Source organism: Taibaiella chishuiensis, from assembly GCF_003014535.1.
GTDB lineage: Bacteria > Bacteroidota > Bacteroidia > Chitinophagales > Chitinophagaceae > Taibaiella > Taibaiella chishuiensis.
In genome coordinates, this window is sequence record NZ_PYGD01000007.1 from 1 (window position 1) to 230686 (window position 230686).

A 230686-nucleotide genomic window follows, 5' to 3' on the forward strand; every position below is an offset into this window, starting at 1 on the left:
TTCTTTTCCCTGGCTCCAGGGTTTATAGGGCAAAACTGAATGATCTCTAACAAAAAACTCTACTTTTAAGCGGTAGTATTCAAGGTGAGCTTACAATAACACCAACAGCGGCGGAAAAGGCACATGTTTTGCAACATATGCCCTAAAAGTTATGACATGTTGTTGGTGACAACACCAACAACGGCGGAACAGGCATCTATTGATGTATTGTTCTATTTTCCTGTTTTATTTTAAAACCAGACGTCTCCTTCGCATACAATAGTTGTTCCCTGCGTCCGCCATAATTTTAGAAAGTCCTGGAATTCGACTCGCTTATCTTCCATCCTGAATTTAATTTTTTTATCCTTCCGGATATGATCACTGAAAGAAACGATCATCACAGGTGATATCTTGTTTTGAATGGAATACCGGATTACACGTACCCCCTCGATTTCCTTAATGTCGACAGTAAAGGGTTTGAGGAATTTAAAATAGGTCGGACGGATGCTGAGGGTATCTTCATTTAGGGTAAAAGTCTTGTACTCCAACAATAAGAAGGTCGCCAGCAACACATTGACAAGAAGAGCAGGGACGATTAAAGAGAACGGTCCGATGATCGAATCTGATTGAGAATAAGCAAAAAACAAGAACAAATCGCCTGCAAAAAGGATTGACATTACTCCCCAAAACGAGATACTGCTTGGTTTAATAGTCATAATTTTTATTGTTGAATGGGCCGTTGCTATGCGTACACAATATACATCGTGGCGGCCACCCACTTTACACCCGTTATCAAAAAAATCATTAACGATCCGGGTAGCCATATTGTGAGAAATAAAAGGCGCATGTTTTGCAACATATGCCCTTATAACACACTGTTGGTGATAACACCAACAGCGGCGGAAAAGGCATACGTTTTGCAACATGCGCTCTAAAGGTTATAACATGCTGTTGGTAACAACACCAACAACGGCAGAATAACAGAGCAGCAGAAAACTAATGCTTTTTGACAAAAACTAAATTCCCAACATTAACTTCTTTATGATCAGACATAATAAGCAGATCAAACACCAGGGAATCCGGTGCATAATGACTATCTGTTAGTTCGTACACATACATACCATCGACAACGCCCGAAAAATTCCTTTCGATTTTAACAGCAACCCCTCGTCTTGATGTATGTTCTCGCATTCTCCAGTCAAACACATCTACGAGTTGAAAAGATGCTCCGGGAGTCTGTTTAATTTTGAAACAAAGCTGATAATCATTCGTCACTGTTGTGGAACCATCGTTCTCATTGTACCAAATTTTTTCCAACCAAGTATCTCCTACTTTTAGTGAATCAAATTTCCTTGCTTGACTGCCGTATTCAACAATAAGAAGTCCATTTTTTTTTGACTCATTAATGCTATTCGACGATTGAGGATTCGTAGTATCTTTCGCTCCGCAAGCTTGCAGTCCACAAATTAATATTGTAATCAATAATCGATTTCCTTTCATCATAAAGACATCTATTACTCTAATAATACAGCAAATCTCTTAACTGTGCAACGCTCATATCGGTGGTGGTATAAAAAATATTTTGAGCCTTCAATCCATGCTCACACATCACTGCAAATATTGAGGCCAACACGATAAATAAAAGCGGCCGGAGTGGACCGTCCGCTTTATCGCGTTCTAATAAAACTACCTAGTTGGCTCAATGAAGCATTCCGTGAATAGTGAAATTCTTAATCACGGTACCCACTAATTAGAGACAGGTATATTTCTTGGTCCTGCGCATAAAATTAGGCCCAGACTTCCTCCAAATATCAACACAACTATGAAAAACATTAAAACCGGGTGCAACCGGTCATGTTCATATTTCAGAAACGATCTATTTTTAAACACCAAGAAATAATTAAACAACCCAAACACGCCACTTAATAGATATACCACCCACTCCTTCAAAACGTAAGGAGTCTTAAAAAATAAAAAGCATAAACTATCTATAGCATGAGCTAATAATATAAACAAAAAAACGGTAAACATATAAGTTGCGAATAACGGAATATCAGAACGCGCATGATCTCGCAAAAAGATATACAAAGAGCAACAAAACTTCTTATACAACATGCTCAACAATTATTTACCTATTTTCGCTTAAAGGTCAAATCATCTACCTTTATACTACTGTCTTCAGACTTAAGATTGAGGTGGAATGTAAGCGAGTCTGGCACACGACAACCATCAAGCTCATAGATATAGGTACCCGATTGCCCTAACAAATTCTTCTTTATTTCAACACCAATATATCGATTCGTACTAGTTTCTCTCATATCCCAATCAAAAACGTCATTTAGAAGAAATTTACCTCCCGCTTTTTGTCGGATTTTGAAACATAACTTACAGTTATCCGTTATGGTTTTTTCTCCGCTGGATTCTTTAAACCATACTTTTTCTATCCATGCAGTTTCTACTTCGATAGAATCCAAACGATTTCCTGCCACGTAAACTTCGGCTACGAACGTGCCATTTTTTCGTGCTTCATCAATGTCTTTTGAGGTTTGAGGCGTTGTGGAATTTGACGCCACACAACTTTGCATGAAAAAAATTGCAGAAGCAATGGAAACCTTAATTCGTGTTTTCATAATTCCGAGATTACCATCCCTTAGCCGCGATTTCTTCTAAGTACTTAATGGCATCCTGACTATCGCAGCGTTCCAGTATCTTCATGTTTAATTTGTTGACAAATTCTTTTGACGCCAAGTTTCTTTGAACCAAACGAATGTCCTGAGTTAAATCGCTGACCATTTTCCATTCCATATCGGAAATTAAATTTTTTCCATACTTTACTTTCTGAAGGTAAAATCCGTCGTAATATCCTTGGTATTCTTCATATTCTTTTAGTTTATTCACTGTTATCACTTGCTCCTTTCATTTTAATGATGAAAAACAATTTTGGTTACATTCGACTCTTACGCTCTCCACACGCTCATTTTAATAGCAACTATCTATTTCGATCTTTATATCCTGGTCGCCATCTGTAGCTAAAGAATCTATGCCCAGGAACCGGGTTGCGAGTTTCTTAGCAGGCTAAGGATAAACTACATTGCGGCCATAATAGTCCATCCAGTTCAGCCCCAGTTCTTTGATGTACTTCTTATAATAGCTAGGGCACATATTTTGCAACATATGCCCTAAAGGTTATAACATGCTGTTGGTGACAACACCAACAACGGCGGAAATATCAATCCAACAACCATTCACCAAAGCCCAATGTTTCAGAGCGAAGAAGAAACACAATAATTAAATAAAACAGGATATAAAGCCCCCCTCTAGCAGCGTTAATTTTCTTTTTATTTACAACACCGACACCAAGAGTTGTAATAAGCCAAAAGATTGCCGAAAATATCACAATATACAGACCCCAAAATACAATACTATAATTTATAGGCATACCCAAATCTTTAGGATCAGGATGATTATACTTTGGGAAATACCCCAATCTGCGGTAAGCGCGAAAAATAAAAAAACCAAATATTACCAGCCAGCTTATTGGCAAGTATGAAATGGCTTTATTGATAACTACTATAACTTTCACTATTAAAGATTAAAAATAAATCAACGAATGGATTTAAAATAATTTGTCTCTACCATAGTCCTGACTTCTTTGTCGATCTTCTAACCAACCATCATTAACGCGCTCAACTTTTTATTAAGAATACTATGGAATCGCTCCCATAAGCCAGCTCCGATTAAAGTTATAACATGCTGTTGGTGGCAACACCAACACCGGCGGAAAAGCTTCAATAATTCGACCAGATCTGGAAGCCACAGTTACCGTTTAAGCCTTCCAAATCTGCATTTGAAGTCATAACGTACACACCATTGCTACTATGCGAATACAAATGAAAGTGATATAAAAAACAACAATATACTTCCAATAAGGTATAACAAAACAAGAAAATTTCCTGTTTTTCCTTTACGCAATTCCTCCTGTTCTACCTGTTTTGCATAGAACTCCCATTTATTTTTATTGAAAAATAATAAATAATAAACGACAAAAAATCCGACGATTAAAAGTCCAACATACAATCTATTTACGCCTAAAATAAAATCTGGGAAATTAAAAATTTTCCTCAAAATCATATAAATGGTAAACATCTGAAAGTAATGCACGATACACATCGTAAAGACTACGTTAGCAATTGGAGTACCATTTTTTTTCTTAACTGCCCAAGAGTACAACCTGCCTATTACATAATTATAAAAACCCATAAATTAACTATTTTGCCTTACCCCAATCTCCGCTGCTGGTGCACGAATCTTTCGTGTGCCGGCAGCGGGGCGCTGCCGCCCTCTCCCCAGGGAGCGTCTCAAGTATATAATCCACAAACCCGGCTATTATACTTGGTAATCATTGGATATCGCTATAGCCATACTACAAATATTCTTCGAAAAGATTCTTACCATCTTTATAAATCACATACTCCGTTTTTAACGCGTCCCAAATCTGCACATAGATTGTACCATCTTCATTTTTGCCGATGTTAATTGAGATATTGTCTTCTTGATCGTTAGTTTCAACTTCAATTTTTTCCTTACTGTTGATAAATGCCTCTACAGCCTCAGGCTCTTTAGTGATAGACATTTTACAGTCAGTACAATTTTTTATCTTAATTCTTAGTGTCATTTTTTTTATTTGAAATGCATGTTTAAAATTTCTTGTATTTGATTGGCTGTTGGATTTAATTGGTCTGTAGAACGTATTGTTTTTAGTAAAGTCTGAAGTCGATTAAAGAGATCTCCGTTTTATTACCCGTCCTAAAAACACTGACACCGGTGTGTTTGCACCCATTTTTACAAGGGTGTCCTTCAATCTTTCCACCTTATTTGTCCCGGCTGTCGGCAAATTACCCTCATATCCATGCGCCTCCATAAAGGTTATAATATGCCGTTGGTGACAACACCAACAACGGCGGAAATGACATAACCAAAATACCACATAAATTCAACAAACCAAACCGCATATAATTTAATTTAAAAGTAAAAAAACATAAACTATTAAGTAGATGAAGCCGATTATAAAAATTAAGGATAATAGTCCCACCGCAACATTTCTATATTCATTACTTGATCGAAAAAAATCCCAAAATTTGACTTTCCTTCCTGAAAAAAGCCATCTGATATAGGCTCCTGGAATCATTAAGACTGTGGCAATTACAATCTCTGCTAAAAAATCAATCATTATTAAATATTTGTTTCCTTGCCGTCTGAACAGCAGGAACTGTAAAAATTCCCAGTACCCGATCAATAACTTGAATCCCTGTATTTCCAGAAGAATGAAGGTCGTTTTATTATGGTTGAACCAAGATTTACTGTCCTCATAGTCGTCATTGCAACTCCCATAATTTCTTTCCAGTTCAGCACAAGGTCTTTGATGCCATGCTAATCGTTATTCATAATAACTAAGGGCACATGTTTTGCAACGCATGCCCTAAAAGTTATAAAATGCAGTTGGTGACAACACCAACAACGGCGGAAATATATTAACCTCTACACATTATCCATAATAACAAGTTCACGTTCAAATGAATTCACCATTTTTGTTATTGTCTCATTGGCTTTTAATATATCAAATTTGCTTAGCCTGCCCTCTAGTTCCGACTTATAAGATGAGTTTGGAACCTCCCAAAAAAACATAATATTCAAGGAATCAATTAAAACGCCTAAATTATCCTCGCGATATAGATTCAACAAGTCTTGGCGATTTACCTGGAACGCATAATCAGAAAAAAAGTTACAAAAATTTATTACCATCATGGCCGTTTTTTTTTCATAATCCCCAATAGTATTAACCTCATCTAAAAAATTAATGAGCGATGCAAAATCGTAAGTTATGTAGGCCCTACTTCCTTTGTATGAGTTGGCCCAAGATTTTGTATTTGTATCATCAATTATACAGCTGGTGTGTTTTACGAAGGTTAGCAAATCAGTAATACTTAAAAATGCCATAATATTGTTAGAAAGATTCAGTAGCAAGTAGTCTACGTCCTCGTTATCTAAATCAGTTCCCCAAAGAAAATAGTAAAAACGTCGATTAGACAATTTTATCTTCACTATATACTTCCTATAAGTTTCAGAAGCCACATCGGAAAAATTTCTTTCCATAACTCTTACATTGATTAATTAAAAATGAAATACCCCTGCTATTGATAAAATTTCAAAAAAACATTACAATATCTATCCGGGTCTTGTATCTCTATATACTTTTTTTGCATTATTATGGGGTGTGCCGGGCCCTACATTAGTATCTCCAGCTCTTGCGGCGGCTTCATTTGCAAGTTGAGAATCGCTTTTACTCCAATCTGTATTGGTTTTAGTCGGAAGAGGGCCATAATTATCTGGCCATTTATTTTGCTTTCCACCTTTTGAGTAGTAGACAGATTGGGAAATTTCGTTCACAAAAGTTATAACATGCTGTTGATGACAACACTGACTACGTCGGAACAATAGTGGAAGAATTATTTATTCAGAGTCTTTTTTATTCAACCTAAATATTTCCCTTACTACAGGATCTACCTGCTTTTTCAGCGTATCAAGATCCGAGGTCCCAATAACGGCAGAAACATTCTTAAAATCACCAATTAGGGTATCGCCATCTGAGTAGTTATTTTTATTAGTTGATTTGTACAGTTTTACTATATTATTATTAAATTCATCCTGTACCTCAAAGGATATTGTCGATTTAGCAGGTACTGGGCTATTAAAGGACACTTTGAGCACAGAATAATATATATTTTCTTCTGAGTTAACTATATTAAATTTATCCATTACATTACCAACTGTAACGCCACTATCCTTAATTGCTCCCTCAAAGTAGTAACCATCAAGAGAATGATCAAACTTAATATATAAAACACATTTCTTGTCTCCATTGCAGGAAACTAAGAATATAGCTGGCAATAAAAGCTTTAATATCTTCTTCATAATTTTTCAATTTCATCAGGTTGCCGTTTTTATCGTACAGGATATTGCTGACAGTATAATCCAGTGTGGTCTTGTTCCAACCCAGGCCGGACGTATTGGTGCACAGGATTTGTGCAAATGATTATTGGGGGTGCCCGGGCGGACTATTCACTGCATACCTTGCCGCTATGTTATACTATAGTTTATTAGGCGTATCATTTAATTAGGTATCATCAATAGATTAAAACAGGACATAGCGGCTCTGGGCTTTGCGTTGCCATCCCTGGCGCGTTAAAGTTCCGGTATAAAGCTTGAACACATTGGCAAGGGCATATGTTTTGTAACATATGCCCTAAAAGTTATAATATGCTATCGGTGATAACACCAACAACGGCGGAAGGTATAATAAAACAAGAAACTGCCTGAAATTGCCTTCTAATGCAAAAAGGTTCGAATTTGTTCTCTGAAAGTTACCATAAGAATACTTATTGACAACGGAACCAACACCGATAAAATAACACCTATACCTTTAACTACTTTAGTTCTCTTTGTTTCGCCATACCACCTATCTCTTAATTTCATATAGATATTTTTCCTGCCATACCGATGAGATACTAAAAAGTAAGTTAGCAGAAATAGGATTATCACTATTATTCGTACTACCCAAATGCCATCGCCTTTTTGAATTTCGAATTTATCGTAAATGAAAATTAACAGAAGAATAAGAAAGGGCGCAGCGCTAAAAAGTAAGATTAGACACACATGTATAACCGCAGTTATAGCACTTGACCCTTCCCGCTTAAAATAGAATCTAGAGACTCTGTAATAATTATAATCTAGGAAATCTCCTATTGTTTTTTTAATTTTTTCCAACATTTTGATTTCTTTTTATTCTAGTACTTTATCTACACCCGAGCCAATACGATCTGTTAAGGTAACTCCTGTGAATACGCCAAATCCGATATCAATAATACCATAAGTCCACCCTATTGGCCCTCCATATATAGTCCATATACCAATCCCTGTTTTAACTGCATCTCCCGTGGTAAACCCATTCTCATCAGTTGCGCTTTCAATAACATTAACCAGAACACCGGCACCACCAATTACTTTTCCAGCTTTTTCTAAGCCACGAATTGAAGAAACAAAACCTCTTTTCGCTGTAAAAGTCTTAGCAGCTTTGAATTGCAGTTAATACGTGATCCTTGAACGGAAGTCTGGTCCATCTGCCTGCCTCTTACTAATCTGCTTTGGAACTTGCTTCTGTGAGAAAAGCAGGGGCATATGTTTTGCAACATATGCCCTAAAAGTTATAACATGCTGTTGATAACAACACCAATAACGGCGGAATCTTCATTTATTGATTTTTAGGCTCAGAGCTTTTGCATACATCACTGCTTTGAAGTGTTAGCCAAAAATACCATCCCCATTTTTGTACATAGCAGATAAAGCTCCTAGTATAAAACTCAAACCACAAGCCACAATAACCACTATTGCAGGATGAATATTTGCGGTCTCGCCCTCTCTTTCTTGATATCTGGTAATAATTTTCTTCCAACGATTTTTATGACTATAATACATCCATATAGCTGTTATAAGTACAATACCGAAAATATATTTAATGTTGTTCATCTTAGAGATATATGGACCAAACGCCATTTTGTTTTTAGTTAATGCTTCGATTAAAAATAAAATAGACGCGAAATTCAATATTAAACACCACGCCATTACTATAGTTGCAAAAAACACTGGTGTATCTTTCCAATTTTTAGATTTCGTAGCCAACTGGTAACTTTTATAAAACAAATAATCGTAAATCATATTTTATGTTATTATTTTTCTATCCAATTATAAAAATCATCACCCCATATAGCGTCGGCAACTCCAATACCAGCAGATATTGCCCAACCAGCAACAGGAATAAAAGCAACGCCAGCAGCAACTATTGCAACGGTTCCTCTGGCGGCAGCGCTTTTATATCTACCGTGATTGAAATCATCTGTCACTGCAATTCCCGTAGCAACAACGTTTAGTGCAGTTATTCCTTTAGTTATAGGTTTTGCAAGCTTCATATACCTCACATAAGATATCGTCGGCGCGGCATTACCAGTAGCTAAATATTGACCGATACCAGTATTCTCTACAAACTTGAAAGAAGCATCAGGAATAAGTAATCCTTTATTCATACCATCGGCAACCTTTGCTAAAGTCGACTTCTCATCTTCCAGATTTTTCTAAAAACGCCCGGTTTCTTTATGAAGAGTTGTAATATCATCTCCGTTTTGCACATACCGATATGCATAAAAATATTCGTCATCATCGTTCTCAATTACCCACCTAGCTTGAAGCACTTGGTCTCTTGTAAATCCTTTATTTCCTCCACCTATCGAATTATCTCCATCGAAATTTACATTATTACTCCCACTTCCTTGGTTTTGCTTTTTCCCCAGTTGCGCTAACATCGCTCTTATCTGATTTACACGATACGCCTCTTCTGCCGCTGCTTGATTCGCTAGTACCCGTTCCATACCACCACCCCAAACCTGGTCGTTAAAGCCTCCCCAACCGCCGCTACCACCGCCAAAGATATCCTGAAAAATAGATTGCCGCCCCTTCCGCCTGCGTCACCCCAAATGTCTTTTACACTCCGGTATGCATTACCATTTATAAACTGCATCCCATTCGGATCCACCATACTCTCCGGCGCATTACCCATCGCTGCATACGGCGAGAACATATCCTGGCCATTGCTGGCTGCTAAAGGATCTACTCCCAGGAAACGGCCCAGTTGCGGGTTCCTTCGCAAGCTCAGGATAAACTATATTAACGCGCATGGAAGTTCATCCAGTTCAGCCCCAGTTCTTTGATGTACTTCTTATAATAGCTAGGGCACATGTTTTGCAACATATGCCCTAAAAGTTATAACATGCTGTTGGAGATAACGCCAACAACGGCGGAAAAACTACTTTTTTATTTGGTTTTTTATTTGGCCTTTTATTTTATTTAAGATCAATATCTCAAACTTTTCCTTTTGCATCTTATTGTCCTTTCTGCTAAAATCTTTATTTATATCCCTCCATTTTCCTAAAGTCAGACCATTATTTATAGATACGAACGCAAGTTTTGTTTTGTCCTTACTTTCAGCTCTTATCCAGGTGTAGAGAATCTGACGTTCCTCCGGGTAGTAAAAATAAATATGGAACCAATAATCCATACTATCAGTCCTACCATCAAGCAGTCCCACTTGAACTGGCACACAATATTGTGCGTTATTCTTCTTAAAATAGGCAATCTGTTTAATCAGATCCTCCTCATTTACATTGATCACATATACCTGTGCATTAGGATAGCTTCCTGGAGCAAAAATATTTCCGATCCAATAAGCAGCTCCCGTTAACACTGCTACAACTCCAACTACTATCAATATTTTTTTCATACTCTAATGTTTGTGTACATCAGGATAATTATTAACGCCCACATTACTTACATTATACCAAAATACAATATCTCCAATACCTTTTGAAGATATTATACTATAAAGAGCTTTGGGCAAAGTTACTAGAGCCATTCCAGTTCCAAATAGGCCAGAGCGTAATTTAGCGCCATAGCTAATTGGAAGAGTCGAAACTCCAAATTCTTCCATAATAAATCTCCAGTCTGCACCAGTTGCTCTCGGATCAAAAACAAGGCCAGATCCTCCTGTAATCCCTAATCTATCGTATCTTCTATCATGTCCAATAGCGGGATATTCTGATAATTCTCTGGGTATATGTGCATACGAATATTTCCCATTCAAACTCCTAGGGTTATCAGGTCCAGGGTATGATAATCCAAAAAAATTCCTATTCAAGGTATTGGGGTTTAAACATTCAGGACAAACATCTTCTGGCAGGCCAGGTGTTATCCTATAACTTTCTATAATAACTAATAAATACGGTTTCGTTATTTCAACCATTGGCAACATAATTCCCCCCGCCAATCCTGAAGTTTTATCAAAAGCTCCATCACCATCTTTCTCTCCAGATCGCGGCTTGAAGTTAGTAAAGGTGCCATCGCCCCGATTGTACAATGATACTTCCCCCGTTATACGCCCGAGTTGATATTCGGCCTCTCTCCAGAATGCAGCATTTGAAGCTTTACTAGCCCCAGCCTCCCTACCCGGCCATTGGGTCGTCGCATTTGGTCCTCCAAGCCCCGGCCCTCCACCGCCACCAAAGGTACCCTGCCAGGGTCTCGGAATAGAGGCTGGCTCCCATAATACTTTGTCCTCCCGGTAGGCATTACTGTTACTATACTGCATCCCATTCGGATCCACCATACTTTCCGGCGCATTACCCATCGCTGCATAAGGCGAGAACATATCCTGGCCATTGCTGGCGGCTAAAGGATCTACACCTAAGAACCGCCCCAGTTGCGGATCGTACTGCCGCGCATGGAAGTCCATCCAATTCAGCCCCAGTTCTTTGATGTATTCGTTGCTCTGGTACTTCCTGCGTTGTGCAATGGTATTGTTTTCCGCCGCGCTGCTCAGGCCGGCCATAGGTAAGCCAAAAGGATAATAATGGCTTTCTTCGAGCTGTCGGCCCTTTTGCAGGCGTACCTGCAGCATATCGAAGTGTACCGTGGCACAGTCGTAACAGCTTACTCCCTGGCTTTGATTGCTCAAATATACGGCAAGATAACCATTCGCCGGGATGGTTAGCGGCGCCGTGGTGCCGATCTGCTGCCAGGTACCGTTACCATTGACCTGGAAGGCGCTGCTGAAGCTTTTATCGATCTGCATGTTCTCGTCAAACAGGATATAGTTGAGGTAAGCCCTCGGGCGATCCTGGTCGGTATTGCCATTCAAAATATTCTGGTACTCCGACAGGTAATTACCCGGCGTAAAGAGCTGCGCTACCCGGTCGGGGTTATGTCCTTCGCTGCCCTGGAAACCGCCCACACCACCGGTCAGAGTGCTCACGATACTCGTAAGCATACTGCCGGCCGATAGCGGGTTATCAGTAGCGGGGTTATAACTGTCGTAATAGTTGTTGACATTGAGCTCTACCTGGTCGCCGGCCATCACGTGCATCAGCAGCGAAGTGCCTACCGGGCGGTCCTGCCCGTTAAGTTTGCCCGACTTCTGATCGTTAGGGTTGATGCTGCCAGGCTTGTCGTCCCGGATCTCGTTGAGCTGTTCGAAGTAAAGGCCTTCGAGGTTGGCGCTGGCCAGCTCGTAAGTGGCCAGGTATTGCAGGATCGGCTTCTGCACTACATCGATGGTGCTGCGCACATTGCCCAGGTGATCTTTGACGAAGTATTCTTCTTTATAGGTGTTGGCATTGATATCCCTTACCGAACGGCCTTCGGCTGTTTGGATATACCGCTGTACATTGCCTTCGTAGACATAACCGCCGATGTAATCGGTTATTTTATCGGGCTGGCCTGCTTTTTTAACCAGCTCCTGTACCTTATTACCGGTAGCATCGTAACTGTATTCGATACTGCCGCCATTGCTGAACAGGATACGTTCGGGTTTATTGAAATGGGTATAAAAGACCTTCTCGATGCCTTTGTTGTAATCGGTTTCCAGGTTGCCGTTCTTATCATAACTATAATCATCGCTGGTTCCATTGGACACCGCATTTTCAACGAAGTCGCCCAAACCGTAATTGGCGGCGTTGTCGGCAACTCTGGCCAGCCTGTTGCTCTCTTCGTTGCTGCCGTAGTTGTACCGTAAGCGGTCGATGGTCTGGATGCCGTTTGCAGGTGTTACGCCCTGCTGGTCCATAGCCTTCAGGTTGCCGTTTTTATCGTACTGGATATTGCTCACGGTATAGTCCAGCGTGGTCTTGTTCCAACCCAGGCCGGGCGTATTGGTGCGGTATTCGGCGTTTTTAAGACGGCCGGAACGGTCGTAACTATAACCATAAGCATGACTGACGGTGCTGCCCCGCCAGATCATACCGGCGATCTTGCCGCCGTATTGCGGCTGGCTAAAACCATAGTCGTATTTAAGCGCCTCGCCAAAGGTGCGGTTCTCACCTTCTTTATTGCCGGTCTCGGCATATACCCCGTTGATGCCCGTAAGCTGGCCCCGGATGTTGTAATTAAAATCCTGTACCTCGCCGTAATTACCCAGGGCTTTGCGTTTTACCCTGCCCAGCGAATCATAGACCAGGTTGGATAAAGTAGACCAGGCGCCATCGTTGATGCGGTGCCGGGTACGCAGCAGGTTGCCCGTACCGGTTTCGTATTCGTTTTTGTACCGTTCGGTTGTGACCGCATAAGCGGCGTAGAGGTTTTGAAAAATGCTTTTGCTCAGCAGGGGTTTGCCGGTAAAGTCGTACTGGGTGCCGCTGTACAGGTAATGGATCTGCCCGCCCTGGTCGGAAAAATCGCGCTGCAGGCTATTGATCACGCGGCCCTTGTCGTCGTAATAGATGGCGCCATTGCGCCAGTTGCCGGTATTGATCTGGTTGGCCGATGTTGAGGGCAGTATTTTAATGCGACTGCCCGTAGCCTGGCCATAGGTACGCAGGCTGCGCACCGGCGTTTCGGCGCCGGGCGTAGTCAGCAACTCGCCACTAAGCGCCAGCTGGCTGTTGTAGCTGTTATAAAGGTTACTACCCGGATCAGCCTGGTCGTAGGTATCGAAATAGTTATATCCCAGGATGGTAATATTGCTTACCCCGGTTTGCGGCGGGTATACCCCTTCGTTAGGATAGCCCATATAATACCGGATATCATTAGCGCCAAGACTGCCTGTATACGTATCGAAGAAGTTCTGCCAGGTAGCGGGACTGCTCCCATCGGCGTACAGTGCGGTAGCGATCACTCGGTTCAGTTTGTCGTACACCGTTACCTCGTATTGGTTATCCACTGCCTGCTTTGGCGTTTGTGTCATTACCAGTCGCTGTTTTTTATCATAGACAAGGTTACTGAAGCCTTCTTCACCCGGTTTGCGTTGCGCACTCAGCCTGCCTTTGGCATCGTACTTGTATTGGAAACACAGGTTACTGACACGGGTATCGTTCAGTACCCAATTGGCCGCTTCGGCCAGGGCTACGGCCTGCGGCGGCAGGATGTACCGCAGCTTGCCCAGCTCGTCGTAAACGTAATAGGTGCAGAGGTAGGTCCAGCCCACCTGCAGTACACCCGATCCGTAAGTATACATACTATCGGCTACCATTTTGAGCACCACCCGGCCGTCTTTATCGGTAAAGACCCGCGAACGGCTCTTGCCGCTATTATCGGACGGGGCAATAACATCTTCGCCGAAAAGCTCGCCGGCAGCGTAACTACCGGTACTTACGGGCTTACCATTAGCATCCAGTTCCCAGATGCGGACTTCGCCGGCCTGGTTGGTGATGCGGGTAAGGGCTGTGCCACGCGCCTGTCCTACCTGGCTTTTGCCGGGGGCATAACTTATCGTCGTATAAGCCTGCACATTGCTGTTCTCTGTCTTGCTATAAGAGGTATATCCTTCGTCGGGATACAGCGCGGCATACAGGCTGCGCTGAGTGGCATATACATAGTTATTGAGCCCGAAGTAAGTCGTGTTGATCGGCAGGAAGCTATATTGATCCCGCTGGAAGCGGGTATCTGAAAACTGCACCTGGTGCTGGTAAGCGCCGTTCTGGAGCGATACATTGCTTTGTACCGTCTCGTATACCCGGTTAAAACCATCGCGGAATACGTATTGTTCTTTGAGGTTGGTAGCGCCGGGATTGGCCATAGCGCCGGCATCGGTAATGGGCACCTGCGGCGCGCTGGTAAGGGTAAAGTTAATGCCCGACCAGAAATAAGGCAAAGCCGGGAGCGGGATCTCGGTCACCGGGCCGGAAGGGCCGGTAGCGCCATTCTTCGGCTCGTTCTGGGCCAGCGCCGGTTGCACTATCGCGCACAACAGCACCAGGCCGGTTATATATTTTTGCAGCAACATAATAATATTTTGATGGGATAAGGGTTAGTAGATAACATAATGGGTACGGGACAGGATATGCCCTTCCTGGTTGCGTACAATAGTGGGGCGGCCCAGGCCATCGTACTCGTAATAGGTAATACGGCCTGCGGCATCGGTTGCCGAGCTGGCTCCGCACAAGGGCTTATAGGTCCAGTTCTGCATCATGCTGCCCTCGGGGAACAGCCGTACCTCGTCGACGTACACGGTGGCGCCACTGGCAGAAAGCGTGATTGTTCCCGGGCCTGTAACACTGACTTTGCCCTGGTAATAAACCCAGTCGTTACTACTGTAAAGCGCCATTACGGAAAGTCCCTGTCCATAACCGAATACAGCAGGCACGCCGCCCTTGGCCCAGAAGCCGAGTATATAGGTCTTGCCTGCGGCAGGACCACTGATGTTGAGACTACCCTGTGGCAGACCAAGAGCGTTGAGCGCATAAGCCATGTTACCGCTGATAGTACCGGCTGCGCTGCTGAGCCCGGAAGCTAAATAGCTGATCCGGCCCTGGGTAATGGTACTGCCCGCAGCCCCGCCCCGCTCGAAGCTGGTATAGGCAATCTCGTTGTAACGGGCATTGCTGACTTCGGCCAGCTTGTTGCCTGTAGCCGTATCCCAGATCATGGCTTTGTAGATACCCTGATCCAGCAGTTGTGTTTCCAGCGGGTTGCCTTTGGTATCGTACTGCTTTACCTCGCTTACTTTTACGAAGGAGCCGACGGCATCGCCATTGTAGGCGCTGCGGATCTTGTTGTACCGGGCCGACAAGGGACCTGCGGTAGTTACACCGGTATAGGTGGCATAAGGAATACTGCTACCGGTCTGCAGGGTATGCAGGCTTTGCGAGCGCAGCAGGCCATCGCCGTATTGAAAGCCTGTGATACTGGCGTCCATTAATTTTTTATTGGAGGGTGTATTAAACCCGGTGGTACCCAGGTTCCAACGCTCCATACCCACCAGCTTTTCGATCTTATCGGCATTCATGCCATAGAGGTAACCCAGGCCGGTAGGGGCGCCGGGGTTATTGCCTTCGACCACATCGTAGTTATAAGTGTTTTCGGTAAGCGTATATATACCGCGGCTGTTCAGCGTTTTAATCCATTTCAAATTATCATGGCTATCATAACCGTATTGTACATTGTCGCTTATACTGCCTCCGCTTACAAATTTTTCAGACAGGGTGCCGGTCAGTAAGGCTTTGCCGCTATAGGGCCGGTAGGTGTCTGTAGCGATCACCGGATCGGTAAAAGGATTGATATTGCCGTTGAGCTGGGCACGCATCGTTTTTACATTATCCAGCAAGGGCGCCGAGGCGTTCAGGTCCAGGACTTCACTATAGGTATTGGTCACCTTCGACAGCACCTGGTTGTTCTGGTCGTATTCGGTGGTCTGCAAGGGCAGGCCCAGCATCCAGTCTTTAATGTATTGCCGGTCGGTATAGGGCTCCTGGTAATAATTACGCGTACCGCGGTTCAGCAAATAAGTATCCACACCGGTTACCAGGTTGGAAAACACGTATTCGGTACGTCCCATCAGGTTGCCCGACTGGTCTTTTACTTCGGCCTTTACCTGGCTGTACCCATGGTTGGAGCCATTGATCAACTGCAGCGGGCTGATGCGGTAGGGGCCGGCTATATAGTCCTGGCGCGCCCAGCTACCCATAGTGCCTGTTACCTTACTCAGGTAATGGAAGTAACCACCGGTAAGGAACCGCTGGCCGCCGCCATAAGTAAAGCTCGTAACACGGGCATTGCCGGCATAGTGTTTATCGGTTTCGGTTATGGTTTTGATCCGCAGACCATCGTTATCGTTCTGGCCCATAAACCAGCTGTCGGAAGGCAGGTTGGGAATCTTGTTTTGCAAATCGCTGTTCAGCTCATAGGTAAAGGAGACCGTTCCGCCATAGGCATTGGTCATCTGTACCAGGTTGGCCGCGCCGATCACATTCACATTAGTTGCTGCAGAACGGTCCACACCCCTGGTCGTAGTACCGATGGTATGCAAGGGCACGTTATCGCCCAGCACGCTACCGCCTGCCGAAGCATTGCTGTACCCGAAACGGTCCAGTTGCCCGCTCGTACGGCGGGGTAACTTATAAGGCGAATAGGCAAAGCGGTAATAAGGTTCCGCAACACTGCCATCGCAGCTCTTCATACTGATACCCCGCAGAACCATTCGTCCGCCGCTCAGGTTATTGTAATCGCAATCGGGTACGAGATAACCGGGAATAGAATCGACAACGCCGAAACCGGCAGCATGCCAGCCGCGGTCCAGTACATAACGGATACAGTCTGCCGAACCGGTTGCCTGGATCGCTATCTCTTTAAGCGCCCCAAGACAAGGCACGATACCCGGGTTGGAACCCAGGGTATCGTAGGAAAAAATAGCACGGGTACCATTGGGATACCGGATACGCAACAACCGCAGGCTGCTGCGGCCCATATCCTCGGTCGACACCCAGTTAAACCCATTGCTGTTGATGCTCTTCGCCGCGCCTGTTACCACATTTTCCGTGTATTGGTAGTTGGCATAAAGGTTAAAATCCTTTTCGTTGGCATCAGCGTATTCGTAACGGATCTCACTGCCTTCGGCAAAAACGATGCGGCTGATCGCCCAGCGGCTGATGTACCGGTAGTCCATCAACAGGTTGTTGTTTACCGTATCGTGGTTGGTTACACGGCCATTGGCATACTCGTCCGGTTCAAAATAATAGCGGTTGCCCGATTCGTCGGTAACGATAAATTTCAGATCGTAGTTGGTCTGTTGTTTTTCAATACGCACCCTGCGGTTGGGATGGGTAAATACAGCTCCATTTTCGCCGATGCTGAAGGTGAAATTCAGGTTGCCTGCCGACACCACGAAATCATCGTTTTCGCCGTCGGCCTGGGTATAGGCATCTACGCCCAGGGTATACACCTTCCAGCGTCCACGCGCATACATAACGGGTTGACCCGGAGCCGGGGCTATCGAGTGACCTTGCTCCAATTCATCGGGCAGGTCCTTGAGCACCCTGCTGATGCTGCCACCGGCATTGATCGTCCAGTGCAGGCCTGCGAGGCCGGCTATCTCATCCACACGTATGCCTTTGGTATTATAACCGAAGGAGACACCGTAACTGCCATGGTCGTTGCTGAAATCGTAGATCGGGATGGTCACATTGATGCTGCCATCGTACAGGTTGGGACTGTAACTATTGCCGATACTGCTGTTTTTACCCGTAACACCGGGCATGAACTTGGCATCCGGTTTGGGAGCGCCTGCCTGGCCGTAGCCATAAACCGCCGCAAGCAGCAGCATAACGCTGCAGCCGAGTTGCCGCAAAATCTGTTTCATGTTGAAGGGATTATAACCGTTTTAAAAACGCTGCAAATTCCGTGTTGCTACCGCCATATCCCGGCGTAGTCTCCCGCGTTTCACAGGTTTTTTAACTGTATTTTATCAAAATTTTGCGCAAAAATAAACATTTTGAAAACAAAACAAACTATTCTTATATTATTTTATCTACAAGTATTAAACGAATCAATAAATTGATTTACAAATACATATGTTATTTTACATGCCGAATTACATATAAAATGCGCTATCTGATTGAATTTCAAGGATAAATCAAAAGTTATTAAAAGCACAAAAAAGCCCGCGGCCAAAGCCGCGGGCAGGAATAAGGGGAATTAGAAAAAATTATTTTTTCCGGGTAAATTTAATTTCCATGTTTTTATACTGTTTGCCGGTCGCCGGATCCGGGCCATACATCTCCATCGTATGATGATCGTCGTCGATAAAGGTGTTGATTTCTTTCACATCGCATTCCCTGCCGGTAGCCGGATCGGTCATTTTACCGGTCATGGTAATCACTTTGCCCGAGGCATCGGCTTTACCCTCCATATGCATCATGCCGGTACCCATATTATCGATCCAGGTGCTTATGTACGCTTTTTTACTGTTATCGTATCCCATAATCGCCATGCCCTCGAATGGCTGTCCCATAAAGCTACCGGAGAAAGTAGTAACATCGTAACGGCCGCCCATGGCCATTTTGCTGACACAGGATGATTTGCTGGTCATTGGCGGAGCGCCCGGCGCCATCCACATCGTGGTCTCGCCTTCCCAGTTACCGGCGCCTTTGGCCATGGCCTTATGCGGTTCGCCGGGTGTGGCATACTCCATCCAGGCTTTCATGGCCGTAGCACTGTCTACAGGTTTCCACTCCTTTTCGGGATCGCCGGCCGGCGTTGCCGCTACAGTTGTCTTTGCCGTATCGGTAGCGCCGGTTTTGTCGGAAGCCGGGTTGTTACAGGCGGCCAGCAATACAACGGCCGTAAGCATAAGTGTTGTTTTCATAGTTAACGTTTTTAGATTACGTTTTTGATGCGACAGCAAGATAAGAAAATTTCAAAACATTACATTTTTACAGATTCATTATTTCAAAAATTTCCCTGCAGGTATAAAAAAAGCAGGCAATAAGAATTGCCTGCTTTTCCAGAATTATGATGCTATTTACGCATGCACCCCGTACATTTCGGCACGCAGTTGTTTTACTTTTTCATCGTTGATATACTCGTCGAATGGCATTTCACGATCGATCAGGCCGCCCGGTGTGATTTCGAGGATACGGTCACAAACGGTCTGGGTCAACTCATGGTCACGGGAAGTAAAAATCGTCGTGCCCCTGAAGTCTTTCATACCGTTGTTGAGCGCCGTGATCGATTCCAGGTCCAGGTGGTTGGTCGGCTCGTCGAACATCAGCAGGTTACCTTTCTGCATCATCATACGGCTCAGCATGCAACGCACTTTTTCGCCACCGCTCAGTACGGTACATTTCTTCTGTGTTTCTTCGCCGCTGAACAACATACGTCCCAGGAAGCCCCGGATAAAGGTTTCATCCTTTTCTTCAGAATACTGGCGCAGCCAGTCTACCAGGTTCAGGTCCTTGCCCTCGAAGTATTCGGTATTGTCGGCTGGCAGGTAAGCCGGGGTAATGGTTACGCCCCAACGGAACTCGCCGTCGAAATCTTTATCCTCGCCATTCAGTATTTTGTAAAATGCGGTGGTCGCCAAACTGTTTTCGGAGATCACAGTTACTTTCTGACCGCGTTTCAGGTCGAAGCTGATATCTTTAAACATCACTTCGCCGTTGAGGGTTTTGCCCAGGCCTTTTACTTCGATGATCTGGTCGCCGGCCTCGCGCACCTGGTTATTGAACAGGATGGCAGGGTATTTACGGTTAGAAGGCTGCATGTCTTCCAGCTTGATCTTATCCAACGCTTTCTTACGGCTGGTTGCCTGCTTGGATTTAGAGGCATTGGCCGAGAAGCGGGCGATAAACTCTTTCAGTTCTGCGATCTTGTCTTCGGCCTTACGGTTCTGGTCGGAACGCTGCTTCAGCAATAACTGGCTGGATTCGTACCAGAAGGAATAGTTACCGGAGAACACATTGATCTTTCCGAAATCGATGTCCGCAACGGCGGTACATACGGTATCGAGGAAGTGACGGTCATGCGATACCACCAATACCACCTTATCATAGTCGGCCAGGAAGTTCTCCAGCCAGCCTATGGTCTGCAGATCCAGGTCATTGGTCGGTTCATCGAGCAGCAGGATGTCGGGGTTACCGAACAGGGCCTGTGCAAGGAGCACCCTTACCTTATCGTTACCATCGAGGTCCTTTACGTACATGGTGTGTTTGTTCTCCTTCACACCGAGGCTGCTCAGCAGGGTTGCTGCGTCGCTTTCGGCGTTCCAGCCGTCCATTTCGCCAAAAGTAGCTTCCAGTTCGCCGGCACGCATACCGTCTTCTTCTGTAAAATCTTCCTTGGCATAGATGGCATCCTTTTCCTGCATGATTTTGTACAGGACTTCGTTGCCCATAATAACGGCCTGGAGTACCTGGATATCGTCAAATTTGTGGTGATCCTGCTTCAACACACTCATACGCTGCCCTTTGGTGATCTCTACGCGACCGCTGGTGGGCTCGATCTCACCGGAAAGGATCTTCAGGAACGTAGACTTGCCGGCTCCGTTGGCGCCGATAATGCCATAACAGTTTCCTTCTGTAAATTTGATATTTACATCTTCAAATAAAATACGCTTGCCGTAGCGAAGCGACAAATTAGATACATTAATCATTGTATAATAAAAACTGGAAAAGTACGAATAATAATTACCGGAAAAAGATAATAAAACATCTCTTTAAAGGGCTGCAAAGGTACGAAGATTATGGAGATTATAAATGCTTTGTGATTATCTTATCTTATCTTACCTTTGCGCCACCCAAAAACGGCTGTTACCGGCCGTCCTTCTAAAATTGTAAATCTTTAATTAGCGATGGCTGTATTAGTCAATAAGAATTCCAAAGTAATTGTACAGGGTTTTACCGGTACCGAAGGCACATTCCACGCCAGCCAGATGATCGAATACGGCACCAATGTTGTAGGTGGCGTTACCCCGGGTAAAGGCGGCTCTACCCACCTGGACCGTCCTGTGTTCAACACGGTGAAAGATGCGGTTACCCAGGCGGGCGCCGACACTTCTATTATTTTCGTACCACCGGCTTTTGCTGCCGATGCGATTATGGAAGCTGCTGACGCAGGTATTAAAGTAATTATCTGTATTACTGAAGGTATTCCGGTACAGGACATGGTTAAAGCCCGCGAATATATCAACGGCCGCGACTGCAGGCTGATCGGTCCTAACTGCCCCGGTGTAATCACTGCAGGCGAAGCGAAAGTAGGCATCATGCCCGGTTTCGTATTCAAACCAGGCCGTATCGGTATCGTTTCCAAATCAGGTACCTTAACTTACGAAGCTGCCGACCAGACTGTTAAAGCCGGTTTAGGTATCTCTACTGCAATCGGTATCGGTGGCGATCCCATTATCGGTACTACTACCAAAGAAGCGGTTGAACTGCTGATGAACGATCCTGAAACAGACGGTATCATCATGATCGGTGAGATCGGCGGTAATATGGAAGCAGAAGCAGCCATGTGGCTGAAAGACAATATGCGTAAACCTGTGGTAGGCTTTATCGCCGGCCAGACAGCGCCTCCGGGCCGCCGTATGGGTCACGCAGGCGCTATCGTAGGCGGTGCAGACGATACTGCCGCTGCAAAAATGAAGATCATGAGCGAGTGTGGTATCAACGTGGTAGCAAGCCCTGCTGATATCGGCAAAACCATCGCCGCGGTAATCAACAAAGAAGTAGTAGCTTAAGCTTAATCCCTTAAGAGCTCCCATAAAAAAGACCTGCAGCAATGCAGGTCTTTTTGTATGTGGCTGATGCAACACGAAACTAGGGCAACATCCGGTTGCGGATCATTTCCAGGTTCCGGATTCCGCCTACAGGCATGATCTTAATGACCTTACTGCCCTTGGAAAGATAAAAATAATAAATGCTGTTGGAGCCCAGGATGCAGACCTCCTCGGCATCCCCGCTGTTGTAATTGAGTTTATAATCGTAATGCAGCGTACCGGTTGCGATCTTACGCTGCACGCCCAGGCCCTCGCCCACCCCGATACCGAGAAAAAAACACAACAGCGTGAAGGCAAAACAACGGACAAAAATGCTGGAAAGCTGTGCGTCAATTTCCTCCTTACTCATAACCTGTCCCCCTTTACCGGCTTTAGCCTTTTGCCGGGCATAATAAACCGAGATACCATACGACGAGACGATCACGATACCCAGGGCGACCAATAGCAACGGATGCAGGGTCAGGGTAGCGATCGGGCTGATCAGCACGTCCATTATGGTCGCATATTTCAGGTAATTGATGCCTAACTGGTAATAATAAACACTTTCTTTCAGGATGCCCATAACGACAAGAAAAAGGTAGCCGAAAGGCAGCATTTTCTGAAAGCTGTCAGAAATTTTCATAAAGTAATATAGGGTTAGTTTTTGAGATGCAAGGAGTAGCTGTAGGAAGTACTTACACTTTTCCGGCAACCGTCTTGTCACGCACGGCATAACCTTTTACTGCAAAGTAGAGGATATAAAGATAACAAGGGATCATGAGCAGGTAAGCCGCCTGGCGGCTACCGGTCCATTCTGTAATCTTACCGTACAGGGGCGGCAATACCGCGCCACCTACGATGCCCATAACCAGCAAAGCGCCGCCGGTCTTGGTAAAGCGGCCCAGGTGCTGCAGCGACAAAGGCCATATGGCCGGCCACATTACCGAATTGGAAAAACCCAGTAAAGCAAAACACACCACGGCCTGGTAGCCGCTCAGGGTTACGGTACCGATCACCAACACGATACTTAAAATAACGGCTGCAATAAGTGCCTTACGCTGCGATATAAATTTCGGAATAGCCGCTATACTTAAAAAATACCCCAGCAACAGGCCATAACCGGTATAAGAAGCAAAGGTCTTGGCCACTTCCAGTTTAAAACCCAGCGATTCGCCCAGGCCCGTAAAGGTATCGTAACTGATCACTTCTACGCCTACATAAAAGAAAATGGCCATAGCGCCGAGTAACAGGTGCGGGAACTGCAGTACGCTGGTCTTCTGTTTCGAGTATTGCGTATCGGTGTTTTCTTCCTCCTCTTTAATTTCGGGCAGGTGCACGAAGGATAGGGCGATGGCCAACACGGAAAGTGATATCGCAATGATGATGTAAGGCGTGATTACGCGCGAAGCCAGGACATCGAGCCCTGCGGCCTTTTCGAGCGGCTCCAGCGTAAGCAGGCGGGTCTTGAGCTCATCTACATTTTTAAGCGTTATGCTGCCGAGAATAAGTACAGCCAGGATACCGGCCACCTTGTTACAGATGCCCATAATACTGATACGCTGCGCCGCACTTTCGATAGGTCCCAGCACGGTTACATAAGGATTGGATGCTGTCTGCAGCAGGGCCAGCCCCGAGCCGATAATAAAGAGGCCCGTAAGGAACAAGGGGTAATTGCGGCTTTGTGCCGCAGGTATGAACAACAAAGCGCCAATGGCCATCACGAACAGGCCCAGCGACATACCCCGCTTAAAGCCCGTCTTGCGCAGCACCGCCGCCGAGGGTATCGACATTACAAAATAAGCAGCAAAGAAAGCGGTAGCCACCAGGTAAGACTGGGTATCGCTAAGCTCACAGGCTATTTTCAGGTAAGGGATCAACTGGCTGTTGGACCAGGTGATAAACCCGAAAATAAAAAAAAGACAACCGATCAGGAAAAGGGCAAAACCATAACTGTTATTATTTGTATTATTGTGTTTCATTGCTCGTGTAACGCGATTAGGTGCTAAACTTAATCTCTTTGCCTTAATTTTCCAACATGCAGTCTAAAAGTTTTTCCATAGGTATAGATATCGGCGGTACCAATACCGCGTACGGAATTGTAAACAGGAGAGGCGAGATCCAGGAACAGGACCGCTTTCATACTACCGATTATAATACACCCGAAAAATTTGTAGCGGCGCTGTATGCAAAGCTGGCACCACATATCGCACAACTGGACCAAGAAGCGATTAACGGTATTGGCGTAGGCGCGCCCAATGCTAATTACTATACCGGCGAGGTAAGACTAGCCCCCAACCTGCCCTGGCGCGGCGTAATACCCCTGCGGCATTTGCTGGAAGAGGCCTTTGGCCTGCCGGTTACCATTACCAACGATGCCAATGCCACTGCGATAGGCGAGATGACCTATGGCTCGGCCCGCGGTATGCGCGACTTCCTGGTGGTAACGCTGGGAACAGGCGTGGGCAGCGGTTTTGTGGCCAATGGCCAACTCATCTACGGTCACGACGGCTTTGCCGGCGAACTGGGCCATATTATCGCGGTGAGAGATGGCAGGCCCTGTGGCTGCGGCCGTAACGGCTGCCTGGAAACCTATGCCTCGGCTACCGGTATCGTAAAGACAGCAAAAGCTTACCTGGAACAGGCCGACCAGGACCAGGTACAAATAGAAGGACCAGGAACGGAAGACTGGCTGATACCGGTATGGCGCAACACGGGCGAAGTATCGTCGAGCGGTATCCATAAAGCCGCACTGGCCGGCGATCCGGCAGCGGCCGAGATCTTCGAATTTACCGGTAAAATACTGGGACAGGCCCTGGCCGATGCCGTGGCCATAACCAGCCCGGAGGCGATCATCCTGTTCGGCGGTCTTGCCAAAGCAGGCGACTTTATCCTGAAGCCTACCAAACTGCATATGGAAAAGAATATGCTGGCAGTATTTCAAAACAAGATAGACATTGTCCCTTCCGGTCTTTCGGAGCGGGACGCCGCTATCCTGGGCGCAGCAGCCCTGGCCTGGTAGTTTTTTTAATGTTGAGTTTTGAATTTTGAATGTTGAGTTATTGGAGATATGAGATGTTAGGTATGAGATGTTAGATGAGGCCTGTCATCCTGAGCATCGCGAAGGATCTCACCAGTTAGCTGGCTTTGATAAAGGGTGTTGTCAGAGGGAGCGCTGTCATCCTGAGCATCGCGAAGGAGCTCACCGGTTAGCCGGCTTTGATAAAGGGTGTTGTCAGAGGGAGCGCTGTCATCCTGAGCGCAGCGAAGGATCTCATCCGTTAGCTGGCCTTATTGGAGTGATTGTATTGTATGGCCGCTGTCATCCTGAGCATCGCGAAGGATCTCACCAGTTAGCTGGCTTTGATAAAGGGATGAGCATCAGCGGAAGCCTGTCATCCTAAGCGCAGCGAAGGAGCTCATCAGTTAGCTGGCTTTACCAGCGTGTAAAGGATCAAGTACCATGAGGAATGTTGTCATCCTGAGCATCGCGAAGGATCTCATCCGTTAGCTGGCTTTATTAAAGGGTGTTGTCAAAGGAAGCCTGTCATCCTGAGCGCAGCGAAGGAGCTCATCAGTTAGCCGGCTTTGATAAAGGAAAAGCCGGCCGTACCCAATACTCAATCCCCACTACCCACTTCCCACTCCCCCATACTAAATCAGGTCGAACGCGCGGGCATACAGGCTCAGGTCGTACGTGGTGCTCACGCCCAGCTTCTTCTTGATATTCTTACGATGCGTTTCTACCGTGTGCACAGATAAGGAGAACAATTCTGCGATCTCTGCCGCAGACAGCGATAAGGTAAGGTGCTTCAGTACTTCTTTTTCCCGTTCGGTAAGCGTGGCAAACTCGCGGTAATGCTGCCGTAAAAAAACGTTTTCGTCGAGCAGGCGCGAAACCTTGTGGGTGATATGTAATTGCGGATCTACCGGCAAGGCTACCGTAACCGATAATACCGGACGGCCGTCATCGTCCTGCATCAGGATTTTGGTGGTGGCATAATGCCAGGTCCAGGGCGTTCCCGGGGCGGGATGTACCTGTTGAAAAAAAGACACCAGCATATCGGGGTCGTTCTGCTCGATCAGGCTCATGATCTTGGGCACATACTCGGAGGCCTCTTCGGGATTGAAAAAATGAGGATAATAATCGGCGCCCATCGCCTTTACCGCTTCCAGGCTTACGCCGAAATAGTCCAGCCCGCGTGGGGAAATAAACTCGACCGTAGCCTCGGGGATTTTATGAACGATCACTACGCCCGGAATATCGGCGGCTATATCCCGCAACTGTTCCAGCTTTTGTGTAATACGGCTTTGCAAATCCTGTTTCATGATGCTGATTTTTCAGGTCCTGTTGAGGCGCTGAAGATAGAACAATATACCCGAATCCGGGTATGCCTCCATGCAAAAAAGATGCTAATCCGCTGTATATCAGCACTAGTAAGCATCTCTTACCCCAGAAGCCCGGAATTAGCCTTATTTTCACATACCACTGCTTATTTTTGAAACACGGGTCAAACAAAAACGATATGACGACAAGCATCATAAAACGGCTGCTCCGGCGCGACCTGGAAACGCTGGTTAAAGAAATAGGTCTTTATAAAGACGAAAACTGTATCTGGCTTACCGACGGGCAGATCGCCAACTCTGCCGGCAACCTGTGCCTGCACCTGGTGGGTAACCTCAATACCTATATCGGCGCCGTGATCGGCAATACGGGTTACATCCGGAACCGCGACCGGGAGTTTTCAGACAGGGAGGTGCCCCGCAGCACCCTGCTCCGCCTGGTACAGGATACCATAACCATGACCGACGCGGTATTGGGCGATCTTAACGACAGCATCCTGCAGGACGAATACCCGCTTCAGATCTGGGAGACAAAGGAAAGCCACGGTTATGTATTAACCCACCTTTGCGCACATCTCAATTATCACCTGGGACAGGTTAACTACCACCGGCGCCTGCTGGACCGTGAGGATTTACGTACATTTACCCCGCTTTGAAGCCGCCTGTACGCCATACCGAGTTTTTTTCGACCGCGCATTATGCCGCGGCCTACACCTTCGCAGCTCCGCCACCGGCGCTGCAGGATTATGTCGAACTGGTATGGCAGTCGCGCTTCGATGCCCTCGACCTGGAGCGGCAACCGGAAGTACACGAACAGCTACTCGCCCACCTTTCCAGCTCGCTGGTATTCAGCGAGGGTCAGCCCTTTGCCGTTACCAGCGCGGGCCAAACGAGGAGTATCAACAGCGATGCCTTGCTGGTAGGGCAACACAGCGGCCCTATACAATTCCACCATCTTAAAGATAATAAGCTCACGGGCATTAAACTGAAGCCCGGCACCTTTTACCGGCTGAGCGGTATCCCTGCCGATGCCCTTTGCAATAATATCGTATCCCTGCAAACCCTTGCTCCCGGCCTCTATCAACAATTACGCACCCTTAGTCCAACCAGCGCACTTACCCAAATTTTTAACAATTTTCATCCGCAGGCCCATAGTTTCCGTTACAACGCGGTAAAGACAGCCATGCAGGTATACCTAGCCGGCATGCCCGAAAACCAGCACCCCGAGCGGGTTGCAGCACAAGTACACCTTACGCCTCGCACCTTGAACCGGTATTTTAAAGAAGTATTGGGTATAGCACCGCGGAAAGCCTTTTCGATAGCCCGGCTCCGTAAGGCGTTGGGGGATAGAAGCGCCCGTAAAGCAAGCGGGCAGGCCTTCTCCTTCTACGACTACGGTTATACCGACCATAGCCATTTTTATAAAGACCTGGCCACCTACGGCCACCTGCATTCGTTACAGCAATCCTGATTTTTTTTGTCCGTTTTTTACACAAATGGCGACATGCCCCGGCTGTAATTTGCAATAAAAAAACATGAACGCAACTGACTATGCGGGCAACCGCGCAAGACTGGCGGCACGCCTTAGCCCCGGATCGGTGGCTGTTATCCACGCCAACGACATTATGCCCTCCAATGCCGACGGCACTCTGCGCTTCCGGCAAAACAACGACCTGTATTGGTTAAGCGGCATACTGCAGGACGAAACAGCCCTACTGCTTTTCCCCGATCACCCCGACCCAAACTACAGGGAGATCCTGTTTATCAAACAGGTAAATGAAGACTTTGTAAAGTGGCATGGCAGGCGGCACAGCCTGCAGGAAGCGCAGGCTATTTCCGGTATAGCGCGGGTAGCATGGTTTTCCGATTTTGAACAGCTGTTTTACGAAGCGGCAGTACAGGCCACGCATATCTACCTGAATGCTATCGAGCACCCCAGGGCCGTAAATAGTGTAGAAACCCGCGACGACCGTTTTGCCCGGTGGTGCCGGAAGCGTTTCGGACTGCACAGCTACAAGCGGCTGGCGCCCGAGCTGGCCATGTTACGTAGGGTTAAAAGCGAAGCTGAGCTCGAACTGATCCGTAAAGCCTGTAACATATCCGGTGCAGGTTTCAGGCGCCTGTTACGGTTTATTAAACCCGGTGTGGCGGAGCGGCGGGCAGAGGCGGAACTGATCTACGAATATATGCAACACGATGGCGCCTGGGCCGATTACGAACCTATTGTAGCCTCGGGCGCCGACAGTTGTATCCTGCATTATACCAGCAATCACAAACGATGCGCCGCAGGCGATGTGGTGCTGATCGATGCGGCGGCATCGTACCGGTTGTACAATGCCGACCTTACCCGCGTCCTGCCCGTAAACGGCCGCTTCAGCCCCCGGCAATTGCAGGTGTACAACGCAGTATGGCGGGTGCAGCAACAGCTCATGGATTTTATTAAAGCCGGCAGGTACCTGGAAGAGATCCAGGCCCATAATCAAACCCTGCTGATTGGGGAATTGCTGGGACTTGGCCTGTTTTCCCAATCGGACCTGGAACGGCAAGGCCGGGCCTATTACCTGGGCCTGTACTGTTATCATGGATTCGGCCACCTGCTGGGCCTTGATGTGCATGATGTGGGCTCCCGCTACGAGCCCCTGCCCGAAAACTCGGTACTGACCGTGGAGCCGGGCATTTATATACGCGAAGAAGGTATAGGCATCAGGTTGGAAAATAATGTACAAGTAACTGCGGCGGGCGTTACCGACCTGATGGCCGGCATTCCCATAGACCCCGCCGAGATCGAGGCCCTGATGCAGGAAGTACTATAAACATGGCGCCAGGTGTGTATAAAAACAAAAAGCATATCATCCCGATATGCTTTTTACTAAAAATTTTTCTGTGCGGTTAGACCAGCCTTACATTTACAGCGTTCTCGCCTTTTTTACCCTGCTGAGTATCGTAAGATACCTGGTCGCCTTCGCGAATTTCATTTACTAATCCTGATACGTGTACAAATACGTCTTGTCCACCGCCATCTGGAGTTATAAAACCGAATCCTTTTTCTTCATTGAAAAATTTTACTTTACCTGTTGCTGACATGTTTTAATAATTTAAAATAATAATGAGTAAAGATAACGTAAAAAATGATATGAAAAGTGCTAAAAATTTTTAATATCCCACATTTTTTCTGATAAGCCTTAACACATAACCGTGCCTCCCAAAAGCGTACCTGATGACCTACCCGCCTGGTGGTTTTCCAAAGGGTATCGACGGCATCTCAGGCGAGCCTGTCTACCGGTTCCGGAACGGCCCTGTATCCATACGCCGCCCTCCCTTCCCTGCCGCATATTTATACTTTTCGCCCGGGAGATAAAAAGCGTGTAACGTCGTCGTTGCTTAAGCCGTTTGCCTGTAAACCGGGTTACAGAAAAGCCCGCCGTCCATTAAATTGTCAGCGGCAGAAGCTGGCCTATAATTCACTTCAATAAAGTAATTTCAAAAACGCTATTATCATTTTATTAAAAAATAGTATTTAAAGTAAAATGTAGATGGTTGTGGCAACTCAAGCATCCTGTATTTACGCGTAATCGGGTAAACCGGCACAGGAACGTCAGCAGGCAGCATTTTTTAATAACCATGAGCAATAGGGCCTGATGCGCCAGGCTACAGGTTTTGTTGCCGGCCGGGCATACAAAAGCCGGTTATGGACATAACCGGCTCTTTCTACAATCGCTAAATTTACAATCTACTCAACAAAAGGGACACCTGGTCTAAGAAGCAACGTTTTCGCTACTTTATGTTCAAACCTGTTACCAGATTTTATTCCTGGAGCTTTCAAAGCCTTTGGGTTTAACCACGGTAAATACCCTGGAAATGTTGAACCCGAAATGAATATCGCCTTTATCCCAGCCGCCGGTCGTCTGCCCGATTACGGTACGCTCCGTAATACCAGTAGAGTTGGAGAATAACAGCTGGAATACGTGTCCGCCGGTTTCGATATCGAAGCCCAGCGTAAGCGAGTTGCGGGTACCCGTAAGCCTGTCGTTGGGAGGTACTACCATGTAATATTCGCCGGTAAGGGCGATACGGTTGCTCAACTTGATCCTGCCGCCGAGGCCTATGGCAAACACATCGTTCGGATCGTCGCGGAACTGTACAAAATTATAATGAATATGTGTCGGCATCAACTGTAACGACAGCCAATTGGCAAACTTGCGGGCGATAAGCAATTGGTTGATATAAGCCACGCGCTGGCTGAATTTGTATTCGATACCCGAACCGGCAGGTGGCGGGTAAAGTTCGGTAGCCTGTATCGACATTGCGCCCACATAACTCAGGCTTAAAGGCATCCGGTCGTTGTCCGTCTGCCGGAGTATCCTGGCTTTTACAAACCCGTCTGCATCTTTAAGATAAGTACTGCGCCCGATGCCTACCATTAGCCAATCGGTAATGCCATAATCGAAACCAATGCGCGTACTGGCATTATCCAAACCGAAAAACTCGCTGAAGCCCTGGTTGATACGGCCAAAGCGGTGGTTGATACGGAAGTCCAGCACACCTTTGCCCAGGTTCTCGATACTATGCCCGTTGGCGATACGCGTGGTCTTAAACGTGGCGGTGGTATAAGCGGTACCTTTATTATCCGTTTCGCTTTCCAGCATCTTCATCAGGTCCTCGGTTTCGTCTTTGGGCTTATTCGTCTCCTGCGCATGCAGGTGAAGGCCGGCGAGGGAAAATACTAAAGGAAACAGTATAAATTTCAATTGCATAACAAGATCTTGATTAATTAGGGGAACCGGGTTCCCTATTTGTTTTTCAGGTTGGTATCTATGGTCACTTCAATTTTATCCGAGATTTTGGACGAAGCAACAGCCGGGATCTTAATACCGTAATCGGTAGGGTTAACGGTAAATTTCGCATTAACGGTAGCGCTTCCGGCTTTTACCACGATGGTGCCGGGACCGCTTACGTCTTTGGTTACGCCATGCATAGTGAGCTTACCGGACGCCTTTACTTTATAACTGCCATCTTTGGTAAAGTTGACACCGGCCAGGTCGGCCTTGCCTTTGTATTCGGCTTTGGGAAACTTATCGCTCTCCATATAGTTTTCGTTGAAATGCTCCTGCATCAGGGCCTTTTCGAACTTAAAGCTTTTTATGGGCACGATAAACATGAGGTCGCCGCTTTTGGTATCGAGCACGCCGGCCACTTCGTTATTAAATGCTTCTATATTTTCCACCGGTGTCGCAGAAAAGAACGAAACCTTACCGGTGCGGGTCATCAGCTTCTGGGCATTGCCCTGGTAAGCAGCCAGGCCGGCAATAGCTGCCAGCAGCAATATTTTTTTCATATTCTTGATTTTTCTGGATAAAAAGTATTGGGGTAAAGAGCTTAGTTATTAGGTGCACCGTCATTTACCCATTTCTGGATCTTGGCTATGCTGCAGTCGTCCAGCTTGGGTTGTCCTTTGGGCATCGGCGACGGACCGGTATGGTTAATGGCCGGCATCAGCACCTGGTATTCCGTCGCGGTAAGCACACCGTGATAGTTGGACAGGTCCCAGCCCGAAGCACCGGCGCCCAGGTGGCAGCCACTTGTGGCGCATTTGGCCGCAATAATGGGCTGCACAACGGCGCTATAGGTTACATTGGAAGTATCGCAGGTTACCGGCGCCGGACCGTAAGCATCTTCAGCATTCTCTTTGGTACAGCCAACCACTACCAGCAAGCCGGAAAAGGCAATGCCCAATATCCATAATTTCTTGTTCATATTCTTCTTGTAGTATATCGTATTAAAACACAGGAATAATCGAAGCGTGTATTATTCCTCTACACAGTCGGAAAGCAGTACCACTATGGTATAGCCATTGCAAAACCCTTTTACGGTAACGGTCTTGCCGCTTTCAAAACTACCCTTATCATCACGCATGGTGCACTGTACGCCGGAGAGCGGGTCATCGCCGCTGAGCAACAATACGGTTTTGCCATCCTGGTTTTTGCTTACTTCGCTGATGGTCCCGTTTACGGCAATCACCTTATTCAGGTAGAGGTCGTTGCCTGTTTTCTCATTATCCTGGAAAACACGGCTCAGGTTGGTGCTGCTGATCTCGATGGCTTTTTTACCATCGACCGTTTCAGGCGGTTTATTCCAGAGATATACAAAAACACCTCCGGCAATGACAACAAGCACCAATAAGAGCAAGCCTATTTTCTTCATATGATTACGTTTCCTGTTAACAAATATATCTACGGCCCGGTTACAGGAAAACCAGTATCCGGACGAAACAGGAAAATAGCCCGATGAAACGGGATGATATGGGGTAAGCGGTTTAGAGTTCGCCGTCGAGCCAGTGCTTGAACTGGGCCGAGCGCTCGGAGCTGACTACGGGCTGCTCCCGCGACTGGGGCTGCAGGGTTACGATAACCCGGGCCTTGGAATAGGTTTTCATTTCGGCGATAGCCGGCAGGCTGATCAGGAATTGCCGGTTGATCCGGAAGAAGAGCGCCGGGTCGAGCAGATCCTCGAGGGCATCGAGGTTAAAGTCTACCGGAAAGGTACGGCCGTCGTTGAGGCGGGCAAAGGTCGCTTTGCTTTCACTGAAGAAATAAGCGATATCCTCGCTGTTCAGGGTTTTGATATGTTCGCCAAAACGTACCACGAAACGCTTTTTAAATTCTTTTGCCGGCCCAGGATCCGCTGCTGTGGCGGATTTGAAGATACCTTTAAACTGCCGGAGTTTGTAAAAGGCGCCCTGCAGGTCTTCGCGTTTTACCGGCTTAAGCAGGTAGTCGATACTGGATACTTTAAAGGCTTCTAGCGCATACTGGTCATAGGCCGTGGTAAAGATAATGGGGCAATCGATCTTTATAAGTTTAAGCAGGTCGAAGGAGGAACCGTCGGCCAGGTTGATATCGAGGAAAAGCAGGTCGGGCGCATCGTTGAAGGCAAACCATTGCTGGGCTGCCTTGATGCTGTCGAGCTGCGGACCGATGGCGGCCGCAGGCAATAATTCTTTGATCATTTTACCTAACCGGTTAAAGGCCGGCGCTTCATCTTCAATTATAATAATGTTCATCTTTGATCGCAGTTAAAGTAAAGGTAAACGTACCACCCACTCGGTTTCTATCGCCATAAAGTACACGGGCCTTGCGGTAAGCAGGGCATAACGGTTGCGTATATTAGCCAGGCCTATACCTGATTTACGGTCAGTATTGACTTTTGGATTGATGCGGTTACGGACAACAATCTCCTCTTCATTGGCCGTGATAAAAATAATCAACGGCGACGATATCGCCACTACATTATGTTTAATGGCATTCTCGACCAGCAATTGCAGCGCCATAGGCGCAATCTTCTTACGGCGCGCCAGGTCGGCCGGCAAGCGGGTCTCCACCTGTAATGCTTTACCAAAGCGGTTTTGCTGGATATACAGGTAACCCGACAGGATCTCGAGTTCTTCGGAAAGCATGATGAGACTACGGTCGTGGTACGCGAGCATATTGCGGTACAGGTCCGAAAGGCGCTCGGTATAAGTTACAGCGCTGCCTGCATCCTCTTCGATCAGGTTGGTAAGGGTATTAAGACTGTTGAACAGGAAGTGCGGATTGACCTGGCTTTTCAGGTGCTCGTACTCCATACGGATACGGTCCTGCTGCAGGCTTGCCATACGTTTCATCCTGTTGTCGCGCTGGCGGATAAGCAAGAGTACGGCGGCAAGCAGGGCAAGTGTAAGTAAGGTAATAAACCACCAGCGCCGCCATACCGGTATGGCAATACCGAAGCTGTAGACTGCTTCCCGGGCGGCTTCGAAGTTGCCGTTGAGCGATACCTGTACCCTGAAGGTAAACTGGCCGGAAGGCAGCTTGGGAAACGAAGCCACGGGCTCGTTGGTATAAATCCAGTTATTGCTGTAGCCTTCGAGCCGGTAACGGTAGGTCAGCTTTTCGGGATTGGTATAGGATATGCCATCGAAGTAAAAACTGATAAAATTATCGTCGGGCTTAAACTGGTCCTGGCCCGGCATTACGTCTTTTGAATTACTGGTTACCCGTAATATACTTACGCCCGGCCGTATGGAAAAGCGGGAAGCCTGGTTCTTTACCACCAGGATACCGTGTTCATACGGCAGGTAAATATTGCCATCCTTGTCGCGGGTAGTACAGTTCAGCACATCGGAAGTGCTGTCGATGTCCATATCCGAAAAAGTGCTGAAATAACGGAATGCATTACTGTTGGGAAACCAGAGGTCCAGCCGGTTCTGGAACAGCGCCAGCACCTGTCCTGTAGCATTGGTCTGCAGGGCAGACAGGCCCGCATTGCTTTCGGCGCTGCCGGCTTGTTTGCGGTTGGTCCACAGGCCGCGGCTATACTGGTAAATATTTTTTTTAAGGGTACCGGCCCATATATTGCCGTAAGCATCTTCGGTAATAGAATAGACCACATCGTCGCCGGGCACTTTAAAGTTTTCCCAGGTGTAATAATGGCCGCCATCATACATACAAACACCGGCTCCGTCGGTGGCCATCCATACCCGGTCCTTGCTGTCGGCATACAACTGGTAAATGTAGTCGCTGCCGATACCGGTGTTTTTATTGTGCAGATGCCTTACGGCAATACCTCCCAGAGCATCGGGATAACAAAGTTCCCGCACCCCGTTCAGGCCGGCAATCCAGATGGCGGAGCGGGTGCCGGTAATACTCAGGATATTGTCTTCGCCCGTAATCGTTACCGGTACCTTTACGAACCTGGCCTGGCCCGGTTCTTTATACCATACCCCGCTGCCGGCCGAGCCCAGCCACAGGCGGTTACTGGCATCGCAGTACAGGCTGCTTACCGGGTCGTTAAAGGCGCCGGCCGGCACCAGGGCCGAGTTGCCGCCGGCAAGGTCGATACGGTATAATTTATTTTTAAGCGCGATCCACAACATATTATCGCGGTCGCAACAGATGGCAGTTACCTGGCTCAGCGAATAAGGCTTATCGAGCGGCAAGCCGGCTATATACTCGTAACTGAGCATACCCAGACCGGTATTGGTACCACACCAGATATTGCCGGAAGTATCGCGCAGCAAGGCATTGAACGTACGGTTGGCAAAGTAGAAATTACGGGCGATAAGCGAATCGTCGGCATGCACATCGGCTTCTACGATATACCCCTCGTCGGTAGCGGCCAGCGACTTGCCGGCCCCAAGCGTTAATACATCGTTGACCTGTCCGAAGAACCAGGGCATATTGGGTTTTATGGCGATATTGCGGCGGGCCTTCATATCGTACAGCGCCCCACCCCGCTGCTGCGTGCCAATCCAGTAGCGGTCGGAGCCCGGCCAGTTGCGGATAACGCGTACAATATTGTCGGGCAGGCCCTCGGCCATGGAGATGACCTGTATCTCCGGTTTGCCGTTCCGGAACCGGATATCGTTAATACCCATATCGGTTCCGGCCAGTATGCGGCCATCGGGTAGTATGGCCAGGTTATAAACAAAGTTGTCAGAAAGCCCCTGCCTGGTGGTATAGGTAGTGGCAACACCTTTGTGTACAGCCACCAGCCCGCTTTCCGTAGCTACGAAAACAGTGGCGTCTGCAGCCTTTTTGATGGCATTGACCGTGGTCGTGTTGGTATAATTTTTAAAGGGTAAGGGTTGTACGGAGTCCCGGACCAGTTTGCCCAATTGCCCGTTCTTATACCCCAACCACAGTTCGCCGTCGATAAGGGCCAGGGCCGTTACGGCGCCGGGTATACGCGAGGGCACTTCTTTAGACAGGGCCCCGTTGTAGCGGAACAAACCTTTGTCGGTACCGGCCATAATGTAACCGCGCGGGTCCTGGGCCAGCACATTGACCTTGACCGGCACCCGGCTTTCGCCCAGCCATACATCACGCAGGAAAGGTTGCTGGGCATACAAAGCGCCGGACAGCAGGCAAACCAGCAAACACAGGAGCCTCATATCAGGAACGGGATTGGGGTTCTAAAGTGGCTCTGACAGAAACATTGATCTCGGGCGACAGCTTATCGTCGACAATGCGGGGGATCTTGATATTATGATCGTTGAGCAAAATGGGGAAGGTGGAGCTTACCTGGAAACGGGCATTCCTGACCACCATCTGCACCCGGATAATACGCTCCTGCTCTACGCCATGTACGATCAGTTTGCCTTTGGCCCTTACCTGGTAGGTACCTTCGCGGCCCAGGTCTACCGACTCAATGATCTTACCCCGGAATACCGCATCCGGGAAGTTGCGGCTTTCCATATAATTCTCGTTGAAATGATCGCGTTGCAACGGGCTGTTAAAACCCATAAAGGAAGGGATATAAACCTTGAAGGCAAAGATCATTTTTTCCGTATCGAGGATACCCTGTAGTTTGCGGGAAGAGGCTTTGATCAGTTCTTTGGGCGCTTCCGAAGAGAACCGTACCTCGCCGTTACGCACCTCGTAGATAGCCGGGCCGGCATAGGCGCCAGGCGGCAGGCACAGCAGCAGTACCGCGAGCAGACGCCTGTAATGCAGTCGTTGTAGCATTGTTGTGTATTGTTTTTTTGTACTTACGCGATACCGCCGGACCGCCATCCGGCAATATTTTATCTTTTCGTCCTGAATCATCTTTTTCCGAAACTTAAATCCCTTAATTTAGCTGCCGGTTACCTGTATTGTTACCGGTACAATATATGTCATTTTTTCATCTTACATCCTAATATGTACAAAAAAATAATTCCGGTCCTTGCTTTATGCGGCCTCTGGAGCTGTGGCAATAATGAAACGACCACCACGGAGCCGCCGGCACAGACCGCTACACCGCCGGCTGTAGCCACCACCCCGTCGGCGCCGGCTGCGCTGATACCTTTTAAAGTAAAAGCTACCCATCCGCACGATACCACGCTTTTTGTAGAAGGCTTCCTGGTACACGAAGGCAAAGTATACGAAAGTACCGGCGCTCCCGATAATATCCCGTTTACCCGTTCGCTGATCGGTATTCTTAACTTAAAGACGGGCAAGCTCGACGAAAAGATAGAGATCGACCGTAATATCTATTTCGGCGAAGGTATCGTATTGCTGAACAACAAAATTTACCAGCTTACCTACCAGAACCAGAAAGGCTTTATTTATGATGCCACCACTTTTAAAAGAACCGGCGAATTCAGCTATGCCAATAAAGAGGGCTGGGGCTTTACCACCGACGGGCAAAAGCTGATTATGAGCGACGGCAGCGCTACGCTAACCTTCCTTAACCCCGACAACCAGCAGGTAACAGGCACCTTAACCGTAAAAGAAAACGGCAACCCCGTCAATAACCTGAACGAGCTGGAATACATCAAAGGCTTTATCTATGCCAATATCTGGATGACCAATTATATCGTAAAGATCGACCCGGCTACCGGCAATATCGTGGGTAAGCTCAATATGAACGACCTGAGCAACGATGCCCGTACGAAATACAGGAACGCCCAGGAAATGAACGGCATTGCCTATGATGCCGCCGCAGACAAGATCTATGTAACCGGTAAAATGTGGCCGACCATTTACGAAGTGGAATTCGAACATTAATACCGGCTATAACGGTTAGAATATAAAAAAGCACAACTCCGGAGAGTTGTGCTTTTTTTGTTACCGGCAGAAACCGGGGACTTATTTCTTTTTCAGCTGTACAGGCACGCGTACGTTATCCCAGCTGAATACCATGTTATCTTTTACGAAGCTGATGGTGAATTTTTCCTGCACGGTTTTGGTATGTTCAACCGGCGCTTTCACTTCCAGCACGTTTTTATCTTTGTTTTCTTCGTATTCCGAAGCACCTTTCTGTTTAGGCTGGCTGTTGAGGATCACCGTCCACTCCTGCTCACCGGGAATGGTAAACACGGCATAGGTACCGGCTTTCAGCTCCTGGCCACCAAACATTACATCTGTTTTTACCGTAAGGTCGGTAGACATGTTAGCGCCGGTGCGCCATACTTCGCCATAAGGTACCAGTTTGCCAAAAATTTCGCGGCCGCGTTTGGACGGCTGGCTGTAGTTCACCTCGGCTATAGCGTTCTTGGCGCTGGCTGCGGGGCTCTTAGGTGCTTCTTTCTTGGTTTCCTGGGCCTGGAGCATCATCCCTGAAGCCAGAAGCATGGTGCAAAATGCTGCGATCTTTTTCATAATGTTTGTGTTATTGTTTTTAAAGGAGCAACGAAGATAAAGGGCCTTGTGTTTAAACCATGTTAATGATTTGCTTTTGCCCGGAGGGCTTACCTTTTCTTAATACAGGTTGCGGAACAGGTCGCTTTCGTTGTCGTTATACTCCGGCATAACACGCATTTCCTTTTTATAAGCCGCGGTTTTTACCCAGTATATAATCCAGTAAACGATCATCCCGATACCAATAGCAAAGCCGAATCCGGGCACAGGACGGGGCAACAAACCGACCAGCAGGGAGACCAGGTTCAGGATACAATAAATAAGGCCGGGTTGGAAAGTAGGTTTCGGCTCGACCTGCATATTACGGCTGGCGTACTCCTGCGCAATAGACTCCGACAACTTCTGCACGATCCGGAACTGCCAGATAAGCGTAAACAGGCTGATGGCGCCCGATATATACTCCATACCCGAAAACAGCCCGGAACTCAATGCCAGTCTGCCGTTCAGACCGAAATAGATCGGTATCGCAAGGAAGATGTTGAGGAAGGAAATTAAAAGCAGCCATACCTGTGCCGGCTGCATTTGCCGGTTTTGAGGCCTTACGGCTTTCAGGGTATCCTGCAGGTTCTTTACATATACGCAGTAGACAACGGCAGCTGCGAGCACCAAAACGCCCACAATCGCCAACACCGCAGCGAGCATGCCTTCTGGCAGGTTGTTTAATTCATTCATAGGTATAAGGGTAATTAAAGGCTTATATAGAAATTGAAGTTAAGCATTCCCCGCAAAAAATATACTATCCGGGTCGCTACCTACCGGCAAATGGCTGATTGCTTTTTTATACCGGGCCACACCAACCCAATAAACAATCCAGGTCACCATCACCAGGCACCAGGCGGCAATGGTTAGTTCCCTGCCTTGATGAAGCAGCAACATCAATAATTGCACTAAATTGGCAAGACAATAGAGTATACCCCGTTTGAAGGTCGGTGCAAACCTCGTGGGCAGGCGCCGGCTCCGGTACTCGGCGCTTATGGCGATAGCTACGCGACCTACGATAAAAAATTGCAGGATTATGGCAAAGCAAAAAAACAAATAGGTGATTTTGCTTCTTAATATAAACGGAACATACATAAATGTTCCGAACAGGTTCGTAAAGTAAGGAACGAAGCCTAAAAGCAGCAGCCAAACCATTGCCGGGCGTATGGTGCGGTTGACCGGGCTAATGAACTGAAGCAAACCGGTAACGCTTTTCAGGTAGAAGCAATAAGCCACCAACACCCCGGCGGTGTGTAACAATATGATCAGGTCAATTACGCGGCGCGTTTCGGGCGCAAGGCTGTCCATCCAGCTTTCCATAAACAACAGTAAATATAGCCCAAAGTAAGAAAAAACCGGTTGCTATGCAACCGGCCGTATTTACAATTTTGCTATCGGTGTTTTTACATCGTGGTAAAAAAGGAAGCGCCATTTACCTGCGCCTTCTTCTGCCCACTGCTCGCGCAATTGCATCGCCTTTTTGCCATCATAATCATATTTGGCCACGTACTTCATCTTCATCTGCTTGTATTGCGGGGCTTCGTCGCCGCCGTAAAAGATAATGCCCTCTTCGGAATCGATAAAGAACACGATATGTTGCGGGCTGTGGCCGTCGGTATGCTGGTACCGGATATAACCGTCTATCGTGCCCGCTTCTTCTTTAAGCCAGGTAACGCGGGGATGGCCTTCGAGCTGCAGCAGGTCGTCTACATAATAAGAAGGAAAGCCAACCTCTTTGGCATAAGCCAGTTCCTTTTCATATACATAAAAGGTGGCGTTGGGAAACAGCGCCAGGTCGAGGCCGCCGGCATGGTCCTTGTGCAGGTGCGAGAGCAGTACCTTGGTTACATCTTCGGGATGAATATTGTGCTGTTCGAGATTGCCCGGCAGATGGGCCATACCATCGGGATTATTAAAGCCCAGTCCGGTATCGAGCAGGATCACATCGCGGTCGTTTACCACGGCAAAGGGCTGTACCTCCACCAGAAGCGAACCCGTGGGCCGGTCGTTAAGCTCATCCAGGGCTTCGTTAAAGGGTTGAAATATCTTGTCACGTCCAATCGTAAAAGTGCCTTCTGAAAGCGGGAAGATCTGTGTCATAATAACTGTTTATCCTGTTTTTGCTGCCGGGAACCGGCCACAAAAAACAAATATAATTTTAAAATAATAATAGGCACCCGGGCTTTGCCTGCCGCAGCAAACAAGGGCCTGATACCAGGGCAGGACCAGGCGCCATATCTAACCGGCGCTACCTGCGAAGCCGTAAAAATGATTACCTTTGCACTCCAACATAATTTTTGCATGAATCCTCAAGACCGTTATGCCCTCCGGGGCGTTTCCGCACAAAAAGAAGAAGTACACCAAGCCGTGGCAAAGTTAGACAAAGGACTGTTTCCAAAAGCCTTTTGCAAAATATATCCTGACTATTGGGGTAATGATCCTGACTATTGCAGCATTATGCATGCCGACGGCGCCGGTACAAAATCCATCCTGGCCTATCTCTACTGGAAAGAAACCGGTGATATGAGCGTATGGAAAGGCGTGGCCATCGATTCGATCGTGATGAACATCGACGACATGCTCTGTGTAGGCGCTACCGGTCCCTTTACCTACTCTTCGACCATCGGGCGCAACAAGCACCTGATCCCGGGCGAAGTGATCGGCGGTATCATCAATGGTTCCCAGGAATTTTTCGATACCCTGAAAACATATGGTATCGATGTGCACTTTATGGGTGGCGAAACGGCCGACGTAGGCGATGTGGTACGTACCGTGATCGTAGACGGCACTATGGCATGCCGTATGCCCCGCAAAAAAATAGTAACTACCGATCATATTCAACCCGGCGACGTGATCGTATCGTTTGCCTCTTATGGCCAGGCGGTATACGAAACCGAATACAACAGCGGTATCGGCAGCAACGGGCTTACCAGCGCACGCCACGAACTGCTGCATCATGATTATGCAGCGAAATACCCCGAAAGCCTGGACCCCGCTTTACCTAAAGAAGTTGTGTATAACGGTATTTATAAACTGACCGATGCGACCGAAACCCCGCTGGACGCCGGTAAACTGATCCTGTCGCCTACCCGTACCTATGCGCCCCTGGTGCTTAAAGTACTGGAAAACCATTTCGACAAGATACACGGCATTATCCACTGCAGCGGCGGCGGCCAGACCAAATGCCTGCACTACCTGCCACAGGGTCTGAAGATCGTAAAAAACAACCTGCTCGCTGCTCCGCCTATTTTCCGGATGATACAGCAGGCAGCCGGCACCGACTGGAAAGAAATGTACCAGGTATTCAATATGGGCCAGCGGCTTGAAATATTTACCGATGCCGAAACCGCCAAAGCCCTGGTAGAGCTGGCTGCGACCTTCCATATCGAAGCGCAGGTAAGCGGTTATGTAGAAGCGGCAGAAAAGAACGGCCTGACCATCGAAAGTGAATTCGGTACCTTCCAGTATTAAACCAAAGCATCGCTATCACCCCACCCCACACCTATAACCAGTATAACAGCGTAGCGCGCACCAATGAACCTCAACGACATACTAAAGGCCACCAAAGCAGAAGCAATACCAGAAGTAAAAGATATTGACATAGCGGAACTACTGATCGACAGCAGGAAGATCGTCAATCCTGCCCGTGCCATGTTTATTGCCATAAAAGGCAGTCACCGCGACGGGCACCAGTTTATCGACGACGCTTATGAGAAAGGCGTTCGTACCTTCCTTATAAGCGAGGAGACAGATACTGCAAAATACAAAGATGCCCAGTTCCTGAAAGTAACCGATACGCTTACGGCGCTGCACCAGCTGGCCACGGCGCATCGCAACCAGTTTCATATACCGGTGATCGGTATTACGGGCAGCAATGGTAAGACTATTGTAAAGGAATGGCTGTTCCAGTTGCTTTCCGAAAATTATAAGATCATCCGCAGCCCCAAAAGTTATAATTCGCAGATCGGCGTGCCCCTTTCGGTATGGCGTATGCAAGCCCACCATACCCTGGGTATATTCGAGGCGGGCATATCCCAGCCCGGCGAAATGAGCCGGTCCGAGCGCATCCTGCATCCCGACATCGGTATCTTTACCAATATCGGCGAGGCGCACAGCGAGGGCTTCCTCAACAACCGGCAAAAGATCAACGAAAAACTGATCCTTTTCCGTCATGCCAAAGAGCTGATCTATTGTAAAGATCACCACGAGCTGAACGAATGCATTGTACAATACTGCCACCAGATCCGCAGCGGCGAAGAAGATGACCTGAAAGTATTTACCTGGTCGCAGAAATCGGAAGCTACCCTGCGTATCCAGGGCATTGATAAGAGCAGTAATTCCACTACCATACGTGGTGTATACGAGGAGCGCGAGATTGCGATCCTGATCCCCTTCAGCGATAATGCATCTATAGAAAATGCCATCCATTGCTGGTGCGTGCTGCTGCTCTTCAAAATCGAAGACAGCCAGATCGCCGAACGTATGGCCAGGCTGCACCCGGTTGCCATGCGCCTGGAACTGCTGCATGGCGTGGACAATTGTACGATCATTAACGATACGTATAATTCCGACCTGACCTCGCTGCAGATCGCGCTCGACTTCCTGGAGCAGCAAAAGCAACACCCGCGCCGCACCGTGATCCTGTCGGACATGCTGCAGATCGGTAAACCCGACGGCGACCTGTACGAAGAGGTGGCCGAACTCGTAAGCCAGAAGAACATCTACCGTATTATCTGTATCGGCGTAGCGCTGTCCAAACACAAGCCTACCTTCCGTAAGCATAAAAAACTACGCAGCATCTTTTTCAAATCTACCGAAGAGTTCCTGAAAAAGATGCATATGATCACTTTCGAAAACGAGGCCATCCTGCTGAAAGGCGCCAGGGCCTTCCGTTTCGAGAAGATCGAAAAGCTGCTGGAACAAAAGATCCACAAGACGGTGCTGGAAATAAACCTGTCGGCGATCCAGAATAACCTGAACGTATACCGTGCCCTCTTGCCCGCGCCGGTAAAGATGATGGCTATGGTTAAAGCTTACTCCTACGGCAGCGGCAGTTACGAGATCGCCAACCTGTTGCAGTTTGCCGGGGTCGACTATCTTACCGTTGCGTATGTAGACGAGGGTGTAGCCTTGCGCAAGGCCGGTATTAGCGCCCCCATCATGGTGATGAGCCCGGAGGCCGGGGCCTTCGACCGTATGATCTCCTGGAAATTGGAGCCCGAGATCTTTTCGATCTACTCCCTGCAACAGTTTACCGAGATCGCACATACCCTCAATGTAAGCCACTACCCGGTACACATCAAGCTGGATACGGGTATGCACCGCCTGGGCTTTATGCCGCACGAACTGCCCGAGCTGATGGCCGAGCTTAAGGTCAATACCGCCATTAAGGTAGTAAGCATTTTCAGTCACCTGGCCGGCAGCGACTCCGCCGACTTCGACGGCTTTACCGCCGAGCAGGCCCGCAACTTCGACAACATGAGCCAGGAGCTGATGCAGGTATTACCCACCCGCCCCTTACGCCACCTGGTCAACTCGACCGGTATTACCCGTCACCCCGAACTGTACTATGATATGGTACGCCTCGGTATCGGGATGTATGGCTTTGACGGCAGCGATAAAGTACAGCACCAGCTGCAGAACATAGGTACCTTAAAAACCACCATAGCCCAGATCAAAGAGCTGAAAGCCGGCGAAACCGTGGGCTACAGCCGCAAGGGCAAACTGGAACGCGACAGCCGCATCGCTACGGTAAGTATCGGTTATGCGGATGGTTACTTCCGCGACTTTGGTAATGGCAATGCCCATATGCTGGTACATGGCAAACCCGCACCGGTAGTAGGTGCCGTATGCATGGACATGTGTATGCTGGACATTACCGGTATCGACAATGCCGCCGTGGGCGACGAGGTTATCGTATTTGGCAACGAATTGCCGATCGGGCAACTGGCCGATTGGGCCAAAACAATACCCTACGAAGTACTGACCGGCATCTCGCAACGCGTGAACCGTATCTATGTAAATGAATAAAATTATAATATAGCTTTTTAAGTGAAGACACCCTTTTCGAGGGTGTCTTTTTTTATTTAGGACGCAACTTTATGATCGATCCGGCTATTGCCCGCCAACGCACACGACCCTTTACCTGTCTATAGGTAACACCGGTACAACATGCTTGCAATATGCAGGTATTTAACCGCCGGGCCAGGTAATATTCCTGACCACACAAACCCCGGGCAGGCGCTGGGATGGGCGCTTTAACGGCAAACAGCAATCCGGTGGCGATACCGCAACATCGTTAAAGGCGCCCTTAAAACGGCAGCCGGGAACAATATACCGGCAATGTAACCCTGCTGCGTTAATTACTGCAATATTATTTTACGGAGAAAAAGGCTGTTTCTTTAACGGAGCAGTCTGTTTTCAGCCAGAAATTACCGCCGGGGCCTTATCCGGGGCGCTTTACACCCAACACAAAAAATACTTTCGCCGTCTTTGATAAGTAGAATAGATTGCTTATTATTGTGAGTTATTATTCGTAGCAAAATAAAAATAAAGAATGAATCTACGTCAACGTTCCTGGTTACTTGCCGCTTCGGCGTTTTTTGTTTTAACGGGCCTTAACTCCTGTAAGGACTACAGTCCCGACCTTCCGTTCCCGGATGTTTATACACCAACGCTTTTTGTAGGCAGCAATAACCATATCCTTTATGCCACCGACCCTACCGATGGGAAACAAAAGTGGCAGTTTGCTACAGACGGAGAAATACATGCCACACCGGTATTGCACGCACAGGCGCTGTGGGTAGGTACCACCACCGGCACCTTATATAAACTGAACCAGAAAAACGGCGCAGAGATCAAAAAAAGAACTTTTGACGGTCCTATTGCCGGTACGCCTTATGCTTTTGCAGGTAATATGCTGCTGGTTCCGGCCGGTAACGTGCTGCATGCCATCGATGTGAACACCCTTGACGATATCTGGAGTTATGATATGGGCGGTATTATCTCCTCCCCTACCAGGCATAAAGTTGCAGGTCTGAACGACAATGCCATCTTTATCGCCGGTATGAACAATAAAGTAGTAGCGCTGGACCCGAACGGGACCTCGCTCTGGGAATATACCCCTACCGATGCAGGCGCATTCTATTCTTCTCCCTGCGTGGTTAACGATAGCTTCCTGTATGTGGGTAACGACAACGGCAGGCTTTATGCCTTAAAAACACTGAACGGATCGGAGAAATGGGCGTATAAAACCGATGGCCAGATCCAGAGTTCACCGATCCAGATCGGCGGTAACGTACTGGTGGGCAGCAACGACCGTAACCTGTACTCTGTTGACTCCGCAAGCGGCCAGCTGCGCTGGAAGGTACAGACCGGCGACCGTATCGTATCCTCACCCGCGGTATTCAACCAGTATGTATATTTCGGCAGCTACGACCGTTATTTCTATTGCGTAGATATCATCGACGGTAAAGTAAAATGGAAAATGGTAACCGGCGGCCTGGTCAAATCATCGCCCGTAATCTATAAAGGCGATGTATACTTCGGCAGCTTCGATAAGATCCTGTTCCGCCTGGACGCGATGGACGGTTCGCAGAAATTCTCCGTAAACATCAACGGACAAATGGAAACTTCCCCGATTATAGATACGGTGGGCGGCGCAGTAGTGCCTTCTATCAGCGGCAACTACCGCTATTAATCCCCATATTTTTTACCCTTACTTAAAAGGCAGCTACACCGGTGTAGCTGCCTTTTTTTGATGGCGAAAAAATAAAGAAAAATAAACGTTGATGCCCTGGTATTTATTTTGTTGCATCAAAACAATTGCTTTACTTAGAGTATTCATCAAAATGCAACCCATAAAAAATATTACCTATGCTAAAAATCGGAGATGAGTTCAGGCACAAATTCAGTTATACACAAGATGACGTGAATACCTACGCCCGGGTAAGCGGCGACACCAATCCGTTACATACCGATCCCAAGGCGGGTGCAGAGAGTATGTTCGGCAGGAATATCATGCATGGATTCCTGGGCGCCAGTGTTTTTACCAAAATATTCGGATCGCTCTGGTATGCCGACGGGCATGTATATATGAGCCAGAACATGAAATGGCTGAAGCCTATGTTTCCCGACCAGGAATACGAAGCCATTGTAAAAGTAAAAGAGGTATTTCCTGAAAAGAACCGCGTGATGTACGAGTGCACCGTGCAGGACCCGGCCACAGGCGAATCGACCATACTGGGAGAGGCCCTGCTGATGAATAAGAAACAATACGTCTGGTAACGATAAAGATACCTGAGTACAATACGACAAGAGGCCGGTTGCTACCGGCCTCTTTTTTAATAAGTTACTTTATCCTTCTTTTCGGTCCACAACCGGAACACCTCCATAGCATTCGTTTTATCGAGTGCTACCATGCTTATTTTCCGTTGTGCAGGGTCGCGGTTTATTTCCTCATAGATAAAGGCATCGTCGAAGCCGATCGCCGCGGCATCTTCGCGGGTATTGGCAAAATACACCTTATCGGGTCGGGCCCAATAAATAGCGCCCAGGCACATCGGGCAGGGTTCGCAGCTGGCATACAGCTCGCAGCCTTCCAACTGGTGGGTATCCAGGTTTTTACAGGCGTCCCGTATCGCATTTACCTCGGCATGTGCGGTAGGGTCGCCGGAATGCAGCACATCATTCCAACCCCGGCCCACTACTTGCCCGTCTTTAACGATAACACAGCCAAAAGGTCCGCCCTGCCCCCGTTCCATATACGTACGGCTCAGGCGCACGGCCTCATCCATAAACTTTTCTTCCATGGCAATTTTTTCATGTTTGAACGACGAATATAACTCATCTTTTATTGCCGGATAGGGCTGCGTTTGCCGTAATTGTCTTATTTTGCAACTTTATCTTTTTGTAAAGATTCTACAATCCCATTCATGTTAAAAGTAGGCGTTTTCGGAGCCGGACATCTCGGTAAAATTCATATACAACAATGGCTGGAAATACCCGGCATCATCCTGGTCGGCTTTTTTGATCCCAACGACGATAACGCCGCCTCCGCTATCACCCAATACCAGGTAAAGCGTTATACCAACGCGGAAGAGCTGATTGCAGCCTCCGATGCCCTGGATATCGTTACAAATACTACATCTCATTTCGATATAGCCAAAGGTTGCCTGCTACAATCTCGTCATTTATTTATAGAGAAGCCGATGACGCATACCATGGAGGAAGCGCGCGAGCTGGTAAAGCTGGTATCCGAAGCGAATGTAAAATGCCAGGTAGGCCATGTGGAGCGGTACAACCCCGCAATGCTGGCCTTGCGCCACCGCAAGCTGGAGCCCATGTTTATCGAAACGCACCGGCTGGCGCAGTTTAACCCCAGGGGCACCGATGTGGCCGTGATCCTCGACCTGATGATCCACGATATCGACATCATCCTGCACCTGGTCAAATCGCCGGTGAGGCGCATTTCGGCTAGCGGCGTAGCCGTGATCAGCGATACCGCCGATATTGCCAATGCCCGTATCGAATTCGACAACGGGTGTGTAGCCAACCTGACCGCCAGCCGCATTTCGCTGAAAAAAATGCGTAAGATGCGTCTGTTCCAGAAAGATGCCTATATCGGCATCGATTTCCTGGATAAGAAAACGGAGATCATCCGGCTGAAAGCCGAAGACGAGGCCCGCGGCTTTTTCGACTTCCCGATAGAGATCGGCGAAGGCAAACAAAAAACAATATCTGTCGAGACCCCTGATATCCGGCAGGTAAATGCAATAAAAGAAGAACTGGCAGATTTTGCACTGTCCGTACTTCAGGATAAGCCGGTAACGGTGTCGGTATACGATGGACTGCATGCCATGGACGTAGCCCACCAGATCCTGCAGAAAATGATTGTTCAGATGAATCCCGAGCGGGGCGATAAAGAACAGGTAATGTAGCATTCCGGTTTCATACCGGGAAAACAGAACGGAAAATGCCCGGTATGGGTAGGTTTTTTTGAATTCATTAAAGACAGGAGCAGGCAAGCTGCGCAATTAAAGGAGCACAATATCGGGATGAAATTATCTGCGGCAAAAAGAAATGCAATTATAGTACTTGTAGTGCTGGATTATCTCACGGCGATAGCCGCGTGGCTGGTATTCTGGTTATACAGGCAAAGTATATTGCATGGCGCCTTCCCCGATATTTACCCCTACGAACGCAACTGGACCTCCCGCGATTATATCCTCTCTTTTGTAGTCGTACCCAGCTGCTGGATCTTCCTGCATTACCTCTGCGGCACCTATTTCGACCTCTATCGCAAATCCAGGCTGCTGGAGATCTACCGCAGCCTTATCGCATCCATCATCGGCGCCACCATCCTGGGCCTGCTGGCCTTTGCCAACGATACCGACAGCTTCAAGTATTTTTTCGAGATCACGATGTGGTATTTCCTTACCCACGTGGTATTCCTGCTTACCGCGCGGCTGATCTGGCTGTATAAGATCAAACTGGACCTGCAAAAGGAAAAGGTAGGTTACAATACCCTCATCGTAGGCGGCAACGGCAAAGCTACCCGCATCTACAACGAACTTAAGAACAACCCGCATGTACTCGGCAATATCGTAAAAGGATTCGTGAATGCCGACCATATCAGCGCCCCGCTTAATATTCCCAATGTACCCGAACTGGGCTCGATCGACAACCTGGAAGAGATTATCGATAAATACCAGATCGAAGAAGTGGTGATCGCCGTGGAGTCCTATGAACGCGTAAAACTCGAACACCTGCTTACCCGCCTCAGTTACCGGCCGGTAATCGTAAAAGTGCTGCCCGATCTTTACGACATCATCTCGGGTTCGGTAAGGATCAGTAATGTATACGCCCCCGTGCTGATCAGTATACACCCGGAGCTGCTGCCCGACTGGCAAAAGGTATGCAAACGGGTGCTGGACCTGGCCGTGGCCCTGATCAGCCTCATCCTGTTATCGCCGGTATACCTGCTGGCTGCCATTAAAGTGCGCCTGTCCTCCTCAGGGCCGATTATCTACAAACAGGAGCGTGTCGGGCTTTTTGGCCGTCCCTTTAATATTTACAAGTTCCGCTCCATGCTGGTCAATGCCGAAGACGCAGGACCTGCACTGAGCAGCGATAACGACAGCCGTATTACCAACTGGGGTAAGGTAATGCGTAAATGGCGTATCGACGAACTGCCCCAGTTCGTTAATATTCTCAAAGGCGATATGTCGCTGGTAGGCCCGAGGCCGGAGCGTAAATATTATATCGATAAAATAACGCCTTCGCATCCCCACTATAAATACCTGCACCGGGTAAAACCGGGCATTACCTCCTGGGGTATGGTACAATACGGTTATGCCGAAAACATCGAGCAAATGACCGAGCGCATGAAGTACGACCTGCTGTATATCGAGAACTGCTCGATCGCCCTGGATATTAAAATCATGATCTACACCATAAACGTGATTTTCCAGGGACGGGGAAAATAATACCCGGGTTGTAAAGTCTTCGCTGCATTTTACTGCTGCTGTGCCTGCCTACTGCAGGGTCCCTTTGCAGGAGACCCTGCGGGGACATCTGAATATACGACAATAAGGATCCTGGCAAGATGAATGTGATCCTCTGAAATTCTTTTTTTCTCGCAGTGCCACCATGGGCCACCGCGGACCCTCGAACAGGTCGCGCGATTTTCATCGCGACGGCTACTGTAAGGGACGTTGCGCGTGGGAGGCAGTTTATTTGCCTGCCGCAGGGTCCCTTTGCAGGAGATCCTGCGGGGACATCTGAATATACGACAATACAGGATCCTGGCAAGGTGAATGTGATCCGCTGAAATTCTTTTTTCTCGCAGAGCCACCATGGGCCACCGCGGGCCCTCAAACAGGTCGACCGATTTTCGTCGCAACGGCTACTGTAAGGGACGTTGCGCGTGGGGAAGTTTATCTGGCCGGTAGGAATACGCATTTGATACTATTTACTGCTGTCGTTGCCTGCCTGCCGCAGGGTCCCTTTGCAGGAGACCCTGCGGGGACATCTGAATTCTTTTTTTCTCGCAGCGCCACCATGGGCCACCGAGGGCCCTCGAACAGGTCGACCGATTTTCGTCGCGACGGCTACAGTAAGGGACGTTGCGCGTGGGGCAGTTTATCTGGCTGGTAGGAATACGCATTTGATGCTGTTTACTGCTGCTGTTGCCTGCCTGCCGCAGGGTCCCTTTGCAGGAGCCCCTACAGGGACATCTAAATTCTTTTTTTCTTGCAGCGCCACCATGGGCCACCGAGGGACCTCGAACAGGTCGACCGATTTTCGTCGCGACGTCTCCTGTAAGGGACGTTGCGTGTGGGAGGCAGTTTATCTGCCCGGTAGGAATACGCATTTGATGCTATTTACTGCTGTCGTTGCCTGCCTGCCGCAGGGTCCCTTTGCAGGAGACCCTGCGGGGACATCTAAAACCTGTTGTGCATACAAAAGGCCCCGGGGCGTATGATCCCGGGGCCTTTCCTATTTTTAGTGAAAACAAAAAGATTGTTACAGGAGGGTAACATACGGGTTATATACGCTCCCCTCGTATTAAACGTAGTAATACCGCTATAATAGCAATTACCAGTAAAACGTGAATGATTCCCCCTCCGACATGGAATACAAAGAATCCTAATATCCATCCTATGACAAGGATAACAGCGATGATATACAGTAAACCGCCCATAATAAAGTGTTTTTGTTTATAATAAGAAAACAGCTTCCGGGCAGTTTAGTTTAAACCTGGTTCTTAAAGATTTGTAAAGTAGTTATTTTTTTATCTTCAATTTATCGCCGCTCAGGTCGAAATCTTTCGGGTAATCGTTATAACTCCACTTGCCCAATACGGTGCCTGCTTTGATGAGCATAAGCCCCGGGTTGGTACGCATGGCGGTTTTACAAACCGTGGCATCGATCACGAAATGATCGGCCACCAGCTTATTTTTTTGCAGGTAACGCTCCGTCTGTTCCTGCGTATTGGCCGATAATACGAAGAAGCCTACATTATTCTTGTTCGCTTTTTCGATCAGGGCGCGCAGGCGCTCCGTATTGCGGGAGGAAGCATTATCGGCATCTTTAAGGAAGAACACGAAATTGTAACCCGGTTCTTTCAGCAATGATTCGGTATAATCTTCGCCCGCATAATCGCTCACTTTAAAGTCCTGGATGGCCGGTGTAGCGTTGCCTTTTTTAATGAGCTCGGTTACTGGTTCGCCGTTCAGCTGCCAGGTCGTATCTTTCCAGATACCGGAGCTGATATAATCCTTATCCGATATTTTTTTGGTTTCGCCCGAAACGGCATTTTTCAATACATAATTGGTCTGGTATACATCCGGCGTGGAACCCGGTGGCGGCTGCATCTTTTCCCAGATATTGTTACCCACTTTATAAGGCAGGCAATCTACGAAAGGCAGGTGCTCCAGCACCACCCACTGGATCAGTACCGAACCGATGAGCGACAGGCTGAACAGGATGGTATTGACCGTGCCGCGGAATAAGGGCCGGATATGTTTACGGCCGGCAAACAGGATAACGACCAGCACGAGTAATATAATGTCCTTGGTAAAACTCTGCATGGCGGTAAGCGGGATACAGTCGCCGAAACAGCCGCACTCCTTGATCTTACCCGAAAAAACAGCATACGCCGTAAGGAAGGTAAAGAAGATCATGAGCAATAACAACAGGAAAGAGAACAGGCGGAAGGCAAAACCCAACAGCAGGGCCACACCTGCTATGATCTCAAACACGATCATCACGATGGAAAAGACGAGGGCATAAGAAGACATAAAGGTCATATGCCATACTTCAAAAAACTCTTCCATTTTATAAGCAAGACCAGAAGGATCGTTGGCTTTGATCAATCCGGAAAAGATGAACAGCACACCGACGAATACCCTGATGAATTGTAAAAGATAAAAGCCGGCGCCACGGTTAGTAGCCGGTCGGCCCGCCGTTGCTGAAGTGTTGATTTGGGTCATGTTGTAAACAAGGTTGATGAAGGAGTAAAAATAAGCAATGCACATTAAAAGCAAGTAAAATACTTGTTACCGTTGACCGGTTAACTGCTGTTTTAGGAACAACACCAGCCGGCAATGTGTTATATTTGGGCCCGGTAAAGCGACCGGTCCCGCAAAACCAGGACCAGCCCTGCTTTCCGGCATCCTGTAAAGAACAGCTATTATGAACTGGCATTCCAAAACATTCGAAACCTTAAGCATTTCCGAACTCTATCGCATCCTGCAACTGCGCAGCAAAGTTTTTGTAGTCGAACAAAACTGTCCTTACCTCGATATGGACGATAAAGACCAGCAGTCCGTACACCTCTGGCTGGCCGGCGACGATGGCCGGGTATTGGCCTATTGCCGCCTGCTACCAGCAGGTATCTCCTACCCGCAGTGCTCCATAGGCCGCGTGGTAACCGACTCACAGGCACGCGGTTCGGGCGCGGGCCGCCGGTTGATGGAAAAGGCGATACACTATATCGAAGCTACCTGGCAGGCAACAAGCATACGCATAGGCGCCCAACTGTACCTGAAAACATTTTATGAATCGCTGGGCTTTGAACAAAGCAGCGAGTCTTACCTGGAGGACGATATACCCCATATCGAAATGATCCGGAACAAAGCCTGAACAACAAACCCGCATCATTGCTGATGCGGGTTTATATTTTTAATACCACCTCGATTAATACTTTTAATAACGGATATGGATCAGTGCGAATATGGCGTAGTTAACGATATCGCCAAAGTTGGCATCGATCCCTTCCGAGACCAGGGTCTTACCATCGTTGGCCAGGATCTGCTTAATGCGTAACAGCTTGGTCAGGATCAGGTCTACAAACGACTCCTGGCTCATATCGCGCCAGGCCTCGCCATAGTCGTGGTTCTTCTGCAGCATCAAGGCCTCGGTTACCGCAGCCTGGGCACGGTAGTATTGTTCGGCATCGGCCACCGACAGTTCTATAGGCGTGTCTTTATCCAGCGATAACTGGATCAGGCCCATCAGTCCGTAATTGACGATGGCCATAAACTCGCTTTCTATAGTGTCGGCTATTTTCTGTACGCCGTTTTCCTGTATCTGCCGAATGCGCCAGGCCTTGATATAGATCTGGTCTACGATAGAGATACAGCGGTATACCCGCCAGGATGTGCCGTAGTCGGCCGCCTTTTTCAGGTATACGTCGAGGCAAGAGGCCACCACCGATTGATATTGGTCCAGGGTATTCAAAAGAAGGTTATTATTATTTTTTTATAATCAGTTTGACTCAGGGGCTCAGATCATGTATACCACCAGCCCGTCGCGGGTTTTGGGCTCGAACCAGGTGCTCTTCGGAGGCATTACCTGGCCACTGTCGGCCACTTCAAACAATTGTTGGATGCTTACCGGGTAACAGGCAAAGGCAGCCTTCATCTCGCCGCTGTTTACGCGCTTCTCCAGCTCACCCAATCCGCGGATACCACCTACGAACTCTACACGTTTATCGGTACGCGGATCGTGGATATCGAGTATTGCGCTCAGCACATTGTTCTGCAGAATGCTTACATCCAGCACACCGATCGGGTCGGTAGGATAAGAACCGTCTTTCGCTTCCATTTTATACCACATACCATCGAGGTACAGGCCAAACTCGTGCGGACGGGCCGGTTTATAGGCCTGGCCGCCCACGGGGCTCAGGGTAAACTGTGCTTCCAGGCGCTGCAGGAAGGCGTCTTTACTTAAACCGTTCAGGTCTTTAACCACGCGGTTATAATCGAGGATCGCCAGCTGGTTGGCCGGGAAAATGCAGGTGATAAAATAATTGAACGATTCGTCGCCGGTGATCGACAGGCCCTGCTCTTTCATTTCTGCGGCCACTTTAGCGGCAGAAGCAGCACGATGATGCCCGTCGGCAATATAGGTAGCCGGTACCTTTTCGTCAAAAATCTCGGTGATCACGCTTACTTTGCTGTAGTCGCTTACCACCCATACGGTATGACGGATGCCGTCTTCCGCAGTAAAGTCGTACTCCGGCTCGTGGTTCTTTTTCCAGTCGGCTACGAGCTGGTCCATTTCGGATACGTTATTATAGGCGAGGAATACGATCCCGGTCTGCGCCCTTGTGGTCTTGATATGGTTGATACGGTCCAGCTCTTTTTCAGGCCGGGTAAATTCGTGTTTCTTAATGATGCCGTTGTTGTAGTCATCTATCGAAGAACCGCATACCAGGCCGGTTTGCTCGCGGCCGTCCATTACCAGTTGGTAGATATAATAAGAAGGCTCTTTATCCTGGATCAGGATACCCTCTTTGATCATGTTGTTCAGGTTTTCGAGCGCTCTTTCATATACGGAAAAGCTATGTACGTCGATGCCGGCAGGCAGATCGATCTCCGAACGGGTTACATGATAAAAATGATGGGGATTATCTTTAAACTGACGTGCTTCTTCTACGCTGCATACGTCATAAGGTAATGTTGCTACTTCCGGTGCTAATTCTTTCCGGGGCCTCAGGCCTTTGAAGGGGATGATCTTTGCCATGAATATGCTTCGCTATTTGAGATGGCAAAATAACAAAAATAAAAAGGGGAAAACAAGGCGGGCCTAAAAAGCTTATTCGCCGGGCTGGTTTGCGATCATTACTTCCTGCACCAATACGTTACTGTCCCGCTGTTTGAACATCAGGTACATCGAGAATTTTCCTTTCTCGGTATTGATATAACCGATTACGTAAATGGAAGTGCTGTTGGTACCGGCGCCCTTATGCCGGAGTGAGAAGGAGCGGAATTTATTTTTAGTGAAAAAGTTTTTCAATACCATCTCGGCCTGCGACTTGCTATAAGTCGACTGCTGGTCGTTGATGGTAATATCAACCACTTTATCGAAATACTGGGATACTTTCGAAACATCACCTGTACTCATACCTTTGGCAACCTCATCTACTGCTGTCTGCGCAAAAACAGTACACACGAGGAACATGAAAACCAAAAAGCAAGCCAGAATTTTGTTCATTTTCGAAGATTCGCCCACATAAAAGCAAAGTATTGAATACAATTAAATGCTCAATAATTATGCCATTTTTAAAAATTCCTGATAATTATTTTGTTTCCTGGTGGTTTAGGGGTTGATTAAAAGGAATAAATCAAGGATTATACGCAGGCACGCGAAATGCCGGACGTGCAAATGTGCTAAGAAAGCGATAGGAAACAAAATCAAATTTATTACTCTACTTTCATCATTTATGTACGCTATCGTTCATTAACTTTGCGCCCATGACTAAAAAAGCGTTTCTGATCATCATGGATGGCTGGGGGCACGGCCAGGTCAAGTCGGCCGATGCTATCGCCAATGCCAATACTCCTTTCGTATCTTCCCTCTACAGCCGTTACCCGCATTCGGAACTCATTACCTGTGGCGAACAGGTAGGACTGCCCGAAGGCCAGATGGGCAACTCCGAAGTAGGTCACCTCAATATCGGCGCGGGCCGTATTGTATACCAGGAACTGCAACGTATTAATGTAGCCATCCGCAACGGCGAACTGAAAAATAATGCGACCCTGAACGCTGCTTTTGATTACGCACGCAACGAAAATAAAACCCTTCATTTTATAGGCCTGGTAAGCGATGGCGGCGTACACTCCCATATCGCCCACCTGAAGGCCCTCTGTACTTATGCCCAGGAAGCCGGCGTAGCCCGCTATGCGGTGCATGCCTTTACCGATGGCCGCGATACCGATCCGCACAGCGGTGCGGGTTACCTGCAGGACCTGCAGGCGCATCTCGACGGCAGCAATGGCGTACTGGCTTCTGTAACCGGCCGCTATTACGCTATGGACCGCGACAAACGCTGGGAGCGCGTAAAAGTAGCCTATGATGCACTGACCATGGGCGTTGGTAAAAAAACGACCAATATACATGCCGCCATTACCCAATCGTATGCCGAAGGCATAACCGACGAATTCTTATTGCCTGTTATCGCTACCGGCGCCAACGATATGCCCCTGGCGACCATACAACCCGGCGATGCCGTAATCTGCTTTAACTTCCGTACGGACCGTTGCCGCGAGATTACCGAAGTGCTTACGCAACAGGCATTCCCGGATTTACAGATGCAGCCCTTGCCGCTGCATTACATCACCATGACGGAATACGATCACAGTTTCCGCAACGTGGAGGTGATCTTCCACAACGATAACCTGACCAATACCCTGGGCGAAGTGCTCGAACGCCAGCACCTGAAGCAGATCCGTATTGCAGAAACAGAAAAGTATCCACACGTGACCTTCTTCTTCTCCGGCGGCCGCGAAGAGCCGTTCCAGGGCGAAAGAAGGATTATGGCGCCCTCTCCCAAGGATGTAGCCACCTATGACCTGAAACCGGAAATGAGCGCTTTCGAGATTACGGCCAATATCCTGCCCGAGATCGAACAGGAAAGCGCCGACTTTATCTGCCTCAACTTTGCCAATGCCGACATGGTAGGCCATACCGGCGTATGGTCTGCAGCAGTAAAGGCGGTAGAAACCGTAGACCAGTGCGTAGCGCAGATCGTTCCGCTGGCCCTGAAGCATGGTTATGGCATTTTCCTGACGGCCGACCACGGCAATTCCGACTATATCGTTAACGAGGACGGGTCGCCCAATACCGCTCATACGCTTAACCCCGTACCCCTGTTCCTGATCTCCAACGACTATACCGGGCCGCTTGCTCCCGGTAAACTGGGCGATATTGCACCTACCATTTTGAAGTATATGGGCATCCCGATACCTGCTGAAATGACCGGCGATATCCTGATCAGTTAAAATAAATATATTTTAAAATTATAATGCCTTGAACAACAAATTGTTCAAGGCATTTTTTATGTATGTTGTTGTTTAGCAACAAAACTTTAACACTGGTGTAGCTACAAGGGTTTCCATCCTTCGCGCTCCAGCACCGCAACCACTTCAGATACGGGCAGGCCCATTACGTTATAAAAGTCGCCATTGATCTTTTCAATAGCCGTAAGCCCGATCCATTCCTGGATGGCATAAGCGCCGGCTTTATCCATAGGTTGATACTTACGGACATAATGGGTAATTTTTTCCAGGCTTACCGGGTGAAAGTAGACTTCCGTAACCGTTTTCAAATCAATGGTTTTATCCTGTGCCAGGATCGACACCCCGGTAATGACCCGGTGCATACGGCCCGAGAGCCGCTGCAGGATAGCGATAGCATCGGCTTCATCTTTGGGTTTACCGATAATCTGGTTGTCGAGCACCACCACCGTATCGGCGGCTATGATCACGCTGGCAGCGCGTTCGCCGGCGTCCAGCGTGTCGGCTACCGCCCTGGCTTTATTACGGGCAATAAAGAGGGGCACATCGCCGGCGGGCATATCGGCAGGGAAGTCCTCGTCGGAATGGGCCGTACGGATAACAAAAGGCACCTCGGCCTGTTCGAGCAGCTGTTTGCGGCGGGGCGACTGGGAAGCCAGGATCAGGTTCATATTTCGGATACTATTTTGGAGATCAACAATGATATTGCAGGAAATAATACAACAGCAGGGATGCAATACCGGCCAGCATAATAATTTTGAGCCAGCGGCTCATCAGCGCGTAATGTTGCTGGGTAGCCTTACGCGGCAACCGGATCATCAGCAGCACAAGGGGCAATACGAGCGCCAGCACGATATAGATGCCCAATGCCATCCAGGCGCCGGCAAACAGGCGGAAGGCGGCAACGGCCAGCGGCACTACGGCCAGTACACCCAGGAAGATAACCCACCACGAAGACCGCTGCAGGCCAATGCGGATGGGCATAGTCACACAACCGTCCTCGGCATCGCCTTTAAAGTCTTCCATATCCTTAACGATCTCGCGCATCCAGGTAAGCATAAATGCGAAATAGGTGTAAACCGCGATCACGCCAAAGGGATTGACCAATACCCTGCCCTGCTCTTCTATAAAATAAGTGAAATTAATATAAGGATATAAGGCGGGTTCGAATACCGCCAGGATCAGCACGGTAAGTGCAGTAAGCAGGGCCACAGCTATATTGCCGGTTACAAACTGCCGTTTAAACGTAGTGGAATAGAACCATAACAATATGGTACAGGCCAGCTGAATACTGATAACCCTGAAATTGTGCAGTTGCCAGCCCAGGTAGACCGCGATCAGCAGGCCGATAATATTGAGCAGGGTATGCATTGCTATGGCCCAGCGCCGGCTGATCAGCCGGCCGATAATAACCTTGCCCGGGCGGTTAATGATATCGATGCGCACATCGAAATAGTCGTTAATAATATAACCCGCCGCCGCGATGAGTATGGTAGACAGGCTGAGCAGCAGGAAATGAGGAGCGTCCAGGAACAAAGGGACATTGTTCCAGGCTTTCATCGGCACAACCACGCAACACCAGATAAACCACTGCGTCAGGAAAACGATCAACAGGTTGCGCCACCGGGTAAGACGGAAAAAAGCAGAGACAGATTTCATTTTCAGGGCACAAAGTTGCAGCAAAGAAAGCAAAACTTAACTAACTTGCCGTATTATTAATTTGACGATAGGCCGGAACGCCTTAAGGGTCGCCAAACTGCAGATTATGCGTTTTCTATTTGTCTTCCTGCTTACGGCAATTGCCGCATATTTCGCCCTGCTGATCATGCCCTGGTGGATATCCATGCTGATTGCCTTTTTCGTGGTACTGCTGCTCCCCATGAGCCAGGGCCGTTCGTTCCTGGCAACGGCGCTTGGCGTAGGCCTTTGCTGGCTGGTGGTAGCGCTTGTGGCCGATATCCGCAACGAGCACCTGCTGAGCACGAAGATGGCTGCCCTCTTCCACCTGCCCTCCTATATATTAATGGTGGCCCTGAGCCCGCTTACCGGTTTTATTACCGGCGGACTGGGTGGCTGGACCGCGGCCGCGCTGCGCGACCTCTTCCGCGAAAAACAACAGGCCCCGGCTGCCTGACCGCCTCCCGTTCCACAACAAATTCTTAATTTTCAGCACGAACCACGATCCTCATCCATAGGCCTGCCCCTTATTCACCCTATTTTTCTACCTTCGTAGCCCGATGGCTATCCTACCCGAAATTGAAAAACAATCGCTTTCTGAACAGCAGCGGTTTCAATTGGAACAATTGCACCTGACCCTGGAGTACCTGCAGCAGCATTCCCCTTTTTACCAAAGGCTGTTTGCCAGTCATGCCGTACAGCCTGACAGTATCCGTTCGCTCGACGACCTCGTACGACTGCCCACTACCAGCAAAGAAGACCTGCAGCGGTACAATATGGATTTCCTTTGTGTGCCGGCAGCAGCCGTACAGGAGTATGTAGCCACTTCGGGCACCCTGGGCAGCCCGGTTACCATAGCCCTTACCGAAAAAGACTTACAGCGCCTGGCTTATAACGAATACCTGTCGTTCGGTTGCCTGGAATGCAGCGAGGACGACATTTTCCAGCTTATGCTTACCCTCGACCGGCAGTTTATGGCCGGCGTAGCCTATTACAGCGGCCTGCGGCAGGCCGGGCCGGCCATAGTACGCACCGGCCCCGGGCTTACCGCCCTGCAATGGGATACCATACAAAGGCTTGGCGTAACCGGCCTTGTGGGTGTGCCTTCGTTCCTGCTCAAGATGATTGCGTATGCAGGTGAGCAACAGATCGATTGCAATGCCACTACCGTACGTAAAGTGCTGGCGATAGGTGAAAGCCTGCGCGACGACCAATTAGAACCCAATACCCTGGCCCGGAAGATCCAGGACGCCTGGCAGATACAACTTTACAGCACTTATGCCTCCACCGAAATGCAAACGGCCTTTACCGAGTGCCCGGCCGGCAAAGGCGGGCATCATCATCCCGAACTGATTATCGTGGAATTGCTCGACGATGAGGGGCAACCGGTACCCGCGGGCGAAAAGGGAGAAGTAACCATCACCACCCTGGGCGTAGAAGCTATGCCGCTGTTGCGCTACCGCACGGGCGACATCTGCCGGGGTTATTACGAACCCTGCAGTTGCGGCCGCAGTACCATGAGGCTGGGCCCCGTACTGGGACGCAAACAGCAGATGATCAAATTTAAAGGCACTTCGCTCTACCCGCCCGCCCTCTTCGACCTGTTGAACCAGGTACCCGTTATCGACGAATACGTGGTAGAGGTAACGACCGACGAAACCCAACAGGACGACCTCCATATCTATATAGCAACTTCCATGCAGCACGACGCCTGTAACCGGTTGCTGGAGCAGCTTTTCCGGCATAAACTCCGGGTAATGCCCCGTACCAGTTATATTACGGATGCCGAAATGCTGCGGCTGCAATTCCCGGAAGGCAGCAGGAAGCTGGTGCGGTTCCGTGACCTGCGGTCCTGACAGGTTAAATCTGGGCCAACAATAGATCGTAAAAACCAGTAAAAGATAAGATTTTTTATATTTGCGCCAATCTGCATATCAAACACACAACCGCATTCTAAACGTTATCATGAATATTGCATCTTACATTGACCATACCGTATTAAAGCCAACCACCCGCAACGAAGACGTCGACCAACTCTGCTCCGAGGCCGTAACTTACAATTTTGCAGCCGTATGCGTTCCTCCGCCGTATATCAGCAGGGCCAAAGCCGCTACCCGCCAAAGCAGCGTTAAAACCGCCACGGTAATCGGTTTCCCGTTTGGATACAGTGGTATCGAAGCCAAGGTAGCCGAGATCAAACAAGCCATAACCGACGGTGCCGACGAACTCGATATCGTGATCAACCTCTGCGCGCTTAAAAACGGCGACTGGGATTACCTGGCCAGGGAGATCGTAACCTGCCTGCAGCCCATAAGACTGCATCGTAAAGTGGTTAAAGTGATCATAGAAAGCGGTATACTGACCGACGAAGAAATTGTGAGCGCCTGCGTATTGTATGCCAAACACAAGGTAGACTTTGTAAAAACCTCGACCGGTTATGCCGAGCATGGCGCCAGCGTACATGCCGTAAGACTGATGCGCAGCAACCTGCCGGCAAGTATCGAGATCAAAGCTTCGGGTGGTATCCGTACCTTTGCCTTTGCCGAGGAACTGGTACTGGCGGGCGCAACCAGGATCGGCGCTTCGGCCAGCATCGCGATTGCGGGCAGGCAACCATCCTGAGCAGGATCATTTTTAACGGTAAAACTGTAAATCATGAAATATTGTTTCCTTCTTCTGATGTCCCTGGTTATTTCCCTGTCGCTGCACGCACAGGACCAGGATACGGGTTATGTCAATATACACGCCGACCCCAGGCTGGCGCTGGTTGTAAAAAAGCCGGCGACCAATAAGGTGTTTGTCGGCAAAACAAGAGGTTTCAGGGTGCAGATCTATAATGGCAACGACCGTAAGAAAGCCTCGCAAGCCAAGCTCGACTTTATGCGCCAGTTCCCGGGTATCAGGTCTTACCTGGTCTACAACAACCCGCAGTTCCGGGTAAGGGTGGGCGATTTTACCAGCAGGAAAGGCGCATCGGACCTGTACAATAAGGTATCCGGCTCTTTTAACCCCTGTATGATCGTGCCGGATATTGTCAATATCAGCAACAAAAACAAACCTAAGGACAAGCCTAAAGAAACCACCGAAGAGGAAGATGATGATCAATAAAATAAAGACCCTGGCCCATGGCCTTCAACCGGAGCTGCAGCGCATCCGTCATCATCTCCATGCTCATCCCGAGCTTTCTTTCGAAGAATATGAAACTGCTGCCTATGTGGCTGCTGAGCTCGACCGCATCGGCATTCCCTACCGCAAAGGCATTGCCGGCACCGGTATCGTGGCCCTGATCGAAGGCCGTAACCCGGACCGCAAATGTGTGGCCCTGCGCGCCGACATGGATGCATTGCCTATCGAAGAAGCCAATACTACCGCCTATCGTTCGCAACACAAAGGCGTGATGCATGCCTGCGGTCACGATGTACATACTACCTGCCTGCTGGGCGCCGCTTCGATACTGCATGCGCTGAGGGAAGAATTTGAAGGCACGTTTAAACTTATTTTCCAACCCGGCGAAGAGAAAAGTCCCGGCGGCGCCAGCCTCATGATCGCCGAGGGCGTACTGGACAATCCCAAACCGGCAGCCATACTGGGTTTGCACGTCTACCCCAACCTGCCCGCCGGCACCGCGGGCTTCTGCCCCGGCCAGTATATGGCCAGCGCCGACGAGATCTATATTACCGTAAAAGGCAAAGGCGGACATGCCGCATTGCCCCAGGAAACCATCGACCCTATCGCGATCGCCGCCCTGATCATTACCGGCATGCAGCAGGTAGTGGCCCGGCGCAGTAACCCGCTATCGCCTTCGGTGCTTACCTTTGGTAAAATAGCCGGCGGCCATACCACCAATGTGATACCCGAAACCGTAGAACTCGAAGGCACCTTCCGTACATTCGACGAGGTATGGCGCAAAGAGGCCAAAACCCTGATCCGTAACATTGCGGAGCAGATCGCCTTGGCCTATGGCGCCGAAGCCATTGTAGATATTCCCGAAGGTTATCCTTCCTTATACAACAATCCAGAACTGACCGGCCAGGCCAGCAGCTTAGCGGCTGCCTACCTCGGCAACGAAAATGTACAGGCGCTGGATAAAAGAATGGGGGCGGAAGACTTCAGCTTTTATACCCACCATACCCCGGGTTGCTTTTACCGTATAGGCACCAACCACAACAATGAAACCTTTATGGCCCCGGTGCATAACTCCAGGTTCGACATCGACGAGCTGGCGCTCGAAACCGGCGCCGGGCTGATGAGCTGGCTGGGGCTTAATGTAATGAAGCAGGATAGCTAACGCCGGATTGCAGTATTTAAAGTATTGTTTTATATTGCGCTGCATTTTATAACGGGCTTCACCATAACCGTTATGCGCAGTTTATGAAATCCCTTTTACTCGTTAGTCTGAGCCTTATGCTATTATTGCATAAGGCTACAGCCCAGGTATGCAACGGTGTACTGGGCGCCCCGATCCTTAACCTCACATTCGGCCAGGGCAATGCCTCGCAAAACGCTTACAGTCCTTTGTCGGCCTATGCCCCGGGTATGAGTTCCGGCACGATGTTCCAGTCAAGCGGCGTACTCGGCGCCGCCAATACCTCGGCACTGGTTAAAAATTCATCAACCTTTGGCCCCTTCCCTTATTGGGCGGCCTCGCCCGACCATACCGGCGATCCTTATGGCCTGTTTATGGGGCTCAATATGCCCGATAATGCCGGCGTGGTTGTTGTGGAGTACCTCATGAACGATCTCTGTCCCAATACAACACTCGAATATTCCATCTGGCTGCTTAACCTGATGGCGCCGACCAATCCCACGGTGGGTTCCAGCCTGTTGCAGTATCCTAATCTCATCATGCGGATACTCGACCCGGCCAACAATATCCTGGCCCAGCAAACTACGGGCAATGTACCCATTGATGTTACCTGGCACCAATATTCAATGTTGTTTTCGAATGGCGCCAATACTTCGGTAAAGCTCCAACTGATCAACAATACGCAGGGTTCCAGTTATGGCAACGACCTGGCCCTGGACGACATTACCATCAGGCCCTGTGTGCCGGCCGCCGGTATCCAGCCCAAGCTCGATACCACGTTCTGCACCACCACAACCCGGACCTTCAATGCCACGCTTACGCCCGGCGTATACGCGGCGCCCGTCTACCAATGGCAATACAGTACTAACGGCGGCGGCACCTGGATAAATGCACCGGCAACAGGCAGCACCTTTACCTTTACATTTAATACCAGCGCCGCTCCTGCCGAATACCGCATCCGTTACCTGGTTGCACCGCAGGGGCCTGCCAACACGGGCAACTGCCACGCCATATCCGATACCACTATCGTAAGGATAGATACGATGGTACGCAACTTCCTGCCCAACGACACCGTAATCTGCAATGGTACGCCACTCGTACTGCAGGCAAATGCAACACACGCCGTAGGCTACCTGTGGAACACCGGCGCCACCACCCCTGCCATTACCATAAACGCCCCCGGCGTATACTGGGCAGAGGCCACTACGGCTATGGGCTGTACGGCTACCGACACGGTTCATATCAGGGCAAACGCAATAAGCAGTGCCGCGCTGGGAGCCGATACCACCCTTTGCGAAGGCCAGGCCCTGGAACTCGCCCCCACGGGCGTACCGGGCACGACGCATTACCAGTGGAGCACCGGCAGTACGGCCTCCTCTATCGTGGTGCAACAAACCGGCACCTACTGGTTACGTTTGTATGAAGACGACTGCCAGTCTACCGACAGCATTACCGTTACCTTCGCTGCTATACCCCGGGCAGACCTGGGACCGGACCTTAAAGTGTGCGAGGCCGGCTCCGTTACGTTAAAAAACAGTACCGCCTATCCCGGCGCTGCTTACCGGTGGAGTACCGGTAGTACCGATCTGGAGCTGACGGTACCGGAAGGCACCTACTGGCTCAGCATAACCAACTATCCCGATTGCAGGGCAAGTGATACCATCACCGTTACCAGCCACAGCTGCAACTGCACCCTGTACCTGCCCAATGCTTTTTCGCCCAACGGCGACGGCCTGAACGATGAATTTTACCCGCTCAATGAGCCCTGTGCCTATAATGCCTACAGTATGCAGGTCTATAACCGCTGGGGACAGCGCGTGTTTTATACCAATACGCCCGGAGGAAGATGGGATGGCATGTTCCATATGCAGCCCTCCGAAACCGGCACTTATTTCTATTATATTAAACTGACCGAAACGGCCAGCGGAGCGGTAAAGAGTTATAAGGGAGATGTGATCCTGGTAAGATAAAAGAAAAAACATACCAGGTAGTATGCACTGGTAAATCGGCAGATCAGAACAAATAAGCCAACCGGAAAACGAACATATTATTGAGCTGGTTGCCGATACCCAGGCCTTGCGGCACATCCCAGGCTTTGCGCACCGGCGTTACCGAATACTGGTACCGGACCTGCAGCATCAGGCCTTTGTACAGTTTCATACTGCCGCTGGCGACCAGGTCGATCTCGTACTTTTGAAAAGGGAAACGGTCCGGGTCGATATAAACCGGGTAAATGGTTTCGTAGGTTTCCTTGGCGCTGATGAGTGCATTGTAGGAAGCCCCTGCGCCGAACTGCCATTTGGGAGACACGATGTAATGCAGCAGCAACGGCACTTCCAGGTAATTGAGCCGCATGGTATACTTCTCGTAATACGTACCGGCATAAGGAGAGTTGGCCGTATTAACGCCCTTCGCGCCCTTTTGCGAAAAAAGCAGGTCGATGCTGAAGGCGAGTGGTGCTGCGAAATGCCAGTAAACAGTTGCACCGGCATTGAGCCCGGGTTGATGATAACCGCTGAAATTATCGCGTTGCACTGTACTTACATTGAGCCCGGCAACAAGACCGGCATAAAAGGGCTTGCTGCCGTCAAAATATCCCCGTTCACCGGATTCCGACGATTGTGCCCGTAGCGGCACGGCAGGGCAACACAGGATAAGGCTTGCTATACCCAAAAGCATGAGGTAATATTTCTGGATCGGGCGCATAGATTCCGGTTCTTTTCTGAAAGCAAATTAGGCAATAAAATTCATGTTCAGCCTTTTAATAGCTGGGTAAATTGTCGATATTCGCGCTTTAATCGAGACTATGGCGCCTACACTCAGCATCCTGATCATCACTTATAACCGCCCGGAAGATACGCTGGCATTGCTTCAGAACCTGGCAACACAGGAAGCGCTGCAACAGCACGTGCTGGAGATCCTGCTGCTTAATAATGCCTCCACTGTACCTTACGATATCGTTACCGCTTTTATACAAAAACGCAGCGACCTGCCCATAAATTATATCGATCATGATGAAAACCTGGGTGTAGCCAGGGGCCGCAATTTCCTGGTACAAAAAGCAAAGGCGCCCTACCTGCTCGTGCTGGACGATGATGTAGAATTTGCCAGCAACGACGCCATCGTTAAGGCGGCCGCCATTTTCGACAAACCGCACTTTAAAGAACATAATACCGCTATCGTTACGCTTAATATCTTTTACTTCGATACCAGAGCACGACAACGTACCGCATTCCCGCATAAACAAATGGAAGCGCTGCAGGACAAGCCCTGGTTCCTGACCTATTACTTTACGGGGGCGGCCCATATGATGCACCGGGCCCTGTTCGACAAGACCGGGCTGTACCCCGAAGATTTCTTTTATGGCATGGAGGAATACGACCTGAGCTATCGCGCTATAGACGCGGGATACACATTGGCGTACGATAATTCGGTAGTGGTATTACATAAAGAATCGGCTACGGGCAGGGTAACCAACAAACAGAAGCTGGCTATGATGTGGCTGAACAAATCCAAGGTAGCCTGGCGTTATCTTCCTAAAAAATACTTTTACAGCACCGTTGCCATGTGGGCACTGCAATACCTTAAAAAAACGGGCTTCGACCTGGGCGGCTTTTTCGGCACGCTGAAAAAGATAAGCGGCGTGCCCGCAAACAACAAGAGATCCGCCATCTCTGGCGGATCCCTGGATTACCTGCGTAAGGTGAAAGCGAGGCTTTGGTTTTAAGTCGGGCTTTTTATCTTTCCTTAAAAAATTTCTTGATACGGTACAGCCTGTAGTGGATAAACTCACCCAGCTTACGTCTTTCATACAGCCTGAAATACTGTGTGGGGTGTATACGCAGCAGGCAGGCCGGGTTTGTGTTTTCCTGGGCCTTGCGCAGTGGTTCGGGTAAGGAAGCAAGCCTGTCGCGCTTTACAAACAACAAGGTATTCTGCTTGTACCAGTACATCACTTCATCTTTGTTCCATACACGTTCCCGTACATAGTCGATGGGTACGTAGTCGAACTTCGCAAAGATCTCCGCCCAGTATTCCGGCATCTGTTCGTTGAGGTGGTACGTACCTTCCTGCCCGATCATAGCCGCTGAAAAAAGAATGATATCCGAAAGGGAAGTAAGCGACTTCACAAATGTTTCGGCACTGCCGGCAGGCAAATGCTCCGCCACTTCCATGGACATGGCCAGGTCGTATTTGCGCGGCATGATCAAAGGCTCCTTAAGGTCATGCTGCTGTACGTATTCGATCGGTATATGCAACATTTTATCGTTTACATACATGCCTTCCACGCCTTTGATATCGGCTACCTGCAGCTCATCCTTCCATACTTTAAGCCAGAGACCGATGCCGCAACCCACGTCTATCACGGATTTAGGCTGCAACAGGTCGTTTATGAGCGGCAATATAGCTTTGGCGGAGTTATACGAACCCTGCTCATGCCCTTTATAAAACGAGGAGGTGTAATGTTTGGTTTCTACACTATTGTCCATTATAAATACCTTATTATTATTTATTCTTTTTTGCAATGATCAGCAGGTCGTCGCATAAACCGAAACGCACATAATCTTCGGCAGAGAACTGCTTGCCATACCGTACGAGGTCTACCGAAAAGCCGGCTTCTTCAAAACGGTCTTTTACATCGGTGCTGTACCAGCGTACGTGATCCCACTGACCAAAGTGTTTTTCCCGCTCTGCAGGCGCCGTGATGCTGAAATCTTCATAAGTCTCCTTGATGTTTTCGTCGATCGGAACGGTGATGATAGCCGTAGCACCGGGTTTCAATACCCGGTATATTTCGCTTATGGCTTTCCTGTCGTCGGGTATATGCTCCAGCACCTGGTTGCATAACAGGTAGTCGATGGTTCCGTCCTTGATTTTGAGATCGAGCAGGTCCATATAGGCTACCCCGCTTTGTTTGCCATAACCATCCACCATTTTATCACCCGGCATATAGTCCAGGTTCTTCAGGTCTTTCAGTTTTTGAAAATAGCAATGCTCCGGGGCGATATGCAGCAGGCTGCATTTGTCTTTGAAAATACCGGTCTCCCGTTTCAGGTAAAGCCATATCAGGCGATGCCTGCTCCTGGCGCCGTTCTCGGGTGATATCTGCGACGGCCATATATCATGCCGTTCGGGTATAAAGCATTTATATTCTTTTTCCGCTATCGGACAGTAAACAGGCGCCTTTGCGGGGTGCAACATCGCTTCGGTCAGGTACCTCCGCCTCCAGTTCAACTTACGCAACTGTATCCTTAACGGGAATGGCAAAACACGTTTAAAAAAAATAACCAGGCTAGTCTTCATCTCTATAATACAGCAACAGATGCGGTTTTACAATCGCACCTGCTATTAACAGTAGTTGTTGTTCCCGCAAATGTATTTTTTTTAGTTTACATTTCCTTGTCACCGGTCAATTTCCCGGTCATTTTTTATGGAAATAGTTGGGAGGCAGTGTTGTATGCCTGTAAATAACAGGATCCCCTGCATCATTCATGCAGGGGATCGAAGTTAAAGAACACCGGGAACGATTACAATTTCACAAACTTCCGGCTCACTTTACGGCCGTCCGTATGGATTTCGCAGAGGTACATACCCGGTTGCAGGTTTTTGATATGGACCGGTATAATACCATCTTTAACCTGCAGGTTATCCAGTTTCTGTACGGTTTTACCTTCCACGTTAAATAAGACGATGCTGTAACGCGCATCGGCGTTATGCTCTTTCACAGGGATATTAATAAGCGTATTGGCAGGATTGGGATAGAGCTCACCGATATTTTCTGTAGCATCGGTTTCCTGGACACCAAGTCCCTGGTCACTGGCCGGCTTCGGAATAACATCGCGCGAAACGCATAACGGGAAGGCTTTGCTGCAGACCTGGCCGGAAGGGGTGGTAAAGACAACGGAAACATTATAGCTGCCGGCTCCGGGGAAGGTATGGGCAATATTGCCATTGCCGGTTACATAGTTACCGCTGCCGTCGCCGAAGTTCCACACAAAGGTTCCGATAGACGGGCTAGTGTTGGCATAAAAATTATAGGTGTAGGGATTATTCAGGTTTACGCAGTAGCCCACTTCGATAAGACACTCTTTCGGGCACTTAATTACCGAAACGTTTACGGAGCCGGAAGCCGTGCATCCCGCGTTGCTGGCGGTAACGGTATAGGTTCCGGCATTCAGGTAGCCTGCACTGCTTATAGAAGGATTCTGCAGGGTGCTGCCAAAACCACCCGGACCGATCCAGGTATAGGTACTACCCGGCTGGCTGGTAGCCTGCAACTGGATATTACTGCCCACACATACGGGGTTGGGCAATGCCGTTGCATTTACCGAAATGCCGCCATAGTTGCTGAAATAGCCGTAAGTGGTACCGGTATTATTGCCGCCATCAAGGGCGCCCATATGGAACTTTGAAACGGAATTAGCCACCTTTACCACGCTGTTCTGCGGGTATTGGGCCAATGGCAGGTTAATGCTCGCCGCCATCCATTGATTGCCCGTTCCGGGCACGAATGAAAAACCAGCCCCGGAGATGGCTGTCCCGTTTATGGTAAAGCTATTTTGACCACCGGCGGGTACAGCCAGATTGATATACAATTGCAGATTGGTAGAACGTACATAGGATACCGTATCGCTGCCACTGCAATCGATAGTGGGTAATATGGTGCCACCCAGCTCGCAACCGATGCCGCTCAGCTGCCATACATATACCGGCGCCGAAGCTTCGATATAAGTAGATACGGCGTTGGCTACATCAACGGTGAGCGTTTGCCCCGCATTGATGCTTCCGGCTGCAGTACCGTCTTTATTAACGGTCGTTCCGTTTTGCGTAGCAAGAATAAACAGTTTGGAATTGGGACTGTTGAGGTAACCCTGGGTGGCGATATAACGGGTACCGATACGTTCGATGGGCACGATCTGGTCGCCGGCCATATCCGAGCAGGCGCCATATGGCGCACCGGACAACAGGTCGTCTTTTACCGTAATGGCCACCGGCTTATTGGAAGTCACTCTCGACCCGTCGAGATGCTGTGCTGCAGCCTGGCTGGTGGCTTGTGCAGAATATACCTGCCCGCGCTGAAGGGTAAGCGGAAAGGAAACACCCGCAGCATGCCCGGTTATATTGTGCGAAGGTCTGATCTGTAATTCTGTATTATCTTCCGTGGCTATAATATCAAAGGAGTTATAGGGCAGCGGCGAGTAAATGCTGTTATTATTCATCAGGTTTTGCCCGGGTATCCAGAATTCGGTGCCCAGCGCATTTTTGCCTTTCAGTACATAGGCTTCGGGGTTATTCTGGTATCCCGCATTCTGGCCGCTTACTACCTCGTAATAAGCCGATATAGGGCTGGTTGCCTGTATCCGTAGTCCATAGTTGAGCACGGCATTGGCCGGTTTGGTCTCCAGTAAATCGATCGAAGCAGTAAGGTCGATACTCTGCGTTGTATTTGCAGGTAGTGTTACGGTTTGTAAAAGCACATTGGTAGCCGCCTGGTATACATTTACCGTTGCCGCTGTGCTGTAGGCGGTCATACGGAGTGCAATGGGCCGGTCGGCATTATAAGGAGTGGCGATAGATACATCCGGTACGGCGAACCAGAATTCGGTGTCCTTTTGGGCTTTTACGGAGCCGGCGCATAAGAGTATGCCTGCCAGCAACCCGGCAATTTTTTTTCTGTGTGACATGTGTTTGTGTTTTTAAATGGTTTGGAATGATCCTATAACATTAAGACGCATCTTCCATATTAAAAAAAACAACCTTACGAACGGTATAAATATCTTTATAAACGACATTTATAAGCAGGTAAAAACAGGACACCCCTACACGACAACAGGCCGGAATGGTTCCGGCCTGTTGTTGATGTTTATCTTAGTTTTTTATTACAGCCTGATCACGGCTTCGCGTAAAATACACAGCTTCTCCATCAAGCCTTCCAGGCGATCGAGATGCAGCATATTGGCGCCATCCGATTGGGCATGGGCAGGATCGGGATGGGTCTCGATAAAGAGCCCATCGGCGCCTACGGCAATAGCCGCGCGGGCTATCGTCTCAATCATAGCCGGGTTACCACCCGTTACACCGCTGGTCTGGTTAGGCTGTTGCAGGGAGTGCGTACAATCCATTACCACCGGCACATCCATGGCGCGCATGGTAGGTATGCCCCGGTAATCTACCACCAGGTCCTGGTAACCGAAGGTTGTGCCCCTGTCGGTAAGGATCACGCCGTTATTGCCGCTTTGCTGTATCTTATCAACGGCAAACTGCATCGACTCGGGCGCCAGGAATTGTCCTTTTTTCACATTGACATATTTACCGGTTTGAGCTGCTGCTACCAGGATATCGGTCTGCCTGCAAAGGAATGCCGGTATCTGTAATACATCTACATATTCAGCGGCCATAGCGGCCTCATCGGCTGCATGGATATCGGTAACGACGGGTATACCAAAGGTGGTTTTTACCTTGGCCAGTACCTGCAGCGCCGCTTCGTCGCCTATACCGGTAAAGCTGTCAAGCCGGGTACGGTTGGCCTTGCGGTACGAGCCCTTGAAGATAAGCGGGATGCCCAGCTTAGCGGTAATCTTAACGATACGCTCGGCAATACGCAGGGCTATATCTTCGCCCTCGATAGCACAGGGGCCTGCCATCAGGAAGAATTGTTGCGGGTTATATTGTTCTTTTAAAAGGTCTTTCACGTTGTCTTTATTGCTTCGTTATATAATGTACCGTTTAGTGCATCCGGTCGCCCCTGGGTTTCAGGTCTTTCAGGATGTTCTTTTCGATCTGCAGCCAGTCCAGCCAGGTTTTGCGCACCTGCTCCTCATCGAAGTACAGTTTGGCCAGGTCGAGGAAGAGGCGGTAATGGCCCGCTTCCGATACCATGAATTTATGGTAAAAATTACGCAGCGCTTCCTCTTCGATATGCAGGCTCAGCAGGCGGAAACGCTCACAGCTGCGGGCTTCGATCAGGGCGCAGATCATCAGTTTATGCAATAATCTTTCTTCGCTCGATATCGACTTCGGCTCGTGCTGCAGCAGCAGGTTCACATACTCGTCCTTGCGTTGCTTACCAAAGGTCAAGCCGCGTTTCTTCAGCTCGGCCAGTACCATACGAAAGTGGCCCCACTCTTCGGTTACAACCGGGGCCAGCGCTTCTACCAGCTCTGTTTTATCGTGGTATTTCTGGATCAGGGAAATAAATTGCGTGGCGGCTTTCTGCTCGCAAAATGCGTGATCGGTAAGAATATCCTGCAGGGATATCGCTGCAATATCGACCCAGCGCGGGTCGGTAGGCAACTTCAGTCCCAGAATGGTATTTTCAGTTGAACTCATAATCGTTATTGAAGGGATAAGTACAGCGTCCCCTTTATCGCTGACGGGCAAGGAAGCCCGTAATCTGCTCCATACATTTTTCCGTGGCGCTCCGCTCCTTATCAGCATACCAACTGGCCGTCATCTTTATGGCCTCATCGGCATTGAAGCGGGGTTGCAGGCCTATGGCCTCTTTGATCCTGCTGTTGTCCAGCAACAACAATTGCGCCTCATGCGGCTGGCGGGCATTGCCTTCGATCTCGTATGTTCCTTTACCATAGTACCCGATAAACTTGCGCGTTACCGTTTCCACATCCAGTACATCTTCCGGCTCGGGCCCTATGTTGTAGGCTGTAGCCAGTTGCTGCGGTTCTTCGGTCATCTTAGCTGCAAGGGTAAGGTAGGCCATCAGCGGCTCCAGCACATGCTGCCAGGGCCTTACGGCGCCCGGGTTACGCAATACCACTGGCTGTTCGCGTTCGATAGACCGTACAATGTCCGGTATAATGCGGTCTACGGCATAGTCGCCGCCGCCGATCACATTACCGGCGCGCAGCGAGGCAATCGATTTATGATGCTGTTGGTATTTTTCGGGATGGAAAAAAGAATTACGGTACGAGGATATCGCGATCTCAGCCGCGGCCTTACTGGCGGAGTACGGATCGTAACCGCCCAGTTTATCGCCTTCGGCAAAAGGGGTACCCAGTTCGTGGTTCTCGTATACTTTATCGGTCGTGATCATAATGCCCGCACAGGGTTTATCCAGGCTACGCATAGCTTCCAGCACATTGATCGTTCCCATTACATTAACGGCAAAGGTATCTACCGGATTTTCATAACTGGGACGTACCAGCGAACGCGCCGCCAGGTGAAACACGAAATCGGGCTCGAACCTTACCAGTTCACCTTTAAGCAGGTGGGCGTCCAGCACATCGCCGATCACGGAAGCATAACAGAGCTTATCGCCATTGATCTGGTTATAGAGGTCTTTGTCCGATTCGGGGGCCAACGCATAACCTTTTACATCGGCGCCCCAGTGCTGCAGGATTTGCAACAGCCAGGCCCCTTTAAACCCGGTATGACCGGTAAGAAAAACTCTTTTATTTTTGAATATCGATTCCACGGTATTGATTTATACAATTAAACGCCGGTTTTACCATTTCTTCCAGGGCGCCCCATGCTCCCACATCTGTTCCAGCTCTTCTTTATCGCGCATGGTATCCATACATTTCCAGAAGTCGTGGTGGCGGTAAGCGGCAATCTGTCCGTCGGCAGCCATATCGTTCATCGGGTTGCGTTCCCACATGATATCGTCCATATCGCCTTCGAGATAGTTTTTAATTTCGGGGTTGATCACAAAGAAACCGCCATTGATCCAGGTGCCGCTGTCCTCGGGCTTTTCCTCGAAGGAGTTGATGGTGCCATCGTCCTGCATACGGATCACGCCGAAGCGGCTGGTGGCCTGTATGGCCGTCATGGTACATACCTTACCGGAAGCCTTATGGAACTCGAGCAGCTCGTTTATATTCACATCGCTTACGCCATCGCCGTAGGTCAGCATAAATGGTTCGTCGTTGGTATAGGGCAATACGCGTTTCAAACGGCCGGCTGTCATGGTATCCAGGCCGGTATCGATCAGCGATATCTTAAAGGGCTCTGCATTGTTCTGGTGGATCTCCATGGTATTGGTGCCCAGGTCTACCGTAAGGTCGGCATTATGCAGGAAGTAATTGGCAAAGTATTCTTTAATGAACCAGCCTTTATACCCCAGGCAGATAATAAATTCGGTATGCCCGTATACGGCATAACTCTTCATGATATGCCACAGGATGGGCTTACCGCCGATTTCGATCATGGGCTTGGGCCGCAACGCGGACTCTTCGGAAATGCGGGTTCCGCGACCGCCGGCAAAGATGACTACTTTCATTGTACAGGGAAAAATGCGGGTTGAATAACAATGCGCAAATATAGGATAAAGAAAGGGTTGTTGCTTTGTGGAAAAAGTAAAATAAATCGTCATGGTAATACGTTCTGCGTATGTGACAGCATTTTGTTAGCTTTGCGATTCTAGTCCTGAAATCATCCATGCGTTTATATTATACTTTATTCCTCCTGCTGACCCTGGGCTGCGCCACCGTATACGGCCAGCAGCCTACACGCGGCGACCTTGAAAAAAGGAGGGCCAACCTGCTGAACGAGATTGCGGAGACCCAACAACAGCTCGAAGCCACTAAAAAGGACAAAAAGGCCACCATGGGCCAGCTTAATGCCCTTATGACCAAGCTCCGGACCCGCGAGAAGCTGATCGACAATATCAATTCCGAACTGACCAATATCAACGGTAATATCAGCAACTCCACCCAGGAGATCCAGCAGTTGAATAAAAACCTCGATGGTTTACGTGCAGGCTATGCCCGCTCGATCCGTTATGCCTACAAACACCGGGAAAGCCAGAATATGATGGCCTTCCTGTTTTCGGCCAACGACTTTAACGACGCCATACGCCGGATGCAATACCTGAAAAAATACAGGGACTACCGGAAGGACCAGGCCGAAAAGATACGAACCACACAAGACCAGCTAAAGCAGAAAATAGGGGTGCTGAACACCCAGAAAACGCAGAAAGGCGCACTGCTCAAGGCCGAAGAGCTGCAGAAATCCGAGATCCAGGACGAGACCAAACAAACCAATGAAGTGGTGATGGAGCTGAAAGGCCGGGAAAAGGAACTGGTATCGCAGATCCAGCAAAACCAGAAAACGGCGCGCAGGCTCGAAGCCACCATTAAAGACCAGATCAAGAAAGAAATAGAACTGGCCCGTAAAAAGGCCATCGAAGAAGCGCGCAAACGTGCGCTGGAAGAGCAGGCCCGTAAAAAAGCGGCCGAAGAGCTCGCCCGGCGCAAGGCTGCCGAAGATGAGGAACGGCGCAGAGCCGCAGCGGCCGCCAATAGCGGCAACGCGTATAAAGCGGGCAACCAGACCGTGACCCTCAATACGGGCAGCAACAACAAACCGGCCGCCAATACACCCGCTACACAGCCGGCCGGTAACAATAAACCCGCAGCCAATAACCCGCCACCATCGCGGCCGGTATATACCGAGCCCGAAAGCAAACCCGCAGCGGCCGATAAGACATCGTACAAGCTCAGCCTTACCCCCGAGGTACAGGCCGTGTCCAACAACTTTGCCGCCAACAGGGGCCGCCTGCCCTGGCCGGTAGAGAAAGGCTTTATTTCGGGCACCTATGGCCGTCATCCCCACCCGCTGTTCCCCAAGGTAATGCTGGACAATATGGGTATCGATATATCTACCGGTGAAGGCGCCCCGGTACGTGCCGTATTCGAAGGTACCGTTACCAAAATCGCCAATGTAAGCGGCATTATGGTTATGATCAGCCATGGCGAATACTTTACGATCTATACCAACCTGTCGGGAGCATCCGTAAAGGTCGGCGATCATGTAAGCGCCAAACAGATGATCGGTCGTGCCGGTAAAAACGATGAAGGCGATAATATGATGAACTTCCAGGTGTGGCGCGTAGGCGGCAACAGTAATATCAATACCGTAAACCCCGCCGACTGGATAGCCCGCTAACCGGGCCGGCAAAGGGCAATAAGTTATGGATTGGCTTAAAGAAACAATATTTGTTTCTTTAAGCCATTTTTTTTTAAGCCTATCGCTCAGAGCAGGTGCATATATAAAACAGTAAAGCAACAGGCAAAAACATAGTTTTATTATTTTCTTATTGTAAATATTAATACTACTTTTACATTGTTTACAGCGTATGAATTAAGCAGGACAATAAGTTTGGGCAAGATTTTTGTATTAATGTGTTTGTTACCAGTTAAGTAATATTTTCTAACTAAAGCTTCATTAATTTATGGAAATCAAAACGTCAACAAAATTCACCGCAGAGCTTATCGGAACATTTGCTCTCGTATTGTTTGGATGCGGCGCTGCTGTAGTAGCCGGGGCAACGACCCAGGGCGGGCTTGCCGGGCTCGGCTTACTGGGCATTGCATTTGCCTTCGGTCTTTCGGTAGTCGTCATGGCCTATGCAATCGGCGGTATTTCCGGTTGCCACATTAACCCCGCTATTACCATAGCCATGCTGGTGGCGGGTAAGATCAAAGCGACCGATGCGATGGCTTATATTGCAGCGCAACTGATCGGTGCAGTACTGGCATCCTTCGTGCTGATGCAGATCCAGGGCGGGCTTCCCGGCTTCCAGATGGGCGAATGGGCCCTGGGGGCCAATGGCTGGGGCGAAGGCTACCAGAATGCCTATAACACCACGTCCGCGTTCCTTACCGAAGCTGTATTGACTTTCCTCTTTCTCTTCGTTATCTTCGGTGTTACTTCCAAATGGGGCAACAGCACCATGGCCGGTCTTGCGATCGGTCTTACCCTGGTCCTCATCCACCTGGTAGCCATCCCGATTACCGGCACCTCCGTTAACCCCGCCCGTAGTTTCGGTCCCGCGCTGCTGGCCGGAGGCAAAGCCCTGCAACAATTATGGCTGTTTATTGCCGCACCCATTGTAGGCGCTGTCGCTGCTGCAGTAGTATGGCGTGTACTGGATAAAGCCAACCCCGCGCCGGCGATCAATATCCCGCTGCCGGTTTCGCTCGAAGAGGCCACGAATTAAACCATTTTAGCCGGTTCGTCAGGAACCGGAACTTCTATAAAAAAGCTATAGGAAACGCAGTCGTTTTCTATAGCTTTTTTTGTTTATGGTCATGATGGAAAAATGGCTGGCTGCCCATCGCCGGGCGCAATTTGCAGCCGGAATATTTTTTATACAAATTATTGTAATAATGGATAAGTTTTTCTTTGTTTTAAGCGTTAGATTAAATATGTTTGTTCAGCCGCCTTTGTAAGAAATAGAATTTTGTTGCCGCCTTGCTCAACCGACAACTATATTAATTTCTTAATTCGATGCTAAAAAAAAATTCAATTGTTAACCGAGCGGAACAATCCGTAATTGCAGGTTGGGTTGTAAAATATAAGTGGCATTTCCTGTTTTGGATTTGTTATTTTATTTATGCCTTTATTACAGACTCCCTGCTTTATGGTAAATATGTATACTTTTCTAAAGAACTCCTGTTTTTTTCGACGCATAACCTGTTCCTATTTTATGCCTTTCTTTATGGTTTGAACAAGTTTTCAAACGAATCTCCGCTTACCATTTTTCATAGCTCACTTCGTATTGTTATCGCAATCTCTTGCTTCTGGGCTATCAGGGTTGTACTCAACTTCAGGATTTATCCTATTATGGATGCAGCCCGGGGAATAGAAAAAGAAACAATAGTTAATTATCAATTTGTAATTAATGGTTGTTTTTGGGTTACAGAGTATTTTGTAAAAGCTCTTGCTTATTTTTTTGTGATAAAGTATGTCAACAAGGAACGCCAGCACAGGAAGGTTCTTGAAGAGAAAATGGAACAGGAGCGTCAGCTGATTGAAAAACGTATTGAACAACAGCAAGCGGAGCAGCAACAAAAGGAATATGAACAGCGGGAAGCCATGTTCATTAACCTGGTTCATGAAACCAAAACGCCCATTACCCTCATCAATAATTATATCGCTGATCACATCGAGCTGCACGGTAGTTCCGATGAGTTGGAGATCGTCAAAAACAATGTCGGTAAGCTTAGCCGGGATGTTACCAATCTCTTTGACCTGGAGCGATTCCGGCATGGTGTGGAAATGTTCGATCACGATCAGCGGGTCGATTTTTCGGCACTGCTGCATACCGCCTGTGCGCAATTTGCGCTATACAGCCAGAAGAAAGATATCCGGCTCTGCGGCGATATCGGGGATGGGGTTATCATCGCTGCTGACCCGGTAGCTTTAACCCGGATCGTTAATAACCTGGTTGAAAACGCCATCAAATATTCAACGGCGGGTACAGAAATCGTTTTGACCCTTACAGCAACCGAGGACTGTGCCGTACTCAGGGTTGCCGATCAGGGGCCGGGGATCGATCCGGGGAATCTGGCGGATATCTTTACCCCTTATCACCTGCTTAATAAGTACAAGAAAAACGACCAGGGCATGGGGCTGGGACTACCGATGGTGAGCAATATCGTAGATAGCCTGGATGGTGAGCTCTCCATAAAGAACGGAGCGCAGCGCGGTACGGTGGTAACGGTTACCCTACCGATCGGGGCAGATGCGCCCCTGGCAGCAATAACCGGGCAGGAACCTGGTCTGGGCATGATCGAAGAACGGGAGCCTGTTGGCCGTAACCTCCTTGCTGAAGACGCCCCCCTTTTACTGGTTGTGGAAGATAATGCCGACCTGAACAGTTACCTGGTCCGCAAGTTAAGACAGCACTACAGGGTCCGTGCTGCAGCAAATGGCGCAGACGCGATCAGCCAGTTCAGGGAAGAAGTACCCGACCTGGTTATCAGCGATGTGATGATGGACCATATGGACGGCTTTGCCTTTGCAGAAACCTTGCAGCGCACACCCGCATGGTCGCATGTCCCGGTCATATTTCTTACAGCGCGGGCAACGGAAGTGGATAAAATGCGGGGTCTGTCTTTAGGCGCAATCGATTATATCGTAAAGCCCTTTGCCGTGGAGGAGTTGTTGAAAAAAGCCGGCGCATTGCTCCGCTATACCAACCGCCAGGAGCAGCGCCTGATCGAGGATTTGTACCATACTGCGAAGCAGATGAAACGCAAAGGCCATTACAGCCAACCTGACGAATTGCCCCTTGAGCCGGCAACCGGTGTGTTTGAAACCAAATGCCGCGATGCCGGCCTCACAAAAAGGGAAGTCGAGATCACCCGGCTTTTGATCGAAGGAAAGACCAATAAGTTTATTGCAGAAACGATCTTTATATCACCCCGGACCGTGGAGACCCATATCAGAAATGTTTATGAAAAGCTGCAGGTATCCAACAAGGTAGCATTGCTCAAACAACTGCAGTAGTATTTATTTCCCATTGAAATTCAGTCTTTTTTAGAGAAAATACGGGTAATTACGTAGCGAAAATACGGGTGTTTTGGTATTGTGTTTTGTTCCGCAGGCGGCTACATTTGTCGGGTCATATGATCGTTACGCCAGGTGTGATTGGCGTAACGGGATTATCGAAACAGCATCACACCTGGTTCGACGATCCGCGGGTAATAGCTATACCCGATGCCTGTACAAACCTTATCTCCCGGCAGTAGCTTGCGTCATCCTGGCATGGTGGCATGGAATATTTGCAATGAGCAAGGCGGCTATTCCTTACAGCGCAGCGGCGCAAGCGGCCGGTGGTGCGGGTGATACAGGCGACAAAAGGTATTAAGACACCCTACATGCGGGCGCAACGGCATTTCAGGTTGGCAACACCAGCCCTGCGACCTTGCATCGTAACAATCGTTAACTCAAAAAAAAGAACAAAAGATGAAAGTTCAAGCATTGAATTTCCCGGCAATTGAAGCGCTTCCTAAAAGCGGTATGCAAAAAATAAACGGCGGAGCAATGTCCCGTAAGGAAACACCCGCGGGTGAACATTATGGGCAGGCCTACGAATGTGACTCCGAATTGTACGATAATGGCGTGTACCAGAACACCACCTATACCTTCAAAAAGAGGGTAAACTAAAAGAGAACAAAAATCGGTTTAAGGTAGCCATGCTGCCTTAAACCGATCCCTTAAAATGATCCTTTAAAATTGATTCCTTATAATGACCGGACTCATCTTATTCGCGCTTCTTTTTGCAGGCAATATTGCCTTTGCTACGGATCATAATATTAAAGCCTATCTGACATTGGTCAATGAAGCGGAGCTGCTTATTTGCAATGATAAATTAAAGGAAGCGGTACAACATTATGACAAGGCCTTCTCATTGAAAGCCTCGCCTGTTGGGAAAGATTTATTAAACGCCATATTATGCACTTATCAATTAGATGATACCGGAAGATTTAAATCGTATGCTACCACTTTGCTGAAAAATGGTGCGTTTTCCAGTATCAGTAATTTCAGAAAATATATTGCGAAAGTTCCTGTTGGTCCGGACAAAGACAAGTACGGAAAGATATGGGATGATCTCAGCCGTAAAATTATACCTGGATTAGATACGGCCTACCGCAACCAGCTGATCAGGCTCGTGCAAGCTGACCAGGATGTCAGGCATTTTTTTGTAGGAAAGTACTACGGCGACTATAACAACGGCGGGAAAGATTCATTTAACGTTTTTGATTCGTTGAATGTAATCAAACTAAAAAAACTATTCGATACAAAAGGGTTCCTACGGAGGATAAAATCGGCTATGACCATAATTTTCCGGGCAACCCACCTTTATACGAATTAATTCTGCGGCACGACAGGGCCTGGACGAACAGGAAAACGCTGGATTCCATTTTCTATTTCGCAGTCGTCAACGGCGATTTCCCTGCACTGACCTATGGTTATTGGAAAGACCAGAGTTATGGTAATACGCACGACACCATCGCTTCCTATCAACAAGAATCTTATTCCCGATTTGGCACGGATGATCTTATTGTAATAGATGAGGTGTTGTATGTCGATCGCTTTAGCGAGTTAGATAAAAGCAAGATCAATAGGGCAAGAGCAGGTATAGCTATGAACTCGCTAGAAGAGGAAGTCGTAAAAGCCAGATTTCAAATGAAACACAAATACTACCGTTTCCTTGATGGAACAACTTTTCTTCAATGGGACGGCATGTCTCCAGAAGATCTGCAAAAGGTGAAAGACGAGTCTTATACTGATAATGATATCTCGTCATTTAATACCATAGCAAATAAAAAATGTGCGTACGGGCTGCAACACTAAATCAGACCTTATGATTATTATCCATGCGCTGGATAAAGGATCCATGGCGTTGCGGGTAACTGAGCAGATTTCGTGTGCTTCGGCCCTGATAGCATAGGAAGGTTTAAAGTACGAAGAGCACTACAGCTCTTTATTATCCTATTCTTTATGAAAAAACTTATTCTTTTGTTCAGCCTTGTGCTCATCATGGCAAACCGATCGGCCGCCGGCGTGGCTATGTATTCGGGCCTTATTCATGAAGCAGAATTGCTTATTTGCATGGAAAAGCCGGGATTGGCTTTGGAGCGCTTTAAGCGGGCCTTTTCCCTAGAAACACCATTAGGCAAAGACCTGCTCAATGCGCTGATCTGCGCTTACCAGGCTGGCGATACGGTTGCCTTTGCAACCATGGCAACCGCACTCCTTAAAAACGGGGCTTTTAGTGATGGCTGCGACTTTTATCGGTTTTTTGATAAAATAGACGGGCCCGAAAATAAAGAGTCGTATAAACAGATTTGGAAACGGCTGGTACAGGTAACACCAGTGCACATCGACCTTTCATACAGGCAAGCAGTGAAACAGCTCGTCCAGGCCGACCAGGATGTACGACATTACTTTATGGATAAACAAACCGGGAATTATAATGCTGTAGGAAGGGACTCACTTAACACTTTCGATTCCCTGAATACATTAAGGCTAAAGCGGCTTTTTGAGACCAGGGGCTTTCCAACAGAAGAAAAAATTGGTTATGATTACAGTTTTCCCGGCAACCCTGCTATCTATGAGATAATCATTCGTCATGACCGCTCCTGGACCAACAGGAAAGTATTAGATTCGTTTTTTTACCAGGCGACACGCGAAGGAAAGCTTTCCCCTACACATTACGGCTATTGGAAAGATCAGTCTTACTGGGCATTCGACGATTCCGCTTCTTCCTATCAGCAAACTCCATTCAGTCATTACGGAACAGACGCACTTGTTGTTATTAACGACACACTATACATTCATAAATACAATGGAACAGAAAAAGATAGGATCAATGCTGCAAGAAAGGAAATCTACGCGGATGCTCTCGACGAAATGGCAATGAAAGCAAATTACCAGTTTACGCATAAATATTTTAGAATCATTGATGGCACTTATGGTGTTTGGGACGGAATGCCGGATGAAGAGACCCGGAAGATCAGGCAGGAAGCCTACACAACAACTGATTTAAAAGCTTTACGGTATCAACTCGCTAAAAAATACGGATTAAAACACGATTAACCTCGCGACCTGTTATGATAGCTATTCAATCACACAGTGACGAAGCGAGCACCGATGATGTCATAGACTGGCTACTTTATCTCGGCGCGGATCGTATTAAGCGGCTGAACGGTAATGTATCGCTCAATAAGGAAACATTGAGGATCAATAACGATTCGGGACACAGCAGTCTTTTCGGCGAGCTTCAGGCTTATTGGTACCGGCGGGGCTACTTTACGCTCGACATACCCGATACCGGCAATCCATATCCGGCGGTAACCACCTATTTCGAAAAAGAGTATGAATATTATACCAATGGTACAGCGCATTTCCTGTCAAAACAACACAGCATTAATTCATTTTGCGATAATCATACCAACAAAATAACCAACCTGGTCGAAGCGGCTCGTGCAGGCCTATTGATCCCGGATACTTTAATCACAGCCGATGTAAAGGAAATAAAAGCCTTTGCCGCTTTATATCCCAGGATCATTACCAAGGCCATTGCCCATAATCGCATAGCGGCAACGATAGATAGCGATACCTATATCAACATTGCTGTCGACACCGCTATTTTTGACCGGGATATGATCGATGCGCTTTCAGCGGAGCAGCACTTTTTGCCCGCCGTTTTCCAGGAATACCTGGAGAAAAAGTATGAGTTGCGTATCTTCTATTTTCATGGCCGGTTGTACAGCATGGCTATATTTTCACAGTTAAATGAAGCGACCCGGATCGACTTCCGGAAACATGACCGGGAAACCCCCAACCGTTGTGTCCCTTATCAGCTGCCGGATGACCTGGAAAATAAATTGCGGTCGTTTATGCAACGTATAGCCATGAATAGCGGCTCCATTGATATGGTGGTAACGCCTTCCGATGACTATGTATTTTTAGAAGTCAACCCGGTAGGACAACTGCAATGGTTGTCGGGAAATTGTAACTATCCCGTTGAACGGGAAATTGCTAAATTTTTATTGCATGATCAGGAGACCGGAAACCGAACGACAGAAAATCATCGATGAATTCCTGGATTGGCTGGATGCCCATCGCCACAACTTACCCGTAAACGCGTCGACCTGGACCTTTCAACTGGTCGAAAAACGAACCGTTGCGGAGCAGGAGCTTGTTACATTAGGAAAGTACAATGCTCAAAAAGCCCGTTCCATCCCGTTTTACAAACCCTATACCAAGATTTTTAAATTCTGACATGGACTATTTGTTGTTGTACAGTAATTGCGTCCTGGTTAAAGGGGCGAACCGGGCTACCATCTGCGATCTGCAAAAAGGTGATATTTACCCTGTCCCTAAATTGCTTGCAGACCTGTTCCAGGAGGATCGCGCCCTGGACCTTGCACTGTTAAAAGAGCAGGTACAAGATGAAACTGCCTCCTGGCTGCTGCAGCTTATCGATACTTTAGTCGCAAGTCAGCTGGCATTTTATTGTAACCGGCAGGAACGGAAGCGTTTTCCTGCATTACACACCGAATGGCTTTTCCCCGCCCATGTATCGCATTGTATTCTGGACTCTGCAACGGGCCGGTTAGATTATTTTACGGAGTCCTTTATCGCACAGCTGGGTAAGCTGTGCTGCAATTTCCTGCAACTCCGTTTCTTTGGTACTCCCGCCATAACCCATTTGGAGCATATATTAAGACTGATAAAAGACGCGCAGATTAAGTCGGTAGAGATCCTCGTGCCCTGGAATGCGGCATACGAAAATGCGCATACTTATGCGAAATGGATCAACGAATATAAAAAGATAAGCAGCCTCATATGCTGGGGCGCACCCTCGACCCATGTGGTAATACCCGGTGTGGAAGCTATGGGATACCTCCTGTATACCGGCGAGCAGATCAATACCGCAACACATTGCGGTATCATCAACCAGGGGCTGTTTTCAACAAATATAACCACCTATACGGAATCGCTTCATTTCAATAGCTGCTTAAACAGGAAGATCAGTATAGATGTACAGGGGAATATCAAAAACTGTCCTTCGATGACCGATAGCTTTGGGCATATAACAGACACTTCCCTTTCCGAAGCGCTCAACAAACCCGGCTTTAAAAGGTATTGGCATATTACCAAAGACCAGATCGCTGTTTGCAAAGATTGCGAGTTCCGCCATGTATGTACCGATTGCCGGGCCTACCTGGAAGATCCGGAAGATGCCTGCAGCAAGCCGTTAAAATGTGGATACGATCCCTATACGGGTGAATGGGAGGAATGGAGCCAACATCCCATGAAGCAAAAAGCGATCGCGTATTATTTTTAAGCAGGACCAGTTTCTTTCCCCAAAAACATCATTCATCATGCGTTTGTGGTTACCTTAGCCGGCGGCAAATACCTGGGCGAAGGCAACGCCGCAGCCACCCTGCGGTGTATAAAGGCACACCTGCCGCTAGACACCTGCCGCTAGACATCGGACCGGCAAGGCCGGGCACAGCAGATCGGTCCGGATAAAATCTTTGATGAATACAATGAAAAATCAACTCCCCCCTGCCTTATGATGACCCACCAGGATTTAGAAAGACAACTGAGCGACCGGTGTGAAAAGCTGGACCTTAAACAACAGGCCTTCGATGGATTGGCAGCCCTATTGGCCGATGAACAAAACAGGGTAGAAGATGTTTTTGCCGGCTTTGACCCCAGGGACATAAAGCCGGTGTTTGAAGGCTTTAAATACGTGATTGATCAGCCACACCGGCCCGCGGTGATCAGGACAAGAATCAGGCTTTATGGCCCGCATGGGACAGACAGTTTTCCACCTATCGGGTATTATGAACTTGAAACAGATTTTGAGGGTAATATACTCGATGATTTTTTCGTGATGGAAAAGGAGCGATACGTCGACGACCTTGCCATCATCAGCCATTTCCGGGATATGAACCAGGTACTTCCGCCCGGGTACCTTAAAAGAAATTATATCCAATACGAATATGTGGCCTATGTTTCGCTGATCGGGACCCTGTTTGCCAGTAAGCAGTTTAATGCAGCCTACCGGTTTGTACAAAGGGCCCGGGTTTACCTGCAACATACCGATCCTGCAAAGTTCGACCAGCAATACCTGCAAAAAAGCCGTCACTTTATAAAAATGGTAGCGGATTACCTGGAAAAAAACAACCTGGCAGACACCGCATGGCCGGACAAAAGATAACCCAAACGACACAGGCCCGGCATCACGCCGGGCCTGGGGTTTTATAAAAGTTTTACCGGTCAGATCAGGCCGCTTTTTCTTCTTCTTTTTTCTCTGGCACCGCCAGCGATATGATCACCGACAACAGCAATACCCCGCCTACAATCGCCAGCGACAGCGGCGAAGAGATGTGTACAAAAGGGGAAATGACCATTTTTACACCGATAAAGGTGAGGATAACAGCCAGGCCATATTTCAGGAAGCGGAACATATGGATAAAGTTGGCCAGCAGGAAATACAGGGCCCTTAAACCCAGGATAGCAAAGATATTGGAGGTATAAAGAATAAACGGATCGTCGGATATGGCGAAGATGGCCGGGATGGAATCGACGGCAAACAACAGGTCGGTAAACTCGATTACGCCTACTACCACGAGCAGCGGTGTCGCCATTTTGATCCCGTTCTCGATCGTAAAGAATTTATCGCCATCGAAATTGCGGCTTACTTTAAAGAAGCGGTGCACGATACGCGCGCCTGGACTTTTGGTAAAGTCTTTCTCCTCGTCGTCGTCCTCGCCGGCAAATGCAGATTTGATACCGGCATAGATCAGGAACAGGCCAAAGAGCAGTAAGACCACATTGATCCGCATACTCATACCAAACAGGGTCATGGTAGGCAGGTAAGTAACATTGATAAGGCCTACCCCGGCAAAGATAAAGATGGCCCGCATGACCAGGGCGCCTATAATACCCCAGAACAGCACTTTATGGTGCACCTCCTTGGGCACATTAAAGAATCCGAATACCAGGATGAATACAAAGAGGTTGTCGACCGACAGGGCTTTCTCGATCCAGTAGGCGGATTGGAACTGGGTAAATTTCTCGAAAGCGATCTCGGGCGAATCGGCTCGGAATACCAGGTAGATCACGCCGCTGAAGAGCATGGAGAGCGAGATCCAAACGAGTGACCAGACCAGCGCTTCCTTATTGGAAACCGCATGACTTTTTTTATTGAACACGCCGAGATCGAGCAACAACATGATTAATACCACTACGGCAAATCCGGCGATAATACCGGGATGGCTAAGCATCGAGACCTTTTTATCCATTTTTGTTTTTTATTAATTTGATTTATAGGTTACTTATTTATTCGCCATGGTGACGATCACTACCCTGCCCCCTTCCTCTTTGGAAAGCAGCAGTTTTTTACCATCGGTCAGCTCGACCATACTGCCCAAAGGTATTTCTTTATCTTCTGTAATGTCCTTTAAGGAATCTAATTTTTGATTGACCAGCACCCAGCGGCCCTGGTGGAAGGTAAAATAGCCCACCGGCACCTTTTGTTCCTGCGTCAGCTTCTCATTACGGATCACATTCCGGTTGGCATGCCACTGGAAAAGATATTGATTGCTGTAGACCATCAACCGCTGGTTCTCGGGCTTCCATACCGATTCGCGGAACTGGTAGTAGAGGTCCAGCACCGGCAGGGTACCTTTATGCGGCGTGCCGCAAAACGGGCAAGCCGGCCTGTTGGTATTATCGAACACATACCACTTCTGGTCGCAGGCCGCATTACTGCAGGGCTGCATCAGGTCGGTCGTTTTCAGCAGGGCATCTTCCCATTCATTGGCCGTGGGCCGTTGCATCGGGTTATGCAGCCCGTCTATAAAAGCACGGTCAAACAAGGCTTTCAGGTAAGGTCCCGTAATGGTATAGGGCACTTTAGTCACATCGGCCCAGGGCAATTCTTTCGGATTAAGCTGGTTGAGTTTCGGCCTGTTGCTTTTATCGGTCGGGTGTTCGATAAACAAGGCCCGTTCTCCCATCGCCAGCAGGTCGTCTTTTTCGGTATCCAGGTCGTGTATCTTGCCGCCTTTAAGCGGGTGCCGGTACAGGAGGTACATATAGATCATTACTGCCAGGGCATGCAGATCGGTAAGCCTGTTGGGCAGTTTGCGGTTGGGATCCTTTACATCGAGGTGCTTGGACGATAGTACTTCGGGGGCGATAAAATCGGCGGTGCCGATCACATCGGGCGGGAACAAACCCGGTACTACCAGGCCATCGATATCGATAATGGCGGCCGTGCGGCTTACGGGATCTACCAGCACATTTTTATACGACAGGTCGGAATGCGCCAGGCCCGCGGCATGCAGCCGTTTTACCCCCCGGGCGATATTCACGCAGACCTGGAAATAGCTGAGCCAGTTGCCCAGCTCCGATTCGTCGAGGCGCAGGGGAAATTGCTTATTCCGGAACTTGGGCGAGGCAAACCATTTGCCTTCTTTTTCCTTACCCCGGATCAGGTCGCTGGTGGCATAACCTTTCCGGAAAAAAAAGTTCTGGTTATAGGTCGGGACTACGATCCCGATCTTACGGTCCAGCTCCACCACATCGGTAGGCCAGGAGTACAGGTCTTTATAATAATTGCCGCCTTCTTTGTTGAAGAAACTGTCGTAGTACTGCGTCACAATCTTGATCAGCCGTTCGCGCGAGTTAAAGTCCTGTACATCGCGGTAAAAAGCGACCACATACGAACGGTCGGGGCTGAAGTAAACATCCTTCATGCCGCCGCGCATAGGCTCGCCATTGTCTACGTACTGGTAGGTACGGCCTTTGGTTATAATAGAACCTGCTGTTCTTGTAATCATAGGTACGAATATTGTCACCTGCAACGGTATACGGGCTGCGGTGTATATCTTTTTAGAATATGATGACCAGGGTACGGTCGTCGTGGTTACCAGGGCTCCAGAAGTCCATCCATACCGACAGTTCGGTAGCGATATCCGGGTTATCCGCGTCCAGGTTTACCCTTGCCAGGTCGGCATTATCGCCTTCCAGGTCACGCAGGAAACCATCCCATTTGCTGACCTGCTCGAGGTTGGCTTCTACTTCGAATTTCGGGTCGTAGATGCCGTCGGTCATCAGCATCAATGCGGTAAAGTCTTCGACAAACTTAAAGCCGAACCGGCCCGACAGGTCGTCCCGGAAGATCTCCGGCATCGTGATAAATCTTGTTCCACCGCCAAACTCGCCTACATCCAGCTTATTCATGAGGTGCACAGCCGACCGGTCTTTGCTGATCAGCCCAATGGGGCAATCGCCTACGCCGAAGGTCAGCACGGCATAACCGGATTTATACTTTTTAACCAGGGCAAAAATAAGTGTTGCATGAAAGTCGCGGATCCCGGCGCCCTGTTCTTTGGCAAAGGCCTCGATCTCCTTGTAGGCCTGCTGCGCAGCGCCACCCAGCGCCTGGTAAATGTGCAGGCTTATCTTCTTTTGCAGGTCGGTGCCGGTATTTGTGTTATACGCTTCGAGCAAGGTGTCGAGTTCGGCAAAGTCGCCGCCTTCGGCCTTATTGCCCAGGTATTGCACCACGGTATCGCAGGCGATACGGGAACCCTGCCGGGAAAACTTTGCACTGCCTGCGCCATCCGATACGGCCACTACGCTCCAGCCGCTTGTTGCAAAATGGGCAAAGGCAAAATCATCGTCGCGGAAGGCGCCGGTATTGGCATGGGAGCGCCCGCGCTTGGAGGCCGCTACGATATGCCGGTCGCCCAAAGGCGCCGAAACTGCCGTCTCGTCGGCCTTCCAGAAAGGATCTGTATTATCGGAAGGCGTAGTTTTCCACAACGACTTCGGATCAGGATTAATGATCAGCGGGATCAGTTTTTCATTCGGTACCGCATCCTCCGCTTCGCCGGTTACTTTAAATTTCAACTTCAGTTTAAAATCACCGTTCTGTTCGGGTATGCCCCGGATCTGTTGTGTTTCGGGATCGTAGGCAAGCCCGATCGCTTCCAGGCCCTCCAGTTCGAGCAGCACGAGGTCCTGCCAACCCCAGCCGGTTGTATCCAGCTGTGCGCCGTATACCTTGCCCACCGTGCCATTGGGTATCATTACCTGCTGTCGCTTTATATCGTTGATCCGGTTGTTTAATGACCATGCATCCATAAGTAACTGTTGCTTGCGCAGGATGTCGGTAGCGGCTTCAAGATAAGATGCATTGCTGCAAAATTCCTCAAAAAGCGCGGCCTGGTGCGGCGCCACGGGCATCTGCTTGACTTCGAAAAGCTTTTCTATATATAATTTCGGATCCATATTGTTGTTACCCCTGTGTCCTGTTTACATCAAAACCACCTTCGCCGATACCGTAAGTACCCTGTGTACCGCACCAGGGGCAAGTACTTACCTGTTCTGCACCGATACAGTGTATCTTGCCGCAACTGCACATCGCAAAACCGATCTGGTTACCACAACAAGGACAGGTAGGACTGCCGATCAGTTCGTCGCTATTGATCCTGGCGCTGCCGGCGCTCTCGTCGGAAAGCTCGTAATAAACCTGGTCTACCTCGAAAGCCCCGACCAGCCTGTAGGCCAGCGTATCGAACTCCATACCGTCGAAACCCGAAGGGTTAAGGCTTTTGCGGTATTTCATCAGGTAAGGCCGTTTACTGTTCTGGCATTTGGCGGCCAGCACCACGTAGTTATTATCGGTATAGTGGTTGCCGTAGGCAGGCTCTACCGGGTCTATTTTGCTGAGGGTCGAGTCATCCAGTTTGGCCAGTTCAAAGCCCGATCCGTTCTGGTCTACCCTTTCGCTGGAGGTCTTGATGGAATCGGTTACCCATTTAAAGAACTGTTTATAGGCAGCCGCATCGGTATTGTGAAACAGCAATACATAATCCGTAAGCTCGCGCAGCACGCGGGTATCGGTTTCGCTGCCAAAAGAAACGGCAACCATATTGGCCGTACGCTGCCAGTTCTGTTTCCATTCGGTAATGGCCTGTCGCGTATCGTCGGTTGGCACACCGTCGGTAAACAAAAAAACGATGGGCTTCCAGTCGCCTTTCTGCTCGTAGGTGGTCTTCACGATATTACGCCGGAGCTCATACATCAGGTGGCCCAGGCCCTTGCTCAGGGCCGTTCCGCCACCAATGGGGAACCGCGGCGGATAAAAGTTGATGATCTCCTGCAGGGGCACCAGCGTTTTGGCCTGTCCTGCAAATACGATAATCGATACCCATACGGTCTCTATCGCATAAGGGTCTGTTTTAAGCGCCTGTATAATGGTAGCCAGGCCTTCTTCGACCTGTCGGATCGGTTCGCCGACCATGGATTCGGAAACATCGATCAGGAAATAAATCGGAAGTCTTCTCATGTTATCCCATATTTACAGAGTGCAGGTACACCGTACCCGGACCCGTGATTTTAAGCATACTAAAGCCTTCTCCACCCAACAGGTTTTTACCCGAAAAGTGAGCATCCATGCGGGATTGCATATCGGCGTTCATAGCGATAAAACTTTTTTCATCCACATAAATAGTTTCGCCCGGCTTCAGGTCGAGGTTAACGGGCGAACCCAGCACATCGAGGAATACGGTGCAAAAGCCGGTTATCTTTTGCAGCACGGGGCCATTGCCACCGATAAACGATGCGATGTTTAACTTGAAATCGATATCTACCTTATCGGAGGAGGCCACGTAATAGCCGGCCCTGCAGATAATGCCGTTGTTCAATAATTTGAGGTTCACGGGCAACAGGCCTACCTTTCCGCCCAGCATCAGCTTTTTAGGACTGTTGTGTCGGTTCTGCAATTCCACCTGGAACATGCTCTCGCCCGACAGCTTGCGCTTGATCAGGCCCGCCACACCTTTATCGAGCACGTTAAGCGTCGATACGATCCCTTCTTCATAATAGATCAATGCGCCCTTTTCACAATAGAAACGTTCCTGGGGCTCCAGCTCCACCTGCAGGCTTTTATAGTCATGCCCGATTAGTTTTACATTCATATCCGGCTGCCGTTAAATAACAAGATGTACTTCGGTGGGCGGCGGCGGCAAGGCCACGCTTTCCACGGTGCCCATACTTTTGTTGCCTTGTTCGATCGTATCGGATACCCATTTAAAGAACTGGCGCAACGTATTGGTATCGGCAGTATCGAGATGTACTACCGTGCCGGTAAGTTCCTTGAGCATCGAATCGTCGGCCAGCTGGCCTGCGGCACAGCCTACCATAGCGCCGAAGTGCAACGATTTTATTTTAGGTATCATCTCGCGGTACAACTGTATATCCGAAGGTTTGCCATCGGTAAAGAGGAAGAACAGTGGCCGCCAGTCGCCTTTTTGCGTATCGGTTCCTTTTCTTACCTCGGCTGTTACTTTCTGGTAAATAAGTTCGAGCCCTTTACCGGTATTGGTAGGGCCGCTTTGCGGACAGGTGATCTCGGGCAACTGGAAGTTGACCAGCTCAGTAAGCGGCACCAGCTCTTTCACTTCACGATCGAAGGTCACGATACTGATCCAGAGCGAATCCAGGGCTTGCGCATCGCTGCGTAAAGTATTGATCATACCGCTCAGGGCATTGTTCAAAGCCTGTATCGGCTCGCCGAACATAGATCCTGAAGTATCCAGTAAAAAATAAACAGGTAATCGTCTCATGTTGTAAAAGGCTTAAACCACGATATTTAATTCAGAAGGCGGTGGCGGCAATTCGTCGAGGCCGGCCACTTCCTTACCACTGTGTTCGATTTTGGTGGAGCTTACCCCGATCGATGCGCTAACCCAGGTAAAGAACTTACCGATGGTGTGGGTATCAGCGGTATCCAATCTTACCACGTTATCGGTAACCTGTTTCAGCACACCGGTATCGGCTTTAGGGCCTGCTGCGCAAGCCACGGTGAGGGCTGTTTTACGCTTCCTGAATTCGGCCAGGCCGCTTTGCCAGTCGTCGGTAGGCATGCCGTCGGTCATCAGGAATACCAGGGGTTTCCAGTCGCCTTTCTGCTCCATGGTAGTACGTGCTACTTCGTTATCGATACAGGTTGCGGTGAGGCGCAGCGCTTCGCCAAGCGCCGTAGTGCCGGTAACCCTGATATCGGGTACCTGGAACGATGCCAGGTCGGTAAGCGGCACCAATTGACGGGCCGCACTATCGAAGGTAATGATACTGATAAACGCGGTCTCTATCGCCTGCGGGTTCTGGCGCAGCGAACTGATCATCAGTTGTACGCCGTTCTTTACCGCCTCTATAGGTTCGCCGTTCATTGAACCTGAAGTGTCCAATAAAACGTATACCGGTAGTCTTCTCATATTTTGGATGTTAGGGGTTAGATGTTGGATGCTAGGTTTTAGATGTTAGGTGTCAGATGTTAGATTGAGTATCAGGTATCAGGATGTTGCTGTTAGGCTTTAGATGTTAGTTATCAGATGTTAGATGTTAGATGGAGCAAAGCCGGCTAATCGGGGAGCCCCTTCGCTGCGTGGTGTTACTCCACTAAAGCCGGCTAACCGATGAGATCCTTCGCTTCGCTCCCGATGACACCCGCCTACTCCATACTCACTACTTCACTACTCACTACTTCACTACTCACTACTCACTACTCACTACTCACTACTTCACTACTCACTACTCAATACTCAATATTCAAAATTCAAAATTTAAAACTATCAACCTACTCAATTCAAAACTCAAAATTTAAAACTCAAAATTCAAAACTATCCCACGCTCAATTCAAAACTCAAAATTCAAAATTCAAAACTCCTAAAGCGCATCCGTATTCAGCATGGCTTTCAGGATATTGGCCTGCACATCGAAATCATTCATAAAGTCCATAAAGTCCATGCCATCTACTTTTTCGTGGTACTCGGCCAACAGCTTCAGGATATCTCCGGGTATATGCGTCTTCATCTTTGGCGCCTGCTGTTCCAGTTGCAGGTTCTTTTCGGAAAGGTCCTGCACCGTACGGGCTCTTTTGGAATAAGCCTGTGAAAGATCAATGCCACTTATCTTTTCCTCATCGCATTCCAGGAACAGGTTACGCGCCGGGTAAAAAATAAAATAAACCGCTTCCTCCGCCATCCGGTATACCTCGGCCGTCATACTGCCGGCTTTCAGTCCGCAGTAGAACAAATTGCTGAAGTTGTGACGGCATTGCAGTCCCATCAGTTTCTTCCCGATAATGCCGTAACCGTTTTTGTATACCGCATCCGGATCGAAGGCAATAAGTTCGTAAAAGAAATCAATACCGACTTCGTAAAAGAAATCGCCGGCATAACGGGCACTGAACTGGCTTATATTTTTTCCGAAAGGAAAGTCGGTCGACAAGTCGGAAAGATTCTGGTACAGCTTGTTCAGCGACAGGTTGATCTTTGCCGTTTGCTTTTGCTGCGCAAACTCGAAGCTTTGTTCCGTGCGCATGGCATCGTTGATCTTTATGATCAGCTCTTTGTTCAACTCGATCTCGTCGAATACCAGGCTTACATTTTTCTCGTTGGTCTTTTTGATCTTACGCAACAGGTCGAGCACACTTTCAGTAAACTGCAGGTGAAAAAGCTCCAGTTTATGGATATCCAGCTCTGGGTTATGCTCAAACATTTTATGGATAACCTGCGTACGGATATAAATCTTAAAAATAACCTCCTCTTCAAAAAAGGCGGCAAGCAATTGCAGCTTGCTGATTACTTTTAAGGAATCACTCAATATCTTCTTCTGGTTATCGTCCATCAGGGTCCATCAGGGTTTACTAGTTGGTCCGGGTAACATTCTTCTTCAGTTCCGATTCCAGGTTCTGGAGTTCGGTACTCAACACTTTACGGTTCTGCGTACCTTCTTCATGAATCCGTTTTACTTCGTTCAGCGTTTCGATCAGCGACTGCGTCGTTTTCTTCAATGTGTCGAGCGACACCACGGTTTTCTCATTCTCGCGGGCCACATCGATACTATTCTGTTTCAGCAGCTCGGCATTTTTTTCAAGAATGGTATTCGTCGTTTCGGATATCTTTTTCTGCATCTCCACGTTGGCCTTCTGCCTTTGCAGGGCCACAGCAATGGTCAGCTGGTTTTTCCATACCGGTATGGTAGTCGATACAATGGATTGCGCTTTTTCGGCGATCGATGTATTGTTGTGTTGCACCACGCGGATCTGTGCCAGCGACTGCAACATAATAAAACGGACCACCTTCATATCGGCCAGCCGTTTATCAAGCCGGTTTACGAAATCGCGCATATCGGAAATCTCGTAATCGTTGTAGTTCGCAGGGTTAGCGTCCATTTCAGCCAGCTTTGCACTCAGTTCCTGGTGTTTCAGGTGTGCCGAAATAATCAGGTCTTCCATCTGTGCGATATAAGCCACATTGCTGTCGAACATGGTTTGCAGCGAACTGTTGTCCTTAATGGAATTGAGCCTGCCGGCCTTGATCTTATTCGTGATCTTATCGATATTGCCGACAACGGTATCGTATTTCTGGAATAGTTTTTTGGTATCGAATACCAGGCGTTTCAGGAAAGGTATTTTAGACAGGAACTGCTGAAAGCCGCTCTGGTTCAGCTCATCCACATCTATATAGTTCAATTCGGTAAGCAGGTTATTGATTTCGGTGCCTACTTCGCCGGAGTTGAAAGTACGTACCGATGTCAGGAATTCGTTACTGTACTTCTCCATAGACTGTTGCACCTCTACGCCAAAATTAAGGATAGAGTTGGTATCGCCGGGCACGAGGCTTTTGTTGAGCTCGCCGAATTTGCGGGCTTGTTCCGGGGTCATGGCCGACACATCTACGTTGCCGTCCTTGTCTACCTTTGCCAGTGCGGTATTCGTACTGTTATTACTTGTTTCCATAGCTTAATGCTGATTAGGGAATAAAGTTATCATTTATTGTCTATTTAACGGGTAATAAAACCGTTAATTACAGGAAGAGGCCGGTTGGGTACCGGCCTCTTATCTTGTGCCGCAATGCCCCGGCAGCGCATCACCTGCCCGCCGGGTTTGCCTGCTAGTTATATTTGTTCAGGTATTCCTGTAAACCACCTTTCATACCCATACCTACCGCTTCGAATTTCCACTGACCGTTGCGGTTATAGATACGTCCGAATTCTACAGCGGTTTCGATCGAGAAATCTTCGTCCAGCTCATATTTCACCATCTCGTTGTTCTGTTCGTCGAAGATGCGGATAAAAGAGTTGCGCACCATACCGAAGTTCTGCCGGCGGGCTTCGGCTTCGTGGATAGTAACCACGATGCAGAGTTCGCGGGCTGCAGGACTGATTTTGGTAAGGTCGACCTTTACCTGTTCATCGTCGCCATCGCCTTCACCGGTAAGGTTATCGCCGGTATGTACGACCGCCTCGTCGGGCGATTGGGTATTGTTGTAGAATACGAAATGCGCATCGCTTACCAGCTTGCCGTTTTCGCCCAGGATAAAGATAGAAGCATCCAGGTCGAAACCTTCGCCGGTGCTGGTGTTATTGGTATCCCAGCCGAGACCTACGGTAAATTTAGGCGCGTTCAGGTTTTCACGCTGGCCTTTTTGCAGATTAATTGCCATAGTTGATATGTTTCGTTATTTGAGTTAGGTTTTGGGTATAATCTTCCATCAGGTGATAATTGTTACCGATGGCATAATGCACCATTTCGGGGAGCCGCTCTTCCTTAAGCGCAGCAATAAATGCCATCAGGTCGGCCGATTCAGACTTCAGGATGTATTTGATGATGCGGGTGTTCATGATAAAGTTATCGTCATTGATCACGGCTACCAGGTCGTTGCGTTCCTTGATGGAATAATAGTTCAGGTAATTTTCAAAATTGGCGGGGATCTCTTTGTTCGTCAGCTGCGCATAATATACAAACATAAAACGGCCCTGGATCTGCTCCTGCTCCAATTGTTTTTTAATAATAAATTCATGCCCGCCGGTGATCTTGATATCGTCGATAAACAACACCATCCGGTTCTCCAGGAAACGCCGGTCGAGGTGGTAGGTGTCGGACGAGATCAGGCGGATGCGTTCCTCATGATCGAGGTTACCATAGTCCACGCTATAGGTCTTATAACGATGGATCTTGGATTGCAACAGGGCTTTCTTTTTATGTTTGAAAAGAAAACGGTTTACCTCTTCCATGAAAAACAGGGACATGGCATTGGAAGCCGTCGGTATGGCATTGTAAGGACTCGGTGCAAAGACGATATCCTCCTCAGCAAGCAGCGCATCGCCGTGCGTAGCTACAAAATGCCTGCCCAGCTCACATCCGAAGTCTTTGGCGATGACGCCATCGCCGAACTTGAACCGGCTATACTGCGCAGCATCAAATGGCAATTCCTCGGGATTGCTGATATCGTGTCTTGCAAAAACGGAATACATTAATTTGAAAATAAATTACTCAATAGGTTATGTTGGGTATCGACCAGTACAGAACGGAACCCGAACTGCTGTGCCCCGTTATAGTCAGCTATCGCATTGTCGCCCACATGCAGTACCTCTTCTTTTACTACCGTTCCGTATTGTTTTACGCGGGTCCATACCTGGTCGTACATATCGGCCGACGGTTTGGAACAACCCGTTTCGTCGGAGTAAACCTGGAAATCGAAATAAGATCCGATGCCCAGTACCGGCAACAATTGCCGCAGGGTACTGCCTAAAATGAAACCGGTATTGCTCAGTATGTTTACCGAACAGCCCTGGTCCTTTATAGCCTGCAATACGGTAACGGTGCCCTTATCGATCAGTTGCGGATGATGCCGGAAAAAGAGTTGTTCCATTTCGTGGTAATAACCCTGCATATCGCCTGCCGTAATGGTTTCGATCGATACGCCCAGGTGATCCAGTATCAGGTACAGCATTTCGGTTTGCTGCAGGTTGCCACCCGTTTTTTCGTTGATGCGGTTAAACAACAGGTCGAAATACCGGAAGGCCTGCGTAACGGTTTCTGCAGGTCGACTGATGTCGAAGTAACGGGCAAACAGTTGGTTCCTGAGGGGCTTAAACACAGGATCGGATTTGATCAGCGTAAGCCACAGATCAAACGATACGTGCTTAAGCCCTCGTAATAATTCCATTACTGGTAGGTGTAAGAAGATTTCAGGATGTCCACGAAGCTGTCTGTAGCCTCTGCATTGCCCAGGGCACGGAACTTCCAGCCGTTGTCCTTGCGGTACACTTCTGCAAATACCATACTGCACATATTGTTATAGGTAGCGTCGCCCGACATGGAGAACCGTGCTATTTCCTTACCCCTGGCGTCGACCGCGCGGATAAAGGCATTGTCTACCATACCAAAATGCTGGCCGTTCTGGCGGCCCTGGTAAATGGTTACCAGGAATACGATTTTCTGGTATTTCTGATCCAGTGCATCCAGCTTTACGATCACCTGTTCGTCATCGCCTTCGCCTGCACCGGTACGGTTGTCGCCGGTAAGCCATACATGGCCGGAAGGGTGTTTCATGGAATTGAAGAAGATCACATCTCCCTGGTAAAGGCCCATGGAACGGCCATCATTGGTTTGCACCGTACGGCCCAGGTCGGCCACCTTACCGTTGGCATCCAGCAGGAAGGCTACCGCATCCAGGTCATAATCCGCTTCCTTGTTACCGCCCATAAGCTTACCCAGGAAACCGCCGCTCTTTTTCTGGCGGATATCCCAGCCCAGGCCGACAGTTACCTGTGAAAGATCAAACTCTTCTCCTTTATCATTTTTGCGCAGGTCGATCGTCTGACCTTTAACTAAATTAATTGCCATAATGTATTTTGTTGAATAGTGATAGTGATTATTTGATAACCTGGCCGGTAAAATATTTGGATACGAAAAATGCGAGGTCTTCTTTATAACCAACGCCGGAGGCTTCGAATTTCCATTGATTTTCGCGCCGGTACAGGCGGCCGAATTCTACCGCGGTCTCGATCGAGAAGTCTTCGCCGAGCTCGTATTTAGCGATCTCCTCACCGGTACCGTCGTCCACGATACGGATATAGGAATTGCGTACCTGGCCGAAGTTCTGCTTGCGTTGTGCCGCTTCATGGATCGTTACCACGAAAAGAATTTCTTTAATACTGCTATCCACCTTTGACAGGTCTACGATCAGCGATTCGTCATCGCCATCGGCACTGTTGCCACCGGTAGGATCGTCGCCGGTATGATGCAGGGCTGCATCGGGCGAGTCGGTATTGCCATAAAAGATAAAATATTCTTCGGCAGGGATGAGCCGTTGCTCATTGATCATAAATGCCGAGGCGTCGAGATCGAAGGCATAGCCGGTACCTTCATTAGGATTCCAGCCCAGGCCCACGGTCATTTTGAGCAGGCCGATATCGATCTTCTGGCCTTTTTGCAGGTTGATTGCCATGATTGTTTTCTAGGGTTTAAGACCTTGTAAAAATAGGGAATTTTCGCGCGCGAAGCAGCAAGATAAATCAGTACAAAAGTCTGGTTAGGTATCTATTGCTGCAATAATAACGGAATTGAAATAATGCGGCAAAAAACTTCTGTTAATATTTAGGTCGATTTTAAGCAGATAGCCCCGCAACCCGGATGATCGCCGGATCCATATGTCCCTAAGTGCTGCTTGTAGCGTCCCAATACTATTCGTTGTATCTCGCTACGAATCTACCTAGCTTAGCAGTTACTATCATTTGCAGCAGTGGAATACGTTTTTTTCTCGCAGCGATACGGCGACGCAGCGAACGACTTTATATTGGTCGTAACATCTGGCTACCAATCGCGTAGACATGCTTTGCTCAACACCGGTTACATACACTGCCAGGACGTCAAGCCAGGAAACAACCAAACATACCGACCTTTAGAAAAAGGGCGTTAATAAAATGCTGCAGGACGCCGTATAGAAAGAAATACAGTTCCCACAGTCTGGCCCTGTACTTTAGTTCGTTCGTCATTCCTTAGTCCATTTTTAACTACCGCCCGGACTTATTTCTTTTAGGCGTACAAGGCATTTTTAGCACTTTTTCTACAGTCTTGATTTTTGCTTCTTTGTATTAAGACAAAGAAGAATAAAAAAATCAGGGTAGGTATACCGGTGTCCCTCAACTTTGCCGCTTGCCCCACAACAGCAGCCAATGGGCTGTATTACAAGCCGGGCAATAGACAGCGCTCGTAGCGAGACGCTACAAGCAAGTATGTGTACCGGTAAAAACAAAGACCGTCCCCCGGTGAAGGAGAACGGTCTTTTATAAAAATTTGAACGATTGGCCTTGTATTGTTTACTTTTTAGCGCCACCGCCGGCAGGCTTGCGGCCACCCGCACCACCTTGTCCGGGGCCACCAGGACCACGACGACGTGCACCAGCTGCACCAGCGCCACCGCCAGGTTTACCAGCGCCACGTTTGTCTTTTTTATCATCTTCGTCCATATCCAGGCCGCGCATACGCTCTGTTACTTCCTCCTCAGTTTCTTCAACTTCGAGTTCTTTATTCTGAGCGCGCTCTTCGATACCTTCGATGATCGCAGCGATCAGGTAGTTGGTAACGATAGCGATAGATTTGGTAGCATCATCATTCGCAGGGATAGAGAAATCTACTTTTGTAGGATCGCTGTTGGTATCCACCATAGCGAAAGTAGTGATGCCCAGGCGTTTTGCTTCAGCCAGTGCAATGTGCTCGTGGCTGATATCCACGATGAACAGTGCAGCAGGAGTACGGCCCATCTGTGCGATACCACCCAGTACTTTTTCCATTTTCTGCTTGCTGCGGTCCAGGGTCAGGCGCTCCTTTTTAGTTACGCTGTCCAGGGTACCGTCGTTCAGCATTTTTTCGATGCTCTGCATTTTCTTAACGCTCTTACGGATCGTCTGGAAGTTGGTCAGCATACCACCTAACCAACGCTCGGTAACGTAAGGCATATTTGCTTTGGTAGCCGCTTCAGCAACGATTTCCTTAGCTTGTTTTTTAGTAGCAACGAACATGATTTTCTTACCGCTTTTAGCGATAGATTTCAGTGCTGCTGCGGATTCCTGCAGACCATCGATCGTTTTGTTCAGGTCGATGATATGAATGCCGTTTTTCTCCGTGAAGATATAAGGCAGCATTTTAGGATTCCATTTTTTCTTTTGGTGTCCGAAGTGAACGCCTGCTTCCAGCAACTGCTGATGTAATGATTTATTTTCTTCCATTTTTTGGAAAATTGAATGAGTTGATAATAATTTGAAAATAAGCTTATCCTCATTACTGCTGCCGGGGCAGCAATAACCGGATTAACGTTTAGAGAACTGGAAGCTACGACGTGCTTTAGCTTTACCGAATTTCTTACGTTCAACCACACGTGGGTCACGACGCAGTAAGCCTTGTTTTTTCAATGCAGGACGGAAGTCTGCGTTTGCTTCGCACAGTGCGCGGGCAATACCCAGTTTAATTGCTTCAGCCTGTCCTTTTGGACCACCACCTTGCACATTGATCACGATATCGTACTGATCAGTGCCTTCAATAGTTTTCAAAGGAAGTTCAACCTGGTTTTGTAAGTATATCAGCGGGAAGTATGCTTTATATTCTTTGTCGTTCACCTTGATATCGCCGGTACCTTTAGTCAGGTATACGCGGGCAACAGCTTCTTTACGACGACCGACAGCATTTTTCTGTTTTTCCATTTAATTAGAAAGTTATTATGCCCCTAAAAGGGCTTAGGGGTTAATATTTGAATTCTTTGGGTTGTTGAGCTTTATGTCCGTGTTCTGCACCTTCGTATACAAACAGTTTTTTGTACATCGCACGACCCAGGCGGTTTTTAGGCAGCATGCCTTTTACAGCGCGCTCGATCACAACGTTAGGACGACGGTTGATCAGGTTTTTAGCGCTTTCGTGCTTCTGACCACCAGGATAACCAGTTACGTGCTGGTAATCTTTATCTTCCAGTTTGTTACCGGTCAGAACGATCTTACCGGAGTTGACAACGATTACATAATCTCCGCAATCAAAGTGAGGAGTATAGTAAGGTTTGTTTTTACCACGTAAAACAGCGGCAATTTTGGAGCTGAAGCGACCTAATGTCTGATTGGTTGCATCTGCCACCCACCACTCACGCTTTACGATACTGTCGTTAGCCGACTTTGTTCTGTAGCTCAATTGATTAAGAGACATTGTAAATTTGCTTTTTTCTTAAGGATTAATGATCCGACTCCAAATGTTTTACAACATTAAATTTCAGTGAATCGGAGCGCAAAGGTAAATCTAAGGTTCAGTTCCGCCAAATAATTCATTAACTTTTTTCAGGACACCTCTGTAACAAATTGATTTTCAATAAAGTTTTTGAACATTAATTTACAAAGGATCATAAAAGTACCGGTTTTAAAGGTATCTACGGCTTGCAATCACCTGCAGCCCGATGCAGTATTGCATTTTCCCGGCATGATCCGGCCTGTTTTCTGCCCACTATCACAAAGCCCCATTACAGTATTCGATGTTTAAGGGAAAAATTATTTGCAAACTTTTACTTCCACCACCCTGCTATATACAACAAGTCCGGCGCCTGTGCGCCGGACTTGTCCGTTCAAATATGATACTTATGATGTTAAGCAACAACTTTGGCCGTAGCCAGCGGGCGCTTCTGTATCGCCACCGGGTTTTCGGGACGTTTACCCAGTTCGCGCAGGAAACGGAAATGCGAGTTTACCGCGGTCATCATATTGGGCATACTGTGATAAGCAATACCGAACTCACGGCACTTGGCTTCTACAATCTTGCTGATGGCTGGATAATGCACATGGCTGATACGCGGGAACAGGTGGTGTTCGATCTGGAAATTCAGACCGCCTACATACCAGGAGATCAGCTTGCTTTTCGGGGAAAAGTTAGCCGTCGTTTTGATCTGGTGTATAGCCCATTCGTTCTCGATATGTTTGAAATCAGAAGCGTCTACAAATTCAAATTCGGTTTCTTCTACCACATGCGCCAGCTGGAACACGATGGTAAGCGTAAAGCCCATTGCAGCATGCATACACAGGAAGCCAACCAGCCAGGGCAGGAAGCCTACGGCCAGGATCGGTACCACCATATAAAACACGACATACAGCGCCTTGCTCGCCCAGAAAATGACATGCTCCTTACGATCCATCTTTGGCATAGGCGTGGTATACACCTTTTGTGTGGCATACTTTACCGGGTCGGATACGAATACCCAGAAAATAGAAGCCAGCATGTATAAGAAAGGCAGGTAAAGATGCTGGTACTTATGCGCAGGCACCCAACGCTGGGTATTGCACATACGGATAAAGGGACTGCGGGCAATATCATCGTCCACCCCGTCCACATTGGTATAGGTATGATGGATGATATTGTGTTTCTGTTTCCAGAAGAAAGCATTACCGCCCAGGGCGTTGAGGGTAAGGCCCATCAGTTCGTTCACCCATTTTTTACTGGAATAACTGCCGTGGCAGCCATCATGCATCACATCAAAACCAATACCGGCCGATATCATGCCCAATGCGATACAGGACAGGATAGCCGTCCATACCGGCATAGCCACCAGCAGCAGGCTCAGGTAGAGCGCCAGGGCTGAACCGATCAGCACCAGTGTTTTGAGATGGAGTTTCCAGTTACCCGTTTTTTTAAGCTGGTTGGTAGTGAAATAGTCTTCCACAGCCTTTTTCAGCGCGGGGAAAAAAACGGCGTTTTTATTGTTATACGTTACTTTCGGCATTGATGTTTGGATTAAAAATTTACACACACAAAGTCCTGCTGCACAATTTCCATTTTACGATGCGGGATCGGACAAAGGTAAGAAAAACAAACCATACAACAGAGGCGCCAATAGGGCTATAAAAAGAAAAACCCTCGCCGGAGCGAGGGTTTCAGGAATATTGATGGATACGTGAAATTAAGCGATTTCAACTTCAGCACCAGCTTCTTTCAGTTTGCCAGCCAGATCGTCAGCTTCAGCTTTAGTTACACCGGTTTTAACCGCTTTAGGAGCGCCGTCTACCAGTTCTTTAGCTTCTTTCAGACCCAGACCGGTCAGATCTTTAACGATCTTAACAACGTTCAGTTTAGAAGCACCTGGGCTCTTCAGGATAACGTCGAATGCAGTTTTTTCTTCTGCTGCTGCTGCGCCACCACCGTCGCCGGCAGCTACCACTACTGCTGCTGCTGCTGGTTCGATACCATATTCTGCTTTCAGAACGTCAGCCAGTTCCTGAACTTCTTTAACGGTTAAGTTTACTAATGATTCGGCTAATGATTTTACGTCTGCCATTTTTATAATTTTTTAAAATGTTTTTGAAATTTTGTTACTTGAAATATATGTGGACTTGGAAGCCGTTGTTAAGGGGCAGCCCCGGGCCAGCCGGGATTGCCGGGAAAAATTACTCTGCTGCAGGAGCGTCTGTAGCTGGAGCATCTGTAGCCGGAGCTTCAGGTGCTTCTGGAGCAGTTTCGGTAGCTGCTTCGGCACCACCCTCTGGGTTCTGGTTCTGGAGGGCAGCGATTACGCGGCTGATCGGAGACTGCAACAGGCCGATAACTTCGCCGATGAGTTCGTTTTTGGTTTTGATGTTTTTCAGCGCAGTCAGCTGGTTGTCGCCAACGAACAGGTCTTCGCCGATGAAGGCAGCTTTCAGTACAGGTTTTTCACCTTTTGATTCGGTACGGAAAGCGCTCAGGATTACCGCAGGCTCTTTAGGAGACTCGGAGAACATCAGGGCGGTTACGCCATGCAGTGAATCGTAGATACCGGCATATTTTTCGCCGTTCAGACTTTCCAGTGCTTTTTTGATCAGGGTATTTTTCGCCACTTTCATTTCCACGTTCTTCTCGAAGCACACACGGCGCAGTTTGCTGATTTGCGCAACGGTGAGTGATTCCGTATTGGTAACGTAGAAGTTACTGTACTGGCTGAATTTATCTTTCAAAAGCTCAATTGCTTCTGATTTTTGAGCAGGTGTCATTGCTTAATTTTTTTTGGGACCCTTGTGTCGGGTGGTTATACAAATTTCGTTTCTCTCTGCCACATCCCATGGGGATCAGGAGGCTTACTAGTGCGTTACGGATTTAGTATCGATAGACAGACCCGGGCTCATAGTAGCAGCCATGCTTACGCCTTTTACATAGATACCTTTCGCAGTGGAAGGTTTCATACGGATCAGGGTATTGATCAGCTCCTGAGCATTTTCAGCAATCTTATTCGGTTCGAAAGAGACACGTCCGATGGAAGCGTGGATGATGCCTGCTTTATCTACTTTGAATGCAATTTTACCACCTTTAACATCATTAACAGCTGCTGCTACATCGTTGGTAACAGTACCTGTTTTAGGGTTGGGCATAAGGTTACGAGGACCGAGCACTTTACCCAGTTTACCGATCTTAGGCATTACGGAAGGAGTAGCAACGATTACGTCTACACCAGTCCAGCCGCCTTCGATCTTCTGGATGAACTCGTCCAGGCCTACGAAATCAGCACCGGCAGCTTTTGCTTCTGCTTCTTTATCTGCAGGGCAAAGTACCAGAACGGTTTTGGTTTTACCGGTACCGTGTGGCAGGGTTACTGTACCACGCAGCGCCTGGTCTGCTTTCTTAGGGTCGATACCGAGACGAACGTGAACGTCTACAGAGCTATCGAATTTTGTACAGTTTATTTCTTTAACCAACTGAGCAGCCTCAGCCAGTGTATATACTTTATTTTTGTCGAGTTTAGCTTCTACTGCTTTTCTCTTTTTATTTAAAGATGCCATTGCAACTAAAATTTAAATAAGGTGAACCAATTTGGGGGGATTAATTTTGCCAGGGAGCGTTACCTTCTACAGTAAGACCCATGCTGCGTGCTGTACCGGCAACCATTTTCATGGCGCTATCGAGCGTGAAGCAGTTCAGATCAGCCATTTTATCTTTAGCGATCTCTTCTACCTGTTCCCAGGTTACTTTACCAACTTTGTTACGGTTAGGCTCTTTAGAACCTTTTTTGATCTTGGAAAGCTCCATCAGCTGAACCGCTGCAGGAGGCGTTTTGATAACGAATTCGAAAGATTTGTCAGTGAAAACGGTGATCAGTACAGGCAATACTTTACCTGGTTTGTCCTGGGTACGTGCGTTGAACTGTTTGCAGAATTCCATGATGTTTACACCTTTGGAACCTAACGCTGGACCGATTGGTGGAGCCGGATTGGCCTGGCCACCTTTACATTGGAGCTTTACATAGCCCGAAATTTCTTTAGCCATTGCTTTAATTTTTGGTATTATCGAGTTGATTTAACTTCTCTCCCAAATACAAGAATAAGATAAGAGCAGTCTTTAAATTTAAGGGTGCAAAAGTAGGACATTTTTTAATACAAAAATAATTTTTTCAAAAAAAAGCCCTGAAACCTGCATTTTTCCTGGATCGCCCCGCAAAGAAAGCCCTGCCCTGGCTGTTTTGCGGGAAAATAACATCTACTATTTATTTGTTAATCATTGTGATACAATACCCTATTGCCGTATTTTCGTGAAAATAACCGGGATATGCAAAAGATACTGATCGCAGGCGGCAGCGGTATGGTAGGCGCCAGGCTTAACGAATTGCTGGTGCAACAAGGCTACGAAACTATTATACTCGGCCGCAGGCTACCGGAAAAACAGCCCAAAGATACGAAAACCACCTATGCAACCTGGGATGTGAACCGTGGCACGATCGACCGCGACGCCATTGCCCGGGCCGACTATATCGTAAACCTGGCAGGCGCCGGCGTAGCCGAAAAACGCTGGACCGCCGACCGCCGCCGGGAAATTATCGACAGCCGTGTAAAAAGCAGCGCCCTGCTGGTAAAAGCACTGCAGGAAACCGACAACCAGGTAAAAGCGGTAGTATCCGCCTCTGCAGCTGGTTATTATGGCGCCGACAGGAGCATACCACCCGAAACCGGCTTCCGCGAAGGCGATCCGCCGGCCGGCGACTTCCTGGGGGAAACCTGCCGCTTATGGGAAAACAGTATCAGCCCTGTAACCGAGCTGAACAAGCGCCTGGTGATTGTCCGGATCGGCATTGTACTGAGCGGTACCGGCGGCGCACTGGCTGAATTTCGCAAACCCCTTAAATTCGGCCTGGCAACAATATTGGGTAGCGGCAGGCAGATCGTGAGCTGGGTCCACATCGACGACCTTTGCCGCCTGATCCTTTATGCAATCGAACAGGAAGAATTATCGGGCGTATACAATGCTGTGGCGCCCGCCCCGGTAAGCAACAAGACCCTGACCCTGCAACTGGCACGTAACCGCGGCGGGTTTTATATACCGGTACGCGTACCGGCTTTTGCCCTTAAAATAGCCATGGGCGCCATGTCGGCCGAGGTATTGAAAAGCGCCACGCTGAGCGCCGACAAAACCTTAAGCACCGGGTTTTCGTTTAAATACCCCGATATCGACAGCGCCCTGAAACAATTACTGGGACGTTAAATGCCCGGCTGCAACCCGCATACGTTTTCCATACACCGGGCCGGTCGTGGTTCCTGTCGTTTGTTTTTATATCTTTCGGGCACGATTCAAGACCAGCGGCATTATCATGGACCCTACCCTTTGTATCTTATTCTGCGAAAACCCATTGCAACCCGGGGTACCAGATCCCGACTTTACAGCCGAATCTGTAGCCGCGGCAGCGAGTGGTTATAACCTGCTCCTGTTCAGCTACGAAGCGCTGACGGGCACTTCACCTGCTGAAGCCACCCGGGAAATACAACCGGCGGCTGGCCCGGTACCCCTCATCTACCGGGGCTGGATGCTGACACCGCAACAGTATACCTTACTCTATGTCGCATTGAAGGCCAAAAACTATTTCCTGGTCAATACCCCGCAACAATACCGGCATTGCCATTACCTGCCCGATAGCCTGGAACGGATTAAAGACCTGACACCGGCAACGGTGTTTGAAAAGCTGGAAGATGAAAACAGCATCTCCAGGCTTATCGGCAAGGCCGCCGTATTCGGAGACCGCCCCGTTGTCGTAAAAGACTTTGTAAAATCAGAAAAGCACGACTGGGCAAGGGCTTGTTTTGTGCCCCGGGCATCCGATACCGCTGCGCTACGGCAGGTAATCGATACCCTGCTGCAACTCCGGGGCAAATACCTGAACGAAGGCCTCGTGATCCGGGAATTTATGGACCTTAGCCCTTTGACGCTGCATACGAAAAGTGGTATGCCACTTACCGAAGAATACCGCCTGTTTTTTCTCCAAAAGCAACTCCTGGGTATCTATAACTATTGGGAAGAAGGCGGGTACCGGCCGGGACTGCCCGATACCACCATTTTTGAAGCCATCGCACAAAAGATAGACAGCAATTTCTTTACTATGGACATTGCCCGCAAAACAGATGGCGCCTTTATAATTATGGAGCTTGGCGATGGTCAGGTTGCCGGTCTGCCGGAAGCAACCGACATTCCCCTGTTTTATCATACCCTGAAGAAATACCTGGTAACCGCAACCTAAAACAATCCTATGAAAAAATACCTCTTCCTGTTATGGGCACTGCCTGCTTGCTCCATGCCGGCAAAAGAAGATCCGACGGAGCTGGCGCAACCGATCGTTGAAGAAGGCAAAATGTTATACAGGTCCGAAATGGCCTCCTGGTACGGCACAGACCTGTTCCGGGATTTTTACCGCGAACAGGATAAGATAGGCGGCTACTTCTCCTATGCCGACAAGGATAAAACGAAATGTATTTTCTTTTCCAACGCTGATACGCCCGAAGTGATCGGCACCATTACCTTCGATAGCACTTTTATCCCGGACAAGGCCACCATCGAACTGGCCGTAAGACCCTTTACCGATACCGAAGAAGAGCTGTACACAATCCGTACCCGGGCCTTATATGCCATGGTGAACGACAGTTTTTTCAGGCGGTACGAAAAGACGGACTGGAACCTGGTGCCACTGATCAGCAACAACGAGAAAAAGGTGTATGTACTGACCGGGCCCGCGGAAGACGGCGTTGTGATCCTGGGCAACGATTACCTGCTTACCTTTGACAAGGCCTACGCGCTCGTGGATCAAAAACGGCTGCATAAAAGCATGCTTACCCTGCCCTATGAGCCCGGTACCACAAGCGAGGGCGGCATGCACACACACCTGCCCGAAACCGGCGATTTCATTACGGCAACGGATATCTGTACCTTGATGTTGTATGGGAAATATACCGGCTGGAAACAGCATATTGTCGTTTCAGATAAATACGTCAACATCTGGGATTGCACCACCAACAAGCTTACGGTAATACCCGCAGCCCAATACAATAAGACCAAAGAAGGCCGGAAATAAGGACTGGCGGAACAACCGGCAGGTCCCGCCCCCCTTTACAGGCGCAACCAAAGAACATGATAACACGAACAAGAAAGCATCGCTACGCCAAAACGGGCCTGGCCATCCTGGCCCTCTTTGCCGCAGTCACAACAAGCTCCGCACAGGCCCCGCTTAAAAACAGGGACACCCTCGTACTTAAAGAAAGCCGCAGTACAGACGATATACCGGTAAACGAATACCTGCAGGAACAGTTGCAGGCCACGAGGCAGAACTTTAAAAAGATCAATTCGACTACCCGGTGGACCCGGGTAAAGGAGCGGTCCCTGACCGAAACGACAGAAGGTGGTTATGCCTTGTTTTATTACCAGGGCCAGCTATTACAAAAGATCGTGGCGCGGCAATACGGGGAAATGTTCCAGCAACTGGATGAGTATTACCTGCTCAACGGACAGCTTTCCTTTGTACTGGAACGCACCTACCGCTACAACCGGCCTATCTATTACGACAGTGCCGCCATGAAGGCCAACCAGGATACCGAAGCCTTCGACTTCGACAGTTCCAAAATCGAGGAGAACCGCTGTTATTTCTTACATGGCCGGCTCGCCCACCTGCTCAACAACCAGGATTGCGGTGCGCCTTTTGCCGCCGATTTTCTGCAGGAAGAAGAAAAAAGAATAAAAGCTGCTTACAGCGACCTGCTGCGCCTCGGTAAAAAGTAATACCATCCGGCCGCCCTACAGGTTATCGATAAGCATTACCGAAAAACATAGTTATAAAATACAAAAGGCGAAACCCGGTCCAGGACCGGGTTTCGCCTTTATGACTATTCAAAAAACTTAGTCTTTTGTTTCTGTCTTTTCTTTTTTGTCTTTTCCTTTCGACACGGTAAACACGATCTTCTCCTGCTCTTTATCGTAGTCGGCCACAGCTTTGTCGCCTTCTTTGATATTGTGGTTCAGGATCTCTTCGGCCAGCGGATCTTCGAGGTATTTCTGGATCGCCCTGTGCAACGGCCTTGCACCGAACTGGACATCATAACCTTTCTCCGAAATAAACTTCTTGGCTTCGGGGGTAAGTTCCAGCGAGAAGCCGAGGGTATTCATCCGTTTCATCACATCTTTCATAATGATGTCGATGATCAGGTTGATATGTTCTTCGGTCAGCGAGTTGAAGATGATCACATCGTCGAGCCTGTTCAGGAATTCCGGGCTGAAAGTGCGTTTCAGCGCCCTTTCGATCACCGCCCTGTTGTTTTCTTCTGAAGTAGACACTTTCGCTGCGGTAGCAAAACCTACACCATCACCAAAGTCTTTCAACTGGCGTGCACCGATATTGGACGTCATGATGATGATCGAGTTTTTAAAGTCGACTTTACGACCCAGGCCATCGGTAAGCTGTCCGTCGTCGAGCACCTGCAACAGAATATTGAAGATATCGGGGTGTGCTTTTTCGATCTCATCGAGCAGGATTACGGAGTAAGGTTTACGGCGTACTTTCTCGGTCAGCTGTCCGCCTTCTTCATAACCCACATAACCCGGAGGTGCACCGATCAGTCGGCTCAGAGAGAATTTCTCCATGTACTCACTCATATCGATACGGATCAGCGCATCTTCGCTGTCGAACAGGTAGCGGGCCAGGGCCTTGGTCAGCTCTGTTTTACCCACACCGGTAGGTCCGAGGAAGATAAAGGAGCCGATCGGTTTTTTCGGATCTTTCAGGCCCACCCTGTTCCTTTGAATGGCTTTCACCACTTTCTGGATGGCTTCGTCCTGGCCGATTACCATGCCTTTCAGGTCTTCGCTCATACGGCGCAGCTTCTCGCTTTCGGCTTCCACCATACGCATTACCGGGATACCGGTCATCATGCTCACTACTTCAGCGATATCTTCGTCGTGGATCGGGTAGCGTTTGTGTTTCACTTCTTCTTCCCAATCGCTTTTGGCTTTTTCCAGTTCTTCACCGAGGCGTTTTTCTTTATCGCGCAGTGCGGCTGCTTCTTCGAAGCGCTGGCTCTTCACGACTTTGTTTTTTTCCAGTTTGATATCTTCGATGCTCTTTTCGAGATCCAGGATATTCTTCGGTACATTGATGTTTTTGAGGTGCACCCTGGCGCCTACTTCATCCATTACGTCGATCGCTTTATCGGGCAGAAGGCGGTCGGTCATATACCGGTCGCTCAGCTTCACACAAGCCTCCACGGCATCCTTATCGTAAGTTACATTGTGGAACTCTTCGTACTTGGTACGGATGTTGTTGAGGATCGCGATGGTTTCGTCCACGCTAGGCGGTTCGATCAGCACTTTCTGGAAGCGGCGGTCAAGGGCTCCGTCTTTCTCGATGTACATACGGTACTCGTCGAGGGTAGAGGCGCCGATACACTGCAGCTCACCACGGGACAGTGCCGGTTTGAAAATATTGGAGGCATCGAGCGAACCGGAAGCGCCACCTGCGCCAACAATCGTGTGGATCTCATCGATAAACAGGATCACGTCCCTGTTTTTCTCCAGCTCGTTCATGATCGCCTTCATACGTTCTTCGAACTGGCCACGGTATTTGGTACCGGCTACCAGTGCTGCAAGATCCAGGCTGATGACGCGTTTGTCGAACAGGATACGGGAAACTTTTCTTTGCACGATACGCAGGGCAAGGCCTTCCACGATCGCGGTTTTACCCACGCCCGGCTCACCGATCAGGATCGGGTTATTCTTTTTACGGCGCGACAGGATCTGGCTTACCCTTTCGATCTCTTGCTCGCGGCCTACGATCGGGTCAAGGTTGCCCAGTTCGGCCATGCGCGTAATGTCGCGGCCGAAATTGTCCAGTACCGGGGTTTTTGATTTTACATTACCGGCCGCTGCGCCACCCTGGCGCTGACGTTGCTGGTATTGACGGCGTTCTTCGTCCTCGAATTCTTCGGAACCCTGGTCGCCGGTATATTCTGCACCGGGCATATCGCCCTGGAGAATGCTTAATTCATTTTTAAAGCGCTCATAATCCACATCATGGTTGTGCAGGATCTGCGCTGCGGGATTTTCTTTATTTTTCAAGATAGAAAGCATTAAATGTTCAGACTCCACAGTACGGCTCTTCAGCGTTTTCGCCTCCAGCACCGTAATGCGTATTACTTTTTCTGCCTGCCGGGTTAAGGGCAAACTGTTCGGGGTGGTTACCGTACGATTGTTTTTGTCTTTAATAACAACCTCCACTTCTTTCCGTAAATCAAACAAATCGATCTGGAAAGATTGCAGGATACGCATGGCCATACTTTCTCCTTCGCGGATGAGGCCGAGTAACAAATGTTCCGTTCCTATAAAATCATTGCCTAATCGGAGTGCTTCTTCGCGGCTGTAAGAAATGATCTCTTTTACTTTTGGTGAGAAATTAGAATCCATATCGGGATGTTTCAAAAATTGAATTCGTTAAAAACAAAGGAAAGACTTAATAGTAAAAGATCAAACATTATGCCAGTGTCGCTGCTGTTTAATCCGTCTATCCTATAAACGGTCAAAAGTAATTTCTGGTTTAAAACGAACGGGAATATTTTATAAAATGCTAAGTTAGATAAATTTGATAATTATTGAAAATGCATTATTCTTGTATATGGACAAGAGCGTTCAATACGTTTTTTACGCTAATTTTGAACCTTTTAGCTTTTACACTGTCAAAGTACCAATAAATTTATCCGCTTAATACAATGGAATTCAAAATTGATACCAAACCAACTTACACTGTAATTACGCCGGAAACCGGCGCATTAAGTGCTAATTTGGCAGAGGAGATACGACAAAAGATAGCAGAACTTACCATAACAGGCAGTCACAACTTCATCGTCAACTTACATAATTGCAGTGATATGGAAATTGCTGCCGGTAACCAGCTTATCGAGCTTCACCAATCCCTGTATAACCAGGATTCTTCCCTGGTGTTTACCGAAGTGCCGGAATGTGTATTGCAGACCATGAAACAACAGCAATTTCACCTGAGCCTGAACCTGACGCCTTCCATGCAGGAAGCCGTGGATATTATCAGTATGGAAGTATTGGAAAGAGACCTCTTTAAAGAATTATGATCCGGGTTACCATTTTAGGCAACAATTCGGCACTGCCGGCGTATGACCGTCACCCCACGGCCCAGATTATAGAATTGAGGGAACAGCTGCTGCTTATGGATTGCGGCGAAGGTACCCAGATCCAGCTGCAACGGTATAACATCCGCCGCAGAAGAATCAACTACATATTTATCAGCCATTTACATGGCGATCATTACTTTGGTCTTATCGGCCTGCTTACCAGTATGGGCCTGCTCGGACGTACCGCACCCCTGTGCATCTATGGTCCGCCCGCACTCAAGGACATTATTGACCTGCACCTGGCAGTTGCCGGCACTACCCTGCCCTATGTACTTCATTTCGAGGGTCTTGAAGAAGGTGTAGTGCGCGACCTGGTCGATACGCCCCATTTTAAGGTAAGCTGTTTCCCCGTCATTCACCGTATACCTTGCCACGGCTTTGTGTTTACGCTTAAAGGCAGTGGTCGTAAACTGCTCCCGGAAAAATGTAAGGAGCTGGAAATACCGGCCGCCTACTACAACCAGTTGAAACAGGGCGAAGACTACCTGCGCCGCGATGGCCGCCTGATCAAAAACGAAGAGGTAACGACAGAAGGCAATCCCGACAAACGGTACGCCTATGCCGCCGATACCCTGTACACGGAGTCCATCCTGCCTTTTATCCGTAATGCCGATGCCCTTTACCACGAAAGCACCTACCTGGACGACAACCGGGAACGGGCTTTCGACCGCTTTCACAGTACCGCCGCCCAGGCCGCTGAATTAGCGGGCAAGGCAGCGGTAAAACGTCTCCTGCTCGGGCATTTCTCCTCCAAGTACCAGGACCTTTCCCCTTTTTATACCGAAGCCAGCGCCATCTTCCCCGATGTGGAAATTACCACGGAAGGAACAACGTATGAGATATAGGGGGAGATGTGAGATGTGAGATATTAGATTTTAGATATTAGATGTTAGATGTCATCCTGAGCGCAGCGAAGGATCTCATTAGTTAGCTGGCTTTGTTAGCATGTAAAGCATGAAGAATTAAGAGGGTGATTGTCATCCTGAGCATCGCGAAGGAGCTCATTAGTTAGCTGGCTTTGTTTGAGTGATGCGATAAAGGGTTGTTGTCATCCTGAGCATAGCGAAGGAACTCATTAGTTAGCTGGCTTTATAAGCGTGTAAAGCATGAAGTATCAAGAGGATGGTTGTCATCCGGCTCTTATCAATACTCACATCCCAATACCCAATACCCAATACCCACCCTACCTAATCCTGCTGGATTCGCTGTCGGAAGCGGTTTTGCGCTGACGGGCCTCCCGGATCTCGTTGCTGCCAAAACGGTAGCTGAAGTTGATGCGGACCGAAGTAGGATCATTGCGCTGAACGATATCAAGCCGGGTGCCGCCATAGTCGGTAAGCGCACGGAAACGCATAGTACGGAACACATCGGTAACCGTAACCTTAACCGTTGCCCGGTCGTCCAGGAATTTTTTACGGAAACCTACGTCTACCGTGCCCAGCGACTTCCGCTTCCAGGTGCCTTCGAGCGTTTTGCCGTCGTACCAGCTGCTCAGTTCGGCGGAGTACCCTTTGCCCAACTGGAACGTGTGCTGCATATAAATGCCGTAACCCGGCGACTTCATATCCAGGCTGATGTTGTTAAAGCTGCCTTCTATAGCCCTGTAGTTAAACCATACATTTACATAACCGGTCCACCATTTGGCAATAGGTAAAGACGAGCCGAGTTCAAGTCCCAGGATGCGTTGCGAGGCAATATTATGCTCCTGCAGGTAAGAGGCATTACCGTTGATCGTATCGGCAACCTTTACCGCGTAATCTTTAACATGGCTATAGCTAAGACTGGCCGTGAACAAGGATTTGAAGGCATAATTCAATTCAATGTTATCGGTATACTGCGGTTTCAGGAAGGCATTACCTTTCTCAAACGTAAGCTGGTCGATCTTTATCTCGAAGGGGTTCAGGTCCTGGTAGTCGGGACGGTCGATACGCCTGCTGTACACCAGGCCGAAGCTATTGGCCTCGTTAAGTTTATAATGCAACGCCGCACTCGGAAAGAAGTCGAGGTAATCCCGCTTCACCACGTTATCCGCCTGTACCTTACCATCGGCGCGGTCCAGCGATCCTTTGCTGCCCGTATGCTCCATACGCAATCCGGCCTTCAGGTTCCATTGCTTGCCCAGGGGCCGCTCGTAGCTGGCATAGGCCGCATTTACATTTTCCGTATACACAAAACTGTTGCTCATACCCAGGTCCCTTATTGGTTGGTCGTCACCATTGTAGTTGTAAAAGTCAAAAGCATTGTTGGTCCTGACATAGGCCGTTTTAAGCCCGTAGCCGAGTTTTCCTTTGCCCAGTTTATGTTCGATATCCAGTTTGGCCGTATAGATGTCGATATCCGTAGGCATGCGGTTGCCGTTGATTACCGAATACAGGTAATTATTGCCTGCATCGTAATACTGGTTGGGCTGATAGCTGCGGGATGTGCCGCGGTAGAGGCCATAATCGCCGTCGAAACTGATTACCGTACCATTCGTATCCGCATAACGGTAGTTGAGGTTGAAGTTCGCATTGGTACTGCTTTGCGGCATATCGTTCGTGGAACGTATGGTTTTCAGCAACTGGCCCGTAACCGGCAATTCGATGTCTGTAGCGCCGCCACTGCCAAAGGAGCCGCCCGCGAAATTGGTATTGACGAGTACGCCCAGCGTATTTTTACTATCGAGGAAATAATCGGCGCCCGCCTTGATGTTGAGGCTCTTCCGGTCTTTATACATAACCGTTTGCTGGTTATACACCGTATCTTTTTGCGTACGGTAGATGCGCAGATCATTTTCGTACTTATTGGCTGCCCCGCTTATATTGCTGAAGACATTGAGCTTCTTGTTGCGGTAGTTCAGGCTCAGGGAGCCATTCTTGCGCCAGTCCTTACCCCGGCCCAGGCCCAGTTCGGCCATACCGTTGGTACCAAATTTCTTATTCTTCTTCAGCCGGATATTGATGATGCCCGCATTACCGCTGGCGTCGAATTTAGCGCCGGGATTGGCGATCAGCTCGATAGCCTCGACATCGCTACTGTTGATGCTTTTCAGGTAATCGGCCAGGCTCTTGCTGTCCAGCTGCGTCATTTTACCATCGATATAAACCTTAACGCCATTCTTGCCCCGCAGGGTAATGTTCTCGTTGTTATCGACCATTACGCCCGGGCTTTTCTGGAGCAGTTCGAGCGCATTGCTACCCGTGGCATTGATGCTGTTCTCGACGTTAAACACGAGTTTATCGCCATGCGATTCGATCATGGGTTTGGCCGAGGTGATCACCACATCCTTGATTTGTTTGCTTTCGCTCTGCAAGCGCAGCAACGGAGCATTATAACCGGCGCCTGGTCCGGCGGTAAAGACTGCCGTATAGGCCGGTTTATAACCGATCATGGTGTATCCGAGTAAGAAGCGGCCCTCTTTATCGGCTGTCAATTCAAAATTACCGGCCGAATCAGTAATCGATGCCCGCACCAGGTTGCTATCTGCTGCCTGGAGCAGGGAAACCGTTACGACCTCGAGCGGCTGGTCGTAGGCGTCGATAACCCGGCCTGCTATTTGTCCTGCCGTTTGTGCCTGCGCCATAAGCGCGCCGGCCAGGACGAGGATACTTGTTAAAATTTTTGTTTTCATAGCTATAGTATTTGTTTTCACATATTACATTGCAAATGTAGGTACCTTGCAATACAAAGTACATGGTTTAACATTTATTTGTGAAAAAGAAAGGGATAGGCAGGGAAAGGAGAAAACTATAAGACTATTGTAAGGGCTGATACCCTTGCAAGCTTTATACATTATTATCCGAATTATTGCTAATTTTGCACATTCTTTTACCTTTCTTACTAATTGATATGAACCTTTTTGCTCAGTTGCAGCACGAATTTCTCCAACGCCATGTTGGTCCTGATGAACAGGAAACCCGCGAAATGCTTGATACGATCGGCATCGACAGTCTTGATGAACTGATCGACAAAACGGTACCGAAGGCCATCCGCCTGCCCAGGCCCCTTGAACTTCCTGCTGCTGTAAGCGAGGCAGAATATCTTCGTCAGCTTAAGAATATTTCCCTGGGTAATAAAGTGTCCAAAACTTATATCGGCCAGGGTTATTATGATACCCATACCCCCAGCGTTATTCTCCGTAACGTTTTTGAAAACCCGGGTTGGTATACCCAATACACGCCTTACCAGGCCGAGATCGCCCAGGGCCGTCTCGAAAGCCTGCTGAATTTCCAGACCATTGTAAGCGATCTTACTGCATTGCCGATTGCCAATGCATCGCTGCTGGACGAGGCTACCGCCGCTGCAGAAGCTATGGCGATGTTCTTCAACCTGCTGAACAGGAGCCACGACAAACTGGACCGTCCGAAAATGTTTGTGGACCAGGAAATGTACCCGCAAACCAAAGACGTACTGGTAACACGCGCCGAGCCCCTGAATATCGAGCTGGTATTCGGCGATTATAAAACAGCCGTAATCGACGACCAGTACTTCGGTGCACTGGTACAATATCCCAACGATAAAGGTTCCGTAGAAGACTACCGTGCATTTATCGAGCAGGTACATGCAGCCGGCGCTTATGTGGGTATGGCTACCGACCTGCTGGCGCTTACCCTGCTCACCGCTCCCGGCGAACTGGGCGCTGACGCGGCTTTCGGTAACTCCCAGCGATTTGGCGTACCCCTCGGTTTCGGTGGTCCGCACGCTGCGTTCTTTACCTGCAAGGACGAATTCAAACGTCATATCCCCGGCCGTATTATCGGCGTAAGCGTGGATGCCAATGGCAACCGTGCGCTGCGCATGGCGCTGCAAACCCGCGAGCAGCACATCAAACGCGAAAAAGCAACTTCCAATATCTGTACCGCACAGGCGCTGCTGGCGAATATGGCTGCTATGTATGCCGTTTTCCACGGTCCACAGGGCCTGAAAAACATCGCCTCCCGCATCAATGTGCTGACCCAGACCCTGGCCGACGCCCTCACTGCTGCAGGTCAGGAACTGGTTTCTTCTTCGTTCTTCGATACTATCGTAATCAAAACCGATAAGGTAGCAGCGATTAAAGAAAAAGCCCTGGCGTTCAACATCAATTTCCGTTACTTCCCCGGCAACCTGATCGGTATAGCGCTCGACGAGACCACAACATTCGAAGACCTTGCCGATATCATCAATGCGGTAAACCTGGTGGAAGGCGCAGTATCGTACAGCCTCGAAGAAGAGAAAGTACTGCACGGCGTTCCGGCCGAACTGGTACGTACCTCTGATTACCTGACCCACGAAGTGTTTAACAAGCACCACAGCGAAACGCAGATGATGCGTTATATCAAATTCCTGGAGAACAAGGACCTGAGCCTTAACACCAGTATGATCTCCCTGGGCAGCTGCACCATGAAATTGAATGCCGCTACCGAAATGATCCCGCTGAGCTGGGGCCATTGGAGCAAGATCCACCCGTTTACCCCGGTAGACCAGGCCAAAGGTTACCTGCAGATCGTAAAAGAACTGGAGCAATACCTGAGCGAGATTACCGGTTTTGCCGCCTGCAGCCTGCAGCCCAACAGTGGCGCTTCCGGCGAGTATGCCGGTCTGCTGGCGATACGCGGTTACCATGAAAGCCGTAACGAAGGCCACCGTAACATCATCCTGATCCCGATCTCTGCACACGGCACCAATCCTGCCTCTGCAGTAATGGCGGGTTATAAGGTAGTAGTGGTTAAGGCACTCGAAAACGGTAATATCGATGTGGAAGATCTGAAGGCAAAAGCCGAGCAACACGCGGCCAACCTTGCCGGTGTGATGATCACCTACCCTTCTACTTACGGTATCTACGAAGAAAGCGTAAAAGACATTATCGACATCATTCATGCCAACGGCGGCCAGGTATATATGGACGGCGCCAACATGAATGCACAGGTAGGCCTTACTGCCCCCGGTTATATCGGTGCGGATGTATGTCACCTCAACCTGCATAAAACCTTTGCAATCCCGCATGGCGGTGGCGGTCCCGGCATGGGTCCCATCTGTGTGGCTGCACACCTCGAGCCATTCCTGCCCGGACACGTATTCGGAAAGGATACCACCGGCGACAGCAACTGGCAGCATGGTGTTTCTGCAGCGCCATTCGGTTCTGCTTCTATCCTGCTGATCAGCTATGCTTATATCCGTATGCTGGGCCCCGATGGCCTGGAAGCCGCAACCCGCTACGCGATCCTGAATGCCAACTACATGAAGGCCCGCCTGCAGAACGACTATCCTATCCTTTACTCCGGCGCCAACGGCACCTGCGCACACGAGTTTATCGTAGACCTCCGTCCGTTTAAGAAAACAGCCGAGATCGAAGCGGAAGATATCGCCAAACGCCTTATGGACTATGGCTTCCACGCACCAACCATGAGCTTCCCGGTTGCCGGGACGATCATGATCGAGCCTACCGAAAGTGAGGACAAGAGCGAACTGGACCGTTTCTGCGAAGCCCTGTTATCCATAAGGGAAGAGATCAAAGCGATTGAAGACGGCCATGCCGACACCAAAAACAACCCGCTGAAAAATGCACCGCATACCCAGATGGCCGTGATCACTTCTGATTGGGATAAGCCTTATACCCGCGAGACAGCAGCGTTCCCGCTGACGTATATCCTGTCCAGCAAGTTCTGGCCTTCTGTTGCCCGTGTAAACAATACCGTAGGCGACCGTAACCTGATCTGTACCTGCGAACCTACTGAATCGTATATGCAGGAAGCATAATACCGGCGATAGCCACAACAATATAAAAAGGGTACAGGTTATAAACCTGTACCCTTTTTCGTTTGCTATAAAATTATCTTGGCTGCCTATGCGGCACAGGTAAAATGCCGGGTAAAATTGGGATCAAGCGGAAAAGCTGGGGCAGATCAAGATGCCTTGTATTTCATCTTATTTCTTCTATACAGGGACGCTTTATAAATTTGAACCCTAAAGAATAGCATAGTCGATGACCTAGGACAACAGGGAGCAATGGACAGATGCCCGTGAAGGATTTAAGATAGATTAAAGCCCAGATCCATGTCCGTCATGCTCTGCGCAACGACCTTCGCCAAATAGGTCGCGGGGAAGAGTGCCTTTTACCGACACATCCGATCAGGCAAAAGACAAAGAAGCATATGGGAGCCGACAAAGCGATCCGGTTAATCTAACTCTATTTTTTTCTCGCTGCGACGCCGCGCTCGCTGCGAGAAAAATGAAATTCGCGGGATCCCATTCGCCCGCCAGAACCTGGTATTGCAGTATATTTATCTATCCAGGATAGCATAAGCGATCCCTATTAATTTTCCTTGAATAAATAATAGAGGAACAGATCTGCAGGCTCAATTTTTAATCCCCCCAGAAATTCTGCCTGATCCTAAAATTGTGTGGGTAGTAAGGTTATCGCTTTCTATTTTTTCCCAGTGAAATAGGCATAAGCCCTTTCGGGAAAATCGCCGCCCGGGCGGGCAAAATTGCATTCGGTGTACAACATCACGATCCAGTCCGACCGCATCACCTCGGCCATGGGGTCGATATCCTTGATATTTTTCTTATCCGGCCATTCAGAGGACCATACATCATAAAAATACGACCAGAACTGGTACCGGCTGTTCAGGCGCTGCGGGATGCCGATGTCGCTCCACATCCACATATAACTGTCGGCAATGTAAATAGCGGCGGGCTTTGGCTGTTTATCATCCGAACGGACTTCCAGGTAAGGGTGAAAAAACGTGTTATCCGAAATGGGCACGATAAGATTCAATAATTTGCCCAGGTCGTCTTCCGCCCCTTGCGGTCCCGAAGTAACGCCTTCCTGTGCATCGTTCCAGATCAGCTCCGGGAGCGCGAAACGGCGATGCGGCAATGCATTCATAAAATTACGGAAACTGTCGGCGGCCAGTAAGGCGCCATACTCCGTCCAGTGTATACCGGGCCGGCCGTATACAGGATGTTTCATTTTCCTGCCTGCATCCCGGAACCATGCATTAAAATCGATCTGCCGCAATCCTGCTGCTTCGCCGTATTTTTTATAAACATCATAATTGGTCGGACCCGTCCGGGTCTCGTCGTAAGCCTGGCGGGGCAGGTTCTCCGGCATAAACCGCGCCTTATTCGGTGCATAAATAAACACCAGTGTTTTGCCCAGCTTGTCCAGGGTATCCTGCACGTACCTGAGCGTACGTACCCTTTCCTGTATAGCTTCGCTGCCGGCAAAGTCGCGGCCAAAATAAGCGTCGATATAAGCCTGCTCGAAAAGATTGTCGTTCCTGCCGACCACCACCTGCGCATTTACCTTTCTGAACAGCGTATAATCGAGCTGGTTGCGGAGCCGTATAAAATCGGGGCGAAAGCCGGTATTTACCTGCGCCTTCTCATTGACAGCCTGCTGAAAAGAGCCGTCCAGCCAGCGTTCCAGGGTAAACTGCGTTGTTGTGCTATCGGCGGCTACCATACCCGAAAGCGTGCCGCTGTTAACGATCTTAAGCTGCCCCTGCAATAAGGGAAGCCACAACAGCAGGGCCAGGAAACCCAACAACAGGTATAAAGGTTTTTCTTTCATCGCGATTAAAACCTGAAATAAATAAAGGGGTTAAAACTACTGGTCAGCAGTGTGCCTACACTCAACACGAACAGGCAAACCGTAACCGCGAACAGGATATAATGCCGGCGCATGCTGTAAGGGTTATTGTAGACTTTGTCCTGCAGGGATTGCCCGTAAGGCAACAACGTAAAACAGGAAAAAAAGCCGGCAATAAACAAGGTCGTCCAGAAAAGCGGCTCCCCTTCTATCAATCCGGGATTAAAGCTAAACATGCGACGCAGGTAAGCCACGGAAGGCCCCCAATGTTCCAAACGGAAAAATACCCAGCCGATCAACACCACGAAAAAAGTATAGACCGCGGCAAACTGTTTGAGCCGTTGTAATCCTTTTTGTAAAAACATCCGCTCCAGCACAAGAAACAAACCGTGATAAGCTCCCCAGATAATAAATCCCCAGGCGGCCCCATGCCATAATCCCGAGGCCAGGAATACGATCCATAAATTAAAGTAAAGCCTGCCCTTATTGCCGGTCCGGTTACCCCCCAAAGGAATGTACAGGTAATTGCGCATCCAGGCGCCCAGGGTCATATGCCACCTTCGCCAGAAATCAGTAATGGAAAAAGCGGTATAGGGATTATTAAAGTTTTCCGGCAACCGGAAACCCATCATGAGCGCAAGACCGATAGCCATATCCGAGTAACCCGAAAAATCGAAATAAATCTCGAACGTATAAGCGAGGGCGCCCAGCCAGGCATGCATCGTACCCAACTCCTGTACCGGCATGGTAAAGGCCTTATCGGCATAACTCCCCAGCACATTGGCAATAAGTACTTTTTTACCCAGGCCGATAAAGAAGCGGTATAATCCCCGGAGCCGGTACTCTACCCCGCTATAGGCCGAACGGTCGTAGACCTGGCCGGCAATATCGTGGTACCGCACAATGGGGCCCGCAATGAGTTTGGGAAAGAAGAGGATGTACAACTGGTAATCCCAGAATTTTTTCAAAGGGGCATGTACCTTACGGTAGACGTCGACCACGTAAGTGAGCGATTCAAAGGTGTAAAAGGAAATACCGATCGGCAACACCAGCTTTAGCCAGGGTATAGTACCCATCCCCATTGCCTTTAAGGCTACATTGACATTATCGACAAAAAAGTTGCTGTACTTGAAATAGACAAGCAGGCCCAGGTTGATACAGACCGACAGGAACAGCAGTAATTTTCTCCTGCCGGCAGTCTGCTGCCGGTCCATATACTGCACCAGGAAGAAATCGACAGCCGTAGTACCAAGGATCACAAAAATAAACCGCGGCGCCCCCCAGGCATAGAAAATAATACTCCCCAGCAGGATCGCAGTATTCTTCCATTTGCCGGGTACCAGGTAGTATACCGTAAAGAACAGGGGCAGGAAATAAAGCACGAAAACAACGCTGCTAAAAACCATAGCTTACCGTTGTATTTTGTGCATCAGGACATGATAACATTACTATGCGGCAGACATGCTGACAGAACCGCGTAGAGCAAATAAGGAGCATAAACAATCAATAAATTAAAAACGTCTCGTGCGTATCTCGGCATGCCGCGGACAGGTGCTACCCGCTCTACATACCTTGCTCATCTTTATCAATCGGGATATTCGGCTGTCGTAACGACTTTGGTTTACGGTCAATAGATACCCGTGTAATGAAGCCGTTTGCTCCAGGACTCCCTGCTATTGCCGGCAATACCCGACACGGTGGTTATATAGCTTAAAATACCGGTGTACGAACTCTTACAAGCCGACACACCGGTATTTTTGAAGCAATTAAAAAACTCAGGATTTTTTAACCGCGGTAGCTTTAGGTTCTGCTTTTTTAGCATCTGCCTGTGCGGTACCTTTCTTTTCGTCTTTTTTATCTTTAGAAGCATGGCAGGCCTCTTTTTTGCCTTTAGCGCAGCAGCCTTCTTTCTTACCGTCGCCTGCGAAAGCAGCCGAACCCATGATCAGGGCAGCGCCGAGCAATAATGTTATTTTTTTCATCGTTACCTGTTTTTAAGATAGCCAAAGATAAGGATAAATCGTATACGCAACATCGCATGAAACGCGCATCATAACTATTAACCTTACAAAAACATTTATTATCTTACCCCTGAAAACCCTACAACTACATGAACCGTTTTTTCATCTTTAGCGGCGCCCTGATGCTGCTCTCCTTTGCAGGCCGGGCACAGGACGCAACAGAGGAGCCCCGCGCCGGCTACAGCACCGAAGGCTATGGCAACAATATTATTTCCGTGATCCCCGTAGCCGCCCAGAACGAAGGTTACGCCGCCGGTATAACCTACGAACGCTTCCTGGACCCGCGTGCCAGGATCAGCCTGTATGTGCCCCTTACGATCAATGTACAGGATGAGGCCTGGCATTACCGCTCCCAATACAAAACCGTGACGACAGGCGGTCTTATTGGTTTTAAGTTCTACCCTACTTCCAGCCGCGGCGTAGTACGTTACGCCCTGGGCCTGTCGGTGGGCGTGTACGACCTGGCACGCACTTATTCAAAGGGCTATAGCCCTGTAGGCCCGGCCTACGAGGATAAAAGAAAAGAGCATTATCTCAGGGCAGGTTTCCTGATGAATAACTCGGTCAATTTCACCCTGTCGCGCAAAGTAAGCCTGGGCCTGGACCTGCACCTGGGCGTGGGACAAAACGGCGACCCGGACCAGGACGATACCATGCCCATGCTACTGGCCCTGTTCCGTGCGGGTTACCGTTTTTAAAACATGCATGTACGGGTTACAACAGCGCCGCTTCCGGCTTTGACCACAAATCATTACATTTGCATCCTTATTTTTTAGCAATGGAACTGAGCAAAAATTACGTACCCCAGGCTACCGAGCAAAAGTGGTACGATTACTGGAATACCAAAGGATACTTTCATAGTGTACCCGACGAGCGCCCTGCCTATACAATTGTAATGCCTCCGCCCAATGTAACCGGTGTGCTGCACATGGGTCATGCGCTTAACAATACGGTCCAGGACATCCTGCTGCGCCGCGCCCGTATGCAGGGCTATAATACCTGCTGGGTGCCGGGTACCGACCATGCCTCTATTGCTACCGAAGCCAAAGTCGTAAATATGCTGCGCGAAATGGGCATTGATAAAAATAAGCTCAGCCGCGAGGAGTTCCTGAAATATGCCTGGGAGTGGAAAGAGAAATATGGCGGCATCATCCTGCAGCAGCTCAAGAAACTGGGCTGTTCGCTCGACTGGGAACGCACGCACTTTACCATGGATGAAGGATACTACAAAGCCGTAATCAACGTGTTTGTAGACCTGTACCGCAAAGGCAATATTTACCGGGGTGTAAAAATGATCAACTGGGATCCGCAGGCGCTTACCGCCCTCAGCGATGAAGAGGTGATCCATAAAGAAACCAATTCCAAACTGACTTATGTACGCTATCGCATCGACAGCGATACGGAAGAATATATAACCATTGCCACCGTACGCCCCGAAACGATCCTGGGCGATACCGCGGTATGCGTTCACCCCGACGATGAACGTTATGCCCACCTTAAAGGCAAATACTGCTTCGTGCCCCTGATCAACCGCCGCATCCCGATCATCTTCGACGATTATATCGACAAGGAATTCGGCACCGGCGCGCTGAAAGTAACACCGGCGCACGATATCAACGACTACAACCTGGGCCAGAAGCATAACCTGGAGGTAATCGATACGCTGAATGCCAACGGCACCCTCAGCGAAGCGGCACAGCTCTATATCGGCGAAGACCGTTTTGCCGTACGTAAAAAGATCGTGGAAGACCTGAAAACCTCCGGCAATTTTGTAAAACAGGAAGACTATACCAACCAGGTAGGCGTTTCGGAAAGGACCAACGCGGTAATCGAACCGCGCCTGTCGATGCAATGGTGGTGCAATATGGACCGTATGGCCCAGCCCGCGCTGGAAGCGGTAATGAACGACGATATCCGGTTCTACCCCTCCAAGTTCAAAAACTTGTACCGCCACTGGATGAGCAATATCAAAGACTGGTGTATCAGCCGCCAGCTCTGGTGGGGACAGCGCATACCGGCCTGGTACGACAAACAGGGCAATATTTATGTAGCGCCCACCGAAGCCGAAGCGAAGGCAGCTTATAAAGCCGCCTTCCCCGATGGCGCCGACGAGCTGCGCCAGGAAGAAGATGTATTCGATACCTGGTTTTCGGCATGGCTGTGGCCGATGGAAGTATTCGACTGGGATAAAGATCATAACAATAAAGAACTGGCTTATTATTACCCGACCAGCACACTGGTTACGGCTCCCGACATCATCTTCTTCTGGGTAGCCAGGATGATCATGTCCGGTTACGAATACCAGGGCAAACTGCCTTTCGAACAAGTATACTTTACCGGCCTGATCCGCGATAAACAAGGCCGGAAGATGAGTAAGCAATTGGGCAACTCGCCCGATTTGCTGCAGCTGATCGAAGACTACGGCGCCGATATCGTACGTTTCAGCGTATTGATCTCATCGCCTGCCGGTAACGATATCCTGTATGATGAATCGTTCCTGGAACAGGGCCGCAACTTCTCCAACAAGATCTGGAACGCCCTGAAACTGGTTAAGATGTGGGAAGAGAAAACAACGCAGGAAGGCCTGAGCAACAGCCAGGACGGCGCCTTTGCCACCAGCTGGATGCATAACCGCATCCTCGAAGCCAGGACCCAGATCGACCATATGTTCCGCGACTTTAAACTGAGCGAAGCCTTAAAAACGATTTACTCCCTCATCTGGGACGACTTCTGCTCCTGGTACCTCGAATGGGTAAAACCCGCACAGGACCAGGCGATGAGCCGCGAAGTATACGAAAAGACCCTGTCGCTTTTCGAAGACCTGTTGCAACTGTTGCACCCATACATGCCTTTCCTCACCGAAGAGGTATTCCACCTGTTGCGCGAGCAGCAGGAAGACCTGATCAACCGCCAGTTGCCCGCAGCGAGCGCTGCAGACGACCAGGTATTGCGCCAGGGCGCCTTGTTGCAGCAACTGATCTCTGCCATCAGGGACACCCGTAACAAAAACCAGCTGAAGCCAAAAGAAACCGTTTCGGTGGCTATAGATACCGCCAATACCGGGTTCTACACGGCCGCAGGTCATATCCTGCAGCGCCAGGTAAACGCCGATAGCCTGGAAATGGCTACCGAAGCGCCCGCCGGCTGGATTGCACTTGTAGTACAGACCGAAAAAGTTTATCTTGACTGCAAAATCGAGGTAGACCCCGAAGCACAACGCGGCAAAATGCAGGAAGAGCTGGAATACCTGAAAGGTTTCCTGTTGAGCGTTGATAAAAAACTCAGTAACGAAAGATTTGTGCAGAACGCCAAACCCGAGATTATCGAGAACGAAAGAAAAAAACAATCCGATGCGGTAGCTAAGATCAAAACCCTGGAGGAAAGTTTGAGCCTGTTGTAAATAAAATTATGTCGAAGATGAAAAAATATGTGTTCCCGGTAATCATTGCAGCAATGGCAGGCGCTTTCAGCCTGGCACAGGCGCAGCAACGCAAGGCGCAGCCAACGTTGCAAAAGGCCGAGCCGAAAAAAAAGATCATACATAAAGGCAAAGCCTTTCTTTCCGATGGCAAAACCGGTTCCGGTAAGATCAGCAAGAAAGCCTTCGACTCCCTGATCGCCTACCCGCTGATCGCTAAGGACAGCCTGGGCAGGGAACACAAAGTAATCGGGTACACCTTCAGTTATTCGGAACGCGGCCTGTATGAAGACAGTATGGGTACCCCCAGGATCATGGCCGATTTCTATTCTACAGAAAGCGAAGGCGGCCAGTTACCCGCCTTCTGGTTGCAGAATATCCGGGAGCGCTCCAAAGGCGGCGATACCGCGTATTTCGACCAGGTGATCTCGAAATATACCGATACCGGCAAAAGCTTCTTTTATGCCGAGCCGATCAAACTGATTATTACGGAATAAAACACAACAGTAACCTGATAAGCAAAGAGCGATACCCTGGGGTATCGCTCTTTTATATGTTAGTCAAAGCCCGCTGGTTCAGGGTTCCAGGGCCTGCAAAATATCCTGCAGGATATCGTCGCGGTGTTCCAGCCCGGCGGAGATGCGGATCAGGCCGGGGGTAATATTCACGGCCAGCCGCTCTTCCTCCGTCAGTTTAGCATGGGTAGTACTTGCCGGGTGCGAAGCAATACTGCGGGTATCGCCCAGGTTGGCCGTCAGCGAAAGCATATTCAGTTTATCGAGAAAACGGCGCCCTGCTTCCAGTCCGCCGGCCAGTTCGAAACATATGATACCGCCGCCGTTCTTCATCTGTTTTACGGCGATGTCGTATTGCGGATGCGAGGCCAGGAAAGGATACCGGAGTGTTTTGATTGCCGTATGATGTTCCAGTTGCTGCGCCAGGTATAAGGCATTGGCCGCATGACGCTCCATACGCACGTCCAGTGTTTCCAGGCTTTTGCTCAGGATCCAGGCGTTAAAGGGCGAGAGCGAAGGCCCCATACTGCGGCAGAACAAATAAATATCGTGTATCAGGTCTTTGCGGCCGGCTACAACGCCCGCCAGTACCCGGCCCTGCCCATCTAGCCATTTGGTGCCGGAGTGGATAACCAGGTCGGCGCCGTATTCGACAGGTCTTTGTGCAATGGGCGTAGCAAAACAGTTATCTACCACGAACAGGAGCCCATGCTTACGGGCCAACTCGCCCAGCCGCTCCAGGTCCAGGATATCGAGCCCGGGATTGGTAGGCGTTTCCACATAGATCATTTTCGTCTCGGGGCGTATAGCCTGTTCCCAGGTGTCGGGTTGGTCGGCAGCGAAGTAACTGCTGCTGATCCCGTACTTGGGCAGGTACTTGTTGAGCACCGTATGGGTGCTGCCGAATATAGCATTGCAGCTCAGCAGGTGATCGCCCTGTTTGAGCAGGGCCAGGAACGTTGAGGAGATCGCGCTCATGCCCGATGCGGTAGCATAGGCGGCCTCGGTACCTTCCAGCGCCGCGATCTTGTCGGTAAATTCGGTAACGTTAGGATTAACAAAGCGGCTGTAGATATTGGCTTCGCGCTCATCGGCAAAGGTAGCCCGCATTTCTTCGGCGGTATCAAAACAAAAACTGCTGGTTAAATACAAAGGAACGGAGTGTTCCATCTGGCCGGAACGTTCGGCCTGAATACGGATTGCCTGTGTAATCGGATTCATTTGCTTAGACATGGATAAAAAATTTTAAAAGATCAGGAGCGCTTACAGGTTTACCTCGTATGTAATGGTACAGCCCGCGCGGCGCAGGGTTTCGGCCACGGAACAGTATTTGTCGATCGACAAAGCCGCGGCACGTTGGGCCTTGTCGGCATCCAGCGCGCCCGTAAAACGGAAACGGATATGCGCTTTGGTCCACAGGGCCGGTACTTTGTCCTGCTCCCGCTCCGCATCGATATCCATTTCGAAACTATCGAAAACCTGGCGTTGCTTTTCCAGGATACTGACGATATCGATACCGCTGCAGGTACCCAGCGACATAATAACGCCCTGCATAGGCCGTACACCGGTGCTTACCGCATCCAGCCGGGGCCGCTCTACACCATCGGGTACCGATTGAAAATTGACATCGTTACCATTTTCGTCCGTAGCGGTAAAGGTGCGTTCGGCGATATGGTATTTTATGTGAATAGAAGGCATACTTTTTATTTTGCTGTAAAAATAAGACACCAACAATTACTTTTGCACAATTAAATTCAATTACCCGATACAAGAACAGGCATGCAAAACAGTTACCATTACGACCAGGCTTTTACATTGGAAAACGGCGGCAGCCTGCCGGAACTCCACATCAGCTACCATACCTACGGGCAGCTGGATGCAGACAAGAGCAATGTGGTATGGATCTGCCATGCCCTTACCGCCAGCGGCGATGCTGCGGGCTGGTGGGACGGACTGGTGGGCGAAGGCAGGACGATTGACCCGGCCCGGCATTTTATCGTATGTGCCAATATTATCGGCAGCTGTTATGGCAGTACGGGGCCGCTCAGTATCGACAAAACAACCGGGGCGCCCTTTCACAACAGTTTTCCCTTACTGACGATACGCGATATGGTACAGGCGCATATATTGCTGCGCCGGCACCTGGGCATCGAAGAGATACACCTGCTGGCCGGTGGCAGTATGGGCGGCTACCAGGCCATGGAGTGGGCCCTGGCCGAACCGCAGCGTATCCGCAACCTGTTCCTGCTGGTAACCTCGGCGGCCGAAAGTGCCTGGGGCATTGCCATTCATACGGCGCAACGACTGGCCATAAGCGCCGACCAAAGTTTTGGCACAGCAGCCGATAATGCCGGCGCAGCAGGCCTGAAAGCCGCCAGGGCCATAGGTATGCTGACCTACCGCAACCCGGCGCTGATGAACAAACAACAAACCGATACCGATACCAGTAAAACAGATGATTTTAAAGCCAGCACCTATATTCAATACCAGGGCGACAAACTGGTAAGCCGCTTTAATGCCTACAGCTACTGGACCCTGACAAAAGCAATGGATAGCCATAACCTGGCCAGGGGCCGTGCAGCCTCTGCAGAAGCGGTGTTACAACAGATTGCGCAACCGGTATTGCTCGTGGGTATCAGCAGCGATATTCTTTGCCCGCCCCACGAACAGCGGTTCCTGGCACAGCATTTACCCCTGTGCCGTTATGAAGAAATTGATTCGGAATATGGTCATGACGGGTTCCTGGTAGAATCGGAACAGGTAGGCCAACGCCTGCAAAACTGGCTGGAAGGCTTAACCGGCGCTTAATCGAGTCGTTCGGACAGGATGCCGAACACAAAACCCGCCAGGAAAAAAGCAGCGGCGTTTTTTACATGATACCAGTTATAATTATCGAGGTAGTCGAGACTGCCGGTGCCGAGTAGTACGACCAGCAGGGCAAGGATGCCCGAAAGTAAAGCCAGCACCAGGCCGTTCATACGGCGGAAAGGCAATTTGACCAGTAACAGGTAACCCAGGCAGGACAAAGCCAGGTAGCAGGCCGTAACCGGCAGCCACTGGGCATAGTCGAGTTTGAGAATGAGCTCGTGCTGGTAGGTATCCGGCACCAGCAGGTCGTTACCCAGGATAATGAGCATCGTGCACAGAACCGTGGCCGTGATAAAAGAAAGACTATAAATAAATCCGGCACGCAGGGGTTTCATACAGACCTGTTATTGAATCGGGCACAAGATAGACAATATATTAATTACTCCCATATAAAACAAACCAGGCCAGTGTCATGCTTTTGTAAATTTTATAAAGGGCAATGATCGTATTAAGACTGCCGAACCGGCGCCTACCCCTATCCTTGTTCATTTAATTTTTACTTTTGATCCTCCAATAATACACGCACAATTTGAAAACCGTTCTGATAATAGACGACGAAGAAAAGCTCCGGGGCCTGCTGTCGCGCATCGTAAAGGGTGAAGGCTTCCATGTGGTGGAAGCAGCCGATATAAAATCGGGCATCCGCAAGGCCGAACAACACGATATCGATGTGGTGCTCTGCGATGTAAAACTGCCCGATGGCAACGGGTTGGACCTGGTCGAAAAACTAAAGACCCGGTTTCCCCTGCTGGAGATTATCCTGCTTACCGCCTACGGCAATATTCCCGATGGCGTACAAGCCATGAAGAACGGGGCTTTCGACTATATCGTCAAGGGCGACGACAATGATAAGATTATTCCCCTGCTGAACCGCGCCATGGAAAAAGTAAGCCTGCTTAAGAGGGTTAAGGAACTGGAGCAAAGGGTCGGTAAGAAGTACTCCTTTCAAAGCATCATAGGCCAGTCCAAACCGCTGCAGGATGCCATATCGCTGGCCAAAAAGGTGGCCCCCACCGATGCCGCCGTACTGCTTACCGGCGAAACCGGTACGGGTAAAGAAGTATTTGCCCAGGCCATACACCAGGGCAGCAGCCGCTGCGGCAAAAACTTTGTAGCCCTTAACTGCAGCGCCCTGGGTAAGGACATCCTGGAAAGCGAACTGTTTGGGTATAAACAAGGCGCCTTTACCGGCGCAGCCAAAGATAAAAAGGGCCTGATCGAAGAGGCCAACGGCGGCACCCTCTTTCTCGACGAGATCGGCGAGATGCCGCTCGACCTGCAGGCCAAACTGTTGCGGGTACTCGAAACCAGCGAATTCATCAAGCTGGGCGATACCCGGCCGCAAAAGTCCGACTTCCGCCTGATTGCGGCTACGAATAAAGACCTTAAAGCCGAAAGCGAGGCCCATCTCTTCCGCTCCGACCTTTACTTCCGTCTTAATGTATTCCAGATCCAGCTGCCGCCCCTGCGCGAACGCGTAAAAGACATTGAAGCGCTCGCTGTTTTTTACACCCGCCAGTTTGCGGCCAAAACCGATGGCCAGGAAAAACATTTCGCCCCGGGTTTTATAGCCAGGCTGGAAGCCTATGCCTGGCCCGGCAATATCCGCGAACTGAAAAACGTGATCGAGCGGGCCGTGATCCTGAGCGAACGCAATGAGCTGGGCCCTGCTTCCCTGCCCTTCGAAATACAGGAGGCAAGCCCCACCAGCGGGAAGACGCACCTGTCGGCCTTTTCGCTAATGAGCGCCGAAAAGCTGCATATTCAGAAAGTACTGAACCATACCCGCGGCAATAAAGCCGAGGCTGCACGCCTGCTGGAGATCGGCATTGCCACCCTCTACCGCAAACTCGAAGAATACAAAATACAGTAGCACACGCTACCTATCATTTTGAGAAAAAGCCTATCATTTTGATAGGCTTTTTTTATGCCCTTAAAGACCGCTATAAAATTAAAATACTGACTATAAACGCTTTAAACCACACCTCCCGGATCTGGCCCGGATTTGGCATATAAGAGGACAAACAGATATCCAATTATATGAACCCATACGAGATACCGGCCATGCTGGAAGACGAACTGCCCGCGATAGTGCCTAGCTTAAAAGAGCATGCCCCCGATGGCAATGCCACACAGATCATTAAAGTACTGACCCATTATACCCGCAGCCTGCTGTCGCTGCACGACCTGCCTGCCGTTGTTAAATGCATGCAGGTGGCCGACAAGATCTATGAGAAAGGCAACCAGGTGGTACGCAACGCCGTGGAGAATGTATTCGTATACTCCTTCTCGGGGCTGCAATGCGCCTGCAACCGCCTCGAATGGAAACAGATCCAGTCCAAGATACCCGTAACTCTTTACTCGGCTTATGTACGCCAGATCTACCGCTCGGGCCTCTGATCCGTTTCTTTCACTTCTAAAATAGTATGCAACGATGAACACCTTATTGCTTGTACTCGGCGGAGTAATCTGTTTTATACTCCTGTACCGTTCCATTCATTTCTTCGAAAAAATCTAAAACCCATGACCGCTTTATTCATTGTATCGCTACTGGCCTTTATCTATATGTGTTACGTACTGCTGCGACCCGAAAAATTCTAGCCCGTAGCCGTCCATACCCTCTTAACTACAAGATTCAACCTTTTATAAAATGAGCAAGGAACTACCCGGAATTATACTCATGTTTGTGCTGACCCTGGCGCTGGCTGTACCCCTGGGCAAATACATAGCCCGCATGTACAGCGGCGAACGGTCCTGGACAGACAAGATCTTTAATCCCGTAGAACGTCTATTTTTCCGGCTTTCCGGCATCGATCCCCATAAGGAGATGAACTGGAAAGAGCATATGAAACATATGCTGATCATCAACCTGGTCTGGTTCCTGTCGGGCATGCTGGTATTGATGACCCAACAGTACCTGCCGCTGAATCCGGATGGCAACCCCAATATGAGCGCCGACCTGGCTTTCAACACCAGTATATCCTTTGTGGTCAACTGCAACCTGCAGCACTACTCCGGCGAAACCGGCCTGAGCTACCTGTCGCAGCTCTTCCTGATGTTCCTCCAGTTTGTAAGCGCCGGTACCGGCATGGCAGCTGCTGCCTTACTGTTCAATGCCTTAAAAACCAGGACCACCGAAAAGTTGGGCAATTTCTATGATTATTTCCTGAAATCCTGTACCCGCATCCTGTTGCCCTTATCCGTGATCGTAGCCCTGGTACTGTTGTTTAACGGTACGCCTATGACCTTCGCAGGCAAAGACACCATTACCAACCTGCAGGGCGATACCGTACAGGTATCGACAGGTCCCGCTGCGGCCTTTATCGCCATCAAACATATCGGCACCAATGGCGGGGGCTTCTTCGGCGCCAATGCCGCCCACCCTTTCGAGAATCCGAATTACCTGACCAATATGGTATTGATGATGGCGCAGATGATCGTTCCATTCGCCATGATCTTCGCACTGGGTTACTACCTGAAACGCAAAAAATTTGCCTGGGTCGTGTTCAGCGTGATGACCATCGGGTTCCTGATGCTGGTAATACCTAATATACTTATGGAAACCAGGGGCAACCCGCTGAGCGCCCACATGGGTATCGATATGAGCAAGGGAGCCATGGAAGGCAAGGAAACCCGCTTCGGCGCCGCTGCTACCGGCTTCTGGAGTATCGTAACCACGGTTATCTCCACAGGCTCCGTTAACGGGATGCACGACAGCACCATGCCGCTCTCCGGCATGAACGAGCTCATCGCGATGATGGTGAATTGCTTCTATGGCGGTTGCGGTGTAGGTATCCTCAACTTCTTCATCTTTATTATCCTGGCCGTATTCATCAGCGGGCTTATGGTAGGCCGTACCCCCGAGTTTATGGGTAAGAAAATAGAAGCCCGCGAAATGAAGATCGCAATGATCGTAGCCCTGCTACATCCCTTGCTGATCCTGGCCGGCACCGCGCTGGCCATGGCCCTGCCGCAGTATACGGCATCGACGCTCAGCAACCCCGGCTTTCATGGCTTCAGCCAGGCCCTGTACGAGTATACCTCCTCGGCAGCCAATAACGGCAGCGGCTTTGAAGGGCTGGGCGACAATACGCCCTGGTGGAATATCAGTACGGGTATCGTATTGCTGCTCTCGCGCTTCCTGCCGATCATAGGCCCCGTGGCCATAGCCGGATCGCTGGCCGCTAAAAAGTATACGCCCGAAAGTGCCGGTACTTTAAAAACCGACTCGGGCACCTTTGGCCTGATGCTCTTCGCCGTGATCGCCATCGTAGCCGCTCTTTCCTTCTTCCCGGCACTGACCCTCGGACCTATTGCGGAATTTTTTTCCCTGAAATAATTTAAAATCATGACCAGAGAACACAGAAACGAACTATTAAGATCAAAAGGCATCAGCAACGGCGAACGCAATGCATCGCTGTTCAGCGGCGCCCTGGTCGCTACTGCGCTCAAGCAGTCTTTTATCAAGCTCAACCCGAAGAGCATGTTCCGCAACCCGGTCATGTTTACCGTTGAGATTGGTACCTTAATCATGCTGCTCGTTTGCATCTATATCGCCACCGGCGCCAAAGACCAGGGCAGCTTCAGTTATAACCTGGTCGTATTCCTCATCCTGCTGCTCACCCTGCTCTTCGCCAACTTTGCCGAAGCCATCGCAGAAGCAAGAGGCAAGGCCCAGGCCAACAGCCTGCGCAAGACCCGGGAAGAAACACCGGCAAAAAAAGTAGAGCTGGTGGGCGAGATCTTTATGAACGAGGTACATATCGTGCCTTCCTCCAGCCTGCGCAAAGGCGATCTTTTTATCTGCGAGGCGGGCGATATTATCCCTATCGATGGCGAGATTATCGAAGGCCTGGCCTCGATCGACGAGAGCGCCATTACCGGCGAAAGCGCACCGGTGATCCGCGAAGCAGGCGGCGATAAGAGTTCCGTTACCGGCGGCACCAAAGTATTGTCCGATAAGATAAAGGTAAAAGTAACCACCGAACCCGGCGAGAGTTTCCTCGACAAGATGATTGCCCTCGTAGAAGGCGCCAGCCGCCAGAAAACACCCAACGAGATCGCGCTGACTATCCTGCTGGCTGGGTTTACCTTGGTCTTCATTATCGTATGCACCACGCTCAAACCCTTTGCCGACTACGCCAATACCCCGATCACCATCGCGGCCTTTATCTCGCTGTTCGTATGCCTGATCCCGACTACCATAGGTGGCCTGCTTTCGGCCATAGGCATAGCCGGTATGGACCGCGCCTTAAGAGCCAATGTCATTACCAAAAGCGGTAAGGCCGTAGAAACGGCCGGCGATATCGATGTATTGCTGCTGGATAAAACCGGGACCATAACCATCGGTAACCGCAAAGCCACACACTTCTATCCTTCCAAAGGCATCGACGAACAACACTTTCTGAAATGCACGGTACTCAGCTCTATGGCCGACGAGACACCGGAAGGCAAATCCATCATCGAGCTGGCCGCTATCGACCCGGCCACGTACCAGGTAGCGGATCCGCACTTCATCAAGTTTACCGCAGAGACCAAAAGCTCGGGCATTAATATCGGCACCGACCGCATCCGCAAAGGCGCTTACGATGCGATCCGGGATATGGTGCAAAAAGCCGGCAATACCTTCCCCGAAGATACCCTGGAGCAGATCAAAACCATATCCTCCAAAGGCGGCACCCCGCTTGTGGTTGCGGAAAACGATAAAGTACTGGGTGTGATCGAGCTGCAGGATATTATCAAAGCCGGTATACGCGAACGGTTTGACCGGCTGCGGAAGATGGGGGTGAAAACCGTGATGGTAACCGGCGACAACCCGCTCACCGCCAAATTCATTGCCGAAAAAGCAGGTGTGGACGATTATATTGCCGAGGCCCGCCCGGAAGACAAGATGAATTATATCCGCAAAGAACAGGAGTCAGGTAAGCTGGTAGCCATGATGGGCGACGGCACCAATGATGCACCGGCACTGGCCCAGGCCGATGTGGGCGTAGCCATGAACAGCGGTACACAAGCCGCCAAAGAGGCCGGCAATATGGTGGACCTGGATAACGACCCGACCAAACTGATCGAGATCGTGGAGATCGGCAAACAGCTACTGATGACCCGGGGTACGCTTACCACCTTCTCTATTGCCAACGACGTGGCCAAATATTTCGCCATCGTACCGGCACTCTTCATCACGTTTATACCGGCGTTGCAGGGGCTCAATATCATGCGCCTGCACAGCCCGGAAAGCGCGATCCTCTCGGCCGTGATCTTTAACGCCGTCATCATACCATTGCTGATACCCCTGGCCCTGAAAGGTGTGGCCTACAAACCGGTAGGCGCCAGCGCCCTGTTACGCAGGAACCTGCTGATCTATGGCCTGGGCGGCGTGATCATACCTTTTATCGGCATCAAACTGATCGACCTGGTCGTATCCCTGTTCCTCTAAATATTCCAGATTTAAAATTCCTTTTTATGATATCCAGTATTTTCCGGGCTTTAAGGCTTACCATCATCAGCCTGGTATTTTTCTCAGGCGTCTATACCCTTGTCATTTATGGCGCTGCTCAACTCGCGCCCGGCAAGGGCAAGGGCGATACCATCGTAAGCAACGGTCATCGTTATTATACGAATATCGGCCAGGCTTTTACCAGCGACGGCTATTTCAACTCAAGACCTTCGGCCGTAGGCTACAATGCAGCAGGTTCGGGCGGCAGCAACAAAGGCCCAACCAATGCCGCTTACCTGGCAGAAGTACAGGCCCGTATCGACACCTTCCTCGTGCACAACCCCGGCGTAGGAAAAGCAGACATACCCGTGGAACTGGTAACCGCCAGCGGCAGCGGGCTCGATCCCGACCTTACGGTAAAAGCCGCTACCATACAGGTAAAACGGATCGCTATGCAACGCCATATTTCAGAAGCTGCATTAAACCAACTGATCCGTCGATATACCGCCAAACCCATGCTGGGTCCCGATCGCGTAAACGTATTGCAGCTAAACCTGGCGCTCGACCGCTTACAACCCAAATTATAACCGATAAAATGCAAACTACCCCAAAATACAATTTCAACACAATGAACAAAGTTCTAAGTACCCTGGCCCTTACCGCAACCACTGCCTTTTGCCTGCCTGCCGCTCCCCTGTTCGCACAGGAAGAAGACACCGTAACGACCGTAGATGCTCATGCTCCAAAAATTCCCTTCGACGGTTATGATATGACCTGGCAAAATGGTAATGACCGCAGGAAGAGCGCTGTACTGCAAAGCAAATACGTAACCGGTATCGTCATGCTCGACGCCAACTATACCCACTCTTTCAATAACCCCAACGACAATACCGTCGTGGGTTCTACAGCGCTCGCCCGCAACAATGAAGTTACCCTCTCGGGTATTTACCTGGGCGGCGAGTTTAACTATAAAAATGCCCATGCCCGTATCCTTACCCAGTTTGGCACACGCGCTACGGTAGTACCCCGCAACGACTTCAGCCCTTACCGCGGGCAGTACGACCTGGCCAATGTATACCGCTACCTGAGCGAGGCCTATGCAGGTTATCATATCGACAAATGGTATGGTATCAATATCGATGCGGGTATGTTTATGTCCTATGTAGGGTTAAACTCCTATTACCAGGTAGAGAACTGGGAATACCAGGCCTCTTTTACTTCCGACAATACGCCCTGGTTCTTTAACGGCTTGCGTATCCAGGTATTTCCGACCAAAAAACTAAAGATCGAAGGCTGGCTCATCAATGGCTGGCAGAGTTATGGCAAGTTCAACAGCATGCCGGGCTTTGGCGGTAATATTACCTGGTGCCCCAATGAAGCGGTAAAACTATTGACCAATGACTATTACGGCGCCGATGCGGCCAATATACCCGACCGTAAAAGGTTTCACTCCGACAACAGCCTGCAGGTACGGTATTACAACAAGCCGGAGTCCAAAGGCATCAGTCGTATGGCCTTCTCGCTTACCGGCGACCTGGGCTTTGAAAAAGGTGGCGGGGTAAACGGCTTTTCGAATGCCGATACGGCCAAAGGACCGGCCCAGTACTTTGCCAGCGCTATGTTCTATAACCGGGTATGGTTTTACAAAAACAAATTTGCCTGGACCATCGGCGGTGGCCTGATGACCAATCCCGGCCGCTACCTGGTGCTCTACCCTACCGGCCAGGCAAGTCCTTTGCCCAATCCCAACAACCCGACCCAGACAGCAGGCCTGTACCCCTTCAGCGCCAATCCCGGCGATCCCTTTAAAGGCTGGGATTGCTCTACCAATTTCGATTGGATGCCCAACCAGAGTATAACATTCCGGGTGGAGTATGTACACCGTCATGCCAATGTGCCCTATTTCGCAGGTAAGGGTGGCGTAACCTCGCCTACCGGTTATACCACAACGCCGCTGCCCGCAGACTGGCGTCCCGATCTCGTAAAATCAGAGGACAGGATCATCTTTGCGATGCTGTTCCGTTTATAATAAACCAGAGGACCAACCAAAACCAGTGTAACAGCCCTGCGGACGAAAGTCTGCAGGGTTTTGGGCCATCCGGGAAAAATCCGTTACCGGGTGAACCTTGCAGGCCACCCGGCGGTTATCCTGCAACCGGGCGTACCATAATGCAGACCTTTTTAATGTATCCTATATGGCAACGGAAAACTCCAAAGAACATATCACCCACTTTCTCGACCTGATCCGTAATGCCCGCAAGGGAAAGTTCAAGATCTATATCGGGATGATCGCCGGTGTGGGCAAGACCTACCGTATGTTGCAGGAAGCGCAGACCCTGCTGCGCAACGGCATCGATGTAAAGATCGGTTACGTGGAAACACACAACAGGAAAGAGACCGAAGCCATGCTGGAGGGCCTGCCCGTAATCCCGCGGCGGAGGCTGTTCTATAAAGGTAAAGAGCTGGAAGAACTGGATGTGGGCGCAATCCTGACGCTGAGACCGGAGATTGTGATCATCGACGAACTGGCGCATACCAATATAGAAAGCAGCAAGAATGAAAAACGCTGGCAGGATGTGGTCGAGATACTGGAAGCCGGCATCAATGTAATCAGCGCGGTCAATATCCAGCATATAGAAAGCCTCAATAAAGAGATCCGCGAGATTACCGGCGTAGAGGTAAAAGAGCGCATACCCGACAGCATCCTGAAGATGGCAGATGAAGTGGTCAATATCGACCTTACTGCCGACGAACTGATCACGCGCCTGCGCGAAGGCAAAATCTACGCAACCGAAAAGATAAAAACCGCGCTGGACAACTTTTTTAAAGCCGAACAGATCCTGCAGCTGCGGGAATTAGCCTTAAAGGAAGTAGCTTCGCAGGTAAAACGGAAGGTAGAAGCCGAAGTGCCGCGCAACGCCGTATTCCGCCACGAGAAGTTTATGGCCTGTATCAGCAGCAATGAAAGAACGGCCAGGCTCGTGATCCGGAAAACAGCACGGCTGGCCAGTTATTACAGCAGCAAATGGTTTGTGCTGTATGTGCAGACCCCGCGGGAAAGCAACGACCGCATAGCCCTGGATAAACAACGCCACCTGATCAATAACTTTAAACTGGCAACCGAGCTCGGTGCGGAGATCATACGGGTAGAAAGCGATAACGTATCGGCAGCCATAGCCGATACCGCAGCGCAAAAAGAAATAACGACCCTCTGCATCGGCAAACCGCACCTGAACCTGGCCAAGGTTATCCTGTCGACCGGTAACTTTAACAGCCTGCTGAAGAAAATGGCAGACTCCAATATAGACATCATAATCCTGTCGTGATGAAGATTAAAACAAAACTGACCTTAGGCGTAGGCATGCTCTTCGCCATGATCATCCTGCTGGCCCTGCTTGGTACGGTATATATCAATGCGCTGAAAAAAGACACCGAAAACATCCTGGTCGACAACTACAATACGCTCGAGTACTCGCGGAACATGCTGCTGGCGCTGGATGAATCGCAACATAACCCCGCGGCCTTACAACTATTCCGGGATAACCTGGCGGGGCAGTTACTGAACATTACAGAACCGGGCGAACGGGAAGCCACGACATCGCTGGACCGCCATTTCAAAGCATTACAGCAAAACCTTACCGACAGCAGCCTGCGGCCGCAGATCCGCCGCGATATCTCGCAGGTCATGCAGCTCAACATGTCGGCCATTAAACGGAAAAGCGTAGTAGCGGGCAATACGGCCGCATCGGCCACGCTATGGATCGTAAGCGTGGGTACCTTATGTTTTTTATTCGCCTTTGTACTGCTGGTCAACCTGCCGGGTAATATCGCCGAACCGCTGCGGGAGCTTACCGAACGTATACGCTCGATAGCCGCACAGAATTATTCGCAACGGGTTACCTTCGGCAGCAATAACGAGTTCCGCGAACTGGCCAGCTCTTTCAATACCATGGCCGAAAAATTACAGGAGTACCATAGCAGTAACCTGTCCAGCCTGCTGATGGAGAAAAAAAGGATCGAGACCCTGATCAATAACATGAAAGATCCCGTGATCGGCCTGGACGAAAACCAGCAGGTATTGTTTGCCAACCAGGAAGCCCTTAGTATCCTCTCCTTAAAAAGCAATGACCTGGTCGGTAAAAATGCTACGGAGATCGCAGAACGCAACGACCTGATCCGGTCGCTGATACAGCCGCAGGGCACGGCCGGCAAGGAACCGGTGAAGATCTATGCCGATCAGAAAGAAAGCTATTTCCAGAAAGAGATTATCCCCATTGGCATTACGCCTACCGGCGAACAAACCCGCCTGCAGATCGGCAATGTGATCATTCTTAAAAACATTACGCCCTTTAAAGAGCTCGACTTTGCCAAGACCAATTTTATCGCCACGGTATCGCACGAACTGAAAACACCGATTGCCTCGGTAAAGATGAGCCTGCAACTGCTGAAGAACAAGAATACCGGGCCGGTAAACGACGAACAGCGCCAGCTGATTGAAAGCATTGAAGAAGACAGCAACCGCCTGTTAAAGATAACCGGCGAGCTGCTGAATATGACCCAGGTGGAAACCGGTAATATCCAGATGAACATCCAGGAAAGCCGTCCAGCCGATATCGTACACTATGCCATGGACGCCGTAGCCTTCCACGCCGAGCAAAAGAACATCCGGCTGGAATTGTATACCGGCGAGGATTTGCCGCTGGTTAAGGCAGATCCCGAAAAAACATCCTGGGTTATGATCAATTTCCTGACCAATGCCATACGCTATTCCCGCGAACACGGCCAGGTTACCGTTACCGTACGGCAGGAAGATACGGGCAAAGTACTCTTCTCCGTACAGGACAACGGCAAGGGCATAGACCCGCGGTATACCGGCAGGATTTTTGACCGTTACTTCCAGGTGCCGGGCAGCAGCCGTTCGGGCACGGGCCTGGGCCTGGCTATCAGCAAGGAGTTTATCGAAGCGCAGGGCGGCAGCGTAGGTGTCGAGAGCGAGATCGGCAGGGGCAGCCGCTTTTATTTCCGTTTATAGATCAATTAAGGCACGGACTGTTTTATACCGCCACAGCCACTTCTTGTACCAGTTGTATATTGGCGGTAAACTGCACATCTTCACCCAGCAGGAATTTACCCGACTCGGTCAGGATCCCGTAGTTGAGCCCGAACTCCCAGCGGCTTATCGAACCCGTTACTTCAAAGCCTATACGCAGCCGGCCTTCCGCATCCCGGGCTGCGCCGCCATATTCAGCTACCAGCTCTACGGGTTGCGTAATACCTTTAAGCGTCAGCAAACCCGAAAGGTTATACCGGTCGCCTTTTACCTTATGAAAATAATTGGACTGGAAAGTAATGGTAGGAAAAACACCCGCATCGAAAAAGTCGGCCGAACGCAAATGGGCGTCCCTGGCCTCTACATTGGTATCGATACTGCTTACATCAACGGAGAAATGAATTTCCGCATCTTCGAAATTTTCGGCATCCGAACTGGCGCCGCCATTAAAATTACGGAAAGAGCCGGTTACGGATGAAATAACCAGGTGTTTGATCTTGAACTGTACATTGGAGTGAGCCGGATCAACGGCCCATTGGGTCTTACGCATAACACTATTTTTAAAATGACTAAGAATAAGGACATTGTAAAATAGCTATCGCAATAGGCGGTACGTTTAGAAGGAGAATAAATAGCTTATAATAAATCCGTGGTGAAGATTTGCTACCGGAAATTTACGCAAAAAAAGTGGGAACCTGTTTCTCGATGGTCCCCACTTTTTGCTTATAGCGCTATTACGCTTCTTTAGCCAACTGGATATTGGCGATCAGTTTAATGTTTTCGCCCAATGCCAGGCCACCGGTTTCGGTAAGGGCATTATAGGTAAGACCGTATTCTTTGCGGTTAATGGTGCCGGTTACTTCAAAACCCACTTTGGTATTGCCATAGGCATCTTTTTCCATACCACCGTATTCGGCATCCAGTTCTACAGGTTGGGTAACACCTTTCATCGTCAGGTTGCCCGCCAGTTTGTACTGGTCGCCTTTGGTTTTGGTAAAGGACGTAGATTCGAATTTGATCAGCGGGAAAGCTTCCGTATCGAAGAAATCGGGACCTTTCAGGTGCTCGTCGCGCATGTTCTGGTTCGTATCCACGCTGTTGGCTTCGATCTGGAAGTTTACATTCGCTTGTTCGAACGAATCGTTCTCAGCTACGGCCGTACCGGAAAAGTTATTGAAAGCGCCGGTAACAGTAGAGATTACCAGGTGTTTTACTTTAAAATGCACTTCAGAGTGCATGTTGTCAACGGTCCATTTTGTTGTTGCCATTTTTATCGGTGTTTTATTTTGTTATAAATAGTATTGCAGCAGCACGATAACCGGTTCTTTGCGCTTTTGCTGATGCAAAGCTAGGAAGCTATCCGGCAGGCCATCTTGACATAGGGTAAGAAATAAGATATACCGTTCTGTGCAAGCATTTGCTTTATTGCTGCTGTAAAATTATAACACGCACCAATGGGTGTTCTTGATGTAGGATAAGAAAAGGAGCACCGGCCCTCAGCCGGCATTGAGGGTCTTTTTACGGGTCAGTTCCTTGCGGACCCGGCTGAGCGATTCTGCAGTCATACCCAGGTGCGTCGCCACCATCCACAACGGCACGCGCGACATTACATTGGGGAAGAGTTCCATAAATTCGAGATAACGCTCTTCGGCCGTAGCGGCCAGCAGCATATTGATGCGGCGCTGCATCAGGCTGAGCCGTGTAAGCAGGGCCGATACCATAAAGGCATTATACCCCGGCGCGATCTTACCCGCCGTTTCGTAAAAGTCTTTATCCATCAGCACGATCACCGAATCTTCGACTGCTTCGATAAATACTGCAGAGGGTTTATTGAGTTTAAAACTGTTCTGGTCGCCGATCCAGTACTGTTCGGGCGCAAAGTCGACCACATGTTGCTTATCCTTGCCATCTACCGTATAGGACCGTAACAGGCCTTTGGTTACGAAGATCATTTTACTGAAGGTATCGCCCTGCCGGATAATGATGGTATTCTTTTTAAGCTCGCGCATGGCCAGGAAAGGACGCAGCTTGTCAAACTGTTCGTCGGAAAGCTGTGTTTTTTCTTTCAGGTACTGCTTAAATATTTCGATCATAATACCGGTAGGTTGCTGGGCAAAAATACTAAAAAAAACAGGATGCCGGGCGCCGCCAAAGCCGCCGGGAACGGGCCTACGGTTCTTTTTCCGGAAGCGCAGCAGTACTACGCCGTATTTTGGCGTACCCCGCGTTTACCTTTGCTGCCTGGAACCCCAAAAACGGCATTTCCCTTATGAAGCATAAAACCAATATCAGCGATACCAGTATCGATTCGGCCGGCATACCCACCGACTACCGGCAGGCCGTGGCAGAGCTTATCTGGAACGGCTTTGACGCCAAAGCCACCGAAGTGCATATCCGTTTTGAAACCAATGCGATCGACAGCATCAGCCAGCTGGTGATCAGCGACAACGGCGAAGGCATCGATTACGAAAGCCTGCAGGAGACCTTTGGCGCCTTCCTCGACTCCCGCAAACGGCAGGTACGGCAACGGTCTTCGTATACCCGCGGCCGCAAAGGGAAGGGCCGTTTTGCTTTTTCGGCCTTCGCCCACAGCGCACAGTGGCATACTGTTTACAAAAGAGAAGGCAAATACCTGGGTTACGATATATTTATCAAAAGCAATAATAAAGATGAATACGAAGAGGATAACCGGCACCTGTCCCGCAAAAGGGCCACAGGCACCGACCTCGTGCTGACGGAGCTCTATGGCGTAAGCGCCTATTCCTTCTCGGGTGCCGAATTCCTCGATTTCCTGGCCAAGGAATTCGGCTGGTTCCTGTTGCTGAACCGCAAACACCGGTTCTCGATCAGGATCAACGGCATACCGCTTAGCTACGATTACCTGATCGCAGACAGCGACAGCCGGGATTTCCGGGTGCAGTACCGCGAACAGGAAGCCGGTTTTACGCTGCATTATGTACGCTGGAAGGAAAACATCGGCGACAAATACTATTACTATTTCCTGAACGAAGACCGGAAGGAATGCGCCAAGCAACTCTCCTCCCACAACAACAACGCTGTCGCATTCCACCACAGCCTTTTTATCGAATCGCCCTATTTCGATAATTTCCAGTTGCACGAAGGCGACCAGAACACGACGCTGTTCGGCAAGAACCAGCATGACCCCCTGTTCAAAAAGCTGATGAAGGAGTTGTCCACCTACCTCGAGACCCGTCATAAAAATTTTATCCGGGAAACCTCGGCCGCCAGCCTCTTATCCCGGTTTGAGCAGGAGGGCTTATTCCCGCCGGTGGATGGCCGCAGGCAAGCCGCAGAGCAGCCCGCGCTGGCCGGCCTGGTCAAAGAGCTCTATTGCCTGCAACCCCGCATCTTTAAAGGCCTGAAGCCAGAGCAGGCGCGTATGATGCTGGGCATGATGGATGTCTTGCTGCGTTCAGGTATGGCTCCCCGTATCGCAGAACTGGTATCGGGTATCCTGCCCCTGGAACCGGAAGAACAACAGGCTTTGCGGGAGCTGCTGGAGGGTAACAATACGGGTACCAGGGCAACAGTAGTACCTATGCTGGATATCGACCGGTAAACGGATTAAGCAGAATTCCTGTGTGGTTAATAAAAAGCGTTGTTCTTAAAACGAATCATCATTTTACAAAACCTTTATTTATTTGCTTCTATTCGTAGTGCCTCGTTACGAATTTATCTGGTCTGGCAGCTGCTACTAATTACAGCAGTAGAAGACGAGTTTTTTTCTCGCAGCGATACGGCGACGCAGCGAACGGGGCCATATTGGTCGTAACATCTTGCCGCCAACCGAGTAGGCATGCTCTGTTCGACGCCCATTACATGCATTGCCAGACGTCGAGCCAGGAAAAAACCAAACATACCGACCTTTAGAAAAAGGGCGTTAATAAAATGCTGCAGGACGCCGTATAAAAAGAAATACAGTTCCCTCGGCCTGGCCCTGTACTTTAGTTAGTTCGTCATTCCTTAGTCCATTTTTTTACTACTGTCCGGACTTATTTCTTTTAGGCGTACAAGGCATTTTTAGCACTTTTTCTACAGTCTTGATTTTTGCTTCTTTGTATTAAGACAAAGAAGAATAAAAAACAGGGTAAGTATACCTGAGGCTTCCCAGATATCCTGCTTGATCTCGGTAAACCCGCAACGACAAAGGCGCAATACGGCAGGTTCCGTATTGCGCCTGGTCAGGAATAGCACCGGCACTTAATTGCCCATCACGAAGGACCCGCGGCTTATCTTCAGGGTACTGCCATCGCCCGCTTTCAGCGTGCCCTCGAAGCTGACCTGCAGGAATTCGCGGTAGTTAAACCTTGTGATCACCGCACTGGCTTGTTCTGCATGATACTCTTTCCCGTTCTTTTGGTTACGCAGCAGGATCTTCAGGTTATCGCCGGCCCCGTAATTACCCGGCCCTTTATAGGTATCGAACATTACGGACAGGTTCAGCGAGTCGCCGATATTCATAATGGCCCGGGGTATAGGGGCTGTGGGTGTGCCCGTCTCGAGCCCCGAAATATTGGGTATGGCATTCACGGTACGCCCGTCAATGTCCATAACAGCATGATTATACAGGATATCAAAATTGCCCTGGCTGAATGTATACTGCGTCGTATCGGTACGCGAGCGCAGCATCAGCTCAAAACTGCCTTTGATCTTATGATTCTGGGTATCGATCACCGCCACCTTAATAGTACCGCCCGCATCCTCGGTGGCGCGGCTGGTATACCCTTTCTGCTCCGATTTATCTTTAGCCGAAAGGTAATAGACCGCGGTATAGGCCGACACCGCCCGGCCCAGGGTATAGGTACCCGGCGTATCGGCCAGCAGCCTTATATCCAGGAAACTGCCCGAAGCCACATTGTAGAAAGACATTTTGATCGAATCGTCCGGCGCCGCGGCACGGCCCAGGGCCAAAAAACTATCGCCATTCAGCAGGGCCGTAACCGCAATAGCCGTGTCTTTACCGGTGGCGGGCGGCTGTCGCTCTTTCTCCTTGAATACGAATAAAGACTCCTCTTTACGGCAGGACGCAAGCAACACCACCAACAGCACCAGGTACAGCAGGCCTTTATAGACATGGGGTATGCCAGGTCCGGGAACAAACATTTGTTTCATGTAACGTTATTTTGAACCAGGGCTAAGCCATTAGGGATAGCCCTTAATTTTTATTTCTGGATCACCACCTTTTTAGCCTGCTGGCGGTCGTTACGCAGGAAGTAGATACCCGGCGCCAGGTCGAAGATATCCATCGAGCGTGTTTTTTCCTGTTGCTTCAACAGCCTGCCGTTAAGATCGTAGAGCCGGATCAACTTTTGTTCCGTAGCAAAATGTAAGGTGCGCGTGGCGGGGTTAGGCCATACATTAAAGCTGTTAGAGCCCGGTGTTACCTCGTCGATGCCGGTTGGCGGCGGTCCGGAAGTAGTATCGCAACCGGGCTGTGGCGCAGTCCAGGTACAGCCTTGCGGGTTAGAAAAATAGTCTTCGAAGTTATTGATGGCTATAAGCATGGATTTATTGTAAGGCGCCGTATTGGCCGTATTGGGATAACGGATACTCATAAACAGCGGACTCATCCCTTCTACAGAAAATGCACTTTGTATCTCTGCGCCTTTAGGGCCTATGGCAAAGGGCCGCAGATCGTTCAGGCCGGGATTTTGCTTTTCAAGATTCAGGAAGTAAGTTTCATTCATCAGGTCCTGCGGGTTATGCGCGGAGGCCGGGTTCTTACGATATGCCGCACTGGATACCTCTTCCATGATCATCAGGTAACTCCTGGCCTTAAACTCATCGGCCAGGGTATAGAAATCGAAGTTCAGCACCTGCAGGTGTTTGGGATTGGAAAAAGCGCTGCGGCCATCGGCGAACACACAACCTTCGAGATAAGGCTTACAACTCTCGCCGGTTATATCGGAAGCCAGTTTCAGGATACGGCCATGCGGATCTTTTACATTCCCATTTGTGGTTTTGAGCGGTTGCAGGTGATAAGCCAACTTGCCCGCATACGCTTTCGCAGGATTGACAAAGGCATCTCCGCTGCTGTCGGCGCCGGTTTCGGCGACCAGGTAATAAGAAGAGAAGTCGACCGGATCATTAACCCGTACGATGTCGCCCAGGCGGTTAAACATCGTAGCGCCTTTTTGCAGGGCCACTTTCCGGATATCGGCAAGTTCGTTAAACGTAAAAGGAAACAGCGATCCGTCCACATCGGCTTCGTTCAGTACGATCCAGGAACCGTTATAGCTGGCGCTATCCTGTTTGAAGGCGCTGATCTGGTTACCCAGCATGGCATCATATTTCAGGATCACCGCTGGCTGGGTTTGCGTCGTAAAAATAATGCTGTTCAGTTCAGAAGTATCCGGCGCGGTATATTTGGTAGAGGTAACCACCATACCACCAAAGTCGGCGCGGCCGGCGTAATACAGCTTACGCAAAGGTTTACCGTTGGCTTTATTTACCTCAATGGCCCAACCCATATTTTTATACCGGGCTATAGCGGTACCGGCGCCGGGCGCACCGGCCGGCAATACATAGTCGGTGAGGGTGTTCATGCCGGGTTGCAGGTCGGTATTGCTGTTGGCCCAGGCATCATACATAAAGATATTCCCCTTGTCCTCGATCGAAGATAAATTGGAATAACCCAGCTGCAGGCCATTGTTGTGCCAGCTGCCGCCCTGTGCATTGAGATCGAAAAAGCGATAGCTCCAGGTATTGCCGGCTTCTGTTTGCGGCACTACCTGCCAGGTTCCACCGGCCTGTTCCTTTACCCGCATTTTTACCAATCCGCCGCCATCGCCGAGCGTACTTTGTTTATTATCCTGCAGGCTCATATAAAGCCAGCCTTCTTTGTTCTTATTGATCCTGATATTATGGACCGTATCCTCGGCCTGCAGGGCGCGGTCATAGTATACCGCGCCAAATCCGCCTTTGAGCGGGGCATTGAGGCCTTGCTCTATATTATGGGCAATATCGCCCTCTTTTAGCAAAATGCTGTATTTCAAAGCGCCGTGGGGCACCACCAGGCTATCGCCCGCCCAGGCCGTGTCTACGGGGCAAAAGAGATCATCGTAAATAACGCTGCCGGGCGCCTGTGCATGGCTATGCATATACAGACCGCCCGTCAAAGCAAAAAGTAAGGCTACTTTTTTCATGAACATGGAATTAAAATATTGGGTGAATTATTGCCTCTATGACGTAAGCATACCGCCGTTTGCCTCCCTGTAAGTTGTTATGTAATTATTAACTCTGCACCCAATAAAAACAGGAGCTTCCTTGTGGAAGCTCCTGCTGTATCCCGGTGGATTTATATAAGCGGCTACACTTAGTTAACGCTCAGTTGACCGGCAGTAACGGTACCATCAGCCATTTCAACGCGTACAAAATACACACCTACTGACAGACCTGCTGCATTGAAAGCAACACGCTGTTCGCCGGCCTGTACATCGGCAGTAACACTGCGCAGGATCATACCGGTAACTTTATCGGTGATTACCAGGCGTACTTTACCGGCTTTAGCAGCTTCAAATACGGCATAGGTAGTTCCGTTGGTCGGATTCGGAACCAGCTGTAAAGCAGGAGCGGCAGCTTTGGCAGCAGCAGCGCCCAGGTTGCAGTAAGAAGTAGCGTTAGGGCACCAGTTGGTCCAGTTCAGGGTCCAGTCGGTAGTACCGAAAGCACCGCGGAAGTTGCCGGTTTTCACGAAGAAAGCATCAGCCAGGTCGCTAACACCGGTATAGGTAGGAGCGCCCAGGTTATTGGTCGTTAAAGTGAAAGAAGGTTTAGCAGGACATACCGCAGAAGTAAGTGTACCACTGTAACCCGGAGCGCTGGCCAGCAGGCTGTTACCGCTTTCCAGGCAGGAAGTGCCGGTAGCGCCTACATTCAGCCATACCGCTGCAGAAGTAGCAGCAGCGCAGCTTCCCGACCATGCAGTAGAACCGATGGTACCGCCGGCATTGTTGTAATAAGTGTTATAAGAACTGTTCAACAGGTTGGTACCGGTATTGGCGATGGTTGTAGCACCGTCAACATACAGGCCTTCGAGCGGCCAGCCAACGATTACGCTGTTGTATACATTCTGCTCTGAGTTCCTGCGGATGTGCATACCCCTGCGGAATTCGGCGTGAGCGGTAGCATTGGCGTACAAAGGTCCCAGCAGGGTTACGTTGCTGAAGATAGGATGGGTCTTAGGACCATTGGCCGAACCGGTAGCATCGTTATCAGACTCGATACCGTTAGAACCGGAAATATCGTGCTGGTTAGGATCCCTGCGGTAAGCAAAAGCGAACTGCACTTTACCATGATAACCGAAGTCGGTATCGAAATCGTCATCTTTGGTATTGTAAGCGATCAGGTTTTTACAGTTAACTGCACCGCCGAACCACTCGTAAGCGTCATCGTTGGCATAAGTTACCTGGATGTTTTCGATAACGGTACCGTTACCTACAGCAGCCATAGTCAGGCTGTTCAGCTCATTATCAGGCAGTGTAGGATGTGGAATACCTGCATAGTGCAGCTGTACAAAACGCATTACACCAGAGTTATCGGCATCATTGGTACCACCGGCATAGATAGGTTCGCAGGGACCTTCAATTTTGAAGGTATCGCCAGGTTGGTTATTGGTTGCATAACCGGCAATAACGATACCACCCCAATCACCGGGAGCACGGCTGCCGGCAGGTTGGTTAGAGGTAAATACGATCGGGTTGCTGGCAATACCATTAGCTGCGATCTTAGCGCCGCGTTTGATGATCAGCGTACCGCGGGTTGCTTTTTCACCCAGGATTTTAGTACCGGCAGGGATCGTAAGCGTAGCGCCGCTTTCAACCTGTACACAACCTCTCAGCAGGTAGCAGGTATTCGCGTTCAGCGATGTGTTTGCAGTGATACTGCCTTCCAGCACGGTCTGGGCCGTAGCGCCATAGCAGGCGATCGCTGTCAGAGCCAGGGTAACAATTCCTTTTTTCATTGTGGTTGTTTTTTGTTTTGAGTGTAAGTTTTTACTATGAGGTTTGTCCTTGCAAGGTGTTCATCAATATGACGGGACATTGCTTTTTTTTACCCCAGTTTTTGTGTTACCAAATCATTAGGAAACAAAAAGTACGCCCATGGACATTTACAGCCGATGTACCATAACAACTACATCAAAAAAAGAAAGACGCACCGTTAAAACGATGCGTCTTTCTTTAACAGTTAATAGAACTAACTAGAGTTTCAAACCTATGCCCAGTGTATAATAGGTACCTTCATAACGGCTCTGGTAGCGGTTATCGAACCGGAAGCCATCGATCGTTTCATGATTACGGCTGAACCTGCCATCTCCATTGATATCCTGCACCTGCAGGAATCGTGCGTTCAGTATATTTTGTATACCGCCTTTAAGTTCCAGCATCCTGCCTATCCTTTGGGAAAAAGTAAAATCGAGCGAATGCCGCGGCAGTTCATAAATACTCGGGTTATCGATATTACCCACACCGATAATCCGGCGGCCGATAATATTATAAGAGAGATTGAGTTTAAGCCCGATACTGTCGTCGGTATAATTAAAGGCGGCATTGACCAGGTATGGCGACTGGCCGTAAAGCGGCCGTTTCGTGTCCTGTAACAAAGTACGGTCGAGCCGTACCTCGCTAAAAATATACGCCGCATTAACCATTAAGGAAACCCTGCGTAATAAACTGCTGAGTACGTTGCTGCCACCGGCATAGCGGGCCAGGCCCATCATCATTTCCACTTCGGCGCCGTAACTCACGGCAGACAAGGCATTGCCCCATTGAAAGTTATTACGGCCCGTAGTGCCATTGTAGTAATAATACTCGATCGGGTTGGTAAAATGTTTGTAAAACACACTCGCCGAAAACATTTCGCCGGGGCCGGGATAGTGTTCGAAACGGAGATCCAGGTTATCGATATCGGTCTGTATTTTCAGATCGGGGTTACCATAAGCCAGCCGGAAGTCGTAAAAGTCGAGGAAAAAGAAAGGCGCGATCTCCCGGAACTCGGGGCGGTTGAGGGTACGGGCATAGGCCGCACGCAACAGGTTCTTTTCCGAAATATTATAGGTAAGGTTTGCCGAAGGCAACCAGGACAAGTGCTTGCGATCGAGGCTGATCTCGCCGGCATTGGGGCCTACGGTTTGCCAGCCATAGCTTTTCAACTGCTGGCTGTTGTCCTCGATACGCAATCCGCCGTACAACTTAAACCGGCGGCCCAGCGGTATTTCTGCTGCCAGGTATCCTGCATTGAGGTGGTTACGGGCCGTATAACTATTACTCTTGCCATAACTCTCGTCTATCACGCTGCTGCTGTCTACATCGGAGAACATCGCAAACTGCCTGAATTCAAAGGTCCTGTCCTTGTCTTCAACAAAAACACCGGCCCGTAACACCGGGGTAAAATTACCGATATGCAGGGTCTGCTCTATATCCAGGCCCAGGGTACGGGCCTCTTCGGGCAACATAAAATAGCGGCGGCCCCAACGGATACCGCTTACCGGTTCGCCTACCCTGTTAAACCGTTCCCCGAGCTGCGTGCCGGGATAAAACTCGGCAGCGGGCGCCGTCCAGGTACGGGTACGCTGATCGGGATCGTTGTAATTACTACGTGTATACCCCAGTACCCAATTTACTTTGGTATACTCCCATAACTCGTGCGTACCGATCAGCTGACCGGAGTAAATGCCCCGGAAAGCATTACTGAGCACGGTTTGTCGTATATACTGGCCCTCACCCAGGCCCGAACCGTCTGATGCAGCCGGTCCCGACTGCCCGTTACGGTTAATATAGGAAGCGCTACCCGTATGGGTGTACATATTCTTAAAGTCGATATGGTGCCGGCCTTTGATATCGAGTGCAATATTGACCAGGCCGTTGAACCGGACATCATGATCCTGTACTTCGTCAGCAAAGTTATAGGCGTAGGTATAGTCGCCATTCATAATACCGCCCGGGTTACGCGACACCACGGTATACCGGTAGGCATTGGTATAACTCAATCCACCGGATACGCCCAGGCTTACATCCTGCGACAGGTCCAGCTTACGGCCGAAATCGATATTAAACCGGTGATCAATAGGCGCTGTTTTACGGTAGGCTTCCCAGTTGTTGTTGAACTTTGCGGTAAGCGCCTTACGTTCTTCCAGCGGCAAGAGGTCGATACGTTTGAGCTCGGACGGCAGCGGCAGGGAATACGTACCGTCATCATAGCCCAGCCAGAACCTGCTGCCCTCGCGCTGTTCGTAAAAATCGCGGAAGGTAGTATTGGGCCGTACCGAGGCCTGGTAACCGATGTTCAAAAAGTTTTTGGCGGCAAAACCCGTCGTATACACTTTCACTACACCACCGGCAAAATCGCCGGGCAATTCGGGCACGGCGGTCTTGTAGATCAGGATACGATCGATCATACCACTGGGCAGGATATCGAAGGAGAAAGCACGCGAATCGGATTCAAAACTGGGTGCGGTAACGTTATTCAGCATCACGGTATTGTACCTCTGCGGCAAGCCCCGGATAACTATAAAACGGTTCTGGATCACGCTGACGCCAGGTATACGGCGTACAACCTCAGATGCGTCGCGGTCCTGGCTGCGCCCGATCTGTTCGGCCGATATGCCGCTTACCACGGCACGGGCCTCGCGGATCTGCTGGATCAGCGAAATATTGGTGCCCGTAACGCGGCGTTCGGTAACCACCACTTCACCGAGTGTATTTTCATCTTCGCTCAGGGGAATATCCAGTTGGGTTTCTTTACCCGCCTTTACGGTTATGGCTTCAATCCGGAGCGGTGTATACCCTACGTAACTGATCGCAACGGCATAGGTACCCACGGGCATATCGATTGCGAAACGCCCGTCGGCATCGGTCTGGCTAACCTGTCCGCCAATCCGCAACATAGCGCCGATAATAGGTTCGCCGTTCTTTTTATCTTTGATGAAACCGGTAATACGGCCCGATACCTCGCGCTCCGGTTGCAGCTGCCGGCTGATCACAACATTCCTATTGATCTGCTTGAAGGCCAGGTGGTGCCTGCTGAGCAATAACTCCAGCACTTTGGTCGCCGGCATATCTTTATAGTCGCCACTCACAGTCTTTACCGGCCGTATATCGTCCTCCATAAACACGAACTGGAAGGTGGTAGCCGCCTCTATTTTCTTTAAGGCATCGCGCAGGCTGATGCGGTCGAAGCTCAGGGTAATCCTTTCCTGTTGCAGGTTCTGGCCGGATACGGCCAGGGGCATGGCTTGCAGGAACAGGATAAACAGCAATACGGCAATGCCGTTGCTCAGGTAGTAAGGGGTATATTTTCGTTGCATAGTTATAACTTGCGACAGGCAACGCCTGTCCCTATATTTACTGGCCTATATACAGGTTATTGTTATCGTGATGTACTTTAAGCTGAGCAACCTCGCCGAGAATGTCGGACAGGTCCTGCATAGAAATATTGGGATCGAAAGTAGCCGTGATGCGTCTTGCAGCCACCTGCTCGTTGGCCAGGTGTACGCTGATACCATATTGTACCCGCAGCCGTTCGGCCACTTCGGCCAGGCTGCTGTTATCGAACACCAGTTTGCCATCCCTTACAGCCGTAGCCTGCGCCGCTGAAACAGCGGATACCTTAACGGAATCATCCGGCAGGTTTAAAACGATCTTTTCTTCGGGACTCAGGCTGGCCAGCAATAGCGGCTCCTGCCCTTTACGGTTGCGGCTTACCGCCACCTTGCCCGTCACTACGGTTACCGATGTGCGGGTCTCGCCCGGATAAGCTATAACCTGGAAGCTGGTGCCCAGTACGCGGGTAGTTAATTCGGGAGCCTGTACCAGGAAAGGTTGCTCAGGGTTCTTCCTGATCTCGAAAAATGCCGAGCCTACCAGTTGCACCAAACGTTGCGTATCGTTAAAGGCTTCGGGATAACGCAGGCTGCTACCCGGCGCCAGCCGTACCTGCGAGCCATCGGGCAGGGTCAGCATTACCTGCTTGCCCGTAGCCGCCCTGATCTCTTTCCAGGCCAGTGTTACCGGTCCCTGCCCGTATTGCCGGGCCACCCAGTCGCGGTTCAGGAAAAGAAAAAGGCCGCCGCAAATAAGGATAGCAGCAATAGCCGCTGCAGCGCGAAGCGCCAGGGGACGGAAGACACGGCTGCGGGGCTCGGGATCGAGGACAATACCATAACGGGAAATAAAACGGTTGAAGACCTGGTCAGGCAATTTTTTTTTCCGGTTCTTCTGTCCGTAAAGTCTTGCGATATCATCCAGTATCTGCTGGTGCCGATCCGGCGCAACAGCTATCCAGGCTAGCAGTTCGGCCCGTTCATCTTCATCAAGTCTGTTCTGCGCGGCATGGATCAGGAGTTTCCAGTTAATTTTAGTGTTGACGCTCAAACTGTATATTTTTAAATTAGGGGAAAGTATTCAAGGCTCATGACGTACGATCTCCTGTTTTTGCCCCCTCTCCAAGGTTACCAAATTATTAATCCTTCAACAGGTGCGGATCTAAAAAGCGGAAAACCCCGCCGGTAGCGGGGTATAGACGGGATACCGGTACAGGCACATACCGGTATAACTAGTAAACGAGCAGCAATAATACCAACGGGCTTACCTTACCATAGTTTATTGCGGAGGCTTTAAGCTGACGCACCGCACGTTCTATATTGTTGCGTACGGTCTTCTCCGACAGGCGCAGCATTTCGGCGATCTCTTTATGTTTCATACCATCTTTATACAGGATAAAGATCTTACGACGCTTGGGGGGTAAAACGATCAGCAGGGCTTCCAGCTCCTGCCTGAAATCCAGGGTGTAATCGCGGCTGTCGAAATCGCCCAGGCTGCCTTCAGCGCCTGCTGCATCCATTACATCCTCTATATTTTCGTAGGTCACATTGCGGGTCTGTGCCCGCAAATAATCGATGCTGTGGTTACGCGTAGCGGTATAGAGATAAGAGCGTAAACTGGAAACGATATTGATCTTGTGTTTTTTTTCCCAGAGGGCCAGCAATACATCCGAAACGATCTCCTCGGCGATATCCCTGCGTTTTACATAGGTGCAGCAGTGCTTCAGCAATGCATCACAGTATTTATCCACCAGGATACGGAACGCGTAAGGATCTTCTTCTTTTATAGAAAGGAAAAGCAGTTCATCAGTAGTGTGTACGAGCATAACGGGGCATTAATGATATCAGTTCCCGGCGGCAGATACCTGTCCCTTAGCGGGAGCAGCGGCCTTTCAGGGGAACTACATATTAAGAGAAAGCAAAGATATTCACTTCAATACCGCGTCTATATTATCAATCGGTTAAACCGTTAACACCATGAGTACCAGGCTAAAAACCTTTACCAACGGCACTTCCAGGCGGTGGTCACGCAGCCAGTTCCAGGTAAAAACCTGTAGTTTTATTGATAGAAAAAGTGCCCGCAAACGCGGGCACTTTCCAGCCAAGGCTATAAAAAGTCTTTATACAAACTGTGCCGATTCGGTGCTGTCTTTCATGGCCACCGTAGAAGCATTACCCTGCTGCACGGTATTCTGTATAAAATCGAAATAACCGGTTCCTACAAAGCTCTGGTGTTTTACCGCCCGGAACCCCTGTTCCTGTAAACCGAACTCGCGCTCCTGCAATTCGGAGAAGCCCGCCATACCCCGCTTGCGATAAGCCGTAGCCAGCTCGAACATAGACGTATTGAGCGCATGGAAGCCTGCAAGGGTAATGAACTGGAAGCGGTATCCCATAGCAGCCAACGCCTCGCGGAAGTTTTCCATCTCTTCGATACTGAGGTGTTTCTTCCAGTTAAAGGAAGGCGAACAGTTGTAGGCAAGCAGCTTGCCGGGAAAGCGGGCATGAATGCTTTCGGCAAAGGTACGCGCCACTTCCAGGTCGGGCTTGGAGGTTTCCATCCACAACATATCGGCATAAGGCGCATAGGCAAGTCCCCGGGCAATACATTGTTCCACACCGTTGCGCACCTCGTAAAAGCCTTCTGCAGTGCGCTCGCCGGTAATAAAAGGACGGTCGCGCTCATCGATATCCGAAGTGATGAGGTTGGCTGCTTCGGCATCGGTACGGGCCACAAGCACCGTGGGTACACCAAGTACATCGGCCGCTAGCCTTGCTGCTACCAGCTTATCCACGGCCTCGCGAGTAGGCACCAAAACCTTACCGCCAAGATGACCGCATTTTTTTGCTGAAGAAAGCTGGTCTTCGAAATGCACACCGGCGGCACCGGCTTCGATCATGGCTTTCATCAGTTCAAAGGCATTCAGGTTACCTCCAAAGCCGGCTTCGGCATCGGCCACGATAGGCGCCATCCAGTCCTTACTGTTATCACCGCTCACCGAATCTACCTGTTCGCAACGCAGCAGGGCATTGTTGATCCGCTTTACCACCTCGGGAACGGAATTGGCCGGGTATAAGGATTGATCGGGATACATATGCCCGGCGCCATTGGCATCGGCAGCTACCTGCCAGCCGCTCAGGTAAATGGCCTGCAGGCCCGCAGCTACTTCCTGTACTGCCTGGTTACCGGTAAGCGCCCCTAAGGCGGTCACGTTATCCTGGTGCTGCAGCATATGCCAGAGCTTTTCGGCGCCCTGGGTTGCCAGCGAATAACTGATTTTTACTTTACCACGCAGCTTAAGTACCTCTGCCGCGGTATAAGGCCGGGTAATGCCCTGCCATCTTGTATCCTGTGCCCAGGCCTGTTGCAGGCCGGCGCTATCATTTGCATGTTGCATAGAATGCTGTTTTAAAAAAGTAAAAGATATAGGAAGCCTGTACGGGCCCGGCCGGAACCCGTTCCAGTATTTTTATAAGCTTGGGATCAGCGTTCCAATTCCGTATATGCCCGTGTGGTAAAAAATTCTTCGTAGTCCTGCTGCACCACCAGGCGGTTAAAGATCTGTATGGCGTGTGCAAACCGGCCTTCATGATAAGCTTGGGTACCTACGTCCTCGCGGATATGTGCGATCTCTTCGTCGCGGATCGTTTCATACAGGTCCTGGTTTACCTTTCGCCCGTCGTCGAGCCTGGCGCCGGCATGCAGCCATTGCCATACCTGTGTACGGCAGATCTCAGCGGTAGCTGCATCTTCCATCAGGTTATAAATTGCCGCGGCGCCATTGCCCCGCAACCAGCTTTCGATATAGCGTATACCAACGTTGATATTCAACCTCAAGCCTTTTTCCGTAACCGAACCTTCGGGCAGCGTGATCAGGTGAATGCCCGTAGTGGCAAAGTCGTGCCGTTTATTGTCGACCTGGTTGGGCTGTGGCATATACCGGTCGAATACTTCGCGGGCAACGGGCACCAGCGCCGGGTGCGCCACCCAGGTGCCGTCATGGCCATCGTTTACCTCGCGCATTTTATCGGCCCTTACCTGTTCCAGCGCTTTATGATTGGCTTCCTCATTATTCTTTACAGGTATCTGTGCCGCCATACCGCCTATGGCCAGGGCATTGCGCCGGTGGCAGGTCTGGACCACGAGCTGGGTATAGGCCCGCATAAAGGGAACGGTCATCGTAATCTGCGAGCGGTCGGGAAATACATAACCCGGTACGTTGCGGAATTTTTTGATAAAGGAAAAGATGTAGTCCCAACGGCCGCAATTAAGACCGGCAGCATGGTTCCGCAATTCATACAGGATCTCGTGCAGTTGGAACGAAGCGGTGATGGTCTCGATCAGCACCGTAGCCTTGATCACGCCTTTGGGCAGGTCCAGGCTGGCTTCCGCATAGTCGAACACTTCATTCCAGAGCCGGGCTTCTTTATAACTTTCTGTTTTGGGCAGGTAAAAATAAGGTCCGCTGCCTTTTGCGATCAGCGGTATCGCGTTATGGAAGAAATACAGGCCAAAGTCGAAAAGTCCTGCGCTCATAGGCTTACCATCGATAAGCAGGTGCCGCTCTTCCATATGCCAGCCGCGCGGGCGCACCAGCAGTACCGCAGGATGTTGAACGAGTGTATACGACTTGCCTGCAGTCTCGAGGCTGATCGTGCCCCTTATCGCATCCTGCAGGTTCAGCTGGCCCTGCACCAGGTTATCCCAGGTGGGGGTATTGCTGTCTTCGAAGTCGGCCATGAAAGTGCGGGCGCCGGAGTTCAGTGCATTAATGATCATTTTGCGATCTACCGGTCCCGTAATCTCTACACGCCGGTCCTGCAGGTCCTGTGGCAAAGGAGCCACTACCCAGCCGCCATTGCGGACATGTTCTGTTTCGGGCAGGAAGCCGGGCAGGATACCCGAGTCGATTTTCTTTTGCTCCTGTTGCCGTTCGCTGAGCACGGCCTGCCTGCGGTGTTCGAAATGGCGGTGCAGGCCTTCGAGGAAAGCAAGCGCTTCTTCAGAGAACAAAGCCATACCGGCCGCCGCTTCCGGTAGTGTCACCGGGTTGTTTTTAACGGGTGTACCTGTTTCCATAATCCTATAATTTTCGTCAAAAGTATACAATTTTCTTATTTAGCGAAATTTTCTCTAAAATATTTTTTTAAGCTGATTAAGAAATTTTGCTACCTTGCAGCATATGATTACTGAGAACGAAAGCGTTAAGCTCATCTTTGGGCTTAAAATACGCAGCCTGCGCCAGCAGAAAAGTTTATCATACCAGCAACTATCGGAGCAGACACGCCTCGCCGTATCTTACCTGCATGATATAGAAAATGGAAAAAAATACCCGAAGGCAGACAAGATACTGATCCTGGCCAAAGCGCTTGGCGTAGACTATGATTACCTGGTATCGCTTACCGGCGATAAAAAGCTGCAACCGCTTATCGACCTGATCAGTACCGATTTTATCAATGTGATTCCCTGGGAGCACTTTGGCCTGCAGCCCGCGGGCATGCTGGAACTGTTTACCAATACGCCCGATAAGATCACTACCTTTATCAGTACCCTGGTCAAGATATCGCGCGCCTACCACCTGAGCCGCGACAATTTCTATACCACGGCCCTGCGCTCTTACCAGGATCTTTACAACAACTACTTCGAAGACCTGGAAGCCAGCTCCCGCTCCTTCCGCGAAAGCCTGAAAACCCGCAGCCAGGGCGCATTCACGGCTGCGCAGCTGGAAGTGCTGCTGGAAGAGCGTTTCGACATACGTACCGACCGGCGCAAAATGGGCGCCATTGGTAGTCTCGCTACCCTGCGGTCCTATTTTTCCTTATCCAAACGGACGCTGTTCCTCAACAAGCAATTGTCGCCCGCGCAGGAAGCCTTCCTGCTGGCCCGCGAACTGGGCTTCCAGGCGCTGGATATCAGCCTGCGCCCTTACGAAACCATGCTGCGCCATGCCTCGTCCTTCGACCTGCTGCTCAATAATTTCAGGGCTTCTTACTTTGCCGCTTCGCTGCTGGTACCCGAGGCCCAACTGGCCGAGCATATCAAACATATATCAGGCAGCCTGAAATGGGACGGCAAAGCCTGGTTGTCGCTGCTGGATACGTATAACATTACTCCCGAGATGCTGATGCAACGGCTTACTAATGTATTGCCGCATCACTTCGGGATCGACCAGTTATTTTTCTTGCGGATGAGCAGCCAGGATGGCGGCCATTACGAGATCACCAAGGAGTTGCACCTGTCGCAGCTGCATAACCCGCATGCCAACCTCGCCAATGAACACTACTGCAGGCGTTGGATGGCGATAAGCCTGATGGAGCAAGGCCCCGAAACCGGTAAACCCAGGAAGACGAAAGGCCCGCTGATCGGTGCACAAATATCGCATTACTGGCAAACGCAGAACCGCTATCTCTGTATTACCATTGCCAAACCGCAATCGAAGCAGGGCAATGACATGGTAAGCGTAACGCTGGGCCTGATGCTGGACAAGCCCATGCTGCAGCTGATGCGTTTCGTCAACGATCCCGCTATCGCAACGCGTACCGTAAACACCACTTGCGAACGTTGCCCGATAAGCGATTGCAAGGAACGCGCCGCACCGCCGCTGCATATTATACAGGCACAACGGGAAGCCGAGACCACAGCGGGGCTTGACCAGCTGGAGCAATAAAAAGACTTCTTTATTTGCAACAACAGTTACCTGCAAAAAAATACCCGGCCATAAGGCCGGGCACTTTCAATTTTCTGAAGAATTTCTTCTTCAATTTTCACACTGCGGCGAAGATAAAGTAAGAACAATAAAAAGCAACAGAATTAACCATTCTTATAGAAAGCATCATCTCTTTAATGTAAGCATGATGCAGATGTTTGCCCGCAGCAGCTACGGCTTAGTCTATTGTCAGCTGCACATCCGATGCGCCATTGGTCTCCCAGGTAACCCTATACATATTACCATTATTACAGGGCGGGTAGTCGTTGACAGAGGAACTGTATACAAGCACGTTCTGATTGGCAGGTGCTGGCGGATTGGTACCCACATTGATCTGGTAAGCAGGAATGTTATCCCGCAGTACTTTAGCAGCGAAGAAATTGCCGGTGGCAAAGAAAACCACAGATCCCATAGTACCTGCAGGCGTAACCCAAAAACTGCCACCCTGTGTGCTGATATAATAGGAACAAGGCGTGTTATTACGAACCCGCATCGAATTGGCAAAGCTACCCGCCGCTACTGTAATAGCGATCAAAAGAAGAAGCATACTTTTTTTCATAAACAGGAAATTTTGTTTGTTCAAAATTAATAAGGCCCGGCGGCTAAAAATGCCACCGGGCCTTATGCCTGCAATGAAGGCCTATTACATGATCAGCACAATGATATTACCGGCTGCATTCTGTTGCCAGGTTGCCGTAACCGCAGCATTGCCATTACAGGGAATAGCGGTAGCCGTAGTGGTCATAGAAGGCGAAACGGGGGAACTGGCGTCGCCGCAGGCCAGGCCGATGCCGGGCAAGGGAACCAGTACGCCGCCTTGGATATGGGTAAAATAGGCCGTTGCGGGCAACCCCGCCAGGCCGGGCAATACGGACGGCGATGCATAAATAGTCGTAGCATTAGCCGGTATGGTAATGTCCTGCGATTCGAAGTACATACTGGGTCCTGACGGAATGCCGTATCCGCGGAAGCTGAATGCACAGCTACAGCCGGTAAGGTTGACCAGGGTAATCGAGTTGGCCTGCGCGGCCAGTAATGCGCCTACGGAACACATCAGGGTAAGCAGTGCTTTTTTCATAAAACGGTTTTGTGGTTTGTTGAAAATTTAAAGATCATAGTACTGGCGACATACATACTCCTGAATACAGTGACCGGAACACAGGCCTGATGCCCGGTGTACAATACGAGACTATATACCACCGGGATCTGTTACGCATTAAAACAGGTTACATAATCAGTACCACCACATTGCCTGCAGCATTCTGTTGCCAGCTTGCAGTAACCGAAGAGTTGTTGTTACAGGGAATAGAAGTGGCTGTAGTGGTCATGGAGGTACCCACGCCGGATGCCACGCTACCACAGGCCAGGCCTACGCCCGGTACCGTAGTCAGCACACCGCCTTTGATATAGGTAAATACTGCGGTAGCAGGCAGGGAACCCATACCCGGTATTGCAGAGGGTGCAGCATAAAAGGTATTGCCCGGTGGTACGGTGGTGTTTGGCGATTCGTAATAAGTACCGGGCAGCGCAGGGTCGCCGTAGCCGCGGAAGCTGAATGCACAGCTACAGCCGGTAAGGTTAACAACAGTGAGGGTATTGGCCTGGGCGGCAAGGATCGTTCCAACGGAACACAGGAGGGTAAGCAGCGTTTTTTTCATAAAAACGGTTTTGTGATTTGGTGAAAGCCAAAGATCTATAGCACCGGTGGCAAAAAATGCCCCTGGAAAAATTTGCATATGATCGCTTAATTTTTAAAACAGAGAGCCGGGCAGCATTTGAAAATACTAACTTGCAGGCCGGGTAACGAACGATCTATAAACACCCCATTTCTGAATATATGAACAAACAACTAACCGTAGAGCAGCTCAAAACTGCACAGCAAAAGATGCAGGAAGACATCCGCACCGCCATTAACGAGTTTATCGGTTATACCGGCGCCGTACCTAAGATCGCGATCGATATATCGGCCATCAGGACGGTAGAAAGCAGCAAACCGGTAGGCCATACCATCGATGTAAAAACCAAAGTGATCGTAAAAGGATAAGCAGCATCAGCGATTCCCAAAAGAGACAGGGCCCGGCGTGTTATACTCCGGGCCCTGTCTTCCTGCTACAGGTAGTAGCTGCTTCTTCTCGGGCTGCGCTCCCGGAATACCGGCGTTTTCTTCTTTTCTACTGAGCTGGCCAGAAAGGTCAGCTTCTTCTGCTCCAGCGTTTCCGCAACAATAGTGCTGCATCCTACTTCCCGGTCTTTGATTTCTTCCACTACCCAGGTAATGGTATAGTTGGACTTGTGAAAAACCAGGTCGCCTACCTTGAGTTGTTCTTCCATAGCATCAGATTTATAATGCAAAGGTAGCGGCGTACTACGCCATTACACGGCCTACCGCGCTGCTCCGAAAGAAATTTTCCGTAAATAATAAATACATATTTTATTTAATTCAAAACATAAAGAACGCTAAAAATAACATACTTTAATTTTTTTGAATAATTTAAAACAATCTATATTTACAACAGTATTTCAAATTAAAATACGATACATTTTTTCACCAAACCAACCAAATCCAACAAAAAAATGAAAAAGGTAAAACTGATGTTTGCCCTGCTGGCACTGGGCTTCGGGCAACAGGCGATGGCCCAGACCTGTAACTGTACCGCCAACAATCTCTACGCCGTGGAGTATCCCAGTACGGGCAATACTCAAACCGGGAGCGCGAACTACAATTTCAGCCTCCCGGTATCGGCCATCACCAGCGGCAACAATATCCATCTCTGGTTTCCCAAGTCGGCTTGTTATCCTACTGCTGCCAATCCCTGCTATGGCCCTTATAAAGCAACGATCGGCGCCAATACGATCAACTCGGTGGGCGGTACGACTGTAAACCAGCATATCCAGATACCGGCATCGTATCTGAAACCCGGGGTAAATACCATCGTGGTAAAAGGTTATTGCGGTAACACCGTATGTAACCTGAGTTCAACGATAATTACCGTGCAATAAACAAGATCTAAAAAAACCGTATGGCAATACCGGCAACACTCCCCCCGAGGGAGTGTTGTTGTTTGAGACCATGCTCATTCGTCATAAAAACGGGAAAGCGCATTATAAGCACGTTTATGAACCTGGGCTTCACGACCATGAACTGGCACTAACGGGATTACAAAAGGGTGCCTAAATTGCTGCAGCATCCTTCTAAAAACGCAGGCAATGAAAAAGAAACAAAGAACACTACCCCGGCTCAGGCTGAAGAAAGCAATCATCAGCGACCTTAACCTGGTAACCGGCGGCAATCCCGGCGACAATAACTTACAGATGGGTACGGGTGTGGGGCCCTGCCTGCCTATAAGTACCCAGAAAAGCGAATGCATGTCTTTAATCCTGATCTGTTATTCTGCTTTCTGCGGTCCGAAGCCAACATTTACCCATTGCTATTAACCTGTTTTTATGTGTGCGGTGAATGGAGCCACCCTGTAATGGGGTGGCTTTTTCTATTGCGCTGCCTGCTACCCGGGCAATAGGCCATAAGGCGGGGCTTACGCCGGTTATGGTTTATAAGGCGGGGGGCATAGATACGTTTCCCTCGGATCCAGAAGGTCGGCAGGAATATCGATGGGTCCTATAGCGTTTAGTTCCGGCGCCAGGCAAAGGATCGCGATCTTGGTAATTTTTAATTTACCGGGATTGTGCTTCTTCATAAAGAATAGTTTTTATCAGTATCAGGTAAAACAAAAAGGACATCAGTTGGGAATAACCCTTTACCGGCATCAGGCCGGGTAAGCGATGACGCGGACAACCTGTCCGCCGCAGGTTACGGTTCATTCAAGCCGACCGGGGAACACGTTGTTTTTATGGGGCACAAACAAATGGAACCCTGCTTTGCAATAAAATTAAATAATCGATATACAACCACCAAAAAAGACTTATTAAAAAATAAAAGCTACGCATCTATTTTTCAGCAAAATAATTACGCATACTATTTTCTGCGCACAGGAGCATACTTCGGGCTTACATACATACCGGCTGTAAGCCTGCTTTAAAGCCAAGCGAAATAACAGCAATAAAAACCATATATCTAATTAACAGTTAAATAATTAAATATTATTTTTATCAACTTAAATTTATCATGAAACAAAATAGTTTATCATGAAAAGGAAGATCATAAAGTTTCAAAAAACTAAGCTTGCCCAGGCAACGATCCCCGGCATGGTAAACAAATAAAGTCCCTACCCCTATCCCAGTACAAAGCCATACACTACCATGTGTGGCTTTTGTGTGTTTATAAAGGCGCTTAGCCGCTCTCCTGTAACGAGCAATATGAAGTCCGGTCTGTCGCAAAAAAAGGAGCTGATATCGTTTGATATCAGCTCCCGTCGGTATAAGATGGTAATAAATGGTTTAATGAGCGATAACCGCATTACCAATAATTACGCCCAGGCCGAGATCGGTGGACAAATCCCATTGGGTACCCGGGCCACCACCGCCCATATGTCCGGGCCAGCCGGTAGGCCCGCCCCAGCAGAAAAGCGGCACGCCCACGGTAGCACCGAGATAATCGATGCCGATGATCCGGTAGTCGGTAACGTTTAACGGGATAAGCGGCATACCAGGACCGCCGAGCATACCCACAGGTGTGATGCCGGGGCCCAGGGTTACCGGGAACATTACAGTAGGCCCGCCACAGGGTATGGGCTCCATGATAAAGGTGAGGGTAACCGGTGAAGGGGGCCCGGGAGGATAACCGTTCCTGTTGTCTACATTAACCATAACGGCTTGCGCATAGGAAATACAGCTTCCGATCAGCAGCAGCAGGAATAACATGCTTCTTTTCATAGGATCAATTTTTAAGTGAGTAAATGGTTTGATGTTTCAAATATATAAATATTTATTTGAAACAAATTCAACAAATAGCATCAAAATATAAAAAATAAATTGCTACATAATAATAGGAATTACGACTAATAATTTCCGATGGCATTTTATGCCCCCCGATACCGCGACATTTACAGTTCATTTAAAAGACATTTTTATGAAAAGGAAAAAACTTGCCCGAAAATTGTCTTTACAGAAAAAGACGCTGGCAGAACTTGTTGTAAGGGAACAAAACGCGATCCGCGGCGGGATGACGGCCGGAACCACTTGCTGTGGCTCTACCCCCGAAATCAAAAACTGTCATACCCTGGCTTCCTGCTGGCCGGAGATCTGCTAATCCCGATAAGGGCCATAAGTAAACAAGATGGCCCTTATCCCCTTCCTCCTCTTGTGCCGTAAACAAGACGATCCAAATCCCACCAACAACAAACCACTATTTCTAATTTACAAACAACAAAAAAACATGAAAAAAATCGCAAGTATCGCTGCTATCACAGCAGGCCTTTTCTTCAGCCAGGCCAGTGCATTCGGCCAACAGCTGTTTTATCCCAGCCTGGCCCTAACCTGTACTTCCTCGCCGGTGTTCCAGGTAGATGTGTATGGCAATTATAACAAGAGCACCACACCAGGCTTTTCCAGCGGCATCGCCCTGCATTATTATAGCCCTGCCAGTACAATATTTTCCCCGCTTTCCGGTCCTGCCGGGGAAACCTACCAGCTCGTGGAACTGACTATTGGCATAGGAGGCAGCTCTGATGCGACTTTCAGCGGTACCGAACTTTTTGGCACCGCAAAACCATTAGGTACTTCAGGCCGTACGGCATATGTATACCTGGCCAACCCGGGTAAGTACGAGTTCTATATCTATTAACACGCATAACAAGGCCTGAACCTGCAAAGCCACCGGTAAAAGTACCGATGGCTTTGTGTTGCCGGGCACGATCCATCTTGCCCCGGCAAGACTACTTAAAAAATACACCCGCTTTTATGCGTAAAAAATGCGCCTTCCTAAAAAAACCGTCCATAACCGGTCCGTCATTGCTTTATTTTGTCGCTCACATATCAAACATATAATTATGAAAAAGAAAACTTCAGCGAGAAAATTATCATTAAAGAAATTAACGATCAGCGAGCTTAATGCTACCCAGGGAGGACGCCTTTTAGAAACCGGGACGATAAAAATATCCAACTACCCGACACAATGCCCTGCTGACAGCTTCTGCGCCAGCTACCTGGTACAATGCTTCCCTTCCAAGGAGTGCAACTAGACCGGCACAGGTGTCCGCATCAATTCCTTATTAAAAAAGCTAAAGCCATCCTTCGCGATGGCTTTAGCTTTTTACAGGGTATGAGCGAACTGCAGGAGCTGGAAGGTCATAGCGGGATGCTATGACCAGTATGTTTTTTTATAGTCTCGCGGAGATCTCGCGGAGACGCGGCGTTTACGGCGAGCAAACAGAAGGTGGTAGCGAGACGCGACGACCAGACTAGGGCTGTATAGTTCCCAGCATGATGTCAATCTATTCGCTGCGTCGCCGTGTCGCTACGAGAAAAAACATGTGTATTCTACTGTTGCAAATAGTAGTAGCTACCGGGCCAGGTAAATGAACAGAAGGTCGTAGCGGATGCTATGACCAGTATGTTTTTGGGGGTCTCGCGGAGACGCTGCGTTTACGGCGAGTAAACAGAAGGTGGTAGCGAGACGCGACGACCAGACTAGGGTTGTATAGTTCCCAGCATGATGTCAATCTATTCGCTGCGTCGCCGTGTCGCTGCGAGAAAAACACGCATTGCGCTGTGGCAATAACAGTAGCTACCGGGCCAGGTAAACGAGCAGAAGGTCGTAGCGGGATGCTATGACCAGTATGTTTTTGGGGTCTCGCGGAGACACGGCGTTAGCGGCGAGCAAACAGAAGGTCGTAGCGAGACGCGACGACCAGACTAGGGTTGTATAGTTCCCAGTATGATGTCAATCTATTCGCTGCGCCGCCGTGTCGCTGCGAGAAAAAACACACGTTATGCCGTGGCAATAACAGGAGCTATTTGAAACGATTTCTGAAACGTTTTTCAGATCACGGCGAAAAATATGGGCAAGAAAAAAGCGGAAACTGTTGAAAAACAATTTCCGCTTTGGGGAGGCTAACGGGTCTCGAACCCGCGACCTTCGGAACCACAATCCGACGCTCTAACCAACTGAGCTATAGCCTCCGTGTTTGTTGGGAGTGCAAAGGTAATAATAAGTGACCGAATAAACCAAACATTTTTTAGGTTTCTTTCTCCTTATTTTTGAATCACTAAAATCACCCTCCAATTTAATTGATTAATGCGAAGTCCGACCGGTATTGTTATTTCCCTGATCGTTTTTGCCATCCTCGAGTTTTATTGTCTTGTGGCCATGAGCGTTGCCATGCGCAACGCCAACAATGTATTCCGCTATAGCGCATTTGGCGTATATGCCTTACTCACCATCGTGGTATGGTACTGCCTGTTTACCTTCCGCAGTTGGCATATGCATGCCATGAACCCTACCCTGCGCATCCTGCTGATCTCTTTCGTGATCGGCTTCCTGGCAGCCAAGGTACTTGTAGCAACCTTTATGCTGCTCGACGATCTGCGCAGGCTCATTACCTGGGCTATCCGGCACCTGGCCCGTTTCCTGCCGCAGGCGCCCAAAGACCCCGTAGAGCTACCGGCACAGGGCATATCCCGCTCCACCTTCGTGGCCCGCGCCGCCATCCTGGCCGGCGGCCTGCTGCTCGGCGGTTTTATGTACGGTCCGCGCAACCGCTACCGTTACCAGATCAAACGCAGTCAGCTCCGCTTCCCGCACCTGCCGGATGCCTTTAAAGGATTGAAGATCGTGCAGATCTCCGACATCCATTCGGGCAGCTTCGACAACCACGAAGCCGTAGCGCATGGCGTAGACCTGATCCTGAAAGAGAAACCCGATCTGATCCTGTTTACCGGTGACCTGGTTAACAATATCGCTTCGGAAATAGAGCCTTACAAAGATATTTTCAGCAGGCTGAAAGCACCGCTGGGCGTATACTCTACCTTAGGCAACCACGACTACGGCGACTATGTGGACTGGCCCGACCTGGCTGCCAAAGCCGCCAACCTGGAAAAGCTGAAGCAACACCATGCCGATATGGGCTGGCGCCTGATGATGAACGAGCATGTCGTGTTTGAAAAAGAAGGACAGAAACTGGCACTGCTGGGCGTGGAGAACTGGAGCAACCTGGCACGCTTCCCCAAACACGGCGACCTGGCTAAAGCTTATGCGGGCCTTAAAGAGCAGGATGTACCGGTTAAGATCCTGATGAGCCACGATCCGACGCATTGGGATGCGCAGATCCGTAAAGACTATAAAGACATAGACCTTACGCTGAGCGGGCATACACATGGCATGCAATTCGGCATTAAACTATCGTGGATGAAATGGAGCCCCGTGCAATATATCTATAAACAGTGGGCTGGCCTGTACCAGGAGGGCGACCAGTACATCAATGTAAACGTAGGTTACGGATTCCTGGGTTACCCCGGGCGGCTGGGTATACTGCCCGAAATATCGGTTATAGAACTGGTATAACCCCGCGGCACTAACCTTTACTTAACCCGGTCATAATACAAGGGTTATCCCCTAAAGTTTGTTAAAAATAGCCGTGATTTGACAAATCTGAAGTATTTTTCGCCTTTCAAACCAAAGCGCTTTAATTTATGAAAATTCTTAAACCCACCATTGCAGCGGCGATGCTGTTGTGCACCTCGCTCTTCACCCATAAAACACAGGCCCAGGGCCTTATCCTTGGCATTAAAGTCGGCGCGACATTTGATAAAACACAGGGACAGAATCTCGACGGCAAATTCAGCGGCTATTTCCTAGGCGGCGCTTATGCCGGTATCCGGTTTACCGCGATCAAAGTACAGGCCGAGCTGCTGTTTTCCCAAAGCAAAGTAACTACCGGCGATAACTTTAAAAATGCTTTCGGCAATTACGTAAGCGGCACTGCCTCCAGCATTAAAGACGGTACCTTTAAAATGAACGAACTCTCTATCCCGGTATTGGTTGGTTTTAACCTGCTGCCTAAACTGCTCTGGATACAGGCAGGTCCGCAGTACACCGGCGTAGTATCGATCAATGATGTAAACGGTTTTGTAAAAGAAACAAAAGATGTATTTAAAAGCGGCTACCTCTCCGGTGTAGTTGGTGCTGAACTCCAGTTGCCATTCAGCCTGAATGTGGGCGCGCGGTACATCTTCGGCATCTCCGACCGTAACAATACCAATGTAAACGAATCATGGCGCACCAGCCACTTCCAGTTACATGTGGGCTACAGCTTCATGAAATAAATACCCCCTTATAGAAAATTAAACGGGACCGATCATTTCGGTCCCGTTTGTTTTTATCTTATCGTTCGTTCTGGTATCAGATCGATTCTTTTACTTTTTCGATCACGGCATCTACTTCTGCACGGGTATTGTGCCGGCTGAAGGAAAAGCGCACCGGTACCACGTTAGGATCGCTGTTGATCGCATTGATCACGTGACTGCCGGCATTGGCCCCGCTGCTGCAGGCGCTGCCACCCGATACGCAGATGCCTGCCATATCGAGGTTGAACAGGATCATTTCGGATTTTTCTGATTTCGGGAACGCTACATTCAGTACGGTGTACAGGCTGCGCCCTTTATAATCGCCATTGAACCGTACGCCCGGCACCTGCTGTTGCAGTTGCTGTGCCATATACTGTTTCAGCTCTTCTATGTATTGACTGTCTTCTGCATAACGTTCCATAGCCAGTTCCAGCGCACGGGCAAAACCTACGATACCGTACAGGTTCTCGGTACCGGCACGCATATTACGTTCCTGGCCACCGCCGTTAAGCAGGGGCTTAATGGTTACGTTTTCGTTTACATACAAAATGCCCACGCCTTTAGGGCCATGAAACTTATGACCGGCGCCGGTAATAAAATGCACCGGGGTATCGCGCAGGCTTATGGGATAATGACCTACGGTCTGCACGGTATCGCAATGGAAAATAGCGTCGAATTCTTTACACAGGTTGCCCACGGCGTCGATCGGCAACAGGTTACCGATTTCGTTATTGGCATGCATCAGGCTTACCAGGCAACGCTCTTCCGATGTTTCCAGCAGGCGGCGCAGGTCTTCGAGGTCTACATGTCCTTTTTCGTCCAGCTTTACAAAGCTCAGTTTAATACCGTGCCTGTGGTTCCAGAGCTCCACGGTATGCAGGGTGGCATGGTGTTCGATACGCGAACTGATAATATGCTTACAGCCCAGGTCGTATACTGCGGCGGTAATAGCGGTATTGCTGCTTTCTGTACCACCGGAGGTAAAGAAAATTTCACCGGGATTGGCATTCAACAGTTTCGCCACAGACTTTCGCGCCTGTTCGATCGCCATCTTCGATTCCCGCCCATAAGAGTAGATCGATGAAGGGTTGCCGAACTTATCGGTAAAATAAGGCATCATAGCCTCGAGGACTATAGGATCCATGGCAGTAGTCGCTGCGTTGTCGAAATAAATGCGTTCCATAAACCGGGAGTATGACTGCAGTTCATACATCTTTTACTGCAGCAATGGCTGTTATTTTATTAAAAAATCAGGCGCAAAGTTATAAAAATTTACAAGTAATCATAGGGTATGCATACAGATAAAACCTATTGCCAGTTATCGATGTGCAGCAGGCGGAAAAAATCGGTTTCTTCCAGTTCCCTGACAGCGCCCGGGGCCAAGCCACCCAGTTCGATATCTTCGATCGCCACGCGGATCAGTCGCTTGCAGCGGTGTCCTACCGTAGTCACCATTTTGCGCACCTGGTGAAACTTACCTTCGGTAAGGGTGATCTGCAGCCAGGTCTCGGGTACCTTCCAGGTATGCGAAGGGTCGAGCGGCGGGAGGTTAGGCGGCGGTGCAACGATCTCCACATCGCAGGGCAAGGTGGTATAGTCGTCGTGTCCTTTGCCCGGCAGGGTAATACCGGTACGCAGCAGGTGCAATGCCGGCGCTTCTACCAGGCCTTTGACCAGTACCAGGTAAATACGTTTATGCGGCACCTGGCCCTGGAACAGGAGCCGGGTTACCTTTTTATTGGTGGTGAGTAATAACAGGCCTTCCGAATGGTTATCGAGCCGGCCTATAGCATGCGTTCCCTCGGGAAAGTCGAATTTAAGGTGCCCCAGAAGACGCACCTTATCCGGGCTTACGAACTGGGAGACCATGCGGTAGGGTTTGTTTATGGCGAAATAACGATGGCTGGTTGCGGACATAAGCGGGCATGAATAGAAAACATCCCCGGCATGATCGTATGCCGGGGATGCAAATGTAGCAGAATCTTATATAACAAGGGACTTAGAACCCGTAAACAGGACGCATGGCAATATCACGGCCATAAACGTCGTCGAGGTAACGAAGCCCGGTACCCGTACTGTCCGGCGCTACGGTAAGGTAAACGATATACACGGGCAGCGGCCGTTTTATCGGCTCCAGTTTGGTCTTGCGGGTTTCTATAACCGAGTCGATACGCCCCCGGCCGTAGCCGCGGTCGGACAACAGGACTTCCGCAAAATCTTTAGGGTTCTGTACGCGTACACAACCCGAGCTCAGCGCCCGCGAACGCAGGCCAAAGTCGCCCCGGTGCGGTGTATCGTGCAGGTAGATATCCCATTTGTTAGGCAGGTTAAATTTGATCTCGCCCAGGGAGTTATGGGCTCCGGGAGGTTGCCGGTAAGAAAAACGTTTATAATTTTCGCCGTTGACCATTTCCGTTACATCACGTCCTTTGGCATCGAAGGCGCGCAGGCCTTTGCGGGCCAGGTAACCGGCGCCGGCACGGCTTACACCCGGACCAACATCGTTTTTAAGAATGGTAGGCGGTACGCCCCAGGGCGGGTTGAACACCACGTTGGCCATAGGCGCCCAGAGCGTAGGGGTTTGTCTTGCTTTTTTACCGACCACTACACGGCTATGCCATTTCAGGTCGTTGTCTCGGTAATAGTCTACTTCCATCAGGGGTATGGTTACCCATACGTGCTCTGCGCCTATTTCGCGGGGCAGTGCCCTGAGGCGGTCCATATTCATTTGCAGCGACTGAACATAGGCATCCGGATCGGTTCTCAGCTTTTTATAGGTCGCACTATCGTTCTTGCCGGTTATGCGCAACTGATGGTAATACTGGTAAGTGGCAATCGCATTGGCGGTAGCGCCGCTATCGCCTGTAGCCATCATGATACCAGGCAGTTCTTTACCGATTACCGCCTGCAGGCTACTGTCCTGCACGCCAAGCCTTACGCCGGCTTTGAGCCGCAGGTAGAGGCTGTCCTGCTTCAGTTGCTGCCATTGTTCCATAGCGGCAATCATCTGGTTATAGCTTTTGAGCAGGGGCCTGAAGGTATCGAGCGCCGGCAGCTGCTGTTTGTTTTTACTGGCCTCTACCAGGTAGCGTGCCCCATTGAAGGCCGTATCGTTGGCGGCAAACCATTGATCGTCTGCTTTACGGATATCCTCTTTGCCCATCAGCAGATCGCGGGCTGCAGTCAGGTAAGCGGCCGTAAGGGCCTTATCCCATCGTACAACGCTATCCACGGGCAGTGCTCCCTTTTGATCCCGGCCGGCTTCGGCCAGTATCCTGCGGATATCCGCAAGGTGGTACCGCGTGGTATCGAGCCCTTCGCGGCTTAAGGCGGCAAGCGCCTGGACAAGGCCAGCCGTGCTGCTCTTGATACCTTTGCTTTCAAACCAGATCGGCTCATTGCCCGACAGCCGGTAAGCGTACTTTACATTAAGATCAACATCGCGTAAAAGTTGTTTCCTGAACAGGGAATCGGAGGGATCGATCTGCGCCGTAACGGGCGCCATTGCAGTTTTAAAGTCTTCGATAGAAACGGGATCATCTTCGAAGAAAGTGGCCAGTCCGCCTTTTTTACCGGTCCCGGAGGAGCAGGACAACAGACAAAGGGACAGGCCCATGGTGACCACCAGGAGGTGGACATGCGGTTTTCGTCGGGGTTTCATAACTTGTTTTACAGGGTTACTGGGTTAGGTAGTGCAAATATCAAGCCATTTTTAATCATAACCCGTTTTAAATTGCCAAAAAAAAGAAAATGCCTGAAATCAGGGAGCGCAACACAAACGAAGCAGAATCCGCTTAGCTTTGCACAAAACCGTATGATGAGCAGCAGCAAGCGCCTGATAACCGCCTTACTTTATACCTTTCCCGTTTGGGCTATGGTAGCCTGCCGCAATACGGCTGATGCACCGGCACGTAACAGGCAAGGGTCGAAGGCGGCAATAAGCCTGCTGGATACTACGGCAACAGCCGGCATGCAGCAATTGCTCTATCATTACTACGACCTTAAAGATGCGCTTGCAGCAACCCGTAGCACAGCTGCCCGAGGCGCGGCGGAGGCCATGCAACACCAGGTCAGCGCCCTGCGTGTACAACTGGAAGCCGCAGACAGCAATGCCGCTTACCTGCACGCATTACAAAGCCACCTGGACACTATAAGTGGCAACCTGGATCACATACTGACCCTGAAGGATGAAAGCTGCGAGCAGCAACGCGTTTATTTCAAACCTATCTCCGAAGCGCTATATGATGCGCTTAAACTGATCAGGATACAGCACCTTACCGTCTACCATACCTTTTGCCCGATGGCCTTTCGCGAAAAAGGCGCCTTCTGGCTAAGCGAATTCCCGGAAATACGCAACCCCTATTTCGGCGCCAAGATGATCGAATGCGGCGAAGTGATCGATACCCTCCGGTAAGGCATAACACCAACACACAAGCTTAGCTGCCCCACCTGTTTACCGGGGCACGCTGCAGGCATAAATTGCCCTGTTTCCATACACTGACCACCGGCGCTTCCCGGATCAGCAGGCGCTTCATGCCCGCTTTTGCAGGCTGCCCAGGCATGCCCGCAAAAAACAATCTTTTTCCGGAATATTTTACAGAAAGGCCGCCGGGGGACTTTTTTGCACTTATCACTTGCGAACTTTGTACCCGGTAAAACAACGAACCAAATCCATCCATTTCTTTTATCCATTCAAACATTGCTTATGAAAAAAACCAGCATCTTCCTGGCCCTCTTCCTGTTGGCCGGTCTTGGTAAATCCTTTGCGGGTTACCTCAAAATCATCAATATGACGCCTTGTAGCTTCCAATTCTATAGTGGCTACGGTACCATTACCGATCCTTCTACCACACCGCCTACCGTTTATGGCTTCTCCTTCGGCCCGATGACGGTGGGTAGTATGGCAACCGTTAATTATGCCAACCCGACGCTGATACCCGGCTTTAGCGGCCCCTCTACCCCGCTTGCTACCACCGGTTGCGCCGAAGTGGTTAAAGTAAACGGTCCCGGCACAGGCTTCCCGATCGGCAAAACGCCGCCCATCAACAGCTATAGCAGTACCAACAACCCGTCCTGCAATGGCGGCAACAACTATACCATGGGCTGGAACCCCAGCAGCAGTGGCTGTGACGCCGTGATCCTGATTTTCTGATCCGGTACCTGATATTATCTCAACCGGCAGGCGGCTCCAATATGGGGCCGCCTGCCGGCTTTTCAGGGCACTGCAGCTATGGCCGCGACCAGGCCAGCCCATACACATAGCCATCTCCCATCCGGGAAAGAGCGATAAGGCACGGGGGCATTTTTTGCCCCCGACTATTAGGATATTTGCTTTTTTATCAGCCGTATATACATACACAGGTTCAATATTAAACCGCGGCGCCTGTAGGTGTTTATCCAGCTGTATAAATGATCATTTATTCACCCATACACAAAACAAAACTGTTATGAAAAAGACCAGTTTATGCCTTGCCCTGTTCCTGCTGGCGGCCTGCAGCAGCACATTTGCCGGGTTCCTCAACATCGTTAACTTAACACCGTGCACCTTCGAGTTTTACAGTGGCTACGGCAGTATCCCCAACCCTGCATCGCCGGGCACACCTTATACCTTCGGGTTCAACGGCATAATTGTACCGCAGGGTACTTCCTACTATGCAGATCCCAGCTACCTGCCGCAGCTTTCAACCGACGCGCCCCAGAACCTATGGTCCACCGGCTGCGTAGTGTCGTCCAAGGTGCTCGGTCCGGGCCCCGGGTACAATGCTTTCTTTATCAGCAAGAATGCCCCCAACACCTTTTTCGTAAGCACCAATACCCCAACCTGTAATGGTGGTAACAACTTCACGATGAACTGGAACCAATCGGGCAATAACTGTGACGCCGTAATCCTAATTTTCTGATCTGGCATTTGATATTATCTCAACCGACAGGCGGCTCCGGGTGGAGCCGCCTGTCGGCTTTCCGAGCGCTGCAGCTAAGGCCGCAGTCAGGCCAGCCCATATATATCCCCATCTCCCATCCAGGAAGCGGCGATAAGATACAAGGGCATTTTTTGCCCCCGGCTATCAGGATATTTGCTTTTTTATCAGCCGCATATGCATGCACAGGTTCAATATTAAACCGCGGCGCCTGCGGGTACTTATCGTGCTGTATAAAAGACATTCATTCACCCATACACAAACCAATTATGAAAAAGACCAGTTTATTCCTTGCGTTATTTGCCTCGGCTGTTTTTGGCAAAACCTATGCCGGTTCTTTCAAAGTGATCAACATGACGCCCTGCGATTTCGAACTCTACAGTGGTATCGGTTCGCAGCTCGATCCCAGCGGCGCCAGCTACCAGTTTACCTTCGGGCCGATCAATGTAACGGCGAACGGCCAGGTTACTTACAATGATTTAAGCACGATGCCGAACTTCAATACCTATGCACCCAACGGCGTACTACAGGGTTCCGTACTTTGCGCCGAACTCACTAAGGTAAACGGTCCAGGCCCGGGTTACGCCGCATTCCCGATCGGCAAAATGACGCCCTACACGAGTTATACCAGCACTAACAATCCTACCTGTAACAATGGTAACAATTACAACATGTTCTGGAACATCGGCAGTAATAACTGCGATGCGGTAATCCTTATTTTCTAAAATATAACCGGGTGCTTTTATAACCCGTACCTATCAACGCCGTAAGGCTTTTTTAAAAACGCTTTTATTCATTTTAATCCAACCAATTCTATGAAAAAAATCAGCCTGTTTTTCGCCCTGTTCCTCGTACTGGGCCTGGGTAAATCCTTTGCCGGTTACCTGAACGTCATCAACATGACCAATTGCCCGTTCCAGTTCTATAGCGGCATCGGTTCGATCGTAAGCGGTTCTACCACCTACCAGTTTACTTTCGGTACGGTCAACATCAACCCCGGCTCCAATTTCTTTGCCAACCCTACACTGCTGACCGGCTTTGCCACCAATGCGCCGGCAAGCGCCCAGGCCAGCGGCTGTGTAGAGATCACCAAGGTAAACGGTCCGGGTGGCGCAGCGTTCCCGATCGGCAAAATGGCGCCCTATACTACTTATGCAAGCACCAACAACCCTACTTGTAATGCAGGCAATAACTACACCATGACCTGGAATACCGGCAGCAACAACTGCGACGCCGTTATCCTGATCTTCTAAGGCTTGCCCTTATTCTTCGGGCAACAGCCGTCTTCCTTCCGGGAGACGGCTGTTGTGTTAGCGGCAGTATCATCTATACCTTACCAGCCGCTTCTTTGTTGTATTTGTTTTTATAATCCAGCGGCGACAAACCGGTTATTTTCCTAAAGACCTCGCGAAAGGCTTTTACGTCGGCATAACCAACCTCGTACATTACTTCCTGGATGGTTTTACGTGTCGTTTCCAGGGCCTTCTTGGCCGACTCTATTTTTACCCGTTGCAGGTATTCGAGCGGGGTATTACCGGTTGCCTTTACAAAGCGCCGGTCGAAGTTCCTGCGCCCGGCCGAAAACCTTTTGGAGAGCGCGGCTACCGATACCTTATCCCTGAAATTAGCCTCCAGGTATAGTTGTGCTTCTTTAACCAATTCGTCGCCATGTGTTTTCTGCCCGGTAAATATCGTGAAGGAAGATTGTACCTGCCGGTCTATATCGATCTGAAATATCTTGGAGCAATAGATCGCCGTTTCGCGGTCATAGTATTTTTCCACAAGGTACAGCAGGAGGTTTAAAAAGGAGTATCCGCCGCCGTTGGTATAGATGCCCTGCTCGTCGGTGATGACCTGTTCTGTTTTTAAATGCACCTCGGGGTACAGGCTGCGGAAGTGATCGGCGGCATTCCAATGGATCGAACAATTGCGTTTGGCCAGTAAGCCCGTGGCTGCCACCATAAAAGCACCGGTACACATACTGGCTATTTCGGCGCCATTTTTATATTGCCGCGTCAGCCAGTCTACCAGTTGTATATTACCTTTCACAGCCTGTTCAAAGGCAGGGTTCAGCGAGGGCACCAGGACCAGGTCGGTCTTATCCAGCGATGCCAGGTCCACCTGCGGCCTGATGGTGAGCAAACCGTTGATAAAGGCGGCTTCCGGCGCCACACCGGCCGTTTCGATTTTAAACAAGGGCCTTTTCCCCTGCCGTACCCGGTAATCGTTGGCCCCGGTAAACACCTGGTAAGCGCCAACAATACAGGCAATGGTACTGTTAGCCGTTTGTACATCGGGTACGAGAATGGTCAAGTGTTTCATAGGTCTAGCTTATTAGATGGACAATGACGTACAACCCTATACAGGTCCTGTATTTGCTGTACCTGCCGTCCTGTAAAATTAAGCAATAGAACTGTCCGGATCAACCCGTCATAAAGTCTAAGTAGCCCCCCTTCAAAGTGTATTCCGGTCCCTAATTTTGTTGTGGCATACAATGCCGTTAATACACCTGTATTTCATAAACTTAAAATTACAACACTATGGATAACCCCAGTTTTAGCACGATATTGATCGTAGACGCCCCTCCCCACGAGGTTTTCAGCGCCATCAACCAGGTACGCCGCTGGTGGTCTGAAAATATTGAAGGAGATACCGACCGTGCCGGTAGCGAATTCCGGTACCACTACCAGGATGTACACCGGGCCAGGATAAAAATCGCAACGATGGAGCCCGACCGGAAAGTGGTATGGCATATCCTCGACAACTATTTTAAATTCAACGAGGACCAGCAGGAATGGACCGGTACAGATGTGGTGTTTGCGCTACAGGAAGAAGCGGGCAAGACCCGATTGACGTTTACGCACGAAGGCCTCGTACCCGAATATGCCTGTTACGATTTATGCCGCGAGGCCTGGACCCATTACATCCAGGACAGTCTTAAAGCACTTATTACGACCGGGCAGGGCAAGCCTACACCCAAAGACGATACCGTGTATGAAGGCATGGAAGCAGCTGAAGATGTTACTACCGGCAAGAGCATCTGCCACCGGTTGCTGATCAAAGCGCCGGTAGAAAAGGTATACGCGGCACTAAGCAGCCAGGAAGGCCTGGCCGGCTGGTGGACACCCGATACCGTGGCGCAGCCTGTAACAGGGAGTATCGCCCGTTTTTCGTTCGGGGATTACACCAAAGAAATGCAGATCGAGATCCTGCAACCTTACAGCAAGGTAGAATGGCTGTGCTTGAAAGCTGTACCGGAATGGATCGGCACGCGGCTCCGCTTTACCCTCGACCCGCATCAGAAAGGATGCGTACTCTCGTTCCGTCATGAAGGCTGGAAGGACTATACACCCGAGTTTGCCTCCTGCAGCTTTGACTGGGCGCTGTTTTTCAGGAGCCTCCGGTTGCTTTGCGAAACGGGCAAAGGACTACCTTATCCTCATTTTGACCAGTAAATGGATCAAGCGGAATTTGGGGTATTAAAGATCGAGCCTGCAGATGTGTTTCTATGTATTTATTGGAGGGAAATAAACAGGGAACGCTCAAGCGATCCGGGATAGATAAATTTACTACAATACCAGGTCCCGGCGGGCGAAGGTGATCCTGCGAGATTCTTTAGATGTCCCCGCGGGGTCTCCTGCAAAGGGACCCTGCGGAAAACAGTGGCGCTTAAGCTATCCCGGATAGATAAATATCCCCCCTACCAGGTCCCGGCGGGCGAAGGTGATCCTGCGAGACTCTATAGATGTCCCCGCGGGGTCTCCTTCAAAGGGACCCTGCGAAAAACAGGAACGCTCAAGCGATCCGGGATAGATAAATTTACTACAATACCAGGTCCCGGCGGGCGAAGGTGATCCTGCGAGATTCTTTAGATGTCCCCGCGGGGTCTCCTGCAAAGGGACCCTGCGGAAAACAGCGGCGCTTAAGCTATCCCGGATAGATAAATTACTACAATACCAGGTCCGGCGGGTGAAAGTGGTCACAGTGAATTTTATTTTTTCTCGCAGCGAGCGCGGCGGCGCGACGAGAAAAAACCCGTATTCCACTGCTGTAAATAGTAGTAGCTGCCAAGCTATGTAAATTCGTAGTGAGGCACTACGAATAGCTAAGTTCGCCTCCTGCAGCTTTGACTGGGCGCTGTTTTTCAGGAGCCTCCGGTTGCTTTGCGAAACGGGCAAAGGACTGCTTTATCCTCATTTTGACCAGTAAATGCAGGACACAGAAAAACCTGCCCGTGTAACACACAGGACATGAGGGATTATACAAAGGGTACCAGGGGAGCACAGGCGCCGGTAAGAAACCGGTCTGTGGAGGGAAGCGATTCTTAAGAGCAAACCTTTATAGGCGGAGGCTGTTCGGCATAAAGAATAGCGGGTAATAACGCAGTTGTACTGCGCGGGTGTACTTCAGTGAACGCTTACAGGACGGGAAGGAGGCTAGCGCTTGCTGCCGAATTCCCGTTTAAAGTCCATAAACTTCTTTACCGTGTAAGTCACCATGCAAAGCACGATCAGCAGACATACGCCTCCGAAAATGTAACTATTAATCATAACAGGAAAAATTTAATTCGAAGGTACAAATTAAATATGTTCTAATTCGTTAATTTAAACGAACCTCCAGGTTTTACATTTTTTCTGAAAAGGAACTAAAAAACCAAGACATGCGATATCACTGCATTCCAGGCGCTAAACATCATCGTCCGAAGTACTTTAGCGAACCGAACACATGAAACATTTAACATTTTATTACAATATTTAAAACTTGAAATTGTAGGTGATACTGGGCAGTATCGGGAAAATGGAGATCTGTTTTACCTTAACGGATGCGCCGGACCGCAGGGTGCCTTCGGTATCGACGTAGATGATATAAGGATTCTGCCGGCTGTAGACGTTGTAAATAGAAAAAGCCCAGCTGCCTTTCAGCCTTTTATTGGTATTGCCCTTGGGCGTATAGATAACCGACAGGTCGAGCCGATGATAGGGGAAGATCCGGTACTGGTTGATCTTGCTGTACTCCTGAATCAGGTTCTGCTCTATAAAGTAATAACCCGTAGGCAGTGTAATAGCATTACCGGTGCCGAATATGAATACGCCTGAGAAGGTTATTTTTTTATTGAGCTCGTAGCTGCCCACCAGCGATATGTCGTGCCGGCGATCGTATTTGGCGGGGAAGCGTTCCCCAAAATTCAGCTCCTTAAACTGCCGCCAGGTCCAGGACAAGGTATAACCGATCCAGCCGGTAAAGCGGCCCTTGGTCTTGTTGATAAAGAACTCTGCGCCATAGGCCTCGCCGGTACCCGATACCAGGTCCAGCTCCGGATCGCGCAGGGAAGTAGGCGTATACCCCGCACGGTATTCCCTCTGATTACGCATGTCCTTGTAATACACCTCCACCGAGGTTTCCACCGCATTATCGAAGAAATTTTTAAAGAAGCCCAGGGAGTACTGCCAAGCCTTTTGCGGTTGTACCAGCAGGGTGCTGGGCATCCAGATATCGGTAGGTAAGGTAGAACCGTTGTTGGACACCAGGTGTATGTATTGATAGGTCTTGCTTACACTGGCCTTAAGCGACGAATTGGCCCCCAGCGCGAAACGCAGGTTGAGCCTGGGTTCCCAGCCCCCGTAACTTTTTACCAGTTGGCCGGGAGCATAAAGCGTGCTGTCGGTACGGTTGCCGTTGCCATCCGACCGGTAGTCGGCGTAGGGCCCCACCTGCCCGAACCAGGAATAACGGATACCGGCATTCACTTTCAGGAAAGAGCCGATATCAAATTCGTCGGACAGGTAAATGCCCGCTTCGTGTGCATATTTTTTCAGCGCATTATTGGGCTGCAATTCGGTAGTACCGCTTTTGCCCGATACCTGGTTGGGTGTAAAAGTATGGTAGGTATAATTGGCGCCGAACTTGATATGATGGTTGAACGTGGTATAGTAATCGAAGTCGGTTTTAGCATTCCAATCCCGGATACCCGAAGCAAGCGTGATATCAAAATCGTTTTGCGAGCCGCTGAACTGGAAGTTATAATCGTTGTATACCGCCGTGGTATTGACAAACAGCTTGTCGTTGAACTGGTGATTCCAGCGCAGCGTACCTGTAGTATTGCCCCAGGGCACATGCGCTTTAAAGTTGCTGCTGTTAAACGAGAATACGTCGCGGCCGAAGTAACCGCTCAGGTATATGCGGTCGCGCGCACCCAGGCGGTAATTGGCTTTCAGGTTGGCATCGTAGAAGTAATAACCCGATCCTTTGGCATCGCCTTTGAGGAAAGGTTTGGTGATGATATCCACATAAGTACGCCGGCCGGAGAGCATAAACGAACCTTTCTCTTTTACGATAGGACCTTCGAGCGTAAGCCGAGAGGCGATAAGTCCGATACCGCCTTCGCCATGATACTCGCGGTTATTACCCTCCTTCATCGATACATCCACCACCGAAGATAAGCGGCCGCCGTACTGGGCCGGCATACCACCTTTGATCAGCGTTACATTTTTGATGGCATCCGAATTGAATACCGAGAAGAACCCGAACAGGTGGCCGGTATTGTACACCACGGCATCATCCAGCAGCACGAGGTTCTGGTCCGGACCGCCGCCACGCACATAAAAACCCGACTGGCCTTCGCCGGCCGATTGTACCCCGGGCAGTAACTGTATGGCTTTAAGAATATCGGATTCCCCGAAGATAACCGGCAGCTTCTTAATCTGCTCGGTCGTAAGCGATATCACACCCATTTGCGTGCTTTCCACGTTATGGTCGGCACGCACATCGCTGATCACCACCTCTTCGGCCTGCACCGTATGCGGCTCCAGCGCTACGTTCAGCTCCCGGCTTTCGATCAGGTTGAGCGTTTGCGTACGCGTATCGTAACCAAGCGAAGAACAGGAAACCGTATAACTGCCCGGCGGCAGGCTTACCGAGTAAAAACCGTAGACATTAGTACTGACGCCGGTTTGCGCTTCCTGTACATAAATCGCGGAACCGATCAGGCTTTCGCCACTGGCCGCATCTTTTACATAACCGCTCAGGGTTACCTTCTTCTGGGCGGAAGCAGGTATCCACAGGATCAATAAAAAGGAAGACAATAAAAATCTCATGCGCAGCAGCAATGGCAGACAAATATAAATATACCACTTTAAAATAAATCGCTGTTTTGGAAAGATGCCGGGTTTATTTTTAACTTTACGCAGATATGCGTCTTATCCGATTTCTTTTGCCCTTAGTGCTGGCCTGCAGCTGGATCATCCTGCTTAACCGCCCGGCAGGTTCCATACCCGCCCTGGGCCGGCTATTGAACCCGGTAAACGGTTACTTTGCCAATGCCGAACCCGCAAGCGAAAGCGGGCAAAGCTTTTTTATACCCCGCGAAAAACTGAAGCAGTCGGTAACCGTGCGCTTCGACGATCGCCTGGTACCGCATATTACCGCACAAAACGACGAAGACCTTTATTTTGCCCAGGGTTATGCCCATGCTTATTACCGCCTCTGGCAAATGGACATGCAGACCCGTGCCGCAGCCGGCCGGATCAGCGAGGTGGCCGGTCGTAAGGCATTCGACTTCGACCGTAAGCAACGCCGTAAAGGCATGGTGTGGGCCGCCGAAAATTCGCTGAAGGCCATGGAAGCCAATCCCGACACCCGTAAGATACTGGATGCCTATACCCGCGGCGTTAATGCCTATATCAACGGGCTGACCTTTAAAAGCTACCCGCTGGAGTACAAGCTCATGAGCTTTGCCCCCGAGCCCTGGACCAACCTGAAATGCGCCCTGCTGTTGAAATACATGGCCGACGACCTTACCGGCAGTTCAGACGATATAGCCATGACCTACCTGCGCGACCTGTTACCCGCGGCCGAATTCGACAACCTTTACCCCGATAAAGCCGAAGGCAGTATGCCTGTAATCCCTGCCGGTACTGCATTTGCGCCCCCGTCCAAACGGGTGCCCCCCGTACCCGCCGGCGAACTCTTTGCCCACTTCGATACGGCCAAAGCCGCGAAGACCGCACAGTACCGCAATACCCCGGCCAGACAGCCCTCCGGCATCGGCTCCAACAACTGGGCCCTGGATGGCAGCCGGACCAGCAGCGGCGCCGCCCTGCTCTGCAACGATCCGCACCTGGGGCTCAACCTGCCCTCCATCTGGTACGAAGTACAACTGACTGCACCGGGCATCAATTGTTATGGCGTGTCAATACCCGGCGCCCCGGGCATCGTGATCGGGTTTAACGACAGCATCAGTTGGGGTTTTACCAACAACTACCGCGATGTCAAGGATTTTTACGAGATCCGCAGCGAGGATCCGCGCCTGTATTTTTTTGACGGCAAAGAGATCCCGTTTAACCTGCGGTATGAAAAAATTATTATCAAAGGCGAAGAGCAGCCTTTTACCGATACCATCCGGTTCAGCATCCATGGCCCGCTGATGTACGACGAACATTTCCCGGAGCCTTCGGGCAGCGGCAAAACGCTGGCCATGACCTGGATGGCGCACCGCGCAACCAACGAGCTGCTGTCGCTGTACCTACTGAACCGGGCTGCCAATTACGACCGGTTCGTGAGCGCGATCCAGCATTTCGAATGCCCGGCACAAAACTTTATTTATGCCGACCGGCTGGGCAATATCGCCCTCTGGGGACAAGGCCGTTTTATCAACAAATGGAAAGACCAGGGCAAATTTGTAATGCGCGGCGATATCAGCGCTACCCTATGGGGCGACACCCTGCCCATGCAGGAAAACCCGCATGTATTGAACCCGCCGCAGCACTACCTGAGCAGCGCCAACCAGGCCGTAACCGACAATACCTACCCTTACTGGTATAACGGCGACTTCAGCGAATTCAGAAGCTGGGCCATCCACCACTTCCTCAACGACAGCCTGCGTAAAAGCGCCGCCGATATGATGGCTCTGCAGAACAACAACTGGTCGTACCTGGCAAGCCGCTTATACCCGCTGTTACAGGCCCGGGGCATTATGCCTGCAACCTGGAACAACGACTATGATGCGCAAAGCAAGACTGCACTGGCCTTCCAGCTGACCTGGCAAAACCTGTACAACAATATCTGGCAGGACGAATTCGGCAAGGTACCCGACAAGCTCTACCCTTCGCCCGAAAGAACCCTGCAACTCCTGCTCGAGGACAGCGCCTCGGCCTATTACGACGACCGCAATACGCCGGAACGGGAAGGATTGCAGGAGATCGTACAACGCAGTTACCGGCAGGCAACCGACAGTATCGGCAAACTGGAGCGAGCCGGCCAAACCGCCTGGTACCAGGTTAAGAACACCTCGGTAACGCACCTGGCCAAACTGCCCGCCTTTAGTTACAACGAACTGCCAACCGGCGGATGGGGCAATACCATTAATGCCATGAAACAAAACCACGGGCCCAGCTGGCGGATGATCGTCGAGCTCGGTAAAGATAAGATCGAAGCCCATGGCGTATATCCCGGCGGACAGTCGGGCAACCCCGGCAGCAGGTACTATGCCTCCCTGCTCGACTATTGGGTAAAAGGCAAATATTATACCCTTAATTTTAATCCCGCAAAATAGGCGCGGATCAGCCGCCCTGTTTTACCGGTCATATTTTTATGCGCGAAGGACAATTTATAAAACGGAATAAAGCACGCTGGGACAGTTACCAGCAGGAAACAGAAGACCCCGACGAAATGGCTAAACGTTTTACCTACCTGGTAGACGACCTGGCCTATGCCAAAACCAATTACCCCTTCAGCAAAATCGTAAAATACATTAACGGGCTCGCTGCGGGTATTTATCTTTCCATCTACCGCAATAAGAAAGAGAAAAGCAACCGCCTGGTCAGCTTCTTTAAAACCGAACTGCCGCTCATCCTGCACAGCCACAGGCGCGTCCTGTTGTTCGCCTTCCTGTTCTTTATCACCTTTATGGCCATCGGCATCTTTTCGTCCTGGCAGGATCCCTCGTTTGTACGCGGTGTACTGGGCGACAGTTATGTCAACATGACCGAAGATAATATTGCCAAAGGCGATCCCTTTGGTGTGTATAAGGACGCCGATGCGCTGCTTATGTTCCTGCAGATCGCCTGGAACAATATCAAGGTATCCTTTCTCTGTTTTACCCTGGGTATCTCCTGCTCCGTCGGCACCTTATGGATGTTGTTCAATAACGGGTTGATGGTAGGGGTATTCGAACAAATGTTTTTTGCACATGACCTCGGGTCCAAGTCGATACTCGTGGTCTTTATTCATGGTACGCTGGAGCTGTCTTCCATTGTGATTGCCGGCGGTGCGGGTATGATCATGGGTAATGCCATACTTTTCCCCAAAACCTATTCCCGTATCGAATCGCTCAAAAGGGCGGCCAAGGACGGGGTCAAGATCATCATAGCCCTGATCCCCATCTTTATCGTCGCTGCTTTTTTTGAAGGCTATGTAACGCGGTATACCGAAATGCCGTTGCCGCTGAGCATCAGTATCCTGCTGCTGTCCCTTTCTTTTATTGTCTGGTATTTCGTGTTGTACCCGCGTGCGGTATATCAGCGCATGAACATGCAGGAAGCTGCTTTTCAAGAAAAACAATGAACGACTATTCATTTTTAGGTAAATTTGCCGCTTCAACCGATAAACGCGCCCTACAGGCAGTTTAATTTTTTTGCATGACAACTACTTTTTCGTATCCCTACCCAGTACATCATACTTCCGTATTGTACAATGCGCTCGACATTGCCTATATGGACGAAGGGCAGGGAACAGACACTATTATATTTGTACATGGCCTGGGCCACTCCGCCCTGGGCTGGGTTAAGAATATCGATTACCTGAAGCAACACTACCGCTGCATCGCCATAGACCTGCCCGGCAACGGGCTCTCGTCCAAAGGCGAGTATCCCTACAGCATGTTTTTCTTTGCAGAGGCTGTTGCCGCATTGATCAGCGAATTAAAACTGACCAATGTATACCTGGCAGGCCACTCCATGGGCGGACAGATCGCCATGACCCTGGCACTGCACCACCCCGGGCTGATCAAAGGACTGATCCTCTGCGCACCGGCGGGCTTCGAAACCTTTAGCGAATGGGAAAAAAGCCTGTACCGCAATACCATGTATTTTGTAGATATGGTAAGCAACGAAGAAACCAGCCTGCGTAAAGCCGTGCAGAACAGCTTTTACATTATGCCCGATAATGCCCCGGCCTTTATACAGCAACTGGTAGACCTGATGCACCTGCAGGACCGCTCGCACTACCGGTATATGATCGAACGCTGTATCAGCGCGATGCTGGAAGAACCGGTATACGACCGGCTTACCGAGATCAAGCTGCCGGTACTTACCTTATTCGGGGAACGCGACAACCTGATCCCCAACCGTTTTATCCACCCGGTGTCCACCAGGAAACTGGCTACCGAGGTGGTGGCAAAATTTGAAAATGCCCGGCTCGAAGTGATTGCCCAATGCGGGCATTTCCTGCAATGGGAAAAAGCGGCACAGGTCAACAGCTTTATCCGCGACTTTATTAACTGACAACCCAATTAAAAAAATATTACATTGATGAGAAAAATACTTCCGCTCCTCCTGGCTACCACGGTAGCCATAGCCTCCTGTTCTTCGCCGGGCGGACAGCATACTGCAGTCGCTTCGGATGACGACAGCCTGCAGATCCGCTTTTCGCAGTTTTCAGAACACTTTATCGAATCACTTTGGATCCAGGAGCCGGAATGGGCCACACAGCAAGGTTATCATAAATGGGACAGTATACTGACCGTACCGGATAATGCCAGCCGCAGCAAAACCCTTTTATTTGCCGGTAAAAACCTCGACTCGCTCAAAGCCTTTAAAGTAGCGCAACTCACCCCATCGCAACAAACCGACTACTACCTGATCCACGACTACCTCGAAGGCCGGAAATGGAACATCGAGCAGCAGCAGGACTATACCTGGAATCCGTCGGCCTATAATGTTACCGGCCTGCTGGCCTTTATGCTGAGCGAAAACTATGCCCCGCTGAGCCAGCGCCTGCAATATTGTTACAAACGTATGCTGCAGGTACCCGCTTATTACGCAGCAGCCAAGGTACAACTGCGTAACCCCGTGCCCGAGCTTACTGCGCTGGCCATAGACCAGAACAGCGGCGGTTTATCCATACTAGAAAAAGACTTTACCGATTCCGTTAAACTGTGTATACTGCCCGCCGAAGAAAAAGACAAAATGCTCGCTGCCGCCAAAGCAGCATCAGCGGCTGTAAAGGATTATATTACCTTTCTGAAGGGCATCAAAACCACGCCCGAATCCCGGAGCTTCAGGCTGGGCAAGGCTTTGTACGAAGCCAAATTCAAATATGACATCCAATCTTCCTTTACCGCACAGCAGATCTTTGATTCTGCCGTGGCCCGCAAACGTTACCTGCACCAGGAAATGGCCAAGCTGAGCAAAAGCCTCTGGCCCAAATATTTTGGCACACAGGCGATGCCTGCCGATACCCTGGCACTGATCGGCCGGATGATCGATACCCTGTCGACACAACATGTAAAACCTGCGGAGTTCCAATCAGCGATCGAAAAGCAGATACCGGAGCTCATTGCCTTTATCAAAGCGAAAAACCTGCTGTACATCGATTCTACCAAACCCCTGGTTATCCGTAAAGAGCCTGCTTATATGGCCGGTGTGGCCGGCGCCTCCATCAGCGCTCCCGGGCCGTACGATAAAGGCGGCAATACCTATTATAACGTAGGCAGCCTGGAAGGCTGGCCTGCCGCCAAAGCCGAGAGCTACCTGCGCGAATACAACCATTATATCCTGCAGATTCTCGATATCCACGAGGCCATACCCGGGCACTATACACAGCTGGTATACGCCAACCGTTCCCCGAGCCTGGTAAAGACCATATTCGGCAACGGCGCTATGATCGAAGGCTGGGCCGTGTACACCGAACAGATGATGCTCGAAAACGGCTATGGCAACAATGAGCCCGAAATGTGGCTGATGTGGTATAAGTGGCACCTGCGCACCGTATGCAACACCATACTCGATTACAGCGTACACGTCAACAATATGTCTAAAGAAGAGGCCCTGCACCTGCTAACCAAAGAAGCCTTCCAGCAACAGGCCGAAGCCGAAGGCAAATGGAAAAGGGTAAGCGTGACCAGCGTACAGCTGACCAGCTATTTTACCGGCTACAAAGAAATTTACGACCTGCGCGAAGCCATCCGCCAAAAAGAAGGCAGCAAGTTTAACCTGCGTATTTTCCACGAGAAATTCCTGAGTTACGGCAGTGCACCGGTCAAGTACATCAGCAAGCTGATGTTGGCTAATTAAAAGTTAAGAAGGCATATCGGTAACGATATGCCTTCTTCAATAATTGGCAGAGCCGGGGATTTGCCTTATACTTGCAGGCATGAGTCCATCCTACTGGAAACGTTGGTACATCGCAGTTCTGCTTTGGCTGTTCCTCCTTATCTTATTGTTCACCTGGTTTACCTGTAGCTGGCAATGAGTACACTGGACTGGATCATCATGCTGGTTACCCTCGTACTGATTATCGTGTACGGGATATGGCAGGGCCGCGGGCAAAGCGGGGCAGATACTTACCTGAGGGCCGGGCAACAAATGCCCTGGCATGTAGTGCTGCTGGGAATTATGGCTACACAGGCCAGCGCCATTACCTTTCTGTCGGGGCCGGGCCAGGCCTATACCGATGGTATGCGCTTTATCCAGTATTACTTCGGCCTGCCCCTGGCTATGATCGTCATCAGCGCGGTATTCGTGCCCATCTTCCAGAAGCTGAATGTATTTACCGCATACGAATACCTCGACAAACGTTTTGATCGCAAGACCCGCCTGTTTACCGGCATCCTCTTCCTGTTTTCACGGGGCGTATCTACCGGTATCAGCGTGTATGCGCCGGCCATCATCCTCTCCACCATTTTCGGCTGGAATATATACCTGACCAATATCCTGATCGGCGGTCTGCTGATCATTTATACCTATACCGGTGGCGCCAAGGCCATTGCCCATACGCAGAAGATACAGTTCAGCATTATCCTGGTGGCTATGGCCATTGCCGGTGTCATGGTCGTGCTCCTGCTACCCAAACAGATCGGTTTTACCGATGCTTTGTACCTGGCCGGCAAATCGGGCAAGCTCAATGTCATCACCACCAATTTCGATCTCAAAGACAAATACAACCTGTGGTCGGGTATCCTGGGCGGTTTCTTCCTGGCCCTCTCCTACTTCGGTACCGACCAGAGCCAGGTAGGCCGCTACCTTACCGCCAAAGATCTGCGCGAAAGCCGGCTGGGCCTGCTGATGAACGGTATGGTGAAAATACCGATGCAATTCCTGATCCTGCTGATCGGCGCCCTGCTCTTCTCCTTCTATACCATCAATAAGGCCCCGCTGTTCTTCAACGAATCGGCCGAAAAGAAAGTAGCGCGCATCGCACCGGAGGCATACCAGCCGCTTTATATCGAGCATGAGCTGACTACGGCACGCAACCAGGACATTGCCTTACAACTCGTAACCCTGCGCCACCAAAAGAACCCGGCCGATAGCAGCGCAGAAAGACTATTGCTGGGTAAGCTGAAAGCCGGTCAGCACACCGTGGAGCAGCAGCGCAGCGAAATGACCCAACTGATCAAGACACATAAAACTGCCGTTGCCGAACCCGACAACGACAGCAATTATATCTTCCTGCATTTCGTACGGAACTACCTGCCCGCAGGCATGATCGGTCTTTTATTTGCCATTATTTTCCTGGCCAGCTGGGGTTCTATATCGGCTGCGATCAATTCGCTGGCCTCCTCTACCCTGGTCGATTTCCACCAGGTGTTTGCCCGGGAACCGCTGTCCGACAGGATGCAATTGCGTTATGGCCGGTACTATACCTTACTGTGGGGCATATTCAGTATTGCCGTGGCCATGTTCGCCACCAAAATGGGATCGCTTATAGAAGCCGTCAACGAGCTGGGAAGCCTGTTCTACGGCGCTATTCTCGGCATTTTCCTCACGGCGTTTTTCCTGAAAAAAGTAAAAGGGAAGGCGGTGTTTTACGCCGCCATAGTTTCCGAAGTATTGGTATTAATGATCTATATCTTTAAATGGGTAGCCTTCCTCTGGCTCAACGTGATCGGCGCACTGCTGGTCATCGTTATCGCCTGGCTCATCCAGTACTTCAGCGACAGGGCCCGCCGCGCCGTTATCCCCGGATAAAAGGATTCGTTTTCTTTTCATGCCCGATATGCGTTGCCGGACCATGACCCGGATGTACGACTGTTGCATCAGGCAAGGTATAAAGCTGCGACTGGATACTCTGCATCAATACGTCCTGGTTGCCACCCGGCAGGTCGGTACGGCCTACACTGCCCAGGAACAATACATCGCCGCCAATGGCCCACTGGCCCGGCTCGTAATAGAATACGATACTACCCGGCGAATGTCCCGGTGTAAGCAATACGGTTACTTCGTCCTTACCCAGTTGCAGGGACTTGTTTTCTTCGATAAAGAAATCCACCACAGGCGTAGCGCCGAAGTTGAAGCCAAACATCATGGCCGAACCGCCCGCATTGGCCAGCACGGGTTCTTCCAACCGGTGCATGCCAAACTTGATGTTGTACTTCTGTTTCATCGCATCGATACCCAGTACATGGTCGATATGCGCATGGGTATTGATGATCTGTTGTGGTTTCAATTCGTTGTCGGCGATAAAGCGGAACATAGCCTGTTCTTCATCGACGCCATACATGCCGGGATCAACGATCCAGCATTCGTTATCATCATTGATCAGCAGGTAAGTATTTTCCTGGAAGGGATTAAAAGTGAATGTTTCTACACGAAGCATGAGATCCTGTTTTAATATGCTATGAGATTTGAAGGTGGACAAAATTAAGCCGTAATTTTTTTCCATTTTTCTTTAATTTTTTTGGAAGTTTAAAAACTGCACATTACCTTTGCACTCCGTTCAACAAACGAACAACGGTCGATTTCGTAGCTCAGTTGGTAGAGCAATACACTTTTAATGTATGGGCCCTGGGTTCGAGTCCCAGCGGAATCACAAAAGGCGCACTAAGGTGCGCCTTTTTCGTTTTAAATGCACTGAATCCGGGCATTTTCACTAATAAGGAGATCAATTCAAATCAAGGTAAACCAATTGAAATGGTGCCCCTTTCGGTGCCCAATTAAGTTTGGTAAATTTGGGGCACTGAATTTCATAAGGCTTGTGTGGTGTGAGTTTTAAGGAAATCGATGTGTTTCCAGTCAGAAGGCTGGAAATTTTTGATCACTTAAAAATGTGTAGGATGAAAAACAACGAAAAGTTATCCCTTTTGATTTGGATACGCAGATCCAAACCGGGTAAAGATGGTGCGTGCCCCATAATCGCGCGTCTCACAATTAATGGTACTGAAGACGAAATCTCTGTGGGAGTTAAAGTGATCCCGGAAGATTGGGATTTAGAGAATAAACGAACTACAATCAACAGTGCCGAGGGCAAACGCGTCAACAAGGCTCTAACTTATTTCGAGGATGACATTGATAAGGTATTTAAGCATTTGCAGTTCCAATACGCTTTTGTAACTGCCACTATGATCAAAAATGTCTACTTAGGATTCCCACCTTACTATTTAGGGGCTAAAACGAAAAAGGCGAAAGTACAGCGGGCAGAACAATATACAAGCCTCCTTGGAGCATACGATAATTTTATCGCGGGGTTTGAGGTTGAGGTTAAGGCAAAATTGAAATCAGACGGCACCCTTAGGCATTGGCGTTCCAACCGGCTTAAAGTAGCAACTTATATTAAGTCAAGATTCAATAAATCTGATATTGACCTCGCAGAAATTAAGTCGACATTTGCCACTGATTTCTTCACTTTTTTAACTACTGCAGTAGAAGAACCACTTTCTAAAGTTACTGCTAATGGCGAAATAAAACGAGTAAAGCAAATTCTCAAAATCTGTTCAGAAGCCGAGATAATTTCCAAAAACCCGATTGCTTCTTACAAATGTGGCGGTGAAAGCCAAGTCGTGATTCCTTTGGAGATGGAAGAGGTGCTTGCCATATTCAACAAGAAAATATCGATTAAACGACTTGAAGAAGTCCAGGACGCATACATATTTCAGTGTTTTACTGGTTTCGCTTATCAAGATGCATACGGGTTAGGTCCTGAAAATATAATTGTTTATGGCAACACGGGAGAACGCTGGCTCACGAAGCACCGTGGAAAGACCAACATTTATGAAATGGTGCCAATATTACCCGTTGTCGAAGCAATTATTCAGAAATATAAAGATCACCCTTATTGCAAAGCCAATAACTGCCTTTTGCCAATCAACAGTAACTACCGCTATAACTGTTATTTAAAAGAGTTGGCCGACATCTGTGGCATTCGAAGGGAACTCAATACCCACCTTGCGCGTCATACTTTTGCAGATATTATGCTAAATAACGGGGTTCCACTCGAAGATGTGTCGAAAATGCTTGGGCATAAAAATATCCGTACAACCCAGAGGTACTGCAGAGTAAATAAAGCTAGAATAAGTGTCAATATGCAGGTTTTAAAAAACAAGTTGTTCACAAGGTCTGGTAGCTTTCGAACAGGCTCATAAAAAGACTCCCCCAGTAAAAATTGATACTGGGGGAGTCTTTTTGCTTCCACTACTAAGATTCTATTGAGAAAATATAATAAGAGTTATCTTTTGTTTCCGCAGATTCAGTCAAAACTACCTTATCGAAATTCCCATCATCGGAAAATAAATCTGGATATTCTTCGATCAGTATCCTGACACATTCCGCATAAAAATCATCCTCATTTTTAAACTGGTAGCGAATTGCTAGTGCCAGAATAGGGACAAAATCCATGTCTGAGATTTCTATCGCATCCTGAAGAGTATTGTCCTGATTTGATTTAACCTTCTCAATCAATTCCTGAAAGTTTCCCCAGGATAGATTTCTCACTTTGGTGTAATGCGATTCATTGAGAAAATCTTTGCGTTTACTATCCCAATATAGTTTCCAAGCCTTATAAATGTCAATAATCAAATCTTCCTGAGTAATCTCATTATGATCTTCAAGTAACGCTCCCCAGAGTTCAAATGGAGTTTCGGTATAAATTAGATCATAGTCATCGTTGAAATACGTCTTGAACTCCCATAAAAGATCTGTATACCTGCAAACTCTAAACTCTTTATCGTCGTAATGGACATAAGCACCCTCTTTCCCGGTCAATTCAATGCTAAATTCACCTTCCTTAACACCAGCAAAACGTTTAAATGCCTCTATGTAGTTTGTCGTCTCTTCCATTCCATGATTTAAATTGAAACTACAAAGGTTACGATTTTTTAAGAATTTTAAAAAATCGTAACCTTTCTGGACAACCATTGGTTTATATACGACCTGACCATATCCACTGCCACGCAAGGACCTTCCAATTGGAAACCTCTTCCCCCTTCTGATTCTTCCATTCGCGAGAAGCGAAAAAATTAAAGAATCCTAAGGCCATCGTAAGTGGCTGACCTTTTTGAATAAACCAAATCTCGACCTGTAGTTTATTCGGTGCTATTGTTCTACCCATTCCTGAATACTTTACTGAACCTTTACCTCGCCCTGTCATTGTCTACTTTATTTTTTTCAAACATCACCTCAATATCCCCCTGGTCATAATACAAAGTGCCACCAATTTTCATGAATTTAATCACTCCTGAATCTCTCATTGATTGCAGCGTACCCGGAGCAATATCAAGAATTCTTCTAACCTCCGCCGACTTAAGCCAGCGTTTTGAAGGTTGGTTTTGCGCCTCCTTTAATAGTAGATTCAGGTCATTGAGCAGTTTCTCTCTAAATGTTTCGAGGTCATCAATTGTTATTAGCTGGTCCCTATTGATACCAGTCCTTCTTGCCTCCCTTGTCTCTTTCACTATTCCTCCCGCTTTTAACGATCAAATAAACTATGCTTCTTTTTTTGTTGGATTTAGATGGTTCATACCTGATGTAACCATAAGAAGAAAGCGCTGACATGGCACGATGATAAGTAGCCTTACCTGAAATCTTTGCCAATGGCATGATATCAGGACAGGATATTACAAAAGGATTTTTGCAACCCTCTTCAAGCCAGGTCTGAAATAGGGCGATGAAAACGCTTACAAGTATTGGATCAACTCGCGAATCATCCTTTATAGCCCTTAAGAAGTCATTTAATACTTTTAAAGCTTCCATCACACCCTTACACCTCTTTTCTTAGGAGCTTTATCCACAGCCTTATTCTCAGTTAGTTTTTCAACTGTTTTATTTATTTCTTTCTTCCAATTTTCCGCCTTGACATCTAATATGCCCTGCTTGAATACCATAACTTCATTTTTCTGTGGATTAGCTTCTAGTTCAACCTTAACCTCGCCATCTGTTATTGCGATACGCTCACCATCCTTTAGGGCCAGTACCAATTTCTCAATTAAATCCGGGTCTAATTTGGTCGATAAACTGAGCGCTTTAACACATTTTGAAACATCATAACCGTAGGTCAGTGGAAATTCTTTTAATTTAAAATTTCCCTCAGCATCCTTATCGGTGAAGTCCAACTGAATCCAACCCCTACCGTTAACCTGAACAGACCTTCCAGCCAATAGATTGTGTGCCTGTTTTGTAGATATTTCATCTTGCAATCCGTCATGAAAAATGCATGACCTGATTTCTGAGTGCTCACCGAGTTTACGATAGGTTGCCTGATAGCTTTCTATTTGATATGTTTCCAAATCATCTTTCTTAAATTTGATCTGGAACTCCATCTTTTCATTGGCTGTAACATAATGGGAAGAAACAGGGATTATAAATTCCCTGTTACCCATTTTTATTTGTTGCTCAATATTTCTTCCAATACCACTGAAGCCGGCCTTCCGTGCCTGACCTAGAACTGATGAAACCTTTTCCGCTTCTGCTCTTTTTAATTTTGCATTTCTTTGAGCAGAAAACACATTTTTAAATGTCTGGTAAATTAATCGCCTTAAAAAGCCAGGATAAAGTTGTCGAACAACTTTATCCTGCCGAACTCTAAGACCGATCAAAGCAAGCCTGTCTTCAGGTCCGCCGGAATTTCCAAACATAGATTGTAAAGATTCAAATCGACCAATCTTATCTTTCAAATAAGCAGGACTTGTGATAAATTCTTTACCAAACATTTTTTCATATCGGGCTTCTTTTTCAGTTAAGTCAGACAGTTCCCGCTCAAGAATATCCAGTTTGCTTTTCATCTCCTCTAGTTTTGTTTAATAGATTCATCCTGTTAACCTAAGCAGGGCTTTTTCCTCTTTTCGTTTTAGCACGTACGGTTTTTTCCTTAGGTGGCGGAGTAAGCGATTCCTTTACCTTATTGTCTTTTATTTCTACCTGGTTCTGTTGCTGGTCTGGTACTAGCTCTTGGCCTTCCTTTATCTTTGGTCTTTTCATGGAAAGGTTAATCCGGACCATGTTAGCATCGTATATTTTGAGTGATGTTTTAGATAATGGATGCGCTTCCACATACAATTTTTTCACAGCCCCATCAGGATGAACATATGTGGCACTCTGACAGTTGCCGCGCTTTAGGCTATCAGAAAAATCCTTCACACCTTTTTCTGTAGCCAACTCCTTAAAGTTGTACTCTGTGAGAACCTTGTCAATATCATAGCCCGATATATTTTTTAATGGATATTTTCCGTTCGCATCAGGGTTTTTAAAATCTAATACTTGCCAGGTATTGTACTTTTCATTTTTAGACGGGTCTTCCTTGTTCACTTTCACATATGTCTTGTTTATTGCCCTTCCAAATCCAAGATTAGCCGCCTGAGCATAGGTGATGGTGTTATTGATCCATTCTTTTTGCTCATTGCCATGTTCATCTTTGACTGGAACACCATTTGCATCTTTAACTATAATCGGTTCTGCTTTCCGGACCCAATAGGACTGTATGATTGGATCAAGTCCTTTTGGGGTTGTGACCATGTCAAAATTGTTGAAGAAATAGTTTCCTTTGTCCGACTGTCTGAAATAAGGAATTCCCTTTGCCTCACCGCTAATATTTTCTTTAATCAGTTCCATTACAAACCCGGGTTTTCCTTCCTGAATGTTCCTAACTAAACTCTCCTGAGGGATATCCTCCATCCCGGTATAAAACAATTGTTTACCCAGATACTCTACATTTTTCTCGTTCATCACTTTGCCTTTTCTGTATTTAATAAATAGTTTTTCTATTATCCTTAATCCATTCTTGGTTGATTAACGGATTGCTTTAGCTGCTACGATTGTTTTATTTTGAATTTTAAGACCAAGGTGCCGGCCTCCGTTCTGCTCCTGTAGTTCAATGCAAAGCAGTTTTTTGTCGGGTACTGTAAACTTGGGAAGTGCGACCACAAAATTCTGGGATGATTGACCACGTATGATTTCTGTGTTTCCTGCCACCTGAACCGGACTCAATTCAATTTCCTGAGTCGAAGTACGTTTTGATTTCTTTTTGTCCTTTATGAAGAACCGAATTGCTTCAGCAGAGTAATCTACATTCGAATTATTCTCGAGCCTGAACTGGAAATAGAGCTTGTCGTCCTTGATATAAACCCCATGTAAAAAGATGGCAACCTCATATCTACTGTCCCTGATGTTTTTTATAACAGGTTTCTTCGATGCGATCTGCTCAGTTATGTCATGTACTTTAGCTTCGTTGTCGCTTTTATAAGTGAAAAGGGCATCAGACCCAGGATAATTAATATTTTGTCCCACTTTTATATTCAACGCGGCCGGAAAGTCTGAATAGTTTAAAAGATAACTGTACAACTTACCATCACTCGTGACCACTGTAAGATTTGTTTCAGCAAAACCTTGTTTTGCCGCCTTTACCTGGAGAATATTTTCTACACCTTTAGCGATTTGAACAAGAACATCCTTGCTCCCCTTATCCACACTTTTTATTGGATATGGGAACATCAGGTTTGTAGTTTTTGAGAATGTAATTGTTAGAGGAAAAGAAGCAATTGTAGATTGCCTCACTCCATTTATCAAGCTTTGTGCTTGACTTTCGTATTGTGTAATAAACAGGATAATAAACGATATCCATACTGCGCTGATCTTTCTCATCATCGTTCTTTTTATATGATTAATACTAATTGAATTTACTTTTGCTTTTCGTCACGCAGGAGTATCTTATAGCCAGCCTTTATGGTTACTTTAATTAATTTCACCTTCTTACTAAAAAGAGATTTGGCGGCTTCCACTCCTGTGCTTGCTGCCTGGATGCCGATATTATCACTCATGGTACCAAAACTTACATCTTGGATTGCGCGGTCTGCTGACTCTTTGGCCACCTCCCTTGCAATGGCACCAGGTACGTAGATGCCTTCAAGACCATCTATATCCATAACCGACAATGTAACCGGGAAGACTGATTTCTTATATCTTATTCCGGGAATTTTAATTATTAAGCGCTCACCGGAAACAGTGGCTGTGCCAAAAATGAAATTGTCCTTAGGAATTAACTTGCCAGCGATGTATATATCATCAAGCAGCCGAAGTTTGACCGTAGAGCCATTAACAATGGTTTGCGTTTCATGAACAACCGCCGCGATCGCGTTTTCGTCGACTGCTTCCGGAGCGTAGTCATCAGCAGAGAAGAATCCGTTTTGATGATCGGATTTTTCCTGTTGGGACTGTTTCGGCAATTCAAGCAATGATATTAATTCGCGCTTTTTTGCTGAAGAAACAGCGTAAACCAAACCCTTATTTTCTTCAGATGTCTTGCGTAGCTTCTCCTGTACTCTTTCCGGATGTTGAATGTCTAAAATACGTTCAAGCATTCCATTTAGCTGAACGGTTTCCGGGTCCTGTTCCTGACCCCCAGCTTGCATACGCTCCATCATTTGCTCAAGCCGTTCCAGATCACCAGCGGATTTTGATATTTCATAATTCTTATTTTGCTGCTGAAAATTTGGTACGGAGGGCTGATTCAAAGACTGATTCAACTGTTGCAGTCTTTGGTATACTTTTGCTTCGTTCGGGTCATTGTAACCCTGCCCATTATAAGGAGAGCCTAAAGGAGCTGTTGGTATTCCACCATTAAAAGGCGGTTGTTGGAAATATGCGTTACCTGCTGTTGAAATCTGCTCTGATGGTTGCACGGCATAAGGGTCTTTTTTTAATAACTCAGCTTTTTTAGCAGAGTCTGAGGCGGCTTTATCATAATAACTCAGCTTATCAATGTCCTGATCATCTTTCAGATGAGCATCGGGTAGAACCTTATTAAGTCCTTTTTCTTCGTTACCCGCCTGCTTTGCTTCAACCGCACTACCTCCACCCAGCCCCCAAAAGAAAAGAGTTAGAAAGGGTACTACGATAAGAGGTAACACAAATTGGAATTTGCGTTGCCGTTCTTTTTTTAATTTCTGTTCTGGTGTTCCCATGATTGTTGTTTTTAATTGTTATCAAATGTTCACTTACTTACAGGTTTCCTTAACCATTAATCGAATGAAAGTCGGGAGTTCATTTCCTGAAATGCAAGACGAATCCTCTTATTTGTTATTGCTACATAATCTACCTTTCGGCCAAAGTGATAGGAATGGTCATTTTTCTCGATGCCAATAAATTGCCGTTTTTCCATTATTGCGGCCACTAGAAAACTTCCACTACCGCACGCGTTATCCAAAACGATCTGTCCTGGTACAGTGTATGTCTGAATTAACCATCTTCCAAGGTTTACCGGCTTCTGTACTGGGTGGAATACACCTTCAGATTCAGCAGTTTTAAAAAAGATCCAATCTGTTAAACTTTCTTCTTCAAATGCGATTACATCTGTTGGAAAACGCTTGCCGTCCGTATTCAATGATCGGGAGGAGTTGAACTTGCCATATGATCCACTACCTTTGTCTTTTCTTACACCTTTATCGTAAGGTTTCGCCTGTATTTTTTGAGGGTTATATATTGACTGCTGCTGATAAAAAATGCAGATATCTTCATGCCTACGCAGTGGTTGTTTATTTGCGTTTAAGAAATTGGTTGCTTTTGATTTAATCCACACAATTTTATATTTAAACCAGTCAGGATTGCTTTCAATGAGTTTGCCTGTAAACCGTCCCTGGCCTGTTAAAGCAATGACACCGGCGGGTTTGATAATCCTGCGGTACTGATACCATAAGCTGGGCAGGTCAATACATTTGTCCCATTTATTCTCAGTAATCTCGTAAGGCAGATCGCACAAAACCATATCGATGCATTTATCTGGGAACTTAGTTAACACCTCGAGGCAATCACCCTCATACACTCTATTCATAAAATCATCTATCATTGTTCCTTGATTAAATACATTTCTTCAACTCGTCTTATACTGTCCAATAGTCCTGGTCTGGACCTCATGATACTATCAACTTTTATGCGGCCTTGAACGGTAGTGGACATGCTATCAAGCTTCAAGCGAAAAGCCCTTATTCTTTCTAGGACGATTTTGGGGACTCCATTTTCCATCCCTTTTGTTTCCCTATTTTCAATTAATGGGATGCGTAAGTGTTCACTCTTGTGAACCGTTGTTTCTTGATCTCCAAAGCCACCTAAAATGCAATAAAGGCCGGCAGCGGTCATTATGATTAGGTAAGTAAAAAATACCAGCGCTTTTGCTCTCGATGTCATTTTCTCAGTCTTCCGTGACATCCAGGAGGCCCACCAGGATTGCGTAATATGGATTCTTTTCGCCATTGCCTCATTCGCTTTATCAGCCATAGGTGTAGTCCAATTCAGGCGTTGTTTCTTTCTTCCAAATCCAAACATGTTACCTATTTTTAATGGTGAGGTCAGCGTTCTCTATAGTGTGCCATTTTTCAATAAGGAATCCATGACTGTTATTTTCACTTCTTGCCACATTCCTAAGTACCCCTTCGGTTATCAAGCTTCTAACTACTACGCTGGTAGGCCGGGTTATTTCCTGCTTTCCAAAGAAGCGAAACACGTGAGGATAGATGTTCAAATCCAGGACAATGCTATCCACAATGACGGCCTGGCTCACATTGCCACTAATTACGTTACTGTAATAGTTCTGTTCCCGTAAATTGTCGTACTCTTTTTTTGCAGTTTCATCCGCCAGATAGAGTGCTTTGTTTATATTGGATTTAATAAGTTTATCGTCCGGAGACAAGGTGAAGAAGAACTGATGGAATACCTTCACATGATCTTTAGCTTCTATCGGTATATTATCTTTCCTGTCCGATGAGTATGCTTCCAGGGCTTTACCGTTTGCTAAAACATAAATCTTACTTTGAAGAGTTTTGACGGTATCTAGTGACTTGTGTACGATAAAGCCACTCAAAAGTGTTACCCCAGTAATAAGTACCAAACTGAAAGTCTTTATGTGCTTAAAAGCAGAGTCAATATTCTTAGCTTTCCTGAACATCTTTCGACCCTCCTTTCTGTTGTTGTGAGGAATTACCTGAAAGTTTGTCGCTCATGTATGCACCTGTACCACCAATCAATCTTCCAACACTACCTGACATGCCTGATCCTGAATCTTTGCCTGTATACCCCTCATTAAAATTCTTCTTTAAATCAGCCATGTTACTAAGACCTGAGCTGATCCGTCCAGTGCCTGTATTTACCGCAGAAGAAGACATACTGGTTACTTTTTGAGCTAATGATCCGGCACCACCTGAGTTAATGATGAATCCTGCAACCGAAGGCACAGTGAAGTATCCGATAATGCCTATAATCATGAATATCAGATAACCAGTATCCGTTGAGCTAAAGAAAGTGTCACCGTTTTGCGCGACTTGGGAAATGTCCAGCCGTAGCATGTTCTCCTGTATTTTCCCGATTATTGACCCAAATATGTTGCATACCGGAAGCCATAAAAAAACGTTAAGGTATTTTGCTATCCATGTGGTTAGGGTGTGTTGAAAGCCATCAAAGACTGCTATTCCAAAGACTAAAGGCCCTAATATTGCCAATACGATAAGCTGAAATGTCCTGAGGGTATTGATACAGAGCGAGGCTGCCTCATACAACACACGTAACACTTCACTCATCCACTGTTTTACAGAATTTTTAAAACCGTAGTAGGCCTTATCCATTGCGAATGAAATATCGCTGCCTATACTCTCGAAAATATTCTCTCCAGGCGTTGGTTCGTTGTCTTTGATACCTTGCGTATAACGAAGCCATTTATCCTTGTCTCCGCTACCGTTTACGCCTACATACATTTCGTAGTGCTTGCTCCCTTTAATTTTTTCTTCTTTTATTTTTAGCAGTTCTTCAATTGCCTTATTCGAACCATCCATCATAGCAGCCGTTCCAGTTACCGTGGGCTTCATAATTCCGTTAATCAACGCTAGGATTAATCCAAAATTTAGTACACAAAACCCTAAGACAAAGGGTCGGAATAAAGGGTAAAAATCTACTGGCTCTGCATTTGCAATATGTTTCCACACTCTTGATCCGATATACCAGAGCGCGGCGAAAGCTGCTATTCCTTTACCTACGCCTATCAGACTGCCACATAAGGGTATCATCTCATCATAGAGTTGATCCAATACTGATTGCAAGCTCTTAATTCTTTCGGCAACACCTTGTGCCTTGCTTATATAGGGCAATATCATCCCCACTACGATCAATAAGACCGTTCTCATCCACTTTCCCATCTTATCTTTTTTAGTTTATGCCATAGATTCTTCTTGCTCTGGATGTCTCCTCAAACTCTTTTGCTCTTTGTATGGTGAGAATAGTTGTATTATTATTGAAGCTTCTAAGGAAGTTAAGTTTATCTTCCATGTCAGCATACAACCCATCAATAGTCTTCAGGCGTTCATCGTCGGACATTCTTAGTTTTCCTGTTGTAACCACATTTAATAATTCGTCAATATTTCTAAGACTTTCTGTAACCAGGTTCGAATACACTTTGCCGATATACTCAAGCTCAGATGGCCTCAGCATGTTTCCATTTCGAAACCGATTAAATGCTGATCTATGTTCTTTAATCAGTAATAACTGGAGTTCAACTATACCCGCCACCTTATAATATTTCTTGACTACCGGACTTGCTTCAAGTAATCCGTCTAAGAAAATCTTATGGATATTAAAGTTCCCTTCGGAAAGGTTCTTTATGGTATTATAGCCAGTACTGACTATTGTATATCCTTTTTTTAAATCAGATAAAATTTGTTTCAATTGCGATAGCTTTTCTACATTTAGTAGTAATTGCACAACTTCCGTACTTTGTGCCTTTACTTTAAATTGCCCTAATCCAATGAATAGGATCAACAGGATTATTAATTTCCTTTTCATGATTTTCTATTTTATACCATATAAAATTTTGGTGTTTGTTGCCTCTGATCGCTCCATTTTCCGACTATGAATTAAGAGTTTCACTTCACCATTGAAATGTTTGGTGAAACCGTAGACATCGGTCATGCTTTTGTGTAATTTGTCAATTCGCTGGAGTCGTTCGTCATCCTTGAGGTTTGATTGACCATCTGTTGCCACGTTAAATAGCTCATCCATTCCTCTTCCACAATCTTCTATAATCCTTTCAATCACCTGACGACAATAGTTTCGTTCAGTTTGACTTCCAGTGCCTCCGTCATCAATTATCTTTCGTGTCTGGTTATTCAATGAGATGATACTTAGCTGAAGAGATATGATATCCTTTACTCTGGAATATTTTTTAATCTCAGGATTGACATTTACCAGTGATGCAAAATAGCTGCCGTGCAACTTGAAATCTCCGTTTTTTACGTCACCAATAAATGTCAATCCATCCTTGCCAATATCATAGCCTTTTTTCAGTACACCGGCATATAGTTTCAACGCTGCTATTTGTTCTATAAGGTATTTTTTTTGAGTAGCTTTTTGTCGAAACCATTCTGCGAATGTTTGTGCCCTTACTCCTATTCCGATGGAAAGGAAAAAAAGAATCATAAATAGTTTTTTCATAATTCAAATGTTTATTGAAGTCCGTATAAATTTCTAATTTGATCAACTTCCTGTTGAGACTTGGCCCGCTGAAGACTTAGGATTCCATTTTCGGTATTGAATGCTCGCAGGTCTATATAATTCTGATTTACATTTCCTGCCGCTTCATTTATAATTTCCAACCGCTTAGCATCACTCATTTGTGTTCTAAATGAATTGATAACCAGAAATACCTGATCTATATTTTTCACGCTTTCATTTAGTATACCTGTATATACCTGTCCTATTAGTTCAATTTCTTTAACTGTGAAATGTTTGTCATTCTTCACCAGCGACCATGCCCGTCTGTACTCTTTTACAATTGCCTCCTGCTTTAATGTGATTTCCCGAATACGTTGATAGTAAGCTATAAGTGTTTTTACTTTTTTTAACTCATCGAAATACTGCTGGTATAACTCTTTTTGTTTCGTGGTCCATTCTGAAATTTCATTAAGCTTTAATTTCGACATTGTGTTCTCTATAACCTTTTGGGCGTTCTGTAGCCAAATCACCTTGTTTTGTTGCCGTTGGATTTTTAAGTCAACAGCCTTGATCACCTTTTTTACCCCAGCTTTTATAATATCAATAATTGCCAGTTGAGCATGGGCCTGGCCTTTGGGAATTAATACTCCGGTACAGGCAATCATTAACACGATTAATAACTTTTTCATCATCTTTAGTTTTAGGTCTGCAACTACTTTAATTTTCTTTTGTCCTTAACCAACGCGGCAATTCCGGCTTCAATACCTCCATAGTCCTGAGCATATTGGGCCACCTCAACACGTTCTTTTCCTTCAGTTGTAAATGCGTAATATTCTTCAGGACACAGTTCATTTCTATATACACGCTGGATTTGTCCTCCTAGGTCAATGAATATCTCGCGGTCATCTTTATTGACAGAGAGCAAGATGGTTTTACTTTTTTCTGATAACCCGAGCGCGTCCTGCAGCTTGTCAAACTTGTTGACAAACTTTCGCATGTCCATCAATATTTTGATGTCTGCATTGTTAATAATTGCGTCTTTAATCACTGGGGAGGATATCAGGTCGTCCAGTTCCTGGGTAATAACAATCGGAACACCGTTAAACTTTCTAATAGTCTTAAAAGCGTACTTCAGGAACTCCGCCATTCCAGATTTGGCTATAGCCTTCCAAGCTTCGTCAATACACAAAACCTTACGCAGCCCTTTTAACTTTCGCATCTTTGATATAAATAGCTCGACGATGATTAGTGTGACCACTGGGAAAAGGATGGGATGATCCTTAATATTGTCGAGCTCAAATACAATAAACTGTTGGGCCAGGAGATCAAGGTTTTCCGTAGCATTTAAAAGATAATCAAACTCACCCCCTTGATAATATGGCCTTAGAACGTAAAGGAAATTATCAACATCGAAGTCTCTTTCCTTTACTCGGTGCTCTTTTAATAGTGCTACATACTCCTTCTCGAGATACTCATAGAAGGTGTTAAAACATGGAAAGATCTCCGCATGGATGTTCAAAAAGGAATAATAACCACTTAAAGCATTTGACAAAGCCACGTACTCACTCCGGTTGAAATTTTCATTTTCTTGCTTCCATAAGGAAACAAGTAGAGATTTTAGGCTTTCTTTCTTTTCAGTATCGAGTTGTTGGCCATCTGGCAGGTAAAAGGGATTGAAACGGATTGGGTTGGTTTCTTCATAGGTGAAGTAATATCCTTTGAGCAGTTCACACAATCCTTTATAGCTTCCCCCGATATCAACTATCAAACAATGCGACTGTTGCCTGTATAGGGAACTTAGAATGTGATTGATCACCATCGATTTTCCCGCACCACTACTGCCGCAACATAAAACTCCCATATTCGAGGTTACTCCTGCAGCCCGTGGAGCATCAAACATGTCAACGTATACGGGAACAGAAGACAACCGGTCACAGAACCGGATACCCTGGGATGGAAGTACACTTTTTGCCGCCCCTTCGAGATTCAGAAAGCAAGATGCCTGCTCCAAAAAGGTATCAAAGGTGTCATTAATGGGAAAATCAGCGGCATTTCCAGGGATTCCAGCCCAAAATATTTGTGCTGCCCCCGCCGTCTCTTCTTTCGCAACCGCATCTATAATAGCAAAGGCTGAACTGACCTGGTTTTTAATCTCCTTCAGCTTTTCGTTGTCATCGGACCAGACAAGCACATTAAAATGGGCTTTGACGGCAAGACGTTGCATGCCTATTGCTTCGTTCAGAAAGTCATTAACCGAATCCCTCGATATCGTATTTTCTCTGCTATATGCGGAAAGGGACTGCAGGCGAAGTTTCTTGCTTTCCAACTTCTTCAACGTAGCTCTGTCGTCCTCAATAAAGATGTATTGATTGTAAATGTGATTACAGGGCAATAGCTGCCCGATAGAACTGGCAAAACCCATACTGAATTTTGTTCTGTCAGTGCTGTATTTATCGTAATTGATTCTGCTTCCACAAAGCCCTGGCAAATCAGCAACATCAGCTAGGGTATATAATTGGCAGTGTTGGTTTCCAATTTTAATTCCGGAGCCGAACTCCATATCCCGAATCATAAACTCGTCCTGCTCATCCAACAGGTAACAATATCTTTCCACGACCCCGGCCTTATCCTTGAAGCTGCCTAGTTCATCGTCAGTCAGCCTCTGCAATTTTAGAAAACCACTATCCTCCATGATCTTCTTAAACTGTCCGCAGCAATCAAGGAATTTCTGAAGCAGGTCGGTATTGATGGTCTGCTCAGGTACGATGGTTTTCCTGATCAGGTTTGAGAACATTGAGCTGCTAAGTTTACGTCCTTCCGGTTTCTTAGTTATAAAGATGTAGCAGCGATGCTTAACATACGGGCGATCTTTAAAATGTCTGGCGGAAGATTGACCAAGAAAATCTCCAGCGGGTACTTCTTGAGTGTTGTAAAAACATTTGGTTATCCAATCCTGCTTATGAAATACTGAAAATTTAGGGAGCAGTCTTATGGCGCGTACCCAGGCCTGGTGAAACGCCTCATATTCTACATCAGAAAGTGAGAATATCTCAGGCAATTCCACGCTATAGCCAATTGTAATGTCACCCTGGTCACTTAATATACTATCGTTTTCAATGCCCATAATAGGCACTAAATCATCTATCCACTTATCCATCTCACTATCCTTTAAATGATTTACTATCTTAATTTCAATCCTAAATTCCTTTGCCTTTTCTTCTACGGGTCTTCTTGGCGGCCTGTTGTTGCATCTCCCTAATTTTCAATTTTGATTTATTATGTTCGATCAGCTCGGGGTAGATTGTTTTTTCCCAGGGAATGACTGTTGCTTGCAAGTCTGGCTTGATTGGGTATAGCCTGACAAAATTCTTAATGTCGTGATCTCTTAGTTTGGCGTAGCCTACAGGATCAATAAACCTATCTATCGGAAATTCAATACAGATTACATCTTTAGGTAAGGAGGTAATTTTATCCCGATCAATTCTTATTACCCTGTGGCGCTTGGTATCATACAACCCATGGTAAATGCCATCGTGTTTTAATTTGGTGAATTCATCAAGTCGAAGGTTGATACAAAAGTCTTCGGTATGACTTAGTTGCCTTCCAAAAAGATGAACATAGTAACTCTCCTTTCCAATGTTCATTACAGGCTGCCGTCCGGCCATCCGAAGGTCGAATAGCTTTTTATCGACAATCAGATCAAAATCCTCCATCTGCTTTACCTTCTCTAAAGGGACATTGTACTTAAGTGCCATCCCTTCTGGATTAAGTTTTGTTAGATGGGGCACCTTTATTTTCAGGATATTGTTCCAGTCCGAATCAAAACCTTGTCGAACATTCTTGAATACCTTGTCATAGTCCAAAAGATAATGATCGTCTTTATAAACCATGTCCCTAAACGAGATTGAATTTTCGGGATTGGTTACCTGCCTGAGTTCATTCTTTATTACATCCACATAGAAAGCCGTATCATGAATTTTATAGGTAGGTTCTAAACCTTGTCCATGTCTATTTGCCGCTTTAATGTGTTCTTGTCTATATACCTCACTCAAAATCAAAGAATTTGAAATTTTTGCATTCAGTTCTTTAATATCGGAGACAACAGGATTGTCTGGGCACTGACGGTCAATAAACAAATCCCAAACCTCTTGGATAGATTTATCCTTAATGTCCTCGGGTATTTCCAGTTTAGCAATGTATGATGGAAATGGGTCGGCTAATTCATACTTAATTTCATACGGCACATTACCGACCAAATCAAAGAACAGCACATCCTCATCGAAAATATATCTGGCAATAAAATCATCAATGTTGATGTTTTCCAGTTCACGATTTATCGATATCAACTTTTCTTCCAACTTGTTGACCGTATAATGTTCACCATTTAGCCGGATAATACATTCTCCATCCTCTAGGGCAAATCCCGCAGTTAGGAAACCATAGATGTAATCATAGTCATTTTCTGCTAATGGTCTAAACCCATACTTTTGTTCCATTCCCAGAAAATCCAAATCTTTTAACAAGGGCACTTTTACATGGACTAGATCATTGTTGTTCTCACCTGTCGCCACATTCTTGTTTACCTTATCATATGAAAGGTCATAATGATTTCCTTTATATTTCATCGCTTCTAAAGGAATCCTGTTCGTAGTATTCTTTTGTTCGATAAATTCCCCTGCATTGATATCAACAATAAACGTTGTTCCCTCAATTTCGTAGGTTGGCAGTGTCCTTTCCATATTTTCCTCCTTTCATTTTCACGAATCTTTTTCTACTATTACTTTTGACCACTTTTGGAACACTTCTCTGAGCGAACCTTTTCATCATGCCATGTTCCCCGTACTTGTTGCTCATGGCATACACCTTTTGAAAAAGCACAGCCCCTAATCCGCCGATAATTACCACACAGATAATCTGATTAATTCCCAGTACATATAAAAAGCCAAATACCAAAAGCAATATGAGAATACCAATACCCAGATACCAGATGTACTGTGCCTTTAAGCCTTTAAATTCAATACTCTTATTTATGCCTTTGTTGATTTCATAAACACTGTTTGCCATTTTACGTCCTCCTTCCTTTTTTATTTTTACGTTTTATTGCAGAATAAACTTTATGTTTTCTCTCGATAGCGATATCCTGCTTTGTTTTTATCCTTGTATAGATCTGTACAAACTCCTTGACAGGCGGTAGCTCTGCAAATACGATGTGTTCCGGTAGCGACTTTGGCGGGTCAAATGGATTTATGAGAAAGGCACTATTCTTGGAGCGTTTATCATAATAGATCCCATGCTTGTCATGGCTAACCACATCGTTAAAAGGGATAATGTTCCATCTGTTTTCAACCTCCCTAAATCCTTTCCGCTCTGGATCGATATAGAATAAGGTGTCATGAATTTTTACTGTCGGTAACTCACCGGGATAATACTCTTCCCACTTGATCAAGCCCCCTTCCAACATGATATTCATTCCGTCTGGGTCTAATTGTGATACAGGTCTTAACCAGACATATTGTAGGTTTTCAGATTCAGGCGCCTCACTCCAGTTTCCCTCATAGGGTCTGCAGGTACTTTTATCGAATAGCATTTCTAAATGATTATCATGAATAATCATATCGAAAATTGAGAATTGATTTTCTGAATTTTCAACTTGGATAAATTCACCTGTGATGGAGTTTGCTAAAAATTTTGTTCCTGCAATGTCTGTCTGTGGTAGTGTTCTCTTTTCCAAATTCTTTATCATGAGTTCTACTTTTTTTATTTAAACTGCGTAAATGATCTTATCTCCTTAGCCGGCGTCCCTGCCTCTTGGGTGTATCCACAAGAACTGAGGGCTTTTGACTATATGGAAGCAGCGTTAACACTTCTGCTTTTCCTTGCTTTACGATCACTGTATCTCCTGTTTCAAGTGGCGACAACAGTTCGGGTAAAGCAATTCGCTCCTCTATCTGCTTCATCTTAATTCCCTCTGTTATTTGCCGCTCTAGTCTAATCAGCTCTGCTTTTTTTAGCTGAAGCTCATCCTCCTTACTAAATGCCTTTTCTGCTATACGTTTCAACTCAGGAATGTTTTTGTTAGCCTCGTTCAATTTTTTTTGATATTGATCCCTGATGGAGGACACCCGGTCTATTGCATAAAGAAAATGTCTTGATGTATAATGTGGATTATCCAGGGTCGGATGGCCATTGTTAATGGTGTGCCGTATACCGCTGTCTTTCCTTTCCGCATAAAAGGTGTTATAATATCGGTACTCATATCTCCCGTTGTTATAAAATTCATCCCGTTTTTGTTGAATCATTAGATTGAAGCCATATAGAGTTCCTATTTTTTGTTCCTTTTGGTCCGCAGGTGGGACCCAACTCTTATACAGGCTGATGATATGGTTTCCCAGTTCTTCACTGTCACCGGAAGTAAAACCAATTAATTGCACAGGGTTCAATTTTTTTCCATCCTCATTATAAGCCAACACTTTTTTATAATGTTCCTCATCAGAATTTAAACTTGACAGAATAGCAGAGTCTTCGACCACCACTTTCTGGAGGTATTCCAGTTCCAACCGGGTTCGGCTCATTTCTCTTTGATGCGCCACCTTAAGACTTTCCAGTACAGTTACCTGTTTCTCGACTTTGGTTTTCTCCAGTAGAGATGTGTCTCCAGATAAGATTGCGATATATTCGCTGAAGTTCATGCCACTTTGTTCATCCAATGCCCCTTCATCCAGGCTACGTACCTGCAATTCGTTGTTTTTCATCTGTGAAATGAAAAGCTGCTTATTCTTTAAAAGATTGAATTTGTAATTGTCAAGCGATTGCTCAACAGCGTAGATGAAATTCCTGACCTTATTACCAAAGATTAACTTAGCTAACCAGTTTCCTTGCCTGGCACCTCTTCCATTACGTTGATCCAGTTCACTTGGTTTCCATGGAATATCCAGATGATGCATCGCCACAATTCGTTCCTGAACATTCAAACCAGTTCCGGCCTTTTCAGTGCTACCAATTAAAACTCTTATTTCACCGGCGTTCATCTTATGAAACAGGTTCCTTCGACGATCACCTTCCCACTGTCTGTCATGGATAAACGTAATTTCCTCCAAACGGACATTATACTCTGAAACCAACTTATCCCTTAAGGCATCGTAAACGTTGAACCCTTCTGGTTTTGGTGTACCCAGGTCGCAGAAAATGATTTGAGTGCCTTTGTGTTCTGCCGAATTAAGGTAAACCTCGGCTACATTCCTTGCGCAAACGCTTATCTTATTACCGTGATGATCACCATATACTTGTTCATCGACAAGACGCATATCCACCGCCATCTTTTTAGCATAATTGGTGGCGATCAACATTTTTGCTTTTTCCTCTCCTTCAGAAAGCGGCGGTCTACCGAGTATCCTTGCATCACCATATTTTGCAAACAGCATTAGTTTCTGGATAAAAACTTCCTGATCAGGTGTTGGCTTGATATTTACCAAAATCTCTTCTATACCAGGTTTATCAAGGGCTATGTGAGCTGCTGTTTTGTAGTCCGCAATTTCATTTAGGAAGACGGCCAACTCCGGAACTTTTATAAAATGCCTGAAACGTTCTTTTGCGATTATCTGGTTAGTAACAGAGAATTCGAAGTCCGTCGTTTTCCTCGCAAAAACGGCAGCCCAGCCGTCAAAATTCTCAATCCGCTGACGGGCCAACTCTCCTGGCCGCAGGTATTTGAATATGAGGTACAGTTCAGTCAGGCTATTGGAAATCGGTGTCCCCGAAAGAAAAGTCACGCACAGGTCCGAATCGAATTTCTCCTGGAGCGTCCTTATTGCAAATAGCATATTGAGTGCTTTTTGGCTTCCAGTAGCATTTCCCAGGCCTGCAACCCGGTTATGACGGGTGGTAAAAGTTAGATTCTTGAACTTATGAGATTCATCTATAAAAAGATGATCAACACCAGTATCCAGAAAGGAAATGCCTATGTCCTTACGTTCTTCTATATTCCGCTCTACGGATTTCAATCGGCTGACAAGATTCTTTTTTCGGATTTCCAGTCCCTTCAGCGCCTGTTTACTTAGCTCACCGCCTTGCTGTTTCAGGGTTTCAAGATCTCGGTCAACATTATCTAATTCGTCGGAGATGATCTTATGCTGAATTCCTAATGACTGCGGAATCTTTTCAAATTGATCGTGAGTGAGGATAACACAGTCCCAGTTATTATTTTTAAGTTCATGAAGAATACGAGTTCGCCTTTGGGGAGTAAAATCCTTCTGGCCCGGAGCAAGTATCCTTGCTTTTGGATAAGCTTTACGGTAGGTCTCAACAACCTGGAGTACATTGGCTTTTAAAGCGAGGATCATTGGTTTGTTGCATACCGACAGCCTTTTCATTTCCTGGGCAGCAACAATCATCGTCAACGTTTTACCCAGCCCAACCTCATGGTCTATCAAGCCGCCCCTATTTTGAATCAGTCTCCACGCAGCGTTACTCTGAGAGCTATACAATCCCGGAATATTAAGAGATACCAAATCAAGTCCTGGAAATGTTTGATGGCTACCATCATATTCCCTAAGCCGATAGCAATTAAATGTTTCGTTATAAAGCCGCTCCAGGAACCTTTTGTCGCCCTCATCAATCCCCTCTAACCAATTAATAAAGCCTTGTCTTATATTGTCTATCTTTTCATGAGCGAGTTGCGTTGCTTCTACATCAGGTATTCGTTTAGTGGTTTCCCCATCTTTAATGGTAATGGTAAAGAATGGACTTGTATTTTCCAGTGCATGCTCTAATATGGTGTAACCATACATTGGATGGCCTTCCTTTGGTCTGATTGCATATTCCTGGGTAACCTTTGTACTCTTTTTATCCACGTCCACCTTGAAGCTGTCCACTGATCGCAGGTAAAAGACTTTAGTTTCCGAACCAAATAATTCTGTGGCATACCTGCAATAGAATTCTTCAGGAATCCAGCGTTCTCCAAGATTAAAATCTAATAATTCAAAAGGAACATATTCAGGCTGTACCTTTTCAATAGCTTCAAGACTACGTTTATGATGATAGCTGTCAGGATTGCTATCCAGTCCATAAATGGCCTGTTGAAGCTTTTCAATAACATTCCCGCTTAAATACTGATCTCTGGTTTCCCATTTTCCTGATTGAGGATTGAGGTAGACATGCTCTCCTAACATCTCTATGGCTTCGTTTGCGCTAACTGAAATAGCCGAAGCGATTTGTTCTATATCTACCTTTCCTTTGGAGTTAAGACAATGTGCAAGGGCTTCTACCGGGTCAGAAGTAGAGAAAGCCATTGCTGCCTTATTTAGGTTGGTATGGAATATGTCTGAGCGTACAAAACTATTGCCCTCCCTCCTTTCTAGCGAAGACAGCAAGACTACCCCAGAGGCTTCATCGACAAGAATAAGTTTCTTGTTGTGTGGAGCATTGATAAGACCATAACTCGTGACAAACTCGTCATATTTCCTATTGAGCTGCTCCCTCAACTGGTGATAGCTCATTCGCATTTCGTCGGAACTTTCCTTGTCGAAGAGTTCAAAATAGTTATCTCTTAAGGCGATTAATGACTTATAAAAGCGCAGCTCCTTCGGGTTGTCAAGAGAAATATAATCAGCCTTGCCGGCTTTTTTATCGATCACTGTCAATCTGCAAACTTGCTCGTTATGGATGACCAGTGATCCGGTTTTATGGAATGAAGTAATTCGATCAAATTTATTGTGTACCGGTGCCTGAACACTATTCAATTGTGTTTTAAAAAAGTGTTCTAAGGTCTGATCTCCCTGGTAGATGAAATCATAAGCATATCCTTTAAGGACATCAGACAACAGGTTCACCTCTTTGCTTAAAAGCGAGGCGTTCAACCACTTGGCAGGGGTCTTAACTTCAGCAAGATTTGAACACAGTTTGTAAACATAAAAACTGCCTTTTTTTGCCTTTGCAGTGATCAGTACAATGCTGTCATGAGTTTTGCGCTCTTGTGTTTTAATTGTTGAAATAATCCTGGCAGAAGGTCTGTGAACTATCTTTTCATCGCCATCTGTAATGTAAGCACCTGCTTTTGTTTGGATCTCTGCCGGAACCACATCAAACAATCCCAGTTGAAATGTTGCTTGCGGAGTTTCGGTTATTGGGACTTCTAAGAAAGTAAGAGTCTTTGTTCCAGCAGAGGCATTGGGGTGTTTCTTTCCATGAGAAGGGTAAAGACCAGGTCGTAAGTTTTTGGAGAAATCGAAACTTAATTTCTCCTTAAGCAACGCCTTTAATTCGTCAAAAGGTCCGTTATGGTAAACCACTTCATGTGCTTTTCCATATTGATTGGTTCCTGGTCGGGTTTCTCCAATTATAGAATAAACATTGTTTTCATTTACCAGATAGTGATTCCTGCTATATTGGCCGTATTCATTCTGCAAATTGCTTGTTTCGATTAAGTCCCTTTCTTCCGGGCTTAAAGTGGATTTCCCATTATTTTTCTGTACAATCAGCAAATGGCTTGGTGCCTGCGTTCCACCGGTGTCATACATAAGTTGATCAGGCATGACCGCCAAGCTGATAAAGTCGGCATGATTAAACAGGTATTCCCTGGCTGCCCTGTTTGAAGGGCTATTTAAAAAGCCATCAGTGGTTAGGTACACGATAAGTCCACCATCTTCAAGTTTGTCAAGTCCTTTTACAAAAAAATAATTGTGAATCTTGCCAGATAAGTCCGCATTGCGGATTTCAGGATCAAATACAGAGAAGTCGCCAAAAGGAATGTTGCTTATCACCAGGTCATAAGTTCCATTATCATCATTGGGTGTTTCTTCAAACCCGCAATGATGAACTTCCGTTTGAATAAGAAGATTTTTTGCAATTGCATCAAGGACTCTTGCTGTTACCAAGTCCTTTTCAACTGAAGTAATATGTTGCACAGAAAGCAATTGATCTACTGCCTGAGTAATGAAAACGCCTGCCCCTGCACTAGGTTCATAGATTCGTGAAGGTTGAAGAAGGTTCTCCTGCAGAACCTCATAGATTGCCTGCGGTATAATCTCCGGGGTGTAAAACGCAGTCAGAACACTACTTTTTAATGAAGCAATTACTTCTTTATATGCTACAGGACTGAACTTCTCTTCAAGAATCAAATGCAGATGCATTATGTCATCATACAAACGAAGGTCATTTTCCTTTGCACCACTATCAATCCAGCTTTCCTTGCTGCCTTTGTCAAACAGAATAGCTTTTATGCCTCCGAAGCCTGCATACTTCTTTAGGCTTTCCAGATTAGCATCGGTAAGAGTGGTGCCTGCATCATGAGCTAAAGCAATTTGGATTGCCGTTATATTGTCCCGTAACTTATGTAGAGCGTTATATGCCATTTCTCAGTTTCTTTTTCACAGCTCTTAAATCGGTTAATTGAGGTAATCATGGATAGCGGCGATGATGGCATACCGCATAAAGCGGTTGTCTTCATTCTCAACACTAAAGGAGAAAGCTTCAAATGTTTCCTTGCAACTGATCACGAGGTTTATCGTTTCGTATGTCAGTACGCCTAAATCCACCCACTGCTGATAATATTCTGAGAATTCCGTTTCGAGCACAGTCTGCAGATAGTTGAATCTTGATGGCTTCAGTTCAGCCGTCATCTCGTTTAAGCTGAGTTCTTCGATAATATATCCAGGCTTTCCCTGTTCCAAAAGATTAAGGATTATGGGCATCACCTTGCTAACCTTATCCTCCAGATAATTTGTTACTGAAAAATCCGAATGCAGTTCCGCCATTAATTCCGGATTGTTCAGTGTGATATAGGCTTGTAGCCTCTCCTTCAATAATTGTTGCATAACCTTAATTTTGGATTAGTCTTTTAGCGGGATATTCCCTTGCGTTTTTTTTGCTCTGTAGGTGCTTTTGATTTGCGAAACGTAATCAGCGATCCTATAATATCGGTGCGCTTTTCTTTGATATAATAATCGTCTTGTTTTCCTTGCCTTCTCGCTAAGCCTACCGGGTCCAGATCTTTTAAGGGTGGAACAATAATTAACTGAACATGCCCAGGAAGATCCACTCCCTCCACATTTTCCAGAAATCTGTTTTTGGTTATGGTGTCATAAAGCAATATGCTAAACCCGTATTCCTCCTTTACATCACCAAGACTTATCCTGTTATGGGGATTGTCTGCTTGCCGAAACTCGTGGTTCAGCAGATCAACTAGGAATTCCGAGGCTCCAAGCAAGTACCTGGGTAACTCTCTATTCTGCCGCTGTTCATCTATTTCAGCGCGGTATCCCATATACTTCTCCATTTTGAGATGATTAGGATACAGCAAAAAACGCCGTAATAATACTTGCTACAACAACAAGGAAAATGCAACTCCCGAACCATGCGCTTGCGACTTTCGATGTATCCTGATCGCCTGAATTCCATTTCTGATAAACCTTTACGGCCCCAATTAATCCAACGAGTGCGCCAACCGCATACATAAGCTTTACACCCGATTTAAAATATCCTCTTACCTGTGTATCTGCTGCCTGTATGCCGGTATTTCCATCTTGGGCAAGAGCATAAACACTAATCATGATCATTAGCAAGGTCAAAATGCCTGCTTTGTTATTTTGGGAGAATCTCTTCCATCCCATCTTCTTCACATTTCCCATCTTCACAATATTTTATCTCCTTCACAATGCTTTTCCTTAAAAAATACCGGTAGGCGTGGCGCTCCCATCACCTTATCAACCACGCTTGCCACGCCTCCGGTATTCTATTTTGTTTTCCCTGGCCCTCCTGCCAGTCAAGGCAGGAGGCGGGGAAATCTGTCGCGGGCGGTCTTAAATTGAACCAAAACCAACCTTTAGAGCCACCGGCGACAATTTTGTAGCGGGGCAACCTCCACTACTCACGTTCATCTCCCTTATTCAAATCCTGGCTGCCCCGCATATCTTTTTGGCTATTGCCTTATGCTCCGTTCCACAATACGCCCCCGGTAATTCAGGTAGAAATGAAAATTGAAATGCTCCAGCAGTATTTCCGAGAATATTGGTGAGCCTACCCATTTAAGTGTTTTTTCAAAGTTGTTCTCCGCATATTTAGTAAAGCCAGGCCATGTCGGCGAGGTTGAAGAAGTAAAAGGATAAGGGGCAATTCCCGCCTGTGCTGCATATCCTTTCACGCAAGCCTCCATGGTCATTTGATCTGCATAGGTAACAGACTGCCAGCCTGCGAACCTGGTATGTTTCCACATCTTCATCCGCACTCCTGTACTGGCGTAGAATATATATCCGACTCTCCAACGGTGATAGTTCAGTTTAACCGTTCTTCCATTGTGCTCAGGAAATGTATCTCCATTGTCTCCTGCATAGATATCGCCTCCGCTCTGTCCCCAAAAATTGGGCATCGATGGGCCTGATGTAGCGCAGATACTTAATCTTATCGGCCCGATATGTTCATTGCCTTGTTCTGGCCAACGGATAAACGGGATTTTAAGAAATGAGGTAAAGTGCAGCTTGCTCCCTTTGATATGAGCGGGGTGAACGTTATTCAATAACTCTTTAATACCTTTTACCGGAATTGCATATGCCTCTCCTTTTTCATTCCCAGGTTTAAAGCTGTAAACCGTATCTGCAATCTGGATAAATCCATCCTTACTGAGAACAGTGGCAAACCAGGAATCAGGACAATCCAGGAGCTGATTCGTTTTTATCAGTGAGTCAACTGTCGGCGCTTTCCTGTGTTCCGAAGTGTCAGCATCAATCTCTTCATATGTTTTGCGCAGTGAGCTAAAGCCCTTTTGGTTGTAGCCAGATTCCCATCCGGATAACTTTGCGGGTTCCTGAAACTTTTCATGCAGTATATTCATTGTGTTATTAAAGCTTTCAATTGATGAAAACTTAAGCCAGCCATTGGAAACACCCAGGCCCTCTTTGGTGAGTATTTGTCCATGGACAGAGTTGCCGCTTCCAAGATCAAGAGATGGACTCATCTCGCCAGAACGCTTACAGGCGTAAAGAAGCCCGATAGCCACGCCAACCACTGCCAGCATTGTTAGATAATTTTTTCTTTTCATAATGATTTAAAAATTGGGTTTATAAGTACTCTTTTTTATTACAGGTTCGGATCATTTCCTGTCTTTAGCTTTAGCTGATTAGCCTGTCCCATGCAGCTTCCAATTCATCCTTGGTAAAGGATATTTCGCAAATTGTCTCCGCATTTTGAATGATGAAATTGGTGATCGCAATCCGGTAGGCGGGCTGGCGTAACCCGCCGTAGTGTGTCAGTCTGTTACAGAGTTGATCTAACAGCTCATCCTTGCTGACCTCAGTGCCCGCCTTTTCCAGAATGCTGTGGCGTATATCATTTACCAGTTCTTCCAATTCATCGAAAGATGAAAAACCGGTAATTACTTCATCCTCATTTTCGTAATTTTGCCCCTGGCGCTTTCTGATCATTTTAATGATAGATTCCCTGTGTAAGAATCCAATGAACAGATAGTAGATGATGATCGCTATAAGTACGACGGTGAGATAAGTCTTCCAGGTAATTTGTTCCAACATTGCTTTTTCGTTTTAAGGTTTGTAATCGGGGATATTCATTCCCTTTGTCTTCGATAGCAAAATTGCAATGACCTGGAAGTCTTTATTCACAAGATGTCCCAAGCTTGGGAAGATTTATTTTTCGTTAAAATGCAGATGAATTTTCTGGCTTGGCTGCATCGACATTTTCAAATTACCGCATTAGAATAGCCTGGGTATGGGGTAGCTGTCTATGATTGAAATTTGTTACGGAATTTTTCTAACCTAACTTCCACATATCACCCAAGTTGGATTTTTACGTTTGAGACAAAAAAAGACCGTCTCAAATGAGGCGGTCTTAAAAGAAGGATGATTTTGTTTTAAAATTGGGTTTTCATCGGTATCCTTTATTGCAGTTTATCGTCCATATACTGAAGTAGTAATCTATTAGCATCCCTTAAATAAGGAGTCCTATCTTTCTTGCGTATTGATAAATCCATAAATACTCTGTAAAAATTACCCAGATTTACATTAAAGGTCTGCTCAATTGCTGAAACAAGCTGTTTAATTTCAACCTTCCCAAAGTTCACCGAGCCTTTTGCGATTATGGCATATATAAGCTCTACAAGTGCAGCCTTGGTATCCGTCCAGGTAAGATGTCCAGCCTGAGCCTGCTTGGTGCTCGCCACACGGTTTTTTTTGCTTACCAAAATCAGTGCGCCAAGCGTATGGTCCATTAATGCCTCATATGCTAAAAGCTTTGACAGCTTCAGGCTATGAACGGTAGTAAACCGGTCGTCAAGCTCTACTGCGTTCGTTGGATGGAAAGATATGTCTGTTTCGCTGCGTTTGAAAAACTGAATGTCGTTATAAGTTTTGTCGCTTTTATAATAGTTATAAAGAGATTTATTTCGCTCCAGGTACTGGTAGACCTTACTTTGAATGCCTATATAATATTTCCTGAGAATTTTCTTCCGGCCCATGGGCTTGTCTGACTCAAGATAATACAGCTCCTTAAAATATATGGCTTCTTTTACAAACTGAGGCTTGACTTCCTTGAAAAATGAGATTTCTTCTTTGCTGTCCTTAAAATTGTAGTCTGCAATAAATTCGTTTAGTTTTCTGATGGTCAACACTGCTGAACGGTACGACTGCTCTGATCTGATGATGGCGTTTTCGGCATTTATGGTGATTTCATGAATTTCCTTTTCCATTGTCGCTAGCAATGAACGTGTGTAGTTAATCATGATTATTGGTTTGGTGTCAATCTTATCCTAGGATTTAGCCACCGGCAGTCTTCTAAACCCATTCTATGAGATCGATCATAAAATGGGTTTATTGGCCTATATTGAAACAACTGGAAAACCAGTAATTATTATTAATTCGTGCCGGTCTTGTAACAATACCTAATGTAATGATACTTGATTGTAAATTCTTGAAGCTCCTAAAATGTATATTGTGGCCCTTTTTGACAAAATACGTCAGTAATATTCGCAAAAACGCTAATTTGTCTTACGTACTCCAAAAGTTTGCTTTTTACCTATCGCCCTCAACGATATATCGATCAAGATATTCTTTCAAACTATCCAGAAACGGTGTTTTGTTTTTCTTGCGCAGACTCATATCAAGGTACATTCGGTAAAAGTTGTTCAATTCAACATTGAAGGTCTTTTCCAGGGTACGTATAAGCTGACTGATACCAGCTTTGCCGGAGTCAATCGCCCCTCTTGCATGTAACGCATATGCAAGCTCAATTAGCGCAACTTTACTATCGGTCCAGTTTAGGTGGCTTTTATGGAGACCGTCTTTTACAAAGTTAGGATTCATCTCGTCGATGCATCCAAGTATATACCTGTTCAGGCGTTCGTATGCCTGAATCTTCGCCAGTTTAAAACTATGTAGGGTAGAAAACCTGGGATCGATGTCAAGAGCATATTCTGTCCCGTAGCTTTTATTATTCTCATCTCTTGTAAAGTAAAGTGTGTCGAAGGATGTGTTGGCTGTCTTATAATAAGTATGAAACTGTTGATTCCTTTCAATAAATAATCCAATATTGTTTAATGATGTATTGTAATATTCTAATAACCTATCCCGGCTTCCTAATGGCTTTTGGCTTTCGAGGAAGAAAACGCGCATGTAGTACATCAGGTCTTGTAAAAAGTGCGGTTTTACATCTTTGAAAAAATTAATTTCTTCTTCTACTGATTTAAATTCATGCCTAAGGATGTAGTCTTTCAATTTCTTTAGTGCTGTCTCAGTTGTTCTAAAGGACATGCTGGCAATTTGAATAATGTTCTCCCCGGTCCGCTCAATTTTTCTTAACTCGCGGTCTAAGTCTAATCTAAGTTCTGTTGTGAATGTATTCATGGTTTTAGGTTTGATTTTGCTTTGTTTTTGAAGCCAGACAAACCTAATGTCAAACAGGACCTAATGACGAGACCTTCGCCTGCTAATAATATGAAAGCACTTATTATACAACTAAAAGCACCTTCTTTAGGAATGAACGCACTATGAAATGCTTTCAAATCCAGGACTAAACCAGATATGCTTAAGGAGGTAACCAATTTCGAAAGGATCTCAAACCTGGAATCGGAATAAGGATTGTGCAAAATGTTATAACATCACCAATTATCCCAAAATAAAAAAGGATGCTTCAAAAGAAGCATCTCTTACCGGCTTAAGGCTTTACAAAGTTCTACTGCAGGCCCATCATCATAAGCTCGCCGCTTTTGTCGAGTTTCCAGCCGGTGTCATACCTGACGAAATAGGCTTTATGTTTTTCAGGTTTACTAAGGTCGCGTTTAATAACCTTAGAAAATGGTGTGATGTTTTTATAAACCAAAGTGTATTCCACCATAGCAGCCTTATTATCTTTGCCACCTTCAACTATGCCGGTAATTTCACCAAATTCCTGATCTGCCAATTTGATGTTTTGCCGGTTGTATTTCCGGTCTTCTTCTTTGGTGGGTAGCAGATAAGCTTTCCCTTTATCGGTAAAGCTCACCCACGGCGTACTGTCAACCAAACTTTTTGACTTTAATATAATTACCAATCCGTCTTGTTCAAGGCCGAGGTCTAGAAGTCTTTTGGCCTCCTGCACATCGCCGCAGAAAATCTCCCAGTCATAGGGTTTAGGATAGCTGTTTTGCTCAACAATAAGCTTTTCTGCTGTTGCTTTATCTATTGATTTATTGCCACAGGAACTTAACAATAGAGCGGCGGTGAGCGCAAATGCGGTACTGGATTTCAATAATGGCTTTAAAATAAATGATTTCATGGGTCAGGTTTTGAATTTATAAGTGAGCTCAAAACTAAGTCAATCTTCATTTTGGGACATGAATAATAAATGTTAAGATTGCCAGCGCACTGAAATTAACACTGAGCGCACCAAAATCATGAATGAATCATCAAGGACTACATGCGGCATTAAGCATCAGGTTGGTGATTATCGCTCTACCCAAACTCTAAAAGCCTGGGACCTGTCCTCACTAACCATTACAAAAGGTTGGTCTACCATTTTGTTTTCATAATCAGCATGCTTAGGCTCAATAATTAATTCTAACGTTTTCCCTTTGCCATTGCGAAAGGATACACAGGAATTGAAGCTAATTATCATCTGTCGGTTGATCCTAAAAAACTGCGAAGGATTGATTTGCTCTTCAACTTCTTTAAGGGTCTGTGTTATGACGTAGGCGTCACTTGCCTTTTGGTCATAGGTTCTCAGAAAATTCACTCCGTTGACACGGTAAAAGCTACAAATATCATCCATCCTGATCGGGATGGTACGAAGCGGAGTTATCACCATGAAGACCTCACGATAAGTAATCTCGTTTTGCGCTGCGGCGGCAGGTTTACTATGACTTCCTTCTTTGCTTTGTGAATTTGCAACGGCTTCTACAAGCACCTCCTGCGAACTCTCTGCAACCGTTTTAGAATGGCCATTCTTTGAGAAAGACATGGCACTGTGGTTGCTCTCCTGAAGATTCTTATAGTATGCCTTTTCCGCAACTACGTAGCGTAGGTAATAATAGGCATTGAATAATGTAATCAGCACGGCGATGAATGGAAGCGCGTACAAATGATAGTTATAATCGGTAATGTCATACCCCTGAACACCAAAGTACACAGCTGCCAGCAAGTAAGAAGTAACTGTTGGCATGACTACACCCAATAAGAATTGCAGAAAAATCCTTTGCGGTAATGATTCATTCCAGGGATACCGGAGATCAAGAAAACAGGTGACCCGGTAAATAGATTCGACAAGAAGGGTTGTGATAAGAAGTGTCGTTCCGAATTCAATGTAGTACATAAGCGTAAGCAGCCTTGGAAGCCAAGGACTGCTCCCACCGTATTCTGTTATGATGTGTGCTGCAAGGATGATAGCGATGATCCTGATTTTTCGGTCGTTGTATTTGATTCGTTTAGGGAAGGGATGAGCGTGGGTTTCCAATTCGTTAAGTCTAGTTCGCGGACAATTACAGGAATAAATTTAAACAAAATTAAATGTATTAACTATTTTAATTCAATATGATATTTCCATTACATTACAAATGTTGTGCATTTAATTATTAAATTCCTCTTTATTTAAACCTAATCCCTAACCAATGTCGTATCCATTCACCCCTGACGGGGTAACCTTAAAAACTGCTGACTTGTACGTTCTTGATGATTCCGATTTACTGATTGAAGCAAAAGAAATGGTCAAAGACTTGTACGCATGGACAGCTTTAAATTTTACACTGAGCACCAAACAGCACACCTACTTTTCATTGCTGCCACCTAATGTTTTATTTGCCTGGGGAGCCTTGCTTGCTACTGCCATCCTTCACCGGTCGGTAATTGTAATGCAGGATGTTCCGAATAATTATGGACCGCCACGCAGAACTAAGCAGGTCGCCATTGAATTTTGTGGAGTGACAAATTATTTTCCCCCTATTTCAGGAATTGATCCAATTGGTGGTTCATTTACCACTTCGATCAAATACGATCTCGTAGATTAAATACTAAGTTGAATTAACGCTCTCTCATTAAGGAAAGGAACTCAATTTACAACTGTGGTGGATCTCCGGATATAAGCGCTAACAGCGCAAGAGCAATGATGATCATGATTGTCCATTCAATCTGCTCCTTTCTTTTCCCCTCATAACTTTCAGATATTTTATTTCGAGCCATAGCAATAAAAATAGTTTATTTCAAAAAAACACAAGCTGCCATAAAATGACAAAGTTTTTAATATTTAAAACACTTTGCCATATATTGTGACAAATCCAAATCATAATGAATTTTCTGGAAATACTTAAAGAGGTACAATCGACTAAAAAATCAATTAAGACCACTCCGCATGTCGCTTTAAAACATTTAGGTTTTGCAAAAAGAGGATGGCGAGTTAACGAAAAAGTTTATAAACTGTTAGAGGATCACGACGTCATGTGTGAACCAACCTTTGAACATGTTTATATTTATGGAGAGATTGAGATTTCAGCTAGACCTAAAGCTTCAATCAAAAAATCTACAGAAGAGAATGAAGATTCTGATCCTATACCAAGACTTAGTTTACTCAAGGCATCTGACTTAACAGTGGAGATAGATGGTGCGCCGAATCCCAATAAATTAATATTCGTTAACAGAGATACGACTGTGGAAAAAGCAGTGACTTTAATGTTATACCATGATTTTTCACAGTTACCTATATTAAGTGGTAAAACAGTAGAGGGAATGATTAGTTGGAAGTCAATCGGTAAAGCAATGTCTTTAGGTCATCCTTGTGAAACAGTAAACCAATGTAAAGAAGACGTTCGTGTGTTAGAGTTGAATGTACCTTTATTTGATGCAGTCAAAACAATACTAGAGAAAGAAGTAGTACTTGTTAAGAAAAGAGATCAGTCAATTTGCGGTATTGTAACAATTACCGATATAGGGGAACAATTTATTTCAATGGCTGAACCTTTCTTAGTACTTGAACAAATTGAGAACCACATTAGGAAAATCCTAGATAAGAAGTTCAGTGAGGAAGAATTAAATGCAATTTGCAATCCTGATGCAACTCGGAAACCATTAGAAGTTCTTTCAGACCTAAATTTTGGAGACTACCTAAAGCTCATTGAGGGAGAAAACAATTTTAAAAAACTCGGACTCAAAGTTGATAGGGTGATGTTTCTAAATCAGCTTGATGATGTTAGGCAAATTCGAAACGATGTAATGCACTTTGATCCTGACATTAAGAATTCTGAATTAATGATCATTTTGAGGCGAACTGTTAAATTTTTATCTAACCTTTTACATCCCTAACGTGAAATCTAATAGAAGAGCTTTTTAATAACGAAGGGCACAGCCGAAGCCGTGCCTCCCCTTTTTAAAATTAACGCTCTAGTCAAATATAGGTTTCTGAAACAATTACTTCCAAAAATTTATTTTGATGTTTTGTGCAGTATTTTTTGAGTACAGTCAATCCTGTGCAAAGTACCATCAAAAGCTGTTACAATACCAGCATTAGAATAGCTTTAAAAGCTTTTAGTCACAGTACTATAAATTCAAAACGAATCTCTTCTAATCTGTATTAATTGTGGATTCGTAACTCAGAATTTACATTTCTACATACCTTTAAATCAAATAGAAGTTTGGTTCAAACCTATAATAATCACTAGATTAGTGTCAGGGAATTATGGAGGGATAAAAATTGAAGTTGTACCAAAAGCTTCCGGACAGTGATTTGTTTAAACTTTTAAAGTCTGACGATCAAAAGGCACTATCGGCTTTGTATTATCGGTATTGGGATAAGCTATTTATCATAGCGACTCATCAGCTGAGTAATCCGGAAATAGCTGAAGAATGTGTCCATGATATCTTTATAAGCTTATGGAATAAAAGACACGAATTGGAGCTAAAATATACTTTGGCCACTTACTTGGCCGTATCTGTAAAATACGTTGTAATACGCCAGCGAAGTAACATTCACCGGGCAAAATACCACCTTGATCAATCTGCCAATGAAACCGCTGAATCACTGTCCCCTTCAGCTGATCACCTTATTTTGGAAAAAGAATTGTTTGCGACCATTGAAGCGGCAATTGAAAAACTACCTGAAAAATGCAGGATCGTTTTCCGTTTGGCAAAACAACAGGGCAAAACTCATAAACAAATATCCGCTGAACTTGGTATTGCAGAAAAAACCATTGAGGCGCATTTGTCTAAAGCTATGAAAGATCTCCGTAGCAACCTATCTGCCATACCTCCAGCTATCATTATTTTGTTGATTGGAAACAATTAGTCAGACGACTACGGGCATTCCCTTCGGGACGGGCTTTCCGCTTTACCTTCATTCTGAAGGATACCGCTTTCTATCCCTAATGCAGCTACCAAAGATTGTTAGGGGATACAATCTTTGGTAGAATCAAGCTAGGTGGTTACCACAACAACTGCTTTTGATTCCTGGGCAGCTTTGTCTATGAAGTTACGTAAGCCAATAAAATAAGAATGTAGGTAATCGTACGACTCTTTACCATAACTCCATATATCAGGATAGACCCCGGATGCCATCATTACCAGCGGATCATAATTCTTATACAGGGTTGTTATATCAACACCAATGAGCGAATCTTTGATTTCTCTAACTTCCTCAGGAGTCAGTACGTGGTAAACTACTTCATCTCCTTCTTCCATTGGAAAATCTATGACTGCTCCGTTAAAGAGTTTCTCATAAGTTTCCTCTTGATTTACTGACTCAGAACTCCCCTTAAGCAAAAACAGAATCCCTTCCCGGCTTTTGTCAATATCTATAATACTGTCGTTGCCCGTCTCGCTGCTGTCTCTGAAAAACCGGGAGAAGAGCGTCTGCCGATTCTCGATTGCTAATTTCTCAGGGCTGAGTTGGAGAAGTTTGGTGTAATGGCCCATGTCATATGGTAGTTATAAATTGAAATTGTTGCCGAATCCCTTGCAGGAAAATGGATTTATAAAAATAAATAAAAATTTGAACTCGGACTAAGGGTTTTGCTAATGAGATGACACTATAGGCAAAAGTGATCAGCAATGGAAGACAATTTCGATGAGGATTTAATAAATGAATTGGCTTATAAATGGCTTAATGGTACAATTACGGAAGAGGAAAAAGCTGTCTATGTTAAGTGGACACGAAGCTTTGATAATACTTTGCTGGAATTGCCTGCCGGTTACTCCTCATCTGTGTCTGCTCTTCGGGATCGTGGCCATGCTAAGCTGATGCAACACCTGGCGATCATTGAAGGCATCGAGCCGAAGCGCTATCGGTTGACACGAAATTGGTGGAAAATTTTTGCTGCTGCTTTCATAATGGTAGTGACCTGCCTGATATTTTTGTTGGTATACCTGAATAAAATTACGCCAGTTGACCTGCAGAAGGTATCTCAGGAGATCGATGTTGCCGCAGGTAGTAATAAAGCAACGCTGATTCTTTCGGATGGTCGCAAAGTAGATGTTGAAAATGCAGGTGCTGGCCTATTAACTTCAGACGGTGGTATACAAATAGATAAAGCTGCTGACGGTCAGCTTATATATCAAAGCGCAAACAACAACGCACCTGCAAAGATCAATACCATAGTTATTCCATGGGGTGGTCAGTACCGGGTTCAACTGCCCGATGGTACTAAAGTATGGCTTAATGCCGCGTCAACTCTAAAGTACTCGACTTCTTATACAGGGATGAAGGAGCGTCGGGTAGAGTTGATCGGCGAAGCCTACTTTGAAGTAGCACACAATAAAAAGCAGCCTTTCATAGTACAAACCTCAAATCAGGTGGTGAAGGTCTTAGGAACGCATTTCAACATAAATTCTTATGCCGATGAGAAGAGAACCGTTACAACCCTTGCTGAGGGTTCGGTGAAAGTGACCACCGGAGGAACGAGTAAAACCATCAGACCAGGTGAACAATCAATTGTATCCTCAAATAAAATCATGGTGCAGCCAGCGGATTTAAAAGTTTCGCTTGCCTGGAAAGATAATAAAATGACGTTCAAAGACACCGGCATCGCTGAAGTCATGAGGCAAATATCCAGATGGTACAACGTGAAAATTGAGTATCAGGGGGCCATACCAGAGGATACGATCACTGGAACCATCCGGCGCGACTCTAACCTATCATCTGTCTTGAAAATGTTTGAGGCTATGCAAATCAAATTCACTCTTGTGCAAACTACCCAGGGAAGTAAACTAATAATAATGCCCAACCATAATTAATCAAATGTTCCATTTAACCCTTAACCTATGAATTAAAAGCGTTCCAAATTAAAATTTAGGTTTTTAGTTATGCCAGACATAAAAAAGCCGGAGGTGCTGTTCAGAGCACTTCCGGCAAAGTCTGGCACTTAACGAAAAGCCCAGTCAACAGTTCAGTCAATCTTACATAACCAAACCGAAATAAAAGTATGAAATTTTTTTCAGCCTATGGTAATTACCATGGCAAAGAAAAGCTGCGCGTCCTGTCCTGGTATTCAGGACTACACCCGGCAATTAAAAGAAAGGTCATCATGAGGATAAACTTCGTTGCATTTCTTTTGTTCATGAGCCTTATCAATGCCCATGCTGCAACGTACGCCCAAAGTGTAACGCTATCTGTGCGTAACAAGCCTTTGATAGAAGTCCTCAACGAGATCAACAAGCAAACAGGATACGAGCTGATTTACAATACCAGGCACTTTGCAGCGGCGAACAATGTTACATTAACTGTAAAGAGCAAAAGCCTGGTTGAAACCCTCGACAAATGTTTTGCAGGACAACCTCTGCAATACGAGATTATTGATAAAACCATTGTCATCAAACCCAAAGCTCCAACGTCAAAGGAAAAAGTAAAAGGCACTTTAAAAAAGATTCTTATAACAGGCAAAGTGCTGGATGAATCAGGAAAACCTTTGTCTGGAGTGAATGTGTCTGTTAAGGCTACGAATATTAAGACGTCAACGGATGAACAAGGCACATTCAGCATTGATGTTCCTGATATCGGAACTGTACTTAGGTTCTCTTTCGTGGGGTTTCAAATCTTTGAACATACGGTAATAAATAGCTCACCCCTTTCCATAAAGCTTAGACAAGAATTTGCCCAATTAGAAGAAGTCGGGATCATCAGCACCGGGTATCAGTCTTTACCGAAGGAAAGGGCTACAGGTTCTTTTGTTCAAATTGACAATGAATTATTGAACCGAAGAACTTCAACCTATATCCTTGAGCGACTTGATGGAATTACCAGCGGATTTCTATTCAATGGCACAGCCTCTAAGAACATTAGAAACTTACCAACAACTAATAGAAACCTTGGTATCAGTATCAGAGGGGAAAGTACTATTCTTGGTGCAAAAGATCCGCTTATTGTGGTTGATAACTTTCCATATGACGGCGATATCAGAAATATTAACCCTAATGATGTAGAATCTGTAACCGTGCTTAAAGATGCTGCTGCTGCTTCAATTTGGGGAGCAAGAGCTGGAAATGGTGTAATCGTAATTACTACTAAGAAAGGGAAGATAAATGAAAAAATGCAGGTTGAGCTTAATACTAACTTGACTGTTGCTAATGAACCAAATTTATTTGCAGACAAAAATTTCATGAGCTCCATGGAATTTATTGAAGCAGAAAAATTCCTATTTGACAAGGGCTACTTCAATTCCGACATTTCGAATAATACGGCTATGACGGCTGTATCACCGGTTGTTGATATTCTGTCGCTGCAAAGGTCTGGCTTAATTTCAGCAGTCGAAACAGAAACTCGTTTAGACTTGCTGCGCAACAGTGATGTAAGAAACGACTTTGAGAACTATGTATACCAGAAAGCTGTTAGCCAGCAATATTCCCTGGGTGCCCGCGGCGGTGGAGCTAATTCGACGTATGCGCTTTCCATAGGTTATGATCAAAACACCGACGCTGTGAAACGCAACGGTTATAATAGAATTACAATAAATTCCTTCAACACCTATACTCCGGCTAAAAACCTTGAAGTGTCTGCTGGGCTTAACTATAGTCTTAATAACACATTACTCAACAATACTACTAACTTGTTTGGGACTACGTTTTCTATGACCCCCAGATACAATCGAATTTTCCCATACTCAAGTCTTCGAGATGAAAACGGAAGTAATTCGATATTACTACGATCATTTAAACCATCCTATCTTGAACAAGCGGCGGCTAAAGGGTTTTTAGATTGGGCCTACCGCCCATTAGACGAAATCGCATATGCCGACAATAGCACGAAGATAAGGGCCCTACTTTTTCGTGTTGGTGCAAAGTATAATATTGGCTCTAACTTTAATGCTGAAGTCAACTTTCAGAGCGACCAACAAACGATTGCCGGCCGCAATTATCAAAGCCAGTTGACATATTACACCCGTGACCTAATCAACAAGTTCTCACAAATTGATCCTACGACCAAAACACTAAATTATATATTTCCTTTGGGAGGAATAATGACCACCAATAACAATGATTGGCGAACAAATAGTTTAAGGGGCCAAATTAATTATAGCGAAACTTTTCAACAACATCAGGTCGTAGCCTTGGTCGGTGCAGAAGTTAGGGAAACAAAAGCTACGGGAGTCGGAAGAACATCGTATGGATACGATGAACAATTTGGCACTAGTATCATGAATTTGAACTACACGACCTCATATCCCGCAAATCCATCGGGAACGGCTAGGATTGCAAGCCCAGATGGAAGTATAAATACCTACCTAAACAGGTTCATTTCTTACTACGCTAATGTTGCGTATGTATTTAGACATAGGTACACCTTAAATCTCAGCGCCCGAAAAGATGGTTCTAATATTTTTGGGGCAAGTGCCAACAACCGGATTACACCACTTTGGTCGGTGGGTACATCCTGGGCAATTGATAAAGAGGATTTTTATAAACTGGTCTGGCTACCTTATTTGAAGTTGAGAGCCACCTTTGGATACAATGGTAACATTGGTAATGCAATAGCGTTATTAACCGGAAGGTATGCGACCAACAATATTACAGGGCAACAGTATCTTAATATTTTGACAGCCCCTAATCCCGAACTTAGATGGGAAAGGGTCAGAAATATTAATCTAGGGCTAGATTTCAAAAGTCAAAGCGATATCTTGAGCGGAACCCTAGAGTTCTTTAGAAAAGATGGAGTCGATCTTTTACAGCCCACACCTTTAGCCGCCCAAACAGGATTTTTGACTTATACAGGCAACGCGGCGAGTACAAGAACTTCTGGAATTGACTTCACCTTGCAAAGCCGCAACATTAATTCCCTGTTCAAGTGGAATACCTCATTGTTACTTTCAAGAATTGTCGATAAAGTCCGTCGCTATGATGTGAAGCAGACGTCGACT

208 protein-coding genes and 2 tRNA genes (1 of these 210 cut by a window edge) are annotated in these 230686 nt (G+C 47.9%); 79 read left to right on the forward strand and 131 right to left on the reverse strand.

Translation table 11 applies throughout. The features are described 5' to 3' along the window. Positions 1–230: 230 nt before the first annotated feature. The 17 genes from B0I18_RS16645 to B0I18_RS16740 form a co-directional block, all read right to left on the reverse strand. Positions 231–803, reverse strand: a complete 573-nt coding sequence (locus B0I18_RS16645) for a hypothetical protein (RefSeq protein WP_146146776.1) — start codon at positions 801–803, stop codon at positions 231–233. Between the two features lie 172 nt (positions 804–975). Then, entirely contained in the window at positions 976–1482 is a 507-nt protein-coding gene (locus B0I18_RS16650; protein WP_106523875.1) for a hypothetical protein, read from the reverse strand. Positions 1483–2111: 629 nt separating this feature from the next. Next, a complete protein-coding gene (locus B0I18_RS16655; protein ID WP_106523876.1) occupies positions 2112–2609 on the reverse strand; it encodes a hypothetical protein in 498 nt (165 codons plus the stop codon). A 10-nt stretch (positions 2610–2619) separates the two neighbouring features. Next, positions 2620–2877: a hypothetical protein gene (locus tag B0I18_RS16660; protein WP_146146777.1), complete on the reverse strand. Its 258-nt coding sequence runs from the start codon at positions 2875–2877 to the stop codon at positions 2620–2622. Positions 2878–3208: 331 nt separating this feature from the next. After that, positions 3209–3562 (reverse strand): hypothetical protein, encoded by a 354-nt coding sequence (locus B0I18_RS16665; RefSeq protein ID WP_106523878.1) that lies wholly within the window; start codon positions 3560–3562, stop codon positions 3209–3211. Between the two features lie 840 nt (positions 3563–4402). After that, on the reverse strand, positions 4403–4612 hold the full coding sequence (locus B0I18_RS16675) for a hypothetical protein (protein WP_146146778.1): 210 nt from the start codon (positions 4610–4612) through the stop codon (positions 4403–4405). Positions 4613–5517: 905 nt separating this feature from the next. Continuing rightward, positions 5518–6132 (reverse strand): hypothetical protein, encoded by a 615-nt coding sequence (locus B0I18_RS16685; RefSeq protein WP_106523882.1) that lies wholly within the window; start codon positions 6130–6132, stop codon positions 5518–5520. Between the two features lie 357 nt (positions 6133–6489). Continuing rightward, on the reverse strand, positions 6490–6951 hold the full coding sequence (locus B0I18_RS16690) for a hypothetical protein (protein WP_106523883.1): 462 nt from the start codon (positions 6949–6951) through the stop codon (positions 6490–6492). Between the two features lie 1386 nt (positions 6952–8337). Then, a complete protein-coding gene (bfi1, locus tag B0I18_RS16700; RefSeq protein WP_106523885.1) occupies positions 8338–8751 on the reverse strand; it encodes a Bfi1 family immunity protein in 414 nt (137 codons plus the stop codon). 11 nt (positions 8752–8762) lie between these two features. Further along, the gene (locus tag B0I18_RS16705; protein ID WP_106523886.1) at positions 8763–9116 is read right to left on the reverse strand and encodes a hypothetical protein; all 354 of its coding nucleotides are present in this window, start codon (positions 9114–9116) and stop codon (positions 8763–8765) included. A gap of 48 nt (positions 9117–9164) precedes the next feature. After that, positions 9165–9392, reverse strand: a complete 228-nt coding sequence (locus tag B0I18_RS16710; RefSeq protein ID WP_146146779.1) for a hypothetical protein — start codon at positions 9390–9392, stop codon at positions 9165–9167. A 50-nt stretch (positions 9393–9442) separates the two neighbouring features. Continuing rightward, a complete protein-coding gene (locus tag B0I18_RS16715) occupies positions 9443–9736 on the reverse strand; it encodes a hypothetical protein (RefSeq protein WP_106523888.1) in 294 nt (97 codons plus the stop codon). A gap of 156 nt (positions 9737–9892) precedes the next feature. After that, a complete protein-coding gene (locus B0I18_RS16720) occupies positions 9893–10366 on the reverse strand; it encodes a hypothetical protein (protein ID WP_106523889.1) in 474 nt (157 codons plus the stop codon). Between the two features lie 3 nt (positions 10367–10369). Beyond that, on the reverse strand, positions 10370–14857 hold the full coding sequence (locus B0I18_RS16725) for an RHS repeat protein (protein WP_106523890.1): 4488 nt from the start codon (positions 14855–14857) through the stop codon (positions 10370–10372). A 24-nt stretch (positions 14858–14881) separates the two neighbouring features. Beyond that, complete coding sequence (locus B0I18_RS16730) at positions 14882–18208, reverse strand: RHS repeat domain-containing protein (protein WP_106523891.1); 3327 nt, start codon at positions 18206–18208, stop codon at positions 14882–14884. A gap of 345 nt (positions 18209–18553) precedes the next feature. Continuing rightward, positions 18554–19213 carry a DUF1579 domain-containing protein gene (locus B0I18_RS16735; RefSeq protein ID WP_106523892.1) on the reverse strand — a complete coding sequence of 220 codons (660 nt, stop codon included), beginning with the start codon at positions 19211–19213 and terminating at the stop codon, positions 18554–18556. A gap of 156 nt (positions 19214–19369) precedes the next feature. Further along, positions 19370–20998 (reverse strand): ABC-F family ATP-binding cassette domain-containing protein, encoded by a 1629-nt coding sequence (locus tag B0I18_RS16740; protein ID WP_106523893.1) that lies wholly within the window; start codon positions 20996–20998, stop codon positions 19370–19372. Between the two features lie 198 nt (positions 20999–21196). On the opposite strand from B0I18_RS16740, the gene sucD reads away from it, so the two are divergent. Beyond that, positions 21197–22081 carry a succinate--CoA ligase subunit alpha gene (gene sucD, locus B0I18_RS16745; protein ID WP_106523894.1) on the forward strand — a complete coding sequence of 295 codons (885 nt, stop codon included), beginning with the start codon at positions 21197–21199 and terminating at the stop codon, positions 22079–22081. A 79-nt stretch (positions 22082–22160) separates the two neighbouring features. Here sucD and B0I18_RS16750 read toward each other — a convergent pair whose 3' ends face one another. Both B0I18_RS16750 and B0I18_RS16755 read right to left on the reverse strand, forming a co-directional pair. Beyond that, positions 22161–22742 (reverse strand): hypothetical protein, encoded by a 582-nt coding sequence (locus B0I18_RS16750; protein ID WP_106523895.1) that lies wholly within the window; start codon positions 22740–22742, stop codon positions 22161–22163. A 52-nt stretch (positions 22743–22794) separates the two neighbouring features. After that, positions 22795–24078: a sugar MFS transporter gene (locus tag B0I18_RS16755; RefSeq protein WP_106523896.1), complete on the reverse strand. Its 1284-nt coding sequence runs from the start codon at positions 24076–24078 to the stop codon at positions 22795–22797. 56 nt (positions 24079–24134) lie between these two features. Here B0I18_RS16755 and B0I18_RS16760 point away from each other — a divergent pair, with 56 nt between their 5' ends. Continuing rightward, entirely contained in the window at positions 24135–25118 is a 984-nt protein-coding gene (locus tag B0I18_RS16760; RefSeq protein WP_106523897.1) for an ROK family protein, read from the forward strand. A gap of 632 nt (positions 25119–25750) precedes the next feature. On the opposite strand, the gene B0I18_RS16765 is transcribed toward B0I18_RS16760, so the two are convergent. Next, entirely contained in the window at positions 25751–26425 is a 675-nt protein-coding gene (locus B0I18_RS16765) for a helix-turn-helix transcriptional regulator (protein ID WP_106523898.1), read from the reverse strand. Positions 26426–26622: 197 nt separating this feature from the next. Here B0I18_RS16765 and B0I18_RS16770 point away from each other — a divergent pair, with 197 nt between their 5' ends. The 3 genes from B0I18_RS16770 (at position 26623) to B0I18_RS16780 (ending at position 29253) form a co-directional block, all read left to right on the forward strand. After that, positions 26623–27096 carry a DUF1572 family protein gene (locus tag B0I18_RS16770; RefSeq protein WP_106523899.1) on the forward strand — a complete coding sequence of 158 codons (474 nt, stop codon included), beginning with the start codon at positions 26623–26625 and terminating at the stop codon, positions 27094–27096. Further along, on the forward strand, positions 27093–27911 hold the full coding sequence (locus B0I18_RS16775; protein ID WP_106523900.1) for a helix-turn-helix domain-containing protein: 819 nt from the start codon (positions 27093–27095) through the stop codon (positions 27909–27911). Before B0I18_RS16770 ends, B0I18_RS16775 begins: the two co-directional genes overlap by 4 nt. A 64-nt stretch (positions 27912–27975) precedes the next feature. Next, complete coding sequence (locus tag B0I18_RS16780; protein WP_106523901.1) at positions 27976–29253, forward strand: aminopeptidase P family protein; 1278 nt, start codon at positions 27976–27978, stop codon at positions 29251–29253. A 76-nt stretch (positions 29254–29329) separates the two neighbouring features. On the opposite strand, the gene B0I18_RS16785 is transcribed toward B0I18_RS16780, so the two are convergent. From B0I18_RS16785 to B0I18_RS16820, 8 genes are all read right to left on the reverse strand, one after another. After that, positions 29330–29524 (reverse strand): cold-shock protein, encoded by a 195-nt coding sequence (locus tag B0I18_RS16785; RefSeq protein ID WP_106523902.1) that lies wholly within the window; start codon positions 29522–29524, stop codon positions 29330–29332. 710 nt (positions 29525–30234) lie between these two features. Beyond that, positions 30235–31194, reverse strand: coding sequence for a DUF5777 family beta-barrel protein (locus tag B0I18_RS16790; RefSeq protein WP_219905999.1), 960 nt, complete (start codon positions 31192–31194; stop codon positions 30235–30237). A gap of 35 nt (positions 31195–31229) precedes the next feature. Beyond that, the gene (locus tag B0I18_RS16795; protein WP_106523903.1) at positions 31230–31775 is read right to left on the reverse strand and encodes a YceI family protein; all 546 of its coding nucleotides are present in this window, start codon (positions 31773–31775) and stop codon (positions 31230–31232) included. A 41-nt stretch (positions 31776–31816) separates the two neighbouring features. Then, positions 31817–32194, reverse strand: coding sequence for a hypothetical protein (locus B0I18_RS16800; protein ID WP_106523904.1), 378 nt, complete (start codon positions 32192–32194; stop codon positions 31817–31819). A 51-nt stretch (positions 32195–32245) separates the two neighbouring features. Continuing rightward, a complete protein-coding gene (locus B0I18_RS16805; protein ID WP_106523905.1) occupies positions 32246–32641 on the reverse strand; it encodes an OB-fold protein in 396 nt (131 codons plus the stop codon). 112 nt (positions 32642–32753) lie between these two features. Next, positions 32754–33500 carry a LytR/AlgR family response regulator transcription factor gene (locus B0I18_RS16810; RefSeq protein ID WP_106523906.1) on the reverse strand — a complete coding sequence of 249 codons (747 nt, stop codon included), beginning with the start codon at positions 33498–33500 and terminating at the stop codon, positions 32754–32756. 12 nt (positions 33501–33512) lie between these two features. After that, the gene (locus B0I18_RS16815) at positions 33513–36368 is read right to left on the reverse strand and encodes a two-component regulator propeller domain-containing protein (RefSeq protein ID WP_106523907.1); all 2856 of its coding nucleotides are present in this window, start codon (positions 36366–36368) and stop codon (positions 33513–33515) included. Position 36369: 1 nt separating this feature from the next. Then, positions 36370–36942 (reverse strand): YceI family protein, encoded by a 573-nt coding sequence (locus B0I18_RS16820; protein ID WP_106523908.1) that lies wholly within the window; start codon positions 36940–36942, stop codon positions 36370–36372. A gap of 174 nt (positions 36943–37116) precedes the next feature. Here B0I18_RS16820 and B0I18_RS16825 point away from each other — a divergent pair, with 174 nt between their 5' ends. Beyond that, positions 37117–37965, forward strand: a complete 849-nt coding sequence (locus tag B0I18_RS16825; RefSeq protein WP_146146780.1) for a glutaminyl-peptide cyclotransferase — start codon at positions 37117–37119, stop codon at positions 37963–37965. A gap of 81 nt (positions 37966–38046) precedes the next feature. On the opposite strand, the gene B0I18_RS16830 is transcribed toward B0I18_RS16825, so the two are convergent. From B0I18_RS16830 to B0I18_RS16845, 4 genes are all read right to left on the reverse strand, one after another. Next, positions 38047–38559: a DUF2911 domain-containing protein gene (locus B0I18_RS16830; protein ID WP_106523910.1), complete on the reverse strand. Its 513-nt coding sequence runs from the start codon at positions 38557–38559 to the stop codon at positions 38047–38049. 99 nt (positions 38560–38658) lie between these two features. Continuing rightward, on the reverse strand, positions 38659–39270 hold the full coding sequence (locus tag B0I18_RS16835) for a hypothetical protein (protein WP_106523911.1): 612 nt from the start codon (positions 39268–39270) through the stop codon (positions 38659–38661). Positions 39271–39309: 39 nt separating this feature from the next. Further along, positions 39310–39897 carry a hypothetical protein gene (locus B0I18_RS16840; protein WP_146146781.1) on the reverse strand — a complete coding sequence of 196 codons (588 nt, stop codon included), beginning with the start codon at positions 39895–39897 and terminating at the stop codon, positions 39310–39312. 60 nt (positions 39898–39957) lie between these two features. Further along, positions 39958–40677 carry an MBL fold metallo-hydrolase gene (locus tag B0I18_RS16845; RefSeq protein ID WP_106523913.1) on the reverse strand — a complete coding sequence of 240 codons (720 nt, stop codon included), beginning with the start codon at positions 40675–40677 and terminating at the stop codon, positions 39958–39960. Between the two features lie 201 nt (positions 40678–40878). Here B0I18_RS16845 and B0I18_RS16855 point away from each other — a divergent pair, with 201 nt between their 5' ends. The 4 genes from B0I18_RS16855 to B0I18_RS16870 all read left to right on the forward strand — a co-directional run bounded on the left by B0I18_RS16855 (position 40879) and on the right by B0I18_RS16870 (position 46863). Then, positions 40879–42048 carry an AIR synthase-related protein gene (locus B0I18_RS16855; RefSeq protein ID WP_106523915.1) on the forward strand — a complete coding sequence of 390 codons (1170 nt, stop codon included), beginning with the start codon at positions 40879–40881 and terminating at the stop codon, positions 42046–42048. A gap of 63 nt (positions 42049–42111) precedes the next feature. Beyond that, the gene (locus B0I18_RS16860; RefSeq protein WP_106523916.1) at positions 42112–44607 is read left to right on the forward strand and encodes a bifunctional UDP-N-acetylmuramoyl-tripeptide:D-alanyl-D-alanine ligase/alanine racemase; all 2496 of its coding nucleotides are present in this window, start codon (positions 42112–42114) and stop codon (positions 44605–44607) included. Positions 44608–45133: 526 nt separating this feature from the next. Then, the gene (locus B0I18_RS16865; RefSeq protein ID WP_106523917.1) at positions 45134–46276 is read left to right on the forward strand and encodes a PQQ-binding-like beta-propeller repeat protein; all 1143 of its coding nucleotides are present in this window, start codon (positions 45134–45136) and stop codon (positions 46274–46276) included. A gap of 176 nt (positions 46277–46452) precedes the next feature. Further along, on the forward strand, positions 46453–46863 hold the full coding sequence (locus tag B0I18_RS16870) for a MaoC family dehydratase (RefSeq protein WP_106523918.1): 411 nt from the start codon (positions 46453–46455) through the stop codon (positions 46861–46863). Positions 46864–46919: 56 nt separating this feature from the next. On the opposite strand, the gene B0I18_RS16875 is transcribed toward B0I18_RS16870, so the two are convergent. Then, complete coding sequence (locus tag B0I18_RS16875) at positions 46920–47387, reverse strand: nucleoside deaminase (protein ID WP_106523919.1); 468 nt, start codon at positions 47385–47387, stop codon at positions 46920–46922. A gap of 123 nt (positions 47388–47510) precedes the next feature. On the opposite strand from B0I18_RS16875, the gene B0I18_RS16880 reads away from it, so the two are divergent. Both B0I18_RS16880 and B0I18_RS16885 read left to right on the forward strand, forming a co-directional pair. Continuing rightward, positions 47511–48515 carry a Gfo/Idh/MocA family oxidoreductase gene (locus tag B0I18_RS16880; protein ID WP_106523920.1) on the forward strand — a complete coding sequence of 335 codons (1005 nt, stop codon included), beginning with the start codon at positions 47511–47513 and terminating at the stop codon, positions 48513–48515. 117 nt (positions 48516–48632) lie between these two features. Further along, complete coding sequence (locus B0I18_RS16885) at positions 48633–50063, forward strand: sugar transferase (protein WP_106523921.1); 1431 nt, start codon at positions 48633–48635, stop codon at positions 50061–50063. A gap of 1061 nt (positions 50064–51124) precedes the next feature. On the opposite strand, the gene B0I18_RS16890 is transcribed toward B0I18_RS16885, so the two are convergent. Continuing rightward, complete coding sequence (locus B0I18_RS16890; protein ID WP_106523922.1) at positions 51125–51280, reverse strand: lmo0937 family membrane protein; 156 nt, start codon at positions 51278–51280, stop codon at positions 51125–51127. 82 nt (positions 51281–51362) lie between these two features. Next, the gene (locus B0I18_RS16895; protein WP_106524140.1) at positions 51363–52571 is read right to left on the reverse strand and encodes a BT_3928 family protein; all 1209 of its coding nucleotides are present in this window, start codon (positions 52569–52571) and stop codon (positions 51363–51365) included. A gap of 202 nt (positions 52572–52773) precedes the next feature. Here B0I18_RS16895 and B0I18_RS16900 point away from each other — a divergent pair, with 202 nt between their 5' ends. Then, a complete protein-coding gene (locus B0I18_RS16900) occupies positions 52774–53223 on the forward strand; it encodes a GNAT family N-acetyltransferase (RefSeq protein WP_106523923.1) in 450 nt (149 codons plus the stop codon). Positions 53224–53286: 63 nt separating this feature from the next. On the opposite strand, the gene B0I18_RS16905 is transcribed toward B0I18_RS16900, so the two are convergent. From B0I18_RS16905 to B0I18_RS16915, 3 genes are all read right to left on the reverse strand, one after another. Next, on the reverse strand, positions 53287–53820 hold the full coding sequence (locus B0I18_RS16905) for a DUF1599 domain-containing protein (RefSeq protein WP_106523924.1): 534 nt from the start codon (positions 53818–53820) through the stop codon (positions 53287–53289). A gap of 45 nt (positions 53821–53865) precedes the next feature. After that, positions 53866–55107: a DUF1015 domain-containing protein gene (locus B0I18_RS16910; protein ID WP_106523925.1), complete on the reverse strand. Its 1242-nt coding sequence runs from the start codon at positions 55105–55107 to the stop codon at positions 53866–53868. Positions 55108–55179: 72 nt separating this feature from the next. Beyond that, positions 55180–55578: a DUF4783 domain-containing protein gene (locus B0I18_RS16915; RefSeq protein ID WP_106523926.1), complete on the reverse strand. Its 399-nt coding sequence runs from the start codon at positions 55576–55578 to the stop codon at positions 55180–55182. 260 nt (positions 55579–55838) lie between these two features. On the opposite strand from B0I18_RS16915, the gene gpmI reads away from it, so the two are divergent. Then, positions 55839–57365, forward strand: a complete 1527-nt coding sequence (gene gpmI / locus B0I18_RS16920) for a 2,3-bisphosphoglycerate-independent phosphoglycerate mutase (RefSeq protein WP_106523927.1) — start codon at positions 55839–55841, stop codon at positions 57363–57365. Positions 57366–57466: 101 nt separating this feature from the next. Here gpmI and B0I18_RS16925 read toward each other — a convergent pair whose 3' ends face one another. Next, the gene (locus B0I18_RS16925; protein ID WP_106523928.1) at positions 57467–58051 is read right to left on the reverse strand and encodes a Maf family protein; all 585 of its coding nucleotides are present in this window, start codon (positions 58049–58051) and stop codon (positions 57467–57469) included. Between the two features lie 22 nt (positions 58052–58073). Then, on the reverse strand, positions 58074–59039 hold the full coding sequence (locus B0I18_RS16930) for a geranylgeranylglycerol-phosphate geranylgeranyltransferase (protein WP_146146782.1): 966 nt from the start codon (positions 59037–59039) through the stop codon (positions 58074–58076). 106 nt (positions 59040–59145) lie between these two features. Between B0I18_RS16930 and B0I18_RS16935 the strand changes: the two genes are divergently transcribed. From B0I18_RS16935 to B0I18_RS16960, 6 genes are all read left to right on the forward strand, one after another. Next, positions 59146–59514, forward strand: a complete 369-nt coding sequence (locus B0I18_RS16935) for a hypothetical protein (RefSeq protein WP_146146783.1) — start codon at positions 59146–59148, stop codon at positions 59512–59514. 103 nt (positions 59515–59617) lie between these two features. Further along, entirely contained in the window at positions 59618–60913 is a 1296-nt protein-coding gene (gene flxY / locus B0I18_RS16940) for a flexirubin biosynthesis putative acyl-CoA ligase FlxY (protein WP_106523931.1), read from the forward strand. Between the two features lie 109 nt (positions 60914–61022). Next, the gene (deoC, locus tag B0I18_RS16945) at positions 61023–61679 is read left to right on the forward strand and encodes a deoxyribose-phosphate aldolase (protein ID WP_106523932.1); all 657 of its coding nucleotides are present in this window, start codon (positions 61023–61025) and stop codon (positions 61677–61679) included. A 33-nt stretch (positions 61680–61712) separates the two neighbouring features. Further along, positions 61713–62165 carry an SPOR domain-containing protein gene (locus tag B0I18_RS16950; RefSeq protein ID WP_106523933.1) on the forward strand — a complete coding sequence of 151 codons (453 nt, stop codon included), beginning with the start codon at positions 61713–61715 and terminating at the stop codon, positions 62163–62165. Then, a complete protein-coding gene (locus B0I18_RS16955; protein WP_245882107.1) occupies positions 62152–63345 on the forward strand; it encodes a M20 metallopeptidase family protein in 1194 nt (397 codons plus the stop codon). The genes B0I18_RS16950 and B0I18_RS16955 overlap by 14 nt, the downstream gene beginning before the upstream one ends. An 83-nt stretch (positions 63346–63428) precedes the next feature. Further along, on the forward strand, positions 63429–65333 hold the full coding sequence (locus tag B0I18_RS16960; RefSeq protein ID WP_106523934.1) for a T9SS type B sorting domain-containing protein: 1905 nt from the start codon (positions 63429–63431) through the stop codon (positions 65331–65333). A 43-nt stretch (positions 65334–65376) separates the two neighbouring features. On the opposite strand, the gene B0I18_RS16965 is transcribed toward B0I18_RS16960, so the two are convergent. Further along, the gene (locus B0I18_RS16965; protein WP_106523935.1) at positions 65377–66069 is read right to left on the reverse strand and encodes a porin family protein; all 693 of its coding nucleotides are present in this window, start codon (positions 66067–66069) and stop codon (positions 65377–65379) included. A 100-nt stretch (positions 66070–66169) separates the two neighbouring features. On the opposite strand from B0I18_RS16965, the gene B0I18_RS16970 reads away from it, so the two are divergent. Next, complete coding sequence (locus B0I18_RS16970; RefSeq protein WP_106523936.1) at positions 66170–67090, forward strand: glycosyltransferase family 2 protein; 921 nt, start codon at positions 66170–66172, stop codon at positions 67088–67090. Positions 67091–67100: 10 nt separating this feature from the next. Here the strand turns inward: B0I18_RS16970 and B0I18_RS16975 are convergent, their stop codons facing one another. The 7 genes from B0I18_RS16975 to rfbF form a co-directional block, all read right to left on the reverse strand. Then, positions 67101–67853 carry a class I SAM-dependent methyltransferase gene (locus B0I18_RS16975; RefSeq protein WP_106523937.1) on the reverse strand — a complete coding sequence of 251 codons (753 nt, stop codon included), beginning with the start codon at positions 67851–67853 and terminating at the stop codon, positions 67101–67103. Between the two features lie 16 nt (positions 67854–67869). Further along, complete coding sequence (locus tag B0I18_RS16980) at positions 67870–68631, reverse strand: methyltransferase domain-containing protein (RefSeq protein WP_181358499.1); 762 nt, start codon at positions 68629–68631, stop codon at positions 67870–67872. Between the two features lie 260 nt (positions 68632–68891). Continuing rightward, positions 68892–71048, reverse strand: coding sequence for a T9SS type A sorting domain-containing protein (locus tag B0I18_RS16985; RefSeq protein WP_106523939.1), 2157 nt, complete (start codon positions 71046–71048; stop codon positions 68892–68894). A gap of 195 nt (positions 71049–71243) precedes the next feature. Continuing rightward, positions 71244–72056 carry a 3-deoxy-8-phosphooctulonate synthase gene (gene kdsA, locus B0I18_RS16990; protein WP_245882108.1) on the reverse strand — a complete coding sequence of 271 codons (813 nt, stop codon included), beginning with the start codon at positions 72054–72056 and terminating at the stop codon, positions 71244–71246. A 34-nt stretch (positions 72057–72090) separates the two neighbouring features. Beyond that, a complete protein-coding gene (locus tag B0I18_RS16995) occupies positions 72091–72693 on the reverse strand; it encodes a MiaE family protein (RefSeq protein ID WP_106523940.1) in 603 nt (200 codons plus the stop codon). A gap of 34 nt (positions 72694–72727) precedes the next feature. Further along, entirely contained in the window at positions 72728–73795 is a 1068-nt protein-coding gene (gene rfbG / locus B0I18_RS17000; protein ID WP_181358500.1) for a CDP-glucose 4,6-dehydratase, read from the reverse strand. 30 nt (positions 73796–73825) lie between these two features. Next, positions 73826–74599: a glucose-1-phosphate cytidylyltransferase gene (rfbF, locus tag B0I18_RS17005; RefSeq protein ID WP_106523942.1), complete on the reverse strand. Its 774-nt coding sequence runs from the start codon at positions 74597–74599 to the stop codon at positions 73826–73828. A 158-nt stretch (positions 74600–74757) separates the two neighbouring features. Here rfbF and B0I18_RS17010 point away from each other — a divergent pair, with 158 nt between their 5' ends. The 10 genes from B0I18_RS17010 (at position 74758) to B0I18_RS17055 (ending at position 85849) form a co-directional block, all read left to right on the forward strand. Continuing rightward, positions 74758–76266 (forward strand): murein hydrolase activator EnvC family protein, encoded by a 1509-nt coding sequence (locus B0I18_RS17010; protein ID WP_106523943.1) that lies wholly within the window; start codon positions 74758–74760, stop codon positions 76264–76266. Between the two features lie 286 nt (positions 76267–76552). Beyond that, the gene (aqpZ, locus tag B0I18_RS17015; RefSeq protein ID WP_106523944.1) at positions 76553–77320 is read left to right on the forward strand and encodes an aquaporin Z; all 768 of its coding nucleotides are present in this window, start codon (positions 76553–76555) and stop codon (positions 77318–77320) included. Between the two features lie 737 nt (positions 77321–78057). Then, the gene (locus tag B0I18_RS17020; protein WP_181358501.1) at positions 78058–79614 is read left to right on the forward strand and encodes an ATP-binding response regulator; all 1557 of its coding nucleotides are present in this window, start codon (positions 78058–78060) and stop codon (positions 79612–79614) included. Positions 79615–80073: 459 nt separating this feature from the next. After that, positions 80074–80274 carry a hypothetical protein gene (locus B0I18_RS17025; protein WP_106523946.1) on the forward strand — a complete coding sequence of 67 codons (201 nt, stop codon included), beginning with the start codon at positions 80074–80076 and terminating at the stop codon, positions 80272–80274. Between the two features lie 82 nt (positions 80275–80356). Then, positions 80357–80983 (forward strand): hypothetical protein, encoded by a 627-nt coding sequence (locus B0I18_RS17030; protein ID WP_106523947.1) that lies wholly within the window; start codon positions 80357–80359, stop codon positions 80981–80983. Between the two features lie 629 nt (positions 80984–81612). Continuing rightward, on the forward strand, positions 81613–82710 hold the full coding sequence (locus tag B0I18_RS17040) for a hypothetical protein (RefSeq protein WP_106523949.1): 1098 nt from the start codon (positions 81613–81615) through the stop codon (positions 82708–82710). Positions 82711–82724: 14 nt separating this feature from the next. Continuing rightward, positions 82725–83714 carry a grasp-with-spasm system ATP-grasp peptide maturase gene (gene gwsG / locus B0I18_RS17045; RefSeq protein WP_106523950.1) on the forward strand — a complete coding sequence of 330 codons (990 nt, stop codon included), beginning with the start codon at positions 82725–82727 and terminating at the stop codon, positions 83712–83714. Beyond that, a complete protein-coding gene (locus B0I18_RS24965) occupies positions 83671–83898 on the forward strand; it encodes a hypothetical protein (protein WP_146146784.1) in 228 nt (75 codons plus the stop codon). Before gwsG ends, B0I18_RS24965 begins: the two co-directional genes overlap by 44 nt. Before the next feature lies 1 nt (position 83899). After that, on the forward strand, positions 83900–84967 hold the full coding sequence (gene gwsS / locus B0I18_RS17050; RefSeq protein WP_181358502.1) for a grasp-with-spasm system SPASM domain peptide maturase: 1068 nt from the start codon (positions 83900–83902) through the stop codon (positions 84965–84967). A 231-nt stretch (positions 84968–85198) separates the two neighbouring features. Beyond that, a complete protein-coding gene (locus B0I18_RS17055) occupies positions 85199–85849 on the forward strand; it encodes a hypothetical protein (protein WP_146146785.1) in 651 nt (216 codons plus the stop codon). Between the two features lie 64 nt (positions 85850–85913). Here B0I18_RS17055 and B0I18_RS17060 read toward each other — a convergent pair whose 3' ends face one another. The 22 genes from B0I18_RS17060 to rplK all read right to left on the reverse strand — a co-directional run bounded on the left by B0I18_RS17060 (position 85914) and on the right by rplK (position 105757). Continuing rightward, positions 85914–86936: a TerC/Alx family metal homeostasis membrane protein gene (locus B0I18_RS17060; protein WP_106523953.1), complete on the reverse strand. Its 1023-nt coding sequence runs from the start codon at positions 86934–86936 to the stop codon at positions 85914–85916. 33 nt (positions 86937–86969) lie between these two features. Next, on the reverse strand, positions 86970–88478 hold the full coding sequence (locus B0I18_RS17065; RefSeq protein ID WP_106524143.1) for a helix-hairpin-helix domain-containing protein: 1509 nt from the start codon (positions 88476–88478) through the stop codon (positions 86970–86972). A gap of 52 nt (positions 88479–88530) precedes the next feature. Next, positions 88531–89934, reverse strand: a complete 1404-nt coding sequence (locus B0I18_RS17070) for a PP2C family serine/threonine-protein phosphatase (protein WP_106523954.1) — start codon at positions 89932–89934, stop codon at positions 88531–88533. Between the two features lie 7 nt (positions 89935–89941). Continuing rightward, positions 89942–90994 (reverse strand): TerY-C metal binding domain-containing protein, encoded by a 1053-nt coding sequence (locus B0I18_RS17075; protein ID WP_106523955.1) that lies wholly within the window; start codon positions 90992–90994, stop codon positions 89942–89944. Between the two features lies 1 nt (position 90995). Continuing rightward, positions 90996–91625, reverse strand: a complete 630-nt coding sequence (locus tag B0I18_RS17080) for an AIM24 family protein (protein WP_106523956.1) — start codon at positions 91623–91625, stop codon at positions 90996–90998. A 12-nt stretch (positions 91626–91637) separates the two neighbouring features. Next, positions 91638–92273 (reverse strand): vWA domain-containing protein, encoded by a 636-nt coding sequence (locus B0I18_RS17085; RefSeq protein ID WP_106523957.1) that lies wholly within the window; start codon positions 92271–92273, stop codon positions 91638–91640. A 12-nt stretch (positions 92274–92285) separates the two neighbouring features. Beyond that, positions 92286–92924 carry a vWA domain-containing protein gene (locus B0I18_RS17090; RefSeq protein WP_106523958.1) on the reverse strand — a complete coding sequence of 213 codons (639 nt, stop codon included), beginning with the start codon at positions 92922–92924 and terminating at the stop codon, positions 92286–92288. 451 nt (positions 92925–93375) lie between these two features. Then, positions 93376–94338, reverse strand: coding sequence for a hypothetical protein (locus tag B0I18_RS17095; RefSeq protein WP_106523959.1), 963 nt, complete (start codon positions 94336–94338; stop codon positions 93376–93378). A gap of 19 nt (positions 94339–94357) precedes the next feature. Beyond that, complete coding sequence (locus tag B0I18_RS17100; RefSeq protein ID WP_106523960.1) at positions 94358–95452, reverse strand: toxic anion resistance protein; 1095 nt, start codon at positions 95450–95452, stop codon at positions 94358–94360. A 154-nt stretch (positions 95453–95606) separates the two neighbouring features. Continuing rightward, positions 95607–96158, reverse strand: coding sequence for a TerD family protein (locus B0I18_RS17105; RefSeq protein ID WP_106523961.1), 552 nt, complete (start codon positions 96156–96158; stop codon positions 95607–95609). Further along, on the reverse strand, positions 96148–96969 hold the full coding sequence (locus tag B0I18_RS17110) for a phosphoribosyltransferase family protein (protein WP_106523962.1): 822 nt from the start codon (positions 96967–96969) through the stop codon (positions 96148–96150). Before B0I18_RS17110 ends, B0I18_RS17105 begins: the two co-directional genes overlap by 11 nt. After that, entirely contained in the window at positions 96969–97664 is a 696-nt protein-coding gene (locus B0I18_RS17115) for an HAD family hydrolase (RefSeq protein ID WP_106523963.1), read from the reverse strand. Before B0I18_RS17115 ends, B0I18_RS17110 begins: the two co-directional genes overlap by 1 nt. Next, positions 97664–98344: a TerD family protein gene (locus B0I18_RS17120; RefSeq protein ID WP_106523964.1), complete on the reverse strand. Its 681-nt coding sequence runs from the start codon at positions 98342–98344 to the stop codon at positions 97664–97666. Before B0I18_RS17120 ends, B0I18_RS17115 begins: the two co-directional genes overlap by 1 nt. Before the next feature lie 28 nt (positions 98345–98372). Further along, complete coding sequence (locus tag B0I18_RS17125) at positions 98373–98948, reverse strand: TerD family protein (protein WP_106523965.1); 576 nt, start codon at positions 98946–98948, stop codon at positions 98373–98375. Between the two features lie 871 nt (positions 98949–99819). Further along, on the reverse strand, positions 99820–100728 hold the full coding sequence (gene rpsB, locus B0I18_RS17130) for a 30S ribosomal protein S2 (protein WP_106523966.1): 909 nt from the start codon (positions 100726–100728) through the stop codon (positions 99820–99822). Positions 100729–100809: 81 nt separating this feature from the next. Then, positions 100810–101199, reverse strand: coding sequence for a 30S ribosomal protein S9 (gene rpsI / locus B0I18_RS17135; RefSeq protein WP_106523967.1), 390 nt, complete (start codon positions 101197–101199; stop codon positions 100810–100812). Between the two features lie 40 nt (positions 101200–101239). Then, complete coding sequence (gene rplM, locus B0I18_RS17140; protein WP_425444930.1) at positions 101240–101674, reverse strand: 50S ribosomal protein L13; 435 nt, start codon at positions 101672–101674, stop codon at positions 101240–101242. Positions 101675–102119: 445 nt separating this feature from the next. Further along, entirely contained in the window at positions 102120–103247 is a 1128-nt protein-coding gene (locus tag B0I18_RS17145; protein WP_106523969.1) for a fatty acid desaturase family protein, read from the reverse strand. A 177-nt stretch (positions 103248–103424) separates the two neighbouring features. Continuing rightward, positions 103425–103799: a 50S ribosomal protein L7/L12 gene (gene rplL, locus B0I18_RS17150; RefSeq protein ID WP_106523970.1), complete on the reverse strand. Its 375-nt coding sequence runs from the start codon at positions 103797–103799 to the stop codon at positions 103425–103427. A gap of 109 nt (positions 103800–103908) precedes the next feature. Then, positions 103909–104490, reverse strand: a complete 582-nt coding sequence (gene rplJ, locus B0I18_RS17155; RefSeq protein ID WP_106523971.1) for a 50S ribosomal protein L10 — start codon at positions 104488–104490, stop codon at positions 103909–103911. Between the two features lie 87 nt (positions 104491–104577). Continuing rightward, positions 104578–105273, reverse strand: coding sequence for a 50S ribosomal protein L1 (gene rplA, locus B0I18_RS17160; protein WP_106523972.1), 696 nt, complete (start codon positions 105271–105273; stop codon positions 104578–104580). A 40-nt stretch (positions 105274–105313) separates the two neighbouring features. Continuing rightward, positions 105314–105757: a 50S ribosomal protein L11 gene (gene rplK, locus B0I18_RS17165; protein WP_106523973.1), complete on the reverse strand. Its 444-nt coding sequence runs from the start codon at positions 105755–105757 to the stop codon at positions 105314–105316. Positions 105758–106036: 279 nt separating this feature from the next. On the opposite strand from rplK, the gene B0I18_RS17170 reads away from it, so the two are divergent. The 4 genes from B0I18_RS17170 to B0I18_RS17185 all read left to right on the forward strand — a co-directional run bounded on the left by B0I18_RS17170 (position 106037) and on the right by B0I18_RS17185 (position 109522). Then, positions 106037–106966, forward strand: coding sequence for a TIGR01777 family oxidoreductase (locus B0I18_RS17170; RefSeq protein WP_106523974.1), 930 nt, complete (start codon positions 106037–106039; stop codon positions 106964–106966). Positions 106967–107072: 106 nt separating this feature from the next. Beyond that, positions 107073–107993: an ATP-grasp domain-containing protein gene (locus tag B0I18_RS17175; RefSeq protein WP_106523975.1), complete on the forward strand. Its 921-nt coding sequence runs from the start codon at positions 107073–107075 to the stop codon at positions 107991–107993. A 9-nt stretch (positions 107994–108002) separates the two neighbouring features. Then, positions 108003–108821 carry a hypothetical protein gene (locus B0I18_RS17180; RefSeq protein ID WP_106523976.1) on the forward strand — a complete coding sequence of 273 codons (819 nt, stop codon included), beginning with the start codon at positions 108003–108005 and terminating at the stop codon, positions 108819–108821. Positions 108822–108877: 56 nt separating this feature from the next. After that, on the forward strand, positions 108878–109522 hold the full coding sequence (locus B0I18_RS17185) for a hypothetical protein (RefSeq protein ID WP_106523977.1): 645 nt from the start codon (positions 108878–108880) through the stop codon (positions 109520–109522). A 117-nt stretch (positions 109523–109639) separates the two neighbouring features. On the opposite strand, the gene B0I18_RS17190 is transcribed toward B0I18_RS17185, so the two are convergent. Beyond that, positions 109640–112195, reverse strand: coding sequence for an ATP-dependent Clp protease ATP-binding subunit (locus B0I18_RS17190; RefSeq protein ID WP_106523978.1), 2556 nt, complete (start codon positions 112193–112195; stop codon positions 109640–109642). 302 nt (positions 112196–112497) lie between these two features. Here B0I18_RS17190 and B0I18_RS17195 point away from each other — a divergent pair, with 302 nt between their 5' ends. Both B0I18_RS17195 and B0I18_RS17200 read left to right on the forward strand, forming a co-directional pair. Further along, on the forward strand, positions 112498–112872 hold the full coding sequence (locus B0I18_RS17195; RefSeq protein ID WP_106523979.1) for an STAS domain-containing protein: 375 nt from the start codon (positions 112498–112500) through the stop codon (positions 112870–112872). Further along, complete coding sequence (locus B0I18_RS17200; RefSeq protein WP_106523980.1) at positions 112869–113777, forward strand: ribonuclease Z; 909 nt, start codon at positions 112869–112871, stop codon at positions 113775–113777. Before B0I18_RS17195 ends, B0I18_RS17200 begins: the two co-directional genes overlap by 4 nt. A 338-nt stretch (positions 113778–114115) precedes the next feature. Here the strand turns inward: B0I18_RS17200 and B0I18_RS17205 are convergent, their stop codons facing one another. Further along, positions 114116–116542: a TonB-dependent receptor gene (locus B0I18_RS17205; protein ID WP_106523981.1), complete on the reverse strand. Its 2427-nt coding sequence runs from the start codon at positions 116540–116542 to the stop codon at positions 114116–114118. Between the two features lie 218 nt (positions 116543–116760). On the opposite strand from B0I18_RS17205, the gene gcvP reads away from it, so the two are divergent. Next, positions 116761–119649, forward strand: a complete 2889-nt coding sequence (gcvP, locus tag B0I18_RS17210; RefSeq protein WP_106523982.1) for an aminomethyl-transferring glycine dehydrogenase — start codon at positions 116761–116763, stop codon at positions 119647–119649. Positions 119650–120316: 667 nt separating this feature from the next. Here the strand turns inward: gcvP and B0I18_RS17215 are convergent. From B0I18_RS17215 to B0I18_RS17225, 3 genes are all read right to left on the reverse strand, one after another. Further along, entirely contained in the window at positions 120317–121468 is a 1152-nt protein-coding gene (locus tag B0I18_RS17215) for an alginate O-acetyltransferase AlgX-related protein (protein WP_106523983.1), read from the reverse strand. 5 nt (positions 121469–121473) lie between these two features. Further along, entirely contained in the window at positions 121474–122892 is a 1419-nt protein-coding gene (locus B0I18_RS17220; RefSeq protein WP_106523984.1) for an MBOAT family O-acyltransferase, read from the reverse strand. 369 nt (positions 122893–123261) lie between these two features. Continuing rightward, positions 123262–123468, reverse strand: a complete 207-nt coding sequence (locus B0I18_RS17225; protein WP_106523985.1) for a hypothetical protein — start codon at positions 123466–123468, stop codon at positions 123262–123264. Between the two features lie 128 nt (positions 123469–123596). Between B0I18_RS17225 and B0I18_RS17230 the strand changes: the two genes are divergently transcribed. From B0I18_RS17230 to B0I18_RS17240, 3 genes are all read left to right on the forward strand, one after another. After that, the gene (locus B0I18_RS17230; protein ID WP_106523986.1) at positions 123597–124205 is read left to right on the forward strand and encodes a hypothetical protein; all 609 of its coding nucleotides are present in this window, start codon (positions 123597–123599) and stop codon (positions 124203–124205) included. Between the two features lie 80 nt (positions 124206–124285). Continuing rightward, a complete protein-coding gene (locus B0I18_RS17235; protein WP_106523987.1) occupies positions 124286–126907 on the forward strand; it encodes a valine--tRNA ligase in 2622 nt (873 codons plus the stop codon). Positions 126908–126915: 8 nt separating this feature from the next. Beyond that, positions 126916–127422, forward strand: coding sequence for a hypothetical protein (locus B0I18_RS17240; RefSeq protein ID WP_146146787.1), 507 nt, complete (start codon positions 126916–126918; stop codon positions 127420–127422). A gap of 78 nt (positions 127423–127500) precedes the next feature. Here B0I18_RS17240 and B0I18_RS17245 read toward each other — a convergent pair whose 3' ends face one another. Further along, a complete protein-coding gene (locus tag B0I18_RS17245; protein WP_245882109.1) occupies positions 127501–128673 on the reverse strand; it encodes a trans-sulfuration enzyme family protein in 1173 nt (390 codons plus the stop codon). A 30-nt stretch (positions 128674–128703) separates the two neighbouring features. Continuing rightward, positions 128704–129138, reverse strand: a complete 435-nt coding sequence (locus B0I18_RS17250) for an OsmC family protein (RefSeq protein ID WP_146146788.1) — start codon at positions 129136–129138, stop codon at positions 128704–128706. Between the two features lie 81 nt (positions 129139–129219). Here B0I18_RS17250 and metX point away from each other — a divergent pair, with 81 nt between their 5' ends. After that, a complete protein-coding gene (gene metX, locus B0I18_RS17255) occupies positions 129220–130248 on the forward strand; it encodes a homoserine O-acetyltransferase MetX (RefSeq protein WP_106523991.1) in 1029 nt (342 codons plus the stop codon). Here the strand turns inward: metX and B0I18_RS17260 are convergent. Continuing rightward, the gene (locus B0I18_RS17260; RefSeq protein WP_106523992.1) at positions 130245–130643 is read right to left on the reverse strand and encodes a hypothetical protein; all 399 of its coding nucleotides are present in this window, start codon (positions 130641–130643) and stop codon (positions 130245–130247) included. The two genes, metX and B0I18_RS17260, sit on opposite strands and share 4 nt — an antisense overlap. A 194-nt stretch (positions 130644–130837) precedes the next feature. Here B0I18_RS17260 and B0I18_RS17265 point away from each other — a divergent pair, with 194 nt between their 5' ends. From B0I18_RS17265 to B0I18_RS17305, 9 genes are all read left to right on the forward strand, one after another. Beyond that, positions 130838–132181 carry a sigma-54-dependent transcriptional regulator gene (locus B0I18_RS17265; RefSeq protein WP_106523993.1) on the forward strand — a complete coding sequence of 448 codons (1344 nt, stop codon included), beginning with the start codon at positions 130838–130840 and terminating at the stop codon, positions 132179–132181. Positions 132182–132348: 167 nt separating this feature from the next. After that, the gene (locus B0I18_RS17270; RefSeq protein WP_106523994.1) at positions 132349–132708 is read left to right on the forward strand and encodes a DUF7674 family protein; all 360 of its coding nucleotides are present in this window, start codon (positions 132349–132351) and stop codon (positions 132706–132708) included. A gap of 123 nt (positions 132709–132831) precedes the next feature. Next, positions 132832–132909, forward strand: a complete 78-nt coding sequence (gene kdpF, locus B0I18_RS25530) for a K(+)-transporting ATPase subunit F (RefSeq protein WP_106524144.1) — start codon at positions 132832–132834, stop codon at positions 132907–132909. A 49-nt stretch (positions 132910–132958) separates the two neighbouring features. Further along, complete coding sequence (gene kdpA, locus B0I18_RS17280; protein WP_106523995.1) at positions 132959–134647, forward strand: potassium-transporting ATPase subunit KdpA; 1689 nt, start codon at positions 132959–132961, stop codon at positions 134645–134647. A gap of 9 nt (positions 134648–134656) precedes the next feature. Beyond that, positions 134657–136744, forward strand: coding sequence for a potassium-transporting ATPase subunit KdpB (gene kdpB, locus B0I18_RS17285; RefSeq protein WP_106523996.1), 2088 nt, complete (start codon positions 134657–134659; stop codon positions 136742–136744). Positions 136745–136770: 26 nt separating this feature from the next. Next, entirely contained in the window at positions 136771–137331 is a 561-nt protein-coding gene (locus B0I18_RS17290; protein ID WP_106523997.1) for a K(+)-transporting ATPase subunit C, read from the forward strand. Positions 137332–137372: 41 nt separating this feature from the next. After that, complete coding sequence (locus B0I18_RS17295) at positions 137373–138773, forward strand: outer membrane beta-barrel protein (RefSeq protein WP_106523998.1); 1401 nt, start codon at positions 137373–137375, stop codon at positions 138771–138773. A gap of 166 nt (positions 138774–138939) precedes the next feature. Then, complete coding sequence (locus tag B0I18_RS17300) at positions 138940–140070, forward strand: histidine kinase (RefSeq protein ID WP_106524145.1); 1131 nt, start codon at positions 138940–138942, stop codon at positions 140068–140070. Then, complete coding sequence (locus B0I18_RS17305) at positions 140070–141776, forward strand: ATP-binding protein (RefSeq protein ID WP_106523999.1); 1707 nt, start codon at positions 140070–140072, stop codon at positions 141774–141776. Before B0I18_RS17300 ends, B0I18_RS17305 begins: the two co-directional genes overlap by 1 nt. Positions 141777–141798: 22 nt before the next feature. On the opposite strand, the gene B0I18_RS17310 is transcribed toward B0I18_RS17305, so the two are convergent. The 3 genes from B0I18_RS17310 to B0I18_RS17320 all read right to left on the reverse strand — a co-directional run bounded on the left by B0I18_RS17310 (position 141799) and on the right by B0I18_RS17320 (position 143887). Then, positions 141799–142344 (reverse strand): YceI family protein, encoded by a 546-nt coding sequence (locus B0I18_RS17310; protein WP_106524000.1) that lies wholly within the window; start codon positions 142342–142344, stop codon positions 141799–141801. Between the two features lie 184 nt (positions 142345–142528). After that, on the reverse strand, positions 142529–143062 hold the full coding sequence (locus tag B0I18_RS17315; RefSeq protein ID WP_106524001.1) for a YceI family protein: 534 nt from the start codon (positions 143060–143062) through the stop codon (positions 142529–142531). Between the two features lie 228 nt (positions 143063–143290). Beyond that, entirely contained in the window at positions 143291–143887 is a 597-nt protein-coding gene (locus tag B0I18_RS17320; protein WP_106524002.1) for a Crp/Fnr family transcriptional regulator, read from the reverse strand. A 176-nt stretch (positions 143888–144063) separates the two neighbouring features. On the opposite strand from B0I18_RS17320, the gene B0I18_RS17325 reads away from it, so the two are divergent. Beyond that, complete coding sequence (locus tag B0I18_RS17325; protein ID WP_106524003.1) at positions 144064–145374, forward strand: ATP-binding protein; 1311 nt, start codon at positions 144064–144066, stop codon at positions 145372–145374. Positions 145375–146015: 641 nt separating this feature from the next. On the opposite strand, the gene B0I18_RS17330 is transcribed toward B0I18_RS17325, so the two are convergent. From B0I18_RS17330 to aceB, 8 genes are all read right to left on the reverse strand, one after another. Next, on the reverse strand, positions 146016–146927 hold the full coding sequence (locus tag B0I18_RS17330) for a DUF6252 domain-containing protein (protein WP_106524004.1): 912 nt from the start codon (positions 146925–146927) through the stop codon (positions 146016–146018). 50 nt (positions 146928–146977) lie between these two features. Next, entirely contained in the window at positions 146978–148960 is a 1983-nt protein-coding gene (locus tag B0I18_RS17335) for a T9SS type A sorting domain-containing protein (protein ID WP_181358503.1), read from the reverse strand. 170 nt (positions 148961–149130) lie between these two features. Then, positions 149131–150777: a T9SS type A sorting domain-containing protein gene (locus B0I18_RS17340; RefSeq protein ID WP_106524006.1), complete on the reverse strand. Its 1647-nt coding sequence runs from the start codon at positions 150775–150777 to the stop codon at positions 149131–149133. A gap of 237 nt (positions 150778–151014) precedes the next feature. Beyond that, positions 151015–154119, reverse strand: a complete 3105-nt coding sequence (locus B0I18_RS17345; RefSeq protein WP_106524007.1) for a TonB-dependent receptor — start codon at positions 154117–154119, stop codon at positions 151015–151017. A 37-nt stretch (positions 154120–154156) separates the two neighbouring features. Then, complete coding sequence (locus tag B0I18_RS17350; protein ID WP_106524008.1) at positions 154157–155185, reverse strand: FecR family protein; 1029 nt, start codon at positions 155183–155185, stop codon at positions 154157–154159. Between the two features lie 181 nt (positions 155186–155366). After that, positions 155367–155960, reverse strand: coding sequence for an RNA polymerase sigma-70 factor (locus tag B0I18_RS17355; RefSeq protein WP_106524009.1), 594 nt, complete (start codon positions 155958–155960; stop codon positions 155367–155369). A gap of 294 nt (positions 155961–156254) precedes the next feature. Next, entirely contained in the window at positions 156255–157532 is a 1278-nt protein-coding gene (gene aceA, locus B0I18_RS17360) for an isocitrate lyase (RefSeq protein WP_106524010.1), read from the reverse strand. An 86-nt stretch (positions 157533–157618) separates the two neighbouring features. Continuing rightward, entirely contained in the window at positions 157619–159214 is a 1596-nt protein-coding gene (gene aceB / locus B0I18_RS17365) for a malate synthase A (RefSeq protein ID WP_219906000.1), read from the reverse strand. A 103-nt stretch (positions 159215–159317) separates the two neighbouring features. Between aceB and B0I18_RS17370 the strand changes: the two genes are divergently transcribed. Then, positions 159318–160802, forward strand: a complete 1485-nt coding sequence (locus B0I18_RS17370) for a helix-turn-helix transcriptional regulator (RefSeq protein ID WP_106524011.1) — start codon at positions 159318–159320, stop codon at positions 160800–160802. Between the two features lie 217 nt (positions 160803–161019). Here B0I18_RS17370 and B0I18_RS17375 read toward each other — a convergent pair whose 3' ends face one another. The 3 genes from B0I18_RS17375 to B0I18_RS17385 form a co-directional block, all read right to left on the reverse strand. Beyond that, positions 161020–161400 (reverse strand): hypothetical protein, encoded by a 381-nt coding sequence (locus B0I18_RS17375; protein WP_106524012.1) that lies wholly within the window; start codon positions 161398–161400, stop codon positions 161020–161022. A gap of 84 nt (positions 161401–161484) precedes the next feature. Next, positions 161485–161919, reverse strand: coding sequence for a hypothetical protein (locus B0I18_RS17380; RefSeq protein ID WP_106524013.1), 435 nt, complete (start codon positions 161917–161919; stop codon positions 161485–161487). A 148-nt stretch (positions 161920–162067) separates the two neighbouring features. Next, positions 162068–162499, reverse strand: coding sequence for a hypothetical protein (locus B0I18_RS17385; protein WP_106524014.1), 432 nt, complete (start codon positions 162497–162499; stop codon positions 162068–162070). Between the two features lie 179 nt (positions 162500–162678). Between B0I18_RS17385 and B0I18_RS17390 the strand changes: the two genes are divergently transcribed. Then, positions 162679–162885, forward strand: a complete 207-nt coding sequence (locus B0I18_RS17390; protein ID WP_106524015.1) for a hypothetical protein — start codon at positions 162679–162681, stop codon at positions 162883–162885. A 65-nt stretch (positions 162886–162950) separates the two neighbouring features. On the opposite strand, the gene B0I18_RS17395 is transcribed toward B0I18_RS17390, so the two are convergent. After that, complete coding sequence (locus tag B0I18_RS17395; RefSeq protein ID WP_106524016.1) at positions 162951–163172, reverse strand: hypothetical protein; 222 nt, start codon at positions 163170–163172, stop codon at positions 162951–162953. Between the two features lie 243 nt (positions 163173–163415). On the opposite strand from B0I18_RS17395, the gene B0I18_RS17400 reads away from it, so the two are divergent. Then, on the forward strand, positions 163416–163841 hold the full coding sequence (locus B0I18_RS17400) for a hypothetical protein (protein ID WP_106524017.1): 426 nt from the start codon (positions 163416–163418) through the stop codon (positions 163839–163841). A gap of 207 nt (positions 163842–164048) precedes the next feature. Next, positions 164049–164276, forward strand: coding sequence for a hypothetical protein (locus B0I18_RS17405; protein WP_106524018.1), 228 nt, complete (start codon positions 164049–164051; stop codon positions 164274–164276). A gap of 107 nt (positions 164277–164383) precedes the next feature. Here the strand turns inward: B0I18_RS17405 and B0I18_RS25120 are convergent, their stop codons facing one another. Together B0I18_RS25120 and B0I18_RS17410 are read right to left on the reverse strand one after the other, a co-directional pair. After that, positions 164384–164536 carry a hypothetical protein gene (locus B0I18_RS25120; RefSeq protein WP_181358504.1) on the reverse strand — a complete coding sequence of 51 codons (153 nt, stop codon included), beginning with the start codon at positions 164534–164536 and terminating at the stop codon, positions 164384–164386. Between the two features lie 700 nt (positions 164537–165236). Further along, a complete protein-coding gene (locus B0I18_RS17410; RefSeq protein WP_106524019.1) occupies positions 165237–165671 on the reverse strand; it encodes a hypothetical protein in 435 nt (144 codons plus the stop codon). Positions 165672–165867: 196 nt separating this feature from the next. Between B0I18_RS17410 and B0I18_RS17415 the strand changes: the two genes are divergently transcribed. From B0I18_RS17415 to B0I18_RS24975, 3 genes are all read left to right on the forward strand, one after another. Beyond that, positions 165868–166047: a class I lanthipeptide gene (locus tag B0I18_RS17415; protein WP_106524020.1), complete on the forward strand. Its 180-nt coding sequence runs from the start codon at positions 165868–165870 to the stop codon at positions 166045–166047. 126 nt (positions 166048–166173) lie between these two features. Next, complete coding sequence (locus tag B0I18_RS17420; RefSeq protein ID WP_106524021.1) at positions 166174–166581, forward strand: hypothetical protein; 408 nt, start codon at positions 166174–166176, stop codon at positions 166579–166581. A gap of 205 nt (positions 166582–166786) precedes the next feature. Next, positions 166787–166978 carry a class I lanthipeptide gene (locus tag B0I18_RS24975; protein ID WP_146146789.1) on the forward strand — a complete coding sequence of 64 codons (192 nt, stop codon included), beginning with the start codon at positions 166787–166789 and terminating at the stop codon, positions 166976–166978. Positions 166979–167841: 863 nt separating this feature from the next. On the opposite strand, the gene B0I18_RS17425 is transcribed toward B0I18_RS24975, so the two are convergent. Then, a tRNA-His gene (locus tag B0I18_RS17425) sits at positions 167842–167918 on the reverse strand. 115 nt (positions 167919–168033) lie between these two features. Here B0I18_RS17425 and B0I18_RS17430 point away from each other — a divergent pair. Next, entirely contained in the window at positions 168034–169299 is a 1266-nt protein-coding gene (locus B0I18_RS17430) for a metallophosphoesterase (RefSeq protein WP_106524022.1), read from the forward strand. Between the two features lie 128 nt (positions 169300–169427). Then, positions 169428–170060, forward strand: a complete 633-nt coding sequence (locus B0I18_RS17435; RefSeq protein ID WP_106524023.1) for an outer membrane beta-barrel protein — start codon at positions 169428–169430, stop codon at positions 170058–170060. A 76-nt stretch (positions 170061–170136) separates the two neighbouring features. On the opposite strand, the gene B0I18_RS17440 is transcribed toward B0I18_RS17435, so the two are convergent. The 3 genes from B0I18_RS17440 to B0I18_RS17450 all read right to left on the reverse strand — a co-directional run bounded on the left by B0I18_RS17440 (position 170137) and on the right by B0I18_RS17450 (position 173742). Next, positions 170137–171264, reverse strand: a complete 1128-nt coding sequence (locus B0I18_RS17440) for a cysteine desulfurase family protein (protein ID WP_106524147.1) — start codon at positions 171262–171264, stop codon at positions 170137–170139. Between the two features lie 125 nt (positions 171265–171389). Continuing rightward, complete coding sequence (locus B0I18_RS17445) at positions 171390–171998, reverse strand: pseudouridine synthase (RefSeq protein WP_106524024.1); 609 nt, start codon at positions 171996–171998, stop codon at positions 171390–171392. An 82-nt stretch (positions 171999–172080) separates the two neighbouring features. Further along, positions 172081–173742, reverse strand: coding sequence for a L,D-transpeptidase scaffold domain-containing protein (locus tag B0I18_RS17450; RefSeq protein WP_106524025.1), 1662 nt, complete (start codon positions 173740–173742; stop codon positions 172081–172083). 156 nt (positions 173743–173898) lie between these two features. On the opposite strand from B0I18_RS17450, the gene B0I18_RS17455 reads away from it, so the two are divergent. The 5 genes from B0I18_RS17455 to B0I18_RS17485 all read left to right on the forward strand — a co-directional run bounded on the left by B0I18_RS17455 (position 173899) and on the right by B0I18_RS17485 (position 177252). Further along, on the forward strand, positions 173899–174495 hold the full coding sequence (locus tag B0I18_RS17455; protein WP_181358505.1) for a DUF3347 domain-containing protein: 597 nt from the start codon (positions 173899–173901) through the stop codon (positions 174493–174495). Positions 174496–174786: 291 nt separating this feature from the next. Then, positions 174787–175233, forward strand: coding sequence for a hypothetical protein (locus B0I18_RS17465; RefSeq protein WP_106524027.1), 447 nt, complete (start codon positions 174787–174789; stop codon positions 175231–175233). Between the two features lie 295 nt (positions 175234–175528). Further along, positions 175529–175981, forward strand: coding sequence for a hypothetical protein (locus tag B0I18_RS17470; RefSeq protein ID WP_106524028.1), 453 nt, complete (start codon positions 175529–175531; stop codon positions 175979–175981). A 287-nt stretch (positions 175982–176268) separates the two neighbouring features. Beyond that, positions 176269–176724 carry a hypothetical protein gene (locus B0I18_RS17480; protein ID WP_106524030.1) on the forward strand — a complete coding sequence of 152 codons (456 nt, stop codon included), beginning with the start codon at positions 176269–176271 and terminating at the stop codon, positions 176722–176724. A gap of 90 nt (positions 176725–176814) precedes the next feature. Beyond that, positions 176815–177252: a hypothetical protein gene (locus B0I18_RS17485; RefSeq protein WP_106524031.1), complete on the forward strand. Its 438-nt coding sequence runs from the start codon at positions 176815–176817 to the stop codon at positions 177250–177252. A gap of 73 nt (positions 177253–177325) precedes the next feature. Here the strand turns inward: B0I18_RS17485 and B0I18_RS17490 are convergent, their stop codons facing one another. After that, on the reverse strand, positions 177326–178321 hold the full coding sequence (locus B0I18_RS17490) for a GlxA family transcriptional regulator (RefSeq protein WP_106524032.1): 996 nt from the start codon (positions 178319–178321) through the stop codon (positions 177326–177328). A 218-nt stretch (positions 178322–178539) separates the two neighbouring features. Between B0I18_RS17490 and B0I18_RS17495 the strand changes: the two genes are divergently transcribed. Continuing rightward, positions 178540–179454 carry an SRPBCC family protein gene (locus tag B0I18_RS17495; RefSeq protein WP_106524033.1) on the forward strand — a complete coding sequence of 305 codons (915 nt, stop codon included), beginning with the start codon at positions 178540–178542 and terminating at the stop codon, positions 179452–179454. 1299 nt (positions 179455–180753) lie between these two features. On the opposite strand, the gene B0I18_RS17505 is transcribed toward B0I18_RS17495, so the two are convergent. Then, on the reverse strand, positions 180754–183093 hold the full coding sequence (locus B0I18_RS17505) for a TonB-dependent receptor (RefSeq protein ID WP_106524149.1): 2340 nt from the start codon (positions 183091–183093) through the stop codon (positions 180754–180756). 95 nt (positions 183094–183188) lie between these two features. Here B0I18_RS17505 and B0I18_RS17510 point away from each other — a divergent pair, with 95 nt between their 5' ends. The 5 genes from B0I18_RS17510 to B0I18_RS17530 all read left to right on the forward strand — a co-directional run bounded on the left by B0I18_RS17510 (position 183189) and on the right by B0I18_RS17530 (position 191181). Continuing rightward, positions 183189–185549 (forward strand): penicillin acylase family protein, encoded by a 2361-nt coding sequence (locus B0I18_RS17510; RefSeq protein ID WP_106524034.1) that lies wholly within the window; start codon positions 183189–183191, stop codon positions 185547–185549. Between the two features lie 38 nt (positions 185550–185587). Continuing rightward, on the forward strand, positions 185588–186559 hold the full coding sequence (locus B0I18_RS17515; protein ID WP_106524035.1) for a stage II sporulation protein M: 972 nt from the start codon (positions 185588–185590) through the stop codon (positions 186557–186559). 74 nt (positions 186560–186633) lie between these two features. Then, entirely contained in the window at positions 186634–187497 is an 864-nt protein-coding gene (locus B0I18_RS17520; protein WP_106524036.1) for an alpha/beta fold hydrolase, read from the forward strand. Positions 187498–187524: 27 nt separating this feature from the next. Continuing rightward, on the forward strand, positions 187525–189288 hold the full coding sequence (locus B0I18_RS17525; protein WP_106524037.1) for a DUF885 domain-containing protein: 1764 nt from the start codon (positions 187525–187527) through the stop codon (positions 189286–189288). Positions 189289–189462: 174 nt separating this feature from the next. Then, positions 189463–191181 (forward strand): sodium:solute symporter family protein, encoded by a 1719-nt coding sequence (locus B0I18_RS17530; RefSeq protein WP_106524038.1) that lies wholly within the window; start codon positions 189463–189465, stop codon positions 191179–191181. On the opposite strand, the gene B0I18_RS17535 is transcribed toward B0I18_RS17530, so the two are convergent. Next, positions 191168–191809: an MBL fold metallo-hydrolase gene (locus B0I18_RS17535; RefSeq protein WP_181358506.1), complete on the reverse strand. Its 642-nt coding sequence runs from the start codon at positions 191807–191809 to the stop codon at positions 191168–191170. The two genes, B0I18_RS17530 and B0I18_RS17535, sit on opposite strands and share 14 nt — an antisense overlap. A 140-nt stretch (positions 191810–191949) precedes the next feature. Here B0I18_RS17535 and B0I18_RS17540 point away from each other — a divergent pair. Then, positions 191950–192022: transfer RNA gene (locus tag B0I18_RS17540), tRNA-Lys, on the forward strand. Positions 192023–192266: 244 nt separating this feature from the next. Continuing rightward, a complete protein-coding gene (locus tag B0I18_RS17545; RefSeq protein ID WP_106524040.1) occupies positions 192267–193571 on the forward strand; it encodes a site-specific integrase in 1305 nt (434 codons plus the stop codon). Between the two features lie 52 nt (positions 193572–193623). On the opposite strand, the gene B0I18_RS17550 is transcribed toward B0I18_RS17545, so the two are convergent. The 28 genes from B0I18_RS17550 to B0I18_RS17690 form a co-directional block, all read right to left on the reverse strand. Continuing rightward, positions 193624–194265 carry a hypothetical protein gene (locus B0I18_RS17550; protein ID WP_146146790.1) on the reverse strand — a complete coding sequence of 214 codons (642 nt, stop codon included), beginning with the start codon at positions 194263–194265 and terminating at the stop codon, positions 193624–193626. A 293-nt stretch (positions 194266–194558) separates the two neighbouring features. Next, entirely contained in the window at positions 194559–194879 is a 321-nt protein-coding gene (locus B0I18_RS17560) for a helix-turn-helix domain-containing protein (RefSeq protein WP_245882110.1), read from the reverse strand. Further along, a complete protein-coding gene (locus B0I18_RS17565; protein ID WP_106524043.1) occupies positions 194839–195177 on the reverse strand; it encodes a hypothetical protein in 339 nt (112 codons plus the stop codon). Before B0I18_RS17565 ends, B0I18_RS17560 begins: the two co-directional genes overlap by 41 nt. Next, positions 195177–196205: a hypothetical protein gene (locus tag B0I18_RS17570; RefSeq protein ID WP_106524044.1), complete on the reverse strand. Its 1029-nt coding sequence runs from the start codon at positions 196203–196205 to the stop codon at positions 195177–195179. Before B0I18_RS17570 ends, B0I18_RS17565 begins: the two co-directional genes overlap by 1 nt. A gap of 37 nt (positions 196206–196242) precedes the next feature. After that, on the reverse strand, positions 196243–197145 hold the full coding sequence (locus B0I18_RS17575) for a hypothetical protein (RefSeq protein WP_106524045.1): 903 nt from the start codon (positions 197143–197145) through the stop codon (positions 196243–196245). 63 nt (positions 197146–197208) lie between these two features. Beyond that, on the reverse strand, positions 197209–198060 hold the full coding sequence (gene traN, locus B0I18_RS17580) for a conjugative transposon protein TraN (protein ID WP_181358507.1): 852 nt from the start codon (positions 198058–198060) through the stop codon (positions 197209–197211). Positions 198061–198095: 35 nt separating this feature from the next. After that, positions 198096–199379, reverse strand: a complete 1284-nt coding sequence (traM, locus tag B0I18_RS17585) for a conjugative transposon protein TraM (protein ID WP_106524047.1) — start codon at positions 199377–199379, stop codon at positions 198096–198098. Positions 199380–199435: 56 nt separating this feature from the next. Further along, a complete protein-coding gene (locus tag B0I18_RS17590) occupies positions 199436–200260 on the reverse strand; it encodes a DNA-methyltransferase (protein ID WP_106524048.1) in 825 nt (274 codons plus the stop codon). Then, the gene (locus tag B0I18_RS17595; RefSeq protein ID WP_106524049.1) at positions 200257–200736 is read right to left on the reverse strand and encodes a hypothetical protein; all 480 of its coding nucleotides are present in this window, start codon (positions 200734–200736) and stop codon (positions 200257–200259) included. The genes B0I18_RS17590 and B0I18_RS17595 overlap by 4 nt, the downstream gene beginning before the upstream one ends. Before the next feature lies 1 nt (position 200737). Then, complete coding sequence (gene traK, locus B0I18_RS17600; protein ID WP_106524050.1) at positions 200738–201355, reverse strand: conjugative transposon protein TraK; 618 nt, start codon at positions 201353–201355, stop codon at positions 200738–200740. Then, a complete protein-coding gene (gene traJ, locus B0I18_RS17605; protein ID WP_106524051.1) occupies positions 201339–202595 on the reverse strand; it encodes a conjugative transposon protein TraJ in 1257 nt (418 codons plus the stop codon). Before traJ ends, traK begins: the two co-directional genes overlap by 17 nt. Before the next feature lie 10 nt (positions 202596–202605). Further along, positions 202606–203238, reverse strand: coding sequence for a hypothetical protein (locus tag B0I18_RS17610; RefSeq protein ID WP_106524052.1), 633 nt, complete (start codon positions 203236–203238; stop codon positions 202606–202608). 6 nt (positions 203239–203244) lie between these two features. After that, positions 203245–203886, reverse strand: a complete 642-nt coding sequence (locus tag B0I18_RS17615; protein WP_106524053.1) for a hypothetical protein — start codon at positions 203884–203886, stop codon at positions 203245–203247. 11 nt (positions 203887–203897) lie between these two features. After that, entirely contained in the window at positions 203898–204575 is a 678-nt protein-coding gene (locus B0I18_RS17620; RefSeq protein ID WP_106524151.1) for a conjugal transfer protein TraI, read from the reverse strand. 23 nt (positions 204576–204598) lie between these two features. Beyond that, positions 204599–207043, reverse strand: a complete 2445-nt coding sequence (locus B0I18_RS17625; protein ID WP_106524054.1) for a TraG family conjugative transposon ATPase — start codon at positions 207041–207043, stop codon at positions 204599–204601. Positions 207044–207083: 40 nt separating this feature from the next. Beyond that, the gene (locus B0I18_RS17630; RefSeq protein WP_106524055.1) at positions 207084–208625 is read right to left on the reverse strand and encodes a hypothetical protein; all 1542 of its coding nucleotides are present in this window, start codon (positions 208623–208625) and stop codon (positions 207084–207086) included. After that, entirely contained in the window at positions 208594–208950 is a 357-nt protein-coding gene (locus tag B0I18_RS17635; RefSeq protein WP_106524056.1) for a DUF4133 domain-containing protein, read from the reverse strand. Before B0I18_RS17635 ends, B0I18_RS17630 begins: the two co-directional genes overlap by 32 nt. Before the next feature lies 1 nt (position 208951). Then, positions 208952–209629 (reverse strand): hypothetical protein, encoded by a 678-nt coding sequence (locus tag B0I18_RS17640; RefSeq protein WP_106524057.1) that lies wholly within the window; start codon positions 209627–209629, stop codon positions 208952–208954. 37 nt (positions 209630–209666) lie between these two features. After that, positions 209667–215234 (reverse strand): helicase-related protein, encoded by a 5568-nt coding sequence (locus B0I18_RS17645; RefSeq protein WP_106524058.1) that lies wholly within the window; start codon positions 215232–215234, stop codon positions 209667–209669. A gap of 33 nt (positions 215235–215267) precedes the next feature. Further along, positions 215268–215696: a hypothetical protein gene (locus B0I18_RS17650; protein ID WP_106524059.1), complete on the reverse strand. Its 429-nt coding sequence runs from the start codon at positions 215694–215696 to the stop codon at positions 215268–215270. Positions 215697–215719: 23 nt separating this feature from the next. Next, entirely contained in the window at positions 215720–216157 is a 438-nt protein-coding gene (locus B0I18_RS17655) for a hypothetical protein (protein WP_146146791.1), read from the reverse strand. 10 nt (positions 216158–216167) lie between these two features. Beyond that, positions 216168–216509 (reverse strand): DUF4134 domain-containing protein, encoded by a 342-nt coding sequence (locus B0I18_RS17660; RefSeq protein WP_106524061.1) that lies wholly within the window; start codon positions 216507–216509, stop codon positions 216168–216170. 290 nt (positions 216510–216799) lie between these two features. Continuing rightward, complete coding sequence (locus tag B0I18_RS17665; RefSeq protein WP_106524062.1) at positions 216800–217915, reverse strand: hypothetical protein; 1116 nt, start codon at positions 217913–217915, stop codon at positions 216800–216802. Positions 217916–217985: 70 nt separating this feature from the next. Beyond that, positions 217986–218402: a hypothetical protein gene (locus B0I18_RS17670; protein ID WP_106524063.1), complete on the reverse strand. Its 417-nt coding sequence runs from the start codon at positions 218400–218402 to the stop codon at positions 217986–217988. Positions 218403–218767: 365 nt separating this feature from the next. Then, on the reverse strand, positions 218768–219607 hold the full coding sequence (locus B0I18_RS17675; protein WP_106524064.1) for an RteC domain-containing protein: 840 nt from the start codon (positions 219605–219607) through the stop codon (positions 218768–218770). Between the two features lie 289 nt (positions 219608–219896). Further along, positions 219897–220727: an RteC domain-containing protein gene (locus tag B0I18_RS17680; protein ID WP_106524065.1), complete on the reverse strand. Its 831-nt coding sequence runs from the start codon at positions 220725–220727 to the stop codon at positions 219897–219899. A gap of 328 nt (positions 220728–221055) precedes the next feature. Then, complete coding sequence (locus tag B0I18_RS17685) at positions 221056–221637, reverse strand: hypothetical protein (protein ID WP_106524066.1); 582 nt, start codon at positions 221635–221637, stop codon at positions 221056–221058. Positions 221638–221805: 168 nt separating this feature from the next. Further along, the gene (locus B0I18_RS17690) at positions 221806–222810 is read right to left on the reverse strand and encodes a LytTR family DNA-binding domain-containing protein (protein WP_106524067.1); all 1005 of its coding nucleotides are present in this window, start codon (positions 222808–222810) and stop codon (positions 221806–221808) included. A gap of 154 nt (positions 222811–222964) precedes the next feature. Here B0I18_RS17690 and B0I18_RS17695 point away from each other — a divergent pair, with 154 nt between their 5' ends. From B0I18_RS17695 to B0I18_RS17705, 3 genes are all read left to right on the forward strand, one after another. Further along, positions 222965–223360 (forward strand): hypothetical protein, encoded by a 396-nt coding sequence (locus B0I18_RS17695; RefSeq protein ID WP_106524068.1) that lies wholly within the window; start codon positions 222965–222967, stop codon positions 223358–223360. Between the two features lie 277 nt (positions 223361–223637). After that, the gene (locus tag B0I18_RS17700; RefSeq protein ID WP_106524069.1) at positions 223638–224648 is read left to right on the forward strand and encodes a CBS domain-containing anti-phage protein; all 1011 of its coding nucleotides are present in this window, start codon (positions 223638–223640) and stop codon (positions 224646–224648) included. Positions 224649–225042: 394 nt separating this feature from the next. Next, positions 225043–225627 carry an RNA polymerase sigma factor gene (locus tag B0I18_RS17705; RefSeq protein ID WP_181358508.1) on the forward strand — a complete coding sequence of 195 codons (585 nt, stop codon included), beginning with the start codon at positions 225043–225045 and terminating at the stop codon, positions 225625–225627. A gap of 128 nt (positions 225628–225755) precedes the next feature. On the opposite strand, the gene B0I18_RS17710 is transcribed toward B0I18_RS17705, so the two are convergent. After that, the gene (locus B0I18_RS17710) at positions 225756–226253 is read right to left on the reverse strand and encodes a DUF1877 family protein (RefSeq protein WP_106524071.1); all 498 of its coding nucleotides are present in this window, start codon (positions 226251–226253) and stop codon (positions 225756–225758) included. Between the two features lie 135 nt (positions 226254–226388). Here B0I18_RS17710 and B0I18_RS17715 point away from each other — a divergent pair, with 135 nt between their 5' ends. Next, positions 226389–227570: a FecR family protein gene (locus B0I18_RS17715; RefSeq protein ID WP_106524072.1), complete on the forward strand. Its 1182-nt coding sequence runs from the start codon at positions 226389–226391 to the stop codon at positions 227568–227570. Between the two features lie 188 nt (positions 227571–227758). After that, a protein-coding gene (locus B0I18_RS17720; RefSeq protein WP_219906001.1) for a SusC/RagA family TonB-linked outer membrane protein crosses the window boundary here: on the forward strand, positions 227759–230686 show its 5' portion. The gene runs 687 nt beyond the window's last position; 2928 of the gene's 3615 nt are visible here — the first part of the coding sequence; its start codon is at positions 227759–227761; the stop codon falls past the right edge of the window.

Excerpts from the sequence above, each read along its gene's own strand:
- B0I18_RS16645 (WP_146146776.1), bottom strand. The coding sequence starts at position 803 with ATGGCTACCCGGATCGTTAATGATTTTTTTGATAACGGGTGTAAAGTG.
- B0I18_RS16650 (WP_106523875.1), bottom strand. The coding sequence starts at position 1,482 with ATGATGAAAGGAAATCGATTATTGATTACAATATTAATTTGTGGACTG.
- B0I18_RS16655 (WP_106523876.1), bottom strand. The coding sequence starts at position 2,609 with ATGAAAACACGAATTAAGGTTTCCATTGCTTCTGCAATTTTTTTCATG.
- B0I18_RS16675 (WP_146146778.1), bottom strand. The coding sequence starts at position 4,612 with ATGTCTATCACTAAAGAGCCTGAGGCTGTAGAGGCATTTATCAACAGT.
- B0I18_RS16685 (WP_106523882.1), bottom strand. The coding sequence starts at position 6,132 with ATGGAAAGAAATTTTTCCGATGTGGCTTCTGAAACTTATAGGAAGTAT.
- B0I18_RS16690 (WP_106523883.1), bottom strand. The coding sequence starts at position 6,951 with ATGAAGAAGATATTAAAGCTTTTATTGCCAGCTATATTCTTAGTTTCC.
- bfi1 (WP_106523885.1), bottom strand. The coding sequence starts at position 8,751 with ATGATTTACGATTATTTGTTTTATAAAAGTTACCAGTTGGCTACGAAA.
- B0I18_RS16705 (WP_106523886.1), bottom strand. The coding sequence starts at position 9,116 with ATGAATAAAGGATTACTTATTCCTGATGCTTCTTTCAAGTTTGTAGAG.
- B0I18_RS16710 (WP_146146779.1), bottom strand. The coding sequence starts at position 9,392 with ATGTTAGCGCAACTGGGGAAAAAGCAAAACCAAGGAAGTGGGAGTAAT.
- B0I18_RS16720 (WP_106523889.1), bottom strand. The coding sequence starts at position 10,366 with ATGAAAAAAATATTGATAGTAGTTGGAGTTGTAGCAGTGTTAACGGGA.
- B0I18_RS16725 (WP_106523890.1), bottom strand. The coding sequence starts at position 14,857 with ATGTTGCTGCAAAAATATATAACCGGCCTGGTGCTGTTGTGCGCGATA.
- B0I18_RS16730 (WP_106523891.1), bottom strand. The coding sequence starts at position 18,208 with ATGAAACAGATTTTGCGGCAACTCGGCTGCAGCGTTATGCTGCTGCTT.
- B0I18_RS16735 (WP_106523892.1), bottom strand. The coding sequence starts at position 19,213 with ATGAAAACAACACTTATGCTTACGGCCGTTGTATTGCTGGCCGCCTGT.
- B0I18_RS16740 (WP_106523893.1), bottom strand. The coding sequence starts at position 20,998 with ATGATTAATGTATCTAATTTGTCGCTTCGCTACGGCAAGCGTATTTTA.
- sucD (WP_106523894.1), top strand. The coding sequence starts at position 21,197 with ATGGCTGTATTAGTCAATAAGAATTCCAAAGTAATTGTACAGGGTTTT.
- B0I18_RS16750 (WP_106523895.1), bottom strand. The coding sequence starts at position 22,742 with ATGAAAATTTCTGACAGCTTTCAGAAAATGCTGCCTTTCGGCTACCTT.
- B0I18_RS16755 (WP_106523896.1), bottom strand. The coding sequence starts at position 24,078 with ATGAAACACAATAATACAAATAATAACAGTTATGGTTTTGCCCTTTTC.
- B0I18_RS16760 (WP_106523897.1), top strand. The coding sequence starts at position 24,135 with ATGCAGTCTAAAAGTTTTTCCATAGGTATAGATATCGGCGGTACCAAT.
- B0I18_RS16765 (WP_106523898.1), bottom strand. The coding sequence starts at position 26,425 with ATGAAACAGGATTTGCAAAGCCGTATTACACAAAAGCTGGAACAGTTG.
- B0I18_RS16770 (WP_106523899.1), top strand. The coding sequence starts at position 26,623 with ATGACGACAAGCATCATAAAACGGCTGCTCCGGCGCGACCTGGAAACG.
- B0I18_RS16780 (WP_106523901.1), top strand. The coding sequence starts at position 27,976 with ATGAACGCAACTGACTATGCGGGCAACCGCGCAAGACTGGCGGCACGC.
- B0I18_RS16785 (WP_106523902.1), bottom strand. The coding sequence starts at position 29,524 with ATGTCAGCAACAGGTAAAGTAAAATTTTTCAATGAAGAAAAAGGATTC.
- B0I18_RS16790 (WP_219905999.1), bottom strand. The coding sequence starts at position 31,194 with ATGCAATTGAAATTTATACTGTTTCCTTTAGTATTTTCCCTCGCCGGC.
- B0I18_RS16795 (WP_106523903.1), bottom strand. The coding sequence starts at position 31,775 with ATGAAAAAAATATTGCTGCTGGCAGCTATTGCCGGCCTGGCTGCTTAC.
- B0I18_RS16800 (WP_106523904.1), bottom strand. The coding sequence starts at position 32,194 with ATGAACAAGAAATTATGGATATTGGGCATTGCCTTTTCCGGCTTGCTG.
- B0I18_RS16805 (WP_106523905.1), bottom strand. The coding sequence starts at position 32,641 with ATGAAGAAAATAGGCTTGCTCTTATTGGTGCTTGTTGTCATTGCCGGA.
- B0I18_RS16810 (WP_106523906.1), bottom strand. The coding sequence starts at position 33,500 with ATGAACATTATTATAATTGAAGATGAAGCGCCGGCCTTTAACCGGTTA.
- B0I18_RS16815 (WP_106523907.1), bottom strand. The coding sequence starts at position 36,368 with ATGAGGCTCCTGTGTTTGCTGGTTTGCCTGCTGTCCGGCGCTTTGTAT.
- B0I18_RS16820 (WP_106523908.1), bottom strand. The coding sequence starts at position 36,942 with ATGCTACAACGACTGCATTACAGGCGTCTGCTCGCGGTACTGCTGCTG.
- B0I18_RS16825 (WP_146146780.1), top strand. The coding sequence starts at position 37,117 with ATGTACAAAAAAATAATTCCGGTCCTTGCTTTATGCGGCCTCTGGAGC.
- B0I18_RS16830 (WP_106523910.1), bottom strand. The coding sequence starts at position 38,559 with ATGAAAAAGATCGCAGCATTTTGCACCATGCTTCTGGCTTCAGGGATG.
- B0I18_RS16835 (WP_106523911.1), bottom strand. The coding sequence starts at position 39,270 with ATGAATGAATTAAACAACCTGCCAGAAGGCATGCTCGCTGCGGTGTTG.
- B0I18_RS16840 (WP_146146781.1), bottom strand. The coding sequence starts at position 39,897 with ATGGAAAGCTGGATGGACAGCCTTGCGCCCGAAACGCGCCGCGTAATT.
- B0I18_RS16845 (WP_106523913.1), bottom strand. The coding sequence starts at position 40,677 with ATGACACAGATCTTCCCGCTTTCAGAAGGCACTTTTACGATTGGACGT.
- B0I18_RS16855 (WP_106523915.1), top strand. The coding sequence starts at position 40,879 with ATGAATCCTCAAGACCGTTATGCCCTCCGGGGCGTTTCCGCACAAAAA.
- B0I18_RS16860 (WP_106523916.1), top strand. The coding sequence starts at position 42,112 with ATGAACCTCAACGACATACTAAAGGCCACCAAAGCAGAAGCAATACCA.
- B0I18_RS16865 (WP_106523917.1), top strand. The coding sequence starts at position 45,134 with ATGAATCTACGTCAACGTTCCTGGTTACTTGCCGCTTCGGCGTTTTTT.
- B0I18_RS16870 (WP_106523918.1), top strand. The coding sequence starts at position 46,453 with ATGCTAAAAATCGGAGATGAGTTCAGGCACAAATTCAGTTATACACAA.
- B0I18_RS16875 (WP_106523919.1), bottom strand. The coding sequence starts at position 47,387 with ATGGAAGAAAAGTTTATGGATGAGGCCGTGCGCCTGAGCCGTACGTAT.
- B0I18_RS16880 (WP_106523920.1), top strand. The coding sequence starts at position 47,511 with ATGTTAAAAGTAGGCGTTTTCGGAGCCGGACATCTCGGTAAAATTCAT.
- B0I18_RS16885 (WP_106523921.1), top strand. The coding sequence starts at position 48,633 with ATGAAATTATCTGCGGCAAAAAGAAATGCAATTATAGTACTTGTAGTG.
- B0I18_RS16890 (WP_106523922.1), bottom strand. The coding sequence starts at position 51,280 with ATGGGCGGTTTACTGTATATCATCGCTGTTATCCTTGTCATAGGATGG.
- B0I18_RS16895 (WP_106524140.1), bottom strand. The coding sequence starts at position 52,571 with ATGACCCAAATCAACACTTCAGCAACGGCGGGCCGACCGGCTACTAAC.
- B0I18_RS16900 (WP_106523923.1), top strand. The coding sequence starts at position 52,774 with ATGAACTGGCATTCCAAAACATTCGAAACCTTAAGCATTTCCGAACTC.
- B0I18_RS16910 (WP_106523925.1), bottom strand. The coding sequence starts at position 55,107 with ATGGCAAAGATCATCCCCTTCAAAGGCCTGAGGCCCCGGAAAGAATTA.
- B0I18_RS16915 (WP_106523926.1), bottom strand. The coding sequence starts at position 55,578 with ATGAACAAAATTCTGGCTTGCTTTTTGGTTTTCATGTTCCTCGTGTGT.
- gpmI (WP_106523927.1), top strand. The coding sequence starts at position 55,839 with ATGACTAAAAAAGCGTTTCTGATCATCATGGATGGCTGGGGGCACGGC.
- B0I18_RS16925 (WP_106523928.1), bottom strand. The coding sequence starts at position 58,051 with ATGAACCTGATCCTGGCTTCCCAGTCGCCCCGCCGCAAACAGCTGCTC.
- B0I18_RS16930 (WP_146146782.1), bottom strand. The coding sequence starts at position 59,039 with ATGAAATCTGTCTCTGCTTTTTTCCGTCTTACCCGGTGGCGCAACCTG.
- B0I18_RS16935 (WP_146146783.1), top strand. The coding sequence starts at position 59,146 with ATGCGTTTTCTATTTGTCTTCCTGCTTACGGCAATTGCCGCATATTTC.
- flxY (WP_106523931.1), top strand. The coding sequence starts at position 59,618 with ATGGCTATCCTACCCGAAATTGAAAAACAATCGCTTTCTGAACAGCAG.
- deoC (WP_106523932.1), top strand. The coding sequence starts at position 61,023 with ATGAATATTGCATCTTACATTGACCATACCGTATTAAAGCCAACCACC.
- B0I18_RS16950 (WP_106523933.1), top strand. The coding sequence starts at position 61,713 with ATGAAATATTGTTTCCTTCTTCTGATGTCCCTGGTTATTTCCCTGTCG.
- B0I18_RS16955 (WP_245882107.1), top strand. The coding sequence starts at position 62,152 with ATGATGATCAATAAAATAAAGACCCTGGCCCATGGCCTTCAACCGGAG.
- B0I18_RS16960 (WP_106523934.1), top strand. The coding sequence starts at position 63,429 with ATGAAATCCCTTTTACTCGTTAGTCTGAGCCTTATGCTATTATTGCAT.
- B0I18_RS16965 (WP_106523935.1), bottom strand. The coding sequence starts at position 66,069 with ATGCGCCCGATCCAGAAATATTACCTCATGCTTTTGGGTATAGCAAGC.
- B0I18_RS16970 (WP_106523936.1), top strand. The coding sequence starts at position 66,170 with ATGGCGCCTACACTCAGCATCCTGATCATCACTTATAACCGCCCGGAA.
- B0I18_RS16975 (WP_106523937.1), bottom strand. The coding sequence starts at position 67,853 with ATGGACAATAGTGTAGAAACCAAACATTACACCTCCTCGTTTTATAAA.
- B0I18_RS16985 (WP_106523939.1), bottom strand. The coding sequence starts at position 71,048 with ATGTCACACAGAAAAAAAATTGCCGGGTTGCTGGCAGGCATACTCTTA.
- B0I18_RS16995 (WP_106523940.1), bottom strand. The coding sequence starts at position 72,693 with ATGAGTTCAACTGAAAATACCATTCTGGGACTGAAGTTGCCTACCGAC.
- rfbF (WP_106523942.1), bottom strand. The coding sequence starts at position 74,599 with ATGAAAGTAGTCATCTTTGCCGGCGGTCGCGGAACCCGCATTTCCGAA.
- B0I18_RS17010 (WP_106523943.1), top strand. The coding sequence starts at position 74,758 with ATGCGTTTATATTATACTTTATTCCTCCTGCTGACCCTGGGCTGCGCC.
- aqpZ (WP_106523944.1), top strand. The coding sequence starts at position 76,553 with ATGGAAATCAAAACGTCAACAAAATTCACCGCAGAGCTTATCGGAACA.
- B0I18_RS17025 (WP_106523946.1), top strand. The coding sequence starts at position 80,074 with ATGAAAGTTCAAGCATTGAATTTCCCGGCAATTGAAGCGCTTCCTAAA.
- B0I18_RS17030 (WP_106523947.1), top strand. The coding sequence starts at position 80,357 with ATGACCGGACTCATCTTATTCGCGCTTCTTTTTGCAGGCAATATTGCC.
- B0I18_RS17040 (WP_106523949.1), top strand. The coding sequence starts at position 81,613 with ATGAAAAAACTTATTCTTTTGTTCAGCCTTGTGCTCATCATGGCAAAC.
- gwsG (WP_106523950.1), top strand. The coding sequence starts at position 82,725 with ATGATAGCTATTCAATCACACAGTGACGAAGCGAGCACCGATGATGTC.
- B0I18_RS24965 (WP_146146784.1), top strand. The coding sequence starts at position 83,671 with ATGATCAGGAGACCGGAAACCGAACGACAGAAAATCATCGATGAATTC.
- gwsS (WP_181358502.1), top strand. The coding sequence starts at position 83,900 with ATGGACTATTTGTTGTTGTACAGTAATTGCGTCCTGGTTAAAGGGGCG.
- B0I18_RS17055 (WP_146146785.1), top strand. The coding sequence starts at position 85,199 with ATGATGACCCACCAGGATTTAGAAAGACAACTGAGCGACCGGTGTGAA.
- B0I18_RS17060 (WP_106523953.1), bottom strand. The coding sequence starts at position 86,936 with ATGGATAAAAAGGTCTCGATGCTTAGCCATCCCGGTATTATCGCCGGA.
- B0I18_RS17065 (WP_106524143.1), bottom strand. The coding sequence starts at position 88,478 with ATGATTACAAGAACAGCAGGTTCTATTATAACCAAAGGCCGTACCTAC.
- B0I18_RS17070 (WP_106523954.1), bottom strand. The coding sequence starts at position 89,934 with ATGGATCCGAAATTATATATAGAAAAGCTTTTCGAAGTCAAGCAGATG.
- B0I18_RS17075 (WP_106523955.1), bottom strand. The coding sequence starts at position 90,994 with ATGAGAAGACTTCCGATTTATTTCCTGATCGATGTTTCCGAATCCATG.
- B0I18_RS17080 (WP_106523956.1), bottom strand. The coding sequence starts at position 91,625 with ATGAATGTAAAACTAATCGGGCATGACTATAAAAGCCTGCAGGTGGAG.
- B0I18_RS17085 (WP_106523957.1), bottom strand. The coding sequence starts at position 92,273 with ATGAGACGATTACCTGTTTATTTTTTACTGGATACTTCAGGATCTATG.
- B0I18_RS17090 (WP_106523958.1), bottom strand. The coding sequence starts at position 92,924 with ATGAGAAGACTACCGGTATACGTTTTATTGGACACTTCAGGTTCAATG.
- B0I18_RS17095 (WP_106523959.1), bottom strand. The coding sequence starts at position 94,338 with ATGGACGATAACCAGAAGAAGATATTGAGTGATTCCTTAAAAGTAATC.
- B0I18_RS17100 (WP_106523960.1), bottom strand. The coding sequence starts at position 95,452 with ATGGAAACAAGTAATAACAGTACGAATACCGCACTGGCAAAGGTAGAC.
- B0I18_RS17105 (WP_106523961.1), bottom strand. The coding sequence starts at position 96,158 with ATGGCAATTAATCTGCAAAAAGGCCAGCGTGAAAACCTGAACGCGCCT.
- B0I18_RS17110 (WP_106523962.1), bottom strand. The coding sequence starts at position 96,969 with ATGTATTCCGTTTTTGCAAGACACGATATCAGCAATCCCGAGGAATTG.
- B0I18_RS17115 (WP_106523963.1), bottom strand. The coding sequence starts at position 97,664 with ATGGAATTATTACGAGGGCTTAAGCACGTATCGTTTGATCTGTGGCTT.
- B0I18_RS17120 (WP_106523964.1), bottom strand. The coding sequence starts at position 98,344 with ATGGCAATTAATTTAGTTAAAGGTCAGACGATCGACCTGCGCAAAAAT.
- B0I18_RS17125 (WP_106523965.1), bottom strand. The coding sequence starts at position 98,948 with ATGGCAATCAACCTGCAAAAAGGCCAGAAGATCGATATCGGCCTGCTC.
- rpsB (WP_106523966.1), bottom strand. The coding sequence starts at position 100,728 with ATGGAAGAAAATAAATCATTACATCAGCAGTTGCTGGAAGCAGGCGTT.
- rpsI (WP_106523967.1), bottom strand. The coding sequence starts at position 101,199 with ATGGAAAAACAGAAAAATGCTGTCGGTCGTCGTAAAGAAGCTGTTGCC.
- B0I18_RS17145 (WP_106523969.1), bottom strand. The coding sequence starts at position 103,247 with ATGCCGAAAGTAACGTATAACAATAAAAACGCCGTTTTTTTCCCCGCG.
- rplL (WP_106523970.1), bottom strand. The coding sequence starts at position 103,799 with ATGGCAGACGTAAAATCATTAGCCGAATCATTAGTAAACTTAACCGTT.
- rplJ (WP_106523971.1), bottom strand. The coding sequence starts at position 104,490 with ATGACACCTGCTCAAAAATCAGAAGCAATTGAGCTTTTGAAAGATAAA.
- rplA (WP_106523972.1), bottom strand. The coding sequence starts at position 105,273 with ATGGCATCTTTAAATAAAAAGAGAAAAGCAGTAGAAGCTAAACTCGAC.
- rplK (WP_106523973.1), bottom strand. The coding sequence starts at position 105,757 with ATGGCTAAAGAAATTTCGGGCTATGTAAAGCTCCAATGTAAAGGTGGC.
- B0I18_RS17170 (WP_106523974.1), top strand. The coding sequence starts at position 106,037 with ATGCAAAAGATACTGATCGCAGGCGGCAGCGGTATGGTAGGCGCCAGG.
- B0I18_RS17175 (WP_106523975.1), top strand. The coding sequence starts at position 107,073 with ATGGACCCTACCCTTTGTATCTTATTCTGCGAAAACCCATTGCAACCC.
- B0I18_RS17180 (WP_106523976.1), top strand. The coding sequence starts at position 108,003 with ATGAAAAAATACCTCTTCCTGTTATGGGCACTGCCTGCTTGCTCCATG.
- B0I18_RS17185 (WP_106523977.1), top strand. The coding sequence starts at position 108,878 with ATGATAACACGAACAAGAAAGCATCGCTACGCCAAAACGGGCCTGGCC.
- B0I18_RS17190 (WP_106523978.1), bottom strand. The coding sequence starts at position 112,195 with ATGGATTCTAATTTCTCACCAAAAGTAAAAGAGATCATTTCTTACAGC.
- B0I18_RS17195 (WP_106523979.1), top strand. The coding sequence starts at position 112,498 with ATGGAATTCAAAATTGATACCAAACCAACTTACACTGTAATTACGCCG.
- B0I18_RS17200 (WP_106523980.1), top strand. The coding sequence starts at position 112,869 with ATGATCCGGGTTACCATTTTAGGCAACAATTCGGCACTGCCGGCGTAT.
- B0I18_RS17205 (WP_106523981.1), bottom strand. The coding sequence starts at position 116,542 with ATGAAAACAAAAATTTTAACAAGTATCCTCGTCCTGGCCGGCGCGCTT.
- gcvP (WP_106523982.1), top strand. The coding sequence starts at position 116,761 with ATGAACCTTTTTGCTCAGTTGCAGCACGAATTTCTCCAACGCCATGTT.
- B0I18_RS17215 (WP_106523983.1), bottom strand. The coding sequence starts at position 121,468 with ATGAAAGAAAAACCTTTATACCTGTTGTTGGGTTTCCTGGCCCTGCTG.
- B0I18_RS17220 (WP_106523984.1), bottom strand. The coding sequence starts at position 122,892 with ATGGTTTTTAGCAGCGTTGTTTTCGTGCTTTATTTCCTGCCCCTGTTC.
- B0I18_RS17225 (WP_106523985.1), bottom strand. The coding sequence starts at position 123,468 with ATGAAAAAAATAACATTATTGCTCGGCGCTGCCCTGATCATGGGTTCG.
- B0I18_RS17230 (WP_106523986.1), top strand. The coding sequence starts at position 123,597 with ATGAACCGTTTTTTCATCTTTAGCGGCGCCCTGATGCTGCTCTCCTTT.
- B0I18_RS17235 (WP_106523987.1), top strand. The coding sequence starts at position 124,286 with ATGGAACTGAGCAAAAATTACGTACCCCAGGCTACCGAGCAAAAGTGG.
- B0I18_RS17240 (WP_146146787.1), top strand. The coding sequence starts at position 126,916 with ATGTCGAAGATGAAAAAATATGTGTTCCCGGTAATCATTGCAGCAATG.
- B0I18_RS17245 (WP_245882109.1), bottom strand. The coding sequence starts at position 128,673 with ATGTCTAAGCAAATGAATCCGATTACACAGGCAATCCGTATTCAGGCC.
- B0I18_RS17250 (WP_146146788.1), bottom strand. The coding sequence starts at position 129,138 with ATGCCTTCTATTCACATAAAATACCATATCGCCGAACGCACCTTTACC.
- metX (WP_106523991.1), top strand. The coding sequence starts at position 129,220 with ATGCAAAACAGTTACCATTACGACCAGGCTTTTACATTGGAAAACGGC.
- B0I18_RS17260 (WP_106523992.1), bottom strand. The coding sequence starts at position 130,643 with ATGAAACCCCTGCGTGCCGGATTTATTTATAGTCTTTCTTTTATCACG.
- B0I18_RS17270 (WP_106523994.1), top strand. The coding sequence starts at position 132,349 with ATGAACCCATACGAGATACCGGCCATGCTGGAAGACGAACTGCCCGCG.
- kdpF (WP_106524144.1), top strand. The coding sequence starts at position 132,832 with ATGACCGCTTTATTCATTGTATCGCTACTGGCCTTTATCTATATGTGT.
- kdpA (WP_106523995.1), top strand. The coding sequence starts at position 132,959 with ATGAGCAAGGAACTACCCGGAATTATACTCATGTTTGTGCTGACCCTG.
- kdpB (WP_106523996.1), top strand. The coding sequence starts at position 134,657 with ATGACCAGAGAACACAGAAACGAACTATTAAGATCAAAAGGCATCAGC.
- B0I18_RS17290 (WP_106523997.1), top strand. The coding sequence starts at position 136,771 with ATGATATCCAGTATTTTCCGGGCTTTAAGGCTTACCATCATCAGCCTG.
- B0I18_RS17295 (WP_106523998.1), top strand. The coding sequence starts at position 137,373 with ATGAACAAAGTTCTAAGTACCCTGGCCCTTACCGCAACCACTGCCTTT.
- B0I18_RS17300 (WP_106524145.1), top strand. The coding sequence starts at position 138,940 with ATGGCAACGGAAAACTCCAAAGAACATATCACCCACTTTCTCGACCTG.
- B0I18_RS17305 (WP_106523999.1), top strand. The coding sequence starts at position 140,070 with ATGAAGATTAAAACAAAACTGACCTTAGGCGTAGGCATGCTCTTCGCC.
- B0I18_RS17310 (WP_106524000.1), bottom strand. The coding sequence starts at position 142,344 with ATGCGTAAGACCCAATGGGCCGTTGATCCGGCTCACTCCAATGTACAG.
- B0I18_RS17315 (WP_106524001.1), bottom strand. The coding sequence starts at position 143,062 with ATGGCAACAACAAAATGGACCGTTGACAACATGCACTCTGAAGTGCAT.
- B0I18_RS17320 (WP_106524002.1), bottom strand. The coding sequence starts at position 143,887 with ATGATCGAAATATTTAAGCAGTACCTGAAAGAAAAAACACAGCTTTCC.
- B0I18_RS17325 (WP_106524003.1), top strand. The coding sequence starts at position 144,064 with ATGAAGCATAAAACCAATATCAGCGATACCAGTATCGATTCGGCCGGC.
- B0I18_RS17330 (WP_106524004.1), bottom strand. The coding sequence starts at position 146,927 with ATGAAACAAATGTTTGTTCCCGGACCTGGCATACCCCATGTCTATAAA.
- B0I18_RS17335 (WP_181358503.1), bottom strand. The coding sequence starts at position 148,960 with ATGAAAAAAGTAGCCTTACTTTTTGCTTTGACGGGCGGTCTGTATATG.
- B0I18_RS17340 (WP_106524006.1), bottom strand. The coding sequence starts at position 150,777 with ATGAAAAAAGGAATTGTTACCCTGGCTCTGACAGCGATCGCCTGCTAT.
- B0I18_RS17345 (WP_106524007.1), bottom strand. The coding sequence starts at position 154,119 with ATGCAACGAAAATATACCCCTTACTACCTGAGCAACGGCATTGCCGTA.
- B0I18_RS17355 (WP_106524009.1), bottom strand. The coding sequence starts at position 155,960 with ATGCTCGTACACACTACTGATGAACTGCTTTTCCTTTCTATAAAAGAA.
- aceA (WP_106524010.1), bottom strand. The coding sequence starts at position 157,532 with ATGCAACATGCAAATGATAGCGCCGGCCTGCAACAGGCCTGGGCACAG.
- aceB (WP_219906000.1), bottom strand. The coding sequence starts at position 159,214 with ATGGAAACAGGTACACCCGTTAAAAACAACCCGGTGACACTACCGGAA.
- B0I18_RS17370 (WP_106524011.1), top strand. The coding sequence starts at position 159,318 with ATGATTACTGAGAACGAAAGCGTTAAGCTCATCTTTGGGCTTAAAATA.
- B0I18_RS17375 (WP_106524012.1), bottom strand. The coding sequence starts at position 161,400 with ATGAAAAAAAGTATGCTTCTTCTTTTGATCGCTATTACAGTAGCGGCG.
- B0I18_RS17380 (WP_106524013.1), bottom strand. The coding sequence starts at position 161,919 with ATGAAAAAAGCACTGCTTACCCTGATGTGTTCCGTAGGCGCATTACTG.
- B0I18_RS17385 (WP_106524014.1), bottom strand. The coding sequence starts at position 162,499 with ATGAAAAAAACGCTGCTTACCCTCCTGTGTTCCGTTGGAACGATCCTT.
- B0I18_RS17390 (WP_106524015.1), top strand. The coding sequence starts at position 162,679 with ATGAACAAACAACTAACCGTAGAGCAGCTCAAAACTGCACAGCAAAAG.
- B0I18_RS17395 (WP_106524016.1), bottom strand. The coding sequence starts at position 163,172 with ATGGAAGAACAACTCAAGGTAGGCGACCTGGTTTTTCACAAGTCCAAC.
- B0I18_RS17400 (WP_106524017.1), top strand. The coding sequence starts at position 163,416 with ATGAAAAAGGTAAAACTGATGTTTGCCCTGCTGGCACTGGGCTTCGGG.
- B0I18_RS17405 (WP_106524018.1), top strand. The coding sequence starts at position 164,049 with ATGAAAAAGAAACAAAGAACACTACCCCGGCTCAGGCTGAAGAAAGCA.
- B0I18_RS25120 (WP_181358504.1), bottom strand. The coding sequence starts at position 164,536 with ATGAAGAAGCACAATCCCGGTAAATTAAAAATTACCAAGATCGCGATC.
- B0I18_RS17410 (WP_106524019.1), bottom strand. The coding sequence starts at position 165,671 with ATGAAAAGAAGCATGTTATTCCTGCTGCTGCTGATCGGAAGCTGTATT.
- B0I18_RS17415 (WP_106524020.1), top strand. The coding sequence starts at position 165,868 with ATGAAAAGGAAAAAACTTGCCCGAAAATTGTCTTTACAGAAAAAGACG.
- B0I18_RS17420 (WP_106524021.1), top strand. The coding sequence starts at position 166,174 with ATGAAAAAAATCGCAAGTATCGCTGCTATCACAGCAGGCCTTTTCTTC.
- B0I18_RS24975 (WP_146146789.1), top strand. The coding sequence starts at position 166,787 with ATGAAAAAGAAAACTTCAGCGAGAAAATTATCATTAAAGAAATTAACG.
- B0I18_RS17430 (WP_106524022.1), top strand. The coding sequence starts at position 168,034 with ATGCGAAGTCCGACCGGTATTGTTATTTCCCTGATCGTTTTTGCCATC.
- B0I18_RS17435 (WP_106524023.1), top strand. The coding sequence starts at position 169,428 with ATGAAAATTCTTAAACCCACCATTGCAGCGGCGATGCTGTTGTGCACC.
- B0I18_RS17440 (WP_106524147.1), bottom strand. The coding sequence starts at position 171,264 with ATGGAACGCATTTATTTCGACAACGCAGCGACTACTGCCATGGATCCT.
- B0I18_RS17445 (WP_106524024.1), bottom strand. The coding sequence starts at position 171,998 with ATGTCCGCAACCAGCCATCGTTATTTCGCCATAAACAAACCCTACCGC.
- B0I18_RS17450 (WP_106524025.1), bottom strand. The coding sequence starts at position 173,742 with ATGAAACCCCGACGAAAACCGCATGTCCACCTCCTGGTGGTCACCATG.
- B0I18_RS17455 (WP_181358505.1), top strand. The coding sequence starts at position 173,899 with ATGAGCAGCAGCAAGCGCCTGATAACCGCCTTACTTTATACCTTTCCC.
- B0I18_RS17465 (WP_106524027.1), top strand. The coding sequence starts at position 174,787 with ATGAAAAAAACCAGCATCTTCCTGGCCCTCTTCCTGTTGGCCGGTCTT.
- B0I18_RS17470 (WP_106524028.1), top strand. The coding sequence starts at position 175,529 with ATGAAAAAGACCAGTTTATGCCTTGCCCTGTTCCTGCTGGCGGCCTGC.
- B0I18_RS17480 (WP_106524030.1), top strand. The coding sequence starts at position 176,269 with ATGAAAAAGACCAGTTTATTCCTTGCGTTATTTGCCTCGGCTGTTTTT.
- B0I18_RS17485 (WP_106524031.1), top strand. The coding sequence starts at position 176,815 with ATGAAAAAAATCAGCCTGTTTTTCGCCCTGTTCCTCGTACTGGGCCTG.
- B0I18_RS17490 (WP_106524032.1), bottom strand. The coding sequence starts at position 178,321 with ATGAAACACTTGACCATTCTCGTACCCGATGTACAAACGGCTAACAGT.
- B0I18_RS17495 (WP_106524033.1), top strand. The coding sequence starts at position 178,540 with ATGGATAACCCCAGTTTTAGCACGATATTGATCGTAGACGCCCCTCCC.
- B0I18_RS17505 (WP_106524149.1), bottom strand. The coding sequence starts at position 183,093 with ATGAGATTTTTATTGTCTTCCTTTTTATTGATCCTGTGGATACCTGCT.
- B0I18_RS17510 (WP_106524034.1), top strand. The coding sequence starts at position 183,189 with ATGCGTCTTATCCGATTTCTTTTGCCCTTAGTGCTGGCCTGCAGCTGG.
- B0I18_RS17515 (WP_106524035.1), top strand. The coding sequence starts at position 185,588 with ATGCGCGAAGGACAATTTATAAAACGGAATAAAGCACGCTGGGACAGT.
- B0I18_RS17520 (WP_106524036.1), top strand. The coding sequence starts at position 186,634 with ATGACAACTACTTTTTCGTATCCCTACCCAGTACATCATACTTCCGTA.
- B0I18_RS17525 (WP_106524037.1), top strand. The coding sequence starts at position 187,525 with ATGAGAAAAATACTTCCGCTCCTCCTGGCTACCACGGTAGCCATAGCC.
- B0I18_RS17530 (WP_106524038.1), top strand. The coding sequence starts at position 189,463 with ATGAGTACACTGGACTGGATCATCATGCTGGTTACCCTCGTACTGATT.
- B0I18_RS17535 (WP_181358506.1), bottom strand. The coding sequence starts at position 191,809 with ATGCTTCGTGTAGAAACATTCACTTTTAATCCCTTCCAGGAAAATACT.
- B0I18_RS17545 (WP_106524040.1), top strand. The coding sequence starts at position 192,267 with ATGAAAAACAACGAAAAGTTATCCCTTTTGATTTGGATACGCAGATCC.
- B0I18_RS17550 (WP_146146790.1), bottom strand. The coding sequence starts at position 194,265 with ATGGAAGAGACGACAAACTACATAGAGGCATTTAAACGTTTTGCTGGT.
- B0I18_RS17565 (WP_106524043.1), bottom strand. The coding sequence starts at position 195,177 with ATGGAAGCTTTAAAAGTATTAAATGACTTCTTAAGGGCTATAAAGGAT.
- B0I18_RS17570 (WP_106524044.1), bottom strand. The coding sequence starts at position 196,205 with ATGAAAAGCAAACTGGATATTCTTGAGCGGGAACTGTCTGACTTAACT.
- B0I18_RS17575 (WP_106524045.1), bottom strand. The coding sequence starts at position 197,145 with ATGAACGAGAAAAATGTAGAGTATCTGGGTAAACAATTGTTTTATACC.
- traN (WP_181358507.1), bottom strand. The coding sequence starts at position 198,060 with ATGAGAAAGATCAGCGCAGTATGGATATCGTTTATTATCCTGTTTATT.
- traM (WP_106524047.1), bottom strand. The coding sequence starts at position 199,379 with ATGGGAACACCAGAACAGAAATTAAAAAAAGAACGGCAACGCAAATTC.
- B0I18_RS17590 (WP_106524048.1), bottom strand. The coding sequence starts at position 200,260 with ATGATAGATGATTTTATGAATAGAGTGTATGAGGGTGATTGCCTCGAG.
- B0I18_RS17595 (WP_106524049.1), bottom strand. The coding sequence starts at position 200,736 with ATGTTTGGATTTGGAAGAAAGAAACAACGCCTGAATTGGACTACACCT.
- traK (WP_106524050.1), bottom strand. The coding sequence starts at position 201,355 with ATGTTCAGGAAAGCTAAGAATATTGACTCTGCTTTTAAGCACATAAAG.
- traJ (WP_106524051.1), bottom strand. The coding sequence starts at position 202,595 with ATGGGAAAGTGGATGAGAACGGTCTTATTGATCGTAGTGGGGATGATA.
- B0I18_RS17610 (WP_106524052.1), bottom strand. The coding sequence starts at position 203,238 with ATGAAAAGGAAATTAATAATCCTGTTGATCCTATTCATTGGATTAGGG.
- B0I18_RS17615 (WP_106524053.1), bottom strand. The coding sequence starts at position 203,886 with ATGAAAAAACTATTTATGATTCTTTTTTTCCTTTCCATCGGAATAGGA.
- B0I18_RS17620 (WP_106524151.1), bottom strand. The coding sequence starts at position 204,575 with ATGAAAAAGTTATTAATCGTGTTAATGATTGCCTGTACCGGAGTATTA.
- B0I18_RS17625 (WP_106524054.1), bottom strand. The coding sequence starts at position 207,043 with ATGGATAAGTGGATAGATGATTTAGTGCCTATTATGGGCATTGAAAAC.
- B0I18_RS17630 (WP_106524055.1), bottom strand. The coding sequence starts at position 208,625 with ATGGAAAGGACACTGCCAACCTACGAAATTGAGGGAACAACGTTTATT.
- B0I18_RS17635 (WP_106524056.1), bottom strand. The coding sequence starts at position 208,950 with ATGGCAAACAGTGTTTATGAAATCAACAAAGGCATAAATAAGAGTATT.
- B0I18_RS17640 (WP_106524057.1), bottom strand. The coding sequence starts at position 209,629 with ATGATAAAGAATTTGGAAAAGAGAACACTACCACAGACAGACATTGCA.
- B0I18_RS17645 (WP_106524058.1), bottom strand. The coding sequence starts at position 215,234 with ATGGCATATAACGCTCTACATAAGTTACGGGACAATATAACGGCAATC.
- B0I18_RS17650 (WP_106524059.1), bottom strand. The coding sequence starts at position 215,696 with ATGCAACAATTATTGAAGGAGAGGCTACAAGCCTATATCACACTGAAC.
- B0I18_RS17655 (WP_146146791.1), bottom strand. The coding sequence starts at position 216,157 with ATGGAGAAGTATATGGGATACCGCGCTGAAATAGATGAACAGCGGCAG.
- B0I18_RS17660 (WP_106524061.1), bottom strand. The coding sequence starts at position 216,509 with ATGGGAAATGTGAAGAAGATGGGATGGAAGAGATTCTCCCAAAATAAC.
- B0I18_RS17665 (WP_106524062.1), bottom strand. The coding sequence starts at position 217,915 with ATGAAAAGAAAAAATTATCTAACAATGCTGGCAGTGGTTGGCGTGGCT.
- B0I18_RS17670 (WP_106524063.1), bottom strand. The coding sequence starts at position 218,402 with ATGTTGGAACAAATTACCTGGAAGACTTATCTCACCGTCGTACTTATA.
- B0I18_RS17675 (WP_106524064.1), bottom strand. The coding sequence starts at position 219,607 with ATGATTAACTACACACGTTCATTGCTAGCGACAATGGAAAAGGAAATT.
- B0I18_RS17680 (WP_106524065.1), bottom strand. The coding sequence starts at position 220,727 with ATGAATACATTCACAACAGAACTTAGATTAGACTTAGACCGCGAGTTA.
- B0I18_RS17685 (WP_106524066.1), bottom strand. The coding sequence starts at position 221,637 with ATGAAATCATTTATTTTAAAGCCATTATTGAAATCCAGTACCGCATTT.
- B0I18_RS17695 (WP_106524068.1), top strand. The coding sequence starts at position 222,965 with ATGTCGTATCCATTCACCCCTGACGGGGTAACCTTAAAAACTGCTGAC.
- B0I18_RS17700 (WP_106524069.1), top strand. The coding sequence starts at position 223,638 with ATGAATTTTCTGGAAATACTTAAAGAGGTACAATCGACTAAAAAATCA.
- B0I18_RS17710 (WP_106524071.1), bottom strand. The coding sequence starts at position 226,253 with ATGGGCCATTACACCAAACTTCTCCAACTCAGCCCTGAGAAATTAGCA.
- B0I18_RS17715 (WP_106524072.1), top strand. The coding sequence starts at position 226,389 with ATGGAAGACAATTTCGATGAGGATTTAATAAATGAATTGGCTTATAAA.